Source organism: Bosea sp. ANAM02 (genome assembly GCF_011764485.1).
Lineage (GTDB): Bacteria > Pseudomonadota > Alphaproteobacteria > Rhizobiales > Beijerinckiaceae > Allobosea.
This window is the reverse complement of sequence record NZ_AP022848.1, coordinates 1,739,344-1,960,200: the sequence shown is the minus strand read 5'-3', so window position 1 is coordinate 1,960,200 and position 220,857 is coordinate 1,739,344. Positions and strand designations below refer to the sequence as shown.

General features: G+C 67.3%; 219 protein-coding genes, 1 tRNA gene and 3 pseudogenes (2 of these 223 cut by a window edge). 104 read left to right on the top strand and 119 right to left on the bottom strand.

Annotated elements, in window-relative coordinates; genetic code table 11:
• Positions 1-629 carry the 5' portion of a hypothetical protein gene (locus OCUBac02_RS09435; protein WP_173045169.1) on the bottom strand. It extends 370 nt beyond the left edge of the window, so only the first 629 of its 999 coding nucleotides appear in the window; the start codon lies at positions 627-629; the stop codon falls past the left edge of the window.
• A 150-nt stretch (positions 630-779) separates the two neighbouring features.
• Between OCUBac02_RS09435 and mog the strand changes: the two genes are divergently transcribed.
• The gene (mog, locus tag OCUBac02_RS09430) at positions 780-1,313 is read left to right on the top strand and encodes a molybdopterin adenylyltransferase (protein ID WP_047578910.1); all 534 of its coding nucleotides are present in this window, start codon (positions 780-782) and stop codon (positions 1,311-1,313) included.
• Between the two features lie 140 nt (positions 1,314-1,453).
• Here the strand turns inward: mog and OCUBac02_RS09425 are convergent, their stop codons facing one another.
• From OCUBac02_RS09425 to OCUBac02_RS09380, 10 genes are all read right to left on the bottom strand, one after another.
• The gene (locus OCUBac02_RS09425) at positions 1,454-2,023 is read right to left on the bottom strand and encodes a glutathione peroxidase (RefSeq protein WP_173045167.1); all 570 of its coding nucleotides are present in this window, start codon (positions 2,021-2,023) and stop codon (positions 1,454-1,456) included.
• A 246-nt stretch (positions 2,024-2,269) separates the two neighbouring features.
• Positions 2,270-2,656 (bottom strand): response regulator, encoded by a 387-nt coding sequence (locus OCUBac02_RS09420; RefSeq protein ID WP_047578914.1) that lies wholly within the window; start codon positions 2,654-2,656, stop codon positions 2,270-2,272.
• 11 nt (positions 2,657-2,667) lie between these two features.
• Positions 2,668-3,780, bottom strand: coding sequence for a chemotaxis-specific protein-glutamate methyltransferase CheB (gene cheB, locus OCUBac02_RS09415; RefSeq protein WP_173045165.1), 1,113 nt, complete (start codon positions 3,778-3,780; stop codon positions 2,668-2,670).
• Positions 3,780-4,373 (bottom strand): hypothetical protein, encoded by a 594-nt coding sequence (locus OCUBac02_RS09410; protein ID WP_047578486.1) that lies wholly within the window; start codon positions 4,371-4,373, stop codon positions 3,780-3,782. Before OCUBac02_RS09410 ends, cheB (OCUBac02_RS09415) begins: the two co-directional genes overlap by 1 nt.
• Positions 4,370-5,248: a CheR family methyltransferase gene (locus OCUBac02_RS09405; protein WP_244639144.1), complete on the bottom strand. Its 879-nt coding sequence runs from the start codon at positions 5,246-5,248 to the stop codon at positions 4,370-4,372. The genes OCUBac02_RS09410 and OCUBac02_RS09405 overlap by 4 nt, the downstream gene beginning before the upstream one ends.
• A gap of 3 nt (positions 5,249-5,251) precedes the next feature.
• Positions 5,252-7,072, bottom strand: coding sequence for a methyl-accepting chemotaxis protein (locus OCUBac02_RS09400; protein ID WP_173045163.1), 1,821 nt, complete (start codon positions 7,070-7,072; stop codon positions 5,252-5,254).
• A gap of 65 nt (positions 7,073-7,137) precedes the next feature.
• On the bottom strand, positions 7,138-7,650 hold the full coding sequence (locus OCUBac02_RS09395; protein WP_082009965.1) for a chemotaxis protein CheW: 513 nt from the start codon (positions 7,648-7,650) through the stop codon (positions 7,138-7,140).
• Positions 7,647-9,962, bottom strand: a complete 2,316-nt coding sequence (locus OCUBac02_RS09390; protein WP_173045161.1) for a chemotaxis protein CheA — start codon at positions 9,960-9,962, stop codon at positions 7,647-7,649. The genes OCUBac02_RS09395 and OCUBac02_RS09390 overlap by 4 nt, the downstream gene beginning before the upstream one ends.
• A gap of 10 nt (positions 9,963-9,972) precedes the next feature.
• Entirely contained in the window at positions 9,973-10,332 is a 360-nt protein-coding gene (locus OCUBac02_RS09385) for a response regulator (protein WP_047578672.1), read from the bottom strand.
• Between the two features lie 5 nt (positions 10,333-10,337).
• Positions 10,338-10,619: an STAS domain-containing protein gene (locus tag OCUBac02_RS09380; RefSeq protein ID WP_047578675.1), complete on the bottom strand. Its 282-nt coding sequence runs from the start codon at positions 10,617-10,619 to the stop codon at positions 10,338-10,340.
• Here OCUBac02_RS09380 and OCUBac02_RS09375 point away from each other — a divergent pair.
• Positions 10,612-10,764, top strand: coding sequence for a hypothetical protein (locus OCUBac02_RS09375; RefSeq protein ID WP_156134715.1), 153 nt, complete (start codon positions 10,612-10,614; stop codon positions 10,762-10,764). The genes OCUBac02_RS09380 and OCUBac02_RS09375 overlap by 8 nt on opposite strands.
• A gap of 261 nt (positions 10,765-11,025) precedes the next feature.
• Here OCUBac02_RS09375 and OCUBac02_RS09370 read toward each other — a convergent pair whose 3' ends face one another.
• Positions 11,026-11,493, bottom strand: a complete 468-nt coding sequence (locus OCUBac02_RS09370) for a response regulator (RefSeq protein WP_047578676.1) — start codon at positions 11,491-11,493, stop codon at positions 11,026-11,028.
• A gap of 51 nt (positions 11,494-11,544) precedes the next feature.
• A complete protein-coding gene (locus tag OCUBac02_RS09365; RefSeq protein WP_173045159.1) occupies positions 11,545-13,017 on the bottom strand; it encodes a methyl-accepting chemotaxis protein in 1,473 nt (490 codons plus the stop codon).
• Between the two features lie 248 nt (positions 13,018-13,265).
• Between OCUBac02_RS09365 and OCUBac02_RS09360 the strand changes: the two genes are divergently transcribed.
• Positions 13,266-14,012, top strand: coding sequence for a superoxide dismutase (locus tag OCUBac02_RS09360; RefSeq protein ID WP_173045157.1), 747 nt, complete (start codon positions 13,266-13,268; stop codon positions 14,010-14,012).
• A 115-nt stretch (positions 14,013-14,127) separates the two neighbouring features.
• Here OCUBac02_RS09360 and OCUBac02_RS09355 read toward each other — a convergent pair whose 3' ends face one another.
• Positions 14,128-15,351: an MFS transporter gene (locus OCUBac02_RS09355; protein ID WP_173045155.1), complete on the bottom strand. Its 1,224-nt coding sequence runs from the start codon at positions 15,349-15,351 to the stop codon at positions 14,128-14,130.
• 260 nt (positions 15,352-15,611) lie between these two features.
• Between OCUBac02_RS09355 and OCUBac02_RS09350 the strand changes: the two genes are divergently transcribed.
• On the top strand, positions 15,612-16,592 hold the full coding sequence (locus OCUBac02_RS09350; RefSeq protein WP_156134763.1) for a TAXI family TRAP transporter solute-binding subunit: 981 nt from the start codon (positions 15,612-15,614) through the stop codon (positions 16,590-16,592).
• Between the two features lie 169 nt (positions 16,593-16,761).
• Entirely contained in the window at positions 16,762-18,927 is a 2,166-nt protein-coding gene (locus OCUBac02_RS09345; RefSeq protein ID WP_173045153.1) for a TRAP transporter permease, read from the top strand.
• Positions 18,928-18,940: 13 nt separating this feature from the next.
• Here the strand turns inward: OCUBac02_RS09345 and OCUBac02_RS09340 are convergent, their stop codons facing one another.
• A complete protein-coding gene (locus OCUBac02_RS09340; RefSeq protein WP_173045151.1) occupies positions 18,941-20,428 on the bottom strand; it encodes a M81 family metallopeptidase in 1,488 nt (495 codons plus the stop codon).
• 147 nt (positions 20,429-20,575) lie between these two features.
• On the opposite strand from OCUBac02_RS09340, the gene OCUBac02_RS09335 reads away from it, so the two are divergent.
• The 10 genes from OCUBac02_RS09335 (at position 20,576) to OCUBac02_RS09290 (ending at position 32,795) form a co-directional block, all read left to right on the top strand.
• On the top strand, positions 20,576-21,853 hold the full coding sequence (locus OCUBac02_RS09335; RefSeq protein WP_173045149.1) for an NAD(P)/FAD-dependent oxidoreductase: 1,278 nt from the start codon (positions 20,576-20,578) through the stop codon (positions 21,851-21,853).
• A 142-nt stretch (positions 21,854-21,995) separates the two neighbouring features.
• Positions 21,996-23,627 carry a methyl-accepting chemotaxis protein gene (locus tag OCUBac02_RS09330; RefSeq protein ID WP_173045147.1) on the top strand — a complete coding sequence of 544 codons (1,632 nt, stop codon included), beginning with the start codon at positions 21,996-21,998 and terminating at the stop codon, positions 23,625-23,627.
• Positions 23,628-23,653: 26 nt separating this feature from the next.
• Positions 23,654-24,118, top strand: coding sequence for a chemotaxis protein CheW (locus OCUBac02_RS09325; protein ID WP_173045145.1), 465 nt, complete (start codon positions 23,654-23,656; stop codon positions 24,116-24,118).
• On the top strand, positions 24,118-25,392 hold the full coding sequence (locus OCUBac02_RS09320) for a CheR family methyltransferase (protein ID WP_173045143.1): 1,275 nt from the start codon (positions 24,118-24,120) through the stop codon (positions 25,390-25,392). Before OCUBac02_RS09325 ends, OCUBac02_RS09320 begins: the two co-directional genes overlap by 1 nt.
• Positions 25,392-26,087 (top strand): chemotaxis protein CheW, encoded by a 696-nt coding sequence (locus OCUBac02_RS09315; protein WP_173045141.1) that lies wholly within the window; start codon positions 25,392-25,394, stop codon positions 26,085-26,087. The genes OCUBac02_RS09320 and OCUBac02_RS09315 overlap by 1 nt, the downstream gene beginning before the upstream one ends.
• On the top strand, positions 26,084-28,348 hold the full coding sequence (locus tag OCUBac02_RS09310; protein WP_173045139.1) for a hybrid sensor histidine kinase/response regulator: 2,265 nt from the start codon (positions 26,084-26,086) through the stop codon (positions 28,346-28,348). The genes OCUBac02_RS09315 and OCUBac02_RS09310 overlap by 4 nt, the downstream gene beginning before the upstream one ends.
• 28 nt (positions 28,349-28,376) lie before the next feature.
• Positions 28,377-29,396: a chemotaxis response regulator protein-glutamate methylesterase gene (gene cheB / locus OCUBac02_RS09305; protein WP_173045137.1), complete on the top strand. Its 1,020-nt coding sequence runs from the start codon at positions 28,377-28,379 to the stop codon at positions 29,394-29,396.
• Positions 29,397-29,409: 13 nt separating this feature from the next.
• Positions 29,410-30,432 carry a GGDEF domain-containing response regulator gene (locus OCUBac02_RS09300; protein ID WP_047576950.1) on the top strand — a complete coding sequence of 341 codons (1,023 nt, stop codon included), beginning with the start codon at positions 29,410-29,412 and terminating at the stop codon, positions 30,430-30,432.
• Between the two features lie 189 nt (positions 30,433-30,621).
• A complete protein-coding gene (locus OCUBac02_RS09295; RefSeq protein WP_465247767.1) occupies positions 30,622-31,635 on the top strand; it encodes a sterol desaturase family protein in 1,014 nt (337 codons plus the stop codon).
• Positions 31,632-32,795 carry a GNAT family N-acetyltransferase gene (locus tag OCUBac02_RS09290; protein ID WP_173045135.1) on the top strand — a complete coding sequence of 388 codons (1,164 nt, stop codon included), beginning with the start codon at positions 31,632-31,634 and terminating at the stop codon, positions 32,793-32,795. Before OCUBac02_RS09295 ends, OCUBac02_RS09290 begins: the two co-directional genes overlap by 4 nt.
• Here OCUBac02_RS09290 and OCUBac02_RS09285 read toward each other — a convergent pair.
• Positions 32,719-34,248 carry a glucosamine inositolphosphorylceramide transferase family protein gene (locus OCUBac02_RS09285; RefSeq protein ID WP_173045133.1) on the bottom strand — a complete coding sequence of 510 codons (1,530 nt, stop codon included), beginning with the start codon at positions 34,246-34,248 and terminating at the stop codon, positions 32,719-32,721. The genes OCUBac02_RS09290 and OCUBac02_RS09285 overlap by 77 nt on opposite strands.
• 206 nt (positions 34,249-34,454) lie before the next feature.
• Here OCUBac02_RS09285 and OCUBac02_RS09280 point away from each other — a divergent pair, with 206 nt between their 5' ends.
• Both OCUBac02_RS09280 and OCUBac02_RS09275 read left to right on the top strand, forming a co-directional pair.
• Positions 34,455-36,596 (top strand): GumC family protein, encoded by a 2,142-nt coding sequence (locus OCUBac02_RS09280; RefSeq protein ID WP_173045132.1) that lies wholly within the window; start codon positions 34,455-34,457, stop codon positions 36,594-36,596.
• Positions 36,596-37,945 carry a VpsF family polysaccharide biosynthesis protein gene (locus tag OCUBac02_RS09275; protein ID WP_197933324.1) on the top strand — a complete coding sequence of 450 codons (1,350 nt, stop codon included), beginning with the start codon at positions 36,596-36,598 and terminating at the stop codon, positions 37,943-37,945. Before OCUBac02_RS09280 ends, OCUBac02_RS09275 begins: the two co-directional genes overlap by 1 nt.
• Here OCUBac02_RS09275 and OCUBac02_RS09270 read toward each other — a convergent pair.
• Entirely contained in the window at positions 37,887-39,131 is a 1,245-nt protein-coding gene (locus OCUBac02_RS09270) for a glycoside hydrolase family 5 protein (protein ID WP_173045130.1), read from the bottom strand. The genes OCUBac02_RS09275 and OCUBac02_RS09270 overlap by 59 nt on opposite strands.
• A complete protein-coding gene (locus OCUBac02_RS09265; RefSeq protein WP_173045128.1) occupies positions 39,128-40,297 on the bottom strand; it encodes a DUF1972 domain-containing protein in 1,170 nt (389 codons plus the stop codon). The genes OCUBac02_RS09270 and OCUBac02_RS09265 overlap by 4 nt, the downstream gene beginning before the upstream one ends.
• A 172-nt stretch (positions 40,298-40,469) precedes the next feature.
• On the opposite strand from OCUBac02_RS09265, the gene OCUBac02_RS09260 reads away from it, so the two are divergent.
• From OCUBac02_RS09260 to OCUBac02_RS09250, 3 genes are all read left to right on the top strand, one after another.
• Complete coding sequence (locus OCUBac02_RS09260) at positions 40,470-41,609, top strand: glycosyltransferase family 4 protein (RefSeq protein ID WP_244639143.1); 1,140 nt, start codon at positions 40,470-40,472, stop codon at positions 41,607-41,609.
• Entirely contained in the window at positions 41,606-42,862 is a 1,257-nt protein-coding gene (locus tag OCUBac02_RS09255) for a hypothetical protein (RefSeq protein WP_052232667.1), read from the top strand. Before OCUBac02_RS09260 ends, OCUBac02_RS09255 begins: the two co-directional genes overlap by 4 nt.
• 159 nt (positions 42,863-43,021) lie before the next feature.
• Positions 43,022-44,266: a Zn-dependent hydrolase gene (locus OCUBac02_RS09250; protein ID WP_173045126.1), complete on the top strand. Its 1,245-nt coding sequence runs from the start codon at positions 43,022-43,024 to the stop codon at positions 44,264-44,266.
• 184 nt (positions 44,267-44,450) lie between these two features.
• Here OCUBac02_RS09250 and OCUBac02_RS09245 read toward each other — a convergent pair whose 3' ends face one another.
• Positions 44,451-45,443, bottom strand: coding sequence for a LysR family transcriptional regulator (locus OCUBac02_RS09245; RefSeq protein ID WP_173045124.1), 993 nt, complete (start codon positions 45,441-45,443; stop codon positions 44,451-44,453).
• 152 nt (positions 45,444-45,595) lie between these two features.
• On the opposite strand from OCUBac02_RS09245, the gene OCUBac02_RS09240 reads away from it, so the two are divergent.
• The 4 genes from OCUBac02_RS09240 to OCUBac02_RS09225 all read left to right on the top strand — a co-directional run bounded on the left by OCUBac02_RS09240 (position 45,596) and on the right by OCUBac02_RS09225 (position 49,746).
• Positions 45,596-46,261: an RraA family protein gene (locus OCUBac02_RS09240; RefSeq protein ID WP_173045122.1), complete on the top strand. Its 666-nt coding sequence runs from the start codon at positions 45,596-45,598 to the stop codon at positions 46,259-46,261.
• 77 nt (positions 46,262-46,338) lie between these two features.
• On the top strand, positions 46,339-47,862 hold the full coding sequence (locus OCUBac02_RS09235) for an ABC transporter substrate-binding protein (protein WP_173045120.1): 1,524 nt from the start codon (positions 46,339-46,341) through the stop codon (positions 47,860-47,862).
• Between the two features lie 94 nt (positions 47,863-47,956).
• Positions 47,957-48,874: an ABC transporter permease gene (locus OCUBac02_RS09230; RefSeq protein WP_173045118.1), complete on the top strand. Its 918-nt coding sequence runs from the start codon at positions 47,957-47,959 to the stop codon at positions 48,872-48,874.
• Entirely contained in the window at positions 48,874-49,746 is an 873-nt protein-coding gene (locus OCUBac02_RS09225; RefSeq protein WP_173045116.1) for an ABC transporter permease, read from the top strand. The genes OCUBac02_RS09230 and OCUBac02_RS09225 overlap by 1 nt, the downstream gene beginning before the upstream one ends.
• Positions 49,747-49,837: 91 nt before the next feature.
• Here OCUBac02_RS09225 and pdxR read toward each other — a convergent pair whose 3' ends face one another.
• Positions 49,838-51,265, bottom strand: coding sequence for a MocR-like pyridoxine biosynthesis transcription factor PdxR (gene pdxR / locus OCUBac02_RS09220; protein WP_244639142.1), 1,428 nt, complete (start codon positions 51,263-51,265; stop codon positions 49,838-49,840).
• A gap of 76 nt (positions 51,266-51,341) precedes the next feature.
• Between pdxR and OCUBac02_RS09215 the strand changes: the two genes are divergently transcribed.
• Positions 51,342-51,965 carry an FMN-binding negative transcriptional regulator gene (locus OCUBac02_RS09215; RefSeq protein WP_173045114.1) on the top strand — a complete coding sequence of 208 codons (624 nt, stop codon included), beginning with the start codon at positions 51,342-51,344 and terminating at the stop codon, positions 51,963-51,965.
• A 20-nt stretch (positions 51,966-51,985) separates the two neighbouring features.
• On the opposite strand, the gene OCUBac02_RS09210 is transcribed toward OCUBac02_RS09215, so the two are convergent.
• From OCUBac02_RS09210 to OCUBac02_RS09170, 9 genes are all read right to left on the bottom strand, one after another.
• Positions 51,986-52,342 carry a hypothetical protein gene (locus OCUBac02_RS09210; protein ID WP_173045112.1) on the bottom strand — a complete coding sequence of 119 codons (357 nt, stop codon included), beginning with the start codon at positions 52,340-52,342 and terminating at the stop codon, positions 51,986-51,988.
• A 154-nt stretch (positions 52,343-52,496) separates the two neighbouring features.
• Positions 52,497-53,594 carry a transglutaminase-like domain-containing protein gene (locus tag OCUBac02_RS09205; RefSeq protein ID WP_173045110.1) on the bottom strand — a complete coding sequence of 366 codons (1,098 nt, stop codon included), beginning with the start codon at positions 53,592-53,594 and terminating at the stop codon, positions 52,497-52,499.
• The gene (locus OCUBac02_RS09200; protein ID WP_173045108.1) at positions 53,591-54,190 is read right to left on the bottom strand and encodes a TlpA disulfide reductase family protein; all 600 of its coding nucleotides are present in this window, start codon (positions 54,188-54,190) and stop codon (positions 53,591-53,593) included. The genes OCUBac02_RS09205 and OCUBac02_RS09200 overlap by 4 nt, the downstream gene beginning before the upstream one ends.
• Before the next feature lie 150 nt (positions 54,191-54,340).
• On the bottom strand, positions 54,341-55,201 hold the full coding sequence (locus OCUBac02_RS09195; protein WP_047574423.1) for an ABC transporter permease: 861 nt from the start codon (positions 55,199-55,201) through the stop codon (positions 54,341-54,343).
• Positions 55,198-56,142 (bottom strand): ABC transporter permease, encoded by a 945-nt coding sequence (locus OCUBac02_RS09190; protein ID WP_047574420.1) that lies wholly within the window; start codon positions 56,140-56,142, stop codon positions 55,198-55,200. Before OCUBac02_RS09190 ends, OCUBac02_RS09195 begins: the two co-directional genes overlap by 4 nt.
• Positions 56,139-57,278, bottom strand: coding sequence for an NAD(P)/FAD-dependent oxidoreductase (locus OCUBac02_RS09185; RefSeq protein ID WP_244639141.1), 1,140 nt, complete (start codon positions 57,276-57,278; stop codon positions 56,139-56,141). Before OCUBac02_RS09185 ends, OCUBac02_RS09190 begins: the two co-directional genes overlap by 4 nt.
• Positions 57,275-58,672, bottom strand: coding sequence for an NAD(P)/FAD-dependent oxidoreductase (locus OCUBac02_RS09180; RefSeq protein WP_173045106.1), 1,398 nt, complete (start codon positions 58,670-58,672; stop codon positions 57,275-57,277). The genes OCUBac02_RS09185 and OCUBac02_RS09180 overlap by 4 nt, the downstream gene beginning before the upstream one ends.
• Positions 58,669-58,965 (bottom strand): (2Fe-2S)-binding protein, encoded by a 297-nt coding sequence (locus OCUBac02_RS09175; RefSeq protein ID WP_173045104.1) that lies wholly within the window; start codon positions 58,963-58,965, stop codon positions 58,669-58,671. Before OCUBac02_RS09175 ends, OCUBac02_RS09180 begins: the two co-directional genes overlap by 4 nt.
• The gene (locus OCUBac02_RS09170; RefSeq protein WP_173045102.1) at positions 58,946-60,064 is read right to left on the bottom strand and encodes an NAD(P)/FAD-dependent oxidoreductase; all 1,119 of its coding nucleotides are present in this window, start codon (positions 60,062-60,064) and stop codon (positions 58,946-58,948) included. Before OCUBac02_RS09170 ends, OCUBac02_RS09175 begins: the two co-directional genes overlap by 20 nt.
• A 90-nt stretch (positions 60,065-60,154) precedes the next feature.
• Between OCUBac02_RS09170 and OCUBac02_RS09165 the strand changes: the two genes are divergently transcribed.
• Positions 60,155-61,072: a LysR substrate-binding domain-containing protein gene (locus OCUBac02_RS09165; protein ID WP_047574465.1), complete on the top strand. Its 918-nt coding sequence runs from the start codon at positions 60,155-60,157 to the stop codon at positions 61,070-61,072.
• Between the two features lie 22 nt (positions 61,073-61,094).
• On the opposite strand, the gene OCUBac02_RS09160 is transcribed toward OCUBac02_RS09165, so the two are convergent.
• The 14 genes from OCUBac02_RS09160 to OCUBac02_RS09095 form a co-directional block, all read right to left on the bottom strand.
• Positions 61,095-62,453 (bottom strand): MmgE/PrpD family protein, encoded by a 1,359-nt coding sequence (locus tag OCUBac02_RS09160; RefSeq protein ID WP_173045100.1) that lies wholly within the window; start codon positions 62,451-62,453, stop codon positions 61,095-61,097.
• Positions 62,454-62,472: 19 nt separating this feature from the next.
• Positions 62,473-64,023: an ABC transporter substrate-binding protein gene (locus OCUBac02_RS09155; protein WP_173045098.1), complete on the bottom strand. Its 1,551-nt coding sequence runs from the start codon at positions 64,021-64,023 to the stop codon at positions 62,473-62,475.
• A 151-nt stretch (positions 64,024-64,174) separates the two neighbouring features.
• Entirely contained in the window at positions 64,175-64,330 is a 156-nt protein-coding gene (locus OCUBac02_RS09150) for a hypothetical protein (protein ID WP_173045096.1), read from the bottom strand.
• A gap of 126 nt (positions 64,331-64,456) precedes the next feature.
• A complete protein-coding gene (locus OCUBac02_RS09145) occupies positions 64,457-65,584 on the bottom strand; it encodes an NAD/NADP octopine/nopaline dehydrogenase family protein (protein ID WP_173045094.1) in 1,128 nt (375 codons plus the stop codon).
• Positions 65,585-66,043: 459 nt separating this feature from the next.
• Positions 66,044-67,186: an extracellular solute-binding protein gene (locus OCUBac02_RS09140; RefSeq protein ID WP_173045092.1), complete on the bottom strand. Its 1,143-nt coding sequence runs from the start codon at positions 67,184-67,186 to the stop codon at positions 66,044-66,046.
• 17 nt (positions 67,187-67,203) lie between these two features.
• Positions 67,204-68,364, bottom strand: coding sequence for an ABC transporter substrate-binding protein (locus OCUBac02_RS09135; RefSeq protein ID WP_173045090.1), 1,161 nt, complete (start codon positions 68,362-68,364; stop codon positions 67,204-67,206).
• Complete coding sequence (locus OCUBac02_RS09130) at positions 68,361-69,143, bottom strand: enoyl-CoA hydratase/isomerase family protein (RefSeq protein WP_047573818.1); 783 nt, start codon at positions 69,141-69,143, stop codon at positions 68,361-68,363. Before OCUBac02_RS09130 ends, OCUBac02_RS09135 begins: the two co-directional genes overlap by 4 nt.
• Complete coding sequence (locus tag OCUBac02_RS09125; protein ID WP_047573821.1) at positions 69,140-70,357, bottom strand: CaiB/BaiF CoA transferase family protein; 1,218 nt, start codon at positions 70,355-70,357, stop codon at positions 69,140-69,142. The genes OCUBac02_RS09130 and OCUBac02_RS09125 overlap by 4 nt, the downstream gene beginning before the upstream one ends.
• Positions 70,354-71,166 carry an IclR family transcriptional regulator gene (locus OCUBac02_RS09120; RefSeq protein WP_052231922.1) on the bottom strand — a complete coding sequence of 271 codons (813 nt, stop codon included), beginning with the start codon at positions 71,164-71,166 and terminating at the stop codon, positions 70,354-70,356. Before OCUBac02_RS09120 ends, OCUBac02_RS09125 begins: the two co-directional genes overlap by 4 nt.
• Positions 71,167-71,220: 54 nt before the next feature.
• Entirely contained in the window at positions 71,221-72,213 is a 993-nt protein-coding gene (locus OCUBac02_RS09115; RefSeq protein WP_047573822.1) for a TRAP transporter substrate-binding protein, read from the bottom strand.
• Positions 72,214-72,254: 41 nt separating this feature from the next.
• A complete protein-coding gene (locus OCUBac02_RS09110; RefSeq protein ID WP_173045088.1) occupies positions 72,255-73,526 on the bottom strand; it encodes a TRAP transporter large permease in 1,272 nt (423 codons plus the stop codon).
• Positions 73,523-73,993 (bottom strand): TRAP transporter small permease, encoded by a 471-nt coding sequence (locus tag OCUBac02_RS09105; RefSeq protein WP_173045086.1) that lies wholly within the window; start codon positions 73,991-73,993, stop codon positions 73,523-73,525. Before OCUBac02_RS09105 ends, OCUBac02_RS09110 begins: the two co-directional genes overlap by 4 nt.
• 370 nt (positions 73,994-74,363) lie before the next feature.
• Entirely contained in the window at positions 74,364-75,512 is a 1,149-nt protein-coding gene (locus OCUBac02_RS09100; RefSeq protein ID WP_244639140.1) for an acyl-CoA dehydrogenase family protein, read from the bottom strand.
• A gap of 245 nt (positions 75,513-75,757) precedes the next feature.
• Positions 75,758-76,921 carry a dihydrodipicolinate synthase family protein gene (locus tag OCUBac02_RS09095; RefSeq protein WP_173045084.1) on the bottom strand — a complete coding sequence of 388 codons (1,164 nt, stop codon included), beginning with the start codon at positions 76,919-76,921 and terminating at the stop codon, positions 75,758-75,760.
• Between the two features lie 145 nt (positions 76,922-77,066).
• Between OCUBac02_RS09095 and OCUBac02_RS09090 the strand changes: the two genes are divergently transcribed.
• From OCUBac02_RS09090 to OCUBac02_RS09055, 8 genes and pseudogenes are all read left to right on the top strand, one after another.
• Positions 77,067-78,140, top strand: coding sequence for a LacI family DNA-binding transcriptional regulator (locus OCUBac02_RS09090; protein ID WP_244639139.1), 1,074 nt, complete (start codon positions 77,067-77,069; stop codon positions 78,138-78,140).
• Positions 78,141-78,164: 24 nt separating this feature from the next.
• Complete coding sequence (locus OCUBac02_RS09085) at positions 78,165-79,757, top strand: acyl CoA:acetate/3-ketoacid CoA transferase (RefSeq protein ID WP_173045082.1); 1,593 nt, start codon at positions 78,165-78,167, stop codon at positions 79,755-79,757.
• On the top strand, positions 79,754-80,527 hold the full coding sequence (locus OCUBac02_RS09080) for an enoyl-CoA hydratase/isomerase family protein (protein ID WP_047573841.1): 774 nt from the start codon (positions 79,754-79,756) through the stop codon (positions 80,525-80,527). The genes OCUBac02_RS09085 and OCUBac02_RS09080 overlap by 4 nt, the downstream gene beginning before the upstream one ends.
• Position 80,528: 1 nt before the next feature.
• Complete coding sequence (locus OCUBac02_RS09075) at positions 80,529-81,290, top strand: 3-ketoacyl-ACP reductase (protein ID WP_173045080.1); 762 nt, start codon at positions 80,529-80,531, stop codon at positions 81,288-81,290.
• A 103-nt stretch (positions 81,291-81,393) separates the two neighbouring features.
• Entirely contained in the window at positions 81,394-82,062 is a 669-nt protein-coding gene (locus OCUBac02_RS09070) for an amino acid ABC transporter permease (protein WP_047573847.1), read from the top strand.
• Positions 82,063-82,071: 9 nt separating this feature from the next.
• Positions 82,072-82,722 (top strand): amino acid ABC transporter permease, encoded by a 651-nt coding sequence (locus OCUBac02_RS09065; RefSeq protein WP_047573850.1) that lies wholly within the window; start codon positions 82,072-82,074, stop codon positions 82,720-82,722.
• Between the two features lie 92 nt (positions 82,723-82,814).
• Positions 82,815-83,636, top strand: coding sequence for a transporter substrate-binding domain-containing protein (locus OCUBac02_RS09060; protein WP_173045078.1), 822 nt, complete (start codon positions 82,815-82,817; stop codon positions 83,634-83,636).
• Positions 83,637-83,762: 126 nt separating this feature from the next.
• Positions 83,763-84,485, top strand: a pseudogene (locus OCUBac02_RS09055) (amino acid ABC transporter ATP-binding protein).
• A gap of 166 nt (positions 84,486-84,651) precedes the next feature.
• Here the strand turns inward: OCUBac02_RS09055 and OCUBac02_RS09050 are convergent.
• From OCUBac02_RS09050 to OCUBac02_RS09005, 11 genes and pseudogenes are all read right to left on the bottom strand, one after another.
• On the bottom strand, positions 84,652-85,674 hold the full coding sequence (locus OCUBac02_RS09050; RefSeq protein WP_173045076.1) for an ABC transporter ATP-binding protein: 1,023 nt from the start codon (positions 85,672-85,674) through the stop codon (positions 84,652-84,654).
• Entirely contained in the window at positions 85,671-86,651 is a 981-nt protein-coding gene (locus OCUBac02_RS09045) for an ABC transporter ATP-binding protein (protein ID WP_173045074.1), read from the bottom strand. Before OCUBac02_RS09045 ends, OCUBac02_RS09050 begins: the two co-directional genes overlap by 4 nt.
• Positions 86,648-88,192 carry a gamma-glutamyltransferase gene (locus OCUBac02_RS09040; RefSeq protein WP_173045072.1) on the bottom strand — a complete coding sequence of 515 codons (1,545 nt, stop codon included), beginning with the start codon at positions 88,190-88,192 and terminating at the stop codon, positions 86,648-86,650. Before OCUBac02_RS09040 ends, OCUBac02_RS09045 begins: the two co-directional genes overlap by 4 nt.
• Complete coding sequence (locus tag OCUBac02_RS09035) at positions 88,192-89,088, bottom strand: polysaccharide deacetylase family protein (protein WP_173045070.1); 897 nt, start codon at positions 89,086-89,088, stop codon at positions 88,192-88,194. The genes OCUBac02_RS09040 and OCUBac02_RS09035 overlap by 1 nt, the downstream gene beginning before the upstream one ends.
• 13 nt (positions 89,089-89,101) lie before the next feature.
• Positions 89,102-89,887, bottom strand: coding sequence for an SDR family NAD(P)-dependent oxidoreductase (locus tag OCUBac02_RS09030; RefSeq protein WP_173045068.1), 786 nt, complete (start codon positions 89,885-89,887; stop codon positions 89,102-89,104).
• A gap of 12 nt (positions 89,888-89,899) precedes the next feature.
• Complete coding sequence (gene nikC / locus OCUBac02_RS09025) at positions 89,900-90,757, bottom strand: nickel transporter permease (protein ID WP_244639138.1); 858 nt, start codon at positions 90,755-90,757, stop codon at positions 89,900-89,902.
• Complete coding sequence (locus tag OCUBac02_RS09020) at positions 90,754-91,680, bottom strand: ABC transporter permease (protein ID WP_173045066.1); 927 nt, start codon at positions 91,678-91,680, stop codon at positions 90,754-90,756. Before OCUBac02_RS09020 ends, nikC begins: the two co-directional genes overlap by 4 nt.
• 6 nt (positions 91,681-91,686) lie before the next feature.
• The gene (locus tag OCUBac02_RS09015) at positions 91,687-93,192 is read right to left on the bottom strand and encodes an ABC transporter substrate-binding protein (protein WP_173045064.1); all 1,506 of its coding nucleotides are present in this window, start codon (positions 93,190-93,192) and stop codon (positions 91,687-91,689) included.
• On the bottom strand, positions 93,189-93,602 hold the full coding sequence (locus OCUBac02_RS27325) for a hypothetical protein (RefSeq protein WP_244639137.1): 414 nt from the start codon (positions 93,600-93,602) through the stop codon (positions 93,189-93,191). The genes OCUBac02_RS09015 and OCUBac02_RS27325 overlap by 4 nt, the downstream gene beginning before the upstream one ends.
• Before the next feature lie 132 nt (positions 93,603-93,734).
• A pseudogene (locus OCUBac02_RS27620) lies at positions 93,735-93,962 on the bottom strand (GntR family transcriptional regulator); the annotation flags it as partial.
• Between the two features lie 285 nt (positions 93,963-94,247).
• Positions 94,248-94,739 carry a LysR substrate-binding domain-containing protein gene (locus OCUBac02_RS09005; RefSeq protein ID WP_173045060.1) on the bottom strand — a complete coding sequence of 164 codons (492 nt, stop codon included), beginning with the start codon at positions 94,737-94,739 and terminating at the stop codon, positions 94,248-94,250.
• A gap of 40 nt (positions 94,740-94,779) precedes the next feature.
• Here OCUBac02_RS09005 and OCUBac02_RS09000 point away from each other — a divergent pair, with 40 nt between their 5' ends.
• The 9 genes from OCUBac02_RS09000 (at position 94,780) to OCUBac02_RS08960 (ending at position 103,977) form a co-directional block, all read left to right on the top strand.
• Positions 94,780-95,193, top strand: coding sequence for a hypothetical protein (locus OCUBac02_RS09000; RefSeq protein WP_173045058.1), 414 nt, complete (start codon positions 94,780-94,782; stop codon positions 95,191-95,193).
• Positions 95,190-96,650, top strand: a complete 1,461-nt coding sequence (gene xylB / locus OCUBac02_RS08995; RefSeq protein ID WP_173045056.1) for a xylulokinase — start codon at positions 95,190-95,192, stop codon at positions 96,648-96,650. The genes OCUBac02_RS09000 and xylB overlap by 4 nt, the downstream gene beginning before the upstream one ends.
• A 73-nt stretch (positions 96,651-96,723) precedes the next feature.
• Complete coding sequence (locus OCUBac02_RS08990; RefSeq protein ID WP_173045054.1) at positions 96,724-97,401, top strand: HAD family hydrolase; 678 nt, start codon at positions 96,724-96,726, stop codon at positions 97,399-97,401.
• Between the two features lie 7 nt (positions 97,402-97,408).
• On the top strand, positions 97,409-98,356 hold the full coding sequence (locus OCUBac02_RS08985; protein ID WP_173045052.1) for a sugar-binding transcriptional regulator: 948 nt from the start codon (positions 97,409-97,411) through the stop codon (positions 98,354-98,356).
• 155 nt (positions 98,357-98,511) lie between these two features.
• Positions 98,512-99,825, top strand: a complete 1,314-nt coding sequence (locus tag OCUBac02_RS08980) for an extracellular solute-binding protein (protein ID WP_173045050.1) — start codon at positions 98,512-98,514, stop codon at positions 99,823-99,825.
• 73 nt (positions 99,826-99,898) lie between these two features.
• Positions 99,899-100,816, top strand: a complete 918-nt coding sequence (locus OCUBac02_RS08975) for an ABC transporter permease subunit (RefSeq protein ID WP_173049451.1) — start codon at positions 99,899-99,901, stop codon at positions 100,814-100,816.
• A 7-nt stretch (positions 100,817-100,823) separates the two neighbouring features.
• A complete protein-coding gene (locus OCUBac02_RS08970; protein ID WP_173045048.1) occupies positions 100,824-101,714 on the top strand; it encodes an ABC transporter permease subunit in 891 nt (296 codons plus the stop codon).
• A 31-nt stretch (positions 101,715-101,745) separates the two neighbouring features.
• Positions 101,746-102,486, top strand: a complete 741-nt coding sequence (locus OCUBac02_RS08965; protein WP_173045046.1) for a glycerophosphodiester phosphodiesterase family protein — start codon at positions 101,746-101,748, stop codon at positions 102,484-102,486.
• A 3-nt stretch (positions 102,487-102,489) separates the two neighbouring features.
• Complete coding sequence (locus OCUBac02_RS08960) at positions 102,490-103,977, top strand: mannitol dehydrogenase family protein (RefSeq protein ID WP_173045044.1); 1,488 nt, start codon at positions 102,490-102,492, stop codon at positions 103,975-103,977.
• A gap of 357 nt (positions 103,978-104,334) precedes the next feature.
• Here the strand turns inward: OCUBac02_RS08960 and OCUBac02_RS08955 are convergent.
• The 5 genes from OCUBac02_RS08955 to OCUBac02_RS08935 all read right to left on the bottom strand — a co-directional run bounded on the left by OCUBac02_RS08955 (position 104,335) and on the right by OCUBac02_RS08935 (position 109,732).
• Positions 104,335-104,410: transfer RNA gene (locus tag OCUBac02_RS08955), tRNA-Ile, on the bottom strand.
• A gap of 184 nt (positions 104,411-104,594) precedes the next feature.
• The gene (locus tag OCUBac02_RS08950) at positions 104,595-107,003 is read right to left on the bottom strand and encodes a methyl-accepting chemotaxis protein (RefSeq protein WP_173045042.1); all 2,409 of its coding nucleotides are present in this window, start codon (positions 107,001-107,003) and stop codon (positions 104,595-104,597) included.
• 412 nt (positions 107,004-107,415) lie between these two features.
• Positions 107,416-107,823: an acyl-CoA thioesterase gene (locus OCUBac02_RS08945; RefSeq protein WP_173045040.1), complete on the bottom strand. Its 408-nt coding sequence runs from the start codon at positions 107,821-107,823 to the stop codon at positions 107,416-107,418.
• A gap of 87 nt (positions 107,824-107,910) precedes the next feature.
• On the bottom strand, positions 107,911-109,149 hold the full coding sequence (locus OCUBac02_RS08940) for an MFS transporter (protein ID WP_173045038.1): 1,239 nt from the start codon (positions 109,147-109,149) through the stop codon (positions 107,911-107,913).
• 295 nt (positions 109,150-109,444) lie between these two features.
• A complete protein-coding gene (locus tag OCUBac02_RS08935) occupies positions 109,445-109,732 on the bottom strand; it encodes an HlyU family transcriptional regulator (protein WP_047582688.1) in 288 nt (95 codons plus the stop codon).
• A gap of 405 nt (positions 109,733-110,137) precedes the next feature.
• Between OCUBac02_RS08935 and OCUBac02_RS08930 the strand changes: the two genes are divergently transcribed.
• Positions 110,138-110,389, top strand: a complete 252-nt coding sequence (locus tag OCUBac02_RS08930; RefSeq protein ID WP_173045036.1) for a DUF2798 domain-containing protein — start codon at positions 110,138-110,140, stop codon at positions 110,387-110,389.
• Between the two features lie 4 nt (positions 110,390-110,393).
• Here the strand turns inward: OCUBac02_RS08930 and OCUBac02_RS08925 are convergent, their stop codons facing one another.
• A complete protein-coding gene (locus tag OCUBac02_RS08925) occupies positions 110,394-110,819 on the bottom strand; it encodes a secondary thiamine-phosphate synthase enzyme YjbQ (protein WP_173045034.1) in 426 nt (141 codons plus the stop codon).
• Positions 110,819-111,430, bottom strand: coding sequence for a LysE family translocator (locus OCUBac02_RS08920; RefSeq protein WP_173045032.1), 612 nt, complete (start codon positions 111,428-111,430; stop codon positions 110,819-110,821). Before OCUBac02_RS08920 ends, OCUBac02_RS08925 begins: the two co-directional genes overlap by 1 nt.
• A 118-nt stretch (positions 111,431-111,548) precedes the next feature.
• On the opposite strand from OCUBac02_RS08920, the gene OCUBac02_RS08915 reads away from it, so the two are divergent.
• Entirely contained in the window at positions 111,549-111,893 is a 345-nt protein-coding gene (locus OCUBac02_RS08915; RefSeq protein ID WP_173045030.1) for an ArsR/SmtB family transcription factor, read from the top strand.
• A complete protein-coding gene (locus OCUBac02_RS08910) occupies positions 111,890-112,372 on the top strand; it encodes an SRPBCC family protein (protein WP_047579170.1) in 483 nt (160 codons plus the stop codon). Before OCUBac02_RS08915 ends, OCUBac02_RS08910 begins: the two co-directional genes overlap by 4 nt.
• An 83-nt stretch (positions 112,373-112,455) precedes the next feature.
• Here the strand turns inward: OCUBac02_RS08910 and OCUBac02_RS08905 are convergent, their stop codons facing one another.
• From OCUBac02_RS08905 to dnaG, 3 genes are all read right to left on the bottom strand, one after another.
• Positions 112,456-112,983: a T6SS effector amidase Tae4 family protein gene (locus OCUBac02_RS08905; protein ID WP_047579168.1), complete on the bottom strand. Its 528-nt coding sequence runs from the start codon at positions 112,981-112,983 to the stop codon at positions 112,456-112,458.
• A 172-nt stretch (positions 112,984-113,155) separates the two neighbouring features.
• Positions 113,156-115,165, bottom strand: a complete 2,010-nt coding sequence (rpoD, locus tag OCUBac02_RS08900) for an RNA polymerase sigma factor RpoD (protein WP_173045028.1) — start codon at positions 115,163-115,165, stop codon at positions 113,156-113,158.
• A 195-nt stretch (positions 115,166-115,360) separates the two neighbouring features.
• Positions 115,361-117,253, bottom strand: a complete 1,893-nt coding sequence (gene dnaG, locus OCUBac02_RS08895) for a DNA primase (RefSeq protein WP_173045026.1) — start codon at positions 117,251-117,253, stop codon at positions 115,361-115,363.
• Positions 117,254-117,376: 123 nt separating this feature from the next.
• Between dnaG and OCUBac02_RS08890 the strand changes: the two genes are divergently transcribed.
• Together OCUBac02_RS08890 and OCUBac02_RS08885 are read left to right on the top strand one after the other, a co-directional pair.
• The gene (locus tag OCUBac02_RS08890) at positions 117,377-117,652 is read left to right on the top strand and encodes a type II toxin-antitoxin system VapB family antitoxin (protein WP_173045024.1); all 276 of its coding nucleotides are present in this window, start codon (positions 117,377-117,379) and stop codon (positions 117,650-117,652) included.
• Positions 117,649-118,038, top strand: a complete 390-nt coding sequence (locus tag OCUBac02_RS08885) for a type II toxin-antitoxin system VapC family toxin (RefSeq protein ID WP_244639136.1) — start codon at positions 117,649-117,651, stop codon at positions 118,036-118,038. Before OCUBac02_RS08890 ends, OCUBac02_RS08885 begins: the two co-directional genes overlap by 4 nt.
• Before the next feature lie 19 nt (positions 118,039-118,057).
• Here the strand turns inward: OCUBac02_RS08885 and OCUBac02_RS08880 are convergent, their stop codons facing one another.
• Positions 118,058-118,519 (bottom strand): GatB/YqeY domain-containing protein, encoded by a 462-nt coding sequence (locus OCUBac02_RS08880; protein WP_173045022.1) that lies wholly within the window; start codon positions 118,517-118,519, stop codon positions 118,058-118,060.
• A 155-nt stretch (positions 118,520-118,674) separates the two neighbouring features.
• Between OCUBac02_RS08880 and carA the strand changes: the two genes are divergently transcribed.
• The 4 genes from carA (at position 118,675) to OCUBac02_RS08860 (ending at position 122,001) form a co-directional block, all read left to right on the top strand.
• A complete protein-coding gene (gene carA, locus OCUBac02_RS08875) occupies positions 118,675-119,883 on the top strand; it encodes a glutamine-hydrolyzing carbamoyl-phosphate synthase small subunit (RefSeq protein WP_173045020.1) in 1,209 nt (402 codons plus the stop codon).
• 165 nt (positions 119,884-120,048) lie between these two features.
• Positions 120,049-120,378 (top strand): NIPSNAP family protein, encoded by a 330-nt coding sequence (locus OCUBac02_RS08870; RefSeq protein ID WP_173045012.1) that lies wholly within the window; start codon positions 120,049-120,051, stop codon positions 120,376-120,378.
• 170 nt (positions 120,379-120,548) lie between these two features.
• Complete coding sequence (locus tag OCUBac02_RS08865; protein WP_173045011.1) at positions 120,549-121,361, top strand: prephenate dehydrogenase; 813 nt, start codon at positions 120,549-120,551, stop codon at positions 121,359-121,361.
• Between the two features lie 214 nt (positions 121,362-121,575).
• Positions 121,576-122,001 carry a group III truncated hemoglobin gene (locus OCUBac02_RS08860; RefSeq protein WP_173045010.1) on the top strand — a complete coding sequence of 142 codons (426 nt, stop codon included), beginning with the start codon at positions 121,576-121,578 and terminating at the stop codon, positions 121,999-122,001.
• A gap of 114 nt (positions 122,002-122,115) precedes the next feature.
• Here the strand turns inward: OCUBac02_RS08860 and OCUBac02_RS08855 are convergent, their stop codons facing one another.
• Entirely contained in the window at positions 122,116-123,048 is a 933-nt protein-coding gene (locus OCUBac02_RS08855; RefSeq protein WP_173045009.1) for a LysR substrate-binding domain-containing protein, read from the bottom strand.
• 91 nt (positions 123,049-123,139) lie between these two features.
• Here OCUBac02_RS08855 and OCUBac02_RS08850 point away from each other — a divergent pair, with 91 nt between their 5' ends.
• Entirely contained in the window at positions 123,140-124,045 is a 906-nt protein-coding gene (locus tag OCUBac02_RS08850) for a DMT family transporter (RefSeq protein ID WP_173045008.1), read from the top strand.
• A 123-nt stretch (positions 124,046-124,168) separates the two neighbouring features.
• On the opposite strand, the gene OCUBac02_RS08845 is transcribed toward OCUBac02_RS08850, so the two are convergent.
• A complete protein-coding gene (locus OCUBac02_RS08845) occupies positions 124,169-125,422 on the bottom strand; it encodes an SAM-dependent methyltransferase (RefSeq protein WP_173045007.1) in 1,254 nt (417 codons plus the stop codon).
• A gap of 131 nt (positions 125,423-125,553) precedes the next feature.
• Here OCUBac02_RS08845 and OCUBac02_RS08840 point away from each other — a divergent pair, with 131 nt between their 5' ends.
• From OCUBac02_RS08840 to OCUBac02_RS08830, 3 genes are all read left to right on the top strand, one after another.
• Positions 125,554-126,249 carry a class I SAM-dependent methyltransferase gene (locus tag OCUBac02_RS08840; RefSeq protein WP_173045006.1) on the top strand — a complete coding sequence of 232 codons (696 nt, stop codon included), beginning with the start codon at positions 125,554-125,556 and terminating at the stop codon, positions 126,247-126,249.
• A 109-nt stretch (positions 126,250-126,358) separates the two neighbouring features.
• Positions 126,359-127,174, top strand: coding sequence for a hypothetical protein (locus tag OCUBac02_RS08835; RefSeq protein WP_173045005.1), 816 nt, complete (start codon positions 126,359-126,361; stop codon positions 127,172-127,174).
• A gap of 4 nt (positions 127,175-127,178) precedes the next feature.
• Positions 127,179-127,649 (top strand): hypothetical protein, encoded by a 471-nt coding sequence (locus tag OCUBac02_RS08830; protein WP_173045003.1) that lies wholly within the window; start codon positions 127,179-127,181, stop codon positions 127,647-127,649.
• 30 nt (positions 127,650-127,679) lie between these two features.
• Here OCUBac02_RS08830 and OCUBac02_RS08825 read toward each other — a convergent pair whose 3' ends face one another.
• The 4 genes from OCUBac02_RS08825 to OCUBac02_RS08810 form a co-directional block, all read right to left on the bottom strand.
• Positions 127,680-128,084 (bottom strand): GtrA family protein, encoded by a 405-nt coding sequence (locus OCUBac02_RS08825; RefSeq protein WP_047580609.1) that lies wholly within the window; start codon positions 128,082-128,084, stop codon positions 127,680-127,682.
• A 40-nt stretch (positions 128,085-128,124) separates the two neighbouring features.
• The gene (locus tag OCUBac02_RS08820) at positions 128,125-129,432 is read right to left on the bottom strand and encodes a hypothetical protein (RefSeq protein WP_173045001.1); all 1,308 of its coding nucleotides are present in this window, start codon (positions 129,430-129,432) and stop codon (positions 128,125-128,127) included.
• Between the two features lie 146 nt (positions 129,433-129,578).
• The gene (locus OCUBac02_RS08815) at positions 129,579-130,640 is read right to left on the bottom strand and encodes a class I SAM-dependent methyltransferase (protein WP_173044999.1); all 1,062 of its coding nucleotides are present in this window, start codon (positions 130,638-130,640) and stop codon (positions 129,579-129,581) included.
• A 97-nt stretch (positions 130,641-130,737) separates the two neighbouring features.
• Positions 130,738-131,127: an ArsR/SmtB family transcription factor gene (locus tag OCUBac02_RS08810; RefSeq protein WP_197933323.1), complete on the bottom strand. Its 390-nt coding sequence runs from the start codon at positions 131,125-131,127 to the stop codon at positions 130,738-130,740.
• A 151-nt stretch (positions 131,128-131,278) separates the two neighbouring features.
• Here OCUBac02_RS08810 and OCUBac02_RS08805 point away from each other — a divergent pair, with 151 nt between their 5' ends.
• On the top strand, positions 131,279-132,487 hold the full coding sequence (locus tag OCUBac02_RS08805; RefSeq protein WP_173044998.1) for an MFS transporter: 1,209 nt from the start codon (positions 131,279-131,281) through the stop codon (positions 132,485-132,487).
• Positions 132,488-132,502: 15 nt separating this feature from the next.
• Here OCUBac02_RS08805 and zigA read toward each other — a convergent pair whose 3' ends face one another.
• The gene (gene zigA / locus OCUBac02_RS08800; protein WP_173044996.1) at positions 132,503-133,714 is read right to left on the bottom strand and encodes a zinc metallochaperone GTPase ZigA; all 1,212 of its coding nucleotides are present in this window, start codon (positions 133,712-133,714) and stop codon (positions 132,503-132,505) included.
• Positions 133,715-133,944: 230 nt separating this feature from the next.
• On the opposite strand from zigA, the gene carB reads away from it, so the two are divergent.
• On the top strand, positions 133,945-137,262 hold the full coding sequence (gene carB, locus OCUBac02_RS08795; RefSeq protein WP_173044994.1) for a carbamoyl-phosphate synthase large subunit: 3,318 nt from the start codon (positions 133,945-133,947) through the stop codon (positions 137,260-137,262).
• 101 nt (positions 137,263-137,363) lie between these two features.
• On the top strand, positions 137,364-137,840 hold the full coding sequence (gene greA, locus OCUBac02_RS08790; protein WP_047579718.1) for a transcription elongation factor GreA: 477 nt from the start codon (positions 137,364-137,366) through the stop codon (positions 137,838-137,840).
• A 127-nt stretch (positions 137,841-137,967) separates the two neighbouring features.
• Here greA and OCUBac02_RS08785 read toward each other — a convergent pair whose 3' ends face one another.
• Complete coding sequence (locus tag OCUBac02_RS08785; RefSeq protein ID WP_047579715.1) at positions 137,968-138,579, bottom strand: MarC family protein; 612 nt, start codon at positions 138,577-138,579, stop codon at positions 137,968-137,970.
• A gap of 175 nt (positions 138,580-138,754) precedes the next feature.
• Between OCUBac02_RS08785 and OCUBac02_RS08780 the strand changes: the two genes are divergently transcribed.
• A complete protein-coding gene (locus OCUBac02_RS08780; RefSeq protein ID WP_173044987.1) occupies positions 138,755-139,234 on the top strand; it encodes a hypothetical protein in 480 nt (159 codons plus the stop codon).
• A 9-nt stretch (positions 139,235-139,243) separates the two neighbouring features.
• Here OCUBac02_RS08780 and OCUBac02_RS08775 read toward each other — a convergent pair whose 3' ends face one another.
• Positions 139,244-139,708 (bottom strand): Lrp/AsnC family transcriptional regulator, encoded by a 465-nt coding sequence (locus OCUBac02_RS08775; protein WP_173049447.1) that lies wholly within the window; start codon positions 139,706-139,708, stop codon positions 139,244-139,246.
• 82 nt (positions 139,709-139,790) lie between these two features.
• Here OCUBac02_RS08775 and OCUBac02_RS08770 point away from each other — a divergent pair, with 82 nt between their 5' ends.
• The 3 genes from OCUBac02_RS08770 (at position 139,791) to OCUBac02_RS08760 (ending at position 142,868) form a co-directional block, all read left to right on the top strand.
• Positions 139,791-140,780, top strand: coding sequence for a mitochondrial fission ELM1 family protein (locus tag OCUBac02_RS08770; protein ID WP_173044985.1), 990 nt, complete (start codon positions 139,791-139,793; stop codon positions 140,778-140,780).
• Between the two features lie 87 nt (positions 140,781-140,867).
• On the top strand, positions 140,868-141,833 hold the full coding sequence (trxB, locus tag OCUBac02_RS08765) for a thioredoxin-disulfide reductase (protein WP_173044983.1): 966 nt from the start codon (positions 140,868-140,870) through the stop codon (positions 141,831-141,833).
• A gap of 144 nt (positions 141,834-141,977) precedes the next feature.
• Positions 141,978-142,868, top strand: a complete 891-nt coding sequence (locus OCUBac02_RS08760) for a LysR family transcriptional regulator (protein WP_173044969.1) — start codon at positions 141,978-141,980, stop codon at positions 142,866-142,868.
• Positions 142,869-143,407: 539 nt separating this feature from the next.
• Here OCUBac02_RS08760 and OCUBac02_RS08755 read toward each other — a convergent pair.
• The 6 genes from OCUBac02_RS08755 to OCUBac02_RS08730 form a co-directional block, all read right to left on the bottom strand.
• A complete protein-coding gene (locus tag OCUBac02_RS08755) occupies positions 143,408-143,959 on the bottom strand; it encodes an NADPH-dependent FMN reductase (RefSeq protein ID WP_047579707.1) in 552 nt (183 codons plus the stop codon).
• 281 nt (positions 143,960-144,240) lie between these two features.
• Positions 144,241-144,816: a methylated-DNA--[protein]-cysteine S-methyltransferase gene (locus OCUBac02_RS08750; RefSeq protein ID WP_173044967.1), complete on the bottom strand. Its 576-nt coding sequence runs from the start codon at positions 144,814-144,816 to the stop codon at positions 144,241-144,243.
• Between the two features lie 90 nt (positions 144,817-144,906).
• The gene (gene msrP, locus OCUBac02_RS08745; RefSeq protein WP_173049445.1) at positions 144,907-145,863 is read right to left on the bottom strand and encodes a protein-methionine-sulfoxide reductase catalytic subunit MsrP; all 957 of its coding nucleotides are present in this window, start codon (positions 145,861-145,863) and stop codon (positions 144,907-144,909) included.
• Positions 145,864-146,040: 177 nt separating this feature from the next.
• Positions 146,041-147,150: a 3-isopropylmalate dehydrogenase gene (gene leuB, locus OCUBac02_RS08740; RefSeq protein WP_173044965.1), complete on the bottom strand. Its 1,110-nt coding sequence runs from the start codon at positions 147,148-147,150 to the stop codon at positions 146,041-146,043.
• Between the two features lie 100 nt (positions 147,151-147,250).
• Positions 147,251-147,637, bottom strand: coding sequence for a RidA family protein (locus OCUBac02_RS08735; protein WP_047582260.1), 387 nt, complete (start codon positions 147,635-147,637; stop codon positions 147,251-147,253).
• A gap of 360 nt (positions 147,638-147,997) precedes the next feature.
• The gene (locus tag OCUBac02_RS08730; protein WP_173044963.1) at positions 147,998-149,182 is read right to left on the bottom strand and encodes a lytic murein transglycosylase; all 1,185 of its coding nucleotides are present in this window, start codon (positions 149,180-149,182) and stop codon (positions 147,998-148,000) included.
• A 164-nt stretch (positions 149,183-149,346) separates the two neighbouring features.
• Between OCUBac02_RS08730 and OCUBac02_RS08725 the strand changes: the two genes are divergently transcribed.
• Positions 149,347-149,703 carry a DMT family protein gene (locus OCUBac02_RS08725; protein WP_173044961.1) on the top strand — a complete coding sequence of 119 codons (357 nt, stop codon included), beginning with the start codon at positions 149,347-149,349 and terminating at the stop codon, positions 149,701-149,703.
• 39 nt (positions 149,704-149,742) lie between these two features.
• A complete protein-coding gene (locus OCUBac02_RS08720; RefSeq protein ID WP_173044959.1) occupies positions 149,743-150,045 on the top strand; it encodes a hypothetical protein in 303 nt (100 codons plus the stop codon).
• 108 nt (positions 150,046-150,153) lie between these two features.
• On the opposite strand, the gene OCUBac02_RS08715 is transcribed toward OCUBac02_RS08720, so the two are convergent.
• The 3 genes from OCUBac02_RS08715 to OCUBac02_RS08705 form a co-directional block, all read right to left on the bottom strand.
• On the bottom strand, positions 150,154-151,287 hold the full coding sequence (locus tag OCUBac02_RS08715; protein ID WP_173044957.1) for a PQQ-dependent sugar dehydrogenase: 1,134 nt from the start codon (positions 151,285-151,287) through the stop codon (positions 150,154-150,156).
• A 154-nt stretch (positions 151,288-151,441) separates the two neighbouring features.
• Positions 151,442-152,416 carry a Bug family tripartite tricarboxylate transporter substrate binding protein gene (locus OCUBac02_RS08710; RefSeq protein ID WP_173044955.1) on the bottom strand — a complete coding sequence of 325 codons (975 nt, stop codon included), beginning with the start codon at positions 152,414-152,416 and terminating at the stop codon, positions 151,442-151,444.
• A gap of 168 nt (positions 152,417-152,584) precedes the next feature.
• Positions 152,585-153,064: a YaiI/YqxD family protein gene (locus OCUBac02_RS08705; protein ID WP_047582341.1), complete on the bottom strand. Its 480-nt coding sequence runs from the start codon at positions 153,062-153,064 to the stop codon at positions 152,585-152,587.
• Between the two features lie 165 nt (positions 153,065-153,229).
• Between OCUBac02_RS08705 and OCUBac02_RS08700 the strand changes: the two genes are divergently transcribed.
• Both OCUBac02_RS08700 and OCUBac02_RS08695 read left to right on the top strand, forming a co-directional pair.
• Complete coding sequence (locus tag OCUBac02_RS08700) at positions 153,230-154,432, top strand: pyridoxal phosphate-dependent aminotransferase (RefSeq protein WP_047582339.1); 1,203 nt, start codon at positions 153,230-153,232, stop codon at positions 154,430-154,432.
• 86 nt (positions 154,433-154,518) lie between these two features.
• Positions 154,519-154,860 carry a rhodanese-like domain-containing protein gene (locus tag OCUBac02_RS08695; protein ID WP_173044953.1) on the top strand — a complete coding sequence of 114 codons (342 nt, stop codon included), beginning with the start codon at positions 154,519-154,521 and terminating at the stop codon, positions 154,858-154,860.
• Positions 154,861-154,974: 114 nt separating this feature from the next.
• On the opposite strand, the gene trmD is transcribed toward OCUBac02_RS08695, so the two are convergent.
• From trmD to ffh, 6 genes are all read right to left on the bottom strand, one after another.
• Positions 154,975-155,670: a tRNA (guanosine(37)-N1)-methyltransferase TrmD gene (gene trmD, locus OCUBac02_RS08690; protein WP_173044951.1), complete on the bottom strand. Its 696-nt coding sequence runs from the start codon at positions 155,668-155,670 to the stop codon at positions 154,975-154,977.
• 4 nt (positions 155,671-155,674) lie between these two features.
• The gene (locus OCUBac02_RS08685) at positions 155,675-156,346 is read right to left on the bottom strand and encodes an HAD family hydrolase (protein ID WP_173044949.1); all 672 of its coding nucleotides are present in this window, start codon (positions 156,344-156,346) and stop codon (positions 155,675-155,677) included.
• Entirely contained in the window at positions 156,333-156,860 is a 528-nt protein-coding gene (gene rimM / locus OCUBac02_RS08680) for a ribosome maturation factor RimM (protein ID WP_173044947.1), read from the bottom strand. Before rimM ends, OCUBac02_RS08685 begins: the two co-directional genes overlap by 14 nt.
• A gap of 177 nt (positions 156,861-157,037) precedes the next feature.
• Positions 157,038-157,406, bottom strand: a complete 369-nt coding sequence (gene rpsP, locus OCUBac02_RS08675) for a 30S ribosomal protein S16 (RefSeq protein WP_047579594.1) — start codon at positions 157,404-157,406, stop codon at positions 157,038-157,040.
• A gap of 31 nt (positions 157,407-157,437) precedes the next feature.
• Positions 157,438-157,953, bottom strand: coding sequence for a GNAT family N-acetyltransferase (locus tag OCUBac02_RS08670; RefSeq protein WP_173044945.1), 516 nt, complete (start codon positions 157,951-157,953; stop codon positions 157,438-157,440).
• Complete coding sequence (gene ffh / locus OCUBac02_RS08665; RefSeq protein WP_173044943.1) at positions 157,950-159,545, bottom strand: signal recognition particle protein; 1,596 nt, start codon at positions 159,543-159,545, stop codon at positions 157,950-157,952. Before ffh ends, OCUBac02_RS08670 begins: the two co-directional genes overlap by 4 nt.
• Positions 159,546-159,905: 360 nt before the next feature.
• Here ffh and OCUBac02_RS08660 point away from each other — a divergent pair, with 360 nt between their 5' ends.
• The 5 genes from OCUBac02_RS08660 to OCUBac02_RS08640 all read left to right on the top strand — a co-directional run bounded on the left by OCUBac02_RS08660 (position 159,906) and on the right by OCUBac02_RS08640 (position 163,381).
• Positions 159,906-160,334: a hypothetical protein gene (locus OCUBac02_RS08660; protein WP_244639135.1), complete on the top strand. Its 429-nt coding sequence runs from the start codon at positions 159,906-159,908 to the stop codon at positions 160,332-160,334.
• A 69-nt stretch (positions 160,335-160,403) separates the two neighbouring features.
• Positions 160,404-160,985 carry a CAP domain-containing protein gene (locus OCUBac02_RS08655; RefSeq protein WP_173044941.1) on the top strand — a complete coding sequence of 194 codons (582 nt, stop codon included), beginning with the start codon at positions 160,404-160,406 and terminating at the stop codon, positions 160,983-160,985.
• Between the two features lie 60 nt (positions 160,986-161,045).
• A complete protein-coding gene (locus OCUBac02_RS08650; RefSeq protein ID WP_173044939.1) occupies positions 161,046-161,672 on the top strand; it encodes a LysE family translocator in 627 nt (208 codons plus the stop codon).
• 8 nt (positions 161,673-161,680) lie between these two features.
• Entirely contained in the window at positions 161,681-162,289 is a 609-nt protein-coding gene (locus OCUBac02_RS08645) for a class I SAM-dependent methyltransferase (RefSeq protein ID WP_173044937.1), read from the top strand.
• 33 nt (positions 162,290-162,322) lie between these two features.
• Positions 162,323-163,381, top strand: a complete 1,059-nt coding sequence (locus OCUBac02_RS08640; RefSeq protein ID WP_173044935.1) for an MBL fold metallo-hydrolase — start codon at positions 162,323-162,325, stop codon at positions 163,379-163,381.
• A 147-nt stretch (positions 163,382-163,528) separates the two neighbouring features.
• On the opposite strand, the gene OCUBac02_RS27490 is transcribed toward OCUBac02_RS08640, so the two are convergent.
• Complete coding sequence (locus OCUBac02_RS27490; RefSeq protein ID WP_173044932.1) at positions 163,529-164,392, bottom strand: GyrI-like domain-containing protein; 864 nt, start codon at positions 164,390-164,392, stop codon at positions 163,529-163,531.
• 141 nt (positions 164,393-164,533) lie between these two features.
• Between OCUBac02_RS27490 and dapF the strand changes: the two genes are divergently transcribed.
• On the top strand, positions 164,534-165,418 hold the full coding sequence (dapF, locus tag OCUBac02_RS08630; RefSeq protein ID WP_173044930.1) for a diaminopimelate epimerase: 885 nt from the start codon (positions 164,534-164,536) through the stop codon (positions 165,416-165,418).
• Positions 165,419-165,430: 12 nt separating this feature from the next.
• Complete coding sequence (gene mtaB, locus OCUBac02_RS08625; RefSeq protein ID WP_173044928.1) at positions 165,431-166,702, top strand: tRNA (N(6)-L-threonylcarbamoyladenosine(37)-C(2))-methylthiotransferase MtaB; 1,272 nt, start codon at positions 165,431-165,433, stop codon at positions 166,700-166,702.
• Between the two features lie 251 nt (positions 166,703-166,953).
• Here the strand turns inward: mtaB and OCUBac02_RS08620 are convergent, their stop codons facing one another.
• The 4 genes from OCUBac02_RS08620 to OCUBac02_RS08605 form a co-directional block, all read right to left on the bottom strand.
• Positions 166,954-168,063 (bottom strand): sulfite oxidase, encoded by a 1,110-nt coding sequence (locus OCUBac02_RS08620; protein ID WP_173044927.1) that lies wholly within the window; start codon positions 168,061-168,063, stop codon positions 166,954-166,956.
• A 99-nt stretch (positions 168,064-168,162) separates the two neighbouring features.
• Positions 168,163-169,878: an AMP-binding protein gene (locus OCUBac02_RS08615; RefSeq protein WP_173044925.1), complete on the bottom strand. Its 1,716-nt coding sequence runs from the start codon at positions 169,876-169,878 to the stop codon at positions 168,163-168,165.
• A 210-nt stretch (positions 169,879-170,088) separates the two neighbouring features.
• The gene (locus OCUBac02_RS08610; protein WP_173044923.1) at positions 170,089-172,173 is read right to left on the bottom strand and encodes an elongation factor G; all 2,085 of its coding nucleotides are present in this window, start codon (positions 172,171-172,173) and stop codon (positions 170,089-170,091) included.
• A 231-nt stretch (positions 172,174-172,404) separates the two neighbouring features.
• Positions 172,405-172,590, bottom strand: coding sequence for a hypothetical protein (locus OCUBac02_RS08605; protein WP_173044921.1), 186 nt, complete (start codon positions 172,588-172,590; stop codon positions 172,405-172,407).
• 273 nt (positions 172,591-172,863) lie between these two features.
• Between OCUBac02_RS08605 and OCUBac02_RS08600 the strand changes: the two genes are divergently transcribed.
• Positions 172,864-173,052 carry a hypothetical protein gene (locus OCUBac02_RS08600; protein ID WP_047576888.1) on the top strand — a complete coding sequence of 63 codons (189 nt, stop codon included), beginning with the start codon at positions 172,864-172,866 and terminating at the stop codon, positions 173,050-173,052.
• 246 nt (positions 173,053-173,298) lie between these two features.
• On the opposite strand, the gene OCUBac02_RS08595 is transcribed toward OCUBac02_RS08600, so the two are convergent.
• On the bottom strand, positions 173,299-174,087 hold the full coding sequence (locus OCUBac02_RS08595) for an SDR family NAD(P)-dependent oxidoreductase (protein WP_173044919.1): 789 nt from the start codon (positions 174,085-174,087) through the stop codon (positions 173,299-173,301).
• On the opposite strand from OCUBac02_RS08595, the gene OCUBac02_RS27485 reads away from it, so the two are divergent.
• The 7 genes from OCUBac02_RS27485 to leuD all read left to right on the top strand — a co-directional run bounded on the left by OCUBac02_RS27485 (position 174,086) and on the right by leuD (position 177,855).
• Positions 174,086-174,208 (top strand): hypothetical protein, encoded by a 123-nt coding sequence (locus tag OCUBac02_RS27485; protein WP_280528852.1) that lies wholly within the window; start codon positions 174,086-174,088, stop codon positions 174,206-174,208. The genes OCUBac02_RS08595 and OCUBac02_RS27485 overlap by 2 nt on opposite strands.
• Before the next feature lie 54 nt (positions 174,209-174,262).
• On the top strand, positions 174,263-174,658 hold the full coding sequence (gene rplS / locus OCUBac02_RS08590) for a 50S ribosomal protein L19 (RefSeq protein WP_047575147.1): 396 nt from the start codon (positions 174,263-174,265) through the stop codon (positions 174,656-174,658).
• Between the two features lie 170 nt (positions 174,659-174,828).
• Positions 174,829-174,981: a hypothetical protein gene (locus OCUBac02_RS08585; RefSeq protein WP_173044917.1), complete on the top strand. Its 153-nt coding sequence runs from the start codon at positions 174,829-174,831 to the stop codon at positions 174,979-174,981.
• Between the two features lie 108 nt (positions 174,982-175,089).
• On the top strand, positions 175,090-176,508 hold the full coding sequence (gene leuC / locus OCUBac02_RS08580; RefSeq protein WP_173044915.1) for a 3-isopropylmalate dehydratase large subunit: 1,419 nt from the start codon (positions 175,090-175,092) through the stop codon (positions 176,506-176,508).
• Between the two features lie 23 nt (positions 176,509-176,531).
• Complete coding sequence (locus OCUBac02_RS08575) at positions 176,532-176,777, top strand: hypothetical protein (RefSeq protein ID WP_047575152.1); 246 nt, start codon at positions 176,532-176,534, stop codon at positions 176,775-176,777.
• A gap of 11 nt (positions 176,778-176,788) precedes the next feature.
• The gene (locus tag OCUBac02_RS08570) at positions 176,789-177,223 is read left to right on the top strand and encodes a metallopeptidase family protein (protein WP_465247766.1); all 435 of its coding nucleotides are present in this window, start codon (positions 176,789-176,791) and stop codon (positions 177,221-177,223) included.
• Between the two features lie 29 nt (positions 177,224-177,252).
• The gene (gene leuD, locus OCUBac02_RS08565; RefSeq protein WP_047575155.1) at positions 177,253-177,855 is read left to right on the top strand and encodes a 3-isopropylmalate dehydratase small subunit; all 603 of its coding nucleotides are present in this window, start codon (positions 177,253-177,255) and stop codon (positions 177,853-177,855) included.
• A gap of 128 nt (positions 177,856-177,983) precedes the next feature.
• On the opposite strand, the gene OCUBac02_RS08560 is transcribed toward leuD, so the two are convergent.
• The 5 genes from OCUBac02_RS08560 to OCUBac02_RS08540 form a co-directional block, all read right to left on the bottom strand.
• Positions 177,984-179,234 (bottom strand): DUF1501 domain-containing protein, encoded by a 1,251-nt coding sequence (locus OCUBac02_RS08560; protein ID WP_244639134.1) that lies wholly within the window; start codon positions 179,232-179,234, stop codon positions 177,984-177,986.
• 5 nt (positions 179,235-179,239) lie between these two features.
• Positions 179,240-180,682 (bottom strand): DUF1800 domain-containing protein, encoded by a 1,443-nt coding sequence (locus OCUBac02_RS08555; RefSeq protein ID WP_173044913.1) that lies wholly within the window; start codon positions 180,680-180,682, stop codon positions 179,240-179,242.
• Positions 180,683-180,825: 143 nt separating this feature from the next.
• Complete coding sequence (locus OCUBac02_RS08550; protein WP_173044911.1) at positions 180,826-181,224, bottom strand: DUF1801 domain-containing protein; 399 nt, start codon at positions 181,222-181,224, stop codon at positions 180,826-180,828.
• A 232-nt stretch (positions 181,225-181,456) separates the two neighbouring features.
• Positions 181,457-182,548, bottom strand: a complete 1,092-nt coding sequence (locus tag OCUBac02_RS08545) for an ATP-dependent DNA helicase (protein WP_047581765.1) — start codon at positions 182,546-182,548, stop codon at positions 181,457-181,459.
• An 81-nt stretch (positions 182,549-182,629) separates the two neighbouring features.
• Positions 182,630-184,306, bottom strand: coding sequence for a methyl-accepting chemotaxis protein (locus tag OCUBac02_RS08540; protein ID WP_173044909.1), 1,677 nt, complete (start codon positions 184,304-184,306; stop codon positions 182,630-182,632).
• A gap of 183 nt (positions 184,307-184,489) precedes the next feature.
• Here OCUBac02_RS08540 and OCUBac02_RS08535 point away from each other — a divergent pair, with 183 nt between their 5' ends.
• On the top strand, positions 184,490-185,482 hold the full coding sequence (locus OCUBac02_RS08535) for an alpha/beta hydrolase (RefSeq protein WP_173044907.1): 993 nt from the start codon (positions 184,490-184,492) through the stop codon (positions 185,480-185,482).
• Between the two features lie 15 nt (positions 185,483-185,497).
• Here OCUBac02_RS08535 and OCUBac02_RS08530 read toward each other — a convergent pair whose 3' ends face one another.
• From OCUBac02_RS08530 to OCUBac02_RS08520, 3 genes are all read right to left on the bottom strand, one after another.
• Entirely contained in the window at positions 185,498-186,085 is a 588-nt protein-coding gene (locus OCUBac02_RS08530) for a GNAT family N-acetyltransferase (RefSeq protein WP_244639133.1), read from the bottom strand.
• Between the two features lie 106 nt (positions 186,086-186,191).
• A complete protein-coding gene (locus OCUBac02_RS08525; RefSeq protein ID WP_173044905.1) occupies positions 186,192-186,887 on the bottom strand; it encodes an SDR family oxidoreductase in 696 nt (231 codons plus the stop codon).
• Positions 186,888-187,061: 174 nt separating this feature from the next.
• Positions 187,062-190,661, bottom strand: coding sequence for a hydantoinase B/oxoprolinase family protein (locus OCUBac02_RS08520; protein ID WP_173044903.1), 3,600 nt, complete (start codon positions 190,659-190,661; stop codon positions 187,062-187,064).
• Between the two features lie 221 nt (positions 190,662-190,882).
• Between OCUBac02_RS08520 and OCUBac02_RS08515 the strand changes: the two genes are divergently transcribed.
• The 4 genes from OCUBac02_RS08515 to OCUBac02_RS08500 all read left to right on the top strand — a co-directional run bounded on the left by OCUBac02_RS08515 (position 190,883) and on the right by OCUBac02_RS08500 (position 194,569).
• Positions 190,883-191,431: a TRAP transporter small permease gene (locus OCUBac02_RS08515; protein ID WP_082009914.1), complete on the top strand. Its 549-nt coding sequence runs from the start codon at positions 190,883-190,885 to the stop codon at positions 191,429-191,431.
• A 2-nt stretch (positions 191,432-191,433) separates the two neighbouring features.
• Entirely contained in the window at positions 191,434-192,738 is a 1,305-nt protein-coding gene (locus OCUBac02_RS08510; protein ID WP_047580885.1) for a TRAP transporter large permease, read from the top strand.
• Between the two features lie 35 nt (positions 192,739-192,773).
• Positions 192,774-193,763: a TRAP transporter substrate-binding protein gene (locus tag OCUBac02_RS08505; protein ID WP_047580886.1), complete on the top strand. Its 990-nt coding sequence runs from the start codon at positions 192,774-192,776 to the stop codon at positions 193,761-193,763.
• A gap of 275 nt (positions 193,764-194,038) precedes the next feature.
• Entirely contained in the window at positions 194,039-194,569 is a 531-nt protein-coding gene (locus OCUBac02_RS08500) for a winged helix DNA-binding protein (protein WP_173044901.1), read from the top strand.
• Positions 194,570-194,774: 205 nt separating this feature from the next.
• Here OCUBac02_RS08500 and OCUBac02_RS08495 read toward each other — a convergent pair whose 3' ends face one another.
• Together OCUBac02_RS08495 and OCUBac02_RS08490 are read right to left on the bottom strand one after the other, a co-directional pair.
• Positions 194,775-195,329, bottom strand: coding sequence for an SRPBCC family protein (locus OCUBac02_RS08495; RefSeq protein WP_173044899.1), 555 nt, complete (start codon positions 195,327-195,329; stop codon positions 194,775-194,777).
• Entirely contained in the window at positions 195,326-195,649 is a 324-nt protein-coding gene (locus OCUBac02_RS08490; RefSeq protein WP_047577587.1) for a metalloregulator ArsR/SmtB family transcription factor, read from the bottom strand. Before OCUBac02_RS08490 ends, OCUBac02_RS08495 begins: the two co-directional genes overlap by 4 nt.
• A gap of 136 nt (positions 195,650-195,785) precedes the next feature.
• Here OCUBac02_RS08490 and OCUBac02_RS08485 point away from each other — a divergent pair, with 136 nt between their 5' ends.
• Positions 195,786-196,688 (top strand): DMT family transporter, encoded by a 903-nt coding sequence (locus tag OCUBac02_RS08485; RefSeq protein WP_197933322.1) that lies wholly within the window; start codon positions 195,786-195,788, stop codon positions 196,686-196,688.
• A gap of 12 nt (positions 196,689-196,700) precedes the next feature.
• Here the strand turns inward: OCUBac02_RS08485 and OCUBac02_RS08480 are convergent, their stop codons facing one another.
• Complete coding sequence (locus OCUBac02_RS08480) at positions 196,701-197,336, bottom strand: pyridoxamine 5'-phosphate oxidase family protein (protein WP_173044897.1); 636 nt, start codon at positions 197,334-197,336, stop codon at positions 196,701-196,703.
• 181 nt (positions 197,337-197,517) lie between these two features.
• Between OCUBac02_RS08480 and OCUBac02_RS08475 the strand changes: the two genes are divergently transcribed.
• The 4 genes from OCUBac02_RS08475 (at position 197,518) to OCUBac02_RS08460 (ending at position 200,210) form a co-directional block, all read left to right on the top strand.
• The gene (locus tag OCUBac02_RS08475) at positions 197,518-197,976 is read left to right on the top strand and encodes a hypothetical protein (protein WP_173044895.1); all 459 of its coding nucleotides are present in this window, start codon (positions 197,518-197,520) and stop codon (positions 197,974-197,976) included.
• A gap of 17 nt (positions 197,977-197,993) precedes the next feature.
• Positions 197,994-198,656: a ribonuclease T2 family protein gene (locus tag OCUBac02_RS08470; RefSeq protein ID WP_173044893.1), complete on the top strand. Its 663-nt coding sequence runs from the start codon at positions 197,994-197,996 to the stop codon at positions 198,654-198,656.
• Between the two features lie 63 nt (positions 198,657-198,719).
• Positions 198,720-199,571 carry a 23S rRNA (adenine(2030)-N(6))-methyltransferase RlmJ gene (locus OCUBac02_RS08465; RefSeq protein ID WP_173044891.1) on the top strand — a complete coding sequence of 284 codons (852 nt, stop codon included), beginning with the start codon at positions 198,720-198,722 and terminating at the stop codon, positions 199,569-199,571.
• 36 nt (positions 199,572-199,607) lie between these two features.
• Positions 199,608-200,210, top strand: a complete 603-nt coding sequence (locus tag OCUBac02_RS08460; RefSeq protein ID WP_173044889.1) for a glutathione S-transferase — start codon at positions 199,608-199,610, stop codon at positions 200,208-200,210.
• Positions 200,211-200,378: 168 nt separating this feature from the next.
• On the opposite strand, the gene OCUBac02_RS08455 is transcribed toward OCUBac02_RS08460, so the two are convergent.
• On the bottom strand, positions 200,379-201,029 hold the full coding sequence (locus OCUBac02_RS08455) for an outer membrane protein (protein WP_047577569.1): 651 nt from the start codon (positions 201,027-201,029) through the stop codon (positions 200,379-200,381).
• Between the two features lie 373 nt (positions 201,030-201,402).
• Here OCUBac02_RS08455 and OCUBac02_RS08450 point away from each other — a divergent pair, with 373 nt between their 5' ends.
• Positions 201,403-202,218 (top strand): glycosyltransferase family 2 protein, encoded by an 816-nt coding sequence (locus OCUBac02_RS08450; RefSeq protein ID WP_052232205.1) that lies wholly within the window; start codon positions 201,403-201,405, stop codon positions 202,216-202,218.
• Positions 202,202-202,957 (top strand): SDR family oxidoreductase, encoded by a 756-nt coding sequence (locus OCUBac02_RS08445; RefSeq protein ID WP_465247765.1) that lies wholly within the window; start codon positions 202,202-202,204, stop codon positions 202,955-202,957. Before OCUBac02_RS08450 ends, OCUBac02_RS08445 begins: the two co-directional genes overlap by 17 nt.
• A gap of 3 nt (positions 202,958-202,960) precedes the next feature.
• Here the strand turns inward: OCUBac02_RS08445 and OCUBac02_RS08440 are convergent, their stop codons facing one another.
• The 8 genes from OCUBac02_RS08440 to OCUBac02_RS08405 form a co-directional block, all read right to left on the bottom strand.
• Positions 202,961-203,590 carry a 2-hydroxychromene-2-carboxylate isomerase gene (locus OCUBac02_RS08440; RefSeq protein WP_173044885.1) on the bottom strand — a complete coding sequence of 210 codons (630 nt, stop codon included), beginning with the start codon at positions 203,588-203,590 and terminating at the stop codon, positions 202,961-202,963.
• 88 nt (positions 203,591-203,678) lie between these two features.
• Positions 203,679-204,443 (bottom strand): peptidoglycan editing factor PgeF, encoded by a 765-nt coding sequence (gene pgeF / locus OCUBac02_RS08435; protein ID WP_173044883.1) that lies wholly within the window; start codon positions 204,441-204,443, stop codon positions 203,679-203,681.
• Positions 204,444-204,547: 104 nt separating this feature from the next.
• Positions 204,548-205,756, bottom strand: coding sequence for a class I SAM-dependent methyltransferase (locus tag OCUBac02_RS08430; RefSeq protein ID WP_173044881.1), 1,209 nt, complete (start codon positions 205,754-205,756; stop codon positions 204,548-204,550).
• Positions 205,753-206,607, bottom strand: a complete 855-nt coding sequence (gene lgt / locus OCUBac02_RS08425; RefSeq protein ID WP_173044879.1) for a prolipoprotein diacylglyceryl transferase — start codon at positions 206,605-206,607, stop codon at positions 205,753-205,755. The genes OCUBac02_RS08430 and lgt overlap by 4 nt, the downstream gene beginning before the upstream one ends.
• 89 nt (positions 206,608-206,696) lie before the next feature.
• Positions 206,697-207,287: a chloramphenicol phosphotransferase CPT family protein gene (locus tag OCUBac02_RS08420; protein WP_173044877.1), complete on the bottom strand. Its 591-nt coding sequence runs from the start codon at positions 207,285-207,287 to the stop codon at positions 206,697-206,699.
• Between the two features lie 74 nt (positions 207,288-207,361).
• Entirely contained in the window at positions 207,362-207,622 is a 261-nt protein-coding gene (locus OCUBac02_RS08415) for a hypothetical protein (RefSeq protein WP_173044875.1), read from the bottom strand.
• A gap of 41 nt (positions 207,623-207,663) precedes the next feature.
• Positions 207,664-207,936: a 30S ribosomal protein S21 gene (gene rpsU, locus OCUBac02_RS08410; protein ID WP_173044873.1), complete on the bottom strand. Its 273-nt coding sequence runs from the start codon at positions 207,934-207,936 to the stop codon at positions 207,664-207,666.
• A 137-nt stretch (positions 207,937-208,073) separates the two neighbouring features.
• The gene (locus OCUBac02_RS08405) at positions 208,074-208,283 is read right to left on the bottom strand and encodes a cold-shock protein (RefSeq protein WP_173044872.1); all 210 of its coding nucleotides are present in this window, start codon (positions 208,281-208,283) and stop codon (positions 208,074-208,076) included.
• Between the two features lie 355 nt (positions 208,284-208,638).
• On the opposite strand from OCUBac02_RS08405, the gene uvrC reads away from it, so the two are divergent.
• From uvrC to OCUBac02_RS08380, 5 genes and pseudogenes are all read left to right on the top strand, one after another.
• Complete coding sequence (uvrC, locus tag OCUBac02_RS08400) at positions 208,639-210,756, top strand: excinuclease ABC subunit UvrC (protein WP_173044870.1); 2,118 nt, start codon at positions 208,639-208,641, stop codon at positions 210,754-210,756.
• A gap of 169 nt (positions 210,757-210,925) precedes the next feature.
• Complete coding sequence (gene pgsA, locus OCUBac02_RS08395) at positions 210,926-211,546, top strand: CDP-diacylglycerol--glycerol-3-phosphate 3-phosphatidyltransferase (RefSeq protein ID WP_156134357.1); 621 nt, start codon at positions 210,926-210,928, stop codon at positions 211,544-211,546.
• Positions 211,543-211,842 (top strand): molybdopterin converting factor subunit 1, encoded by a 300-nt coding sequence (gene moaD, locus OCUBac02_RS08390; protein WP_173044868.1) that lies wholly within the window; start codon positions 211,543-211,545, stop codon positions 211,840-211,842. The genes pgsA and moaD overlap by 4 nt, the downstream gene beginning before the upstream one ends.
• A gap of 136 nt (positions 211,843-211,978) precedes the next feature.
• A complete protein-coding gene (locus OCUBac02_RS08385) occupies positions 211,979-212,434 on the top strand; it encodes a molybdenum cofactor biosynthesis protein MoaE (RefSeq protein WP_173044866.1) in 456 nt (151 codons plus the stop codon).
• Positions 212,403-213,487: pseudogene (locus OCUBac02_RS08380) on the top strand (DUF1176 domain-containing protein). Before OCUBac02_RS08385 ends, OCUBac02_RS08380 begins: the two are co-directional and overlap by 32 nt.
• Before the next feature lie 134 nt (positions 213,488-213,621).
• Here the strand turns inward: OCUBac02_RS08380 and OCUBac02_RS08370 are convergent.
• Complete coding sequence (locus OCUBac02_RS08370) at positions 213,622-214,509, bottom strand: branched-chain amino acid aminotransferase (protein WP_047572834.1); 888 nt, start codon at positions 214,507-214,509, stop codon at positions 213,622-213,624.
• 239 nt (positions 214,510-214,748) lie between these two features.
• Between OCUBac02_RS08370 and OCUBac02_RS08365 the strand changes: the two genes are divergently transcribed.
• The 3 genes from OCUBac02_RS08365 (at position 214,749) to OCUBac02_RS08355 (ending at position 217,788) form a co-directional block, all read left to right on the top strand.
• On the top strand, positions 214,749-215,195 hold the full coding sequence (locus OCUBac02_RS08365) for a MarR family winged helix-turn-helix transcriptional regulator (RefSeq protein WP_244639132.1): 447 nt from the start codon (positions 214,749-214,751) through the stop codon (positions 215,193-215,195).
• Positions 215,196-215,590: 395 nt separating this feature from the next.
• On the top strand, positions 215,591-216,334 hold the full coding sequence (locus OCUBac02_RS08360) for a response regulator (protein ID WP_173044858.1): 744 nt from the start codon (positions 215,591-215,593) through the stop codon (positions 216,332-216,334).
• A gap of 53 nt (positions 216,335-216,387) precedes the next feature.
• Positions 216,388-217,788 carry an ATP-binding protein gene (locus tag OCUBac02_RS08355; RefSeq protein ID WP_173049435.1) on the top strand — a complete coding sequence of 467 codons (1,401 nt, stop codon included), beginning with the start codon at positions 216,388-216,390 and terminating at the stop codon, positions 217,786-217,788.
• Positions 217,789-217,796: 8 nt separating this feature from the next.
• On the opposite strand, the gene OCUBac02_RS08350 is transcribed toward OCUBac02_RS08355, so the two are convergent.
• Positions 217,797-218,696, bottom strand: coding sequence for a LysR family transcriptional regulator (locus OCUBac02_RS08350; RefSeq protein WP_173044856.1), 900 nt, complete (start codon positions 218,694-218,696; stop codon positions 217,797-217,799).
• Positions 218,697-218,795: 99 nt separating this feature from the next.
• Between OCUBac02_RS08350 and OCUBac02_RS08345 the strand changes: the two genes are divergently transcribed.
• Both OCUBac02_RS08345 and OCUBac02_RS08340 read left to right on the top strand, forming a co-directional pair.
• The gene (locus tag OCUBac02_RS08345; RefSeq protein ID WP_173044854.1) at positions 218,796-219,434 is read left to right on the top strand and encodes a glutathione S-transferase; all 639 of its coding nucleotides are present in this window, start codon (positions 218,796-218,798) and stop codon (positions 219,432-219,434) included.
• Entirely contained in the window at positions 219,424-220,350 is a 927-nt protein-coding gene (locus tag OCUBac02_RS08340) for a pyridoxamine 5'-phosphate oxidase family protein (RefSeq protein ID WP_173044852.1), read from the top strand. The genes OCUBac02_RS08345 and OCUBac02_RS08340 overlap by 11 nt, the downstream gene beginning before the upstream one ends.
• Here OCUBac02_RS08340 and OCUBac02_RS08335 read toward each other — a convergent pair.
• On the bottom strand, positions 220,347-220,706 hold the full coding sequence (locus tag OCUBac02_RS08335) for a tRNA-binding protein (protein WP_047580819.1): 360 nt from the start codon (positions 220,704-220,706) through the stop codon (positions 220,347-220,349). The genes OCUBac02_RS08340 and OCUBac02_RS08335 overlap by 4 nt on opposite strands.
• Positions 220,703-220,857, bottom strand: partial view of a methyl-accepting chemotaxis protein gene (locus tag OCUBac02_RS08330; RefSeq protein WP_173044850.1) — the 3' portion only. Its footprint extends 1,813 nt past the window's final position; the window shows 155 of its 1,968 coding nt (coding positions 1,814-1,968); its start codon lies off the right edge, out of view; the stop codon is at positions 220,703-220,705. Before OCUBac02_RS08330 ends, OCUBac02_RS08335 begins: the two co-directional genes overlap by 4 nt.

Below are 220,857 nucleotides of genomic sequence, written 5' to 3'. Positions count from 1 at the left end.
ATCTTCCCGACGAGTTCCGTATCGAAATCCGGCGTCGCCTTGTAGCCGTCGACGTGCCAGAGGCCGGGCTCGGTCCGCAGGACCCGGCGCCCGCGCAGATTGTCGATGGTCTTCGGATTCAGGACGGTCGAAATCAGCGCCTCGCGGCGACCCGATGCCGTCGCGAGCTTGCGGTCAATCGGCGGCGGCGGCGGCCATGCCGTGAACATGAAATAATCGAGCGCGATCACGACCTGCCTCACGCTGCCGATATCGACCGCCAATGCCGCCAGCGTCGGCAGCTCCCGCGCCATCAAGGCGGAGAAGCCGGCATTATAGACCTGCCCCGCAGCGGCTGAGACGTCGCGCGGATCGAGGCCGCGATAGACCACCGAGGAGCCGATCAGCAGCGTCTGCGGCTTCAGCCTCGCGATCTGGAGCGGCTTGATCAGGCGCATCTCGACATCGAGCAGGCGGCTCGCACCGGCGCCACCGCGCGTCCAGGGCGGGCTATCCCGGAAAACCCAGTAGGGATCGCGCCAGAAGGTCAGCGCCGCCAGCAGCCCGACCGCCAGCACCACCGTCGCCGCGAAGCTGGCGGCGAAGCTGCTCGGGTCCGCGGAACGGGACAGGGCGGCGGCAAGGCGCATCGCGCTGCTCTAGCATCGAACCGAAAAGGGGAAACCACTTTTCGGCGCTATTCGATGCGGCAGCGAAGCAGATCATCCCGGTGTTGGCGAACCGGCTTGACCACCCCTGCGCCCCCGCCGATACAGCATGCCAGCCGCAGGAGAGAGACGATGAGCGCAACCGCCCGGATTGGAATCGTCACGGTCTCCGACCGCGCTTCGGCCGGCATCTACGCGGATGAGGGCGGGCCGGCGATCGATGCCTATTTCCGGAAGGTGCTGACCTCGCCCTGGGAGGCCGTCGCGCGGGTCATCCCGGACGACCGCGCCGTGATTGCCGGGACGCTGCGCGACCTCGCCGACAAGGAAGGTTGCTGCCTGATCGTCACCACGGGAGGCACCGGCCCGGCCCCGCGCGACGTCACGCCGGAGGCGACCGAGGATGTCGTCGAGAAGCCGATGCCCGGCTTCGGCGAATTGATGCGGCAGGTCAGCCTCGCCAAGGTGCCGACCGCGATCCTCTCGCGCCAGACCGCCGGCATCCGCGGCAGGTCGCTGATCGTCAACCTGCCCGGCCGCCCCCGTGCCATCGCCGAATGCCTCGACGCCGTGATGCCGGCCATCCCCTATTGCATCGACCTGATCGAGGGACCCTGGCTGGAGACCGATCCGGCGGTGATCGCGGCGTTTCGGCCGAAGAAATAGGGGCGCGTCATGCTCGGGAATGAAGTACGTCATGCTCGGGCTTGACCCGAGCATCTCATGACCAGTGGTTTCGGAGAGCCTTCTTCGGCCAGAGATTCTCGGGTCTGCGCTTCGCTGCGCCCGAGAATGACGCCCTCACCTCAACCCGCCGCCAGCTCCCGCCCGATCGCCTGCACGAGCTGCGGCGACAGCGGATCGGTCCCCGCCGGAAAGCCGCCGAGCAGCGCGCCGTCGCGGCCGATCAGGTATTTATGGAAGTTCCAGCGCGGCGTGTCCGTCGGCTTCTCCGCAGCGGCCCAGCGATAGAACGGATGCGCCTCCGGCCCGCGCACCACGGTCTTCTCGACGAAGGCGTAGGTCGCGCCATGGCTCTGCCGGGCGGCCTCGGCGATGGCCGCGCCCTCAAGCGGCTCCTGCCCGCCGAAATCATTGCTCGGCACCGCGACGAGCATCAGGCCCCGCCCCTGGTAGCGCTGCCAGAGCTGCTCCAGCGTTGCCATCTGCCCGGCATAGCCGCAGCGCGTCGCCGTGTTGACCACGAGGATCGGCCGGCCGCGATAATCGGCGAGCGGCATGCGGCCGCCATCTGGCTTGTCGAAGCCGAAAGCGTGGGCGCCCGTCAGGGCCTGCGCCAGAGCCGAGCGCGAAGCGAGACTCGCAGCAGCGGCTCCGGCGATCCCGATGGCGATCTGGCGGCGCGACGGCAGCATGGCTTTCCTCCGGTTCGATAGCCGAACGGGCGGCATCATGCCCCAAAGCACAAAGCCCTGCAGCCAGTCGGCGCGGGGCTTCGCTTCACGATGGCGAGACCGATGTGATGAGCCCTCATCCTGAGGAGCAGCCGCAGGCTGCGTCTCGAAGGATGCTTCGGAAGGCTCCGGTGTCCTCTGAACCATCCTTCGAGACGCCGCGGACGCGGCTCCTCGGGATAAGGACTGAGGATTCCCGGGCGGGCTTCAGCAGGCGAGAACCTTCTTCACGCGCACTTCGAGATCGCGCAATTCGTAGGGCTTCACGACGTAATGGTCGGCGCCGTTGCTGGTCGCCTCGTCCATCTTGTCGACCGAGCGCTCCGAGGTCGCCATGATGATCTTGATCTGGTTCAGCTCCGGCACCGAGCGGATAGCGCGCAGCAGGTCGATGCCGCTCATGCCGTCCATGTTCCAGTCGAGCAGCAGCAGGTCGTAGCGCTTGGTCTGCATCTTCATCAGGGCCTCGCGGGCGTTCTCCGCCTCGTCGATGTCCTGGAACTCGATCTGCTTGAGGAAATAGGTCGCCAGGCCGCGCATGCTCTTCTGGTCGTCGACCACCAGGATGCGGTATTCGCTTCTGGCCTTTGACATAACTTTGCTCCTTACGCGGTGCGTAGATTCGGGCGTTCGCCGACAAGCTGTCCGACCGCTCCACCGATCTGGTTGAGCGGTACGACCCTGTCGGCGGCTCCGATCTCGAAGGCCGCTTTCGGCATCCCGTTTACCACGCAGGTCTCCCCGCTTTGGATTAACGTCTCGGCGCCGGCTTTGCGCATGGCTAACAAACCGTCTGCGCCGTCGCGCCCCATGCCGGTGAGCAGGATGCCGACGGCATGGGCGCCGACGCTGCGCGCCACGGAATGGAACATCACGTCGACGGACGGCGAATGGCCGCTGACCAATGGCCCCTCGCGCAGCGCGCAGACGAACTCGCCGCGGCGCTCCTCGACCTCGAGATGGCGCGGCCCGCCGGGCGCGACCACCGCCATGCCGGGCTTGAGCCTGTCGCCGTCGGCGGCCTCGCGGACGTCGAGACCGGTCGCGGTCGCGAGCCGCGCGGCGAATTTCGCGGTGTAGCCCGGGGGCATGTGCTGCACGACGACGATCGGCAGCCTGAGATGGGCGAGATCGCGCATCACCGTCTGCACGGCAGGAACGCCGCCGGTCGAGGCGCCGATCGCGATCAGCGAGGTCTTGCTGCTGCGCGCCGGCTCCCGTGGCGCCGGAGGCGCCGCCGGGCGGGCCGGTGCAGCGCCGGCCATCTGGGTCATCTGCTTTGCGGCGGCGATCATCTTGCGGCTGGCCGCCGCGCGCTGCAGCGCCGCGACCAGATGCTTCATGAAGCCGTCGAGCGTATGGGTCGTGCCGTCCGGCTTCTCGATGAAGTCGATCGCGCCGAGCTCCAGCGCCTGGATGGTGTTGTCGGCCCCCGGCCCGCCGAAGGCCGAGACGATCAGCACCGGGAGCGGATCCTGCTTCAGCACCCGCGCCAGCAGCTTCAGGCCATGTCGGCCCGGTAGTTCCAGATCGAGCGTCACCACGTCTGGACGAAGCTCCTGGATCGCGTCCCAGCCTTCCTCGGCGCTGCCGGCGATGCCGATCACCTCGAAGCCGGGCGCAGAATTGATGATCTGCGTCATCAGCTTCTGCATCAGCACGGAATCGTCGACGACGAGGACCTTGACCGGAGCGGCGGAAGACGTCGCGACAATCATCACCAGACCTCCACTTCACCGGCCACCGGCTGCGTCTTGAGCCGGTTGAGATAGGCGATTTCCTGCTCGTGGCCGCTGTCGCGCGCGGTGGGCTGGACATGCTGCACCCAGGCCCGGCCCGTCGAGGGCTGGTAATGGATGCGCCGCGAGCGCGTGCCGCCGACATCCCGCGAGACCACGGGGATGCCCTCGACCTTCAGGAACTCGTTGACGAAGGCGATGTTGCCGTCGCCGATCGCCAGCATCGTGGCGCCCGAGAGCACACGGGCGCCGCCGAAGACCTTCGCCTCGAAATTGCTCCGCTTGGCGCCGCGCTTCAACAGGTCGTTGATCAGCACTTCCATGGCGGTGTCGCCATAGCGCTCGCCGGCGTTCGAATCCGAGCCGCCATTGTTCTTCGGCAGCAGGAAATGGTTGAGGCCGCCGACACCGGCGACGGGGTCGCGCATGCACACCGAGACGCAGGAGCCGAGCACGGTGGCGACGATCTCGTCCTTGGCGGAGGTGATCTCGTGCTCGCCCGGCGCGACGGTGATGATCGTCGCTTGGAAGCGCGGGTCGAAATAGCGGCGGGAGGACCGGGAGACGCTCATGCAGTCCTCTCGTAGATGGTGCGGCCGATCAGGCGCAGATTCGGATGCGGTTGCGGCAGCGATTCCGAATGCCCGAGATACAGGAAGCCGCCCGGCGCCAGCAGCGCCACGAAACGGTCAAGGATCGAGGCCTTGGTCTGCGTGTCGAAATAAATGAAGACGTTGCGACAGAAGATCACGTCGAAGGGGCCGCTCATCGGCCATTTCTCGATCAGGTTCAGCCGCTTGAAGGCGATCATCCGGCGCAGCTCATCGCTGATCCGCGCCTCGCCCCGCCCAGCCCCACCTTCGAGCTTGAGCATCGGCTTCACGTCCGACGGCAGGCGTTCGAACAGCTCCGCCGGATAGATGCCGGCTTCGGCCCGGGTCAGGATGTCTGTATCGATGTCGGTCGCCAGGATCTTGAAGTCGAGGTCGCTGCGCGGCCCCACCACGTCGCGGCAGGAGGCCGCGATCGAATAGGGTTCCTCGCCCGACGAGCAGGCAGCCGACCAGATGCGGATGCGGCCGCGCCGGCCGGCGCGCTCCTGCAGGAGGCGCGGCATCACGTCCTTGCGCAGATGGTCGAAATGATGGCGCTCGCGGAAGAAGGCGGTGTGATTGGTCGTCACCGCGTTGATCAGTTCGGGCAGTTCGCCCGCCGCCTGCGGCGTCTTGAGGAAGGCGCAGTATTCCGCGACGGAGTTCATGCCGAGCGCCTTGACGCGCCGCGCCAAGCGGCCGCGCGTCATCGCTTCCTTGTGCTCGCGGATGACGATGCCGGCCTGCTCATAGACCAGCGTCGCGATGAACTTCATGTCGTCGCGGGTCAGCGTGACGTCCGTCATGGCGGGCTGGGCCGCAGCAAAGGGATTGGATGAGGCCGGTCTGTTCATCTCTCAAATCCCGATCCGGCCGCCGGCGGCGACGCGACGATGCTGCATCTGCTGCTGGAAGCGCGGCTGCACGGCGGCGGCAGCCGCTGGCGCGACGCTGCGCCGGGCCGGGGCCGCAGCGCCATGCGAAACATGCTGGCCGCCGAGGGCCTCGATATGGGCGTGCAGCGCGGCCGCCTGCTCGGCGAGCTCGGCCGCCGCTTCGGCGCTGCGTTCGGCCAGGTCGCTGTTCTGCCTGACGCCCTTGTCCATCTTGGCGACGCTGCGGCCCATCTCGCCGGCGCCCCCGGCCTGCTCGGCCGTGGCGGCGGCGATCTCGGAGACCGTCGCCGACACCTTGCCGGCCGCCGCGACGATGCGCTCCAGCGCCGTGCCGGTCTCGCGGACGAAGCCGACGCCTTCGGCGACCTGCCCGTTCGACGAGGCGATCAGCCCCTTGATGTCCTTGGCGGCCTGCGCCGAGCGCTGCGCCAGCGAGCGCACTTCGGACGCAACCACGGCAAAGCCCTTGCCGGCATCGCCCGCGCGCGCCGCCTCGACCGCGGCGTTCAGCGCCAGCAGGTTGGTCTGGAAGGCGATCTCGTCGATCACGCCGACGATCTCGGAAATTTTCAGAGACGAGCTCTCGATCCGCTCGATCGCGCCGATCGCGCGGGTGACGACGCCCTGCCCCTGCTGGGCCACGCTCATCGTCTCGCCGGCGAGCTCGCCGGCTTCGCGGGTGCGGATGCTGCTGCGCCCGACCGAGGACGCGACCTGCTCGGCAGCGGCCGAAGCTTCGCCGAGATCCGCAGCAGCGCGCCCGGCGCCGGCCGCAAGCTCCGTAGTCGCTGCATCGACCTCGGCTGCGGCCTGCGAAACCCGTCCGGCGGTCGCCCGGATCGTCTCGAATGTCGCCCCGAACCGCTCGAGCGTCTCGTTGAGGCTGTCCTGAAGCTGGCCGAGGCTGCCCTGATGCGTCACCGGGACGCGGCGGTTCAGATCGCCTTCCGCCATCCCGGAGACGGCATCGGCCATCTGGTCGAAGGTGCCCTCGAGCAGTGCGTTGATCCGGTTCAGGCCCTTGACCGCGTGGCCGAGCGGCAGCGGCTGCCCTTCCGACGACAGCCGGCGGGAAAAGTCTCCCGCCTCGGCCGCCTCGACGAGTGCCACGATTTCGCCGGCGAGCTTGAGATCGCCGGTCATCTCGCGCCATTCGACGGCGGTGCCGAAGCTGCGTCCGTCGGCACGCATCATGGTGGTGAGGGTCAGGCAGATCGTGCGGCGGCCGAGCGTCAGGCGCACGGGCTGGCCGCTGAGCGGCTGATGCTCGCCCTGCACGCGCTCCATGACGCGGCCCAGCATGTCCTTGGCGGAACAGCCCGGAAAGGCGGCGCGGAAATCCTCCTGCGCCTCGCCGAAGAAGCGCAGCAGCGCCTTGCTGACATAGACGACGCGGCCGGCGGGGTCGCAGAGCATGATGCTGGCGCGGCCATGATCGAGCGCGGCGCGCAGGCGCTCGGCTTCCTCGCCCTGCTCATGGATGGCAGCGAGCGCACGCGACAGATCGGCGCCCTCGCCCGAGCCGGACAGGTCGGGAAGCGTGACGTCGCCGCCTTCCGCGAGACGAGTCGCCACGGCGGCGCTGCGCGCGAGCGGGCGCGTTGCGCCCCAGGCCGCGAGCCCGCCGAACAGCGCCACAGTCGCGACGGCGGCCGCGCCCAGGACGGGCGCGCCGGCTGCAGCGGCATAGGCCGCCAGGCTGCCGGCAAGCGCCGCCGAGCCGGCGGCAAGCAGCGGCTGGCTGACCGAGAGACGTGAGAAGGGGCCGAGCGCGCTGCCCATAAGGTTCGATCGTTTCTTGTTCTCGCCCGCTTCTTGAACGCTACGCTCGGGCTGGTCTCGAAAAGTCAGGCGGCCCTGCTGGTCTTGATCAGAGCCTCGGCGCCGCCGTCGCGGATCACCGCCGCGAGATCGAGCAGCGCGACGATATCGGTATCGAGCAGGACGAGGCCTTCGATCAGGCCGTGCTCGTCGCGCTCCAGGTCAGGTGCAGGACGCACCGCGGAAACCGGCACATCCACGATGTCCGAGACCGAATCGACCAGGAGGCCGGCGGTCTTGTCCTCGACATCGACGACCACGATGACATGGGTCGCGGTCGCCTCGGTGGCGCCGAGCCCGATCGCGGTGCGCAGATCGTAGACCGCGAGGATGACGCCGCGCAGGTTGAGCACGCCGCGCACATGCGGGGCCGCGTGCGGCAGCGGCGTCGTCGCCTGCCAGCCCTTGATCTCGCGGACCATGCCGACATCGATGCCGAAGGTGCGATCGCCGACCTTGAAGGTCACGATCCGGCGCGCGGCCGATTCGGGCTGCGCCGACGAGAAGTGCTTTTCGCCGAGTTGGAGGGTCATGGTCATCCAGCCATCTTGAGGTCAGATTGAGGGGGACGGCCGCCGGACGCGGCGAGCCGCAGCATCGAGTCGATATCCAGGATCAGCGCGACGAGACCGTCGCCGAGGATCGTCGCCGCCGAGGCACCGTTGACCGCGCCGTAATTCGCCTCGAGGCTCTTCACGACGACCTGCTGCTGGCCGACGATCTCGTCGACGGCGATGCCGACATTGTTGCCGCGCTCGGTCTCGGCGATGATGACGATGTTCTCGTTGGTCTTGCCCATCGAGCCCATCACGTCGCCGAGGCGATAGAGCGGGGTCACCTCGCCGCGCCAGCGCAGGACTTCCTGGCCGAAGGGCAGGCGCTCGATCGGGGTCGAGGCGAGATGCTGGGTCTCGATCACCGAGGCGATCGGGATCACGTAGCGATCGTCGCCGCAGCGGATCACCATGCCTTCGAGCACGGCGAGCGTCAGCGGCAGGGCGAGCGTGAACTTGCAGCCCCGGCCCGGCTCGGAATCGACGCTGATGCGCCCCCCGAGCGATTCGACGTTTCGGCGCACGACGTCCATGCCGACGCCGCGGCCCGAGATGTCGCTGACCGCTTCGGCCGTCGACAGGCCGGCGGCGAAGATGAGCTGGTCGATCTCCTCCGGCTGCAGGCGCTCGTCGGCGCCGACGAGGCCACGCGAACGCGCCTTGGCCAGCAGCCGGTCGCGGCCGATGCCGCGTCCGTCATCGGTGACCGAGATGACGATGCGGCCGGCGCGGTGCTCGGCGATCAGCTTGATCGTGCCCTCGCGCGGCTTGCCCGCGGCGACGCGCTCGTCCGGCGTCTCCAGCCCATGGTCCATCGAGTTGCGGATCATGTGGGTCAGCGGATCGGCGAGCTCCTCGATGATCGTCTTGTCGACCTCGGTGTTCTCGCCTTCGAGCACGAGGCGCACTTCCTTGCCCAGCGTCTGGGCGAGCTCGCGCACCAGCCGCGGCATGCGCTGGAACACGGCCTTCACCGGCTGGGCGCGGACGGCCATGACATGGTCCTGCAATTCGCGCGTCTGGCGCGAGAGCGTCAGCATGCCCTCGGCGGTCTTGGCATGGACGTCGTAAGGCAGCGAGCGGACGCATTCGACCAGCATGGACTGGGTGATGACGATCTCGCCGACCAGGTTCATCAGCTTGTCGATGCGGTCGAGATCGACGCGCACGCTGACCGCCTGGCGCTGGCGCGCCGACGCGTCGGGGGCGGCCGGGGCGCGCGGCGCCGCACGGGCGACGGCCGGCTCGGCCGCCGCAACGACCGGGGCGGCGACGGCCACCGGGGCCGGGGCGGGCTGGATATCGGGCTCGCTCGCCGCTTCCGGCGCCGCGCCGAGCTTGGCGAGAATCGCCGAGAGGTCGGCCGCGACGGCATTGGAGACCTCTTGCTCTGCCGCGGCCGGCTCGCCAACCTCGGGCGGATCGATCGCGGCCGGCTCCGGGAAGCTGATCTCGAATTCCTCGTTCGCGAGGCTGAAGTCGAAGCGGCCATGCAGGTCCTCGACCGAAAGCTCGGTACGCAGGTCGACGTCGAAGCGCATCCAGCAATCGCTGACATCGAGGCTTTCCAGCGGCGGCACCTGGCTCAGGTCGCAGCGGATCGAGACGATATCGGCGGCCGGCAGCGAACCGAGCACGACGCGCGGCTCGATCACGCGGCGGAACAGGTCCTGCTCCGGCCTGATGCGCAGATGCACGTCGCGGCCGGGCTTGTCGGAGGCGGTCGCGGGCGCGGCGGCGGGCTCGTCGTCCCAGCCGTCATCCGAGGCGGAAGCCGGCGCGGCGGTCTTAGCCTCGACCATGGCGAGCAGGTTGCCGAGCGCGGCGATGCCGATGGGCGCATCGTTGTTGGCGGCAGGGGTGACCGGTTCCGGAGCGGGAGCAACGGGGGTCGGCGGCGCGGCGACGGGCGCCTGCGGTTCCTTGCCGACCTGCTCGAGCGCGGCCAGGAGGTCGGGCCGCTCGGTCGCAGGCTCGTCGTTGCGCGCGGCGGAGACGAGATCGGCGACCGCGTCCGAGCAGCGCAGGAAGAGCGTGAACGGCGCATCCTCGATGGCGACGCGGCCGGACCTCAGATGATCGAGCGCGGCCTCGAAGACATGCGCGAAGCCGACCAGCTCCGTGCAGCCGAAGGCGCCCGCGCCGCCCTTGATCGAGTGAATGGCGCGGAAGGCGGCATTGACGTCCTCAGGATCGACGGACCCCTCGTCGAGAGCCTGGAGCTTCAGCTCCAGCGCGCCGAGGAGTTCCTCGCATTCCTGGAAGAAGGTCTGCTTGAGTTCTGCCAACGGGTCCATCGGCCGACCTTCAGTTCTGGTAGCGCGCGACGAGGCCGAGCAGCGTGTTGGGTTCGAAGGGCTTGACCATCCAGGCGCTGGCGCCGGCGCGGCGGCCCTCGGCCTTGATCTCGGCGCCGTTCTCCGTGGTCAGCACGATGATCGGCGTGTTCTGCCCGGCGGGGCGCGAGCGGCAGGCGCGGGTGAACTCGATGCCGTCCATGATCGGCATGTTGAGGTCGGTGATCACCAGATCGGGGCGGAACTGGTCGAACTTGTTGAGGCCGTCTTCGCCGTTCTCGGCCTCGGCCACTTCATGGCCAGCATTGCGGAGCGTCAGGCTGAGCAGGCTGAGCAGGGTCTTGGTATCGTCGATCGCCAGGATTTTCATACCTGTCACTCCAGAACGAGAGCGCTGTGAGCGGCATCGAAGCCGATCGCCCGCAAGGATTCGCGGCATTCCTCGGAAGCCGCCTTGAGCGTGACCGAAAGCCCCCGCGCGGCGGCGCTGGTGGCTGCGGAATGGAGAAGCTGGATCCAGAGGCTGGGCAGCGGCCCGGCCTCGGCGCATTCGACGGCGACGCTTTCCCGCTGTTCCAGCGCCACCAGCAGCTGGTTTCGGAACGTCGCGGCCTCGGACCGGCCGAGGAATTGAGGAAGCGAGACGGTGATGACCATGAAGGGCGACCCAGGATTGCGCCTGGAGCATCACGTCAAACTGGTAAAAACTTCGCTAAATATGTTCGGCCGCATCAATACTCTTGGCATTTTCGCGGCAGGTGCGGCCTACCTGCGGTTGTCGTCGGCTTTGGCGGCCCTGTGACAGAGCCTGCTTGGATGCCCTCGCGGCAACTTTGGCGTTATTGACCCTTACCCGGGACCTTCAGCCCCATCCTGAGGGGCAGCCGCAGGCTGAGTCTCGAAGGATGCTTCAGGAGGCTCCGGAACTATCTGGAACATCCTTCGAGACGCCGCTCACGCGGCTCCTCAGGATGAGGGCTGTATTCTCGAGCCGGCCTTCGGCAAGCTGAGTTTTCGCACTGCCTGCATCTTGCCCGTCTTCGAAGAAGTTCACAGGCAGTCGTCAGAAGATGGCATTGCTGATCGCGCGCGGCACCAGCGTGATCTTGCCCTCCGCCTCCCTGTATTTCCGGGGCACGTTGATGACGCCGGACAGGTGCAGCCAGAGATTGTTGGGCGAGATCGGCTTGGTGACGATCTCATGCGCGCCGAGCTTCGCCGCCTGGACGACCGCGCGCCGGTCCGGCCGCTCCATCATCACCAGCACCGGAGCCTTGGCGAAGGGCGAGGTCTTGAAGGAACGGATCGCCGCCAGGCACTTGATGCTGTTCCCCTCCGGCATGTCCCAGTCGAGGATCACGATGTTCGGCTGCTTCTGAATAAAGGTCGAGGCTGCCGAGGACAGGTCCGACGCCTCGAAGATGCGGTTGAGCTGCGCCTGATACAGCATCGTGCGCACGATCCGGCGGTAATGCGGGCTCGGGTCGATGAGGAGCACCGAGAGATTGGGAAATACGGGCGCGATATGCATGGCGCTGGCTCAGGAACTCACTCAACTCGACAGGTTACGCACGGCCGACGATTAGACCTTGAGGCCGAAGCGGAAGGCGCCCCAGTGCCGGCCCTTGACCATGATCGGTGCCGACAGGTCCTCCATTACGAGGAACTGCCCGCCACCCATGTCGCGCCGGTAGCTCTGCAGCAGGAACGGCTTGCGGTTGCGCGCGGCGGCGAGCCCCGTCCGATCATCGAAGATGCGCCGGTTGCGGCAATTGGCGTTGTTCCAGACCGGGTCGTTGCCCTGGGCTTGCGCATATTTGCGGTTATGCGTCGGCAGGAAGCCGTTGCGATCCACCGCGGCGCAGAACACGATCCGCCCGTTCGAGCTCAGGAGTTCCTCCTGCAAGGGAGGCAGCAGCCGGTCGGTCAGCGCGACGAAGCGCGTCATGTGCTGGACCGGGTCCGATCCCGGGATCGGCCGATAGGCCTCGTCGAACAGGTCGGCGAGCGAGAGCTCGCCGCGGCTCAGCGCCGTCTCGAACAGCTCGCCGATGGTGCCGGCGGTCTCCATCACGGTCGCGATCAGCTCCGACTGGGCGGTCCTCACCCCGGATGCCGCGATCGAGCCGAGGATGCCTTCGCTGATCGCGACCAGCGCCTCGGTGCGCTGCCCCGCCTGCTGGAGATTGTCGGTGGAGGCATCGACCCCCGCGACGAGCGCGGCGAGGTCCTGCCCCGCCTTGGCGCAGGCCTCCGCATTCTCCCGCGTCGGCCGCGACACAGCCTCGATCTCGCCGATCAATTCGACCACCGAGCGGCCGAAGCTGTCGAACTCGCCGATCTGCTGCGAGATGGTCTGGCTGCCCGCCTGCGCGCGCTGCGCCGTCTGCGCGTTCTCCTGGCTGCGCCGGGCGACCGCGTCGACCGCCTTCACGAGCAGGTCGAGCTGGGCCGCGCTCGCCGCCGTCGCCTCGCGCGTCTGCTCGGCCAGCGCCTTCACGGCAGCCGCGATCACCGCGAAGCCCTTGCCGGCCTCGCCGCTGCGCGCCGCCTCGACGCCGGCATTGATCGACAGGAGCTGAATCTCGCGGGTGATCGACTGGATCGCATCGCTCGACGCCCGCGCCTTGTGCGCGTCGCCGACGGCCTGCGCCAACACCTGCGACATCGACTGGGCTTCGCTGGACAAGGTTTCGATATCGGCCTGCGCGGCATTGAGCCCGAGCCGCACCGAGGTCGTGACGCGTTCGAGGCCGCTGCGGACGACCGACGCTGCAGCCTGCGCGCCCTCGGCCGCCTGCCGGATCGCGTTATTGGCCTTTGACACCTGTTCGACCGCACCGACCACGCGGCGCAGGCCGGCCGTCTGCTTGTCGAATTGCTGCGTCACGTCGCCGACGCGCCCGGCGATGTCGGTGATCTCGGCGCTGAGTTTGCCGAAACGGGCCGCGATCTCGCGCACCGCGCGCTCGGCGCCCGTCCCGGCCGGCTCCTCGACGGGACACGCGGCGGCCGCACTGACGGGCAGATCGAGCTTGCGAGCCAGTGCATGCATGGCGGGACGCCTCTTCAACCCGGAGGGATTTCTTCCGGAAATGTAGAGAAACGCGGTAAATCGCCGGTTAAGAGCCGGTTCGGCCGGTTTACCACGCGGCTTGCGAGCGACGGGATCGTGATAATGCCGTTGGGTCAATTGCCATGCACGCCCATGCTACAACGGCAGCGCATCGACGGCGGACCCGCAACGGGCATCGCGCGTTGAGCCAGAAGCCGACACGCCCGAACGCTTTCCGGAGGAACCCCATGACCGCAGTTTCCGCCGTCTCCCGCCGTGGCCTGATCGGTCTCGGCGCCGCCGCTCTCGCCGTCGCCGCAGCCCCGCGAGTCTGGGCGCAGGCCGCAGCACCCGCAGCTCCGGCCGGCCCGTTCTCGCTGCCGAAGCGCGCATACGAGGCCAATGCGCTCGAGCCGCATATCGACGCCGCCACGATGGACATCCACTACAACCGTCACCACGCCGCCTATGTCGCCGCCCTGAACAATGCAGCCAAGGACAACGGCGTCATCGCCAAGGCCTCGGTCGGCGAGCTGATCGCCGATCTCGGCCAGCTCCCGGATAGCATCCGCACGCTCGTCCGCAACAATGGCGGCGGCCATGCCAACCACAGCATGTTCTGGGAGATCATGGCGCCGGGCGCCGGCGGCACGCCGACCGGCGAGGTCGCCGAGGCGATCACCCGCGATCTCGGCGGCTTCAACAGGTTCAAGGCCGATTTCGAGGCGGCGGGCCTGCGCGTCTTCGGCTCGGGCTGGGTCTTCGTCACCGTCGACAAGGCCGGCAAGCTCGCCTTGCTCGGCAAGCCGAACCAGGACAGCCCGCTCATGGACAAGCAGATGGTGCTGCTCGGCAACGACGTCTGGGAGCACGCCTATTACCTGAAACATCAGAACCGTCGCGCCGACTATCTCAAGGGCTGGTGGAACGTGGTCGACTGGAAGAAGGTCAACGAGCGCTACGCCGCCGCCAAGGCCGGCAAGCTCGCGCTCTGACAACACGCGTCATTCTCGGGCGAAGCAAAGCTTCGACCCGAGAATCTCTCGCCGGATAGGGCGTCTCTCCTTCCAGAGATGCTCGGGTCAAGCCCGAGCATGACGGCCTTGTGCGCTAATGCCCGACCTTCGCGCCCTTCGTGCCCTCGCTCAGCCGCGGCAGGAACCAGGCGAGCAAGCCCATCAACGGGATGAACGAGCAGAGCTTGTAGACCATCTCGATGCCGAGGATGTCGGCGAACTCGCCGAGCAACGCCGCCGCGAGACCGCCGAGCCCGAAGGACAGCCCGTAGAAGAAGCCGCCGACCAGCCCGACGCGGCCGGGCAGCAGTTCCAGCGCATAGATCAGGATCGCGGCGAAGGCGCTCGACATGATCAGGTTGATCACGATCGTCAGCACGCCGGTCCAGAACAGGTCCGCATAGGGCAGGATCAGCGTGAAGGGCAGCGCGCCCAGGATCGAGAACCAGATGATCTTGTTGCGGCCGATCCGGTCTCCCAGCATGCCGCCGCCCAGCGCGCCCGCCGCCGAGGAGGCGAGGAACAGGAACAGCATCACCTGCGAGTTCTGCACGGAGATGCCGAACTTGCCCATCAGGTAGAAGGTGTAGAACGACGAGAAGCTCGCCGAATAGGCGTTCTTCGAGAACAGCAGGATGATCAGGATGGTGATCGCGAAGGCGACCGAGCGCTTGCCCGGCCGGGCTGCCGGCGCACTCGCCGCAGCGGACTTGGGCGGCCGCGCCTTGTCAAGCCGCGCATAGCTCGCCGCCGTCCAGACCATCAGCATCATCGCGACGAGAGCGGCGACCGAGAACCACGCGAGACTGCCCTGCCCGCGCGGCACGATGATGAAAGCCGCCAGCAGCGGTCCGAGCGCTCCGCCGGTCTGCCCGCCGACCTGGAAGATGCCCTGCGCCAGCCCGTGCTGGCCGCCCGACGCGTTGCGCGCCATCCGCGTCGCCTCCGGGTGGAAGATCGAGGAGCCGATGCCGACGCAGGCCGCCGAGAGCAGCAGGAAGCCGTAGCTGCCGGCATAGGCCAGCCCGATCAACCCCGAGAGCGTGAAGCCCATGCCGACCACCATCGAATAGGGCATCGGGTGCTTGTCGGTATAGAGCCCGACCGCCGGCTGCAGCAGCGAGGCCGCGACCTGGAAGGTCAGCGTGATCAGCCCGATCTGGCCGAAATCGAGCCGGTACGCCTCCTTGATGATCGGATAGATCGCCGGGATCAGCGACTGGATCATGTCGTTGAGCAGATGAGTCACGCTGAGGGCGATCAGCACCGGCATCATGGCCCGTTGCGGCAGGGAGGCGGTCGGCGCGCTGGCGGTCATATCGAAGGTCCCGCGGCATCTCCGGCAGGCCGATTCCCGCCTCGGATGCGGTCGAAGGCTCTAAAGGATCGCCGTTGGCCGCACAATTTCATGAGCCGGCACCACGGCAATGCCTCCACCGCATGACTGGCCCGCTTTCGCGCCCCGGAGGCCATCTTTCCGGAACAGATCGCTGTTGATCGAACCCACCGAGTCGAATTTCCGATTGATCCCGCGCCCGATCCTGCCGAGATTGCCCCCTTTCACGGGAGGTTGATTGAATGTCTCTGCGTCTTCGTTCGAAATTCGCCGCCGCCGGCCTCGCGCTCGGCGCCGTCGCCGTGGCGGCCGGCATCGCCGTCGCCCAGGCTCCGGCCTTCTTCCGCATCGGCACAGGCGGTACGGCCGGCACCTATTATCCGATCGGCGGCCTGATCGCGAACGCGATCTCCGCCCCGCCGCAGCTTGTCGCGACCGCGGTCGCCAGCAACGGCTCGGTCGCCAATGTCAACGCCATCGTCGGCGGCGCGGCTGAATCCGGCTTCGTCCAGGCCGACGTCGCCTTCTGGGCCTATTCCGGCACGGGCGTCTACGAGGGCAAGCCGAAGGTCGCCGAACTGCGCTCCATCGCCAATCTCTACCCCGAGAGCGTCCATCTCGTCGTCCGCAAGGCCTCGAACGTGAAGAGCGTGGCCGATCTCAAGGGCAAGAAGGTCTCGCTCGACGAGCCGGGCTCCGGCACCCTGCTCAACGCCAAGGCGATCCTCGCTGCCTTCGGCGTGACCGAAAAGGACATCACGGCCGAATATCTCAAGCCGAACCAGGCGGCCGAGAAGATGAAGGACGGCTCGGTCGATGCCTTTTTCTTCACCGGCGGCTATCCGGCAGCGGCGATCTCCGAGCTCGCCTCGACCGGCTCGGGCATCGACATCCTGCCGATCACCGGCGCCCCGGCCGAGAAGCTCGCGAAAGAATCGCCGTTCTTCGCCGCCGACGAGATCCCGGCCGGCACCTACAAGGATGTCGGGGCGGTCAAGACCGTCGCGGTCGGCGCCCACTGGGTCACCTCCTCCAAGATCTCGGCCGACACGGTCTATGCCGTGACCAAGGGGCTGTGGAGCGACAAGGCCCGCGCCGCGCTCGATGCCGGCCATGCCAAGGGCAAGGTGATCCGCAAGGAGACCGCGCTCAAGGGCCTGCAGGGCGTGCCGCTGCATCCGGGCGCCGAGAAGTTCTACAAGGAAGCCGGCCTGCTGAAGTAAGCAGCCCCCGCATCCGTACATCTGATCCGTCATCCCGGGCGGGCAAAGCCCGACCCGGGATCCATACCGGCACGGATCCCGGCTCTACGCTACGCTTCGGCCGGCATGACGGCACTTCCTTAACGGCGCGGACCGCGCTGCTCCCAGCTCGACCGCCGAGGTTTCCTCCATGGCCCATCAGCCCTCCGCCGCCGAACTCGCCAGGCTCGAGGAAGAACTCGATCCGGAAATGCAGTTCCGCAAGGTGCCGCACGGCACCGCGCTGCTGATCGGCGGCCTGCTGCTCGCGCTCTCGGCCTTCCACTACTACACCGCCGGCTTCGGCCTGCTGCGCGAGACCACCCATCGCGGCATCCATCTCGCCTTCGTGCTGGGGCTGATCTTCCTCGTCTTCGCCGCCCGCAAGAGCGAGGCCGCCACCGTCTATCCCTCGACCGTGTTCCGCCCTGGCGGCGTGCCGCTCTATGACTGGATTTTCGCGATCGCGGTCGCGGTCGCCAGCCTCTACGTGCCCTGGATCTTCGAGGACCTCGCCTTCCGCGTCGGCAATCCCTCGCCGCTCGACGTGACGATGGGCACGATCACCATCGTCCTGATGATCGAGGCGACGCGCCGCGCCATCGGCTGGGGCCTGCCGCTGATCGCGCTCTTCGCCATCGTCTATGCGATCTTCGGCAACTGGTTCCCCGGCATCTTCCTGCATCCGGGCGCGACCTGGTCGAACCTCGTCAATCATCTGTACCTGACCAGCCAGGGCGTCTATGGCGTCGCGCTCGGCGTCGTCGCGACCTATGTCTTCCATTTCGTGCTGTTCGGCGTGCTGGCGACCCGGATCGGCCTCGGCCGCCTCTTCCTCGGCGTCGCCGCCGCCGTCGCGGGCCGCTTCGCCGGCGGCCCGGCCAAGGTCTCGATCTTCGGCTCGGCCCTGTTCGGGATGATCTCGGGCTCCTCCGTCGCAAACACCGTCACGGTCGGCTCGCTCACCATCCCGATGATGATCCGCCTCGGCTACCAGCGCCATTTCGCGGCGGCCGTGGAATCGACCGCCGCGACAGGCGGCCAGATCACGCCGCCGATCATGGGCGCCGCCGCCTTCCTGATGGTCGAGTTCCTCAACCTGCCCTACGCGACGATCGTCATCGCGGCCGTCGTACCGGCCATGATGCATTTCTTCGGCGTGCTGATGCAGGTGCATTTCGAGGCCCGCCGAAACGGCATGCGCGGCCTGACCGATGCCGAGGCGCCCAAGCTGCGCGAGGTCTTCGCCCGCGATTGGCCGACCGTCGCCCCGCTCTTCGCGCTGATCGTCGTGCTCTTCACCGGCTACACGCCCTACCTCGCCGCCTTCTGGGGCATCACCGGCTGCATGCTGGTCGGCCTCGCGCATTACCGCGCCGGCGCCGCGCTCGCTCTGGCGCTCGCCATCGGCGTCGCAGCGCCGACCGAGCTGCTGCGCGTTCCCGGCGTCAACGCCGCCCTGGTCATCGCCGCCTTCGCCGTCATGGCGCATGGCGTGCTGCTGCGCTCGACCGAGGGCCGCCGCCGCGTCAACGACATGGTCGATGCCTTCGTCCTCGGCGCGAAATACGCGATCGGCGTCGGCGCGGCGGCAGCGACCGTCGGCATCATCGTCGGCGTGGTGACGCTGACCGGCGTCGGCTTCAAGATTTCCTGGATCGTGACCTCGCTCGCCGATCAATGGGCCAAGGGCCTGATCGACCTCGTCCCCTTCCTGCCCTTCGACATCAAGAGCGCGACGCTGTTCTTCACGCTGCTCTTGACCGGCATCGTCTGCATCCTGCTCGGCTGCGGCGTGCCGACCACGGCGAACTACATCATCATGGTGACGGTGGCGGCGCCCGCGCTCGGCATGCTCGGCGTCAACCCGCTCGTGGCGCATTTCTTCGTGTTCTACTACGGGGTCCTCGCCGACATCACGCCACCTGTGGCGATCGCCGCCTATGCCGGGGCGAGCATGGCCGGCGCCGACCCGTTCAAGACCGGCAACACCGCCTTCCGGCTCGCGCTCGGCAAGGTGATGGTGCCCTTCGTCTTCGTGTTCTCGCCCTCCATGCTGATCATGGCGCCGGGCTTCACCTGGACGGAGTTCCTCGGCTCGACCACTGCCTGCCTTACCAGCATCACCCTGCTTTCGGGCGCCTTCTCGGCCTGGCTGCTGGCGCCGCTGGTGATGTGGGAGCGGCTGGTCCTTGCGCTGGCGGCCCTGCCGCTGATCGTGGCAACGCCCTATTCGGCCGGGATAGGGCTCGTCATCGCCGCGCCCGTGCTGCTCAGGCAGGTCATCGCCCGCAAGGCCGCGGCCGCACCCGCTTGAGTGCAAGGCCGCCTTACCCTGCCCTGTCGAGCGGGAAGAGCGGCCGCCGCACCCGGCGATAGGGCAGCTTGCCGAGATCGGGCGTGCAGAGCGCGCCGCTATCGCAGACGATCACCTTCCCGGCGATCGGCTCGAAGGCGGCGCGGAAATGCTGCATCGATTTTAGCCCGACGACGCGCTTGGCCGCCGGATCGATGCCGAAGGCGCGGAACTGCTGCAGGTCGTTCATCTGGGCGCGGATCGTCGTGACCAGAATTTCGACATCGCCGACACGCAGCACGGCGCAGGGCCCCCAACTCGCCTGCAATCCGCCCATCATCGGGCCGTCGCCGACATAGTCTCCGTCGCTGACGCTGACCAGCGTCCCGGTGAGCGCGAGCGGCCCGCCGCCGATTTCGGGATCGACCTTGCCGCCGAGCCGGACCGAGACCGTCGAGCCTGGCGTGCCCTTGCGCAGCTCGGCCGCAACCTCGGGATCCACAATCGGCCCGAAACAGGCATCCTTCAGATCGGCTTCGATCATGCCCTCGAGCAGGCCGGTCGCGTCGCCATAGCCGCCCCCGCCGGGATTGTCGGCATAATCGGCGATGATCAGCGGCCCCTTCGTCGCGACATAGGAGCTGGCTTCCGCGACAGCGTCCTCGACCGAGAGAAAATTCGTGACCTTCTCGAAGCGGCGCTGCCACATGTCCTCCATCAGCGCTTCGGCGAAGGCCTGATGCTTCTCGCGGTTGCCCTCGCAGGTCACGAGCACCGTCGGCCCGACCTCATGGATATCGGCATTGCCGAAGCCACCATTGACGCTGACGGCGAAGACGCCGGCTTCCTTCTCATAGGCCCGGGCCCTGGCGATGCGCGCGACCATCGGGCCGATATCGGTGCGCCCGCCATTGACCTCCTCCAGCATCGGCCGCTCGGCCCGCAGCGTCACCGGCCTGATCTCGCCCGTCATCGTCCGCTGCAGGATGCCGGCCGCGAGCTTGCCGATCTCGCGCATATCGACATGCGGATAGGTCTTGTAGGAGACGACGATATCGGCGAGCTCGGTCATCTTGCGGGTGACGTTGGCATGGGGATCGAGCGTGATGCCGATCGGCACGTCGGGCCCGAGCACGGCGCGGACCCGCTCCAGCAAATCGCCCTCCCCGTCCTCGCAGAACTCGGTGACCATGGCGCCGTGCAGGCCGAGCAGCACGCCGTCGATCTGTCCTGCATGAGCCTTCGCCGTCGCGACGATGACGCCGGCGATCCGCTCGAAGGCATCGCGCGTCACCGGGCCGGAAGGCTGGGCGGCGGCGCTGATCGCGTGGATGACCGTCCATCCGGCCGGACGGCCGATATCGAGGAAGCCGGCGATCGGCGTGTTGGCCTCGGCCCGTGCGGCGATGGCGTCGTCGCCGAGCTGGATTCCGCGATCGGTGAAGGCGGCGTAATCGGCCGGGCAGCGGCTGAAGGTGTTGCTCTCATGCGAGAATTCGGCGGTCAGGATGGTGAAGCTCATGGCGTTCCTCTGGCGAAGCGTCTGCGGCATCGGCGCGCCCACGTTCCGGCCGATCAAGATATCTTTCCCTACGGCTGTCAAAAGGCTGCGCTTGAGGCTCGGCTCCGCTGCGCCTATTCCGGGCAGGTGGGGAGGATTCCGGCGAAGATGACGACCGCGACTGAACAAGCCGATGTGATCGTGCTCGGTGCTGGCATCGTCGGCGTCAGCGTGGCGCTGCACCTCCAGGAACGCGGCCGGCGCGTTCTGCTCGTCGATCGCGGCGAGCCGGGTGCCGAGACCAGCCACGGCAATGCCGGGCTGATCGAGCGCTCCTCCGTCGTGCCCTATGCCTTCCCGCGCGACATCGCGACGCTCGCGAGCCTTGCGTCGAACCGCTCCATCGCCGTGCGCTATCGCCCGGCTGCGCTGCTGCGGATGGCGCCCTGGCTCGCGCGCTACTGGTGGAATTCGGCCCCCAATCGACTGGACAGGCTCGGCCGCTCGATCCTGCCCTTGATCGAGAACTGCATCGACGAGCACCGGCGCTGGACGAAAGCCGCCGGCACCGAGGCCCTCATGCGGGGCGAAGGCTGGATCGAGCTCTACCGAACCCGGAAGGGCTTCGAGGCGGCGACACGGGGAGCGGCCGAACTCTCGGCCTACGGTCTCAGCTATGACCCGCTCGACGAGGACGCGCTGCGCCGCCTTGAGCCCGGCCTGCTCCCCGGCAGCGTGTCCGGCGCCGTGCATTGGCGCGACCCCGTCACGGTCAGTGATCCCGGCGCGGTGACGCGCGCCTATGCCGCGCTCTTCGTGGCGCGAGGCGGCCTGCTGAAGCCTGCGGATGCTGCGGACCTGCGGCAAGACAGCGGGGCATGGCGGCTGTCCGCCGAGGGCGGAAGCTGGCGGGCCGCGGAAGCGGTCGTCGCCCTCGGCCCGTGGTCGAGCGATCTCTGCGAGCGTTTCGGCTATCGCTTCCCGCTCGGCTTCAAGCGCGGCTACCACATGCATTACGACAGCGCCGACGGTACCGGTCCCCGGCATCCGCTCTGCGACGCCCAGGCCGGCTTCGTGGTGACCCCGATGCGGCGCGGCATCCGCCTGACGACGGGGATCGAGATTGCCGGCCGCGACGAGCCCTCCGATTCCTGGCAGCTCGACCGGGCCGAGCGGATCGCACGGCAGATCGTGCCGCTCGGTCGCCGCCTCGACGCCGAGCCCTGGCGCGGCGCCCGCCCCTGCCTGCCCGACATGCTGCCGATCATCGGCGCGGCCCCGCGCCATCGCGGCCTGTGGTTCGCCTTCGGGCACGCCCATCACGGCTTCACGCTCGGCCCTGTGACCGGCCGCCTGCTCGCGGAGATGATGACCGGCGCACCGACGCTCTGCGACCCCATCCCCTTCGCGGCCGAGCGCTTCCTGCCCCGGAGCGGCAGCGCCTGACGGCTACCGCGCTCCACAGGCATCATTGCGACGCGTTTCCGCAACGGAGACGCAATAACTCCTCGCTAACGATGATCTGCGCACGCTTCGGTTCATGCGGCAGCCCGAAGCGACCGGGCGTGCCGCAACGATGGATTGAGCGATGAAGAGCCTGACGATACGCCGCCGCATCCTGATCAGCTTCGCCGCCATCCTCGCGGTGATGTCCGCCATGGCGGGTGCCAGCTATCTCTGGTTCCTCCAGACCGAGCGGGAAGTGATCGAGGTCGAGACCAAGACGGTCCCGAGCCTCTACTACAGCGCGCAGTTGATGGCGCTTTGGGCAAACACGACCGGGCTGGCGCGCGAACATGCGCGGGCAGACAATCCCACCGCGAAAAAGCAGACGAGTGACGCAGTTCTGGCCAATCGCGGAAGGCTGCGCGAGCTGATCAAATCCTACGAGAGCGTGATCACGACGGAGACGGACCGACGCAACCACGCGCTGGCGGCGCAACTGCTCACCCAGTACGAGCGCGCCGAGGATGCCGTTCTCGCCATCGGGAAGGACGTGACCACGCCGTTGCCCGATCAATCCGCCGCCGTCCGCAACGATCTTGACCCGATCGCCGCAAAAATGCGCGACGCTCTGCGCGAGATGGTCGATTTCAACAAGGCCGAAGCCGACAATTCGACGCGTCAGATCGTTGGCATCGTTCGCTCTGCCGAGCTCGGTCTCGTCGTCTGTTTCGCGATCGCGCTCGCTCTGGCGATCCTCTGCGGCATCCTGCTGTTCCGGGCCGTCACGGTGCCGCTCGGCAAGCTGCTCGGCATCGTCGATCACATGCGGCGCGGCGATTTCAGCGAGCGCCTGACGCTAGCGCGGCGCGACGAGTTCAGCACGCTCGCCGACGGCGCCAACGCGATGGCCGACGACCTCGCCGCGCTGATCGGCCAGATCCAGAAGTCGAGCATCCAGGTCAACACCTCGATTACCGAGGTTGCCGCGACCTCGAAGGAACAGCAGGCGACGGCTAACGAGATCGCCGCTACCACGACCGAGATCGGCGCGACCGCGAAGGAGATCTCCGCCACCTCGAACGAACTCGCCCATACGATGGACGAGGTCTCGGCCGTCGCCGAGCAGACCGCGACGCTCGCCAATGGCGGGCAGGCCGGGCTCGCGCGCATGGAAAGCACGATGCGGCAGGTGATGGAGGCCGCCGGCGCGATCAACGCCAAGCTCGCGATCCTCAGCGAGAAGGCCGGCAACATCAACCAGGTCGTCACCACCATCACCAAGGTCGCCGACCAGACCAACCTGCTCTCGCTCAACGCCGCGATCGAGGCCGAGAAGGCCGGGCAATACGGCCGCGGCTTCGCCGTGGTCGCGACCGAGATCCGCCGCCTCGCCGACCAGACGGCCGTCTCGACCTACGATATCGAGCAGATGGTCAAGGACATCCAGTCGGCCGTCGCTGCCGGCGTGATGGGTATGGACAAGTTCTCGGAAGAGGTCCGTCGCGGCATGCAGGAGGTCCAGCAGGTCGGCGGGCAGCTCTCGGAGATCATCGAGCAGGTCCAGGGGCTGGTGCCGCGCTTCGAGGGCGCCAACGAAGGCATGCAGGCGCAGGCGACCGGCGCCGGCCAGATCAGCGAGGCCCTCTCCCAGCTCAGCGAGGCCGCGCAGCAGACGGTCGAATCGCTGCAGCAGTCGACGCTCGCCATCGACGAGCTCAACCAGGTCTCGAACGGGCTGCGCAGCTCGATCTCGCGCTTCAAGCTGCGGGCCTGATCTGAAAGGCGGAACGGAACCGCGAGATGCTGTTTCTGATGTTCCAGCTAGGGCAGGATCGCTACGTGCTCGATACCGGGCAGGTCGAGACCGTGCTGCCGCTGCTCGCGACCAAGCAATTGCCGGGTGCGCCCGTGGGCGTTGCAGGCGTGATCAGCTATCGCGGCCGGCCGGTGCCCGTCGTCGACCTCGCGCTTCTGGCGCTCGGGCGGCCGGCCGAGCCGCGCCTGAGCACCCGCATCATCCTGCTGCGCTATCCATCCGCCCCGGGCCATGACGATCTTCTCGGCCTGCTGGTCGAGCAGGCCGTCGAGACGATCGAGCGCGATCGGGCCGATTTCGCCGTATCCGGCGTCGAGGCCGGCCTGCCGCCCTATCTCGGGCCGGTCGCCAGCGACGAGCGCGGGCTGATCCAGTGGGTCCGGGGCGAAGCCCTGCTCACGCGCGAAATCCGCGAGATCCTGTTCCGTCAGCAAGCGGCCGAGTCGTGATGGACGAGGCCGCTCCGATCCGGGACTTCGAGAAGCTGCTCCGGGACACCATCGGCCTGAGCATGGAGACGGTCGGCGCCTCCGTCATCCGCCATGCCCTGAAGCGGCGCATGACCGCCTGCGCCATCCCCGACCTGCACGCCTACTGGGCCTTCGTGACGGGAAACCCGGCCGAGCGGCAGGAGCTGGTCGATGCCGTCATCGTGCCCGAGACCTGGTTCTTCCGCGATCGCGAGGCCTTCGGCGCGATGGTCCGCCATCTGCGCGAGAACCGGGTCGGCAACCGCCCGCTGAAACTGCTCAGCCTGCCCTGCTCGACCGGCGAGGAGCCCTATTCCATCGCGATGGCCCTGCTCGATGCCGGCTTCCCGGACGGCAGCTTCCAGATCGACGCGATCGATGTCAGCAGCCGCAACCTCGTCCATGCCCAGCGCGCGATCTACGGCAGGAACTCCTTCCGAGGCGCCGACATCGCCTTCCGCAACCGCTATTTCGAAGCAGCGGAAGGGGGATTCAGGCCGCATGATAGCGTCCGCCGGCAGGTCCGTTTCCGCCTCGGCAACGTGCTCGCAGCGGAGACGCAAGCCGGGCAGGACATTTACGATGTCGCCTTTTGCCGGAACCTGCTGATCTATTTCGATCGCGAAACGCAAGGCGCCGCTTTGGTCCGGCTCAGGCAGATGCTGGCCGATGACGGGCTGCTGCTGGTCGGCCCGGCCGAATCCGGCCTGCCGGCCCTGTGCGGCTTCGCCTCGGTGCGCTTCCCGCGCGCCTTCGCCTTCGTCAAGGCACGGGCCAAGCCAGCAAAGGCGGCCGAGCCGCCCGTCGCCCGAAAACCCAGGTCCGCTCCGGCGCAGACCGCCCTCCTGCCGCGGGCGCAGGTGGCATCGCGCCCTGCGCCGCGCCCCTTCGAGCGCAAGCCCGATCCCGCCCAGCCGTCGGCGCCCGCGCCGGACCGTGCGGCCGCGAGCCTCGCCGAGATCGAGCGCACCGCCGATGCCGGCCGGCTGACCGAGCTGCGTGCCGCCGCCGAGCGCCATATCGCCGAGTTCGGCCCGGCGCCCGATGCCTTCTACTGGCTGGGGCTTGCCCATGATGCCGCCGACGCCACCGAGGACGCGATGCGCAACTACCGCAAGGCGCTCTATCTCGCGCCGGACCATCAGCGGGCGCTCGCCCAGCTCCGGCTGCTCCAGCAGCGCCTGGGTGACCATAGCGGCGCCAAGGCCCTGGCCGACAGGCTCGACCGGCTGGCCAAGCGGAGCGGCACCTGATGTCCGCCGAAACCAACCCGATGACGAACGACGACATCGAGGAATGCTGGCGCGAGATCGGCGTCAGCGGCGACCGCTCCTGCCCGGAGCTGGACGAGCATCTGCACTGCCGCAACTGCCCGACCCATGCTGAGATCGCCCGCAAGCTGCTCGATCGTCCCCTGCCGCCGGGCTATCGCGACGCGTGGACGCGGCATTTCGCGAGACCAGATGACGAAGCGCCCGACGGCGAGGAGATCGACAGCGTCCTGATCTTCCGCATCGGCGAGGAATGGCTCGGCCTGCCGGCCGCGATCTGCCGCGAGATCGCCGAGCCGCGCCCGGTCCATTCCCTGCCGCATCGCCGCAGCGAGGCGGTGCGCGGCATCGTCAACGTTCGCGGTGAATTGCTGATCTGCGTCTCGCTGCCGGCCCTGCTCGGCATAGGCGGGACGGCCAGCTCCCGCGGCACCGATCGCATCGCCGTCTTCCCGCGCCTCGTCGTCACCGGCGAGGAGACGAAACACGTCGCCTTCGAGGTCGACGAGGTCCACGGCCTCCATGCCTATCGCGCCCATGAGCGCGGCGCGGTGCCGGCGACCGTCGGCCGCTCGGCGGCGAGCGTCGTCGCGACGATGATCCCGTGGAACGGCCGCGCGGTCGGCTGCCTCGATGCGACACGCCTGCTCGACCTGATCGACCGGAGCATCGCATGAGCGGCGAGGATCTCAGCGACCTCTCCATGCTCGACCTGTTCCGGGCCGAACTCGCGGCCCAGTCGCAGGCCTTCACGACCGGACTGCTCGCCCTCGAGCGCGACCCGGCCGCCGCCGCCCATCTCGAAGCCTGCATGCGCGCGGCCCATTCCCTGAAGGGGGCAGCCCGGATCATCGATCTCACGCCGGCCGTCCAGGTCGCGCACGAGATGGAGGAATGCCTCGTCGCCGCGCAGCACGGCAGTATCCGGCTGAACCGCAGGCATGTCGACGCGCTGCTCGCCGGCATCGATCTCCTCGCCACGATTTCCGCCGGATCGGACGAGCCGGAAGCGGAGATGAAGAGGCGGATCGCGGCTTTCACACAGACCTTGCGCAGCGCTTCCGAGGAAGCCGACACCGCCGCACCGGACACCCCTCAATACGATGCCGAGCCGGCCAGTGCAGAGCCCGTCATGCCAGTGGCCGCTCCGGCGATTGTCGCCGCCCCGGAAGCACCGTCCGCCGGAGACGGCGCAGCCGGCGAGTGCATGGTCAGGGTCACCGCCGACAGCCTGAACCGCCTGCTCGGCCTCGCTGGCGAGTCGCTGATGTCGGCGCGGCGGCTGCGCCCGTTCAACGACGGCTTGCTGCGGCTGCGGCGCATCCAGGCTGAACTCGCCAAGAGCTTCGAGGATCTGCGCGCCGCCATGCCGGTAGAGGCCGACAGCCGCGCGGCGCAGGCTCTGGTAGCCGCACAACTCAAGCTGGCCGAGGGCCAGGCGCTCCTCGCCCAACGCCTCGACGAGATGGACACCGTCGACCGGCGCGCGACCGATCTCGCCAACCGGCTCTATGACGAGACGCTGGCAAGCCGCATGCGCCCCTTCGAGGACGGCGTCCGGCATTTCCAGCGCAATGTCCGCGATATCGGCCGGGCGCTCGGCAAGACCGTGCGCCTCGACATCGTCGGCGGCGCCACCAGCATCGACCGCGACATCCTCGACCAGCTCGACGCGCCCCTCGGCCATCTCCTGCGCAATGCCGTCGATCACGGCATCGAGGCGCCCGAGCAGCGCCGCGCCGCCGGCAAGCCGGCCGAGGGCCTGATCCGGCTCGAGGCCCGGCACAATGCCGGCCTGCTCCAGATCATCGTCTCGGACGATGGCGGCGGCATCGATGTCGAGGCGCTCCGGCAGGCGACGCTGGCGCGCGGCCTCACCACGGCCGAGACGGTCTGGGACCTCAGCGAGGAGGAACTGCTCGAATTCCTCTTCCTGCCCGGCTTCTCGATGAAGGCGACGGTCAGCGACATCTCCGGCCGCGGCGTCGGCCTCGATGCCGTGCAGGCCATGGTCCGGCAGGTGCGCGGCCAGGTCACGATCGCGTCGGAGCCCGGTATCGGCACCCGCTTCCAGCTCCAGCTCCCGCTGACCCTGTCGGTGATCCGCGCGCTTCTCGTCGAGATCGACGGAGAGCCCTATGCCTTGCCGCTGACGGCGATCGCCCGCGCCTTGCGATTGCCGCGCGACACGATCGAATTGCTCGAGGGTCGCCCGCATTTCCGCCATGGCGAGCAGCAGGTCGGGCTCGTCACCGCCCACGAGATCCTCGGCCGGGGCGAAGCCGCAACGGACGAGGCCGAGCTGGCGACGGTCGTCGTCGGCGAGGGCGACAATCTCTATGCGCTGGTCGTCGACCGCTTCCTCGGCGAGCGCGAGCTCGTCGTCCGGCCGCTCGACCCGCGCCTCGCCAAGGTCAAGGATGTCAGCGCCGCCGCCCTGCTCGATGACGGCTCGCCGGTGCTGATCCTCGATGTCGATGACCTGATCCGCTCGATGGAGAAGCTGGTCTCCGGCGGGCGCCTGAGGACGCTGGAGCGCAGCGTGACACGCACCGGTCAGAAGCGCCGAAAGCGCGTCCTCGTCGTCGACGATTCGCTGACGGTGCGCGAGCTGGAGCGCAAGCTGCTCGACCATCACGGCTTCGAGGTCGAGGTCGCCGTCGACGGCATGGACGGCTGGAACGCCGTCCGCTCCGACGCTTTCGACCTTGTCGTCACCGATGTCGACATGCCGCGCATGGACGGCATCGAGTTCGTCACGCTGATCAAGCGCGACCCCGGCCTGCGCAACCTGCCGGTGATGATCGTCTCCTACAAGGACCGCGAGGAGGATCGCCGCCGAGGCCTCGACGCCGGCGCCGATTACTATTTGACCAAAGGGAGCTTCCACGACGAAACTTTGATCCATGCGGTCGTCGACCTGATCGGCGAGCCATGAATCAGAGCATGCGCTGTGGGGGCGTTTCATGAGGATCGGTCTGGTCAACGACCTGCCGATGGCGGTCGAGCTTTTGCGACGCGTCATCGCTTCGACGGCGGAGCACGAAACCGCCTGGATTGCCATGAACGGCCGCGAAGCGGTCGAGGCCTGCCGGCGCGACCGGCCCGACCTGATCCTGATGGACCTGAACATGCCGGAGATGGACGGCGTCGAGGCGACGCGCCGGATCATGGCCGAGACGCCCTGCCCGATCCTGCTGGTCACCGCCAGCGTCGATGCCAATGTCTCCGGCGTCTACGAGGCGATGGGCCATGGCGCGCTCGATGCGGTCGACATTCCCAGCGTCGGCCTCGGCGGCCACACCTCGACCCAGACGGCCGCCCTGCTGGCGCGGATCGCCACCATAGGCCGCCTGTCGCGCAGCCTGCCACCGGTCAATCCGAGCCGGCACCGCCCGCCGGCGCCCACCTCCCCCTCCCAGCGTCTCGTCGCGATCGGCGCCTCGGCCGGCGGCCCGGCGGCGGTGGCGACCCTGCTCGGCGGGCTGGCTCCCGATTTCCCGGCGCCGATCATCCTGGTCCAGCATCTCGACGCGCAGTTCGTGCCGGGCTTCGCGAGCTGGCTCTGCCAGCATTGCCGCCTGCCCGTCCGCCCGGCCCGCGAAGGCGATCGGCCGAAGCGCGGGACCGTCCTGATCGCCGCGAGCGACGATCACCTCGTTTTCAACGCCAGCGGGGAGCTCGGCTACCGGGCCGAGCCGCGCGATTATCCCTATCGCCCGTCGGTCGACGTGTTCTTCGAAAGCGTCGCGGAACGCTGGCAGGGAGACCCGGTCGGCGTCCTGCTGACGGGCATGGGCCGCGACGGCGCCCGTGGACTGAAGCTGCTGCGCGACAGGCCGTGTTTGACGATCGCGCAGGACAAGGCCACAAGCGCGGTTTACGGGATGCCCAAAGCCGCCGCCGCGATCGGCGCGGCAGCGGAGATCCTGCCGCTGGCCGCGATCGCTCCCCGCCTGACCGAGGCGTGCGCTCCGTCGTCGTGATGAAGGTTGCCCCATGACAGGCGAAACGAAATCTTCCCTGCCTGATGTCCCGGCGCCGGCCGACAGCTACCTGTCCATGGTCCTGCTGGTCGACGATCAGGTCATGGTCTGCGAGGCGGTGCGGCGCGCGCTCGCCCATCACGGCGATGTCGATTTCCACTACTGCACCGATCCGCTGGAGGCGATCAAGATCGCCCAGTGCGTCAAGCCGACCGTCATCCTGCAGGATCTCGTCATGCCCGGCGTCGACGGGCTCGACCTCGTCCGGCAATACCGCAAGCATCCGGCGCTCCATGCCGTTCCGGTCATCGTGCTCTCCACCAAGGAGGACCCGGCGACCAAGAGCGAGGCATTCCAGGCCGGCGCCAACGACTACCTGGTCAAGCTGCCCGACAAGATCGAGCTGATCGCCCGGGTGCGCTATCACACCCGCGCCTATCTCGATCATCTCCAGCGCGACGAGGCCTACCGCGCCTTGCGCGAGAGCCAGCGCGAACTCATGCGCGCGAATCTCGAGCTGGAGCGCCTGACCCGGATCGACGGCCTGACCGGACTGGGCAACCGCCGCTATTTCGACGAGTACCTCGCCGCCGAATGGAAGCGCTGCCAGCGCAGCCAGAGCCCGCTCTCGGTGCTGATGATCGATGTCGATCATTTCAAGCGCTATAACGACGCCTATGGCCATCTCGCCGGCGACGACGTGCTGAAGCAGATCGCCCATGTCGTCCAGGAAGGCTCGACCCGCTCGACCGATCTCGCCGCACGCTTCGGCGGCGAGGAGTTCGTGGTGATCCTGACCGGCGTCCCGCAGGAAGGCGCCAGCCATGTCGCCGAGCGCCTGGTGCAGGGCGTGCGCGACCTCAATATCGCTCATGGCGCCGATCGGGTGACGATCAGCGTCGGCGTCGCGACCGCCTGGCCCGATGCCGAAGGCGATCCCGCCCGGCTCGTCAATGCCGCCGACCTCGCCCTGTTCCGTGCCAAGAACGAAGGCCGCAACCGCCTGGTCTATGCGGAGCTTTCGCCCGATCGCTGAGCGATGACGTCGCAATGAAAGGCCGGCGACTGAGAGCCGGCCGCCCGGTCCTGCTTTACCGACATTCTGCGATTGCGGTCGCGCCGGCTTAACCAGAAATGGCATCGCACCGGCCGTTGGCCTATCATCGTGCCGCCTGAAGGTTTAATCACCTGCGGCCGGAGATGTGGTCCCGCATCGATGATCGAGATGCCGATGTTTGCTGAGATGACCGACTTCGTCGGCAAGATCCTGGACAAGATTTCGGCCACGAGTCTGGTGACGACCGGGCTGCTCCTGCTGACGGCGCTCGTCAGCGCGCTCGTCGCCTATCTCAGGACCACCAAGGAGCGCAGCTTCCGCGAATTCTTCGACTTCGTGTTCCCCCACGAGATCATCACGCATCCCTCGGCGAAGGCAGACCTGCTGTTCTGGGTCACGCGCAAGGCGATCATGCCCTTCCTCATGCTGCCCGCGGGGATCACCTTCGTCGTGGCGGTCGGCTATGCCACCAACCGGCTGCTGGCGGCGCTGTTCCAGATCGACCCTCCGCTGATCCCCGGCCCGGCCGGCCCCGTCACCACGGTGATCTTCACCGCGACGATGCTCCTCGCCTACGACATTTCCTATTATTTCTACCATGTCGCGCAGCACCGCTTCCCGATTCTGTGGGAGCTGCACAAGGTCCATCATTCCGCCGAGGTCATGGTCGGCATTACCAAGGACCGTGTCCATCCGCTGGACGAGCTGATGAACCGCGCCTGGGACGGCGTCATCCCAGGCATCTGCTTCGGCATCTGGTCGCTGGTCTCGCTCAATCTGGTCGAGCTCACCGTCTTCGGCATCAATGTCTATGTGATGCGCAACATCCTGATGATGGACTTCGTCCGGCACACGCATTTCAAGATCTCGTTCGGGCCGCTCAACAATGTCGTGCTCTGCCCGCACTGGCACCAGTTGCACCACAGCGTCGACCCGCGCCATTACGACAAGAATTTCGGGCTGCTGTTCTCGTTCTGGGACCGCTTCTTCGGGACGCTCTGCGTGCCGAAGCCCGATGAGGACTTCAAATTCGGGCTGATGGAGCGCAATGTCCGCGACTACCAGTCGCTCTCCGGTCTCTATCTCATGCCGCTCAGGCGGATGTGGCACCAGATCAGGCTGCGCCTGCGCCCGCGGGCCAGGCGGGAGACTGCCCCGGAGATCGAGGAAACCCGGTCGTGACGCTCCGGAAGCGGCTCGCTGCGACAGGCGGTCGGGAAATCGAGATCGTCACCGCCTATCAGGAGTTCGCCGCGCTCGCCCCGGCCTGGGATGTGCTGTGGCAGCGCGCCGACGGCCTCGTCTTCCAGAGCCATGCCTGGATCGATGCCTGGTGGCGCACCGCGACACGCCGCGAAGACCGCGATCTCGTGATCGGCCTGGTCTGGAACGGCGCCACGCTCGAAGCTGCTCTGCCCTTCGCCACGCTTCGCCGGCGCGGCGTGACCGTTCTGGAATGGGCCGCCAAGGAGCATAGCGACTATGGTGATGCGCTGCTCGCCCCGGACCGCAACCGCGACGCCGTCGCCGCGCTGTGGTGGGAGATCGCCGCGACCGGCCGCTTCGACATGCTCTATCTCAACCGGCTCCTGCCGGACGCCGCGATCCGGAGCCTCATCGCCCCGGACGTCGCGGCCGGCACCTTGCGGCCGAACCATCGCAGCGAAATCAGCTATCGCGTCGCCGGCCCTTGGCAGCGCGGGACGGACTGGTTCGAGGCGCAGTCGAAAAAGACCCGGCAGAACTACCGGCGCGGCCGGAAATTCATGGAGGAGGCCGGCGAGCTCCGCTTTCGACTGATGGGGCCGGACGAGCCGCTGGAGCCGGTGCTCGCCCGCGTCGCCGCCCTGAAGCGCGCATGGCTGGAGCGGCATGGCCGCGCCTCCGACCTGTTCGACGAAGGCGCGCCGGCGCTCGCCGCACTGGTCGCGGTGATGCGTCGCCTCGGCATCCTCCATGTCTTCGTGCTGGAACTGGCCGGCACGATCGTCGCCGTCTCGATCAATGTCGTGCAGCGCCGGCGGATGATGGCTTTCATCACCACCTACGACCCGGAATTCGAGCGTGCCTCGCCCGGCATGGTCCTGATGATGGACTATATCCAGTGGTCGATCGACCAGGGGCTGGAGATGGTCGACTTCATGTGCGGCGGCGAGGATTTCAAGCGGCGCTTCGCCACGGAATCCGAGAGGCTGGATTCGGTGACCGGCGCGCGCACGCTGGTCGGCCGGCTCGCCATGCTGGCCGACAACGCCGGCCACGCCTTCAGGAACTGGCGAGCGCGGCCGCAGGCTTCCGGCGCGCCAGCGGATTCCGCCGAACCATCGCCGAGCCATCGATGAATTCGAAGCCGCCCGCGCTGTTCAGGCTGTGCAGGCGACGGCCGGGCCAAAGCGGCCCCCCGGCCTCGATGATGCTCTCGACCTCCTGCGCGAAGCCGTCGCCGTCGAGCTGCGTGACCCGGGCGATGCCGAGCGCCTTGCCATAGCCCAGACGGCAATCCTGCACCGGACGCAGCAACTGCCCGTCGCGGATGATCATCTCCCCGGCCGGGCGCGCCGAGGCGATATCGATCAGCACGGGATTGCGCGGATGGGGCGTCCAGGGACCGCGAAAATCCGGTGCCGACCACAGATGCAGCGCATCCGAGAACGATCCGCCACCATCCCGCACCGTCGCGAACAGCCACCACAGGCCGTCGCGCTCGATGAGCGTGGCATCGCTTGCGGTGACGCCGTCGATCAGGGCGACCTCCTTCACCCAGCCGCCTGGAAAGGCGGTGGCTCGGAACAGGTCGACCCGCCCCGCGCTGCAGCTTTCCGGGATCATCCAGACTTCGCCGTCCCGTGCGAAGACGAAGGGATAGGACAGGTGGCCCGGTTGCTCGAGGACGGGTTCGGGGGTGCCCAAGGGGCCATCCGGCCCGAATTCGACCGCCGAGACGATGCCCTTGCCGGTCGCGTGGACGAAATCCTCGACGAAGAGTGTGAGACGGCCCTCATGCAGGATCGGGAACGGATCGGCATAGAAGCGGGTGCCGTCATCCGGCAGATCGGTCCAGCCGCCATCGGGATGACGTTTCAACGAGAACAGATCCGGACCGTCGAGCCTGCGCCAACCGACCCGCCAGTGCGGCGCGTGGAAACAGCTCCGATAGACCAGTTCGATCGCCTTCGAGACACCCGCCTTGACGACGGTCTGCGCCATGCCCCCCTGCGCCGCAGGAGCCACCGCCTGCTCGATCTCGGTCGGCGGCAGGGCAGGAACGCGCAGTCTGACACCGGATACCGCGGCCACGATCAACGTCACGAGGCGGCTGAGGACGTCGTCCAGTGTCGCCAGGAGAATACGGCCATATTCCGTTCCCGGCCGACCGGCAGAGATCAGCGCACCGCCTGCCCTCAGCTCGACCAGAGGCATCCGTCCGGACAGCAGGGCGGCAACGAGTGCGCCCTCCCCCACCTCGCCGTCGACATGCAGGAGCCAGCGGCGCTCCGATGCGCCTGCAGCCCCGTCTCCGAGGTCGAGCACCAGATCGGGATCGGGATCAACTCCCGGGCGGTGGGTCGGAACGGTCAGCTCCGTCCGCGACGCCCTGGCGAACAGGCCATCGGAGCGCAGGTTATGAAGCAGGCCCTCGACACGGAACAGCGGCCCGAGCCCGCTCTGATCCGGAGGGTCGACCTCCGGCAGCGAGACCGACAGTTCGATGTCGGCAACGCTCCGCAGGCGATCGATCAGGAGGAGATGCCATCGCCGCAGCGGCGACGCATCGATGTTCAACGTCAGTCGCATGCCCCACCTAACGCCGCTGCGCGCATCGGGCGATCCGCGAGCGGGCCGCAACCTGCCATAGCAGGATTTCGATTTCGTTAGCCGTGCTGCCGCAGTGCATGGGCTGTCGAGCGGGGCTTGTTAAGAAGTCGATGGCATGGTCGCCACCGGTGCCGCAGCCCGAAAGAGTCGCGGCATCGGCGTTGTTGCGTAGGTAGAGTAGAGGAATGGCCAGCCTGGCTGCAAGCGATCATCGGCAGGAGGAAGCGGTGCAGCCGGCTCCTCGGGAAAGCTATCGCCGGCGTCAGGATGGCGCCGTCGAGATTTCCGAGCTCTGGCGCATCCTCTGGCACCGCCGTTTCATGATACTGGCCATGGCCGGCCTGTTCGCTGGCCTGGCACTGGCCTATGGCGTGCTGACCGCGCCACTTTACACTGCTTCGGCCCAGCTCCTCATCGACCCGCGTGATCGCAACGTCGTCAGCAACGACGTCAATCCGAGCTCCGTGTCCCCGGATGGCGGGCTGGCGCAGGTCGAGAGCCAGGCCAGCGTCATCCAGTCGACCAGCGTGCTGATGCGCGCGATCCGCGAGACCAAACTCGCGGAGGACAGTGAATTCAACGGCCTGGGCCTGCTCTCGCGCCTGCTCGGCCGGGTCGCCGCCGATCCGCCCAATGCCGATGGCAGCCTGACGCCGGCGGAGGCGCGCACCCTCGCCAATCTGCGCCGCAAGTTCTCGGTCCGGCGCGCCGACAAGGTCTTCGTCGTCGACGTCGTGGTGACGACGAAGGAGGCGGAGAAATCCGCCAGGCTCGCCAACGCCATCGCGGAAGCCTATCTCGCCGACCAGGCCGATGCCCGCAGCAAGGCGGCGACCGAGGCAGCCGACTCCTTGACCGCCCGGCTCGACGAGCAGCGCAAGCGCGTCGAGAAGGCAGAGAACGCCGTCGAGCGCTATCGCGCCCAGAACAATCTCGTCGCCTCCTCCGGCCGCCTGATCAGCGACCAGCAGCTCGGCGAGATCAGCAACCAGCTCTCCGCCGCCCAGGCCCGGACGGCCGCGCTCAAGTCGCAGGTCGAGCAGATCGCCCAGCAGCGCCGCGGCGGCGCCGGCCTCGCCGGCAGTTCGGCCGAGGCGATCCAGTCGCCGGTGATCGCCAAGCTGCGAGAGCAGGAGGCGACGCTCGTGCAGCGCGAGGCCGACCTGCAAAGCCAGCTCGGCCCGCGCCATCCCGCGATCGGCGCGGCCCAGAGCCAGCTCGTCACCATCCGCCGGATGATCGCGACCGAGATCGCCCGGGTCGAGCAATCCGTGCGCACCGATTACGAGCGCGCGCAGGGCAACGAGAAACTGCTCGCCGGCAAGCTGGAAGCGCTGACCCGGCAGACGCAAGGCGCCGACCAGGCTTCGGTGCGGCTGCGCGAGCTGCAGCGCGACCTGGAGGCCGCCCGGACCGTCTATGCCAGTTTCCTCCTGCGCGCCCAGGAAACCCGCGAGCAGGCCAGTCTCGACACCACCAATGCCCGTGTCATCAGCCGGGCGCAGCCGCCGCAGCAATCGAGCTGGCCGCCGACGCTGCCGCTGATCGCCGCCGCCGGGATGCTCGGTCTCGGGCTCGGTGCCGGCCTCGCGCTGATCCGCGAATATGCCGCGCCCCATCTCATCTCCCGCGCCCAGGCCGAGGCATTGGTCGGCGCGCCGGTCATCGCCGTGCTGCGTCCCGGCAGGCCGGCAGCGAGGCGACGCTGGCGCCTGCGCAAGACAGCGCCCGCATCGACCGAAGCGAGGAACGAGGCCGGCTTCGCGCTGCTGCGCCTGTTCAACGCGCCGGACAACGCGGCCACCGCCGCCCGCAGCCTGCTCCTGACGTCGGTCGAGGGCGATGCCGCCGATCGCGAGCGCGTCACCGATCTGCTCGCGGAAGCCGCGGTCCAGCAGGGCGAACGCGTGCTGCTGATCGATGCCGATCTGGAGAAGGAACCCGAGGAAGCCGGCCCCGGCCTGATGGATCTGCTCCGCGGCGAAAGCAGCCTGGAGGCGGCGATCCATTTCGGCGCCAGCAAGGACGTGGCGATGATGTCGGGCGGGCGCCGCAAGGCCCCGCCGCAGAAGGGCGTGGGCCGCAGCTTCGCGACGCGGATGCTGGCCGATGCCAGCCGGCATTTCGATCTCGTCGTGATGGATGGCGGCTCGCTCGGCCGCAATGTCAGGATCGCGCCGCTGGTCGGGATGGCCGAGGAGATCGTGCTGGTCGCACGGCTCTACGGGACGCGCCAGAACGACATCGTCCAGGCCATGGAGGCCGCGCGGATCATGGGCCGCACGATCACGGCGACGATCCTCGTCGAGTCCGGCGGGCACGGCTGATGCCCGCCGCCCCCGGCGCAGCCGCAGGGCTCCGCGCGGCACCGGGCTGGGCCCGGCTCGACGGCCTGAGCCGGATCGGCGTCCTCGCCGCAGTGCTCGTGCTGTTCTGCGTCTCCGGCGGCATGCTCTGGATCGTCGGCTACAATTACGACGGCCTCACCGGCTCGGCCGCGAGCAAGATCCATCCTTCGACCTACCTGATCGTGCTGGCCTTCTGCTGGAGCATCGTCGCCAGCGGCGATCCGGTGAGCCGCAGCATCCATCTCGCCAGCGTCCGGCCGGCGACACTGCTGATGCTGCTCGTCACCATCGCCGTCATCATCGTGACCATCCTGCGCGGCGGTGCCGGCATCGGCGGCATGGTCGACACCTACGTCGCTTCCTGCCTGCTGGTCTTCCTGCTCGCCGATGCCGACGACGAGACCATGGCGACGCTGACCACGATGCTGCATGTCGTGATGACCGTGAACGCCCTGCTCGCGCTCGCCGAATTCGTCACCCAGATCCGGCTCTTTCCCTATCGCTTCGACGGGATCGCCTTCGAGACCGACACGCGCTCGGCCGCGCTGCACGGCCATCCGCTGGCCAATGCCATGATCACCGCCTGTTATCTGATGGCGCTGATCAGCGGCGCACGGCCGCTCTCGCCGACCATGCGGGGCACGCTGATCGCGCTGCAGAGCGCCGCGCTCGTCGTTTTCGGGGGCAGGACGGCGCTGCTCGTCTCGCTCGCGTTCGGCCTTTGCTATGGCATCGTGATGCTGTTCGCCTCGCTGCGCGGCGGGCGGGTCTCGCTGGTCGCGGCCGCGATCGCCTGCGTGCTGGCGGCTGCGGTCCCCGTCGCGATCGGCGGGCTCGCGGTGCTCGGCTTCTTCGACGATCTCGCCACGCGCTTCGTCTCGGACGGCGGCAGCGCCAATGCCCGCAAGGAGATGCTCGACCTGCTCGGCATGTTCTCGCTGGGAGACCTCGTCTTCGGCCCGGACAACGACCTGGTCGACACGCTCAGGCGCGTCAACGGGCTGGAATGGGGCATCGAGAACCCCTTCATCCGCATGATCCTGTACCAGGGCGCGATCGTCACGGCCCTGGTGACCGTGGCCTTCGGCCTGTTCATGTACGAGTTAGCGCGGATCGGGCGGGCCGGCGGCGTCTGGCTGCCGATGGTCGTCTGGATCATCCTGCTGAACGGATCGGAGAGCATCGCGACGAAGACGAACCTGCCCGCCAAGTTCGCGATCGTCGTGTTCTGCCTCTACCGGCCCGAGCGCTCGACCGGGACTGCGCCGCTCAGGCCGGCATCCGCAACCCGAGCGCCTCGATCATGGCCGGATCGAGCCGCCGGCTGACATCGTCGACCAGCAGCCCCAGGACGTCGAACAGGTTCCAGAAGGCCCAGGGAAAGCCCATCGCCTCGGCGCTCAGGCGGACATCGCGGACATAGCGCGCCCGGTCGGCAGGAGCGGCCGCGGCGATCCCCGCCCCCGTCCGGACGGCGCCGAATTCGCCCATCAGGATGCGGCCGGGCGCGACGCCCTCGCGCTGCGCCCAGGCGCCGACCTGTCCCAGATAGCCTTCGATGAAGGGGCGGTCCGGCCGGGCGTCGAAATACTCCCTCAGCACCCGCTCGGTCTCGCGATAGGTGGCCGCTCCCCGGCCCGATGCCGGCTGGCCGAGCACGGCCATGCGCGCACGCACCGCCGCCAGCGTCGCCTCCAGCGAGCCGTGCGAAGCCGGCCAGGGCACGCCGTTGAGCGCGGGATAGAACGGCTCGCTCATCCATTTCGCGCCCTGATGCGAGAACAGATAGGGCTCGTAGAAATGGAAGGTGAACAGCAGTGGCTCGAAGGCCGCGAGCGCCTTCGCCTTCAGCGGCCCGAGCCCCGCGATCATGCTGCCGCAGGCCCCCGTCGCGACCAGGGTGAGGTCGGGAGCAGCGCTGCGCGCAGCAGCCAGCATGCGCTTCTGGACGCGCTCCCATTCGGCGTCGCCGCAGGCCTGGAACGGCTCGTTGACCGGTTCGAGTGCGACCCGGCCCGGCACCAGCCGGCCGAGCCGCCGCGCCAGTTCCGCGATGACAGCGAGATAGGCGGGAAATCCAGGCGCCGCCTCGCTGCCGAACAGATAGGCCGGATTCCAGTGATGCGTCGCCGCATTGCCATGGAGATTGAGGACGACCGCCAGATCCTGCCCGAGCGCCAGCGCGACCGCCGCCATGACCTGATCGAGCAGGAGCGCCCGTTCGCGCGGCGCCGCGGCGACGATCGGGCCGGGATCGACGGGAATGCGCACGAAATCGAAGCCCGCCCGCCGCAATTGCGCGAGATCGCGCGACATCGGTATCTGCCGGTCGAGCTGGAAGGGCGGCCAGTCATAGTCGGTCCGCGGCGCCGGAAATTCGCGCGTCAGCGAGAACCAGGGCCAGAGATTGATTCCGCGCCGAAGCGTGAGGGGCGGCGCTGCCCGCGCCCGCCCTGCACCCAGAAGCGCCGCCCCGGCCGCTCCAGCGAGAACGGCGCGGCGGCTGACGCTCATCCGGAGCTCTTGTCCGCCAGCTTGCCGGAGGTCATCTGCGGCACGGCGGCCCGGTCCATCAAGGCCAGTGCCTCGCGCTCGTATTGTTCGAGCACGGCCTGCCACTGGAAATCCTTCTCCGCCCGCGCCAGCGCTGCCGTCTTCAGTCGCTCGACCAGGGCATCGTCGCCGATCAGCCTGTCGATCGCCTCGGAACAGCTTGCTTCATCATTGAAGAACAGCCCTGCATCGCCGGCCGTCCAGCGATTATACGGATTGTCATGCGCGATGACCGGGTTGCCCGCCCAAAGCGCCTCGACCAGCGACGGGTTGGTGCCCCCGACCGTATGGCCGTGCAGATAGGCGCGCGCATGAAATCGCAAGGCCTGCACGATGCTCGCGTCGTAGATCGCGCCCGGCGTCAGCACCTCCGGCCCGGCAGCAGCCATGACCTGTCGATGATACGCGTTCTCGTCCGAGAACGTGCCGAGCACCACGAGCTTCATGCCGCGCGGCTTGCGCGAGAAAGCCTCGACCAGCGTCAGGATCGAGTTGTCGGGCTCGATCCGGGCGATCGAGACGAGATAGCGGCCGCTTTCGAGACCGAGCCTGGCAAGTGGCGCCACGGGGGCGGAGCGGACCGGCACGCCGCCATAGGGGATCATCGCCGTGGCCGCGCGCGGACGGCGGGTCGCCAGATGGTCGGCGATGATCGGGTGATCCGCCACGAGCCGATTCGACGACCAGGCAGCGATCCACTCGTTGACCCAGAACCAGGCGCGGACCGGAAGGGGCCATTTCGGCCGGCGCCATTCGATTCCGTCCATATTGGTCAGGACCTTGCGACCGGCAAGGCGCAGCCAGGGCAGGAAGACGGCGCCGTTATAGCCCAGCACGAGGCTGACCCCCTGGCGCCGAGCCGCATCCCGCGCGCAGTGCCAGTCGAATTCGAGCGTCGCGCGCGGTCCCTCCGAAGCGACCTGCGTGCGGATCAGCTCGATACCGCGCCACATCTCGCTGCGAAAGCGCTGCGTGATCGTCGAAACTTCGTCCTGGCAATAGACGCCGACGCGCCAGCCGCGCGCGACCAGAAAGAGCGCCAGCTTCTCGGCAAAGGTCTCGAAACCGCCATGTGCTGCCGGGATTCCTCGCGTTCCGAGGATAAGCAGGGTGGGAGGGGTAGCCATTTTCAAACTGTCCAGATCGGCTCGCACATCATGGCGAGCGAAGCGTCGCAGTTTCATTATGCCTTGAATTTCCATGATTTATCCCCCTTTCATCCGGAATGGTTAGGACCTGCTTTCCCGAATTCCGGACTCGTTCGGCCGGGACGAGGACGGCCTGGAACGGAAATGGATCGTGACGCTGCGCATCGCCTGCATTCACCAGGGCTACGAGCTCTACGGCTCCGACAGGAGTTTCGCCGAGAGCGTCGCGGCACTGCGCCAGGCCTATCCGTCGGCCGATATCGAGGTGGTGCTGCCGCGTGACGGGCCGATTCGCGGACTGCTCGAAGCCAATGCCAGCAGGATCGTGATCGAGCCGCTCTGGGTGCTCAGGCGCAAGGACCTGCCCCGGCTGGTCGCGACCGCGCCGGTGGTCCTGCCCCTCGCCGTGCTCCGGGCCGCACAGCGTCTCAGGCGATGCGACCTAGTCTACATCAACACCTCGGTCATCGTCGATCACGTCCTCGCGGCCCGGTTCTTTCCGGGCAAGGCGCTCCAGCACATCCACGAGATTCCCGAAGGCGCGACGCGCAGGCTGCTGCGCCGGCTCGTCCTCTGGGGCCGCGCCCGGCTGATCTTCAACTCCCGGGCGACGCAAGAGGCTTTCGAGGCTCCGCCCGGCCACCTCGCCGACGTGATCTATAACGGCGTCGCCGGCCCGGCCGACTGGGCGCCGACCGACTATGACGGCAAGCGCTCCCTGCGCGTGCTGATGCTCGGCCGGATCAACCGGATCAAGGGCCAGGAGATCCTGCTCGCGGCGCTGGCTTCCCTGCCGCCGGAAATCCGCGACCGGATCGAGACCCGCATCGTCGGCAGCGCCTTCGAGGATCCCGGCCTCGAAATTGCCTTGCGCGAAGCCGTGACCAGCGCCGGCCTCGCTTCCCATGTCAGCGTCGAGCCCTTCCTCGACGATCCCACGCCGCTCTATCGCTGGGCGGATGTCGTGACGGTGCCGTCGCGCCGGCCGGAATCGCTCGGCCGCGTCGCGATCGAGGCGATGGCGTTCGGCCGCCCTCCGCTCGCCTCCGCCATCGGCGGCCTGCGCGAGGTGGTGGCGGACGGCGTTACCGGCCGCCTGCTACCGCCGGGCGATGCCGAGGCGCTGGCCCAGGCCCTGGCCGGGATCGTCGGCAACCCCGACGTCCTCGCGCCGATGGCCCGGGCGGGGCGCGAGCGCTTCGCCGCGCTGTTCAGCGAGCAGGCCGTGGCGCGGGCCATCGCCGCCGTCGCCGGCGACATGCTGCGCCAGAGCCCGGCCCGGTTGCCATGAATCTCCAGGCCATCCGCCAGATCGTCACGCGGCTCGTCGTCATGGTCGGCGGCGAGGCGATGCAGAGCGCCTTCCATCTCGGCCTCAACATCGCCCTGCTGCATTCGGTGGCGGCGCGCGACTACGGCATCTTCGCGCTGGTGATGGTCGTCGGCGGCCTCGGCCTGACCTATATCCGCGCCTTCACGGCCCTGCCCGCCAGCATCGCGATCGCCCAGAGCCGCAGCCCCGATGCGGCCGGCGCCTACGAGGTCAGCTTCGGCTCTGCCGCCATGCTGCTGTCGATCCTGCTCGGCCTCGTCGTCACCGGCGTCCTCAGTTTCTGGCTGGACGAGGGCGCCTTCTTCGGCGGCGCCTTCATCGGCCTGTGGGCGATGCGGGCACATGTGCGCACGGTCTTCTTCGCGCGCAATCGCCAGATGCTGGTCAGCACGAGCGACCTCACCTTCACCCTGAGTGGCGCCGCCGGCACGGCCTGGGTGATCTGGGACGGCACCCATATCCTCCAGCATACCTTCGCCGTGATGATGGCGGCGAATGCGCTCGGCATCGCGGTGATGCTGATCTTCGGGCGCCGCCGCCCGATCCGTATCACCTTCGGCCGGCATCTCTGGCGGCGCTACCGGAGGCTCTGGCGCGACCTGAGATGGTCGGTGCTGAGCGTGACGATCACCAACCTGCAGGGCCAGGGCATGGCGCTGATGGTCGCGGCCATGGCCGGCCCGGCAGCTTACGCTCCGATCGCAGCCGCCCTGGTCAATTTCGTGCCGCTGCGCATCGTCTCGACCGCCTTCGCCAACATGATGCATCCCGAGCTCTCGAAACTCATGGCGCATCGCGACTTCGTAGAGGTCGGGCAGCGGCTGCGGCGCTGGCCCCTGCCCCTGGCCTGCCTCGGCATCCTCTACGGCATCGTCGTCCTGATCGCCCTGCCCTTCATCGAGCCGGACAGCCTGGAAGGCACGCGCTTCTTCAAGATATCTGTGCTGGCCTGGGTGATGAGCAGCCTGCCGATGCTCTATGTCATGCCGCGCATCTGGCTGGAGATCGCGCAGGATTATCGCTCGATCGCCATCCTTTCGGCCATCGCCGCCGCGGCCGGCCTGCTCGTCGTCTTCGTCCTGCTGCTGACGGTCCCGCCATCCTGGGCACTGCTCGGCGGCGCGCTCTCCGAGATCATCGTGCTGATCGGCTCCTGGGCGATCGTTAGGCCGCGACAGCGAGCGGCCGAAGAGGCCGGCAGCCTGCGCTGACGCGGGCGCGCCGATGGCTAGCATAGGCAATATCTATTTGCCTGCGCCGCCCCCGGCCTGAAATCCTGTGATGGACGGTCCGCCCGCAATCGCGACGCGAACACGTCGTTTCATTGCCCCGCAGCAGCTCCCGCCAGGCCCGGCGGAGAGGAGACCGTCATGCCCAGCCTCGACACGGCCCGTATCGACATCGAGCGCTTCTGGTCCACGATCGAGCGCTCGGCCGAGATCGGCCCGGGCCGGCCGGGCGGCCTCTCGCGGCTCGCCCTCTCCGATGCCGACAAGCAGATCCGCGACACCTTCGTCGGCTGGTGCCGCGAGGCCGGGCTCGATGTGCGTGTCGACGGCATCGGCAACATCTTCGCCCGTCGCGCCGGCACCGATGACAGCCTGCCGCCGGTGGTGATGGGCAGCCATCTCGACACCCAGATCAATGGCGGCCGCTTCGACGGCATCGCCGGCGTGCTCGGCGGGCTCGAAGTCTGCCGCACGCTCGATGCGCTCGGCCATCGCACGCGCCGGCCGATCGAGATCGTCAACTGGACCAACGAGGAAGGCGCGCGCTTCTCGCCGCCGATGGTCGGCTCCGGCTGCTTCGTCGGCGCCTATACGCTGGACTGGGCGCAAGGGCGCACCGACGAGGATGGCCGCACGATCGGCCAGGAGCTGGAGCGCATCGGCTATCGCGGCGAGATGGAAGCGGCACCGCACGCCTTCGACGCCTATGTCGAGTTCCATATCGAGCAAGGCTATTATCTCGACCGCGACGGCATGCAGGTCGGGGTCGTCACCGGCGGCTTTCCCAGCACCGGCATGCTCGTCGAGTTCAAGGGTGAGACCGCCCATACCGGCCCCTGGCCGATGGAACGCCGCCGCAACGCCCTGCTCGCCGGCGCCCGCCTGCTGGTCGAGACCGACGAGATCGGCTGGGCCTATGCCGCCGGCGGCGGCAAGGCGACGGCCGCGCGCCTCGCCGCCTGGCCGAACAAGCCGGGCATCCTCTCCGACTGGGCGCAGGCCGTCTGTGACGTCCGCCATCCCGATCCCGAAACCTCGGAGGTCATGGCCGAGCGCGTGCGCCGCGCCGTCGGCGAATCCGCCGCCCGCGCCGGCTGCACCGCCGAGATCCTCGATATCTGGAAATGGGGCGGCAGGATCTTCGCGCAGGAGCTGATCGACAGCGTCCGCCAGACCTCGCTGGCTCTGGGCTACCGCACGCAGGACATCCTCAGCCAGGCCGGGCACGACGCCTATTTCGTCGCGCGCCACGCTCCGACGACGATGATCTTCGCGCCCTGCAAGGGCGGCATCACCCATAACAATGCCGAACTCTGCACCAAGGACGATCTCGAACCCGGCCTCAACGTGCTGCTTCACACCGTCATGGCGCGGGCGGATCGCTGAGAGACGACGTCAGAATTCCCAAACCCTCATCCTGACCGGAACCTCCAGCCCTCATCCTGAGGAGCGCTCGGAGAGCGCGTCTCGAAGGATGCTTCAGGAGGCTCCGGAACCATCTGGAGCCTCCTTCGAGACGGCCCTGCGGGCCTCGTCAGGATGAGGGCTCGAAGTATTTCCAGCCGGGCACTCAAGATGAGGGTTGATTGTCCAGACGGCCACTGAGGAGCGCCTCGGCGGCCTCGGCCGCCGGCTCCTCCTCGGTCGCACTGAGCCGCTGCTCGAACAGCCGCAGGAAGGCCTCTTCCGCGGCGCTGAGCTGCATGGCCGGGTTGGAGATGAAATAGAGATCGGCGCCGAGCAGATCCTCGGGCCGCGCCAGGTTCCATAGGGAACGGCCCTCCAGCGCCTCGGCCACCGAGGCCAGCGGCAGGATGCCGATGCCGAGCCCGGCCGCGATCATCCTTGTGACCTCTTCGAGATTGGGGCTGGAGCCGACGACCCGGCTGCCGAGCCCCGCCCCTTCCCTGACCGAGACCATCGGTTCCAGCGCGCCGTCCTGTCCGCAGGCGAGCGCGACGAAGGGCTCGTCGCGCAGGTCCGCCAATGGCACGTCCGAGAGCCCGAAGAGCGGATGCCCGCGCCCGCACAGGATGCCGAATTCCTCGCGCAGCAGCGACCGGCAGTCGAGCCCGGCCAACGGCTTGGCGAGTAGGCAGAAGCCGAACGGGCTGAGCTTCTGCGAGACCGCGCGGACGATGTCCTGGCTGTTGGCGACGTCGATCCGCACGCTGACGCCGGGATGCTTGCGGTTGAGCAGCGTCAGTGTCCGGTCGAGCGGCGGCAGCACGACATGGGTCACGACGAGCAGGCGCACGAGCCCGGTCAGGTCGTCATGATCCTCCGACAGCCGGTCGCCGATGCGCGCCACGCTGCGATAGATGTCGACGCATTCCTTGTAGAGCAGCTCGCCCCGCTTGGTCAGGACGAAGCGGCGGCTGTCGCGCTGGATGAGCTGGCCGCCCAGCGTCTCCTCCAGCCGCTGCAGGGCCGCACTCACCGTGGGCTGGCGCACGAGCAGACGGTCGGCCGCCCGCGTGATGCTGCGCTCCTCGACGATGACGAGAAAGGTATGCAGCAGGTTCCAGTTGAGATGGTGCAGCTTCGGCTTCGTTCCGCTCAAGCGCGTGTCTCTCTTTCCTTGGTGATCCCTGCCCTTATGCAAGCCCGCTGCCGTGGCAAGCCTATGCTTAGCATAGGAACTGTCTATTGGACCCGGTTTCCCGGCTTCCTTAGGTTCGGCAGAACGCGACATCCTCCAGCGCAAGGGCGACCATGACAGCGACCGGATCATCGGCCGAAGCCTCGATCGCACAGCGCGCCGCGCTCTTCCGCGAGATCGAGACCGCGACGCTCGGCCATATCCTGACCGAGGGTTTCATGATCCCGGCGATCCAGTGCGTCATCGAGGGCCCGCGCGTCTGCGGCCCGGCCTTCACCGTCAGCGTACCGCCCGATGACGGCGCTGTGCTCTCCTGCGCCCTGACGCAGGCGAAGCCCGGCGACATCCTCGTCATCGACCGCCAGGGCGACGATCGCCATGCCTGCTGGGGCGCGGTGATGACCGCAGCCGCGCAGGCTGCCGGCATCGTCGGCGTCGTCATCGACGGCTTCGTCACCGATGTCGCCGCGATCCGGGCCTCGGGCCTGCCGGTCTGGTGCCGCGGCCGCTCGCCCCTGACGACGAAGCTCCTCGGCAAGGGCGGCACGATCGGCGACACCGTTCGGTGCGGCGGCGCGACGGTGCGCCCCGGCGACCTCGTCCTCGCCGACGAGAACGGCGTCTGCGTCATCGATCCGGCCGAGGCCGAGGCGTTGGCCCGCACCTGCGCAGCCATGCAGGCGGCCGAGCCCGATGTCATCGCGCGCGTCCTCCGGGGCGAGCGCATCGACGAGATCAACGGCGCGCGAAAGCTGCTCGAACAATCGCGCGTTTCATAGGCGCTGGCCGCAGAATCGCCCATAGAGGCGCGCTTCGGCCGGATGGATCACTCCGAAAAACACAGGGGAACAGACCGATGAAGATTTTGGGAACGACCGCGCTGGCCGGCGCGCTTCTGGCCGCCTCCTTCGCCTTCGCACCGGCGCCGGCCATGGCCGGCAAGGCCGACGACACGCTCAACGCCGCCTTCGCGCTCGAGCCGGAAGCGCTCGACACCTACAAGATCGCCGGCCGCGAGGGCCTGATCCTCGCCCGCCACATCTATGACGGCCTGCTCTACAAGGACCTCGACACCGGCGAGATCAAGCCGGCGCTCGCCAAAGCCTGGCGCTTCGTCGATCCGATGACGATGGAATTCGACCTGCGCGAGGGCGTGACCTTCCATAACGGCGCGAAGTTCACCGCCGACGATGTGGTCTACACGCTGACCACCGTGCTCGACCCTGCTTATGGCACGCGCTTCCGCATCGCCATCGACTGGATCGACAAGGTCGAGAAGGTCTCGGACTTCAAGGTGCGCATCAAGATGGCGAAGCCCTTCGCCGGTGCGGTCGAGATGCTCGCCGATGCGTTGCCGATCTACCCGGCCGCCTATTTCAAGGAGGTCGGCTCGGCCGGCATGGCGGCCAAGCCCGTCGGTACCGGCCCCTACAAGCTGACCGAGATGACGCCCGGCATCCGCTACGCCTTCGAGCGCTTCGACGGCCATTATGCCGGCAGCCCGAAGGGCAAGCCCGCGATCGGCAAGATCGTCGTGCGCACCATCCCCGAGCTCAACACCCAGTTCGCCGAGCTGATGGCCGGCAAGCTCGACTGGACATGGCGCATCCCGCCGGACCAGGCCGCGCGCCTCGCCAGCCGCGTGCAGATCGTCAACGGCCCGATCATGCGCATCTCCTATATCGGCATGACCGTGACCGGGAAGGGCAAGGACTACCCGACCAAGAACCTGAAGGTCCGCCAGGCGATCAACCACGCCGTCAACCGCGAGGCCATCGTCAAGGCCTTCGCCGGCGGCGCCTCGCAGGTGCTGAACTCGGCCTGCAACCCCAAGCAGTTCGGCTGCGCGCAGGACGTGACGAAATACGCCTATGACCCGGCCAAGGCCAAGGCGCTGCTGGCGGAAGCCGGCTTCGCCAACGGCGTCGACATCGAGATGGTCTTCGCCGCCATGCCGCGCCCGGTCGCCGAGGCGATCGCCAGCGATCTCGGCAAGGTCGGCATCCGCGTGACGCTGAACGAGCAGCAATACGCAGCCGGCGTGCAGAAATGGCGCGCGGGCGAGCTGCCGGCCTTCTTCACCAACTGGGGCAGCTACGGCACGGGCGACGTCGCCTTCATCATCTCCAACTTCTTCGGCGGCGGCGCCGACGACCTCGTCCAGGACAAGGAAGTCATGGAGCTGGTCAATGCGGCCGATACCTCGCAGGATCGCGCGCTGCGCGAGGCGAACTACGCCAAGGCGCTGAAGAAGATCGCCGATCAGGCCTATTGGCTGCCGATGTACGACTTCAACATCAATTACGGCCTGTCCAAGGACCTGACCTTCAAGCCCCATCCGGACGAGTTCGCCCGCTGGTGGCTGTCGAGCTGGAAGTAACGGCCTCGCGCCTATCGCCACGCCGCTTCCGGTCCATCGCCGGTAGCGGCGCCTCTCCTGCCAGGCAGGCCGACCCGCTATTCCCGGAGCCGTCATGCTGCCCTTTCTCGCGCGCCGCCTGATCGTCGCCGCCCTCGTGGCGCTCGCCGTCTCGGCCGTCGCCTTCGGACTGATGTTCGTCTCCGGCGATCCCGCCGTCGTCCTCGCCGGCCAGGCCGGCCGGGCGCAGGATGTCGAACTGATCCGGCAGGCCTATGGCCTCGACCGGCCGATCCCGCTGCAGTTCCTCAGCTGGATCGGCAATGCCTTCGCCGGCAATTTCGGGACGAGCCTTTATTTCAACCTGCCGGTGGCGCCGATCATCGCCGAGCGGCTCTCGGTCACGCTCGTGCTCGGCTCCGCCGCCTTCCTGCTCGCGCTCGTCGTTGCCGTGCCGCTCGGCATCCTCGCCTCGCTCAAGCCCGGCGGCACGATCGACCGGATCGCCCTGATGCTCGCCGTGCTCGGCCAGGCGATCCCGAGCTTCTGGCTCGGCCTGATCCTGATCGTGATCTTCGGCGTCTGGTACGGGCTCGTGCCGATCTCCGGCACCGAGAGCTGGCAGGGCTATATCCTGCCCGTCGTGGTGCTCAACTACTACGCCATGCCCGCCCTGATGCGCCTCACCCGCGCCGGCATGATCGACGTGCTCACCGCCGATTACATCCGCACCGCCCGCGCCAAGGGCGCCTCGCAGCCGCGCGTCCTGCTGGTCCATGCCCTGCGCAACGCCGTGCTGCCGCTGGTCTCGCTCGCCGCCGTCCAGTTCGGCCTGATGCTCTCGGGCTCGATCGTGATCGAGAGCGTCTTCGCCATCAACGGGCTCGGCCGCCTCGCCTGGGAATCCCTGCTGCGCAGCGACCTGCCGGTCGTGCAGGCGATCATCCTGATCCTCTCGCTGATCTACGTCACGCTGACCACGGCCGCCGACCTGATCAATGCCTGGCTCGATCCCCGCCTGAGGAGCGCCTGATGTCGATCGCCGACAGCCCTGCCATCCGCCGGCGCAAGCTCTTCAAGGGCCTGAGCGCCAGCAGCGCCATTCGCATCGGCGGCGGCCTTCTCGCCGTCATCGTCCTCGTCGCGATCTTCGCGCCCTGGCTCTCGAGCCATGATCCGATCGCGCAGGATCTCGGCAAGCGTATGGTGCCGCCCTTCTGGTATCCGGGCTCGGACCCGGCCCATCTCCTCGGCACCGACCATCTCGGCCGCGACTATCTCGCACGCCTGCTTTATGGCGCGCGCGTCTCGCTGCTGATCGGGCTCGGCGTCACGCTCTGCGCCGGGTTCATCGGCACGATGCTCGGCCTCGCCGCCGGCTATTTCGGTGGGCGCACCGACATGGCGATCAGCTTCATCGTGACGACGCGCCTCTCGCTGCCGATCGTGCTGGTCGCGCTTGCGGCAGTGGCCCTGGGCGGCGCCTCGCTGAAGACGCTCGCGATCGTGCTCAGCCTCCTGCTCTGGGACCGTTTCGCCGTGGTCGTGCGTGCGGCGGCCCAAAGCCTGCGCAGCCGCGAATTCGTGCAGGCGACCCAGTCCTTCGGCGCCTCGCATTTCTACATCATGCTGCACGGCATCCTGCCGAACCTGCGCAACACGCTGATCGTGGTCGCGACGCTGGAGATCGCCAACGTCATCCTGCTGGAGGCCGCGCTCTCCTTCCTCGGTCTCGGCGCCCAGCCGCCGACGCCCTCCTGGGGCCTGATGATCGCCGAGGGGCGCGAGCACATTCTGTTCGATCCGTGGCTGATCGCCCTGCCCGGCGCCGGGCTCTGCCTGCTGATCCTGGCGGTGAACCTGCTCGGAGACGGCGTCCGCGACGCGCTCGACGAGCGGCGCTGAGACATCCTCGAACGATGCCGGCCCATGTCGATGGCTCGCACAGCGAACCGTTGGCGTGAACTGGATGCCCCGCGGCCGGCGCGGCTGACGATCAGCCCGCAGTCGCGAACAGCTTGGCCAGCCCGGCAACGCCACGCCGGATGACGTCGACATCATGGGCCGCATAGCCGATGACGAAGCCGGCCTCGGCCGGGCGCTCGCTCCCGGAAGCGTAGAGCGGCCCGATCGGATAGAGCCCGATTCCGGCTTCGCGCGCCGCTTCGACGATCGCCGCCTCGCGCTCCGCCGCGACGCCATTGAGCCAGGCGACGACATGCAGGCCGGTATCCGCGCCGGTTACGCTGAGATGCGCCCCGCATTCCTCGGCGAGAGCTTGCAGCAGCGCGGTTCGGCGCTCCGCGTTCCGCCTGCGGATGCTGCGGACATGGCGCTCATAGCCGCCGCTCGACAGGAATTCCGCCAGCGCCTCCTGCTCCAAGAGCGGCGTATGCCGGTCGGTCAGGCGCTTGGCCTCCGCAAAGGCATGAACGAGATCGCGCGGCACGACGAGATAGCCGAGCCGCAATGTCGGCGAGAGCGTCTTCGAGACCGTGCCGAGATAGATGACCCGGTCCGGTGCGGAGGCCTGCAAGGGCGGGATCGGCGCGACGCCATGCCGGTATTCGCCGTCATAATCGTCCTCGACGATCACGCCCCCCGCCTCGACCGCCCAGTCCAGCAAAGCCCGCCGCCGGGCCGCCGAAAGCACGCTGCCGAGCGGGTATTGATGCGATGGGGTGACATAGGCCAATCGCGCCGCCGGCAGCTCTTCAGTCCGGATGCCCTCCCGATCGACGGCAACGGGTACGATCACCCCGCCCGACGCCGCGAAGGCATGTCGCGCCAGCACATAGCCGGGGTCTTCCATGACGAAGCGGTCGCCGGGATCGAGCAGCAACCGGGCGCAGAGATCGAGCCCCTGCTGCGAGCCGTTGACGACGATGATCCGCTCCGGCGCGCAACTGATCCCGCGGGACCGCCACAGATAGCTCTGCAAGGCCTCGCGAAGCGGAGCCGAACCCTGCGGATCGCTGTAGCGCAATCGTTCGGCCCGGCGCAGGCTCGCCCGGTTGAGCGCCCGGCGCCAGGCCAGCATCGGAAAATCCACCCCGTTCAGGTCGCCATAGCGGAGATCGGCGACGCGATGGCTGTGAAACCGGGCCGGCGCAGGCAAGGCAAGCAGGCGCTCGGCAAAAGCGGACAAGACCCGCTCGCTCGTGGGCCCAGAAACCTCAGGGGGCGGCGCCGCCACGAGGCCCCGCGCCACGACGGCCCGCGCACCGGGGCGGTTGAGCAGATAGCCCTCCGCGATCAGCTGCGCATAGGCGGCCGTGACCGTGGTGCGCGACACGCCCCATTCGATGGCCAGCGCCCGGCTCGATGGCAGGCGATCGCCTGGCCGGTATTCCTCGCTATGGATCCGCTGCTTGATCGCGGCGATGATCCGGCGGGCAGCGCCCTTCTCTTCCAACTGGACCACAGAAAACTCTCGAAACTGGATATTTTCGAAGGTCCAGATTGCAGGCATGACGGCGGCGACACAAGGAGCGCTGAGCATGTACACCCCACCCGCCTTTCGCGACGAGGACAGGGCGAGCCTGCTGGCGACGATCCGCGCCGCGCGGCTCGCGACCTTCATCACGGCAACGGCGGAAGGCCCGCTGGCGACGCCGCTGCCGCTCCTGATCGACGAGGACGAGGGCGAGCATGGCGTGCTCTACGGACATCTCGCCAGAGCGAACCCGCAATGGCGCGTGCCCCCCGTCGGCCACGGCCTCGCCATCTTCGCCGGACCGGACGCCTATGTGACGCCGAGCTGGTATGCGGTGAAACAAGAGACCGGCAAGGTCGTGCCGACCTGGAACTACGTCACGGTCCACGCCTCCGGACCGGTCGAGTTCTTCGACGATGCCTCCCGCCTGCTCGATGTCGTCACGCGCCTGACCAACCTGCACGAAGGCGGGCGCGCCGCGCCCTGGGCGGTTTCCGATGCGCCGGCCGCATTCGTCCAGGCGCAACTGCGCGGCATCGTCGGCCTGCGCATGCCGATCGCAACCCTCGAAGGCAAGCGCAAGCTCAGCCAGAACCGCAGCCCGGCCGACCGCGCCGGCGTCGCGGCCGGTCTCGCCGAAAGCGAGCGGCCGACGGAGCGCGAGGTCGCGAGGCTGATTCCCGTTTAGGAGAACCGGCCGAGCCGGGCTCACGAGGCCCGCTTGGCAACGATGGTCAGCTCGCCGTCACTGTCGAGCGAGGCGAGCACGACGTCTCGGGCGGTGAAGCCCCTCGTGGCGAGGGCCGATTTCAGCTTGGGCTCACCCTCGATCGCGGACTGGACCCGCTGCAGTTGCCCGGCCGGCTGCGCTTTCGACTGCTGCGTGACCCGCTCCTGCGCGGCAGCCGGCAATGCATCCATGTCGACGACGCTGATCGACTTGATCGTGGCCGCCTTCTCGTCCGATGGCGTGGATTGGGTGGGTGCGGGCGTGGCCGGCGCTTGCGCCATGGCGCCGCCCGAAACGAGCAGCGCGGCACCGATGGCGATCATGGTCTTCCGCATGGAGAATCCTCCTGTCCATTGGCGATGAAAGGCCATCGGACAGTCCAAATGCGGTCTCAGGCTGGAGCTGGTCTGGTCATTTCGCGGAGATGTCGTGGCGATGCCTGCCACAACCTTTCCCGGACGAACGCCCTGCGCTCGCCCGGGTGCGCATTCAGGCCCTCAACTCGGTCGACTTGATCGCGTACCTGAACGTATCGGGATCGAGGCAGTCGAGCAGCGCGCCCGCCACCTCCGCCTGCGGATACATCAGGAAGCCGACCTTGTGGCTTGAGCCCGGCAGGACGAGATCGTGCGCCGCATTGTAGCCGAGCCAGTTGCCCTCCCAGGCGCCGAACAGCGCCTGCCGCGCCGCGACCACCTTGGGATCGTCGACCGCGTTGTTCCCCGGAGGCTCCTCCAGCACGACCTTGCGGACATCGGCAGGATCGGTCGCGACCCAGCCATAGCCGTCGAGCCATATCTCGGCCCGGCAATGCTGGGCCTTGGTGATGACGTCCGAACCCGTCCCGAGGCTCTTGTAACCGAATTTCGAGGGCGCGACGCGGATGCCGTAGATGTCGCGGGCCGGGATGCCGACGCTGCGGACCAGGGCGACATAGAGCGCGTTCAGATCGGCGCATTTGCCGCTCAGGTTGCCGGTCCGCAGCATGGAGGCGACATCGCCGGTGCCGCAGCCCCTGGTCCTGGCGTCGCGAAAGGTATTCGACACGACCCATTCGTAGATCGCCCGCGCCCGGTCGAGATCGCCCGCCTTGCCGGCCGCCGCTTTCTCCGCGGTCTCCCGGACGATGCCGTCGGTCGGCATCAGCTCCGTCGCCTCGAGATAGAGCTTTCGCTCGGTCTCTCCCAGCGCCGGGACAGTGGATTTCGCCGCGAGGTTCTCGGCCCGGTCGCGCAAGGCGAAGCCGCTGCGGACCTCGATACGCGGCGCCGTCTCGCCATCCTTGAAGACGACGTGCAGAAACTCGGCTCCATATTTCGGGTCCCGGACGATCTCGGCGGACAGCGCATTGGTCTCCCAGGCGCTCTTGCCCGGCTTGATCCACTCGTCCTCCCGCATCGACGGCAATGGAATCCAGGCCTGGGCCTTGCCGTTGGATGGCAGGTCGAGCCGCGTCGTCACCTCGAAATCGCGCCAGGCCCCAGGCTTGGGCGCGAAGGACGCGGCTTGCGCGCCGGCCTGACGAGGCAGCGCCAGAGCGGCTGCGGCGCAGGCTCCGGTCTTCAACATGTCGCGACGGCTGATCATGGCGCTGTTTCCTCTCCCTGTTGGTGGTTCTTCGGCGATGCGGAGGGCAAGGCCGCCAGTGCGGCCGCGACCGGCGGGCCGGTCCAGTCGAGCGGTTCCTCCGCCTTGAGCGCGGGCTTGAGATCACGGTCGAGCACGTAGCTCGTCGGCAGGCTTTCGACCTGCCAGGTCTTCATCGCGGCCCGATCGCGATCGAGCAGGATCGGAAAGGCCACGGGACGGTTGCGGAAGAAATTGCGCACCCGCGCGTCGACCTCGCCGACACTGACGGCGAGGATGATGGGGCTGCCTCTCTTCGTGACGGCCAGAGCGTCGAGCGAAGCCATTTCCTCGATGCAGGGCGCACACCAGGTCGCGAAGAAATGGACGATGACGGGGTGGCCGCGAAACCCCGCGAGGTCGACGCGAGGGCCGTCGAGCTGGTCGAGCACGAGCGCCGGCGCGGTCTCGACAGGCCAGTCGCTGAACGCCGCAACCGCGCAGGATTGGCCGACGAGGAGGAGCGAGACGGCGGCCAGCAGAACGCGCCGGACCGGCTCCAGCCTGCAACCCGATCGATGAACGCCCCGAAACTCGGGAGCCCTGACGGCAGCCACGGCGCATCTTGCGGCCAAGGCCAGCAGAACGTCAATTTCGACTTTTGACGCGACGAACGGCACCAAGGCCCGCCTACGAGCCGAAGGGCCACGACAGGCCTTGCCGGAAGGCGGGCCGTATCGACCTGGATGCGAAGGGTCGCAGAGGTTTCAGCGCGATCGGGGGTCGGAGGCATCCCGCAGCGCATCGCCGAGGAGATTGAGGGCGAGCACGGTAAGGAGGATGGCGAAGCTGGGGAAGACGGCGAGCCACCAGGCGTCGAGAATGTTCTCGAAACCCTCCCGGATCATGCCGCCCCAGGTGGCCGCCGGCGGCGGCACGCCGAGGCCGATGAAGGAGAGCGAGGCTTCCGTGCGGATCGCCGAAGCCATCCAGAGCGAGCTCATCACCACCACGTCGGAGAGCATGTTCGGCAGGATGTGGCGGAACATGATGCGCAGCGGCCCGCAGCCATAGGCGCGGCTGGCCTCGACGAAATCGCGCTGCTTGAGCGTGATCGTCGGCGCGCGGGCGACGCGGGCGAAGGGCGCCACCTCGGTGATCGCGATGGCGATGATCAGGTTCTCCAGGCTCGCCCCCAGCATCGCCGCGATCATCAGGCCGAGCAGCAGAGTCGGGAAGGAGAGCATGACGTCGAGCACGCCCATCACGATCTGGTCGAAGACGCCGCCGATATAGCCGGAGATCACGCCGATCGCCGTGCCGACGACCATCGCGATCAGGATCGCGACGAAGCCGACGAAGAGCGAGATGCGGGCGCCGTAGATCAGGCGCGAGAGCACGTCGCGGCCGTAGGAATCGGTGCCCAGCAGGTATTCGGCGGAGGGCGGCTCGAGCCTTGCCACGATATTCTGGTCGAGCGGATCATACGGCGCCAGCCAGGGCGCCGAGACCGCGACGAAGACGATCGCCGCCAGCAGCAGCAGGCCGACCCAGGACAGGCGGTTGCGGGTGAAGGCAAGCCAGAGCCCGCCCGGCCGCACCGGTTCGGCCGTGGTGATGTCGGTCATTCGTATTTCACCCTGGGATCGACGAGGCCGTAGGCGAGGTCGGTGAGCGTGTTCACGATGATCACGCAGAAGGCGAAGATGATCATCAGCCCCTGCAGCAGGGTATAGTCGCGCGCATTGAGCGCGCCGACGATCAGCTTGCCCAGACCCGGCCGGTTGAAGATGATCTCGGTCAGGACCGAGTTGCCGATCAGCGTGCCGAAATACAGGCCGACGACGGTGATGATCGGGATCAGGCTGTTGCGCAGCGCGTGCTGCAGCACCAGCTGCGGGGCGCCCAGCCCCTTGGCGCGCGCGGTGCGGATATAGTCCTCGGTGAGGACGCCGAGCATCGCCGAACGGGTGACGCGCATCACATAGGCCATCATGATGATGCCGAGATTCAAGGCCGGCAGCGCGAGCTGGCGCATGCGGTCCGCGAGGTCGGTGCCGCTCGCCGCCCCGCCCAGGACCGGGAACCAGCCCAGCTGGATCGCGAAGACGATCAGCATCAGGATACCCGAGACGAAGGCGGGAAAGGACAGTCCGACCAGCGAGACGATGCGCGAGACGTAGTCCATCCAGCCGTTGCGGGTCAGGGCCGCCGCGATGCCGAGCGGCAGGCCGAAGATCAGCCCGACGGCGATCGCCGCCAGCGTGAGCTCGATCGTCGAGGGCAGCACCGTCAGCATCTCGTGGATGACGCTGCGCCCGGTGCTCATCGACGTGCCGAGATTGCCGGTGAAGACGTCGGCGAGGAAGGTGAGGTACTGGGTATGGAGAGGCTGATCGAGGCCGAGCTTCGTCCGCAGCGCCGCCAGGGCCTCCGCGCTCGCCTGGTCGCCCAGGATCACCGAAGCGGCGTCGCCCGGAACGAGCCTGACCAGCACGAAGATCGCGGTCAGCATCACCAGCAATGTCGGCATCGCCAGGACAAGCCGTCTTATCGTGTAAGCCATCATGCGGCGTGTCTGCCTTGCATCAGGCGTGCCGGGGCGAAGGCAGCGATCGAGCGCGCGGTCTTCTGGTCGACCACGAGGTCGCGCATGATCTCGCCCAGCACGGGCACCAGTTGAAAGCCGTGGCCGGAATAGCCGAAGCTGTGGAACAGGCCCGGGATCTGCGGCGAAGCGCCGATGACGGGAAGATGGTCGCGCGTCTGCGCCTCGATGCCGGTCCAGCAGCGCGCGATCCGCACGCCCCGGACGATCGGGAACAGATCGGCGGACGCACGGGCTCCCTTTGCCAGTTCCACGAAATTCACGGTGCTTCGCTGCCGGTCGATATCGGCCGCGCCCTGCAGCCCGCCTCCGATCACCAGGGTGCCCTGATCCGACTGCTTGAAGGACAGCGCCCGCCCGACGACGCTGACGACCGGCGCCAGGAAAGGAGCGAGCCGTTCGGTGGCCATCATCATCGAGGCGCGCACGCCCAGGTCGATGCTCTCCCCGAACAGGGACGCCACCCGTGCGGCCCAGGCGCCCGCCGCATTGACCACGGCAGGAGCGTGGAAACTGCGGACGCCGCAGCGCAGCAGCCAGTCGGGGCCCTGCCGCTCGACAGCTTCGACGCCGCAGCCCTCGACGATGGCGACGCCGGCCCGCTCGCAGGCGCTGCGAAAAGCCGCGATCGTGCGGTGCGGGTCGGCGGCTCCATCATTGCGGACGATCAGCGCGCCGACGCAATGCGGGCTCAGCGAGGGGATCAGCCGCCGCAGTTCGGCGGCGCCGATCATTTCCTCGTGACGGTAGCCGAGACGGCGCATCGTCGCCTCACGCTCCTGCAGCGCCGGCAAGTGCCCGTCGAACTCGGCCACCTTGAACTGGCCATGCGCGTGGAAACCGCAATCATCGCCGACGATGCTCGCGATGCGGCGCCACATCTCCATCGACTCCAGCGAGATCGGCACCTCGGCAAGGTCTCGCCCGAGCGTGCGTACGCCGGCTGCCGTCGCGCTCGACGCGTGGCGGCCGACCCAGTTGCGCTCCAGGATGACGACGCTCCGGCCGCCGCGGGCGAGGCTCAGCGCCGCCGTGAGCCCGTGCAGCCCGCCACCGATGACGGCGACGTCGAAGCCCTGTGCGGATGCCGGCATCATGCCGCATCGTCCGTCTGGCCGAGCGCCGCGAGCTCGCCGAGCGTGACCGGCTTGAGCGGCGGCCTGATGCGGTAGAAGCCCAGCGCTTCCGGCGGGCGGTTCTGCACGCCGGCGAGGATGTGCATGACGGTGTAGCCGCATTGGCGGCCCTGGCAGGGTCCCATGCCGGCGCGGGTGAAAGCCTTCACCTGATTGGTGCCCGGCCGGCCGACCTCTGCACGCTTGCGCAGGGTCCCGGCCGTGACCTCCTCGCAGCGGCAGACGACGGTCTCGTCGGGCGGCGCGAAGACCTGCGGGCGCGGCTCGTAGAGGGCATCGAGGAAGGGGCGGAAGGCGAGTTCGCGGTCGAGCAGCTTGCGCGCGGGCGTGGCCTCCGTCTCCGCCGCGGCGGCAGAGACCCTGCCGAGCCGCGCGGCGACCGCCAATCCCGCCAGGGTCCCGCGATGCTCGGCCGCGATGGCGCCGGCGATGCCGGCCCCGTCGCCGGCGACGAACAGGCCGGGTTGGGAGCTCTCGCCCCAGGCGTCGAGCACCGGCGCATAGCAGTGCTGATCCCGCCGCCACTCCACCTTGCAATCGAGGGCGAGCGGCGCATGGATCGACGGCACCAGGCCCTCGTGCACGAGCAGAACCTCGGCCGGTGTTTCCTCCCAGGAGCCGCCCTGCCTGCGGTAGCGCAGGCTTTGCAGCCGGCCCTCGCCCCTAGCTTCGATCTCCGCGACATGCCTGACCGTCTTTACCCCCGCGCGCTTCAGCGCGAGCGTCCAGGCGATGCCCTTCCAGAGATCGCCGGCCTTGCCGAGCGCGCCCGGCAGATGCCGCAGCGCCGCGCCGAGGCGCCCGGGCGGGGTGGTGTCTAGGAAGCCCGCGATCCGGCCGTTTGCCGCGAGCAACTGCGTCATGTAGAGCAGCGGCAGCGGGCCGCTTCCGGCGATCCAGACCGGCTTCTCCGGCACCTGGTCCGCCGTCTTCAGCAGGACCTGCCCCGCGCCGACGGTCAGCACGCCGGGCAGGGTCCAGCCCGGGAAGGGCACCGGGCGTTCCTGCGCGCCGGTCGCCAGGATCACGGCGCTGGCCGAGATCGTGCGGGCCTTGCCGCCGCTGGTCACGAAGGCCCGGAAGCCGGGCTCGATCTGCCAGAGCTGCGCGCCGGGCTCGTAGGCTGCGCCGCAGGCACGAAAGGCTTGCGCGCGCGCGGCACCGGCAAGATAGGAATCGCCGAGGCGCGATCCGCGCGGGCTCGCGGCGACGGTCTCGACCGAGCGCCAGATCTGACCGCCCGGCGCGGGCTGGTCGTCGACGACGAGAACGTCGAGGCCGTGGCGGCGGGCCGTGATGGCGGCCGCCATGCCGGCAGGGCCGGCGCCGACGATGAGAAGATCGACCGCGCTCATGCCGACAACGCCCGGCGTCCGAGCTGGCGCGACACGCGCATGCCGTCGCGTACCGTGGTCAGGCAGGTCTGGACCGAGCCCACGCCGTCGACCTCGGCCAGGCATTCGAAGCACACGCCCATCATGCAATAGGGCGCGCGCGGTGACTGCGACACCGTCGATGTCCGGTTCCAGCCCTCGGGCTGCCGCAGCAGGACCGCCGCGAGGTTTTCTCCGGCCTCGGCCGATACGGCCTTGCCGTCGATCAGGATCGTCACGGCCGGGGGGCCGGGATCATGCAGCTTTCGGAACATCGAAACGTCTCTGGTGGAACGGGTTCAGGAATTCGGGCAGATCGCCGCCGATGACCGCGCGGGCGAGCTCGCGCGCGTGGAAGGCCGCCAGCGTCACGCCGGAATGGCAGAGCGCGACGAAGGCGCCCGGATGCGTCTGCGACTGCGCGTAGATTGGGTAGCTGTCGGGCGTCATGACCCGCAAGCCGGCCCATTGGCGCACGAGCTTGGCATTGGCCAGATCGGGCATGATCTCCACGGTCTTGCGGCTGAGCCTTGCGGCCGCGTCGCTGGTCGTCGAGAGGTCGAAGCCGGCCTCTTCCTGCGTCGCGCCGATCATGACGGTGCCTTCGCCCGTCTGGCGCAGCCCGCTCGCCGGCAGGGGCAGGAACGGCTCGAACCGTTCGGTCACGAGCACCTGGCCGCGCTGCGGACGCAAGGGAACGTCGAGCCCCACCTGCGCGGCAAGCGCGACGGAGCCAAGCCCGGCAGCGATGACGATGCGCGGCGCCACTATCTCCTCGCCATCGAGCACCAGGCGGAAATCCACCCCGGCACGCTCGATCCTGCGAACCGTGGCATTGCTGCGCACGACGCCGCCATGGCGCGCGACACCCTCGTGCAGTGCCATCAGCAGCCGGAGCGGATTGGCATGGCCGTCGAGGCGGCCGAAGCTCGCTCCGGAAACGGCGTTGCCGAGACGCGCCCGGGGCAGAAGCTTCTGCAGCGCCGTCCGGTCGATCATCTCCCAGTCGGGCTCGCCGCCGTCCCATTGGTTGTGAAGCCGCAGCAACTGGGCGCGGCGGTTCTCGAAGCCATCCTCGCCCACGCAGAAGGCGATGCCGCCGTCGTTCTCATAGGCGATATCCGCTCCGCAGAGCTCCTCGACCTCGGTGGCGAAATCGCGCCAGAGGCAGACGCTGGCGCGGGTCAGCGTCTGGTAGGCCGGCAGGCCCATGCCCTTTCCCTGCAGCCAGACCAGCCCGAAATTCGCCTGCGCGGCACGATAGTCCCGGTCGCTGCCGTCGAGCAGCATGACGCTCTGCTTCAAGCCGGCGAGACCGTAGGCGATCGCGGCGCCGACAGTGCCTCCCCCGATGACGACGATGTCCGGACGCATGCGATTTCCCTTGCTCGAACGCAGCTAGGGCCTTAGTCGCCATTTCGTCAAAGTCGAAATTATCGGAACTCTATTCCAAAAGGTTATGCCATGGCGCGCCAGCTCAATCTCCGCCAGGTGGAAGCCTTCAAGGCCGTGATCGAGCACGGCACGGTGAGCCGCGCCGCGGAAGTGATGAACGTCTCGCAACCCGCGATCAGCAAGCTGATCGCGCATCTCGAGCAGGACACGAGCCTGCGCCTCTTCGAACGGGTGAAGGGCCGCCTTGCGCCGACGCCCTACGGCATGCGCCTCTACGCCGAGGTCGATCGGATCTTCGCAGGCCTGCGCCAGGTGGAGAACGCCGTCGAAACCATCCGCCGGGACGAGCAGGGCCGGCTGCTGATCGGCGTGATGCCGGCCCTCTCCGGCTCCTTCATCGAGCGCTCGACGGCGGCGTTCCTCGCGCGGCAGCCGGGCGTGTTCTGCTCCGTGCAGTCGCGCAGCTCGCAATGGATCACGGAAGGGCTGGTGACCCGAAAGCTCGATGTCGGGCTGGTGATCGCGCCGATCGACAACCCCTATATCGTCGCCGAGCCGATGATGGGCCATCCCGAGGTCTTCATCGCGCCGCTCGACCACCCGCTCGCCGCCAAGTCGGTGATCCGGCCCGAGGATCTGATCGGCCAGCCGTTCATTTCCTTCGATCCGGACAGCCACACCAGCCAGCGCACCACCGCGACGCTCAGCGCCCATGGGGTGGTACCCAACACCACGATGGTGGTGAACGTATCGCCGACGCTCTGCGAATTCGTGGCGGGGGGCGCCGGCGTCTCGCTGGTGCATCCGCTGGTGGTCGGCGGCTTGCGCGACCGGCTGGCGATCCGCCGCTTCGAGCCGACGATCCAGCTCGATTTCTATCTCTGCCGCATCCGCGACAGCCGCAATGCCCGGCTCGTCGATGCATTCATGGAGGCAACGCGAGAGGTCGCCGCGGGGATTTCCCGCAGCATGCCCGCGATGGATTGACGCCGGACGACGTTCGAGCCGGTCAGGCGGGAGCCGTGCCTGCACCCAGCCGCAGCTCGTGGAAAGCCGCCGCGAGCGGGCCGAGATTGCCCTTGCGCAGCGCATCGACGGCGCCGAGAAGCCTGTCCTGCTGCTCCTCCGAGGCGGTCCGGCGCGTGGCGATCCGCAGCTTCTCCTCGAGCTCCCGCCAGGAAGGCGGCGTGCTGGCCTCGCCGCGCGGCCCGGTGATCTCGGAGACATGGCGCCGCCCGGCTGCCTCGACGGTCACGCGGGTCAGCGTTTCCGCAGGGAAGCGGGCCTCGATTTCCGGATCGAGCCGCAACGACACCTTGCGCGCGATGGCGACAATCTCGGGCCGCTCGACGAACGCCTCGGTCAAGGGCAGCAGCGCCTCGCGGCCGTGCAGGGCGACCAGGCCGAGACAATAGGGAATGCTGAACTGGATCTCCGTGAACCCCTGCGGATCCGGGCGATTGGTCAGCCTCAGGGCCCCGCTATAGCTGTCGACCACGATGCGCTCGATCGCGTCGGCCGCGATATCGTGCCCGGCCATCAGGTCGAGCAGAGCTTCCACCGGCGCATGCACATGCCGGCAGCAGCAGAGGAACTTGAAATAGCTGCGGGCGATATAGAGCCTGCTGCCGAGCCCATCGACGATCTCCGCGCTGCGGAAATGGCTGTCCGTATCGAGCAGCGCGAGCGGCCCGCCATGCCCGTTTTCGGCAAGCGCGAGGGCCGAGACCGCCGTGACGCTCGACCACGGGATGCCTTCCTTGACATCCGTCCCCTCCAGGGCGGGAAAAGCAGGCCCCGCCCCGGCATGCAACTGGTTGGGTGCGCTGGCGCCGGCGATGGCGAAAGCCTGCGCGAGCTGCCCCGGTGGCGTTCCCTTCAACAGCCCGGCCGCGGCGACGACGCCATAGCCCGACCACATGCCCGTATTGGCATAGAAGCGCCGCGCCGCGCCGACCGCGACTCCGACCTCATAGCCGACGACGATCGCCCTGAGCAGATCGTCCGCCGAGGCGCCGACCTGCCGGGCGACCGCGAAGGCCGCCGGAATGATCGCGGCGCCGGGATGGCCGCGGGCGATCCGGTGTCCGTCGTCGATGTCGAGCGCCGCCGCAGCCGCGCCATTCGCCCAGACGGCGCCGAGGAGACTGGACCGCCCCCCGGTGAACCAGATCGGATGATCGCCTGCCCCGTGGAGCGCGCTCGCCGCGAGGCGCACGGCACGCGGACCCGGCGCATCGATCCCGGAGGCAGCCGCGGCGACGAGATCGAGAACGGACCGCAGCGCGGCCTCGCGTGCCTCCGCCGAGAGCGGCACCGTGCGCGCCGCATGGACATAGGCGGCGAGCGCCTCGATCGTGCCGGTCATCGATCGCTACGCAGCCGGCTCACTTCGCCTTGACGGTGGTGAGCTCGGTGATCGGCGGGGCGAGGTTCATCGCGCCCTTGAGCTCGTAGCCGAAATCGAGACGATCGCTATGCGCCCAGACCTGGCGGAGCTCGAACAGCGGCACGGCGCAGACATCGTCCATGATCTTGCGCTGGGCCTCCTTCCAGAGAGCCAGCTGCTTGGCCGGATCGGCTTCGACGCGGGCGGCATCGATCTCGGCATCCGCCACCGAGCAGTGCGAGAAATTCGTCACGCCGGTCGGCGTGCCGACGATCGCACGCGAATGGAAGAACTCCGACAGGTAGGTGTCCGCGATCGGGAAGCGGGCCGCTCCGTAGAACACCATGCCGCTCAGGTTCTTGCGCGACTGGGCCTGGTAGGTCGCGTGGTCGACCACCTGCATGTCCAGCTTGATGCCGACCTTGGCTAGTTGCGACTGGATGATCTCCATGAAGGGCTGCTGGGCCGAGATGTTCGAGACGATCGACTTGATCGTGAAGCCGTCCTTGAATCCTGCCTCTGCCAGCAGGGCTTTCGACCTGGCGATGTCGAACTTGTAGGTGGTCGAGCAATCCTCGCCGAGATAGCCCGGCGGCACGATGGAACAACCCCTGGGACCGACATCCTTGCCGACGAAGCGAACGAGGTCGTCGACATTGATCGCCGCCGCCACCGCCTGACGGACCTTCACGTTGTCCAGGGGCGGCATGGTCCGGTTCAGGCTGAGCGTGCGGAACTCGCCGGGCGCGAAAACGTCGACATTGAAGCCGCCGCGCTTGCGGGCGTTGTCGACCCAGCGCTGCTCGCGCTTGCCATACATCAGGTCGATCTCGCCGGAGCTGAAGGCGAGCTCGCGCGCGCTGTCGGACGCGATGGCGCGGGCCATGATGGTGTCGATCTTGGGCTTGCCGCGGAAATAATCCTTATGCGCGGCGAGCTTCACATATTGCTGCGTCACCATCTCGACGAACTGGAACGGGCCGGTGCCGACCGGATTGGCGCCGAACTTGTCGCCGAGCTCCTCGGCCGCCTTGCGGCTCACGATGTTGCCGCCATGATAGTTCGAGACGCGGCCGAGGAAATTGACGTCGGGATATTTGAGCGAGACGCGAACCGTATGGTCGTCGACCTTCTCGATCTTCTCGATGGCGCGGAAATCGTTCGCGAAGGTGGATCGCTTGGGATCGCCAGACCGGGTCAGCGAGTAGACCACGTCGTCCGCGGTCAGCTCGCCCCAGCTACCGTGGAATTTCACGCCCTTGCGCAGGAAGAAGGTCCAGACCCTGCCGTCGGCGCTGCGCTCCCAGCGCTCGGCCAGATCGGCCTCGAGATCCTTGGGATCGGCGCTCCCCGGCTTGAAGCGGACGAGGCCGTTATAGATCCAGCCGACGAGCGCCTTGTCGCTCGTGGCGCTGGCGCGATGGGCATCGAGCGTCGACACGTCGCCGGCGCCCGTGCTCGCTTTCAGCACGACCTCCTCGGCCGTGGCGAGCGCGGGCAGGCAGACGGTCAACGCCAGGCAGGAAAGCCGCAACGCAGCCTTGATCATGTTCTCACCTCCGAGACGATATTGTTCTGGTCCGGATGATGAGGGGCGCACCTTGGGGATGTCCAAGTCGAAATCGCCGCAATCCTATTCCTGCTGGTTATAGGCGTCGGCTGAAGGCACGCTCGGGCGACAGGGTTACGCGGCGTCCGGCTCAGTCTTCGCCCCGAGGGGCGGCCGCCGTCGCATTCTCCCGATGAAACCGGTCCGGCCTGAACATGGCGCGTTCGTCGCGGTCCCCGCCCGACAGGATTTCGTCGGCGATCGGCCCGCCGAGGAAGGCGACGGGCGTGACGCCGCTACGCGTCACCGCGATGAGCCTGCTTGCCTCGTACCGGGCGGGATCGGCAGAGATCCCCAACGGAGTTATGCGATCGGAATGGTCCGGGCGGGCAATGACCTGCCTCGTTCTCGCTCCGGCCAGGCAAGGGAGCGGTCAGCGGGCGCCGAAACCGCGCGCGAGCAGCGCCGCGATCCCGGCCGCATCGAGTCCGTCCAGCCCGAGCTTCTCGAGATTCCAGCCACTTCGCCAGTAGTCGCAGCCATGCATGGCGTTGGCATAGTTCACGGTCGCATCGAGCATCGGCGTCGCGACCCCCAGCACGCGGGCCAGCGCGACGGCGGGAACGAGCTGCGTGGGAACGTCCTCACTGAGATAGCGGTAGCGCAGATCCGGAGGGCTCTTGACCTGCCTGTAGCCCGGCACGGCGTGGACCACCTCGTGGAAGCTGTCGCCGTCAACACCGTATGACTGCTTCAGGATATCCGAGAAAGTCGTCAGCGGAGCGCCGAGCGCCTTCAGGATCAGCCGCCGCTCGGCATCGACCGCATCGATGACCCGGGCGATGCTGGGCGTGATCGCGTAGCCGTCATAGACATAGGGGCCGTCCGCCTCGATGCGGGCGGCGTTCATGATCATCGGAATGGGATGGAGCCCCATCGCAGCCCCGGCAAAGCCCGTCTCGATCACATCGGCATTGGCGGTGAGCTGCGGAAAGTCCTCAGCGAGCCGCTCCAGCAATTCCTGCGTGCGCGACGCCGGGAAGACGCCGACGGGCAGGAACTTCTTCTTGCTCGCGATGCGCAGCGCCGCCGGGCCGGCGTTGCGGCCGCCCAGCGGCATCGCGGAGGTCTGCGCCACCAGCAGATCGGGGGCGCCGGCTTTCGCGGCAATCCGCGCGACCAGCAGGGCTCCGCCGAGGCCGCCCGGGCAGAGCAGGATGATCTGATCGTTGCGCAGGCTCCCGGCGGAGGCGGCGAGAACGTCCTCATAGGTCGTCTGCGGCGTCATGAAGATCAGGACCTGCGCGGCCCCGATAGCGGTTGCGACATCGGGCGCGACCTCGATACCCGTCACCAGTCTGCGCTGCCTGCCGCCGACCACGCTCTCGACCTGACAGTCGACGTCGAGGCCCGGCGCGGCAGCCAGCGCGTCCAGGGCAGCGCGGCGAGCCGCCTGCTCGGCCACGATGACACGGTTACCCGCCAGACGAAGCTCCGCCGCCAACGCGAGCGCGTGCTCGGTCGCTCCGATGACGGCATAGGTTGTGGCTGCTGAAGGCATGGAGAAACCCTGGAGGCTGATGAGAGCGAGGACCAAGTCCGGGAATGAAACGGCGAAATCCGCTCCGGCCGAAACCAAGAAAAATCCGCAAAGGAAAAATGAAATCCAAGTCACAAAAATAAAATCTATATTAAAACACCTCGGATCATTATTACTTGATATGTATTTTACTCATAAAATAAGAAATACAACCAAAGCAGTCGAGAGACTCGCACAAGCAAAATTCCGATGTCAAATTCCGAATACAGAGCAGCGTATTCCCGGGAGTTATGACAATCAGAAATTCCGCGCTCTCCGGCCATACGCAAGCTGCGCAGCGATGATCGGTGACGCGACCGCTTGAACGCCGGATATTGTTCAACGCGCCTGCGATCGGGGCCGTAGCCCGCCCGCCAGTCCCTCGGGCGGGCGCCCGCGGATCGCGTCATCCGGCATTGGCGCGATCGGCGAGCGCAGCAATCACCCCTGGTGCTTCGAACGCGTCTCGCGCGCCACGCGATTGACGTCCTCGACGATCGCCCGCGCCGAAGTCCTGGCGAGAAGCCCTTCCGCGATCAGGCGGGCGGCCTTGTCCTGGAAATCCATGTAGCCGTCATGCCGCGGCCGCAACATCGCGCCTTCGAGCGTGGCGCGCGTCCGGCTGTAGAAGCCATTGGCGGCCTGATCGGCGATATCGTCCAGCCAGGCCTCGCCATGACCCGGCTGACCGCCTGCGGCGATATAGGGCCCGCGCTGGATCTCGCCCGAAGTGATCCAGTAGGCGAATTTCAGCGCCGCTTCGGGCTGTGCCGATCGTGCGGAAACGGCCAGGCCGGTGCCGCCGAGCACCGAGCCGAGCGGCCCGCTGGAGCCCAGGCAGGGGATATCCGCGAAGGCGAGACGATGCGCGCGGAAGCCGGCATGAGCATAATTGACGTAGCCGTAGACGAGCGGGCAGCAGGCGAGATCGGGGCTCTCGGCGAGCAGGTCGAGGGCGGCGATCGGATCGAACGAGAAGCAGCGCTCGTCGAGATGGCGCGCAAGCGCGGCGAGTTGTGTGACGACAGCCTCACCGATGGCCCGCGGGATGAACTCCTCGCCTTCGCGACCGGGCAGCCAGCCGAGATTGGCGGCGAGCGTCATCACGCACATCAGCGAATGGGGGGCACGCAGCGGCAGCACGATCCTGCCGGCACGTGCGAGTTCCAGCACCTCTTCCCAGGTTTCCGGCGCCCGCTCGATCAGGTCTGGCCGGAACGCCTGGACCTGGGTCGCGGCGTCCAGCGGCAGTGCCCAGAGCCGGCCGTCGAAGACATAGCTGTGATAGGACAGCCCAACAGAGCCGGAGAGCATCGCACGCCGCTCGGACGAGAAGCCGGGCTGGTCGAGCGGATACAGGCAGCCTTCGCGCGCCACCTGCCCGGCATGCGGGTGGTCGATGACGATCAGGTCATAGCGCCGCGCCAGCTCTTCGACCGGAAACGACTCGAAATCCTGCAGAGAGCGCTTCTCCCAGACGATCTCGACGCCGTTGCGCTCCTGGTAGAGCGCCGAACAGGCGACCATGGGATCGTAACCGCGCGGGTGGTCCCAGGTCATTCCGCGCAGGCGGATACCAGTCATTCTGTTCGGTCCTCTCGTCAGGCGTTCTTGAGGGCGTCGGCAAAGGCGGCGTTGAACCAGTCGACGAGGCTTTCGGCGCTGCCGTCGCCGCGCAGGAAGGCATTGGTCTTCAGGCCGCCTTCCTCGAAGAACGGCACGTAACCGGCAAAGCGCGGGCGCAGATAGGCCGAGCCGAGCGTACGCAACGTCCCGGAGAAGAAGCCGCGGCTCTGCGCGTCGCAGGCCGGATCGGTCCAGGCCTGCAGCATGCCGGGCTGGCCGCCATCGGCGAAATAATGCGTGCGCTGGTAATCCGGCGCGCAGAGCCAGAGCCCGTAGCGCACCGCCTCGGCGACATCACGGCAGCGGCTGGTGACGCCGAAGCCGGCGCCGCCGAGCAACGTGCCCCGGCAGGCATGCTCGCCTGCCGCGACGATATCGGCGAAGCGCAGCGGCCTCTCAGCGTCCTCGCGGCTGTAGTTGGTGTAGCCGAAGGTGTAGGGGATATAGGCGACATCGTCGCCGCCCGCCGCCAGATCGAGCATCTGGATCGGATTCATCCGCGTCGAGTCGGGATGGCTGAGCGCGACCAGCGCCTTGAGCCGCTCCAGCAGCCGGATGCCGAAATCCCGTTCCAGGAACACCGGATTCTCCGCCGTCACCGGACGCCCCAGATTGGCGGCGAGCGTCAGCACCATGCAGACAGCGTCGATCGGACAGGCCGGCACGCCAACCCAGAGCCCGTGCGCGCGCAGGTCCCGCGCCAGCCGCAGAAGCTGGTCGAAGGTCGCCGGAGGATAGCGGCCGGCCTTGCCCATCAGGTCGGGCCGATAAGCGGCGACCTGCGCGGCGGCATCGATCGGCAGGCCGTAGATCGCGCCTTGCCAGTGATAGGAGCGCCAGGAAGGCCCAACCGCACCGGCATCGAGCCAGGTCATTGCCTCAGCCGGGATATGCGGCGTCAGGTCGACGAGCAGCCCGCGCCTGGCGGCCTGGCCGACGAAGGGGTGATCGAACACGATCAGGTCGAAGCGCTCGGCCAGCTCCTCGAGCGGCAATTCGCCGAAGTCGCGCAGGCTGCGAGCCCGCCACGAGATCGCGACATCGGGCCGCTCGGCGCGATAGCGCGCGATGCTTTTTTCGAGAGGCGTGCGGCCGCGCGGATGATCCCAGGTGATGCCTTCGAGGGTCGTGCTCACGCCTTGGCTCCTTCGGCCTTCCTGCGCTCGGAGCGGGTGACGAAATCGCGGATCCGCTGCATGCCGTCGCCGGTGAGGAACAGCGCGCAGACCGCGTCGCGCTCGGCTTCGAGACCGGCCTCGAGACCGGTCTGCCAGGCGGCGAGGTTCAGCTTCTTGAGATCGGCGAGCGCGCCGGCCGGATGGCGCGCCATCTGCTCGGCCAGAGCCAGCGCTTCGGCGAGCGCATCATCGGCGACGCGGTTGACGACGCCCCAGTTCGCCATCTCCTGCGCGCTGGCGAAGCGACCGGTCATGAGAAGCTCGGCCGCCCGATTGGGGCCGAGCTTGCGGGCAAGACGCTGGGTGCCGCCGCCGCCCGGGACGAGGCCGAGCTTGACCTCGGGCAGGCCGAGCTTGGCCTCGGGATGCGCGACGATCAGATCGGCCGACAGCGCGATCTCGAAGCCGCCGCCCAGCGCATAGCCTTCGACCGCCGCGATCACGGGCTTCGACAGCGCTTCCAGCGCGCCATAGACGTGCCCGGCACTCTCCTGGAAGTCGCGGAAAGCCTCGGCCGACTGCGTCGCATAGGCCTTGATATCCGCTCCGGCCATGAAGTTGCCGCCCGCGCCGCGCAGCACGAGGGCGCGGATGGCCGGGTCACCGGCCGCCTGCGCGATCGCCGCGAGGATCTCCTCCACCATGGCGCCGCTCATCGCGTTGAGCTGATCAGGCCGCGCGAAGGTCAGCAGCGCGACGGAGCCGCGCCGTTCGTAGTCGGTGAAGGCGCTCGTCATGCCGTTTCCGCTCTCGGATGAACCCAGACGGCCCCGGAATTCCGCAGCGCCGCGATACGCTCGCCGTCGAAGCCGAGCTCGGCCAGGATCTCGACCGTGTGCTCGCCGACCATCGGTGCGTGCCGTTCGACCTTGCCGGGCGTCTCGGACAGCGTGATCGGCACGTTGACCGTCTTCACCTCGCCGATGACCGGGTGCTGGTACGAGGTGAAGGCGTCCATGTGCTTCACCTGCGGATCGTCTGGCACCTCCTCCTGACGCAGCACCTCGCCGCACCACAGATCGAAGGAAAGCAGCCGCGCCATCCAGGCAGCGGTCGTGCGCGTCTGCGTCACCGCTTCGATCGCAGCATGGACTTCGTCGCGCCGGTCGAACAGCGCTTCCGCATCGTCGAAGCGGGCGAGCTCCGGCGCCTCCAGCGCCTCGACCAGCTTGGCGAAGGGATTCATCGCGATGTTGAGGAAGCCGTCCCGGGTTCGATACACGCCGAAGGGCGCCGGCATGCCGGGATGGGCGATGCCGGAATTCGGGCGCTCGAAGACGCGCCCCGTATTGAGCGTTGTCACGAATTCCTGCGTCTGGTGCGCGATGAGCGCCCGGAACAGATCGACCTCGATCTTCTGGCCGCGCCCGGTCTTTTCGCGATGATAGAGCGCCGCGAGAATGCCGTAGACCATGTGATAGGAGCCGAGCTGGTCGGCGATGGCGACGCCGAGCGGCGTCGGCGAGACACCGGAGCGCCCGGTCACCGACATGATGCCGGACAATCCCTGCAGCAGCAGGTCCTGGCCCGGCCGCTCCAGGTAAGGGCCGCTCTCGCCATAGCCGGATCCGGAGCAGTAGATCAGCCGCGGGTTGAGCTTCGACAATTCGTCGTAGCCGAAGCCGAGCCGGTCGAGCACGCCCGGCCGGAAGTTCTGGACGAAGACATCGGCCGTGGCGGCGATGTCTTGCAGCAGTTTCCTGCCCTCCGGATTTTTCAGATCGACCGCGAGCGAGCGCTTGTTGCGGTTCCAGGCCAGGAAGCTCGGATTCTCGAAATCCCCCAGCTTGCGGTTGAAAAAGGGCGGCAGGTCCCGATAGAGGTCGCCGCTGACCGGCCGCTCGACCTTGATCACGTCGGCTCCGAGGTCGCCCAGCATCTGCGTGGCGAAGGGGCCGAACAGCAGATGGCTGAAATCGAGCACGCGCAGCCCTGAGAGCGCTCCGCTCATGCGGCTTCTCCTTCGTTTTCGTTGTCGGCGGGCTGGCGCGGGTCGCGCCAGCCGAGCGCGGCCGAGATGCCGGCCGCCGTAGCGATGACGGCCCGTTCCGCCGCTTCGACATCGACGGCGAGGCCCTTCTGGGCGAGGAACGGAATGGTCAGGCAGGCGGCGATGACGCCGCGATGGTCGAAGACGGGCTGGCTGAGATTGGTCACGCCCGACACGACCAGGCTCTCGCGACGCTCGCCGCCCTCGGCCAGCACCTTCTCGGCCCGCTCGGGCAAGGTCTCGGCCAGTTCCGGAAAGGAGGCCATGCTCGCATCGAGCAGCGCCTGGCGGTGATGCTCCGGCTGATAGGCGAAGAGCACGGCGCCCGAGCTCGTCTCGGCCAGAGGGAACTGCGCGCCGAGGCGGACCGCGTAATGCATGGGGCGCGGCGCATCGACCTGGGCCACGATCAGCACGCGCGCTCCGCTCAGCACCGCGAGATGGCAGGATTGCTGGGCGTCGGCGGCGAGCTTCTCCATCTGCGGGAGCGCGACCGAAAGCAGCCGGTTGGTCGGCGGGTTCTCGTGCGAGAGCTCGAAGAGCTTCAGCGTCAAGGCGTATTGGTCGGACTCGGCATCGCGCCGGATATAGCCGCGGGCTTCCAGCGCCAGCGCGATCCGGTAGATCTCGCCCATGGAACGCCCGAGCGTGGCCGCGATCGTCGTCAGCGACATGCCGCTGGCCGAGCTCGCCAGAAGTTCGATGATGTCGAGCCCCTTCTCGAGTGCGGGGGCGCGGTAGCGGTTGGAAATATCGGTGTCGTCGCTCACGATTCCGGCTCCTTGCGGAGCCGGGCCCGACGCCCGGCTCCAGCGCTGCTCCAATCAGCGTCCAAGCTGCTTGCGGACATCCGCCACCAGGTTCGGCGACCAGTCCGGGAACGCCTTCTGGATCGATTCCGCAGCCTTCTCGAAGGCGGCGCGATCGACGTCGGAGACGATCGTCATGCCCTGCTTCTGCAGTTCCGCCACGGAGCTGTCGTAAACCTTGCCCGATTCGGCGGTCATCCAGTCGCAGGCCTCGTTGGCGGCGGCCTCCAGCGTCTTCTGCTGATCCGCATTGAGCGCGTTGAACGCCTTCAGGCTCATCACCACCATGGCGGCGTCGAGGATGTGGTTGGTCTTCATGTAGAATTTCGCGGCTTCGTAGTGCTTCTGGTCGATGATCGCGTTCGGCGGCGCTTCGGCCGCGTCGATCACGCCCTGCGACAACGCGCTGTAGACCTCCGGCCAGGGCATCGGCGTCGCCTGGCCGCCCATGGACTTCACCAGCTCCGTATAGATCGCCACCGGCTGCACGCGGATCTTGAGGCCGGCCGTATCGGCCGGCGTGCGGACCGCCTTGTTGCGCGTATAGAGGTCGCGCGTGCCGAAGTTGAAGAAGCAGAGCGGCTTGATGTTGTGCTTGACCAGGCCCTTTTCCCAGCCCTTGACCAGCGGCGAGTTCGCGACCTTCTTCACCTCGTCCCAGTTCTTGAACAGGAACGGGTGCACCATCACCGAGTAGTTCGGGACATATTGGGCGATGGTCCCGGGACCGACCTGGGTGATGATGTTCGACCCGAGCGTGAGCTGTTCCAGCACCGCCGAGTTCTCGCCGAGCTGGGCGCTCGGGAACAGATCGATCTGGACCGGGCCGCCGCTGGCCTTCTCCATCGCCGCCTTGAGGCGCTGCCCGCCGAGATTGACGATATGCGTCGGCGAATTCATGTGGCCGAAGCGCAGGACGGGGGTTTTCTGCTGCGCCTGCGCCGCCGGGGCGGCTGCCAGCAAGGTGAGCGCGAGGCCTGCCGAAGCGGTGATGATCCTGATCGTCATGTTTCGTCTCCCAGTGTTGCCGTTCTTGTTTTCGGTTGCCGTCAGAGATAGCCGAGCCAAGTCGCCGTGCCGGGGACGGCCGCGATCAGCGCGGCGATCCCGAGAAGCATGGCGAGCCAGGGCAGCGATTCGCGGATGAAGTCCTGAAGCGGGACGCGCGCGATGGTGCAGGTCGTGAACATGACCGTGCCGACCGGGGGCGTGATGCCGCCGAGATGGATCATGTAGACGAAGAAGATGCCGAAATGGATGGGATCGACGCCGAGCTTCACCGCGGCGGGCGCGAACATCGGCGCAAGGATCAGGATCAGCGCCGTGCCTTCGACGAACATGCCGGCGATCAGCAGCAGCACGGCGACGATCGCGAAGAGCATGAACTTGTTGGCCGCGGTCACGACGAGCATCTCGGCCACCCGCTGCGGGAGCTGCTCGAAGGACAAAGCCCAGCTCAGCGCGGTCGACGCGGCCAGGATGATCATGATCACGCTGGTCGTGGTGGCCGTCGACGCGAGCGACTCGGCGACGTCGCGCCAGCGGCATTCCCGGTAGACGGCGCAGAAGAGCAGCGCGTAGAGCACCGCGACGGCGCCAGCCTCCGAGGCAGTGAAGATGCCGAGCCGGATGCCGATGACGATGATGGCCGGCATCAGCATCGCGGGCACAGCGCCCCAGAAGGTCTGGAGCAGGCGCGCCGAACTGGCCCGCTCCGTGCTGCGCTCGTAGTTGCGCCGCTTCGCGATCCAGTGGGACATGACCATCATGCCGGCCGTCATGATCAGACCCGGCAGGATGCCGGCCATGAACAGCTTGCCGATCGAGAGATCGGTGACGAAGCCGTAGAGGATGAGGCCGATTCCCGGCGGGATCATGGGGGCGATCAGCGCAGACGCGGAGGTCACGATCGCGGCATAGGCCGGGCTGTAGCCGCGACGGACCATTTCGGGATTGAGGGTCTTCGCATGCATCGCCGCTTCGGCATTGGCCGAGCCCGTCATGCCCGCCTGCAGCATGGACAGGACGATGTTCACCTGCGCCAGCCCGCCGATCATGTGCGCCGTCAGCGCAGAGGCGAAATCCATCAGCCGGCGGGTGATGCCGGAGATGTTCATCAGCTCTCCGGCGAGAATGAACAGCGGGATCGCGATCAGCGGGAAGGACTGGGTTCCGACGATGATGTTCTGGATATAGGCGACATCGAGGATGTCCGGGTCCGACAGCGTCACCGCGATGCCCGTGCCGAGCAGGACGAAGGCGATCGGCAGGCCGATGACGGTCAGCGACAGGAAGACGCCGAGCAGGGCGGCAGGGCTCATCGCGCATGCCTCCCGATCGGGCGGCCCATCGCGCTGCAGGCCAGCGACCAGGCCTCGTAGGCCGCGAAGATCGCGAAGCCGACCGGCATCGCCATGTAGACCCAGATCATGGAGATGCGCATGGAGGCGATCTCCATCCGCGTCCGCATCGCGAGGTCCCAGGAATAGCGGACCAGGAAAAGCGCGATCGCGATCATCAGCAGCCGCACGACCAGGGCGAGGGCCCTGGCGAGGCCGGCCGGCAGCAGCGCGGTGAACAGGTCTACCGCCATGTGGGAGCCCTCATGGGCCGCAGGCGTCAAGCCGAGGAAGACAAGCCAGACGAACAGGATCGTCGCGAGGTCGAAGCTGAAGATCAGCGGCGTGTTGAGGACGTAGCGAAACACGACGGCAATCGCGACGATCGCGACGATCAGCGCCACGAGCGCGATGAGCAGCGCCCGATAGGCGGCAGCAAGAATATGCAAGGGGCGCCTCCGGTTGGGGCGCCGTTCTGCCGGGCGCCTCTCGCGCATATGAAAGCAATTTTCATATGCGAAATCAACCTGTCATTTCCGAGAGTCGCAACGGCACTCCGACCCGGCCGCAGAGGGGCGATGACGATGCTCTGCGCCAGCGCGGGATGTTGAGACCGATGCCAGAAGATGCCGCGCCCCCGACAGGCACGGGCGCGCGGGCTTTCGATCCGCCCCGCACTGCCCGGCGAGGCGATCTTTGCCGCTCTATTGGTTCAGGCGGATTTTCGGAGCGCGGCAGGCCGCATCATGGACGGCGCGGTTATATCGCCGTTCCCGCAAGGCCGTTCACGGCCACCGCTCGCCTCGTCGCGAGCCTGGCCTACGCACCGTTCCTGATCAGTTCGCGCGCGATGATCGTACGCTGGATCTGGTTGGTGCCCTCGTAGATCTGCGTGATCTTGGCGTCGCGATAAAGCCGCTCGACCTCGACCCCGCGGATATAGCCGGAGCCGCCGAAGACCTGCACGGCATTGGCGGTCTGCGCCACCGCCATGTCGCTGGCGAAGCACTTGGCCATCGAGGCGGCGGAGGTCGCGGGCTTTTCGCGGTCGATCAGCAGCGCGGCACGCTCGACAAGCGCGCGGGCGGCGGCGATCTCCTTGGCCATGTCGGCCAGGAGCCATTGCAGGCCCTGGTTGTCGAGGATCGGCCTGCCGAACTGGCGCCGGTCGCGGGCATATGCCAGCGCCGCCTCCAGCCCCGCCTGCGCGATGCCGACGGCCAGGGAAGCGATGCCGACGCGCCCCTTTTCCAGCACGCTCATCATGATGTGGAAGCCGCGCCCCTTCGGGCCGAGCAGGGCCTCGCGCGGCACCGTGACGCCATCGAAGGCCAGCGCGCCGACCTGGCTCGCGCGCTGGCCCATCTTGTGCTCCTTCGGCCCGCGCGAGACACCCGGCGCATGCAGATCGACCAGGAAGATGCTCATGCCGCGATGGCCGGCGGCCGGATCGGTCGAGGCCAGCACGAAGCCGAGATCGGCGACCGGCGCATTGTGGATCCAGAGCTTGCCGCCGTCGATGACATAGCCCTCGGCGGTTTCGCGCGCGGTGGTGCGGACATTGGAGAGGTCGGAGCCCGCCTCGGCCTCGGTCAGGCAATAGGCGACGCGCGTCTTGCCGGCGAGGATATCGGGCAGACGCCGCATCTGCTCGGGGGTTCCGTAACGGGTGAGCAGCGTGCCGATCAGCTCGACGAGGCCGCACTGGTCTGCGACCGAAGAATAGCCGCGCGACAACTCCTCCATGACGATCGCATAGGCGTAAGTATCGAGCCCCGCGCCGCCATGCGCCTCCGGCACGGTGATGCCGAACAGGCCGAGCGCGCCCATCTGGCGGTAGATCTCGGCGGGAAAGGTCTCGTCGCGGTCGAGCTCGGCGGCAACGGGCCTGACGACGTCCTCGGCGAAGCGCCGGGCGGTCTCGCGGATCTGGTCGTAGATCTCGGCATCGAGCAGCGGAGCGTGCATGGTTCGCTTCCTCTCAAGTCATCTGACGATCGGCATTGTCAGCCGCGGAACCCCGTCGTCATTCCAGTCGTCATGCTCGCCCTTGTGGCGAGCATCCACGTCTTGAACACCGCATCGCATCGATGAAGACGTGGATGGTCGGGACAAGCCCGACCATGACGGGAAGCTCGTGTTCATGGATTCCGGGCCCAGGCCTTCGGCCTGTCCCGGAATGACGGCGGTGCTTCGTTGAAATCCGGCGCTCCTCACGCGACGCCGTTGAGGGCGCAGAGATGCGTCATCCGGCGAGCGGCCAGTTCGGGATCCGCCAGCAGCCCCGACCGATCGGCCAAGCGGAAGAGATCGGCGTAGTGCAGGATTCCGCGCGCCGACTCGGCGCCACCGACCATCCGGAAATGGCTCTGGAAGCCGTTGAGCCAGGCGAGGAAGACGACGCCGCACTTGTAATGCTGCGTCGGCGCCTCGAAGAGCCGGCGCGAGAGCGCCACCGTCGGGTCGAGGATCGCATGGAAGCCGGCGCGGTCGCCCGCCTCCAGCCTGGCGAAAGCCGCAGCGGCGGCGGGCGCGATCGGATCGAAGATGCCGAGCAGGCCGTGCGAGAAGCCCTGTTCGTCGCCGCCGATCAGCTCGGCGTAATTGAAATCGTCGCCGGTATACATGACGACGCCCGCCGGCAGGCGGCGGCGCATCATGATCTCCTTGCCCGCATCGAGCAGGGAGATCTTGATGCCGTCGATCTTGTAGGCGTGCTCGCGGATCAGGGTGAGCACCGTCTCCATCGCCGGCTCGAAATCGCGGCTGCCCCAGTAGCCGGCCAGCGCCGGATCGAACATCTCGCCGAGCCAGTGCAGGATCACCTTGCCGCGACATTGGCGGATCAGGCGGCTGTAGACGGCGAGATAGTCGTCGGGCCCCTTCGCGACGCGACAGAGCGCGCGGCTCGCCATCAGGATGATCCTGCCGCCATGCGCCTCGATATGGCCGATCTGCTCCTCATAGGCACGGATCACGTCGTCGAGGCTGCGGGCGGTGCTGGGGTCGAGCTGGTCGGTGCCTGCGCCGCAGGCGAGATCGGCACCCGGCGTCGCCCTGGCCTCGGCCAGCACACGGGTGATCAGATCGGCTGCATTCGGCCAGTCCAGCCCCATCCCGCGCTGGGAGGTGTCCATCGCCTCGGCGATCTTGAAGCCGAGACCCCAGAGGTGATGACGGAAGGCCAGCGTCGCGTCCCAGTCGACGGCCGGCTCGCGCCAGGGATCGACCAGCTTCAGCGGGTCGGCGACGACATGGGCGGCGGCGTAGACGGTGCGGATGCCGTTGGCCTTGGCCGTCTGCGGGAAAGGCGAAGGCGCCGCCAGCCTGTAACGCTCGCTAGTACCGTCCATGCGGGGCAGACTGATCTCGACCATCGCTTCCTCCGACAATTTTATTGGAACGTTCCAATTACGAAACGCGTTTCCAGCCTTATACAGAGGGCCGAAATGCTTTTAAAGAGAGATATTGCACGCCGCTTCATCTGCTGATAATGGAACGTTCCAAGAAAAGAACAGCGCCATGCGCATCAGGGACGAAACCATGCCGCAGCCGCAAGGCAGCAAGGGAAAGGTGACGATCATCGAGATCGCGGATGCCGCCGGCGTCTCGAAATCGACGGTCTCGCTCGTCCTCACCGGCCGCGGCGCGGTGAAGCCCGAGACCCGCCAGCACGTCCTGCAGACTATGGACCGGCTCGGCTATGTCTATAACCGCGGCGCCGCCAACCTGCGTAACGCGCAGTCCCGCATCGTCGGCCTCGTCCTCAACGACCTCTCCAACCCGTTCTTCGCCGAGTTCGCCATCGGCGTTGAGAAGGTGCTGCAGATGGCCGGCTATGTCGCCTTCATGGCCAACACCGCCGAGAGCGTGGTGCGGCAGGAGCAGGTGATGCGGATGATGCGCGAGCACGGCGCCGGCGGCATCATCCTTTGCCCGGCCCTGGATACCCGGCCCGAGCATCTCGACTGGATCAAGGCCGCCGGCACCGCATTGCTCGTGGCGATCCGCCGCTTGCCCGGGGCCGATACCAGCATCGTCGTTCCCGAGAACCTCCTCGGCGCCAGCCGCGTCACCCGCCATCTCATCAATCTCGGCCATGAGCGCATCGCCTTTCTCGGCGGCATGCATTCGATGGTCGTCCGGCAGGAGCGCCATGGCGGCTTCCTCTCGGCGATGGGAGCGTCCGGCCGCAGCGTCGACCCCGCGCTCAATCTCGAGAGCATGCCGACGCGCGACGGTGGTTTCAGCGCGATGAGCGCGGTGCTCTCGCTCGCCGACCGGCCTACGGCCGTCGTCTGCTACAACGACGTCACCGCCATCGGCGCGATGCTGGCTGCGGCCCGCCATGGCCTCGTCGTCGGGCGCGACATCGCGATCGTCGGCTTCGACGACACCAGCGAGGCGCGCCATGTCTCGCCGGCCCTGACCACCGTCGCGGTCGATCCGGTCGGTCTGGGCGAGCGTGCCGCGGCCCTCCTGCTGAAGCAGATCGCCGATCCCTCAGCGGAGCCCGAGAGCTTCATCGGCCCCGCCCATCTCGTCATCCGCGAATCCTGCGGCGCCTATCAGCGCGCGCTCGCCGCCGCCGGCTGAATCCTCCCGAAGAGACAAGAGATCATGGCCTTCCCCCGCATTCTTTCAGCCGACGAAGCCGCCGCCCTGATCCCGGACGAGGCGATCGTCACGGTCTCCTCCTCCTCCGGCCTCGGCTGCCCGGATGCCGTCCTCGCGGCAATCGGCCGGCGATTCGACGCCTCCGGCCATCCGCGCAACCTGACGACGCTGCATCCGATCGCGGCCGGCGACATGTGGGGCGTCAAGGGCGTCGACCATATCGCCAAACCCGGCCTGCTGGCGCGGATCATGGGCGGCTCCTACCCGTCCGGCCCCTCCTCGGCCGAGCCGCCCGCGATCTGGAAGATGGTCACGGGCGACGAGATCCCGGCCTACAACATCCCGAGCGGCATCCTGTTCGACATGCATCGCGAGGCCGCCGCCAAGCGGCCGGGCGTGCTGACCAAGATCGGCATGGACACCTTCGTCGACCCTAAGCACCAGGGCTGCGCCATGAATGCGCGCGCCGCGGCCGCGCCCATCGTCAGCCGCGTCGAGTTCGACGGCGAGGACTGGCTCTATTTCCGGAGCATCGTGCCGCAGGTCGCGATCATCCGCGCCACCACGGCGGACGAGCGCGGCAACCTCTCCTACGAGCATGAGGGCGGCCTGCTCGGCCCCCTGGATCAGGCGCTCGCGGTCCGCAACAATGGCGGCGTCGTCATCGCGCAGGTGAAGCGCGTGGTCGAGGCCGGCAGCCTCGACACGCAATCCGTCTTCGTGCCGGGTATCCTCGTCGACGCCATCGTGGTCGCGCCCGACCAGATGCAGACGACGCAGACCGTCTACGACCCCGCCATCTCCGGCGAGGTGCGCCGGCCCCTGTCGAGCTTCGAAACCCCTGCCTTCGACGTCGCCAAGGTCATCGCCCGGCGCGTCGCGCAGGAATTGCGCCATGGTGACGCCGTCAATATCGGCTTCGGCATCTCCGCCAATGTCCCGCGTATCCTGATCGAGGAAGGTCGGCACGGCGCCGTGACCTGGGTGATCGAGCAGGGCGCCGTCGGCGGCGTGCCGCTGCTCGAATTCCAGTTTGGCTGCGCCTCCAATGCCGAGGCCATCGTCCCCTCCCCCTACCAGTTCACCTACTTCCAGGGAGCGGGCTTCGACCTATCGCTGCTCTCCTTCCTGCAGATCGACCGGCAAGGCTGCGTCAACGTCTCGAAGCTCGGCGTGCGTCCGCATGTCACCGCCGGCGCCGGCGGCTTCATCGACATCACCGCGCGCGCCAGGCGCATCGTCTTTTCCGGCTATTTCAGCGCCGCCGCCAAGCTCGCGATCGCGGACGGCAAGCTCGTCATCGAGAAGGAAGGCAAGGTGAAGAAGCTGGTCGAGGCGGTCGAGCACATCTCCTTCTCCGGCCCCCGCGCCATCGCGCAGGGCCAGGACATCACCTATGTCACCGAGCGCTGCGTGATGAAGCTGACGCCGGACGGCATCGTCGTCACCGAGATCGCGCCGGGCGTCGATCTGGAGCGCGACATCCTCGCCCAGAGCGAGTTCCCGCTGCTGGTGCCGAAGCCGCCGAAGCCGATGGACGCGGCGCTCTTCGATGAGGCCCTCATGGGGCTCGAACTCCCCGCGAGGGCGGCATGAGCGACCCGGTCCGCCTCGACATTGCCGCCGGCATCGCGACGATCACGCTCGCCCGGCCGGAAAAGCTCAATGCGCTCGACGACGTCATGGTCGGCCTGCTCGGCCGCTTTGCCGAGGCGATCGATGCCGACCGTTCGGTGCGCGCTGTCATCCTGACCGGAGAGGGCAAGGCCTTCTGCGCCGGCGGCGACATCGTCGCCTGGGGCGGGCTCTCGCCGCTTGAGATGGGCCAGGGCTGGGTCCGTTCCGGCCACCGCGTCTTCGACAAGCTGGCGCGGATGAAGCCGCCGGTCATCGCGGCGATGAACGGCCATGCGCTCGGCGGCGGGCTCGAGCTCGCCGTCACCGCCGATATCCGCATCTGCGAGGCCCAGGCCAAAATCGGCCTGCCCGAGACCGGGCTCGGCATGATCCCAGGCTGGTCGGGCACGCAGCGTCTCGTGAAGCGTCTCGGCGGGCAGGTCGCACGCCGCCTCGCGCTGACCGGCGAGATCGTCACGGCCGAGACCGCACTTTCGCTCGGGATCGTCGATCAGGTCGTCGAGAAGGGCGGCGCGCTCGCCGCGGCGCAAGCCATGGCCGAGCGCATTAGCCAGCGCGGACCGGTGGCGAACCTCATCGTCAAGCAGCTCATCAATGCCGCCGAGGACGAGGATAGCGGCGCGATCATGGAGACGCTGGCGAGTTCGCTCGTTTCCTATACCGAGGACGTGAAGGAAGGCGTCTCCGCCTTCCGGGAAAAGCGCACGCCGCTTTACCGGGGCGAGTGAGATGACGCGTCCCGTCGCCCTCGTCACCGGCGCCAGGCGCGGTATCGGCCGCGCAATCGGCGTGGCGCTGGCCAAGGCCGGCCACGACATCGCCTTCACCGACATCGCCGAGGACGAGGCCGTTGCCGAATCTGCGAAACTGTTCGAAGCGGCGGGGGCCCAAGCCCGGTTCTTCAGGCACGATGTCGCGGCGGTCGCGAGCCATCCCGGCCTCGTCGCCGATGTGAAGGCGGCTTTCGGCCGGCTCGATCTCTTCGTCTCCAATGCCGGCATCGGCGCGCCGGTGCGCGGCGACATGCTGGAGATCACGGAGGAGAGTTTCGACCGCGTGATGGACGTCAACCTGCGCGGCGCCGCCTTCCTGAGTCAGGAGGTCGCCAGAGCGATGCTGGCGGAGCGGCCGGAGCGGCCGGCGATCGTCTTCATCACCTCGGCCTCGACAGAGCTCGTCTCGATCGACCGGGCGCAATATTGCGTCTCCAAGCTCGGCCTCTCGATGTGGGCGAAGGCGCTCGCGGTGAGGCTCGCGCCCGAGGGCATCCCGGTCTTCGAGGTCCGGCCGGGCGTGATCCGCACCGACATGACCGCGAAGGTCGCGGCCAGATATGACGCACGGATCGCCGACGGGCTGATCCCGGCGGGACGCTGGGGCGAAGGCGAAGACGTCGCCGCCGCAGTGGCCGCTCTGACCAGCGGGCAATTCGCCTATGCGACGGGGACAGTGATCAACGTGGATGGCGGCTTGCTGATTCCACGCCTGTAGCAAGATAAGACCGAGAAGCCGGTGACAAGCCGGCCCGATACTCACGGAGGACAGGATCGATGAAGACTGTCGTGCAGCGGAAGCCCCGGAGGGGCCTGTCCGGATGAGCTATGAATTCGATTTCGCCGACGTCTTCGCGGCATGGCCGGAGCTGCTGCAGGGGCTGGTCAACTCGCTCGTGCTCTCGGCGCTGGCGATGGCGATCGGCATGGTGGTCTCGGTCGCCGGTGCGCTCGGCAAGACCTCGGGCCCGAAATGGCTGGTCTGGATCATCGACGAATATATCGAGCTGATCCGCAACACGCCCTTCCTGATCCAGATCTTCATGATCTATTTCGGGCTGCCCTCGCTCGGCCTGAAGATGAGTTCGAACACGGCGGCCCTGCTCGCCCTCGTCGTGAATGTCGGCGCCTACGGCATCGAGATCATCCGCGCCGGGATCGAGAGCATCCAGAAGGGGCAGATCGAGGCCGGCAAGTCGCTCGGCATGCGCCCGCTCCAGATCTTCCGCTACATCATCCTGAAGCCGGCGATCCAGGCGATCTACCCCTCGCTGACCAGCCAGTTCATCCTGCTGATGCTGAACACCAGCGTCTGCTCGGCGATCGCGGCGAGCGAGCTGACGGCGGTGGCCGGCGACATCCAGTCGCGCACCTTCCGCAGCTTCGAGGTCTATTTCGTCGTGACCTGCATGTATCTCGGCCTCTCCGTCTTCTTCTGGACGGTCTTCGCCGCGATAGAGCGCAGCTTCCTGCGCAAGCCGACACGGTGAGGTGAGACGATGCGCATACTCGGATCATCCGACCTTCTCTACATCATCATGGCGGTGCGCTGGACGCTGCTGCTCTCGCTCGTCGCCTTTCTCGGCGGCGCGCTCGGCGGCGCGCTGGTCGCGCTCGCCCGCACCGGCGAATACAAGTGGCTCAGGGTCGCCTCGGCCGGTTACATCAAGGTTTTCCAGGGCACGCCGCTGCTGATGCAGCTCTTCCTCGCCTTCTTCGTACCGGGACTGTTCGGCTGGTCGGTCGACCCCTGGACGGCCGCCGCGCTGGGTCTCTCGCTGCATGCCAGCGCCTTCCTCGGCGAGATCTGGCGCGGAGCCATCGAGGTCGTTCCGCGCGGGCAATGGGAAGCCGCGACGTCGCTCGGCCTTCGTTATGCCCCGAAAATGGTGCTGATCATCGCCCCGCAGGCGATCCGCATCGCGATCCCGCCGACGATCGGCTTCCTCGTGCAATTGATCAAGGGCACCTCGCTCGCCTCGATCATCGGCTTCGTCGAACTGACGCGGGCAGCCCAGATCATCAACAACGCCACCTTCCGGCCCTTCACGATCTTCGCGCTTGTCGCGCTGGTCTACTACGTCATCTGTCGGCCGCTCTCGGCCTACAGCAAAAGAATGGAGCAGAAGCTCCTCGTCGCCGCGCGCTAGACATGTTCAGCAAAGGTGGAAGCCACTTTTGCGAAGAACCTGCCTGGAACGCGGTTGCGCAACACCAAGACCACCCCAGAGGAGAACGACCCATGTCACTGTTTAAATCGATCTGCCGCCGCGGCCTCGGCACGCTCGTCTTCGCCGGCCTCGCCGCCGCCTCGCTTGGCGCGGCGCCTGCCCAGGCCGCGACGCCCGACGAGATCAAGGCCCGTGGCAAGCTGATGGTCGGCGTTCTGACCGACTACCCGCCCTTCGGCGGCACCGACGCCCAGCAGCAGCCGGCGGGTTACGATGCGGACGTGGCCGCCCTGATGGCCAAGGCGCTCGGCGTCAAGCTCGAGCTGGTCCCGGTCACCGGCCCGAACCGCATCCCCTACCTTCTGACCAACAAGGTCGACGTGCTGATCGCGACCTTCGGCATCACCGCCGAGCGCTCGAAGCAGGTGCTGTTCTCCAATCCCTACAGCACGCTGACGATCTACGTCCTCGCTCCCAAGAGCGTGAACATCAAGACGGCGGAAGATCTGAAGCCGGTGACGATCAGCGTCGCGCGCGCCTCGACCCAGGACACGGCGATCAGCGCGATCGCGCCGCAGGGCACGCCGCTCAAGCGCTTCGATGACGACGCCACCGCCCTGCAGGCCCTGATCTCGGGCCAGGTCCAGGCGATGGGCGCGAGCAACACCATCCTCGCCCAGCTCAACAAGGACTACCCGCAGCTCAATATCGAGCCGAAGCTCACGCTGCGCGAGCAGGCCAACGGCATGGCCTTCCGCAAAGCCGACACGGCGCTGGCCGAGTTCGCCAACAAGTTCATCGCCGGGATCGAGGCCGACGGCGAGCTCTCCAAGATCAACCAGAAATGGTTCGGCATCCCGCTGCCGAAGCTGCCGGCGATGCCGCAGTTCTGACCCCGCTGAACGCGCGCCCGGCCCCATGCCGGGCGCGTCCATCGACAGTCACCGGAACGGTTTTGACAGATGCCCGCGCCCGCCCCCTTCCCGGCCGACCACGAGATCGGCGACGTGATCATCGAGATGCGCAAGGTCGACAAGTTCTAAGGGGACTTCCACGTCCTGCGCGACATCGACCTCACCGTCTCGCGCGGCGAGCGCATCGTCATCTGCGGTCCCTCCGGCTCCGGCAAATCGACGCTGATCCGCTGCCTGAACCAGCTCGAAGAGCACCAGAAGGGCGAGATCGTCATCGACGGCACCACCGTCCATGCCAGGCTCAAGGGCATCGAGGACATCCGCCGCGAGATCGGCATGGTCTTCCAGAGCTTCAACCTGTTCCCGCATCTGACCGCGCTGGAGAACTGCACGCTGGCGCCGATGAAGGTGCGCGGCATGCCCAGGGCCGAGGCCGAGGCGACCGCCCGCAGGATCCTCGAACGCGTCCATATCCCCGAGCAGGCCGATAAATATCCGGTCCAGCTCTCGGGCGGCCAGCAGCAGCGCGTCGCGATCGCGCGCTCGCTCTGCATGAACCCGAAGATCATGCTGTTCGACGAGCCGACCTCGGCGCTCGACCCCGAGATGGTCAGCGAAGTGCTCGACACCATGGTCGAGCTCGCCGAGAGCGGCATGACGATGATCTGCGTCACCCACGAGATGGGCTTCGCCCGCAAGGTCGCCGACCGGGTGATCTTCATGGATGCCGGCGAGATCGTCGAGATGGCCCCGCCGGAGCCGTTCTTCTCGGCGCCTCAGAATGAGCGGACCCGCAAGTTCCTCGGCCAGATCCTGCACCACGCCTGACGCGTTCCGATGACTTGCGCTCCTGTGAATCGCAAGGGGCGCGTCGTTCGTCTCCTCCAGTGAGGCACCCCAACTCAAATCTGGCGGAAGATCGAGGTTTCAGGTCAGTCGGGAGCGGCGCCAGCCGGCCTCGATATGCCCGGTATCGTTCGAGTGACGCTGTTGGTCAGGGACGAGGCGATGCGGCTCTCGGGCTCCGTTCTTCAGCGGGCGAGAGTGACCGGCCCACGTTCACGCAAGCCGCTTCGGTCTGCCCGCCGCCATCCACGAGAGGAAAGCGCCGCGTGCTGCAGACGGCGATCCGCTCCGGGCAGCGCGTCACGAAGGGGCAGCCGGCCGGCGGTGAGAGCGGGCTCGGCAGGTCGCCGCTCAGGATGATCTTCTCGCGGTTGCGCTGCGCCCGCGGGTCCGGCAGCGGGATCGCCGAGAGCAGGGCCTTGGTATAGGGGTGCTGCGGCCGCTCGAAGACCGCATCGACCGGGCCCTGCTCGGCGACTGTGCCGAGATAGAGAACCATCGCCTCGTCGGCGATGTGCCGGACGACCGAAAGGTCGTGCGAGATGAAGAGATAGGACAGGCCGAGATCGCGCTGCAATTCGAGCAGCAGGTTGAGCACCTGCGAGCGGATCGACACGTCGAGCGCCGAAACCGGCTCGTCGAGCACAAGCAGGCGCGGCGACAGCGCGAGCGCCCGCGCGATCACCACGCGCTGGCGCTGCCCGCCCGAGAGGGCGCTCGGCAGGCGTTCGGCGAGCGCGGCCGGCAGGCCGACGCGATCCAGCAACTCCGCGACGCGGGCCTTGCGATCGGCACGGCTGCGACCGGCGATGGCCAGCGGCTCGTTGATGCTGTCCGCGATCGTCATCTTCGGGTCGAGCGCCGAGGACGGGTCCTGGAAGACGATCTGGATGTCCTGCGCCAGTGCCGCCCGCCCGCGCCTCTTGAGCGCGGTGATGTCGCGCCCGTCGAAGCGGATCGTGCCGGCCGTCGCCCGCTCCAGCCCGACAACGGCATAGGCGGTGGTCGACTTGCCGCAGCCGGATTCGCCGACCAGCGCCAGCGTCTTTCCGGCCTGAAGATCGAGCGAGATGCCGTCGACCGCCTTGACCACCCCGCCGGGCGTGCCGATGCCGCCGCGCAGCGGGAAATGGACCTTGAGATCGCTGACCTGCAGCAGTGGCTCGCTCATGCCATCGCCTCCAGCCGGTCGACATGCCAGCAGGCAGCTTGATGGGAGGCGCCGACCGTGACGGCGGGCGGCACCTCGACGCAAGCCTCGTCGGCGAGCGGGCAGCGCGTGCGGAAGCGGCAGCCTTCGGGCCAGGCACCGGCCGGCGGCACCATGCCCTCGATCGTGCGCAGCACCGTCTTCCTGGCACCGTCGAGCTTCGGGATCGTGCCCAGCAGCAGGCGCGTATAGGGATGGCTCGGCGCGGCGAAGATGGCCTCGACCGGGCCGCTCTCGACGATTCGGCCGCCATACATCACGCAGACATCGTCGGCGAGATCGGCAACCACGCCCATGTCATGGGTGATCAGCACGACCGCGCTGCCGACCTCGTCGCGCAAGCGGCGCATCAGGTCGAGGATCTGCGCCTGGATGGTGACGTCGAGCGCGGTCGTCGGCTCGTCCGCGATCAGCAGCGAGGGACGGCAGATCAGCGCCGAGGCGATCATGATGCGCTGGCACATGCCGCCGGACAATTCGAACGGGTATTGCCGGGCGCGCCTTGCCGGATCGGGGATACCGACGCGGGCCATGATCGCGATGGCTTCCTCCCGCGCGGCGGCCCGCGACAGGCCGCGATGCAGAAGCAGCGCTTCCTCGACCTGCTCGCCGACGCGCATCAGCGGATTCAGCGAGGCGACCGGCTCCTGGAAGATGATCGTGGCGTCATTGCCGCGCACTTGCGACAGCTCCGCCTCCGACAGGCCCGTCAGCTCGCGCCCGCCGAGCCGGATCGACCCTGCCGAGACCTGCGCCGCACCCGGCAGCAGGCCGAGCACGGACAGCGCCGTCAGGCTCTTGCCGCAGCCGGATTCGCCGACGATCGCGAGGATGCGGCCGGTCTCGACGCCGAGCGACACGCCATCGACGATGCGGTTGCCGTCGATCTCGATGGCGAGGCCTTCGATCGCCAGCATCGGGTCGGCGCGCCCGCTCATGCCGAAGCCGCCGCGACCGCGGCCCAGGGGCTGGTCGGATGCGCCATGCCGAGGAAGCCGCCACCCTCCGCACGCATCACCGCGGAGGGAACCGAGAAATTCACGGGGTAGAGCGTGTCCTCGACAATCTCAACCGGGAAGGCTCCAGCGATCCGCGCGGCGACATCGGGCTCGGCCCTTGCGTCGACCTTGATGCGCGGGGTCGAGGCATCGATGCGCGGCCGATGGAAGACATCCTCCAGCGAAAGGCCGAAATCGGCCATCCCGGAGATCATCTGCAGCAGCGTCGGAAAGATCGTGCGGCCTCCGGCAGCGCCGATCGCGAGCCAGGGCCTACCGTCGCGGCTCAATACCAGCGGGCACATATTGGCCAGCGGTTTGGCGCCGGCCGCGATGCTGTTGGGTTGGCCGGGGCGGGGATCGAACCACATCATGCCGTTATTCATGATGATGCCGGCACGCGGGAGGGCCACGCGGGCACCGAAGCGCGAGAGCAGCGTGTTGGTCAGCGAGACCATGTTGCCGTGGCGGTCGACCGCGCTGACATGCGAGGTGCAACCGGCTTGCGGCGTCGCGGCATGGCCCATGCTGTTGAGCCTCACCGCATAGGCCTCGCGGATCGCGGTGGCATAAGTTAGTGCCGCGTCGGCCTGCGATGCGTCGGGGCCGAGGCCTCGCGCTTCCACGCGCCGTGCGGCATCGAAGAAGGTCGGGCCGCCGCTGAGGCCGGGGATGGCGGCGATGTCCAGATCGCGATAGCGCCCGGTCAGGGCCGGCGACCAGACAGCCTGATAGCCGGCGAGGTCCTCAGTACAGATGGCCGAGCCGCCGGATTCGAGGTCGCCCGCGATCAGGCGCGCGGCCTCGCCTTCGTAGAAGTCGCGCGCGCCGGCCTTCGCCAGGCGCTTCAGCAACACGGCCTTCGCCGTCATCGGCTTGAAACGGCGCGTATCGGCCCCGGCCTTGGGCGGCTGGCCGTTATCGAGCAGTAGCGCCGAGATCGCCGGATCGCGCGACAGGCCGGCAACCTCGACCGCGATGCAGAGCGCTGCGTACCAGTCGATCTCCAGCCCGCGCTCGGCATGCTCGATCGCCGGCTGCAAAGCCTCGCTCCAGGAGATCGTGCCGTAGCGCTCCAGCGCGGCGGCAAAGCCGGCGATGGCGCCGGGCACGCAGATCGCGCCGTAGCCGGCGACATTGCGCTCGCCGACCACCGAAGGCCAGGCGAACCAGTTGCCCGAACCGGCCTCGGTCAATGGATAATCCGTGGGCTCGAGCCCGCGCGGCGAACGCACGTTGAAATCAAGCGTGTCAAGCGCCCCGGTCCGGCCGTCAGCATGGATCAGGAAGCCGCCGCCGCCCACGCCCGAAAGCCAGGGCTCGACGATGCTCAGCACCAGCGCGGTGACGACGGCCGCATCCATCGCATTGCCGCCGCGCGCCAGAACGGCGGCGCCGGCCTCGGCCGCATGGCGGTTCTGTGCGGCGACGAGCCCGTGCGGGGAGCGGACGGCCGGGCGGCGGATGCTGAAGGTCTGCATCAGGCTCTGGCCCGGAAGCGCAGGGGCGCGCTTGGCTGCGGCAGCCGCATCGGCACGCTGAAGCGCTGCGCATTGGCGCTCGCCGCATGATGTTCCGCGAGTTCGCCGACGGTTGCGATCCAGACGCCGGGGGAGGCGCTGACCGCGTCGAGCAGCTTCTCCAGCATGCGCACGCGCCCGGCCCGGCCGGAGATCCAGTCATGGACGGTGAGCATCATCATCCGCCCCTCGCGATGCAGCACCTCCCATTCGTCGAGCCAGGCGTCGAGGATGCCGTTCTGCGGTGATGGCGGAGCCCGATCCTGCGCGCTGCCGGTGAAGCGGAAATAAACGGCGTCGTCGACCGCCCAGAGCACCGGGACCTGCGTGACGCCGTCGATCGTATAAGGATGGTCGAAGCCCATCAGCGAGGAATCGTAGAGCCCGCGCCGCTTCACCTCCTCCAGCATGAAGGGCGTCATCTCCCAGGCCGGCGAGCGAAAGCCCTTGGGCACCACACCCGCCTGGCTCTTGAACAGCGCGAGCGATTCGTCCATCGCGCGGGCGAATTCCTCCGGCCCGGCCTCGGTCGCCAGTTCGTGGAAATAGCCGTGCAGCCCGATCTCGTGGCCGCGCGCGACGAAGGCCGGCAGCAGCTCCGGATGGTTCTTCGCGATCAGCCCGGGCACGAACAACGTCGCCTTGATGCCGTAGCGATCGAGCAGGTCGAGCAGGCGCCAGATGCCGACGCGCGGGCCGAACAGCCGCTGCTCGATCTGGCCGAGCGCGACTGGCGCGCCTTCCGGCAGGCTCCACTGATAAGGGCTCTCCGCATCGACATCGATGCTGAAGCAGAAGGCGCTCGACCTGCCTTCGGGCCATTCATAGGCCGGGCAGGTGCCGTTCGGGGCGGTCATGTCTTAGCCTCTCTCAGAGCGCCTGCTTCTTGTCCTGATGGACGGCGAGCGAGCCGATCGAGTTGCCACCGTCGACCGTCAAGGTCGCGCCGGTGACATAGGCAGAGGCGTCGCTGGCGAGATAGAGCAGCGCATTGCCGACATCGGCGCGCGATGAGGCTCGGCCGAGCGGAATCTGCGCGACGGTGTTCTGGATATGCGCGTCGGTCAGGGCGCTGACCGTGCTTCCGGCGGCGAAGCCCGGCTCCAGCGCGTTGGAGCGGATGCCATATTCGGCGAGCTCGACGCCGAACCCCTTGGTCAGTCGGTCGAGCGCGGTCTTGGACATCGAATAGACGCAGGCCGTGCGCCGCATCTTGCGGGAAGCGCCCGACGAGATGTTGATGATCGAGCCCTTCACGCCCTTGCGCACCATCTGGGTCGCGAGCTCGCGCGTCAGAATGAACGGCGCCCGCAGGTTGATCGCGAGGATGCGGTCGAACTCGGCGGTCGGCGTGTCCAGCAGGAAGGCGCTCGGATAGATGCCGGCATTGTTGACGAGAATATCCGCCGCGCCCCAACGCTTGCCGATCTCGTCGGTCAGCGCCGTGATCGAGGCCTCGTCGGTCAGGTCGGCCGGCATGACGAAGCTCTCGCCCGAGAGGCCCATCGCCTTGGCCTGCGCCTCCAGATCCCCGGAACGTGCATCGGTCAGGCAGAGCGTGGCGCCGGCCTCGTGCAGCACCTCGGCGATCCAGCGGCCAATGACCCCGCAGGCGCCGGTGACGACGGCGCGCTTGCCCTTGATATCCTCGAACATGGGTTTGTTCCTTCAGCGATGGCGGGGGTCGAGGCGGTCGCGCACGGCGTCGCCTGTGAGATTGACGGCGAGCACCAGCACGAACAGACAGATGCCGGGCAGCGTCGCGACCCACCAGGCGCTCGCGACATAGTTCCGCCCGGTCGAGAGCATCGCACCCCAGCTCGCGGTCGGCGGCTGCACCCCGAGCCCGAGGAAGGAGAGCCCCGCCTCGAAGAGGATCATCAGCCCGAATTCGAGCGTCGCGACGACGCTGACCGCGCCGACGATATTGGGCAGGACATGCCGGAACAGCACACGCGGCGCGCTCGCTCCCATCAGCGCCGAGAGCCGGACATAGGGCATGTTCGCGACGGAGAGCGTCTGGCTGTAGGCGATGCGGGCATAGCGCGGCCAGCGCGTCAGCGCGAGCACCATGATGACGTTGACGATGCCGGGGCCGAGCACCGCGACGGTGATGATCGCGAGCAGGATCGCCGGGATCGACAGGAAGACGTCGACGACGCGCATCACCGCGATCTCGACCCAGCCGCGCCGGTAGCCGGCGATCATGCCGAGCGTCGTGCCGACCACGCCGGAGAGCACGACCGAGGCGAAGGCGACCATGAGCGAGATGCGCGCGCCATGGATGACGCGGCTGAGCAGGTCGCGGCCGAGCTCGTCGCTGCCGAGCCAGTAATGAAAGCTGCGCGAGACCGTGCCGGGCGGCTTCAATCGGCCGAGCAGGTTCTGCTGGTTGGGATCGTAGGGTGCGAGCCAGGGCGCGAAGACAGCGACCAGCACGACGAGCGCGATGATGCCAACCGGCCACCAGCGCCACAGGCCACGACTCTTGCGGCGCGGCATCGGGCTTGTGGCTGCGATGCTCACCGCGCACCCTCCAGCACGATACGCGGATCGACGAGGCTGTAGAGCAGGTCCGAGACCAGGTTGAGCAGCACGGTGACGAAGGCGCCGAGCAGCACCACGCCCTGTACGATCATGAAGTCGCGCGCCAGGATCGCCTGGACCGTCACCTGCCCGAGGCCGGGCCATGCGAACACCGTCTCGACGATGACGGCGCCGGCCAGCAGGTTCGAGATTTCGAGCGCGGCGACGGTGATCACCGGGATCGAGGCATTGCGGGCGAGATGGCGGATCAGCAGCCGCCCGCTGCGGACGCCGCGCGAGCGGGCGGTGCGGACATAGTCCTTCGAGAGCTCGTCGAGCAGGGCCGAACGGGTGATCCGCGCGAAGGTCGCCATGCTCAGGAGGCCGAGCGCGAAGGACGGCATGACGAGATGCGAGAGGTCGCCGGTAGAGGAAGGTGGCAGCCAGCCGAGCAGCACCGAGAACACCAGGATCATCAGGATGCCGCTCCAGAAGGTCGGCATGCTCTGGGCGGCGAGGACGACGCCGGCGGCGGCCTTCGCCGCGGGCGAGTTGCGGAAGATCGCGAGCAGGATGCCGATCGGCACGCCGATGCCGCAGGCGACGAGGAGCGCGCCGGCCGCCAGCATCAGCGTATAGGGCAGTCGCGAGGCGATGATCGTCGTCACCGGCACGCGCTGAACCACCGATTGGCCGAGATCGAAGCGCACGAGCTCGCCGAGGAAATCGAGATATTGCACGACGAGCGGCCGGTCGAAGCCGAGCTGGTGGCGCAGGGCCGCGATATCGGCCTGCGTCGCCGTTTCCGGCACCAACAAGTAGGTCGGGTCTCCGGTCAGGCGCTGGACGAAGAAGATCAGCGTCACCACCCCGAGGATGGTGACGAGCGCCTGGCCCAGCCGGCGGAGCAGGAAACCCGGCACCGCGGCTCAGTCCTTCCAGCTCATCCGGTTGATGAACATGCTTTCGTTCGGCGTCGGCTGGAAGGTCAGGTTCTTGGCCGCGCCGTAGATCACCACGGCCTGGTAGAGCGGCACGACCGGGACGTCGGTGGCGACGATCTCATGCACCTGCTTGTAGGTGGCGAGGCGCTTGCTGGTGTCGAGCGTGGCGCGGGCCTCTTCCAGCAGGCTGTCGATCTTCGGGTTGCGATAGGCCGACCAGCCGCTGCTCTTGTGCAGCAGCGGGAAGAGCACGCCGTCCGCATCCTGGCAGGCGCAGGACCAGCGGCCGAAGCTGAGCAGCGAGGTCGCCTCCGGCCCAGCCTGGGCGCGCTTGAGATAGGTTGCCATGTCCGACATCGCGATCTTCACGTTGAACCCGGCCTCGGTGAGCATCTGCTGGATCGCCTGGACGATGCGCTGGTCGAAGACCGGTGCGGTGGCGAGGTCGATCTCGGCCTTGGCGGCTGCGCCGGCTTCCGCAATCAGCGCCTTCGCCTTGGCCAGATCGTGTTCGGGCGCCTTGATGCCGTCGACCCAGCCGAAGCTGGCAGGGGTCAGCAGCTCCGGCACCGGCTTGTCATAGCCGCCGAGCAGGCCGTCGATCATCGCCTGCTTGTCCAGCGCGTAGGCTGCGGCCAGGCGAAGCTTGGGATTGTCGAAGGGCGGCTTGGTGGTGTTGAGCCGGACATAGGCGACGCGCTCGGTCAGGCCGATCAGGGCCTGGGCCTTGGGCGATCCCTTGAGCTGGCCAGCCTGGTCGGCATCGAGCGTGACGACGAGATCGCTCGACCCGGCCTGCAGATTGGCCAGGCGGGTCGCCGCATCGGGAACCGCGCGGAAGGTCACGGCCGGGAACGGCGCCTTGGTGCCCCAATAGGCATCATTGCGCGTGAGCTGGACATTCACGCCGCGCTGCCAGGACTCGAACTTGTAGGGGCCGCTGCCGACGGGCTTCAGGTTGAAGGCATCCTTGCCGGCGGCCTCGACGACGGCCTTGGGCACGATCGAGAGCTTGACGAGTTGGGCCAGCAGCGCCGGATAGGGGCCGGCGGTGACGAGCTTCACCCGCGTCGGCGAAACAGCGACGGCATCGGTGATCTTGTCGAACTGGCCGAGCTGGGGGCTGGCGAATTTGGGGTCCGTGATGCGCTTGACGCTGAAGACGACGTCATCGGCGGTCAGCTTCGAGCCGTCATGGAAGGTGATGTCGCCGCGCAGGTCGAACTCGATCTCGGTGTCCGAGAGCTGCTTCCAGGCAGTCGCGACCTGCGGGATGATCGCGCCCTTGTCGTCCCGGGTGACGAGATTGTCGAAGATGTTGCGGTAGACATAGTAGCTGTCCGGGTTCCACTGCACCTGCGGGTCGAGCGAGGACGGCTCGTTGACCAAGTCCACGACCAACCTGTCCTTCGCTGCTTGTGCGGCTCCGTGGGTCAGACCCAATGCGGCTGTGACGAGAATGGCGGCTGCGGCTTTTGACAGACGACTCATCGCGAAGTCTCCTCATTGACGGTATTGGAAGGGGACGGCTGGAAGGTCGATGTTCGGGCGCCGCGACTGCGCCTGCGCGCCTGCGCCGGCGCCAGCTGGGCGGCATCGAGAAAGGCGTCGGCAAGGGCCGCCTTGCAGCGAGCCTGATCCGCAACGAGCGCCGCCAGCCCGGCCGGCCGATCACCGGCCAGCAGGGCATCGAGAAAGGGTCCGAGATTGCCGACGGGCACAGGGCGCGCGGCAAGTTCCAGAGCGCGGGTTAAGCGCTCGGCGTGATCCCATAATTCGCGCAGCCAGCCCGATACGAGCGGGGTGACCTGCCGGCTGAGCAAATCCAGTGCCTGCCGGTTCAGCCGATGCATCATCGCCCGGGCCTGCGCGTCGTCGCGTCCGTCAAGGGCCTGCATCATCGCGCGCCAGTTTCGCAAATTCATCCTCTGGTCCTCATCGAGCGAGGCATCGAGCAGCGCAGGCTCGAGAAGGCGGCGTCCCTCGATGACGCTTCTAGCCAAGCTGCCGCCGATCTCCGAGACCTGCCAGCCTTGGCGAGCATGGCGCGAAACGAGGCCTGAAACCGCGAGTTCCGTCAGCGCGACGCGAACGGCAGCTCTGCCGAGACCGTATCGGTGCGCCAGTTCTGCCTCATGGACGAACGAGCCGGGAGCGAGCTCGCAGGCGATGCACGCCTGCCGGAGTCGGCGTCCGGCGAAGGCGAGATGGCTTTCCGATGCGGCGCGTGCCGTTAGGCCGAAGGCTGAAGCGTCGAGCATTCTCGATCGTGGCATTCTCAGAGAGCGCTGACAATCGATTTGTGACATCTCACAAGCTGCTTCTTTTGGCTGAGGTCATGTCATGTGGTGGAGGCTTGCATTCATGATGCGGCCGATCGGCATGGCCCGATCGTCATGCACGTCGCGGGTCGGTGCGCGCGGGGTTTGCAGGGGGAGGACATCCCGCATTCGCTCTGGGTCAGGGCGATGGCACGCCACCCGGAAGCGGGCATTCACGCCGCACGAACTGACGAGCCGGGCCTACGCAGCCTCGCCCGGCGAAGATTAAGCGCGCCTGTCGCGCAAGACGGCGACGAACTTGATGGCACTGGCCGAGAGGGCACGGTCCTTCAACCACGTCATGCCGATGCTACGCTCGATCCTTGGGGCGACCAGCGGGATCACGGTCAGCTCATCGGCATTGAACATGGCGAATGTCATCGTCGGGAGCGCGGTTATACCGAGACTGGCCGCAGCCAGCGCAGCGGCACAGGAAATCTGATCGACCTCGTAAGTCGGCACGGTCTGCAGGTTGGCGTGGATAAAGCCGGCATCGGTCAGGCGTCGAACGGAGGAAGACGTGGACATGGCGATAAACGCGAACGCGGCCAGCTCGGTCCAGCCGACACTGTCGCGCCCGAACAGAGGGTGATCGCGGGACACGATCAGCTTGAGCTGATCGCGCGCGATATCCTCGAAGACGAAGCCACCCTGCCCGGCCGGCCGTCCGGCGATCAATCTGCAGGACGAGGACGTCCACGCCCCCAACGAATTCATCCACGTCCCCTCGGTCGCGCTTGGGCTCGAGGCATGGCCGATGCTGCTGCAGGACTGGCGCAATACGCCCTTGCGGCATTTCGCCGGCAGGCTGATTGAGAAGAGCAGCGACAGGGCCGGAGCGACCGCCGCTGCCCAGCCTGGAACCGGGTTCTCCGCCAGGGCGGCAACCCTCGCAACGCGGATTGATCCAGCGGAGCACCAAGGCCTGTGTCGAAGAGCACACCGAACCAGTCGGCTGCCGGCGAACCTCCGCTCGCTGCAACACGCAGCCCTGCTTGACGCAAACCAATGTAAATCAGAAGATACATTTGTTGAAGACTTTCCGCCTTCCGAGGGACCAGCCGCCTTCCGCCGCCATGCCGGGAACGAAGACGGCATGGTGAGGAGCATGATCTATCCGGCGGGCTGCCTGACGAGCACCGCTGAACCCGCGCCACAGGCCCTGATGTGACCTATATCGGCATTGATCTCGGGACGTCCTCCATCAAGGCCGCGCTGGTCGATGACGGGCAGCGCGTGCTCGCCACCGCGACGCGGGAGCTCGCCGTGTCTCGTCCTTCACCGCTGTGGTCGGAGCAGGATCCCGCCGATTGGATCGGTGCCACGCTGGAGGTCTTGCGGAGTCTGAAGACGGCCTCTCCGGAGGCCTTCCGTCGTTGCGCCGGCATCGGGCTTTCCGGACAGATGCATGGCGCAGTCCTGCTGGATGAGAGCGACGAGCCGTTGCGTCCCTGCATGCTCTGGAACGATGGCCGCGCTGCCGCCGAATGCGCCGAGATCGAAGCGAGCGAGCCGGATTCGCGCGCGATCGCCGGCAATATCGCCATGCCCGGCCTCACCGCGCCCAAGCTGCTCTGGGTGCGCAAATATGAACCCGATATCTTCCGGCGCACGCGTAAGGTCCTGCTGCCCAAGGCCTATCTCCGGCTCGTCCTGACCGGCGAGGCGATCGAGGAGATGTCCGACGCCTCCGGTACGCTCTGGCTCGATACCGGCGGCCGCGACTGGTCGGACCGGATGCTCGCCGCAACCGGGCTCGATCGCAGCCAAATGCCCGCGCTGGTCGAAGGCTCGCAGCCGGCCGGCCGCCTGCGCCCCGATCTCGCTCGGGAACTCGGCTTCGACACCCCGCCCCTTTTTGCCGGTGGCGCGGGCGACAATGCCGCGGGAGCAATCGGGCTGGGCGCCGTCGCGCCGGGATCGTGCTTCCTATCGCTCGGCACCTCCGGCGTGCTGTGGCGCACGACGGCGGGCTTCGAGCCGCGCGCCGACAGCGCCGTCCATGCCTTCTGCCATGCCCTGCCCGGCCGCTGGCACCAGATGTCCGTCCATCTCTCGGCCGCCGCGAGCCTGAGCTGGTGGGCCTCGGTCTCGGGGCAATCCGAAACTACCCTGCTTGGGGAACTCGGCACAGCGAGCGAACGCCCCTCGCCCGTCCTGTTCACACCTTATCTTTCCGGCGAGCGCACGCCGCATAACGATCCCCATTTGCGCGGCGCTTTCACGGGTCTCGGCCATGAAGCGGATCGCAAGGCGATGACGCAAGCAGTGCTGGAAGGCGTCGCCTTCGCCTTCCGAGACGGCAAGGAAGCCCTTGAGTCCGGCGCCTCCCCCATCGGCGAGGCCATGGCGATCGGCGGCGGCGCGCGCTCGGATGCATGGCTGTCGATCATGGCCGACGTGCTGGACCTGCCGCTCAGGCGCTACCGCCAGTCCGAGACCGGGGCCGCCTTCGGCGCCGCACGCCTCGCCCGCCTCGCCGTTACCGGCGAAAGCCCCGAAGCCACCTGCAAGCCGCCATCCGGCGAGGCCAACATCTTCACGCCGCACCCTGCCCGTGCGGCAGCCTATACCGAGCGCCATGTCCTCTGGCGCCGCGCTGCGGAGGTCAGCCGCGCGCTGCGCTGACCGAGGTTACATTTGACAGACACTAGGGCGAATGCTCTTCATGTGAGCATTCGTTCAAATCGACTGTTGCCCGATGCCCCCTTTGCCCCAGCCCTTCGACCTCGTCATCCTCGATTGCGACGGCGTGCTCGTCGACAGCGAAACCATCAGTTGCCGGACGCTGGTCGATATTCTCTCGCCTTTCGATGCGAGCTATGATCTTGAGACGGTCATGCGCCGCTATCTCGGGCGGCCCGCCAGCGCAGTCATCGAGGATTACGAGAGAATGACCGGCCGCCCGGCCTCGGCTGATTTCACGCGGGACTGGCGGGCCCGGCTCTTCAGCGCCTTCCGGAGCGATCTCCAGCCGGTCGCAGGCGTCCGTGATGCCGTCGAAGGCCTCGGCAGCGACTATTGCGTGGCTTCGTCCAGCGACGAGGAGCGCATCGAGACCTGCCTGCGCAAGACGGAGCTCTGGGACCTGTTCGAAGGGCGAATCTTCAGCACGACGCGCGTGCGGCGCGGCAAGCCGGCACCGGACCTCTTCCTGCTGGCTGCACGCGAGCGCGGCGTCGCGCCTGGCCGCTGCCTCGTGATCGAGGACAGCGTCAGTGGGGTTACGGCGGCGAAAGCGGCCGGCATGACCGCCTACGGCCTCGCCGCCGGCAGCCATTTCGCCGTGCTCGATCAGCGCCAGGCGCTTATGGCGGCCGGAGCCGATCGCCTCTTCGAATCCTGGCGCGAACTCGCGCTTGCGCCGGCACCCCACTGAGATCGCGATGGCCGAGAACGACAGCGCCCGCCTCGACGACGCCGCTCGCGCCGGCTGGCTCTATTACATTGCCGGTCGCACGCAGGACGATATCGCGCAGATCCTGAACATCTCGCGCCCGGCGGCGCAGCGCCTGGTCTCGCTCTGCCGCAGCGAGGGCCTGATCAGCTTTCGGATGAATCATCCGATCAGCACCTGCATGGATCTCGCCGCCAGGCTACGCGACAGGTTCGAGCTGATCCATTGCGATGTCGCTCCTTCCGACGGCTCCCCGGATACCGGAGCGTCCGGCATCGCGGCATTGGGCGGGGTGCTGATCGAGCGCTGGCTGCGCTCCCGCAAGTCGCTGGTCATGGCGCTCGGCACCGGCCGCTCGATGCGCGCCAGCATCGAGCGCGTGCCGTCGATGTCCTGCCCGCTGCACCGGCTGGTTTCGCTGGTCGGCACCATCTCGCCCGATGGCTCGGCCAGCCCCTTCGACACGCTGGTCAAGCTCGCCGAGATCACCAGGGCGCAGCATTTCCCGATGCCGCTGCCGCTCTATGTCTCGAGCCCGGAGGAGCGCGCCCAGCTCGTCGAGATCGAGTCGATCCGCCGCATCCGCGCGATCGCCGGCGAGGCCGATCTCTGGGTCATGGGCATCAGCCAGATCGGCGAGGACGCCGTGCTTTATCGAGACGGCTTCATGAATCGCAGCGAATTGCTCGACATGGTCCGCCACGGCGCGGTGGGCGAAGTGACCGGCTGGGTCTTCGACGCCGAAGGCCGCTTCCTCGATCGCGGCACCAATCTGCGCGTCACGAGCGTGCCGCCGGAGCCCGGCAGCGCCCGCCTGCGCATCTGCATCGGCCAGGGCCCGACCAAGGTCCTGCCGCTGCGCGCCGCGCTCACCGGCAAGATCGTCAACGGCCTCGTCACCGACGAAGAGACCGCCCGCGCCCTGCTCGCGGACTGACTCCCCACCCGCCACGTCCACCCGCACCACGCGCGAGCGATTGCGCGCGGCTGTCATGCAGCCGTCACCAACGGTTGACATAACAGGCCAGTGTGCGAGCATATGCTTCAACAAAGAGCATATGCTCGCAAAAGACAGATGAGGGAGGCTTTGACATGCGACCTTTATATGGTGCTTTGGCGGGCGCGGGCGCCCTGCTGCTGGCGGGGATGTCCACCGTACAGGCAGCGACCGAAATCGAGTTCTGGCACGCGATGAGCGGCGCGCTCGGCGAGCGCGTCGACGAGCTCGTGAAGAAGTTCAACGACTCGCAGAAGGACTATGTCGTCAAGGCGATCGCGAAAGGCACCTATGACGAGGTCCTGAACGGCACGATCGCGGCTTACCGCGCCAAGCGCCAGCCCGAGATCGTGCAGTCGAACGAGCGCTCCTTCCTGACCATGGTGAATTCCGGCGCCATCGTCCCCACGAGCGAGCTGATGGCTCAGCAGGGCCATCCGGTCGATGCCTCGAAATTCATCGCGCCGGTCGTCAGCTACTACGCCATCGACGGCAAGCTGCAGGCGATGCCGTTCAATTCCTCGACACCGATCCTGTTCTACAACCGCGACCATTTCAAAGCCGCCGGCTTCGACAAGCCCGGGGCGACCTGGCAGGAGCTGGAGCCGCAGCTCGACGCGATCAAGGCCAAGGGCGTCTCGAAATGCGCGATGGTGCTCCCCGGCGATTACGAGTGGAGCTTCCTCGAGAATTACAGCGCCGTGAACGACATCCCGTATGCGACCAAGCGCAACGGCATGGACGGGCTCGACACCAGCTTCGTCTTCAACAAGGGCAAGCTCGTCGGCCAGGTCGAGCGCATGAAGCGTCTCGTCTCGTCGGGCGTGATGCAGCTCGCCGGCCAGGGCATCATCCCGATCCAGCTCTTCACCTCCGGCGAATGCTCGACGATCATCGCCTCGACCGCCTCGCATGCCGCCGTGGTAGCAGCCGCCAAGTTCGACTGGAGCGCGACGGAAATCCCCTATGAGCAGGGCGTCAAGCCGCGCAACAGCGTCATCGGCGGCGCCGCGCTCTGGACCCTGAAGGGTCATACGCCGGAGAAGTACAAGGCCGTCGCCGCCTTCTACGACTTCCTCGCAAAGACCGACACGCAGGTCTGGTGGCATCAGGCGACGGGCTACGTCCCGGTGACCACCGCTGCCTATGAGGCGGCCAAGGCGCAGGGCTACTACCAGAAGAACCCGACCCGCGAGATCGCCGTGGTTCAACTGATGCGCGGCACGCCTAGCGACAACTCGCTCGGTTTCCGCATCGGCAACAGCAACCAGATCAATGTCGCGATCATGGAGGAGGTTTCGGCCGCCTTCCTCGGCCGCAAGCCCGTGCAGCAGGCGCTCGACGATGCTGTTTCGCGTGGCAACGAGGCGCTGCGCCGCTACGAGCAGCTCAATGCTGGCAAGAAATAAGCCGGCCGGCCTTCCCACAGCGGCTGGCGGTGGCGGTCTTCGCCTCCGCTCGCCGCTGCGGCGCCTTTTCGTGATGGGCGCCAGCGACGGCCAGTCGGAAAGCGGCCTGAAGCGTGCGCATTTCAGGGAATGGCGCCTGCCATTCTGGCTGCTGGCGCCGCAACTCTTCATCCTGCTGCTGTTCTTCTTCATCCCCTCGATCAGGGCGCTGATCCAGGCCTTCCAGCTCACCGATCCGTTCGGCGCCACGACCCAATGGGTCGGCTTCCAGAATTTCGAGCGGCTCTTCCGCAGCAACGTCTACTGGTCCTCGGCGCAGGTCACGCTGATCTTCACGATCGCGCAGAACGTGCTGACCCTGTCGCTCGCGCTGCTCCTCGCCTTCGCCTCGAACCACATCCTGCGCGGCCGCGGCGCCTATCGAACCGTGCTGCTGCTGCCCTATGCCATCGCGCCGGCGATCGCCGGCATCATGCTCGCCTTCCTGTTCAATCCCCGCGTCGGCCCGGTCGCACAGATGCTGCAGGGGTTGAGGCTGGACTGGGACCCGAACCGCAATTCCTGGCATGCGCTCGCTCTGGTGGTGATGGCCGCCTCGTGGAAGCACATCTGCTACAACTACATCTTCCTGGTCGCGGCGCTGATGTCGGTGCCCCAGTCGATCCTCGAATCCGCCTATCTGGATGGCGCCGGGCCGATCCAGCGCTTCCTGCGCATCTCGCTGCCGATGATCGCGCCGACGCTGTTCTTCCTGATCGTGATCAACTTCGTCTACGGGCTGTTCGAGACCTTCGCGATCGTCGACGCGACCACGCGCGGCGGGCCGGCCGGCGCCACCTCGATCCTCGTCTACAAGGTCTATCAGGACGGCTTCGTCACGCTCGATCTCGGTTCCTCGGCCGCGCAATCCGTGGTGCTGATGGCGCTCGCCCTGCTCCTGACCTTCGCGCAGTTCCGCTTCGTGGAGCGTCGCGTGAACTACAGCGTCTAGGCCCGCGATGAACGAGCGCACCCCGGTCATCGACGCCGTCTGTCACCTCATCCTGCTGGTGGGCGCGGCGCTCGTCTGCCTGCCGATCTATTTCGTCTTCGTCACCGGCTCGCTGACGCAGCAGGAGATCATGCGCGTGCCGATGCCCTGGCTGCCCGGCAGCCAGTTCCTGGCGAACATGCAGACAGTGCTGGGCACCGCCGATTTTGGCCGCCTGCTGCTCAACTCCTTCATCATCGCCACCGGCATCACCGTCGGAAAGCTCGCGGTCTCGGTGATCGCGGCCTTCGCCGTCACCTATTTCCGCTTTCCCTTCCGGATAACCGCCTTCTGGCTGATCTTCATGTCGCTGATGCTGCCGATCGAGGTGCGCATCGTGCCGACCTATGAATCCGCCGCGAATGTCGCGCTGCCGCTCAACATCCTCGGCTCCTGGCTCGGCATCAAGGCGCTGGTCGATCTCGACTGGAATCTGGTCAATACCTATTCCGGCCTGATCCTGCCGCTGATCGCCTCGGCGACCGCGACCTTCCTGTTCCGCCAGTTCTTCCTCACCATCCCCGACGAGCTCTGCGAGGCCGCCCGCATCGACGGCGCGACGCCCTGGCAGTTCTTCCGCCTGGTCCTGCTGCCGCTCTCGCGCTCGAACATTGTGGCGCTGGCGATCATCCTCTTCCTGATGGGCTGGAACCAGTATCTCTGGCCGCTGCTGCTCACCACCGACCCCGCCATGGCCAATGCCGTGATCGGCCTGAAGAAGCTGATGCCGCAGAGCGACTCGCTGCCGACCTGGCATCTCCTGATGAACGCGGCCTTCCTGACGATGCTGCCGCCGACCCTCGTCATCCTCATCCTCCAGCGCTGGTTCGTGAAGGGGCTGGTGGATAGCGGCAAATAACCCGCCCACGGGCAAGCAGGGCTTTTTCGACATGCGGATCATCGGTCATCGCGGCGCGCGCAATATCTGGGCGGAAAACAGCCTGAGCGGCTTCCGCAATGTCTGCGGCCTGGGCGTCGATGCCGTCGAGCTCGACGTGCATCTCTCCAGCGACGGCGAGATCATGGTGATCCACGATCCGCTGCTCGACCGCACGACCGATCATAAGGGCCCGGTCGCGCATCTCTCGCGCGCGGCGCTGGCCAAGGTGACGCTCGACGACACCCTGGGCGAGACGATCCCGACCTTGCCGGAGGTGCTCGACGTCTTCGGCCCGGCCGGGATCGAGCTCGAGATTGAGATGAAGATGGATGCCTTCGGCAATCCCTATCCCGGCCTGCTCGACAGGGTCATCGCGCTGGTCGAGGCCCGCAAGATGGCCTCGCGCGTCGTGCTGACCTGCTTCGTGCCGGAGGTGATCGAGGAGATCCGGGCGAAGGCGCCGCATATGCGCCGGCTCGCCTCGGTCGACCGCCGATCCTGCGAGGCGTTCGGCGGTGTCGACCGCACCTTGCAGCGCTTCGTCGATCTCGGCTGCATCATCGCCGTCGAGCAGTCGCTGCTGCGGCTCTGCGTCGATCGCGCCGTCGGCATCGTCGGGCGCGACAAGCTCGGCGCCTGGGTGCCCAACACGGTGCGCGAGCTCGATTTCTGGCTCGGCCAGCCGATCTCGCAGATCACCAGCGATCGCCCGGACCTCGCCCTGATGCTGCGCGCCGCGCGGAAAGGCTGAGCCATGGCGACACGCCTGTCGCTGGCAACGCTCGGCCAGTTCCCCGCATCGGTCAGCATTCCCGGCTACCGGCGGGACGAGCTGAGCCTCGGCATCGTCCACATCGGCGTCGGCAATTTCCACCGCGCGCATCAGGCCGCCTATCTGGACGAGTTGTTCGAGCGCGGGTTGGATCGCGACTGGGCGATCATCGGCACGGGTGTACGCGAGAGCGATACCGAGATGGGCAGCGACCTCGCCGCACAGGATTTCCTGACCACGGTCGTGACGCAGGAGGCCGAGCGCTCACAGGCGCGCGTCACCGGCGCGATGATCGATTTCGTCGCGCCGGGCGATAGGGCCGCGATCATCGAGCGGCTCGTCGATCCCCGCACGCGGATCGTCTCGCTGACCGTCACCGAGGGCGGCTATTATATCGACCCGTCGACACAGGCCTTCGATCCCGGCCATCCCGATATCGCCACCGATGCCGCCGACCGCCTCGCCGCGCCGAAGACCGCCTTCGGCCTGATTGCCGCCGGCCTTCTCAGGCGCCGTGGCGCCGGCCTGCCACCCTTCACGGTGATGTCCTGCGACAACCTCCCGGGCAACGGCCATGTCACGGCGGATGCCGTCGCCGGTCTCGTCGAGCTGATCTCTCCCACCGAGGCGCGCTGGATTCGCGAGAGCGTCGCCTTTCCCAATGGCATGGTCGACCGCATCACCCCGGCGACCTCGGACCGCGAACGCCAGACGCTGCGCGACGATTTCGGGATCGAAGACGGCCGCCCGGTCTTCTGCGAGGATTTCCGGCAATGGGTGCTGGAGGATCGTTTTCCGGCCGGCCGGCCGCGCCTCGAAGAGGTCGGCGTGCAGTTCGTCGCCGATGTCGCGCCCTTCGAGCTGATGAAGATCCGCATGCTCAATGGCGGCCACGCGGCGATCGCCTATCCCGCCGGCCTGCTCGACATCCATTTCGTCCATGAGGCGATGCAGGACGACCAGATCGCCCGCTTCCTTTCGGCCCTGCTCGACGACGAGGTGATCCCCGTCGTACCGCCGGTGCCGGACACTGATCTCACGGACTACAAGCGCACGATCGAGCGGCGCTTCGCCAACCCCAAGATCGGCGACACGATCCGCCGGCTCTGCCTCGACGGCTCGAACCGCCAACCGAAATTCATCTTGCCGACGCTGCGCGATGCCTTGCAGGCAGGCAAGCCGATTGAAGGACTCGCGTTGGTAAGCGCGCTCTGGTGTCGGTACTGCTACGGCGAAACGGAAAGCGGGCAGCCCATTGCGCCCAATGACCCAAGCTGGTCGCGGCTCGTCGCCCAGGCGCAACGAGCCCGCTTCACGCCGGATGCGTGGCTGCAGATGCGGGACATTTATGGGGACCTTCCTGACGATCGGCGCTTCAGCGAAGCATTCTCCCGCGCACTGCAGGGTATCTGGCGATCGGGTACCCGCGCCTGTATCGACGCCTTTCTTACGTCTCGCCGCGCTTCCTAGAGCACTTTCAAGCGAAGTGGACACCGGTTCGCGCGGAGAAAATGCGATAAAGCAAAGGCTTGGAGCAATTCCGCGAATCGGAGAATTGCGGAATTGCTCTAGAGGTCCTTGCGCTCCTTTCCCCGACAGCGGAGGATTATGGCATCGGGCGCGGGTCAATCGTGCTGGTGGGGCGAACGGGTCGTCAGCCAGCCACAGAGTCAGTCTTCTCCATGTGCAGCAGGCTGTTCAGGCGGACATGGCGCCAAGCCGCGTTTGCGTGCCGGTTTCAGCTCGCGCTCAAGCTTTTGATTCGGAACCAGAATCCGAAAAACTGTTTCGCGCGCAGTTTCCACCGTTCCTGCGCGATCCAGATATTGGTGGGCCGGGCCGGACTCGAACCGGCACCGGCGCTGTTATGAGCAGCGAGCTCTAACCATTGAGCTACCGGCCCATCCCTCGCCTAGAGCATCGCACAGGAAAGTGGAAGCCACTTTTCGGCTCGATGCCGAACGGCGCGCCGGATCGCCGCCGCCAGGCGGGCAGGGCCGTGCCCGGCTGGAATCGAAAGGGCCCCCCGGCGTTGCCGGGAGGCCCTGTTCCGTTCACGGGAGCTGGATCGCTCCGCGAAAGCCCTCTCAGGCCGCCGCGGCGTGCTGGCGCTCGCCATGCTCCTCCGCCGCATGGCCCTGGCGGAAGGTGAAGCGGCCGATATGCTCGGTCAGCGCCCGGGTCTGCTCGTCGGTGAGCGCGAGCGCGGCATTGGTCTCCTCGACCAGTGCGGCGTTCTGATGCGCCATCGTGCCGATGCCGTCGATCTCGGTGTTGATCGCCGAGACGTCGCTGGCCTGGCTGCGGGCGGTCTGCGAGATGCCGTTCATCAGCCCGGTCAGCTCGTTCACCGAAGAGACGATCGCACCGAACATCGCCGAGGTCTCCTCGACCAGGCCGACGCCGACCTTGACGTCTCCATGCGCGGCCTCGACCAGCTTCTTGACGTCGTTCGAGGCATCGGCCGAGCGCTTGGCCAGGCTGCGCACCTCGGTCGCGACCACCGCGAAGCCCTTGCCGGCATCGCCGGCCCGCGCCGCTTCCACCGCGGCATTGAGCGCCAGCAGGTTGGTCTGGAAGGCGATCTCGTCGATCATCGCGATGACCTCGGAAATCTTGCTGGAGGACTGGCGGATGCGCTGCATCGCTTCCAGCGCCGAGGCGACGACCTGCTCGCCCTGCTGGGCGCGCTCTTCGGCGCCCTGCGCCATGCCGGTCGCCTGGGCGGCCTCGCTCGCGGTCTTCTTCACCGTGCCGGCGAAGGCGCCGAGCTGGTTGGTCGCCATCGAGACCGCGTTGCTCTCCTCGCTGGTGCGCTCGGCGAGATCGGTGACGCCGTCGAGAATCTCGCTGGTCGCGCTGCGTACGGCCGAAACCGTCTCGGCGAGGCGGGCGAGCGTGCTCTCGAACTCGTCGGCGAGCGCGTTGGTCCCGTCCTTGAGCTCGGCGAAGGCGCCCTGATACATCCCCTCGATCCGGGTCGAGAGATGGCCGGCCGACAGTTCCGCCAGCACGTCGCAGGTCTCCAGCAGGCCGGTCTGGACCGTCTCCAGCAGCGTATTGACCGAGCCGGCGAGCGCATTGAGCTCGGGGTCGGCGAACTGCGCCGCGACGCGCTGGGTGAAATCGCCGGCCGCGGCGGCCGCGACGACGACGCCGAAGGCCTCGCCCAGCTCGCGCATCATCTCGCGGCGCTGCTCCTGCGCCCGTGCCTCGTCCTCGACCTTGGCGAGCTCGGCGGCGCGCAGCGCCACCGCATTGTCGCGGAAGAGCAGGACGCTCTTCGAGATATCGGAGATCTCGTCATTGCCCTTGGTGTCGACCACCGTCTCCAGCGCGCCGTCGGCGATCGCCCTGGTCGCGGCCCAGAGCCGGTTGAGCCGGCCGACGATCATCGGGCGGACGAAGAAGAAGGACAGTGCCAGCGCCACCAGCAGCGAGGCGATGCCGATCGCGGCCAGCGTATATTCACTGCGCTCGATCACGGCCTTGGTCGAATCGCGCCCGGCGATTGCACCACCGCGCGCCGTCGCCACGAGCTCGCCGACCTCGCGGCGAACCCTCTCCGCCGCCTGGTCGAGATTCTTCAGCCCGGCCGCGATCGCGGCTTGCGTCGCGAGCTCGCGCTCGCGAATGGCGACGAGGCCGCCGGCGCCCTCGCCGAGATCGGTCACGGCATTGACCGCCTGGCCGCGCGCCGGATTGGCCTGGAGCATATCCGCCGCCGTCAGCAGGCCGCGAACCTGGCCGAGCTGCGCCTTGAGGCGCGACTTGGCATAGTCGAGCTTCTCGCTGTTTTCGGCCTGCGAGATCTCGCGCAGCAGGCCGACCGTCTCGCTGATCTGGAGCTGAAGCGCCTGGGCGGTCTGAAGCGAGGACAGGTCCTTGTCGAGCACCTTGGACAGCGCGGCGTCGAACTCGGCGCCGCTCATCTGCGCCGCGCTGGTGATGTTCATCTTGACGTTGAACTGGGCGTCGGCCGTTTCGAAATCGGCCATGGCGCTGAAGCCTTCGCGAGCCTTCGACAGGGCCGTAAGCGCGGTGGCCGTATCGGCGGCGTTGCGCAGCCGCTCGCCGGTCAGGTCGTTGATGTCGTTGATCTGGCGGGCCAGGTCGTCGATCGCCGCTTGCGGCTTGGACTTGTCGACCTTGCCCTGGTCGGCGATCCGTCGCAGCAGTTCCAGCTGGCGCGCCTCGACCGTATCGAGCTCGCCGGTCAGGGCCGCGCGCTGCTGCAGGGTCGTCACCTGGCTGAAGCGCGCCGCCAGCGCCGTCGACTGCGTCGCCGCCTGCGACAGCTCGAGCGCGAGCTCGACCACCGGCATCTTCTGGCCGACGAGGTCGTCGACCGTCTGGTCGACGCTGGTATAGGAGAACCAGGCCACCGAGGACGAGACGATGGTCAGAGCCGTCATCACGCCGAGAGCGGCGTAGATCCGGGGCGCGATCCCGATCCGCAGCGGCTTGCCCTTACGCACGGGCTTGGCTTTCGTCATGAAGTCGTACTCCGGATTCACGCAACGCTGGAGAGGAGTTCGGAACAGGAGAAGCCGCCGGCCCGGGCCGGGCCCGGGCTGGTGCGATCGTGCGGCGGACATGGGAATCCCCTCCCTCCCCCGGCACGCAGGCCAGGCGGCAGGATCCGCATGCGGCATCGAAAGACCATGGAAGTCCCCTGGCCGGGGCGTATCCCCGGTCTGGAGCGCAGCATCGTCCAAATGCGCTTAAAGAACGCTTAAAAGTGGATTCTTTTGAATCACTCTCCCGGCAGAGGGATTCACCTGACGTTAGAGGAGGTTAAGTTTCTTTAACCTTCAAGCTTCGGCATCGGCCCGAAAAGTGGCGCGCGGTTTTCGGATCGAGCCGACGCAGGATCACGAACCGGGAGCATCGGGCTGGATGGAACATTCAGTCCGCTGCTTTCGGCACTGGGCGGGGCCGGCCCTCCTCGTCGATCGCGACGAAGGTGAAGGTGGCGTCGGTGACCTTCTCGTGCAGCGTGGTGCGGAAGCGCTTGGCCCAGGCCTCGACATGGATCTTCATCGAGGTGCGGCCGACGGATTCGATCTCGGTATAGACGCTGAGCACGTCCCCGACCTTGACCGGGCGGAAGAAGGTCATCGCGTCGACCGCGATCGTGACGACGCGGCCTTGCGCCCTGTCGACGCCGGCGATGCCGCCCGCCTGGTCCATCCGCGACATCACCCAGCCGCCGAAGATGTCTCCATTGGCGTTGGTGTCGCCCGGCATGGCGATCGTGCGCACGGTCAGCGTCCCGCGCGGGGCGTCATCGGGTCCGTCAGCAGCAGGGCTCATGGGCATCCTTCGGGCAGGCGGGGAATCCGCGCGGCCGATGATGCTGACGCTTGGACATACGCGCAAGCGGTTGCGATGCCGCCGCGCTCAGCCCGCGACCTGAAGCGGCGGCGAGGGGCGTTGCCGTGCCCGCAGCATCAGCCAGCAGACGACGCTGAGATTGACGAGGTTCCAGGCGAGCCCGTTGAGGAAGGCCATCCTGTACGAGCTGAAATAGTCGAAGATCACGCCCGAGAGATAGCCGCCGAACGCCATGCCGAGCACGGTGACCGACATCACCAGGCCGATGCGCACGCCCGCCTGCTTCGCCGGCAGATACTCGCGGATGACGACCGCATACATCGGAACGATGCCGCCCTGGAACAGCCCGAAAATGCCGCTGACGACATAGAGCGACTGCAGGCCGTCGAACCAGAGATAGAGGAACAGCGCCACGCCCTGCATCAGCGAGCCCAGCGCCAAGGTCGCCGCCCCGCCGATGCGGTCGGCGACGAAGCCGGAGCCGATGCGGCTGACGATGCCGAGCAGCATCATCAGCGAGAGCATCTCGGCGCCACGCGCCACGCCGTAGCCGAGATCGCCGCAATAGGCGACGATATGGACCTGCGGCATCGCCATGGCGACGCAGCAGGCGAAGCCCGCGACGCAGAGCAGGAGCTGGAGCTGGCCGGCGCTGAGGCCGAGATCGCCGCGCGCCCCGGCGCTGCTGGCTTCCGCCGCCGCCATCGTCGCGGCCGTCGGCTGCCGCCGGAAGAACGGAGCGAGCGGCAGCATCACCACCAGCGTCGCGATGGCGATGCCGAAATGCGTGGCGCGCCAGCCATGATTGGCCATCCCCCAGGTGATGACCTGCGGCCAGAACACGCCGGCGAGATAGCTGCCCGAGGCGCCGCAGACCACGGCAAGGCCCCGGTGCTTGCGGAACCAGTGCGACAGGTCCGAGATCAGCGGCGAGAAGCCGGCGGCACTGCCCATGCCAATCAGCAGGCCATGCGCCAGCGCGAACTGCCAGAGCGACTGCGACATCGCCGCGGCGGAATAGCCGGCCGCGAGCAGGAAGGCGCCCATCAGGATCGGCACCATGATGCCGTAGCGATCCGCGACCCGGCCCATGATGATGTTGCCGGCGCCGAAGCCGAGCATGGCGAAGGTATAAGGCAGCGAGGCCCCTGCCCGCAGCGTATCGAACTCGCCCTGCATGGCCGGCAGCACGACGACGACCGACCAGGAGCCGACGCAGGCGATCGTGCCGATCACCAGCGCGACGGCGAGCCGCAGCCAGGCATAGGGGGAATCGGGTTGGTAGCGGTCGGCGTCCTGGGACATGTTTCCTCGGCGGCCACATCTTGGAGATGGCTCTTCTCCGGGCAGCTTTAGCGCCTGGAAACCGCCGGGCAAGCGCCTGCAAGGCAGCCCTGCCGCGCGCCTGCGGCAGGAATGCCCGCTCTCACACCGGCGGAGCCACATCCATTGAAACGCGGGTCATCCCCGGCGACCGCAGGGAGACCCGGGATCCATTCCGGAACCTTTCCGATGAAGGCTCAGGCATGGATCCCGGATCTCCGCTTCGCTGCGTCCGGGATGACCCGCATGTCTAATCGATTGGATACAGCAAGCAGCCTCAGCGGAAGACGCGGTCGCCTTCCATGTCGACGATCTGCTGGCCCTTCACCAGGGTGAAATCGGCGGCCTCGGCCTGCCCCGCGAAACGGTCGGCCCGGATGAAGCGATGGCTCCTGGTCTCGCCGTCGACGACTTTCTCGATCACGCCGCAGAGCTGGTACTGCCCGCCCTCCTGATAGGGCGTGGCATGGATGGTGAAGCCGTTATGCTCGATGCTCTTGACCGGGCCGGCAGGCTTGTCCTCGGCCGGCTTGCGGCCACCGAACAGCGATTTCAGGAAGGACATGGCGGGCGCTCCTCGAACCGGACGTCGGGACTATGCCGGACAAGTAGCCCCGCCAGCCGCCGCTGCCAACCCGAGACCTTGTCCGGGATTGGACTTGAAGCCCTCATCCTGAGGAGCGATCCGCAAGGATCGCGTCTCGAAGGATGCTTCAGGAGGCTCCTGAGCTATAGCTATCTGGAACATCCTTCGAGACGCCGCTGTTGCGGCTCCTCAGGATGAGGGCTGACCTTCCAAACAGGCTTTGAGTGCCACAGAAATCGCTTGGCAGCGGCTGCGGCTTTCCCTATGCAGCCGCGATCGGGCTTCGGTCCCGTTCGTAAGCGTCTCACGTCAGGCAACGCATCCAACCGGCATGAAGCCGTATCGGATGCACCCGAACGGCCTGTCCCTTGCGAAAGCCTGTCCATGACCAGCTCGACCTACCCTCGCCTCCCCGCCCGCTATGCCGGCGTCGTGATGCCCTTGATCCTGTCCGGACTGATGACGCTGGTCGTCTCCGGCATCTCGACCGTGAAGGTCCTCGGTCTCGGCCCGGAGTTCCTGCGGGCATGGCCCCTGTCATGGCTTTTGTCCTGGCTGGTCGCCTTCCCGACGCTGCTCGTGCTCCTGCCTTTGGTCCGGCGCCTCGTCGCGCTCGTGGTGGCGCCGCCGGCCTGAGCTCTCAGGCGCCGAGGTGGAGGGCGATCTCGCGTCGATGCGGCCGCTGGCGGTGCTCGAACAGATAGATGCCCTGCCAGGTCCCGAGCGCGAGACGCCCGCCCATCACCGGGATCGAGAGCGAGACCGGCGTCAGCGCCGCCTTGATATGGGCCGGCATGTCGTCCGGCCCCTCGTCGCGATGGACGAGATAGGCCATCGCCGGATCGTCCGCCGGCGGCACCAGCCTGCGGAAGAACGCGTCGAGATCGCGGCGCACATCCGGGTCGGCATTCTCCTGGATCAGGAGCGAGCATGAGGTATGGCGCACGAACAGCGTCAGCAGCCCGCTCGCCTCGCCGCTATCCCTGACGAAGGAGACGGCGCGATCGGTGAACTCGTAGAGCCCCGGCCCGCGCGTCTCGACGCTCAGGATCGCCTGCCGCGCCATCAGCGCTCGGTCAGCGCGAGCTTGGCGCCGAGCGCGACGAAGGCGGCGGCGAAGCTGCGCCGGATCCAGGCCATCACGGCCGGACGGCCGATGACCTTGTCGCGCATCGCCGCGGCGAACAGCCCGTAGAGCGCGAAGACGATGAAGGTCATCGCCATGAACACGCCGGAGAGCTCCAGCATGCGCGCCATCGGGCTCGCCTCGCCGGCGGCGATGAACTGCGGCAGGAAGGCGACGAAGAAGATCGAGAGCTTGGGATTGAGCAGATTGAGCGCCAGCCCGTCGCGCAGCACGAGCCAGGCCGAGCGCGCATCGGATTTGGTCTCGACCTTGAGCGCGCCATGCTCCTTCAGCGTCTGCCAGGCCATATAGAGCAGATAGGCGACACCGGCATATTTCACGATGGCGAAGGCGAGCGCGCTGGCATGCAGCAGCGCCGCGATCCCCATCATCGCCGCAATCAGATGCGGCACGATGCCGATCGTGCAGGCAAAGGCCGCGAGCACGCTCGCCCGGGAGCCGCGGGTCAGCCCGGCGGCGATGGTGTAGATCGCGCCCGTTCCCGGCGATGCGACGATGATCAGCGAGGTCAGCAGGAATTCCGGGGACATCGGCGCCTCCAAAAACAGGATGCGCAGGAAGCCCTCTCCCGCAGCGAAGATCAAGGTCCCGCCGCGCCTTCAAAACTTAGGTATTGACCTAAGTGTTATCGACACGCTATCGAGGCGCATGGACGCAACCCAGCCTGCCCTCGACGACACCTTCCGCGCGCTGTCCGATCCGACGCGCCGGGCGGTCGTCCAGGCGCTCGGCCGCGGGCCGGCCTCGGTCAGCGAACTGGCGAAGCCCTTCGAGATGGCGCTGCCGAGCTTCCTCCAGCATCTCAAGGTGCTCGAGGATTGCGGCCTCGTCGCCACGCGCAAGGCCGGCCGGGTGCGCACCTGCACCTTGCGGGCGGAGCCGCTCGCCGCGGCCGAACATTGGCTTGAGGCGCAACGCACGCTCTGGACCAGACGCCTCGACCAGCTCGACCGGCTGGTGCTGCAACTGAAACATCAGGAGGACAACGGATGACCGATACGCATGCGACCGCCTTCGACCCGGCACTCGACCTCGAATTGCGGCGCGAGACGGACGTTCCACCGCGCCTGGTCTGGCGCGCCTGGACCGAGCCGAAGCTGCTGATGCAGTGGTTCACGCCGGCGCCCTGGAAGACGACCGCCTGCGAACTCGACCTGCGTCCCGGCGGCAAGTTCCACACGGTGATGGAAGGGCCGAACGGCGAGAAGCACGACAATAACGGCTGCGTGCTGGCCGTGGTGCCGGAAACCTTCCTGCTCTTCACCGATGCGCTCGGCCCGGGCTTCCGCCCGATCGAGGGCGGCTTCATGACCGCTTCGGTGACGATCCAGCCGACCGCGACCGGCACGCTCTACATCGCCCGCGCCTATCACAAGGATGCCGCCGGCAAGAAGCAGCATGAGGAGATGGGCTTCCACGACGGCTGGGGCACAGCCTGGGAGCAGCTGGTGGCGCTGGCGCGCACGCTGTAAGGCCATTCCAGCCCCGACGAACGAAAGGGCGCCATCGGCGCCCTTTTCTCTTCGCCCCCCACGCGCTCGCCATGCGGAAAGCGCTAGCGCGCCATCCAGAAGCAGAGCTGGCCCGCATGGCTGTTGCCGCTGAGCAGGTACTCCTCGGCGACCATGTTGATGCCATTGAACAGATCCCAGTGATCGCCGTTCACGCGCTGGAAGAACAGGAACGACGTGCTCTTGTCGCCCTCCGTCTGGTAGCAATCCTCCAGGTAGAGCACGCCCTTCTTGCCGAGCACCGAGCGCCAGACCTTGTTGGAGATACCCTGGACATCCGGCTCGCCATAGACCCGCCTGACGCGCGGTTCCAGCTCCGCCGCCCGGATGAAGAAATTGGCGCTGAGCGTGGTCAGCGGGCGAGCGCCGCCCGCGGGACCGGAATCGGCGTTCACCTGGGTTGCGACCTCCGCCAGTTTCTCGATCGTCGCATCGTCCTCGGACGGCGTCAGCCGGAGCGTATAGCCCATGCAGATGGCGCAGCGATTGGTCTTGTCGCCGATGGTCTTCTTCGCCCACGGCCGGACCGTGGCGAAGCGTTCGGCAAGCGCGTCATAGGTGAAGGGGAGCATGAGCAGTCTCCGGGCCACAAGGCGCGGCAGACTGGCCAGCGGCCGGCCCGACGGCATCCTACGATCGCAGGAGAGCCGGTCCAGCGCAGCGCTATGCACCGCCTAAAGAAAAACCCGCCCCCGCAATGCGGAAGCGGGTCTCCTTCCTGCTCGGCAGAAAGCCGCGTCGCCGTCAGTTATCCAGGAAGCTCCTGAGCTTCCGCGACCTGCTCGGATGCTTCAGCTTGCGCAGCGCCTTCGCCTCGATCTGGCGGATGCGCTCGCGGGTGACGCTGAACTGCTGGCCGACCTCTTCGAGGGTGTGGTCGGTGTTCATGCCGATGCCGAACCGCATGCGCAGCACTCTTTCTTCGCGCGGGGTCAACGACGCGAGAACTCGCGTCGTTGTTTCACGAAGATTGCTCTGGATCGCGGCGTCGATCGGCAGGATCGCGTTCTTGTCCTCGATGAAGTCGCCGAGATGGCTGTCTTCCTCGTCGCCGATCGGGGTTTCGAGCGAGATCGGCTCCTTGGCGATCTTCAGGACCTTGCGCACCTTCTCCAGCGGCATGGCGAGCTTCTCGGCCAGCTCCTCCGGGGTCGGCTCGCGGCCGATCTCGTGCAGCATCTGGCGCGAGGTCCGCACGATCTTGTTGATCGTCTCGATCATATGGACCGGGATGCGGATCGTGCGGGCCTGGTCGGCGATCGAGCGGGTGATCGCCTGCCGAATCCACCAGGTTGCGTAGGTCGAGAACTTGTAGCCCCGGCGATACTCGAACTTGTCGACCGCCTTCATCAGGCCGATATTGCCTTCCTGGATCAGGTCGAGGAACTGCAGGCCGCGGTTCGTGTACTTCTTGGCGATCGAGATCACGAGGCGCAGGTTGGCCTCGATCATCTCCTTCTTGGCCTGACGGGCCTCGCGCTCGCCCTTCTGGACCATCAGCACGATCTTGCGGAATTCCTGGATCTCCAGGCCGGTCTCGGAGGCGAGCGTATGCACCTCCTCGCGGAGCTGCTTGATCCGCTCCAGCTCCGCCGCGACGAACTCCTTCCAGCCGCGCGAGCCGAGCTTGGAGACGCGCAGGACCCATTTCGGGTCGAGCTCGCCGCCGACATGCTGCTTGAGGAAGTCGTCGCGCGCCACGCCATAGCTCTCGGCGAGGCGCAGCAGGCGCGTCTCATGTCCGATCAGGCGCTTGTTGATGTCGTAGAGCTGCTCGACCAGCGCCTCGATGCGGTTGTTGTTGAGCGAGAGCGACTTCACCGCGGTGATGATGTCGTCCTTGAGCTTCTTGTACTTGCGGTCCTGCGACGGCGAGAGCTTGGCGTTCTCCAGCCGGCCGGCGATGTCCTGGTCCTGCAGGCGACGCAGCTTCTTGTAGTCGTCGGCGATGGCGTTGAAGGTTTCGAGCACGCGCGGCTTGAGCTCGGCCTCCATGGCCGAGAGCGACACGTTGTTCTCCATGTCGTCATCGTCCATGTCCGGCGGGCTCTCGCCTTCCGGGGTCTCCTCCTTCTCGCCTTCCTCGGCCTCTTCCTCGCCGGCCACGGTCGGGTTCTTGCCGTCGGGACCGGCATAGGTGGCTTCGAGATCGATGATGTCGCGCAGCAGCACCTTGCCGTCGACGAGCTCGTCGCGCCAGATGATGATGGCCTGGAAGGTCAGCGGGCTCTCGCAGAGGCCCGCGATCATCGCCTCGCGGCCAGCCTCGATGCGCTTGGCGATCGCGATCTCGCCCTCGCGCGAGAGCAGTTCGACCGAGCCCATCTCGCGCAGATACATGCGGACCGGATCGTCGGTGCGCTCGGTCGGCTCCAGGTTGCGCTTGGTCTCGACCGGCAGGGTCTGGCGCGAGGCGTCGACGAGATCGCCGCCCTCGGCCTCCTCCTCGTCGGCGCCGCCATCCTTGCGGTTGGCGCGCTCCTCGCCGGCGGCTTCCGGGTCCTCGTTGTCGACGACGTTGATGCCCTGCTCGCTGAGCTGGCCGAGCACGTCCTCGATCTGCTCGGAGGTGAATTCCTCCGAAGGCAGAACCTCGTTCAGTTCGTCATAGGTGACATAGCCGCGCTTCTTCGCGAGCTTGATCATGCGCCTTACGGCCTGATCGGTCAGGTCGAGCAACGGGCCGTCGGTAGTCGGGGGGGCATCCGGCGCGACCTGATCGGTCTTTTCCCGTTCGCTCGCTTTAGTCGCCATCAATCAGCGCTCCGCACTCGCGCCGGCCCTGGCCGAGAAAGCCATATACCGACGCATAAAAGGGCGGCGCGACCGCAGGCCCGGCGCGCTCACCCACCCAAATCCAGTTGCAGATGGCACCAGACGTCGTTGACGAATCGTGAACCACCCGACAGCTTGCGCGCGCAGGACCCGCGTCCACCAATCGCTGGGCGATCAATCCTCGGACATGGCCTCGGTGCCTTCGATCGTCTCGAGGCGGGCCTTCACGTCCTTGATCCAGGCGAAATTGGCTTCGGTCGCGTCGTCAGCCAAGGCGCGCTCGGCTGCTCTCAACTCGCTATTTAGCGTTCGCGCGCGATGATGCAAGACGATGGCCTGATGAATCGAGTCGAAAACCGATTCAGGATCAGCATCTTGCGCCAGTTTCAAACGCTCGGCCGGGCCTGTGACGGCCATCAGATGGCCCTGCGCCTCCCTGACTCGCGGCTGCGCCAGCCGATTCGCCAGCGTCTCCCGGTCAAGCGTGTCCTCGACCGCATCGAGCAGCGCCTGCCGGAAGCGCTCGGCCGCCGGCCCGTCGAGCGACAGCTCCGCGATCTCGTCGGCGCAGCGCAGCAGCAGATCGGGATGGCTCGCCAGAGCGAGCAGGATGAAGGCCTCGCGCTGGTCCTCGCCGCGCAGCTTCGCCACCAGACGTGATTGCGTCAGCGCGCTCGACGCCTTGAGCGGCCCGGCGAGCCAGGGCGGCACCTGCCGGCCGAACCCGCCACGCTGGGGGGCTCCACCCCGGCCGCGCTGAAAATGTCCGCCGCCGCGCTCCGGCCGCGCCGGCGCGGCGCTAGCGAAGAGCTGCGCCAGCCGCTCGTCCATCTCGCGACGGTAATGCTTGCGCGTGGTCTCGTCGCGGATCTGCCCGAGCGGCTCCTTCAGGCGCCGCTCGAAGGCCGCGCGGCGCTCCGGCGTATCGAGCGGACCGGCCTCGACCTCGCGCTGCCAGAGCATATCGACCAGCGGGCGCGCCGCCGCGACCACCTCCGCGATCGCCTGCCGCCCGCCGGACCGGGCGAGGTCGTCGGGATCCTGCCCATCCGGCAGCAGGGCGAAGGAAAGCGACTTGCCCGGCTCCAGCAGCGGCAGCGCCAGATCGATCGCCCGGCTCGCGGCCTTGCGGCCGGCCTTGTCGCCGTCGAGGCAGATCACCGGCTCGTCGGCCATGCGCCAGAGCAGGCCGAGCTGGTCCTCGGTCAGCGCCGTGCCAAGCGGCGCCACACTCTGCGGAAAGCCTGAGAGCGACATGGCGATGACGTCGACATAGCCCTCGACCACCACAACCTGCCCGGTGTCATGCGCGGCCTTGCGGGCATTGTGATGGTTGAACAGCAGGTGGCCCTTGTGGAAGAGCGGCGTCTCCGGCGAGTTCAGGTATTTCGCCGCCACCTCCGCGCTCATCGCCCGCCCGCCGAAGGCGACCACGCGTCCCCGCGCATCGTGGATCGGGAACATCACCCGGTCGCGGAAGCGGTCATAGGGCACGGCGATCTCATCGCCATGCACGAGCAGCCCCGCCTCCATCATCAGCTCGGCCGGGACGCCCTTCCCGGCCAGATGGTCGCGCAGCGCGAACCGGTCAGCCGGTCCGTAGCCAAGCCGGAAGCGCGTGCGCGCCTCGCCGTCCAGCCCGCGCGTCGCGAGATAGCGCCTTGCTCCTCCGCCGCGATCGCCCATCAGCTCAGCCTCGAAGAACTGCGCCGCAAGCTCCACGACCTCGTGCAGCCCCTTGCGCTTCTCCTCCTGGACCTGCGCCTCGGCCGTGATCTTCGGCAGGATCACGCCGGCCTCGGCGGCGAGCTTTTCCACGGCCTCGGGAAAGGACAGCCCCTCGGTCTCCATCACGAACTTGAAGATGTCGCCGTTCTTGCCCGAGGAGAAATCGAAGAAGGAGGCCTTCTGGTCGTTGACGAAGAAGGAGGCCGTCTTCTCGGCATTGAAGGGCGAGAGGCCCTTCCACTCGCGCCCGGCCTTCTGCAGACGCACGCGCTTGCCCACGACCGCCGAGACAGGCAGCCGCGCCTTGATCTCCTCAAGGACGGAGGGCGGGAATTTCATGGGGTTCTATCTGGTCCCTGCGAGGCCGCTTGCCAACCGCCGAGACGTCCGAGGCCGAGCTTATGGACGATATCCACAGCGCTCCCCATCTGGTAAAGAAAATCGGAGAAAAGGAAGAAAGCCATGGCGCTCAACATCAAGGACCGCGAGACCGAGGAGGCCGTTCGCCTGCTCGCGCGCCGCCGCGGCCTGAGCTTGACGGAAGCCGTGCGCCACGCCGTCAGGAGCGAGCTCGACAAGGACGAATTGTCCGAGGAGGAGAAGGCGCAGCGCGTGGCGGCCGGGCGGGCTCGAATGGAAGAATTCTACAAGAAATACGGCATCAAGCCGGCAGAGCGCTCCATGACCAAAGAGGAAATGGACGATGCCATCGGCTATGATGAGAACGGCTTCTGGTGAATATCGTCGTCGACACCTCGGCCGTCGTCGCTATCATCACGCTGGAAGCGGAAGCCGACGCCTTTGCCGCCACGATGTCATCGGCAACACGGCGAATCATGACCAGCGTCAATCTGCTCGAAGCCCGGCTGGTCCTGAGCTTCACCAAAAACATGCCGCTGGAGACGGTTCCCGATTTCGTGGCTCGGGAGGGCGTCGAAATCATCCCCTTCGACGGCGCCCTCTCCGATCTCGCTTTCGAGGCCTATGGCCGCTACGGCAAGGGCCGCCATCAGGCCCGCCTCAATATGGGCGATTGCGCCGCCTACGCACTGGCGAAATCCCGCGGCTGGCCATTGCTCTACAAAGGCGACGATTTCTCCGGGACGGATATCGAGCGGGCCTGAGCCCGCTCGCCCCGTCAGCTCAGCCGCCGAGCGCGGCCTTCACCATCGGGCTGACCTTGCCGAAATCCATCTGGCCGGCGTACGCCGCCCGCAGCACGCCGATGACCTTGCCCATGTCCTTGACGGCCGTCGCGCCGGTGTCAGTCACGGCCTTGTCGATCGCGGCCTTCACCTCGTCCTCAGACATCTGCTTGGGCAGATAGGACGCGATCACCGCAACCTCGCCACGCTCGCCCTCGGCGAGCTCCGGTCGGTTGTTGGCGTCGTAGATCGCGATCGATTCCTGGCGCTGCTTGATCATCTTCTGGAGCACGCCGAGGATCTCCTCGTCGGTCGCCTCGCCTTTGCCGGCACCGCGCGCTTCGATGTCCTTTTCCTTCAGCGCGGCGACGATCAGGCGGATCGCCGCGACCTTCTCCTTCTCGCCGGCCTTCATCGCCTCCTTCATATCGGGCATGAAGCGCTCGCGCAGGCTCGTCATCTCGTTGTTCCCTTTTCTCTTGTGCGGCCTGCGCCAGCTTCGATTGACGGGCAGCGCCCGGCTCTTTAAGGCTCGCGTTCCAGACCGGCGGAGTGGATTGCCGCAGCCCCGCCCCCGCATTTTTCCGCTCAAGCGGACTGGACCGAGACATAGACATGACCGCTCCCGAAGGAAACCCCGCCGCAGGCGGCTGGACCGAACCGCGCGCGACCGCGCTCCTCGTCTTGGCTGACGGCACGGTGCTGGAGGGCTTCGGCCTCGGCGCCGTCGGCGAGGCGCCGGGCGAAGTCTGCTTCAACACGGCCATGACCGGCTATCAGGAAATCCTCACCGACCCGTCCTATGCCGGGCAGATCATCACCTTCACCTTCCCGCATGTCGGCAATGTCGGCGTGAACGAGGAGGATACCGAGACCGTCAACGCCGCCGCCTCCTCCGGCGTGCGCGGCTGCGTGCTCCATGCCGCGATCACCGAGCCCTCGAACTGGCGCGCGAACCGGCATTTCGACGCCTGGCTCAAGGCCCGCAACATCGTCGGCATCTGCGGCGTCGACACCCGCGCGCTGACTGCGCTGATCCGCGACAACGGCATGCCGAACGCCATCCTCGCCCATAGCCCGGACGGCGTCTTCGACAGCGAGCGACTGAAGAAGCGGGCCGCCGCGCTGCCTTCCATGGCCGGGCTCGACCTCGTGCCGCTCGTCACCGCCGCGCAACGCTACGACTGGGACGAGACGCCCTGGATCTGGCCGGCCGGCTACGGCAAGCGCGACGGCAGCCAATTCAAAGTCGTCGCCATCGATTACGGCGTGAAGCGCAACATCCTGCGCCTGCTCGCCAAGGCCGGCTGCGACGTCACCGTCGTGCCCTCGACCGCGACCGCCGAGGATATCCTCTCGCTCAACCCGGACGGCATCTTCCTCTCCAACGGCCCGGGCGACCCGGCCGCGACCGGCGAATATGCCGTGCCGGTGATCAAGGAACTGCTCGACAGGAAGGTCCCGACCTTCGGCATCTGCCTGGGTCACCAGATGATGGCGCTCGCCATCGGCGGCCAGACGCTGAAGATGAAGCAGGGCCATCACGGCGCAAACCACCCGGTGCAGGACAAGACCACCGGCAAGGTCGAGATCGTCTCGATGAACCACGGCTTCGCGGTCGATCCGGCGAGCCTGCCGGCGAATGCGGTCGAGACCCATGTCTCGCTCTTCGACGGCTCGAACAGCGGCATCGCGCTGACCGACCGCCCGGCCTTCAGCGTCCAGCACCACCCGGAAGCCTCGCCCGGCCCGCAGGACAGCCACTACCTCTTCACCCGCTTCATCGAACTGATGGCGGCCGAGAAGGCGAAGAAGGCGGCCTGAGGGCTGCGGTTTCAGTATTGGAGCCCTCATCCTGAGGAGCAAGCGAAGCTTGCGTCTCGAAGGATGCTTCAGGAGGCTCCGGTGCGCTCTGGAACATCCTTCGAGACGGCCGCCATGCGGCCTCCTCAGGATGAGGGTTCGGCGGGACGCTGACGGGAGACGGGCATGATCCACCAGTTGCGCATCTACGAGATCTTCGAGCGCAACAAAGCGGCCTTCCATGCCCGCTTCCGCGACCATGCCACGCGGATCATGGCCCGCCATGGCTTCCATATCGTCGCGCTGTGGGAAACGGCGAGCGCCGGACGCACCGAGTTCGCCTACATCCTCGCCTGGCCCGATGCCGAGACCAAGGCGAAGGCCTGGGCGAGCTTCATGGCGGATCCCGAATGGACCGAGATCAAGCGCGTGACCAAGATCGAACATGGTGACATGGTCGGCGCGATCGAGGATCGCGCCTTGACGCTGACGGACTATTCGCCCCCGCTCGATTGACAGCCCGGTCGCTGCGCGGTTTAAGCAGAGCATGACCAGCCTGATGGCCCTCCAGCGCAGCTATTACGCCCCGTCCTCATAGAGGCGGTGGCATTCCCATGTTCAACCGCCGCGCTGGCGGTTGAATTCAGGCAGATCACCCGGCATCGCGGCTCCACCGAGCGAAAACGATGTCCTCCCCGATCAGAACCATCTCCACCATCGGTATCATGGGCTTCGGCGCCTTCGGCCGCCTGATGACCCGCCATCTCCAATCACATTTCGCGCTACGCATCTGCGACCCCGCCAGTGCGCCCGCAGCCGATGCGAGCGGCAAGGGCTTGCGGCCAGCGACGGCGGCCGAAGTCGCGTCCTGCGATCTCGTCATCCTCGCCGTGCCCGTCCCGGCGATCCCCGAGGCGATCGCCGCTCTGCGTCCGCATCTCAGGGCCGGCGCCATCGTGCTCGATGTCGGCTCGGTCAAGATCGGCCCGGCCCGGGCCATGCAGGCCGCGCTGCCCGACGATGTCGAGATCATCGGCACGCACCCGCTCTTCGGCCCGCAGAGCGCCCGCAACGGGCTCGCCGGCCTCAAGGTCGCGCTTTGCCCGATCCGCGGGAAAAGCACGCCGCGCATCGCCGCCTTCCTGCGTCATGTGCTCAAGCTCAAGGTGATCGTCACCACGGCCGATGCGCATGACCGCGAGGTTGCGATGGTGCAGGGCCTGACCCATCTCATCGCCAAGATCCTGGTCCGCATGGAGCCGCTGCCCCGGACGATGACCACGGCGAGCTTCGACCTGCTGATGCAGGCGACAGAGATGGTCCGCTACGACGCACCCAACGTCTTCATGGCGATCGAGCGCGCCAATCCGCACGCCAAGGCGGTGCGCGACCGCTTCTTCGCACTGGCCGAGGAGATGCGGCTGTTCCTGGAGCACGGCGATGGCGGGTTCACGGATACCGCTGAGGCGCATGCCGACAACCAGCTCCTCACCGTTTAAAAAAACGCGGGTCATCCCGGGCGACCGCAGGGAGACCCGGGATCCATGCCGGAACGCGCCCGGAGAAGGTTCCGGAATGGATCCCGGATCTCCGCTTCGCTGCGTCCGGGATGACATGCGTGAGTGCTGACATGAGACCTGCGACGCTGGCAGACCTACCCATCCGGGCCCGCATTCGCCATATCGGTCGCAGTGACCTTCTGATCGCACGACGATGACCGACAATCCCCTGCTCTACCCGGGCGCCGCCCATCCCGACCTGCGCGAGCCGATGATCGCGGAGCTCGTCCGCACGTTCTACGCGCGGGCGCGCGAGGACAAGCTGATCGGCCCGGTCTTCGCGGCCGCCGTCGAGGACTGGGACCACCATATCGGCAAGATCACCGATTTCTGGAGCGGCGTGATGCTGCGCACCGGCCGCTACGACGGCCGCCCGATGCGCCCGCATCTGATCCTGCCGCTGGCGGCTGAGCATTTCGACCGCTGGCTCGACCTGTTCGAGATCACGGCGCATGAGGTCTGCCCGCCCGATATCGCGCAGGCCTTCATCGTCCGGGCGCGGCGCATCGCCGACAGCTTCGAGATGGCCCGCGCCAGCCAGCGCGGCGAGTTCGCAGCGCCCCGGCACAGCTTGCGATGAAAGCGGCCCTGTCGTCATGGTCGGGCCTGTCCCGACCATCCACGTCTTCGCGGGTCGAAGGTCGTGTTCAAGGCGTGGATGCTCGCCACAAGGGCGAGCATGATCCGCGGCGGATCAAGCCGCTCTGGCTTCCCGAGTGAGAAAAGCCCCGATCTCTCCACCATCCGCCCCGGCTTCCCGCGCGATCCGCTCCGCCAAAGCCGCTGCCGACGGACGAAGTGCCCCCAGCGGCCGATCAAGCCAATAAGAAACCGGGTTCAGCGCCTCGCGCTCGTCGACCCTGACGATCCGGCCTGCCGCCAGTTGCTCGCGCGCCAGCGGCGGACGCGCCAGCGCGATGCCGAGCCCATGAGCGGCAGCATCGAGCACGAGGTTGTAATCCTCGAAGCGCCGGTCCTGCGGGCGCGGGCGATAATCCAGCCCCTGTGCGGCGAACCAGGCCTTCCAGCCGGCAGCATCCGAGTCATGGATCAGGGGCTGCGCGAGCAGGCGCTCCGGCGCGCCTTTCCCAATCACGTCGGCGAGCTGCGGCGAGGCGATCGGAAAGCACCATTCCTCGAACAGCTTGAGCGAGAGCCGGTCCGGTGCGCCCCCGCGCCCGCAGCGGATGCCGAGATCGACGCCTTCCTCTTCGAAGTCGACCTTGCGATGCTCGACCTGCAGCACGATCCGCAATGACGGCGTCCCCGCCTCCAGCACGGCCAGCCTCGGCATCAGCCAGAGCGCGCAGACCGACGGTGGCGCGCTGACCCGCACCACCGAAGCGCCGCGCGCCTCGCGCCAGCGCTCGGAAGTGTCGGCGATCAGCGCGAAGGCCTCCTGCGTGCGCTGAAGCAGGCGCTGGCCCTCCGGCGTCAGCGAGACGCCGCGTGCCTGACGCAGGAAGACGCGCAGGCCCAGCCAATGCTCCAGCTTGGCGATCTGCCGGCTGACAGCGCCATGGGTCAGGTTCAGCGCCTCGGCCGCCGAGGAGAAGCTGCCGGTGCGGGCGGCCGCCTCGAAGGCGCGCAGAGTGTCGAGCGGCGGCAGGTTCGAGCTGTGATCCATCCTCACAGCTCATGCGCGAATTGTTCGTTTGTCAATCAGCTCGCCGAGGCGCTTATCGGGAGCAACTTCTCATCACCGATGGAACGACGCCATGTCCTCCTCAAGTTGCGCCTCTCCCGCCCTCGCCTCTGGCACCCAGCGCCTGGACCCGACGCTGGTCTTCACTGTGACCTTCACGGTCATGGCCTGGGCCTCCTCCTTCCCGGCGATCCGCGCCGGGCTCGCCGGCTTCGGTCCGGCCGAGATGGCGGCGCTGCGCTTCGCGCTGGCCGGCGGCCCGGCCGCGCTCTTCCTCATCGCGACACGGGCGAAATTGCCCGAGCGCGGCGACATCTGGCGCTTCCTCGTCGGCGGCGTGATCTTCATTGCGGGCTATGCCCTGCTCCTGAATTTCGGCCAGCGCGTCGTGCCGGCGGGTCCCGCCGCCTTCATCATCAACACCAATCCGATCATGACGGCCGTGCTCGCCATGATGATCCTGGGCGAGCGCTTCAGCCTGACCGCCTGGCTCGGCACGGCCTTGTCCTTCGCCGGCATCGGCGTCATCGCGCTCGGCAAGGGGCTCGATGTCGAGATCGGCATCAGCGTGCTGCTGATTCTCGGCGCCGCCTTCTGCAATGCCATCACCACCGTGCTGCAGAAGCCGCTCTTCGCCCGCTACAAGCCGCTCCATGTCGCCGCCTGGAACATGGCAATCGGCGGCTTCGTGCTGCTGCCCTTCCTGCCCTCGGCGATCGAGCAGGCGCAGGTCGCGCCGAGCGTCTCCTTCTGGTCGGTGGTCTATCTCGCGGTGGTGCCAAGCCTGATCGCCTACGGCACCTGGGCAATCACGCTCTCCCGCCTGCCGGCCGCCCGCGCCTCGAACTTCCAGTATGCCGTACCGCCCATGGCGATGCTGATCGGCTTCCTCTGGCTCGGCGAAATCCCCACGATCTTCGGCCTGATCGGCGGCGCCATGGCGCTCGCCGGGGTGGTCGTCGTCAACCTGAAGCGGTGAGGGGTTTTCGCGGCTTTCCGTCATTGCGAGCGAAGCGAAGCAATCCAGGGGCGGCAGAGCTCCACCTCCCCCTGGATTGCTTCGTCACTTCGCTCCTCGCAATGACGGGGAGCGGGCGCGCCGTTAGAACCCTCTCGCCTCCAGCGCCTTCTCGTCATCCGCGATATAGTCGCGGATGACGGGAACGGCGCTCTTGTGCTGGCCGAGCAGGAGCTGGAACACCATGTCGCCGCCGATATCGAAGGAGATCGAGCAGGCGCAGAGATAGAATTCCCACATCCGCGCGAAGCGCTCGCCCATCATCGCGACGACCTCTTCGCGCTTTGCCATGAAGCGCTCGCGCCAGGCCTCCAGCGTCCAGTGATAATGCCGGCGCCAGAACTCGCAGTCGGACGCCCACAGGCCGGTCTGCTCCTGCGCCGCGAACACCTCCGACAAAGCCGGCGCATAGCCGCCCGGGAAGATGTACTTGTCGAAGAACGGCCCGGTGAAGCCGGGCGGCCCGACGCGGCCGATGCAATGGACCAGCGCGATTCCGTCCGGCGTCAGCAGGTCGCGAATCCCGCCGAAATACTCGCCGTAATGCGCGACGCCGACATGCTCCATCATGCCGACCGAGACGACGCGGTCGAACGTGCCGCCGAGTTCGCGATAGTCCTTGTTGACGAAGGTCACGGCATCGCCGACGCCGGCTGCCTCGGCCCGCCTCGAGGCCGCCGCCATCTGGTCCGGCGAGACGTTGAGCCCGGTCACCTTCGCGCCGCAGGCCTTGGCGAGATAGATCGCAAGCTCGCCCCAGCCCGAGCCGATATCGAGCACGCTCATGCCGGGCTCGATCTTCAGCTTGGCGGCGAGATGGCGGAGCTTCGCCTTCTGCGCAGCCTCCAGCCCGACCTCGGGACTGTGCCAGTAGGCACAGGAATAGGTCATCGTCTCGTCGAGCCAGAGCCGATAGAAATCGGTCGGGATGTCGTAGTGATGCTTGACCTTCCTGCCGGCGACTCCGAGCGGGTTGTGCATCCGCCAGCGCCGAATCTTGAAGCGGACCTTGCGGATCGCCTGCTGCAGCGGGTCCTTGCGCATCTCGCGGCGCTGCAGCCAGAACAGCGTCAGCAGGTCGTGGATCGTGCCCTCCTCGAAATCGATCCGCCCGTCCATGTAGCCTTCGGCCAAAGCGAGCTCGGGATTGAGGAAGAGCTCGCGCTCGACGCGGTTGTCGTGGAAGCGCACGGTGACGGCCGGCGCGGTCTTGGTGACGCCGGCGAAAAGCATTTCCGCCGGTCCGGAGCCGAACACATGCCGCTTGCCGTCCGGCGTGATGACCGTCAGCCGGCCGTGGCGGATGAACCGCTTGAGCAATCGCGGTAGCAGCAGCATGGGCGTCCCCCGTCTCGATTCGCCAACTAAAGCGGAAACGTCACGGCCTCGAAACCCCCGAAGGTTGCGGAGCCAGCCGGCTTATGCGTAGTCATCGGGACAATGCTGCAACCCGAAGGTCGACCGAACACATGTCCTGGCGCGATTTCTGGAATGGCGAGCATTCGATCTACGTCTCGCCGCGCCACAAGGCCCTGCATTATCGCGCCATCGCGACCGACCTGATCGGCCATGTCCCCGCACCCGAGGCCTTTGTCCTCGACCATGGCTGCGGCGAGGCGCTGGACGCCGCCCGCGTCGCCGCCTCCTGCGGCAGGCTCTATCTCTGCGAGGCGGCCCCGAACGTCCGCGACAAGCTGCGCGCCCGGTTCGGCCGCAAGGACACGATCGTCGTGGTCTCGCCGGAGGAGGTCGAAGCCCTGCCGCCGGCCTCGCTCGACCTCGTCGTCGCCAATTCGCTGCTGCAATACCTATCGCGCGACGAGTTGAAGGCGCTGCTGGAGACCTGGCGCGACCGGCTGAAGCCCGGCGGCGCGCTCATCCTCGCCGACGTCATCCCGCCCGATATCAGCCCGCTGACCGACGCCTCGCAGCTCCTCGCCTTCGCCTGGCGCGGCGGCTTCTTCCTGGCAGCACTCGGCGGCCTCGTCCGCACCGCCTTCTCGGACTATCGCAAACTCCGGGCACGATACGGCCTCTCGACCTATACGGCAGACGCGATCACCACCTTGATCCGCGAGGCGGGCTTCGCCGATGTGCAGCGGCCAGAGAATTTCGGGCACAATCCGCACCGGATGACATTCAAGGCGATCAAGGCCGCGGCATAGACGAAAGTAGAATTCGATCCGGAAATCCGACACTTCCGTATCTATCTTCCCTTACGGAATATCATCATACGCCTTGCTTTGACGCTTGAGATATGGCTTTGACCGCGGCTTGCCCCGCGAGATTGCCGTGCAGGACCAGTTCACCTGTCCCTATTGCGAAGCTGCGCTCAACAAGGGCGTGCTGTCCTGCCGTAGCTGCGGCCGGGATCTCACGCCCGTGCTGCCGCTGCTGCGCCGCCTCGAAGCGCTGGAGGAACGGCTCGCCGCCGTCGAGCAGCGCGCCGAGGAGGATCGCGCCGCGCTCGCCGCCGCCCGCACGGCCGAGCCTGTCAGGGCCACCGCCTTCGCGCCTGCAGAAGCGGCCCAGGAGGCGCCGCCGCCCAGCCTCGGGCTCGCGCGCCGGCGCTTCTGGGTGCTGCCTTTCGGCCTCGTGCTGCTGCTGCTCGCCTATTGCGCCGTCATCCTCTGGCTCGACCTGCCGCTCTGGACGCTGCGTCTCGCCTCGATCGCGATCCCGTTCTTCACCGGACTGATCTATTTCGGCATCCGCCCGCGCCTGATCGCCTTCGACATCGGCGTCGCGATCGCCTTCGCGATTTTTTCCGTCGCGACCATGAACGCGTTGCTGGGCTGGCACGACAATATACCGCTCCTTCCGCAGGGGCCGGCAGCCTGGCGCGAGACTTCGTTCTACGCGCTGAGCATCGGCGCCTCGATGTTCTCGGGGATGTTGCTGCGCGTGACGCAGGCTGCGCTCGCCGCGCGCGGCCTCGTCTCGCTGCCGGAACTGCGGAAGGGGCTGCAGGCCGTCCACGGCAAGGTGCCGATGGAAACGCTGAAGACCATCGAAACCACCATTCTCATGGCCGGCACCGCCATTTCGGCAACCGCCGGCCTCATCGCTGCAATCCTTGGAGTAAAATAGGACGATGATGAAGTCTGTGCTCGCTCGGCACATGCTGCCTGCCGTTCTCGCCACCGCCGCCCTGCTGACCCCGGCGCAAGCCGCCGACCCGGTTCATCTCATCACCCGCGAGGAAGCCGGCCTGCCCGCCTCGGCGAAGGCCACCGCCAGCACGCGCAACCTGACACGCGGCCCGGGCATCGACACATTGCCGACCCCGGACAAGGGCGTCGACGGCAAGCCCTTCCGCCTCAACGTGCGCTTCCTGCCGGCCAACAGCGTGCCGATCGATCCCGCGACCGTGCGCGTCTTCTACCGGCGCGATCCGCCGGTCGACATCACCCAGCGCATCAAGCAGTACATCACGCCGAACGGCATCGACGCGCCCTCGGTCGTCGTGCCGAGCGGCAGCCACATCATCGAGATCGAGGCCACCGACAAGGAAGGCCGGATCGGCCGCCGGCAGATCACCCTGACGGTCGCGCCGACCTCGTAACGCCGAACGGGACGGCGTGCGCCCGATGCGTCACGCCGCCCTGTCGGCGAAGCTGAAGAACTTGTGGCCGAGGAACGAGAACACCATCACCACGCCCGTGGTGACCAGTTGCATCGGCAGATAGGGCAGGCCCGCCCGCGCCACGAAGACATGCATCAGGATGCCGGTGAGCACGAAGCCCCCGGCGGCGATCAGGGCGAAGCGCCAGCCGGCCTGGGCGTGGGTGCGCGTCGCGTCGAAGGTCATCCAGCGGTTGAGCGCATAGGAGACCAGCGCGCCGACGATGAAGCCGGCAAGCGTCGCCGGCACGGGATCGATGCGGCCGAGCTCGACCAGCCCGATCAACACGCCGTAATGCGCTATGGCGGTCAGCCCGCCGGCGAGGACATAGGCGGCGAGCTGGCGGAACTGGCGCGGATAGCGGCGAAGCGGCATCCGCGCTTCCTAGAGGATGCCGCAGGTTCGCGGAAGCCCGTCAGCCGGCGTCGCTGCCAGCGAGATTGGCCGGCATGCCGCCGACAGGCATGTCGAGCCCCTGCTTCAGCGTATCGAGATGGTACTCGCGGATGCGCCCGTTGGTGGGGTCGCTGACGAAGGCGTTGCCGCCGATCACCGCGAGGCTCGGCGTCGGCGTCTTCGCGCCATAGGCGCAATCGAAGGCCGGCACTGCCTCGAAAGCCGCCAGCTCCTTCCAGGCCGGCGCGAGCTCGTAAATCCGCAGCTTGCCGTCCGGCGTCAGGTTGGCGAGCCGGCTGCCATTGCCGCTGAGCTCGAACTGGCAGGCGGCCTGCCCGCCCGGCACCGCCAGCACGTCCTCGATCTTCAGATCCTTCGCCTCGGGATCGACTCGCAGCAGCGCGTCATAGGGCGCCTTCAGCCCGTAATTGCCGACGAGTTGGCGTCCGCTCTCGCGCGATTTCAGCGCGCTGACGCGCCGCTCGTCGGGATAACCGAGCTTGCGCCCGCTCCAGGCTGCCGTAGCCCCGTTGCCGGCCTTGGACAGAACCAGCAAGCCGCCGCCCTCGCCCTCGGCGCAGCCGAAAACATGGCGCCCGCGCGCTTCGGCCGAGCCGTGGAAGAGCTTGCAGGAGGCATCGGGCTTTGCCGCATCGTCGAACAGCGCGACGCGCTTCCAGTCCTTGCCTTGCTCGAGGACCTCGAAGCCATTGGGCCGTGAAGACGCGCTGCGGTCGTCGCCCTTGGCATAGGCCGGGTTCGGGATCGACATCAGCCATTGCCGGTTGCCGAGCGGCACGGCGATGCCATGCTGCGGCGCCGGGCTCGGCCAGACCGTGACGGCAGGCTTGTCCTTGCCGAGGCTGTCGATCGCGACCAGCACGGCCTTCGGCTTGCTCTTGCCTTCCCAGGGGCGCAGGCCGTCGAAGAACAGCGCGAGCTGGCCATGACCGGAGAGCACATGCGCCGGCCGGTCGCCCTTTACCGAAAAATCGAGCAGCTTCGGCGGCGCCTTGTCGAGATCGACATGATCGCCATGCGATTCGGCGATCAGGCCGGTATCGAGGATGCGCAGCGTGCCCGCCTCGTCCCCTGTCTTGACCACGACATAGCGCCCGCCCGAAACGCCGGCGAAGCTGGGATTGGCCTTCGGCACGTCGAAACTGTGCGTGACCTCGCCACTGTCGAGATCGAGAATGCGGATGACCGGCTTCTCGTGATCGGCGAAGACGAGGCGCCCGCGCAGCGGGGCATGGTCATGGGCGAAGGCCGCGGAGACGAGCAGGCAGCCGGCGAGGCCGGCGGCGGCGAAGCGGGAGAAAAGCACGGGAAGCTCCAAGGCAATAATGCAATACTATAACATTACATCACTATCTCGCAAACTCAACTCGCTCCTGCTCCTCCGGTGGACAAGGCGGCGCGCCCGGCAAGCGCCCACGAGGCGCCTGCCGAACGGCGATCAGCTAGGCGGCTTCAGGCCCTGACTTCGAACACCATGTTGAACGGCGTCTCGGTCGCCCTGCGGAAATGCCGGAAACCCGCATCCATCGCGACCTTGCGCAGGCGCATCTCGCCGGCCTGCGCGCCCAGGCCCAGCCCGACCTCCTGCGAGAGCGAGGCCGGCGTGCAGATCATCGTCGAGGCCCCGTAGAAGATCCGCCCGACCGGGTTCAGGTTGTCCTTGAGATGGTCGTGGGCGAAGGGCTCGACGATCATCCAGCTCCCGTCCTCGGCCAGCGCGTCACGTACGTGCTTGCCGGCGCCGACCGGATCGCCCATGTCGTGCAGGCAGTCGAACATCGTCACGAGGTCGTATTTCCGTTCCGGGAAATCCTTGGCCGAGGCGCGTTCGAAGACGATGCGGTCGCCGACGCCGGCCTTCTCCGCCGCCTCTCGGGCCCGCTCGATCGAGGGGCCGTGATAGTCGAAGCCGTGGAAGCGCGATTGCGGATAAGCCTGCGCCATCAGGATGGTTGAGGAGCCATGCCCGCAGCCGACATCGGCGACGGTCGCGCCCCGCTCCAGCTTGGCCTGGACGCCGTTCAGCGCCGGAATCCAGTCCGTCGTCAGATGCGTGTTGTAGCCCGGCCTGAAGAAGCGCTCGGTTCCACGGAACAGGCATTTGCTGTGCTCGTGCCAGCCGAGCCCTGCCCCCGTTCGGAAGGCTTCCTCGACCTTCGGCTCGTCGACCCACATCGACTGCACGATCTCGAAGGCGCCGGCGAAGAAGGCCGGGCTGTCCTCCTCGGCAAAGGCCATGGCCTGCTCGGGCGAGAGGCTGAAGCTGTCGCTGCCCTCGTCATAGTCGACATAGCCGGCCGAGGCCTGGCCCGCGAGCCATTCGCGCAGATAGCGCTCCTTGAGGCCGGTCTTCTCGGCCAGTTGCCGGGAGGTGACGGGCTTGCCGTCGGCCATCGCCTTGTAGAGTCCGAGCTGGTCACCCAGCACGATCAGGGCCCCGGTGACGGAGGCTCCGACATCGCCGACGAGGCGTCCAACCAGGGCATCGAGTTTTTGAGGGTCGGCAGCACGCATGGCCATGCTCCTCGGGTTCGGGCGTGGCCGGTGCCGTGTCGCGATCCGGCTCGACGCCATCGCGGAAGCAGGAACGCTAGACCCGTGCGAGGGCCTGTCAACGTGACGAAATCGGACCCTGAGCCCGTTCCGCACCCGACAGCCATTCCGGGCCGAGCCGCGGCAGGTTCGGATCGCGTCGCGCGGTCTCGATCACGCTGTCGATCAGCCCGGGGAAGCGCTGGTTCAGCTCCTCGCGCCGGATGCTGAGATAGCGCGAGGTCCCTTCCACCCGCATGCGGGTGATGCCGGCCTCGCGCAGCTTGGCGAAGTGGTAGGACAAAAGCGAGGGCGAGGCGAAGGCGGTGAAATGGCTGCAGCGCGCCTTGTCGACCTCGTTGACGTCGGAGAGCGCGACGAGGATGCCGAGCCGGATCGGATCGGCCAGCGCGCCGAACACGTCGGCAGGCGCGACATCCTCGATATCGGGATGGAAAACCGGCTTCATGGCCTCCGAGATAGGCGATGAAGCCGCCCCTGACAATATTCAACATTCATTGAAATTACCCTTGTGGTAATCGTCAGGCAGGTTTAATTCAACGATCATTGAATTTCGAACCCAGCTTTCGAAACAGCGATCATCCGCAAGGATCATTCCCATGGATACGCGCCTTCTCTCGCTTGCCGGCGGCGCCTTCGCCATCGGCACGGGCAGCCTGATCGTCACCGGCATCCTGCCCCATCTTGCCTCCGGTCTCGCCGTTTCCATCGACACGGCCGGCTTGCTCATCTCGATCTTCGCGCTGGCCTATGCGATCGGCTCGCCGATCCTCTCGACCATGCTCGGCGATGCCGACCGCAAGCTGGTCCTCGCCGGCGCGATCACCGTCTTCGGCATCGCCAATCTCGGCGCCGCCTTCGCCACGGACTTCTGGGTGGTGATGGCGGCCCGCATCGTCATGGCGCTCTCGGCCGGCGTCTTCATGCCCGCCGCCAATGCAGTTGCCGTCGCGGTCTCCCCACCCGAACGGCGCGGGCGCGCCATCGCACTCGTCACCGGTGGCATGACCGTCTCGCTAATCCTCGGCATCCCGATCGGCACGGCGGTCAGCGGCCTCGGCGGCTGGCACCTCTCCTTCCTGATCGTGGCGGGCCTGAGCGTGCTCTCGCTCATCGGCCTGATGATCAAGCTGCCGCGCGGCTTGCCCCGGGGCACCAACACCTTGCGCGAGCGGCTGCAGGTGGCGGCGCGCGGCGACGTGCTGCTGGCGCTCGCCACGACCATGCTGTGGACCACCGGCGCCTTCGTTCTCTACACCTATATCGCGCCCTTCCTGACCAACCATGCCGGCATCGCCGGCCCCTGGCTCGCCGCGACGCTGGTCGTCTCCGGCCTCGGCTCGGCCATCGGCAACCAGGTCGGCGGCATCGCCAGCGACCGCTTCGGCCCCGAGCGCTCGCTCGCCGTAGTGCTGTCGATCCTGGCGGCGGCGCTCTTCACCGCCTCGCTGATCGCGGTGAGCCTGCCCCCGGCCTTGGCGATCTGGCCGATTCCCGTCGCGCTCTTCTTCTGGAGCGCGGCTGGCTGGGCCGGCCACCCCTCGCAGATGTCGCGACTGGCGGCGATGGCGCCGGACGCGACCGTGGTCGCGCTCTCGCTCAACGCCTCCGCGCTCTATTTCGGCATCGCGGCCGGCGCAGCGCTGGGCCAGCAGGTGATGCGCCATGCCGGCACCTGGCCGCTCGGCTTCGTCGGTGCCGCCTGCGAGGTCGCCGCACTCGGGGTGCTCGCACTCACGCTCTATCGCAAGCGCGCGGCGAAGGGCGCCCCGCCCCTCTCGGAGACAGCCGCGCCGGCCCGCGGCTGAGACGGCGCGGGCGGCTCAAGCCGCCTCCGCTCGCCGCCAGGCCGGGAACGGGTCGGGCAGGTCGCGATAGCGCTCCGGGTTGAAGCGCAGCGGCAGGGCATCGCCCACCAGGCAAAGGTCGAGCGCGGCGCGAATCGCCGCCTCGTCCAGCTCCGTCCCGATGAAGACCAGCTCCTGCCGGCGGTCGCCCCAGACGGAATGCCAGTTGCGGTTCAGGATCGCCTGCCAGTCAGGATGGTCGGGCCAGCGCGAGCGCGGCACGGCGGCCCACCAGAAGCCCATCGCCTCGGTGCGGCAGATGCTGCCCGCGAGCGACATCTCGCCGACCCAGTCCGGCCGCGTCGCCAGCCAGAAATGCCCCTTGGCGCGGATCAGCCCCGGCCATGTCCGCCCCAGGAAGGCATTGAATTTCTCGGGGTGGAACGGGCGCCGCGCCCGATAGACGAAGGAAGAGATGCCGTATTCCTCCGTCTCAGGCACGTGGTCTTTGAAGCCGTACAGCTCCTTGTGCCAGAGCGGATGTTCCTGCGCCTTCTCGTGGTCGAACAGCCCGGTATCGAGCACGGCGTCGAGCGGCACCTTGCCGAAATCCGCCTCGATCTGCCGCGCATTCGGGTTGAGCGCGCGCACGATCCTGCCGACGGCCTCGCGCTGCTCGGGAGCGGCGTCCGAGATCTTGTTCAGCACGACGACATCGGCGAACTCGATCTGCTCCACCAGGAGATCGACCAGCGTGCGCTCGTCGCCCTCCCCCGCCGTTTCGCCGCGCTCGCGCAGGAAATCGCGCGAGCCGTAGTCCCGCAGCAGGCTTGCGGCATCGACCACCGTCACCATCGTGTCGAGCCGCGCGACGTCCGACAGCGAAAGCCCCGCCTCGTCGCGGAATTCGAAGGTCGCGGCGACCGGCAGCGGCTCGGCGATGCCCGTCCCCTCGATCAGCAGATAGTCGAATCGCCCCTCCTCGGCGAGGCGGCGCACCTCGGCCAGCAGGTCGTCGCGCAATGTGCAGCAGATGCAGCCATTGCTCATCTCGACCAGCTTCTCGTCGGTCCGCGAGAGCTTGCCGCCGCCCTCCCGCACCAGATCGGCGTCGATATTCACCTCGCTCATGTCGTTGACGATGACGGCGACCTTGCGGCCCTCGCGGTTGTTGAGGATGTGGTTGAGCAGGGTCGTCTTGCCGGCTCCGAGGAAGCCGGACAGGACGGTGACGGGCAGGCGGCGCATGAAGAGACCTCGACATGAAATGTTATAATATAACATTTCATGGAAGCCCCGTACCTGGCAAGGGCCATGACGAAGCCGTGCACATCTGGCCGTGCCGCTCCTTTTAGCTTCCCCCCGCGGCCTTCGCCGTCTATAGCGAGCGCCTAGCATTCAATCAGACGCTCGCCAGGCCTCCGCTCGCCCGATCGGACGTTGGCCTTGCGCGCGCCTGCCAAAGACCGGTCGAGATCATGCCCAAGCGCACAGACATCAAGTCCATCCTGATCATCGGCGCCGGCCCCATCATCATCGGACAGGCCTGCGAGTTCGACTATTCCGGCACCCAGGCCTGCAAGACGCTGAAGGCCGAGGGCTACCGCATCATCCTGGTCAACTCGAACCCGGCGACGATCATGACCGATCCGGACCTGGCCGACGCGACCTATGTCGAGCCGATCACGCCCGAGATCGTCGCCAAGATCATCGAGAAGGAGCGCCCCGACGCGCTCCTGCCGACCATGGGCGGCCAGACCGCGCTGAACTGCGCGCTCTCGCTCAAGAAGATGGGCGTGCTCGAAAAGTTCGGCGTCGAGATGATCGGCGCCACCGCCGAGGCGATCGACAAGGCGGAGGATCGCGAGCTCTTCCGCGAGGCGATGACCAAGATCGGCCTCGACACCCCGCGCTCCCACCACATCAAGACGCTCGGCCAGGCGCTCGACGCGCTTGAGGATATCGGCCTGCCCGCGATCATCCGCCCATCCTTCACCATGGGCGGCACCGGCGGCGGCATCGCCTACAACAAGGGCGAGTTCATCGACATCGTCGAGCGCGGCATCGACGCCTCCCCCACCAGCGAGGTCCTCATCGAGGAGAGCGTGCTCGGCTGGAAGGAATACGAGATGGAGGTCGTCCGCGATAAGGCCGACAACTGCATCATCGTCTGCTCGATCGAGAATTTCGATCCGATGGGTGTCCATACCGGTGATTCGATCACCGTCGCGCCGGCCCTGACGCTGACCGACAAGGAATACCAGATCATGCGCGACGCCTCGCTGGCGGTGCTGCGCGAGATCGGCGTCGAGACCGGCGGCTCGAACGTGCAGTTCGCGATCGATCCGGCGACCGGTCGCATGATCGTCATCGAGATGAACCCGCGTGTATCGAGGTCTTCCGCCCTGGCGTCCAAAGCCACCGGCTTCCCGATCGCCAAGGTCGCGGCGCGGCTTGCCGTCGGCTACACGCTGGACGAGATCGAGAACGACATCACCGGCGGCGCCACGCCTGCCTCCTTCGAGCCGACGATCGACTATGTCGTCACCAAGATCCCGCGCTTCGCCTTCGAGAAGTTCCCGGGCTCCGAGCCGACGCTGACCACCGCGATGAAGTCGGTCGGCGAGGCCATGGCGATCGGCCGCACCTTCCAGGAATCGCTGCAGAAGGCGCTGCGCTCGCTTGAGACCGGGCTCGACGGGCTCGACGAGATCGAGATCGAGGGCTTCGGCCAGGGCGACGACCGCAATGCCATCAAGGCGGCGATCTCGACCCCGACGCCGGACCGCATCCTCCATGTCGCCCAGGCGATGCGCGCCGGCTTCACGGATGAGGAAATCCACGAGAGCTGCAAGATCGACCCCTGGTTCCTCGCCCAGATGCGCGAGATCGTCGAGACCGAGGAGAAGATCCGCGAGATCGGCCTCCCGACCACGCCCGGAGCCTTCCGCCGGATCAAGGCGATGGGCTTCTCCGACAAGCGCCTCGCCGCCGTCTCGGGCAAGACCGAGGCCGAGGTCAGGAAGGCGCGCCGCGCGCTGGAGGTCCGCCCGGTCTACAAGCGCATCGATACCTGCGCGGCCGAGTTCGCCTCGCCGACCGCCTATATGTATTCGAGCTACGCCATGCCCTTCGCCGGCAAGCTGGCGGACGAGGCCAATCCGTCCGATCGCAGGAAGGTCGTGATCCTCGGCGGCGGGCCGAACCGCATCGGCCAGGGCATCGAATTCGACTATTGCTGCTGCCATGCCTGCTACGCGCTGCGCGACGCCGGCTACGAGACCATCATGGTCAACTGCAACCCGGAAACGGTTTCGACCGACTACGATACCTCCGACCGGCTCTATTTCGAGCCGCTGACGGCGGAAGACGTGCTCGAGATCCTCGAAACCGAGAAGCAGAACGGCACGCTGATGGGCGTGATCGTCCAGTTCGGCGGCCAGACCCCGCTGAAGCTGGCGAATGCGCTGGAAGAGGCCGGCATTCCGATCCTCGGCACCTCGCCCGACATGATCGACCTCGCCGAGGACCGCGACCGCTTCAAGCGCCTGCTCGACAAGCTGCACCTTAAGCAGCCGAAGAACGGCATCGCCTATTCCGTCGAGCAGGCCCGCATCATCGCCGGCGAGCTCGGCCTGCCCTTCGTCGTGCGCCCGTCCTACGTGCTTGGCGGCCGCGCCATGGCGATCATCCGCGACGAGATCATGTTCGAGGACTACCTGCTCGGCACCCTGCCCTCGCTGATCCCCTCCGAGGTCAAGGCGAAGTATCCGAACGACAAGACCGGCCAGATCAACACGGTGCTCGGCAAGAACCCGCTGCTGTTCGACCGCTACCTGTCGGACGCGATCGAGGTCGATGTCGACTGCCTCTGCGACGGCAAGGACGTCTTCGTCGCCGGCATCATGGAGCATATCGAGGAAGCCGGCATCCATTCCGGCGATTCGGCCTGCTCGCTGCCGCCGCGCTCGCTCTCGCCTGAGACGATCGCCGAGCTGGAGCGCCAGACCAGGGCGATGGCGCTGGCGCTCGATGTGGGCGGCCTGATGAACGTCCAGTACGCCATCAAGGACGGCGATATCTACGTGCTCGAAGTCAATCCGCGCGCCTCGCGCACGGTGCCCTTCGTCGCCAAGGTCATCGGCGAGCCGATCGCCAAGATCGCCGCCCGCGTCATGGCCGGCGAGGCGCTCGCCGGCTTCGGCCTGAAGCCCGCCAGGCTCGGCCATGTCGGCGTCAAGGAGGCGGTCTTCCCCTTCGCCCGCTTCCCCGGCGTCGACGTCCTGCTCGGGCCGGAAATGCGCTCGACCGGCGAAGTCATCGGCCTCGACCGCTCCTTCGACACCGCCTTCGCCAAGAGCCAGCTCGGCGCCGGCTCGAAGGTGCCTGTCAAGGGCACGGTCTTCGTCTCGGTGCGCGACGAGGACAAGCCGCGCATCGTGCCGGCCGTCCGCATCCTCGCCGATCTCGGCTTCCGCATCCTGGCGACCGGCGGCACGCTGCGCCACCTTCAGGAGGAGGGCATCTCGGCCTCCAAGATCAACAAGGTCCTGGAAGGCCGCCCGCATGTCGTCGATGCGCTGAAGAACAGCGAGATCCAGCTCGTCTTCAACACCACCGAGGGGCCGCAGGCCCTGGCGGACTCCCGTGCGCTCCGGCGCACGGCCCTCTTGCACAAGGTGCCCTATTATACCACCTTGGCGGGAGCGATCGCGGCGGCGGAGGGCATCAAGGCCTATTGCAGCGGCGATCTCGAAGTACGATCCTTGCAGTCGTATTTCGAACGCGCGGCCTGACCGGCCGCTCGTCGCGCACTCGGAGATTGAGCGGAAGCGCGGGAACCGGCGGTCGATTTGCCGCCGGTGAGCCGCGCTTTCGGAGCTTATGGGACGGAAAGATGGAAAAGGTTCCGATGACCGCGGGCGGCTTCGCCGCCCTGGAGGCCGAGCTGAAGGACCGTCAGCAGGTCCAGCGTCAGCGCATCATCACCGCGATCGCCGAGGCGCGCGCGCTGGGTGACCTTTCCGAGAACGCGGAATACCACGCGGCCAAGGAAGCGCAGTCGCTCAACGAGGGCCGGATCATGGAACTCGAATCGCTGATCGGCCGCGCCGACATCATCGACATCGCCAAGCTCGCCGGCGGGGACACAATCAAGTTCGGCGCCACCGTCAAGCTGATCGACGACGATACCGAGGAAGAGAAGAGCTACCAGATCGTCGGCGAGCCGGAATCGGACGTGAAGTCCGGCAAGGTTTCGATCGGCTCGCCGATCGCGCGCGCGCTGATCGGCAAGAAGGTCGGCGATTCCGTGCAGGTCAACACGCCCGGCGGCGGCAAGTCCTACGAGGTCGTCAGCGTCGTCTTCCGCTGAGACGATGTTCCTCACACCCGTCATGCTCGCCCCTGTGGCGAGCATGCACGTCTTGAACACCGCCCTCGCCGAAGGAAGACGTGGATGGTCGGGACAGGCGCGACCATCACGGCCGCTCGTTAGTTCCCTACCCCGCCAGCACGACCCGCATCGCCTTGATGATCCCGTCCACGGCGACGCTCGCCAGGATCAGCCCCATCACGCGGCTGATCACGCTCGCCCCGGCATTGCCGATCACCGCAATGATCCGCGAAGCGCTGAACAGAAGTCCCAGCATGATCGCGAAGATGATCGCGATCTGAAGGATCGTCTCCGCCTGCTCGGCGAGGCTGAACTTCGAATTGTCGGTGACCGTCATCACCGTCAGCATCGCACCGGGGCTGGCGATGCTCGGGATCGCCAGCGGATAGACCGCCTTTTCGAGATCGGAGGAGCGCAGCAGCTTCTGGTCCTCCTCCAGCTTCGATTCGCCGAAGATCATCGTCAGCGCGAACAGGAACAGCACGATATTGCCGGCGATCTGGAACGAGCTCAGCTCGATATCCATCGCCGTCAGCAGAACCTGCCCCAGCAGCACGAAGAACAGCAGCACGAGGAACGCGACGAGCGAGCCCTGCAGCGCGATGCGCCGCGCCGCCGCCGCGCTTAAACCGGCCGTCACCGCCAGGAAGACCGGCAGCGTCCCGATCGGGTCGATCACGACCCAGAGCTTCACGAATTCGGTCAGCCAGCGTTCCACGGCAGCGCCCCCTCTGGCCGCGCCGGATACCGGCGCGACTCCCCCGCCCCGATAGACCGGGTTTCAACACGGCTTGGCAACCATCCCGCGTGCATGATCGTGCCGAGCCGCCGGCCATGGACTATCGCGGCTCCGTCCTTACATTGAGACGACAAGCTTTTTCGGAGATCCGGCCATGATCACCCGTCGACAGGCTTTGGCATCCGCGCTCGGGGCTGCCGCGCTGGCGGCTTCGCCCGCTTTCGCGCAAGGACAGGCGGTCGGTACGATCCGCGTCGAGGCGCTGCCCTCCGTGGTGGAGGCCTGGGGTTCCAATCTGCCTATCGTGAAGGCCGAGCTGGAACGGACACTGGTCGAGATCCTCGGGCCGTCGCTACAGCGCGGCGCCGGAACGAGGCTGGTCGTCACCATCGGCCGCGTCTGGCTCTCCAGCAGCACGCGGGGCACCGGCTGGGCCGGAGCCAACGAGGACTATCTCGAAAGCACCGCGACGCTCTATGACCGCAGCGGCCGGCAGCTTGCGAGCTATCCGATCCGCTCCACGGAATCCGCGACCGGCGCCGGGCTCCTGCGCCTGCCGGAGGCCGACCAGTTCCGTCTGAGGGCGCTCGCCCGCAACAATGCCTGGTGGGTCAGGCGCTATATCGCGGGCTGAACGACGGGCTCAGCCGAAGGGAACGATCGGCTCGTTCTTGACCCGGTCGAGGGCGAGCGCGGTCCGGACATTGCGCACATTCGGCATCGCCGTCAGTTCCGCGACGAAATCCTGAAAGGCCTTCAGGTCCGGCGTGACGCATTTCAGGGAAAAGTCGATATCGCCCGAGAGTGTCCAGCACTCGCGCACGGTCGGCCAGTTCCGGATGCGTTCCTGGAAGGCGACGAGATCGGCCTCGGCCTGGCTCGCCAGATGCACGAAGGCGAAGCAGACGACATCGAAGCCCAGCTTCCGCTCGTCGAGATCGGCGTGGTAGCCGCGGATCAGCCCGGCCTCCTCCAGCGCGCGCACGCGCCTGAGGCAGGGCGGCGGCGAAATGCCGACGCGGCTGGCGAGCTCGACATTGGTCATGCGCCCATCGGCCTGGAGCTCGCGCAGGATGCGCAGGTCGATATCATCGAGTTTGGGGCGCAACGAGCATCCTCGCGTGAAGGTCGCGCTGGTGTAGACGGCGCCGCCAAGCGATACAAGGCGCATGCCACGCGCGCGGAAAGCCATGCACGACAATCCGGAGCCAACCGTCTGGGTGCTGACCGACGGCAAGGCCGGCGACGAATTGCAATGCCTCGGCGTGGCCGAGAGGCTCGGTGTGGCCCCCGAAATCCGCCGGGTGAGGCCGCGCAAGCCCTGGGCCTGGCTGATGCCGCGCGGGCCGATCGATCCGCGCGAGGCGCCGGACAGGCCGGACAGCCCGCTGAAGCCCCCCTTCCCCGATATCGCCATCGCCTCGGGCCGGCGCGCCGTCGCCTATCTGCGCGCGCTGAAGCAGGCCTCGAACGGCGCGACCTACACCGCCTTCCTCAAGGACCCGCGCACCGGCGCCGGAGCCGCCGACCTGATCTGGGTCTCCGGCCATGACCGGCTGCGCGGCGACAATGTCCTGGTCACCACGACCTCGCCGCATCGCCTGACGCCCGAAAAGCTTGCCGCCGCCCGCGCCACGCCGCCTGCAGCCATCGCGGGCCTGAGCGCGCCGCGCGTCGCCGTGCTGGTCGGCGGCGACAGCCGACATCACCGCTTCACGCCGAACGATATCGAGCGCCTCGCCCAGCAGCTCGATGAACTCGCCCGATCAGGCGCAAGCCTGATGGGCTCGCCCTCGCGGCGGACCTCGCCCGCGCTGGGAGCTGCCGTCGCCGCCGTCTTCGCCCGCCATGGCGGCTGGTGGTGGGACGGCACGGGCGAGAACCCTTATCCCGCCCTGCTCGCCAATGCCGATGCGGTCATCGTCACCGCCGACTCCACCAACATGATCGGCGAGGCCGCAGCAGCCGGCGTCCCGGTGCTCGTCTTCGAGCCCAGCGGCGGCCATCCCAAGATCGCGGCGCTGGTCGCGGCGCTGGAACGGGAGGGCGTTGTGCATCGCTTCTGTGGACGCCTTGAAGGCAAGGCTTACGAACCGATAGACTCAACGCCGATCATAGCCGATGCGATACGGCAAGGCTGGCTGCGCCACCGGGCTGCCTTGGGGTTCACGCGCTCCTGAACCCGGCGACCCTTGTTTCGGCGTGACGCCGGCGTATCTGACGGATCGAGACTGCGGCTCCAGGCCCGCAGGAGAGGAACTGAGACGATGGCCCATACCCATGCCCGCGTCATGATCGTCGGCTCCGGCCCGGCCGGCTACACCGCCGCGATCTACGCCGCCCGCGCCATGATGGAGCCGGTGCTGATCTCCGGCATGCAGGCCGGCGGCCAGTTGATGATCACCACCGATGTCGAGAACTATCCCGGCTTCGCCGACGTCATCCAGGGTCCCTGGCTGATGGAGCAGATGCGCGCCCAGGCGGAGCACATGGGCACCCGCATGGTCTCCGACCATATCGCCCGCGTCGACCTCTCGCAGCGTCCCTTCCGGCTCTGGGGCGATGGCGGAGAGACCTATTCCTGCGACGCCCTGATCATCGCGACCGGCGCCCAGGCCAAGTGGCTGGGCCTGCCCTCGGAGCAGAGCTTCCAGGGCTTCGGCGTCTCGGCCTGCGCCACCTGCGACGGCTTTTTCTTCCGCAACAAGGAGGTCGCGGTCGTCGGCGGCGGCAACACCGCCGTGGAGGAGGCGCTCTATCTCGCCAATCTCGCCAGCAAGGTCACGCTGGTCCATCGCCGTGACAGCCTGCGCGCCGAGCGCGTGATGCAGGAACGCCTGTTCAAGCATCCGAAGATCGAGGTGGTCTGGGACAGCGAGGTCGCCGAGATCTGCGGCGGCACCACCCCGCCCAGCGTCACGCATCTGCGCCTCAAGAACCTCAAGACCGGCACTGAGAGCGAACTGAAGACCGACGGCGTCTTCATCGCCATCGGTCACAAGCCGGCGACGGAGCTCTTCGTCGGCCAGCTCGCCATGAACGAATCCGGCTATCTCGCTGTCGAGGCCGGCACGACCCGGACCAATGTCGAGGGCGTCTTCGCCGCCGGCGACGTCACCGACGAGCACTACCGCCAGGCGGTCACGGCGGCCGGCCTGGGCTGCATGGCCGCGCTCGATGCCGAGCGTTGGCTCGCCGCCAGCGCTCTTGACCAGCGCGAAGCCGCGGAATGAACGGTTAGCCGCAACCCATCACTGACTCTGATGGGTTGCGTCACCAGATTCAGTGCGAATATGGGTGACTCTCTGCCACAGAGGCGTTGACGCACAACGCCTTTATCCCCCATCATGCAAAAAACGCATAGCGGGGGAAGCGCGGTGGATTGGGACCGCATCAGGATTTTTTATACGGTCGCGGAGTCAGGCAGCTTCACCAAGGCTGGCGATGTTCTGGGCCTGAGTCAATCGGCCGTCAGCCGCCAGATCGGCGCGCTTGAGCGGGAGCTGCGCGCGCCGCTGTTCCACCGCCATACGCGCGGCCTCATCCTCACCGAGCAAGGCGAATTGCTGTGGCGCGCCGCCCGCGAGATGACGCAGCGGCTGGAGCGCACCCGCTCGCAGCTCTCCGAGACGCGCGAGCACCCTTCTGGCGAACTCAAGGTCACGGCGACGCGGGGCCTCGGCGGGCACTGGCTGACGCCCCGCCTCTCCGAGTTCATGGATCTCTACCCCGACATCCGGGTCGAGCTCATCCTCACCGATGAGGAACTCGACCTGTCGATGCGCGAGGCCGATATCGCCATCCGCCTGCGCCAGCCGCAGCAGCCGGACCTGATCCAGCGCAAGCTCTTCACCGTGCACTTCCATGTCTACGCCTCGCCGGCCTATGTGAAGCGCTTCGGCGAGCCCAAGGGCTACGACGATCTCGACAACCACCGCATCCTGTCCTTCGGCGGCACCTCGCCGTCCTATCTGACGGCGGTGCACTGGCTCGGCACCATGGGGCGCGACCAGCGCAATCCGCGGCCGATCCATCTGACAGTCAACAACATCACCGCGATGAAGCGGGCGGTGGATTCGGGCGCCGGCATCGCCGTGCTGCCGGATTACCTGATCGAGACCGGCTCCCCGCTCGTTCAGCTCATGCGCGAGACCGAGATGCCGCAGCTCGAGAGCTATCTGGTCTATCCCGAGGAGATGAAGTCGGTCGCCCGCGTCCAGGTCTTCCGCGACTTCCTCATCCAGAAGGCCCAGCGCTGGACCTACTGACCGCACTGGCACGTCATGCAGAATCGGGCGCCGCAGGGCGCCCTTTTCGATTCTGGCGGTTTTGTGACCAAACGGGCATCTCGCATGCGCCAAAATCGGATCGTTCGCCTGAAAACTGTTCAGCAGAGGACAAAAATCGGGTTTCCAAGGTATCCGCAACTTCTGCGCGCAGGCGCCACCCTGCAACGAACGCATATTTCTCAATCATTTAGGCTCAAATTGGCGCCATATGCCCTTGGTTCATGCAATGACCGCATGGCGGACCCAAGATATGTTGCATTGCAAAACGGCAGGTCATGGCCGATATTGTACTCACGGTTGTTCGGAACGGGCTCCGCAATCTCCTCCCGGCGTTGAGTTCGTTTCAGCCGTTCCCCTCTGAGATGTTTGGCGGTTTCGCCAGATGTTTCAAACTTACAAAGCCGGCTCCCCTCGGGGACGCCGGCTCTTTTTTTGCCCGATCGCCTGCTGCATGCCCGCAACGAAAAAGGCGCCGCCCGGAGGCGACGCCTTCATGCAAGCGCAGAGGCTCGTTTCGATCAGGCGGCGAGCTTGCCGGCGATTTTCGCGAAATTGTCGACGAAGCCCTGCAGGAAGCCGCGAGTGGCCTCGTTGGTGACGTTGTGCTGGGCATCAATCAGATCGTCCTTGAAGGTGACGAAGACCTGGCTGCCCACCACGACGCCGGCGAGATTGGTCAGGATCATCCGCAACTCATTCTGGGAGACGGCCGTGCCGACGGCGCCGCCGCTGGTGCCGGTGACGGCAACGGTCTTGCCGGCCCAGGAATTCTTGCCGTAAGGGCGCGAGGCCCAGTCGATGGCGTTCTTCAGCACGGCCGGGATCGAGCGGTTATGCTCGGGCGTAACGATCAGGATCGCATCGGCGGCCTCGATCTCGCGCTTCAGGCGCAGCGTCGATTCCGGACGGTTCGGCTCCAGGTCCTGGTTGAACATCGGCAGGTCGTCGATCTGGACGAAATTGGCGTCGAAAGCGCCCTCGCCCAGCTTCACCAGCGCCTGGGCCAGCTTGCGGTTGATCGATTCGCGGCGGTTGCTGCCCACGATGACGGCGAGCTTCAGTTTGGCCATGCTGATCCCCAGTGAGGGTGGAAAGGCCGGCACAGTAGAGGCCGCGCCTTAAGCCGCGCAAGCGGCGGCGCTGCAAGGGCGATATTGCGGGAATTCAAACTGCGGGCGCGGGCATCGGCTCAGGGGCGCGCGACCTTCTCCCAAGCCCTCATTCTGAGGAGCCGCGTCAGCGGCGTCTCGAAGGATGATCCAGCAGGCTCCGGAACCAACTGGAGCAGCATCCTTCGAGACGCAAGCTTCGCTTGCTCCTCAGGATGAGGGCTTGGAGATTCAAGCGCTGCTCAATGCCGTCCCGGCCGAGCCGCCAGCGGCAGGGCGTCGAACAGGCTGGGCTCGGCGCTGGTGCGCGCCTTCTCGATGGTCAGGATTCTCAGCTTGATCTCGACGCCGCCCTCGGCCGAGAAGCCGCCGGTCCTGCCGCCTGCCGCGAGCACGCGATGGCAGGGCACGATGATCGGCCAGGGATTCTGGCCGAGCGCGACGCCCACCGCCCGCGCCGCGCCGGGATCGCCGATGCGCTGCGCCACCTCGCCATAGGTCAGCGTCTCGCCATGCGGGATGGCGAGCGCGACCTCGTAGACCTTGCGGTTGAAGGCGGAGACGCTCTCCAGCGCTACCGGCAGATGTGACAGGTCGCGCTTCTCGCCGTCGAACAGCGCCCGGATGCCGGCCACGGCCTCCGCGACGAAGCCTTCTGCGGGGACCTCGTCAGCCTCGGGAAAGCGCCGCTCCAGACGCCTGCGGGCGGCCGCCTCGTCACGCTCGGGCAGTTGCGCGCCGATGAAGCGCTCGCCCTCCCAGACGACGGCGCAAGGGCCGATCGTGGTCTCGAACAGATGGAAATGCTGGCTGGCCATGGGCGACCCGTGTCGTTCCGGCTTGGAATGACACGAGGTCTAGCACGGCAGCGGCAGGAGACGGCACCCGAAACCTGCCGCGGCTCAGCCTCACATGAAGAGCTTCTCGCCCTCCAGCCCCTTGTAGAGCCCGGCAACCTGCTCGCCATAACCGTTATAGATCTGCGTCGGGCGGCGCTCGCGCGAGCCCAGGATCTGCTCGCTCGCCTGGCTCCAGCGGGGATGCGGCACGGCCGGGTTCACATTGGCCCAGAAGCCGTATTCCGAAGCCTGCAGGCCCTCCCAGAATGTCTTCGGCCGCTCGGCGACGAAGCTGATCTTGCGGATCGATTTCACCGATTTGAAGCCGTATTTCCACGGCGTGATCAGGCGGATCGGCGCGCCATGCTGCGTGGGCAGCGGCTTGCCATAGATACCGGTGACCAGCAGCGGCAGCTCGTTCGTCGCCTCCGCGATCGTCAGCCCCTCCGTATAGGGCCAGGGATACCAGCGCTGGTTCTGCCCCGGCGCGACGCGCGGATTCAGGAAGGTCTCGAAGCGGATGTATTTCGCGCCCGAGAGCGGCTTCGCCAGCGCGACGAAGGCGGCGAGCGGGATGCCGGTCCACGGCACGGCCATCGCCCAGGCCTCGACGCAGCGGAAGCGATAGAGCCGCTCCTCCAGCGGCAGCTTGCGCACGAGATCGTCGAAACCGATCTCGAACGGCTTTTCGACGAGCCCGTCGACCTGGATGGTCCAGGGCCGCGTAGCGAGGCGCTTCGAGGCATCGACGATGTCCTTCGACATGCCGAACTCGTAGAAATTATTGTAGTTGGCGGCGTCCTCTTCCGCCGTCTGCGGCACGCCCAGCACATAGGCGGCGTTGCGCTTGGCCGGGTAGAGATCGAGCGTCGGGTCGGGCGTCTGCGCCGACGCAAGGCCGGGCAATGCAGCGCCTCCGATCAACCCGGCGCCGGCGGCCATCAACTGGCGGCGGGTGAGGAACGCGCCCTCGGGCGTGGCCTGGCTTTCCGGCATTTCCCAGCCGGCACGGCGCTTGATCATCATGACGGACATACTCGGTTTTCGTCGCGCCGAGTTAGGCCACGAAAGCGGGGTCACGGCAATTCACGAGGGAGAGAGATTTTCTCCCATCGTCATGCTCGGGCTTGACCCGAGCATCTCTTTCCGAGCTGGGCTGGTTTCCGAGATGGCCGGGTCAAGCCCGGCCATGACGGTTCGCAATCAGCCGCGTGCTTCCAACGCCCCAATGATCGCTGCGCCCATCTCGCTGGTCGAGACGGCGTTGGCGCCGGGCGCGGCGATGTCCTTGGTGCGGGTGCCGGAGCCGAGCACGTCGGCGATCGCGCCTTCGAGCCGATCCGCCGCCTCGCCCGCGCCGAACGAGTAGCGCAGCGCCATGGCAAACGAGCCGATCATCGCGATCGGGTTGGCGAGGCCCTTGCCGGCGATGTCCGGCGCCGAGCCGTGGACGGGCTCGTAGAGCGCCTTGCGCTTGCCGGTGACCGGGTCCTCGGCGCCGAGCGAGGCGGAGGGCAGCATGCCGAGCGAACCGGTCAGCATCGCCGCCACGTCCGACAGGATGTCGCCGAACAGGTTGTCGCAGACGATGACGTCATACTGCTTCGGCCAGCGCACGAGCTGCATGGCGCAGTTGTCGGCCAGCACATGCTCGAGCTCGACATCCCCGTACTCGGCCGCGTGGAGCGCAGTGACCGTCTGCTTCCAGAGCACACCGGTCTTCATCACGTTGTGCTTCTCGGCCGAGGAGACCTTGTTGCGGCGGGTGCGCGCTAGCTCGAAGGCGACGCGGCAGATGCGCTCGACCTCGCCGGTCGTGTAGAGCTGGGTATCGATGCCGCGCTTCTGGCCGTCCTCCAGCGTGACGATCTCCTTCGGCTCGCCGAAATAGACGCCGCCGGTCAGCTCGCGCACGATCAGGATGTCGAGGCCCTCGACAACCTCGGGCTTCAGCGAGGAAGCCGAGGCCAGCGCCGGGTAGCAGATCGCCGGACGCAGGTTCGCGAACAGGCCCAGATCCTTGCGCAGGCGCAGCAGGCCCGCCTCCGGGCGGTGCTGATAGGGCACATCGGCCCATTTCGGGCCGCCGACCGCGCCGAACAGCACGGCGTCGGCGTCCTGCGCGAGTTTCATGTCGCCTTCGGAGATCGCCTGCTTGTGCGCGTCATAGGCCGCGCCGCCGACAAGGCCCTTCTCGATCTCGAAGGAGCCGAGGCCCTGCTTGCCGAACCAGGAGACGATCTGCTCGACCTGGCCCATCACCTCGGGGCCGATGCCGTCGCCGGGGAGCAGCAGGAGCTTGTGGGTCGCCATGGTCGTCGCCTCGCCTTCGCGTGTTTGCGTTGGCGGGGTGATTACGGGCGCGAGGCCGCCTGCGCAAGCGCCGCGATGCAGCCCTGCCCTGTGCGCGGCGTCAGCCCTTCGGCAGGCGCGCGGTGACCTCGATCTCGACCTTCATCTCCGGCTTGAGCAGTCCGGCCACGACATAGATGCCGGCAGCCGGCCTGATCTCGCGGAAGAACGCGCCGCAGACGGCCAGCACAGGTTCGCAATAGCTGCGGTCGGTGACGAAGTACTGCGCCCGCACGACCTGCGACAGGGACGAACCGGCCTCTTCCAGCACAGCGCCGATCGTGCGGAAGATGTTGCGCGCCTGCTCGGCCGGATCCTCGGGCAGGGTCATGGTGGCGTAGTCGTAGCCGGTGGTGCCCGAGACGAAGACGAGATCGCCGTCGATCACGGCGCGCGAATAGCCGAAGCTGCGCTCGAAGGGCGAGCCGGTGGAAATCAGGCGGCGCATAGATTCTCCGAATGAAACGCCGGTCATCCCGGGCGACCGAAGGGAGACCCGGGATCCATGCCGGAACGGTTCAGGCACGGATCCCGGATCGGTGCGGCTGACGCCGCTTGTCCGGGATGACCAAGCCTTTCATACGACGAGGTGTCGCGACGCCACCCGTTTTCTGCGAGGCGAGGCGGTTGTCATTCCGGGGCAGGCCGCAGGCCTGAACCCGGAACCCACGACCCGGTGAGACCTCGGCCATTGCGACGGAACGAGACCAAGGCGACATGCCCAGTCGGGGGTTCCGGGTTCTTCGCTGCGCGAAGCCCCGGAATGACAAAAGGGGAGCGCCTTGAGGCGAAAACCCAGGTCTCGCGCCTAGACCCGCCCGCCCTTGAGCGCGCGCAGGACCTTCTCGCCCGGCCGGCCCGTCTGCGGCATGCCGAGCTTCGCCTCGATGTCCTTGATCGCGGCGCGCGTCAGCGAGCCGACGGCGCCGTCCGGCTCGCCGACATTGTAGCCGCGCTGGATCAGCAGGCGCTGGAGCTCGCGGCGCTGCTCGCGCGAGAGCGGCAGGTCGTCGGTCGGCCAATCGCCCTGCACGCCCGGCCGGCCGCGCAGCCGGTCCGACAGAAGCGAGATGGCGAGCGCATAGGAATCAGCGCCGTTGTAGCTGAAGGCGGCATCGTAGTTCTTGAAGACGAGGAAGGCCGGGCCGTTCCTGCCCGCCGGCATCAGCAGGCCGGCATGTCCCGAACCGGAGAGCGGAGAGCCGTCGAATTTGACGATGCCGCGGGCAGCCCAGCTCGACACCGGCTGCTTGGGCTTGCGACCGCTCGGGCCGGAATAGCCATTGGGCACGCGCACCTCGTAGCCCCAGCTCGCGCCGGTGACCCATCCCGCCTTGTCCATGAAATTCGCGGTGGAATGCAGCGCATCGGGGATCGAATCGACGAGATCGCGCCGTCCGTCGCCGTCGCCGTCCACCGCCAGGCGCATATAGGTCGAGGGGATGAACTGGGTATGCCCGAAGGCGCCGGCCCAGGAGCCGAAGAGCCGGTCCGGACGCAGGTCGCCCCGCTGGATGATCTGCAGCGTCGCGATCAGCTCGCCCCTGAAGAAGGCGTTGCGGCGCGGCGCAAGGCAGGCTCCGGTCGCGAGAGACTGCACCAGCGGCCATTTTCCGCGCGCCTTGCCGAAATCGCTCTCGACGCCCCAGACGGCGGCGATGGTATGGCGGTCGACGCCGAAGCGTTTTTCGGCCGCGGCGAAGACGGAGGCGTATTGGCGCAGCATCGCGCGGCCTTCCGCCACCTTCTCCTCGTCGACCAGCGTGCCGAGATAATCCCAGATCGGCGTCTTGAACTCCGGCTGGTTGTTCATCGCTTCGATGACCTTCATGTCCGGCTCGACGCCGGCCATGGCCCGATCGAAGGTCGTACCCGAGACGCCCTTGGCGCCGGCTGCCGACCTCAAGCCGGCAAGGCAGGACTGGAACCCGCTCTGCGCCGAGGCGGCGGAGGCGAGAAGGACGAGTGGCAAGGCCAGTGTGATTGCGCGCATGGTCTCCACCGAATCGCAGAATTCACGCAAAACTAGGGCGTCGCCGTTAACGGAAGTTAACCATGGCCCATCTGGCGAGGTTGTCGCGAATCCGGCTATGGGAGCGGCGCCCTCCGCAATGCCGCCTGCCTCCCCTCCCTGCCGTCGCGAAGAAAGCCCTCGGCATGCCCACGCTCTCCCTGGCCCATCTCCTGCCGATCGCGATGCTGTTCGGCTCGAACATCTTCATGACCTTCGCCTGGTACGGGCATCTCAGCTACAAGAGCACGGCGATCTGGCTCGCCATCCTCGCGAGCTGGATGATCGCCCTGCCCGAATACATGCTGGCCGTGCCGGCCAACCGCATCGGCTCGGCCGTCTATTCCGCCGCCGAGCTCAAGACGATGCAGGAAGTGATCACGCTGACCGTCTTCGCCGGGTTCTCGGTGTTCTGGCTGAAGGAATCGCTGACCTGGGGCCACGCGGTCGGCTTCGCCCTGATCGCCGCCGGCGCCTTCTTCATCTTCCACGCCAAGGCCTGAGCGCCGCGCTTCACCTTCCCTTCGACAGGACCCTCTGCCTTGCAAAAGACGGCACTGCTTCTCTGCGGCCTCGTGCTTGCTCCCGCCGCGGCTATCGCCGGCCCCACCTGCAGCCCGAGTGACGAGCGCGCGCGCATCCTCTCCGGCCCCTCGGCGGACGCGCCCCACCGCAACTGGCAGGGCGGCAAGCGCGTCGGCTACGGCTGGTCGCTCCAGGTCGAACGCAGCGCCCATGACGCGGCCGGCACCGAATACTATGTCGGCGACCTCTACGATCCCAATGGCAGCCTCGCCACCCGCAAGGTCTTCGTCATCGAGCGCGAATGGGATTGCGGCCCCTGAAGTCCTCGTAAGGCGTCATTCTCGGGCTTGACCCGAGAATCTCTCGCAGGATGGGGCGCCTTCTCGTCCGGAGATGCTCGGGTCAAGCCCGAGCATGACGAACCCGGCTCACCCGGCCGGCCTGACCCGCAGCACCTTCCCGTCGGCGTCGTCGCTGAGCAGGTAGAGGAAGCCGTCCGGTCCTTGCACGACGTCGCGGATGCGCGCGCCGATATCGGTCAGCAGGCGCTCCTCGCCTGTCACCTTCTCGCCCTCGGTCGAAAGCCGGACGAGCATCTGCCCGGCCAGCGCCCCGACGAAGAGCGAGTTCTTCCAGGCCGGCCAGGCCGGTCCGGTATAGAACGCGGCGCCCGAAGGCGCGATCGACGGATCCCAGTAGAACAGCGGCTGCTCCATGCCGGGCTTGGCCGTGCCCTCGCCGATCTTCGCCCCGGAATAGTCGACGCCATAGGTGATGACCGGCCAGCCATAGTTCAGCCCGGCCTTGGGTGTGTTGATCTCGTCGCCGCCGCGCGCCGCATGCTCGGCCGTCCAGAGCTGCCCCGTCTGCGGGTGGAGCGCGGCGCCCTGGACATTCCGATGACCGATCGACCAGATCTCCGGCGCCCAGCCGTCCTTCTTCGGATTATCGGCCGGCGTCGCGCCATCCGGCCGGATGCGGATGACCTTGCCGAGATGGTTCACCGGGTTCTGCGCCTGGTCGCGCTGGCTGTAGCGGTCCCCCACCGTGACGAAGAGCGCCCCCGTCCGGTCGAAGACGAGGCGCGAACCGAAATGCAGGTTGGAATTGATCGCCGGCATCTGCCGGAAGATCACCTCGACGGCGGTCAGCGCCGTGCCCTGCTCGTTGAGGCGACCACGCGCGACGCTGGTGCCGTTGCCGCCCGAGCGCGGTTCCGAAAAGGAAAGATAGACGAGGCGGTTCCGGGCGAAGCCGGGATCGAGCGCGATGCCGAGCAGGCCGCCCTGCCCGCGCGCCACGACGCTGGGCACGCCGTTGATCGGGCGCGAGAGCTTGCCGTCCTTCTCGACCAGCCGCAGCCGGCCCGGCCGCTCGGTGACCAGCATGCGCCCGTCCGGCAGGAAAGCGAGGCCCCAGGGGTTTTCCAACCCGCTCGCGACAGTCTCGACCGAAAGCTCTCCGGCGCTGGAGGGATAGCGCTTCTGGGCCGATGCCGGCGTAGCCAGACTGACCAGCGCCAGGGCCGTTCCGAGCAAACCCACCAGACCCGATCGCAACATCACGTTCTCCTCGCTTTATCCGGCCCTTGACGGCAGATGGAGGGGAACGCAGCGGATCACCAAGCCGTTTCGACCAACTCACGACGAAGTGAGCCAGACGCGCCCGACCTCACCCGGAGCGATGTACCGCCCGGGCGAGCCGAAGCGGCGCCGCTTACTCCGGCTTTACGCCGGCATCCGTGATAATCTGCTTCCAGGTTGCGATTTCCTGGGCGTGATAGGGCTTGAACGCCGCGGGATCGCGCACCTTCAGCGTGAAGCCCAGCTTCAGGATCGCCTCGCGGGTCTCCGGCTTGTTCAGCGAGGCGATGACGGCCTTCGACAGCTTGTCGAGCACGTCGCCCGGCGTCTTCGCCGGCGCGAAGAACGCCGCCCAGGAATCGGCGTCGGCGTTGTTGACGCCCTGCTCGCGCAGCGTCGGGATGTCCTTGGCGCGCGGGTTGCGCTCCGGGCTGGCGATGGCGAGCGCCCGCAAGGCGCCGCCATTGATCTGCTCCAGCACGCTCGGCAGGGTCGAGTTGGCGATGTCGATGCGGTCGGCGACGATCTCCTGCACCAGCGGCGCGGCGCCGCGGAACGGCACATGCGTCATCTTGATGCCGGTGCGCTGCATGAACAGCTCCATGGCCAGATGCGAGCCGGAGCCGACGCCCGTCGAGCCGTAATTGAGCTTGCCCGGGTCGGCCTTGGCGAGCGCGATCAGCTCCTGGATGTTCTTGACCGGCAATCCCTTGCGCACGACGAAGGCATGCTCGAACGCGCCGACGCCGGCGAGCGGCGCGAAGTCCTTCACCGCGTCGTAGCCCGGCTCCTTCAGCAGGAACATGTTGTTGCCATGCGTCTGGTTGTTGCCGAAGACGATGGTGTAGCCGTCGGGCGCCGCATGGGCGACGGCGCGCGTCCCCACGGCGCCCGAAGCGCCGGCCCGGTTGTCGACCACGACATTATGCCCGAAGGCGACCGCCAGGTCCAGCGCCACGAAACGCGCGATCGCGTCCGTCGGTCCACCGGCCGGATAGGGCACGACCAGCGTGACGACCTTGTTCGGGAAGCTCTGGGCCCGGACGATCGACGGAGCGAGGACGGCGCCGGCCATCAGGCCGAGCGTGGAACGGCGGGTCAACGACATGGACTTCCTCCCGAGGCGCCCGCCTGAATTGGCGAGCCTGCTTTGCGGCGAGATTTACGGGCAAAGGCGCCATGCGTCCAGCAGCACCTAAGGCGCAAGCGACCGCGGTCGACCTGCGGCAGACGCGGACCGTCGCGGTCTGGACGCGCTTGCCTCGTAGGGAACGGTCTAGCCGCCGAAGCCCGCCCGCTTCAGCCGCTGGACCGCCAGATCGAGTGCCTGCAGGAAGGCGGAGCGATCCTTCTGCGAGAACGGTTTCGGCCCGCCCTGCACGGTGCCCATCGCGCGCAGATCCTCCATCATGTCGCGGGTCGCCAGCGCCATGCCGATCGAGGTTTCGGTGAAGGGCTTTCCGGTCGGCCCGATCACGTCGGCGCCGGCCTTGATGCAGCGATCGGCCAGCGGGATGTCGGCGGTGATCACGATCGCACCGCGCGAGACCCGTTCCGCGATCCAGTCATCGGCCGCGTCGAAATTGCCCGGCACCGTCACCCGCTCGATCCAGGGCTCGCGCGGCACGTTGAGGAAGCTGTTGGCGACGACGAAGACATGCAGGCGATGGCGGCCGGCGACGCGATAGACCTCGTCCTTCACCGGGCAGGCGTCGGCATCGACGTAGACAGCGATGGGTCCGGAAGCGTTCGTCATCCGGCCGACTTCGCATGCTCAGAGCGCAGGGGCAAACCGCCCTGAATTCATGATGTTTCTGCCAAGCATCAATCAGTTGCGCTTGCGATCATGGCCCACGAGTCATAAACCTCGCCCGCGCCTTTTTCCGGCGCCCACCCTTCCGCCTCCCCGGAGATCAGTCCCATGGCCTTTCTTGCCGATGCCCTGAAGCGCGTGAAGCCGTCCGCGACCATCACGATCACGCAGAAGGCCCGCGACCTGAAAGCCCAGGGCAAGGACGTGATCTCGCTCTCCGTCGGCGAGCCCGATTTCGACACGCCGGACAATATCAAGGAAGCCGCGATCGCCGCGATCAAGCGCGGCGAGACCAAGTACACCCCGGTCTCCGGCATCCCGCAGCTGCGCGAGGCGGTCGCCCGCAAGTTCAAGCGCGAGAACGGCCTCGACTACAAGCCGAGCCAGACCATCGTTTCGACCGGCGGCAAGCACGTCATCTACAACGCGCTCCTCGCCACGCTGAACCCGGGCGACGAGGTCATCTGCGTCTCGCCCTACTGGGTTTCCTACCCCGAGATGGTCGCGCTCTGCGGCGGCACGCCGACCTATGCCGAGACCTATCTCAAGAACGACTTCAAGCTGCAGCCCGAGGATCTCGAGAAGGCCATCACCCCGAAGACCAAGTGGGTGATCCTGAACTCGCCGTCGAACCCCTCGGGCGCCGCCTACAGCCATGCCGAGATGAAGAAGCTCACGGATGTGCTGATGCGCCATCCGCATGTCTGGATCCTCACCGACGACATGTACGAGCACCTTGTCTATGGCGACTTCACCTTCGTCACCCCGGCGCAGGTCGAGCCCGCCCTCTACGAGCGCACGCTGACCATGAACGGCGTCTCGAAGTCCTATGCCATGACCGGCTGGCGCATCGGCTACGCCGCGGGCCCGCAGCAGCTGATGACTGCCATGGACCTTGTCCAGGGCCAGCAGACCTCGGGCACCTCGGCGATCTCGCAATGGGCCGCCGTCGAGGCCCTCGACGGCACGCAGGAGCACATCCCGGTCTTCAAGAAGGCCTTCGAGCGTCGCCGCGACCTCGTCGTCTCCATGCTGAACCAGACCCGCGGCCTGAAATGCCCGGTGCCGGAAGGCGCGTTCTACGTCTATCCCGACTGCTCGGCCCTGATCGGCAAGACCATGCCGAACGGCAAGACGATCGAGACCGACGAAGACCTCGTCATGGGCCTGCTGGAGACGGAAGCGGTCGCGGCCGTGCACGGCTCGTCCTTCGGCCTCGGCCCCAACTTCCGCATCTCCTACGCCACCTCGGACGAGAAGCTGGAGGAGGCCTGCCGCCGCATCCAGCGCTTCTGCGCCGAGCTGCGCTGAGCGCGATGACCAAGGGCGCCGCAACGCGCCGGATCGTTCTGGCCGGGGGCTTCATGCTCCCGGCCTCTTTCGTTTTCGGACAGTCCGTGACGACGCTTTCGCCCCGCGAGGCGCATGAGGCGGCGCAGGCGAAGCGCATCCTGCTCGTCGATATCCGCAATCCGCAGGAATGGGCCGATACCGGCCTGCCGCAGGGCGCCCTGCCTCTGGATGTCGACGCACCGGCCTTCGAGGTCAGGATCGCGGGCTTGCGCCTCGACCACCCCGGCAGGCGCATCGTCCTGATCGACCGGACCGGCGTACAGGCGGTTGCCGTAGCGCAGAAGCTCGCCGGGCGCGGTTGGCGCGAACTCGCGGGCGTGCGCGGCGGCATGCTCGGGCCGGACGGCTGGTTGGCCGAGAAGCTGCCGGTGACAGCTTACCCGTAACCCACAGCCGTCATGCTCGGGCTTGACCCGAGCATCTCCAGCAGAGAAGGCGCCTCTTTCGGGACGAGATTCTCGGGTCTGCGCTTCGCTCCGCCCGAGAATGACGGCGGCGGCTCAGCCTTCGCCGCGCTCCTTCAACAAATCCGGCCGCCGCTCCCGCGTGATCCGCTCCGCCTCCGCCCGCCGCCATTTCGCGATGCGGGCATGGTCGCCGGAAAGCAGCGCCTCGGGCAGGCCGCGCCCCTCCCATTCACGCGGGCGGGTATAGTGCGGATATTCGAGCAGGTCGTTCTCGAAGCTCTCGTCCTCGCCGGAAGCGACCTTGCCCATCACGCCGGGGATCAGGCGCACGCAGGCGTCGAGCAGCGTCAGCGCCGCCATCTCGCCGCCGGAGAGGATGTAGTCGCCGATCGAGACCTCGATCAGGTTACGCCCCTCGATCACCCGTTCATCGACGCCCTCGAACCGCCCGCAGACGATGACGAGGCCGGGACCAACGGCCCAGTCGCGCACCTGTTCCTGCTTGAGCGGCCGCCCGCGCGGCGACATCAGCAGGCGCGGACGCCGATCATCCGTAGGCACCGCCGCATCGATCGCCGCCCCCAGCACGTCGCAGCGCAGCACCATGCCGGCACCGCCCCCGGCCGGATTGTCGTCGACATTGCGGTGGCGGCCGATGCCGTGCTCGCGGATCTGATGCGTATCGAGCGACCACAATCCCTTGCGCAGCCCCTCGCCCGCCAGCGAGATGCCGAGCGGCCCCGGAAACATCTCCGGATAGAGCGTCAGGATCGAGGCGCGGAAGGGCATGCCTTCAAGCAAAGCGCAGCGCAGGCAAACCGTCCAGCGCGGTGAAATCGCGAGCCGAGGCGATCAGGTTGTCATAACCCGCAAAGCCCTCGGGGCCGAGCATGGTGAGCAGCGCCACCGCGCGCATGCCGGCGCGGCGGGCCGCCTCGACGCCGAGCGGCGCATCCTCGAAGACGATGCAATCGGCGGGGTCGACCTTCATGCGCTCGGCCGCAGCCAGGAACATGTCGGGATGCGGCTTGCCGCGGAACCCCTGGCTCGGCGAGACGATCGTCGAAAAGCGCCGGCGCAGGCCGAGCGTATCCAGCACGACCTCGATATTGGCCGGCGGCGCCGCCGTCCCGACGGCCATCGGCACGCCGGCCTTCTCGGCGCGCGCGATCAGCTCCAGGAAACCGGCGGTCGCGGCGACATGCGGCAGATAGGCTTCGCGATAGAGCGCTTCCTTGGCATCGCTCATCGCGTCGAGCTCCGCCACGGCAGCCTGCGGGTAATAAGAGGAGATGATCTCGCTGCCGGCCATGCCGGCCGTGCGCGCCGCGAAGGTGCTGCGATCGAAGGGGAGGTTGTTGCTGACGTGCCAGCTCTCCCAGGCATCGTCATGGAAGCGCATATTGTCGACGATGGTGCCGTCCATGTCGAAGATCAGCGCGCGGGCCGGCCTATTGCTTGTCATCGTCGGGCTCGAACAATCCCAAGGGCGGCTCGACCTCGATCCGGCGCGCAGCCATGTCGAGACGCGGCGCGAAGGCCTTGGTGAAGGGCATCAGGACGAAGCGCCCGTCCGGCGTCTTGATATCGAGCAGGTCGCCGGCGCCGTAATTCTCGACGCCGGTGACGCTGCCGAGCACCACCCCGTCCGGGCCGACGACGCTGCAGCCGATCAGGTCGGCATGCAGGAACTCGTCCTCGTCCGCATCGGCCGAGAGCTTGTCGCGGGCGACGAAGAGCTCGGTCCCGTTCAGCGCCTCGGCCTGCTCGCGCGTCGTCACGTCCTTGAGCCGGGCGACGACGACCTCCTTGGCCGGACGGATATCGGTGATTTCGTAGCTGCGGCCCTTGCCGTCGCTCAGCGAGCCGTAATCGGCGATCCCGAGGGGGTCGCCGGTGAAGGTCTTGATCCTGACCTCGCCGCGCACGCCATGCGGCGCGCCGACGATCCCGAGCAGGATGAGATTATCGTCAGACATGTCCACAATCCGTCATTCCGGGGCTTCGCGTCAGCGAAGAGCCCGGAACCCAGAACCAATGCCGAATCTCGGATGAGCGCGACAGCCGCTCAGGTTCCCCTGCAACGACCTGCGGTTCTGGATTCCGGGCTCGCGGCTGCGCCGCGCTCCGGAATGACAGTGTGAGGATCGAACGGCTCACGCCTCGGCGGCTTCTTCGGCAGCCGGAGCAGCGGCCTTCTCGGCCTTCTTCTCAGCGCGCTCCTTGGCCTTGTCGCCAGGGACGGCCTTGTTCGGGTTGTTGCGGGCCGGGCGCTTGGCGAGGCCGGCGGCGTCGAGGAAGCGCAGGACGCGATCGGTCGGCTGGGCGCCCTTGGCGAGCCAGGCCTGGACCTTCTCGGTGTCGAGCACGACGCGGTCGGCGGCGTCCTTGGCCTTCATCGGATCATAGGAGCCGATCTTCTCGATGAAGCGGCCATCGCGCGGCGAGCGCGAGTCGGCGACGACGATGCGGTAGTAGGGACGCTTCTTGGCGCCGCCGCGGGTCAGGCGAATCTTGAGGGACATGGGTCTTCTCCGGTCAGGTTTGGTTTCAGGTTCAGTGTTTCGCAGGCGTGGCGGCCGGGTGCCGGTAGATGCCGACCTCGGTGCCACGGATCACGAAGGGTTTCTCGAAGCGCGCGCCGAGACGCTCGGCGACGCGGATCGAGGGTCGGTTGTCGGGATGGACCAGGCTCATCAGCGTCGTCCATCCCAAGTCGCGATAGGCATAGTCACGGGCGCGCAGCGCAGCCTCGGTCGCATAGCCGCGACCATGCTCGCCAGCGAACAGGCTCCAGCCGATCTCCGGCTCCGGCCAGCCTTCCGGCGAAAGCAGGCCGCACCAGCCGACGAGCCGGCGGTCCTCCTTCGCCTCCACCGCCCAGAGGCCGTGGCCGCGCAGCGTCCAGTGACCGGCCATGGCGGAAAAGCGGCGCCATCCATCCCAGCGGTCGCTGGTGCCGCCGACATAGCGGGTCAGGTTCTCGTCGGCGTAGAAATCGACGAGCACGTCGAAATCGGCGGCCGTCCAGCCGCGCAGCCGCAACCGCTCCGTTTCCAGAACGGGAATCACTTCTTCTTGCCCCCGAACGGGTTGCCCAAACCGGGCAGCCCGCCGGCGAGGCCGCTTTTGCCGCCGCCGCCGAGGCCCGGCAGCTTCGGCATCATCCCGGCCGGCGGGGTCACGCCCTTCGGCAGGCCGGGGAAGCCGCCCGGCGGCATCGAGGGCAGGCCGCCGCCCGCGCCGAGCTGCTTCTGCAGTTCCGCGAGCTGCGCCGGATCCATCTTCGAGGGATCGGGCATCCCGGCCGGCAGGCCGCCGCCCATCCCGAACATCGAGCCGAGCTTGCCGAGCATGCCGCCCTTCTGCTTGGCCATCATCTTCATGGCGTCGGCCATGCCGCGATGCATCTTGAGCAGCTTGTTGATCTGCTCGGCCGTGGTGCCGGAACCGGCGGCGATGCGCTTCTTGCGACTGTTCTTGAGCAGGTCGGGATTCTTGCGCTCGGCCGCCGTCATCGAGTCGATCGCGGCGATCATGCTCTTGAACATCTTGTCGCCGACGCCCGCATTGGCGAGCTGCGACTGCGCCTGCTTCATGCCGGGCAGCATGCCCATCACGCCGCCGATACCGCCCATCTTCTCCATCTGCTGGAGCTGCGCGCGCATGTCGGACAGGTCGAACTGGCCCTTGGCCATGCGCTGCGCGGTGGCCTGCGCCTGCGCGGCGTCGATCGTCTGCGCCGCCTTCTCGACGAGGCTGACGATGTCGCCCATGCCGAGGATTCGGTTGGCGACGCGCGAGGGATGGAACTCGTCGAGCTCGTCGACCTTTTCGCCGATACCGACGAGCTTGATCGGCTTGCCGGTGACGGCGCGCATCGAGAGCGCCGCGCCACCGCGCGAATCGCCATCCATGCGGGTCAGCACGATGCCGGTAAGGCCGACGCGGGCATCGAAGGCGCGGGCCGTGTTGACCGCGTCCTGACCGGTCAGCGCGTCGGCGACGAGCAGCACCTCATGCGGGTTGGTCGCGGCCTTCACCTGCGCGACCTCTTCCATCAGCGTGTCGTCGAGCGTCACGCGGCCGGCCGTGTCGAGCATCACGATGTCGTAGCCGCCGAGGCGGGCGGCCTCGACCGCGCGCCTGGCGATCTGCACGGCCGACTGGCCGGCGACGATCGGCAGCGTCTGGACGCCGACCTGCTGGCCCAGAATGGCGAGCTGTTCCATGGCGGCCGGGCGTCGCGTATCGAGCGACGCCATCAGCACCTTCTTCTTGTGGCGCTCGGTCAGGCGCTTGGCGATCTTGGCCGTTGAGGTGGTCTTACCGGAACCCTGCAGGCCCACCATCAGGACCGGGACCGGCGGCACGGCATCGAAATTGATGCCCTCGCCCTCGCCCCCCAGCGTCTCGATCAGGACGTCGTTGACGATCTTGATGACCTGCTGGCCGGGCGTGACCGACTTCAGCACCTCGGCGCCGACGGCACGCTCGCGCACCTTGTCGGTGAAGCTGCGGACGACCTCGAGCGCGACATCGGCCTCGAGCAGCGCGCGCCGGACCTCGCGGAGAGCCGCGTTGACGTCCTCCTCGGTCAGCGAACCCCTGCGGGTCAGCCCCGAGAGGATGCTGGAGAGCCTGTCGCTCAGCGTGCCGAACATGCGGACCTGCCTGCTTGCCTCAGGAAGCCTTCAGCGCCACGACCTCATCGCCAAGCGGTTTCGCGCCCGAGGGCGCAATCGCGCTGTCGGGCGTTGACCTCCGGGCGAAACATTCTGGGCATCATCTGATCCGAAAACCGCGAAGAGCACTTTTCGGGACGATGCCGAGGCGCTCCTGCGGCCCGGTCGGCGGATGTGGTTTCGGCGATGTCGGCGAAACGGATGCGGTCTTAAAGCGGAAGACTGTGGCGAAAGTCAAGTTTTGGGGACAAGGCCGCGCCGAAATTGACACTTGGATTGCCAGATGGAGCTCTCCCCCGCATTGCTGTGCGGTTGGATGTCACGATCAAGGGACCGACGATGCGCCTTTCCGCCCTTTCCAGCCTGCCCCTCGCCGCCGGCTTCATGCTGCTCGGCCTTGTCCCTGCCATGGCTCAACCTTGCGCTAGCAACTTCAAGGTCGACGGCGTGCCGATGGTGACAGGGCTGAGCTACCGCACCTGGGACCTTATCCCCAACCGCCAGCCCGCGGCGGTGCTCGGCGATCTCGGTGCCGCCGTCTCGGCCGAAGGCTTCGCGGACATGCGCATCGACAAGGCGACCAGCGCGGTCGTTGCCATCCAGGAAACCTCGGGCTCCGGCCGCCCGCAGACTCTGCGCATCACCGCTCGCAAGAACGGCAAGGGAACCCGCGTCGATGCGGTGTTCGTGGTTCAGGCCGGGCAGGTCGCGCCTGAGGATTACGTGCGCAAGGCGTTCTGCCGCGTGATCGGCGGCGCGCGGAACTGAGCTGCGGCCCCAGAAAGGCCCTGATCGGGCGGCATCGCTGCGCGCCCGATTCGCAAGACATGCCGGTCCATGACACTGAAACCCGCCTCGATCCTGCTGGCCCTCTCCGTCCTGCTGGCCGCCTGCGCCGGCGATCCGCGTCGCGAGGGCCCGCTCGATCCGCGCATGGTCGAGAAGGTCGCGGCCGTCTCGCTCGATCCCGCCCAGGCCGGGCGCATCCTCAATGTCTATCGCGCCGGCCAGGGCCTCGGCCCCGTCCGGCCCGACCCGCGCTTGATGGCGATGGCACAGCGCCAGAGCGATGCGATGGTCAAGGCCAACGCGCTCTCGCACGATGCCGGCGGCAGCTTCGCCACCCGCATCCAGGCAGCCGGGGTGGACAGTGCCCGCGCCGCGGAGAATCTCGGCGGCGGCTATTTCTCGGTCGAGGAAGCCTTTGAGGGCTGGCGCAGGTCGCCGGGCCATGCCGCGAACCTGCGCATGAAGGAAGCCACCCGCTACGGCATCGCGCTGTCGAAGGACCCGCGCACCAGCTATCGCGTCTGGTGGACGCTGGTCGTCGCCGCGGAGCCGGAGATGCGCCGCGAGATCGCCTCCCAGGGCGCCGGGCCGGTCATGTGGTTCGGCAACAATCCGCAACCGACGCGATAGGCCCTTTACAAGCACCCGCTTCTGGTGATGGCTCTGGTCTTTAGCGGAGCCATCACCATCATGACCTTCGAAGCCTGGATCGCCTTCACCGCCGCCACCGCCGTCCTCCTGGTCATCCCCGGACCGACGATCCTGCTCGTGATCTCCTATGCGCTCGGCCAGGGCTGGCGCACGGCCTTCCCGATCGCGGTTGGCGTCGCGCTCGGCGATTTCACCGCGATGACGCTCTCCATGCTCGGCGTCGGCGCCCTGCTCGCCACCTCGGCCCTCGTCTTCACCACGCTGAAATGGATCGGCGCGGCTTATCTGGTCTGGCTCGGCATCAGGCTCTTCCGCGCCGGCGGCACGCTCGATGCCAAGCCGCGCGAGGACACCGCTCCCGCCTGGAAGATGCTCGGCCATGCCTGGCTGGTCACGGCGCTGAACCCGAAGAGCATCACCTTCTTCGTTGCCTTCCTGCCCCAGTTCCTCGACACCAAGGGCGATTTCTGGGCGCAGATGCTGATCTTCGAGGCGACCTTCATCACGCTCGCCTTCGCCAATGCCATGGGCTACGCGCTGATCGCCTCGCGGGCACGAGCCGTGGTCGGCAATCCCCGCGCGATCGGGCTGTTCAACAAGGCCGGCGGCACGCTCCTGGTCGGCGCCGGCGTCGCGACCGTCGCGATCCGCTCCGGCAGCAACTGACGCCGATCATGTCAGGCAAGGACGACCGAACGCTCGGCTTCTATGCCGAGGAAGCCAGCGCCTATGCCGGCCGCGACCGGCTGGCCGAGCATAGCCGCATCGATCCCTTCGTCGCCGGACTCAAACCCGGAGCGCGGATTCTCGAACTCGGCTGCGGCGGCGGGCAGGATAGCGAGGAGATGCTGCGGCGCGGCTTCGATATCGTGCCGACGGACGGCTCCCCAGAGCTGGCGGCGCAGGCCGAACAGCGCCTCGGCCGCCCGGTCGGCGTCCTGCTCTTCGAGGACCTGGCGGAGGTGGCGGCCTATGACGGCGTCTGGGCGCATGCCTGTCTGTTGCATGCGCCGCGCCCGGCCCTGCCCGGCATCATCGACCGGATTCACCGCGCCCTGCGGCCGGGGGGCGTCCTCTATGCCAGCTTCAAGGCCGGCGAGGCCGAGGGGCGCGACGGCCTCGGCCGTTATTTCAACTATCTCTCATCAGCCGAACTACGCGCTGCCTTCGGCGACGGGGCTCGCTGGCAGTCCCTGACGATCGATGAGGACACCGGCTCCGGCTATGACCGCCAGCCGACGCGCTGGCTTCACGCCTTGGCGATCAGATCGCCGGAGCCTTGACGGAAGGTTGCGGAGGCCTACCTCTTTTGCACCATGACCCGCCGCAAACTTCTCTCCTTCGTCGGCCTCGGCGCATTGCTGGCTTCGACCGGCGCCGCCTGGGCCACGATCTCCCGCTCGCGCAATCCCTATTATCAGGGCCCCGTCAGCGACCATTTCAACGGGCTCGTCTTCAGCGACGGCCGCCCGGTGACCAAGGGCCTCGCCGACGTGCTGCGCTGGCAGACCGGCAAGCGCGAGCGCGAGGCTTTTCCCCTCGCCTATCAGGCTCCGCCGCAGGACAAGCCGCCGACCCGCGTCGACGGCATCCGGATCGTCCATCTCGGCCACGCCTCCTTCCTCTATCAGGTCGCGGGCCTGAACCTGCTGATCGACCCCGTCTATTCGCTGCGTGCCAGCCCCTTCTCCTTCATCGGCCCGAAGCGCGTGAATGCGCCCGGCGTCGCCTTCGCCGACCTGCCGAAGATCGATGCGGTGCTCATCACGCATAACCATTACGACCATCTCGACATCGAGACGCTGGCGCTGCTGCATGCCAGAGACCAGCCGCGCATGATCATGCCGCTCGGCAACGACGCGATCGTCCGCGCCCGCATCCCCGATGCCCGCGCCGAGGCGCATGACTGGAACGACCGTCTCGCACTGTCGGATACCGTCGCGGTGACGCTGGTACCCAGCTATCACTGGTCGGCGCGCGGCGCTTTCGACCGGCGCATGGCGCTGTGGTGCTCCTATATCCTCGAAGCGCCGACGACCAAGATCTTCCATATCGGCGATACCGGCTATCATGACGGCTCGCTCTACGCGGAACTCGGCGGCAGGCATGGGCCGTTCGATCTGGCCGTGCTGCCGATCGGCGCCTATGAGCCGCGCTGGTTCATGTCGGATAATCACATGAACCCGGACGAGGCCGTGAAGGTCATGCTGGCACTGGGCGCGAGCCAGGCGATCGGCCATCACTGGGGCACGTTCCAGTTGACCGATGAAGGCGTCGAGCGCCCGCCCGAGGCATTGAAGGTCGCGCTTGCCGAAGCAGGGCTGCCGGAGGAACGCTTCAGGCCGATGCGTCCGGGTCTGAGCTGGAGTGCGTAACGCTCCTTGTCATTCCGGGGCGGCGTATCGCGCCGAACCCGGAACCGACGACTGGGTGCGACCTCAAGACATCAAACCGGGTAAAGTCTCGCCCGGTCGTGGGTTCCGGGTTCGATCCTACGGATCGCCCCGGAACGACAGCGAGAGCTACTTCGGCTGAACGTAGACGTTGATCTCGAGGTTGGGATCGCCGGGGTCCTTGAGGTCGCTGACATATTCCTCGAGGAAGGCGTCCTTCACCGTGATGCTCTTTGCCTCCAGATAGGCCGTGATCGTCTCGTAGGTGGAATCGATGTCGTCATAGGGCGCGACATGCAGGAAACGCAGCGCCTTCCCCGCCGGCGAGGCGCCGAGCTTCACCCCCCCGCCAAATGCAGGAACCTGCCCGCCGGCCGGCGCGACCACCGGCAGCATCGCATCGAATTTGAACCCGTCATCGGTCGTCTCGACGAAGAGCGACAGCGGCCGCCCCGCGACGGACAGACCCGCCTTCTGCGCTTCCGTACGCAGCAGATTGAAGCTTTCGGAGAGCTTCTGGAACCCCTGGTCCCAGCTGGCCTGTCCCGACAGTAACAGCACCGGTTTCGCAACCAGCGCGACCTCGTCGATATCGCTGGGATCGCCGCGCTTGCCGGCGAGCGTCGCGTTGGGGTCCGCAACGCCGGTCTGTTGCTGCACCGGCGGGGGAGCCGGCTGAGCCGGTGGCGGCAAGGTCGGCGGCGGTTGCACCGGCTGAGGCTCGGCCGGCCCCGGCAGCCTCGGTGCGGGCTGCACCGGCTGGGGCACTACCGGGTTCGGCGGGGGTGGAGCCGGCTGGACCGGCTGCGGACCCGGCTGGGCATCCGGCACGGGCGCGGGCGGTGTCTGCACGGGAGCGGCACCGGGCGGCGGCGCGAGCGGCGCGGCTTCGACCGCTGTCGGCGGCGCCACGCGCGCCTGCCCGAAGGCCATTCCGTTCGGCAGGCCTGCCAGCCCGGCAAGCGTCAGAACACAAATCCGGGAATACCGCATCGTGACGGCCTTCGAGTTTCACGCGATTCGCGCCCTTGCGGCGCAACATAGAATGTCCACCTTGTCTCAGGAACGGGGACGAGGGTGGCTTTTTCACGTCGCCTCGGCCATAGACCCCTTATTCATGGGACGTGTGACCAAATGAACGCTCTGGCCAATCGCCGGTTCCTGAAAATGAACGGGCTCGGCAACCAGATCACGGTGCTGGACCTGCGCGGCAGCAAGCATCTCGTCAGCGAAGCGGAAGCCCGCGCCATCGCCTCCGAGCCCCGCGCCCGCTTCGACCAGCTCATGGTCCTGCACGAAGCCGTCACGCCCGGCACCGACGCCTTCGTCCGCATCTACAACACCGACGGCTCGGAATCCGGCGCCTGCGGCAACGGCACGCGCTGCGTCGCCTGGGCGATGATCGCCGATCCGCAGATGGGCGATGCCGCCAAGACCCGTCTCGCGCTCCAGACCAGGGCCGGTCTGCTGCCGGCGGTGCGCGAGGGCGAGACGCTGTTCACCATCGACATGGGCGCGCCGCGCCTCGCCTGGGACCAGATCCCGCTGGCCGAGCCCTTCGAGGACACCAGCCGCTTCGAACTGCAGATCGGGCCGATCGATGATCCGATCCTGCACACGCCCTGCGCCGTCAACATGGGCAATCCGCACGCGGTCTTCTTCGTCGATGACCCCTATGCCTACAATCTCGAGCAGATCGGCCCGCTGCTCGAAAACCACCCGATCTTCCCGGACCGCGCCAATATCGAGCTCGCAGCGGTGAAGGCGCCCGACCATATCGTGCTGCGCGTCTGGGAGCGCGGCGCCGGCATCACTCAGGCCTGCGGCTCCGGCGCCTGCGCGGCGCTGGTCGCGGGCGTGCGCCGTGAGCTCACCGCCCGCAAGGCAACCGTCAGCCTCCCCGGCGGCGAACTCGCCATCGAATGGCGCGAGCGCGACGGCCACGTCCTGATGACCGGCCCGGTCGAATTCGAATGGGACGGCACGCTCGACCCGTCGCTGTTTTCGAGCGCGGCCTGAGGGCCGAACCTTATGACGCTGGACGTCGTCACCTTCGGCTGCCGCCTCAACATCGTCGAGAGCGAGGCGCTGCGGCTCCAGGCGGAAGCAGCCGGACTGAAGGATGCGGCCATCGTCAATTCCTGCGCCGTGACGGCCGAGGCGACCCGGCAGGCGCGGCAGGCCGTGCGCCGCCTGAAGCGCGAGCAGCCGGACAGGCCCGTCATCGTCACCGGCTGCGCCGCGCAGATCGAACCCGCGCGCTTCGCCGACATGCCGGAGGTGGACCGCGTCCTCGGCAATGACGAGAAGCTGTGGCCCGAGAACTGGGCGGCGCTCGCCCGCTCCAACAGCCTCGGCCATCCCGACACGACAGCCACCGACAAGCTCGACGTCGGCGACATCATGGCCCGCACCGCCATGCGCGCACCGGTCACCGGCCGCTTCGCCGGCCATACGCGCGGCTTCGTGCAGGTCCAGAACGGCTGCGACCACCGCTGCACCTTCTGCGTCATCCCGTTCGGGCGCGGCAATTCGCGCTCGCTCGCCATCGCCGATGTCGTCGCGCAATGCCGCACCCTGTTGGAAGCCGGCGCCCGCGAGATCGTGCTGACCGGCGTCGACCTCACCAGCTATGGCCGCGACCTGGCCGATGAACCATCATTGGGCGTGCTCGCCGGGGCGATCCTGCGCACCCTGCCGGAACTGCCGCGCCTGCGCCTCTCCTCGATCGACGCCGTCGAGGTCGACGACACACTGCGCGACCTGCTCGCGACCGAGACGCGCCTGATGCCGCATCTGCATCTCTCATTGCAGGCAGGCGACGATCTCATCCTCAAGCGCATGAAGCGCCGCCACAGCCGCGACGACGCCATCCGCTTCTGCGCGGAAATCCGAGCCTTGCGTCCCGATATCGTCTTTGGTGCCGATCTCATCGCCGGCTTCCCGACCGAGGACGAGACGATGTTCGCGCGCTCACTCGATCTCGTCGAAGCCTGCGGCCTGAGCTTCGTCCATGTCTTCCCCTACTCGGCCCGCCCCGGCACGCCGGCCGCCCGGATGCCGCAGATTTCGGGAGAGATCGTCTCGGAGCGCGCTGCGCGGCTGCGCGCCGCGGCGGCTGCCGCTCACGCACGCCACCTTGCCGAACGCATCGGCCGCCCGCTCAGCGTCCTGACCGAACGCGGCAATACCGGCCGAGCCGAGGATTTCACGCTGGTTCGCTTCGCCCGCGATGTCGCGCCGGGCGAGATCGTGCCGGTCACCGGCCACGCCGCCGACGGCAAGGCGCTTCTCGCGGCGTGACCCGGCGCGTCATTCTCGGGCGAAGCGATGCGGCGACCCGAGAATCTCTGGCAGAATAAGGCGCCTCTTCCGGCCAGAGATGCTCGGGTCAAGCCCGAGCATGACGAGCTTGTGCGACCAAAGACCGTGGATCGGGAGAGAATAGCCGCCTCGGTCGCCGATGGGAGGAGGAGTGACCGAGGCGGCAGAGCCATGCCCGGAATGGCAGACCCATTCCTTAGACGCGGCAGCCCGGCAAAAGGTTCAAAGCCTCACGCCACCACCGAGCCGCGCACCTGCTGGACCTGATTGTTGCAATATCCCCGTGGGTTCCAGACCGGTTCCAGCGGCTGGGCACCCCCCTCTGCGTCCCGCGCCCGCGCCATGACGACGAAGGGGCCAGGTTGCCCGGTGAGGATCTCCGCCTCGAAACGCCGCCAGCCGAAACGCCCCTCGCCGTCCTGCAAGGCGACCTCGCTCCAGCTTTCGCCGCCATCGCTGGAGATTGCGACCGATTCCAGGGGTATGGCGCCACTCCAGGCGAAGCCCGCAACCTTCAACCGCTCACCCGGCTTCGCCACGAAGCCATCAAGCGGCGCGGTGATGAGCGACTTGACCGGCATGTCGGTGATGACGGCGAAATTCGCGGGATCGAGCGGCTCGCCGGGACGAACGGGGCGAATCGGCAGGCGGTAGTCGGTGCCGCGCATCTTCTCGCCGTCGTGCTCGACATCCCGCACTGTGATCCGGTCGAGCCATTTCTGCCAGGCCGAGCCGGGATAGCCCGGCGCGACGATCCGCAACGGCCCGCCATGCAGGCGCGGCAAGGGCTCGCCGTTCATGGCGAAAGCGATCAGTGTTTCCGGAGCCGCCGCCTTGGCCATCGGCAGGCCTCGCGACAGGGCCGCCTTCTCCGGCTTGCCGATCTGGCGGTCCGGCGCGTGATGGGCGGTATAGACCGCGCCCGGCCTGGGGCCGGCATGCTCCAGCACATCGGCCAGCCTGACCCCGGTCCAGCGCGCGCAGCCGACGGCGCCGAGCCGCCATTGCAGCCCGTCCGTCGCCGGCGAGAAGCGCGAGCGACCATTGCCGGCGCATTCCAGCACCGCGGTGACCGTGACCGTCTCGAAGCGCTGGCGCAGGCCTTCGACGGTCCAGACGGCCGGGCGCTCGACCTCGCCGTCGATGGTCAGCGTCCAATCGCTCGCGTCGTCGATCTCCGGCAGATGGCCGTTATTGCGGATGAAGAAGGAATCGACCGGCGTGATCGGCGTGTCGAGCAGCGCGAGCGACGGCTCGGCGTTCAGCGCCTCCTCCTCGTAGACATGGAGGCCGGGCTTCAGGCGGCGCAGCAGCGGCAATTCGACGAGACGGTGAGGCAAGCGGCGATGATCTCCGGCAGCGCAAGGCGGTCAGCCGCCTCCGCGAAAGCCGACAAGAGATGACACGGTGCCCGCCCGCCTGTCGACCATTGCCGAACGTCAGCGCTTGGCGACGACCTCCTCGCGCAACGCCCGGCGCAGCACCTTGCCGACATTGGTCTTCGGCAGGCTCTCGCGGAAGAAGATCTGCTTGGGCACCTTGTAGCCGGTCAGGTTCTCCTTGCAGTAGGCCCGCAGCGCATCCGCCGTCAGCGTCTGGTCCTTGCGCACGACGAAGGCGGTCACCGCCTCGCCTGAATGCTCGTCCGGCAGGCCGATCACCGCCGATTCCAGCACGCCCGCATGCGAGGCGAGCACGTCCTCGACCTCGTTCGGATAGACGTTGAAGCCGGAGACCAGCACCATGTCCTTCATCCGGTCGACGACCTTGACCTGCCCGTCCGGCAGCATCACGCCGACATCGCCGCTGCGGAAATAGCCGTCGGCCGTCATCGCCTTGGCGGTCTCGTCCGGGCGGTTCCAGTATCCCGCCATCACCTGCGGCCCGCGGATGCAGATCTCGCCGGCCTCGCCCATCGGCATGTCGTTGCCCTCGGCGTCGCGGATGGCGATCTCGGTCGAGGGGATCGGATAGCCGATCGTGCCGCTGAACTCGGTCAGGTCCGGCCGGTTGATCGTGGCGATCGGCGAGGTCTCGGACAGGCCGTAGCCCTCGATGATCGGGCGCCCGGTCACGGCCTTCCACTGCTTGGCGACCGCGGCCTGCGTCGCCATGCCGCCGGCCACCGCGAAGCGCATCTCCGAGAAATCGACTTGGCTGATCTCGGGATGGTTGGCGAGCGCATTGTAGAGCGTGTTGACCCCCGAGAAGAGCGTGAAGCGGCTCGCCTTCAGCGTCTTGATGAAGCCCGGAATGTCGCGCGGATTGGCGATCAGCAGGCCCTTGGCGCCGATGCGCAGCATGAACATGCAGCAGCAGGTCAGCGCGAAGATGTGGTAGAGCGGCAGCGCCGTCACCATCACATGCTGGTAGTCGCTGCGACCGAGCGGCGGCTCCAGCACCCATTCCAGCCAGAACCCGGCCTGCTGCACATTGGCCGCGACATTGCGATGCGTCAGCGTCGCGCCCTTGGCGACGCCGGTCGTGCCACCGGTATATTGCAGGAAGGCGACGTCTTCCGGCGCGACCGTCACCGGCGCCATCCGGGCAGCGCTCCGCAGCACCTGTTGAAAAGCCTCCGAACCCGGCAGATCGTACGGCTTCACCACCTTCTTGATGCGGCGCGCGACGAAATTGACGATCTTGCCCTTGAAACCCATCAGGTCGCCGGCCGTGGCGACGAGGATGGTATCGAGCTTCAGGTTCGGCTTCGCCTCCTCCACGACATGGGCGAAATTCTCGATCACGACGAGAACCCGCGCCCCGGAATCGTTGATCTGGTGGGTCAGCTCGCGCGCGGTGTAGAGCGGATTGACGTTGACGACGGTGAAGCCGCCGATGAGCACGCCGAAGATCGCCGCCGGATAGGCCAGGATGTTCGGCATCATCAGGGCGACGCGATCGCCCTTCTTCAGTCCCCTGGCCTGCAGCCAGCCGGCAAAGGCCTCCGCCGCCTGAAGGGTCTCGGCAAAGGTGATCGTCTTGCCGAAGCTTTCGAAAGCCGGGCGATTCGCGTAGGTCGAGCAGGCCGAGCCGATCAGATCGATCAGCGTGCCGATCCTGGCCTCGTCGAGCTCCGGCGGCACGGCCGGCGGATAATGCGCAAGCCACGGACGCGAGACATTTCTGCCCTGCGTGGCGCCGGTCGCGGTCATCGTTCCCTCCAGTTGCCCGGTTGGCCGCCTCACGACGGGTTCCGGTGCATTTTCATGATCGTACAGTGCGGAACAGCAGCGGAGAGCGCAAGCTCCGCCCGCCATCGACCGTAGAATGTTCACATCTAAACAGTCGACACGACACGAAATCAAGCCCCGACCGGAAGCCGCATGACGGCTCCCGGCGGAACGGAACGCTGGAGAGGACGATCAGCGCGCTTGCGCGAGGGCGAGCGCCTGAGCCGAGACCACCGCCTCGGCCGGCTTGCCGGCAAGCTCCGCAAGATGGTCGAATCGCGCGCTGAACGAGCCGACGCCGGACGTGGCCGAGCGCAGTTCGACGATCAGACCGGTCATCTCGGCTTCCGGCACCAGCGCCTTGATCTGGTCCCAGCCGCGCCAGCCCGGACGCGTGTCGTAGCCGAGTATCTGCCCACGCCGCGCCGAGATCAGGGCCGAGGCCCGCGACATCGCTTCGGAGGGGATGACGACATCGACCGACAGGATCGGTTCGAGCAGCACCGGTTTGGCTTGCGGCATCGCCTCGCTCATCGCCAGCCGCGCCGCCTGCCGGAATGCCATGTCGGAGGAATCGACGGTGTGATAGGAGCCGTCGGTCAGCGTCACCGCGACATCGACGATCGGGAAGCCGAGCGGTCCCTTCTCGCAGAAATCGCGCATGCCGGCCTCGACCGAGCCGATATACTGGCGCGGCACCACGCCGCCGGTGATCCTGTCGACGAACTGGATGCCGTCCCCGCGCGCCAGCGGCGCGACCTCGATCACAACGTCGCCATACTGGCCATGGCCGCCGCTCTGCTTGCGGTGCCGGCCGCGCGCGCCTGCCTGGCTACGGATCGTCTCGCGATAGCCGACCTGCGGCGTCCTGCTGGTCACCGTCACGCCATAGCGGCCGGCGAGCTTCTCCAGCGCGACGCGCAGATGCATCTCGCCCTGGCCGGACAGGCGCGTCTCGCCCAGTTCCGGCACCTGCGTCACCGCCAGCGCCGTATCCTCCTCGGTCAGGCGCTGGAGCGCCGCCGCCAGCCTCACATCGTCCTTGCGGTCCTTCACCGCGATGGCGAAGGCATGCACCGCCTCGGGCGGCGCGACCGCGCTGACCACGCTCGCGCGCGCCTTGCCGAGCATGAAGGCCTCGCCCGTCGCGATGCCGTCGAGCTTGGCGAAGCCGGCGACATCGCCCTCCTCCGCCGCGGGCTTGCGGCTCTGCTCGGAGCCCTTCAGGGAGACGACGCCGGCGATGCGGGCTTCCGTCCCGCCGGACGAAGTCACGACGTCGCCCTCGGCCAGTCGCCCGCGCATCACCCGCGCCAGCGAGACCTTGCCGCCCTGGCTCGAATGCCAGGTCTTCATCACCTGAGCCAGCGGCGGCCCCTCCGGCAGGATGCCGGCGCGCCCGCGCGTCTCGGCAAGGCCCGGCGCCTCGTGCCGGAGCGCCTTGAGCAGCCGCGTCACGCCATTGCCGCGCTCGGCCGCGCCGATCAGCACCGGCACGACATGGCGGTGCTGCAATTCGCGGGCGAGATCGTCGAAGACCCGGTCGCGCGGCGGCTCCATGTCGCCGAGCAGTTCCTCCATCAATTCGTCGTCGTAATCGGCGAGCCGCTCCAGCATCGAGAAGCGTGCTTCCTTCTCGCGGCCGGTTTCGTCGACTTCCAGTGGCACGATCTCGCTCGGCGCGTGCTCGCGGTAGATGAAGGCCCGCTCCAGTGCGAGATCGATGAAGCCGACGGCGATGCCTTTCTGCCAGATCGGGATCTGGCGCAGCAGCAGCGGCGTGCGGGAGGCACGCTGCAGGATCGCGAGCGTCTCGCGCACCCGGCGCGACGCCGTATCGATCTTGTTCAGGAACAGGAAGCGCGGGATGTCGGCTTCCTCCAGCTCGCGCAGCACGAGCTCCAGCGCCGGCGCCTTCCGGTCATCGGCCTCGCAGACGACGACGGCCGCGTCCACCGCCGGCAGCACATGGCGCATCTCGTGCAGGAACTCCACCGAGCCGGGGCAATCGATGAAATGGAAGGTGTCGCCGAGGAACTCGACGCTGGCGACCGTCGGCTCGGTGCTCATCTGATGGGCGCGGGCTTCCGGCGCCGCGTCGCCGACCGTGTTGCCGCCCTTGACCGTGCCGGTGCGGGTCAATGCGCCGCATCGCATCAGGATGCTTTCGAGCAGCGTCGTCTTGCCGCTCTGGAAGGGGCCGACGATCGCGATGCATCGCGGCCCCGCGCGTCGGGTGCCGTTTGCGGAACCGCCGTTCTGTGCCGATGCGGGCATGACTTCCTCCTTCGGGGCTGGCCGCGATGGAGGAGAGGTTCGAGCGGCCCCGGCTCCGGCGCGGTGGAAGCCGGCGGGAACCGCGAATGCGCTCACGCCGGATGGGCGGCGGTCGCTCGGGCCCGACAAGGGTCGGGCGGCCGTCGGAGAGGCAGTTGAGGAGAAGTTCGCGCCGATCGGGAGCGGACGCAAGCGCTTTATCGGGGACGCTGAAACAGGCGGCGCTGCCGGTCAGTCGGGCCGTTTCGCGCCGCCAGCCGGGTTGCTCTCATGCATCGGCTGGCCTGATGGAGACATCCTGCTGCCGTAGTCGCGATGCGGCGGCGTCTCGGTCGCAGGTGCATCGCGCGTCTCGGGGCGATTGACGCCGGGCGCATGCTGGGTGGCGCCGGAACCCGTACCCTGCTGGGGCGCCATCCCGCTCGACCCGGAGCCGCTGCCGGTTCCCTCCGCAGTGGAGGATGGCGGCGAAGGCGTCTGCGCCTCGGCCATCCCCGTCGCAGCCAAAACGGCTATCGCAAACCCCGCTGCATATGATTTCATCGCTCGTCCTCCCGACTGCCTCGCACGGAGGACCATGGCCGACCAACGTCGCCCGGCCCGTACCGGTTCCGGCGGGAACCCGGATCGCCGCCGGACATTCTACGAGGCGCGCCGCCGCAGCGGCCGTGATGAGCATGGAGAGAGCCGATGCCCGAGAATGCCTCGCAGATGGAGCTGGACGAACGCATCGCCCTCCTCCGCCGCAACATCGCCGAGCTGATGGAACAGGCGACGGGCGCCTCCGGCGCCGCCGTGGAAGAGGCCCTCGCCAACCGGCTCAGCGAACAGCAGGACATGCTCAACGAACTGCTGAAGAAGCGCGAGGCGATGGGGTAGCGGGCCTTCCAGAAACCGCCGTCCCAGGCATGACCACGCCGTCATTCCGGGGCTTCGCGCCAGCGAAGAGCCCGGAACCCAGAGCCGATGCCCTTCTGGGAAAAGCGCGGCTAGAGCATCGGCCCGAAAAGTGTGACGCGGTTTTCGGGAAAGGCCGATGCTCCAGATCCCTGCTTCAGATCATAATGGCATCGGTTCTGGGTTCCGGGCTCAGGCCTGCGGCCTGCCCCGGAATGACGACGGAGCCTAAAGATTGCGCCGCTCGCCGCGCAGTGTCGCAAGCCCGATCCCGGCCGCGTCGAAGCCGCCGTCGACGGCCAGAACCTGCCCGGTGATATAGGTCGACCGGTCCGAGCAGAGGAAGAAGATCGCCTCGGCCAGCTCCTCCTCCAGCCCGTAGCGGCCGAGCGGGACGGCATCCCGGTAGTCGGCCCGGATCTCCGGGCTGTGCACCGCCTTGGCCATCGCCGTCTCGACCGGCCCCGGTGCGACCGCATTCACCCGGATGCCGAGCCCGGCGAGCTCGACCGCCTGCTGCTTGGTGAGATGCGCCAGCGCCGCCTTCGAGGTGCCGTAGGCGACCCGCAGCGTCGAGGCGCGCAGGCCCGAGATCGAGGTGATGTTGACGACGGCGCCGCCACCATTGTCGGCCATGGCCCGCGCCGCGAGCTGCGTCGCCAGGAACGGCCCGGTGAGGTTCACCGCCATCACCCGCTGCCACTCGTCATGCGTGGTTTCCAGCATGGGCTTGAACACCGCCGTGCCGGCATTGTTGACGAGGGCATCGAGCCGCCCGAAGCGCTTGGCCATGCCGGCGAAGGCCGATTCGAGCTGCGCGGGCATCGCCACGTCGCAGGTGAGTACCAGCACCCGCTCCGGTGTCGCGATCTCGGCCGCCGCACGCTGGAGCCCGGCCCCGTCGATATCGAGCAGGCCGACCTGCCAGCCCTCGGCCAGGAAGCGCTTGGCGGTGGCGAGCCCGATGCCCCGCGCGGCACCGGTGATCAGGGCGGTATTGATAACGGAGTCAGTCATGGCATCTCGTCCGGTGACGCATCGCTGCACACAGGCTATGCATGCCGGCGGCGTGGCCAACAAGCCGGGATTGCCGCTCGACAAACGCGGCGCGCTCCTGTATGGCCCCGCACTCAACTGAAAACAGCGAGCCGAAAGCCCGCGCTTCCGCGCGAATACGGCCATGGAGAGACCCATGAACATCATCGAACAGCTCGATGCCGAGCAGATCGCCAAGCTCAGCGAAGGCAAGGCCATCCCCGCCTTCCAGCCCGGCGACACCGTGCAGGTCAACGTCAAGGTCAAGGAAGGCGAGCGCAGCCGCGTCCAGGCCTATGAGGGTGTCGTGATCGCCCGCAACGGCGGCGGCCTCAACCAGAGCTTCACCGTCCGCAAGATTTCCTATGGCGAGGGCGTCGAGCGCGTCTTCCCGCTGTTCTCGCCGAACCTCGATTCGATCAAGGTCATCCGCAAGGGCAAGGTGCGTCGCGCCAAGCTGTATTACCTGCGCGATCGCCGCGGCAAGTCGGCCCGCATCGCCGAGCGCGTCGATGCCAAGCCCGCCAAGGGCCAGAAGGGCGCCGGCAAGTAAGCCGAAGCCTCGGCGCCGAAAGCTTCGGTGCGGAAAGATTGGAGCGCGGTCCCTCGGGGCCGCGTTTTTTATTGCGGCGAGGGTGCGAGGATGCGCATCGGGCATGGCGCCCGATTGTCCGGCTTGATTGGAACTGCTAAACACTAGCCATGTCGCCGTGTGAGCATCATTTGCAGCGCTTCAGTGCCGTGCGGGGAGAGGGCCATCTGCCGCCCCTGCCGACGACGCAGGACTTTGCCGCGCTGCACGACCATGCCCGTCTGCCCTGGCGCTTCTTCGGCCGCTTCACCGCATCGATTGCCGCAGGCCTTACCGGCGCCTGAGACCGGCCGCCTCAGCGCGGCCGGCGACAGGCGTACCGCTTTGCGTGCCGGCTCCGGCGGACCGGCGCATGATCTCACAAGCAGATTCCAGAAGACCGAGACCAAGCCATGACTGCGACCAAGGGTCCCCAGACGCTCTACGACAAGATTTTCGACGACCATGTCGTCGACAGGCAGGATGACGGCACCTGCCTGCTCTATATCGACCGCCACCTCGTCCATGAGGTGACGAGCCCGCAGGCCTTCGAGGGTCTGCGCATGACCGGCCGCAAGGTTCGCGCGCCTGAGAAGACGCTCGCCGTCGTCGACCACAACATCCAGACGACCGACCGTTCCAAGGGTATCCAGGAAGAGGAAAGCCGCATCCAGGTCGAGGCGCTCGCGAAGAACGCCAGGGACTTTGGCGTCGAGTATTTCAACGAGCTCGACAAGCGCCAGGGCATCGTCCACATCGTCGGCCCCGAGCAGGGCTTCACCCTGCCCGGCACGACGATCGTCTGCGGCGACTCGCACACCTCGACCCATGGCGCTTTCGGTGCGCTCGCCCATGGCATCGGCACCTCGGAGGTCGAGCATGTGCTCGCCACCCAGACGCTGATCCAGAAGAAGGCGATGAACATGCTCGTCCAGGTGGACGGCACGCCTGCGCCCGGCGTCGGCGCCAAGGACATCACCCTGGCCATCATCGGCGAGATCGGCACCGCCGGCGGCACCGGCTCTGTGATCGAGTACGCGGGTGAAGCCATCCGCGGCCTGACCATGGAAGGCCGCATGACGGTCTGCAACATGTCGATCGAGGGTGGCGCCCGCGCCGGCATGGTCGCCCCGGACGAGAAGGCCTTCGCCTATCTGAAGGGCCGCCCCAAGGCGCCGCAGGGCGCCGCCTGGGACGCGGCCGTGCGCTACTGGGAGACGCTGCGCACCGACGAAGGCGCGCATTTCGACCGCATCGTGAAGCTCGACGCCGCCAACCTGCCGCCGATCGTCTCCTGGGGCACGAGCCCCGAGGACGTGATCTCGGTCACCGGCGCCGTTCCGGATCCCGAGCTGATCGCCGACGAGGTCAAGCGCGCCTCGAAGAAGCGCGCGCTCGAGTATATGGGCCTGACCGCCGGCACCAAGATCACCGACATCCCGCTCGACGTGATCTGGATCGGCTCCTGCACCAATGGCCGCATCGAGGACCTGCGCACGGTCGCCAGGATCGTCGAAGGCAAGAAGCTCCACGAGAGCCTCGACTACGGCATGATCGTTCCCGGCTCCGGCCTGGTGAAGGAGCAGGCCGAGGCCGAAGGTCTCGACAAGATCTTCATCGCCGCCGGCTTCGAATGGCGCGAGCCCGGCTGCTCGATGTGCCTGGGCATGAACCCCGACCAGCTCAAGCCCGGCCAGCGCGCCGCCTCGACCTCGAACCGCAATTTCGAAGGCCGCCAGGGCTATCGCGGCCGCACCCACCTCGTCTCGCCGGCGATGGCGGCGGCGGCGGCCCTCACCGGCCGCTTCGTCGACGTCCGCACGCTGGGCTGACGCGGACAGGCGGGGAGCTGACCATGTCGAACGATCCCCGCGAAGCCGGGCGCGCCGCCGAATCCAGGGCGGCGCTGGATCGGGTCAAGCGCGACAGCGAAAGCCTGCTCGGCTCCTCGATGGGCCGGGCGGCCGACCACTTCTCGGGCGCCGACGCGCCCGAGGGCGACAAGGTCGAGCTCTGGGGCCGGCGCATCGGCCGCTCCCTCTCGCTTGTCGGCGTCATCGTGCTGGCCTGGTGGCTCGGTTACCAACTGAAAATCTGGTGAGGGCTAAGGCCGTGGACGCCAGGGTCGCGACAACAGCGGAGATCGACTGGGACGGCGTCAACGCGCCGTCCCAGCAGGCGTTCGAGGTCCTGGCCCAGGCAGCCTTCGACCGCCTGCCGGAAGAGTTCCGCGCGCTCTGCGCGGACGTGATCTTCAACGTCACCGAGTTTCCCGAGGACGACGTGCTGAAGGAGCTGGAGGCGGAAAGCCCGTTCGACCTGCTCGGCCTGTTCAGCGGCGTCGGCCTGCCGCAGCAGGGCTATGCTCCGCAGACCGGCCAGATGCCCAACACCATCCACCTCTATCGCCGTCCGATCCTCGACTACTGGGCCGAACATGACGAGAGCCTCGGCTCCATCGTCACCCATGTCATGGTCCACGAGATCGGCCACCATTTCGGCTTCTCCGACGAGGACATGGAAGCCATCGAACAGGCGGCCGGCTAGAGCCCGGCCTTGAAGCAAGGACACCAATCATGCAGCCCTTCACCACGCTGACCTCCACCCCCGCCCCCATGAAGGTGGTCAATGTCGATACCGACATGATCATCCCCAAGCAGTACCTGAAGACGATCAAGCGCACCGGCCTCGGCACCGCTTTGTTCTCGGAGATGCGCTACAAGGAGGACGGCTCGGAGAACCCCGATTTCGTCCTGAACCAGCCGGCCTATCGCAAGGCGGAAATCCTGGTCGCCGGCGACAATTTCGGCTGTGGCTCGTCGCGCGAGCACGCGCCCTGGGCGCTGCTCGATTTCGGCATCCGCTGCGTGATCTCCACCAGCTTCGCCGACATCTTCTACAATAATTGCTTCAAGAACGGCATCCTGCCGATCAAGGTCACGCCCGAGCAGCTCGACATGCTGTTCGACGACGCCGAGCGCGGCTCCAACGCGACGCTGACGATCGACCTCCAGAACCAGACGATCACGGGGCCCGATGGCGGCGAGATCAGGTTCGAGATCGACCCGTTCCGCAAGCACTGCCTGCTGAACGGCCTCGACGATATCGGCCTGACCATGGAGAAGGGCGCGAAGATCGAGGCCTACGAGGATAAGCTGAAGCAGCGCGCCTGGGCCTGAGACCGGGCGGCTTCGAATCCGCGTCATGGTCGGGCCTGTCCCGACCATCCACGTCTTCAAGCCATTTGCTCCGAACCCTCACCTAGTAGGCGGATGCTCGCCACAAGGGGCGAGCATAGCGCATAGCGCTAAACCACCAGTCCCTGCACGGGCTTGAGATCGCCGGTCTCCGGGAACACCTTCTCGGCCAGAATTGGGCCGGAGAGCCCGAACAGCTCCGAGACCACGCCCTTGGCGACGGCCCGGATATCCGTCGTCGGTTTCAAATCGCGATTCTGGTAGAGCTGTTCCGATTTCAGCCCCGGCCAGTCGGCGACGACCCGGCCGCCTTTCACACCACCGCCGACAAGGAAGGCGACCGTGCCGGTACCGTGATCGGTTCCCGTCGTACCGTTGACGGCAGCCGTCCGGCCGAATTCGGTCGCGACCATCACCACCGTGTTCTTCCAGACCGACGCCATGCCCTGCTCGAAGGCGGCAAAGGCCCCGTCGAGCCCGCCGAGCAGATTCGCGAGGCGCCCCTTGGCCCCGCCCTCGTTGGCATGGGTGTCCCAGCCTTCGAAAGCCAGCGCGGCGATGCGCGGCCCGTCATCCGCTCCGACCAGCGCCGCCGCGCCCTCCGCGATGCGGCGCATGCCATCGGCCGTATCCGGCCCGCCGCCGCCCCTCTGCTCGCCGGCCATGCCACGCCTTTGCGCCAGCCCTTCGGTCTCGATCGCCTGCGCCAGTGCCCGCGCCAATCCGGGATCGCGCTGGCCGTAGAGATCGGCCAGCCGCATCGTCAGGTCGCTGCCGGCACGCGCCATGCGCGGCGGCGCCCAGCCCAGCACCGGCGCACCGCCGCGCACCACCAGCGGTGGCACGACGCCGACGCCGAGCACGCCCTTGCGCGAAATGTCTTCGCCCGCCGGCAGGTTCGCGATCAGGCGGTTGAGCCAGCCGCTCTCCGTGCGCCCCGCGCCCGGCTGACCGCTCTCCAGAACGTCCTGCCCGTCGAAATGCGAGCGCTCGCGATAGCCGGTCGCGGCGGCATGGACGATCGTCGCCTGCCCTTGCTTGTAGAGGCGCGCCAGGTTCGGCATCGCCGGATGCAGGTAGAAGAAGCCGTCGAGCGGCAGCGCCGCCTCCGGCCCATCCTTGGCGAGCGCGATGCCTTCGCGCAAGCCGGCATAAGCGGGATCGCCGATCGGCGGCACGGCGGAAAGCCCGTCGAGCGCTCCGCGCAGGATGACGAGCAGGAAGCGCGGATCGCGACTGCCCGCCGCCGCATAGGCGAATTTCGGTACGAAGGACCAGGCGAAGAGCGCTCCCGCCGCACCAAGGATGGCGCGACGCGACGGCGTCATCCGTTCGCAATCATCGTCGTCATGATCGGCCATCGGCGTCACCTCCGCTGGAATTCGGGCGACATCAGCAGGAGCGCGAGCGCCTGCGGCTTGCTCTCGGCCCGCGCCACCGCCTGCTTCGTCTCCGGGGAGATCAACGGCCCGAGCATGTCCTCGGCGAGCACTCGCGGATCGGCGACCGAGCCCGCAGCCTGCCGCCCCCAGCCGGCGGCGACATCGACCCGCGTCTTCAGCCCCTCGGCCGAGGCCCAGGCCGCATTGTCGTCGGCATAGCCGTTGGGGCCAGAGGGCTGCCAGAAGGATTGCCCCATGACGCCGACCGGCCCGATGATCTGGCCGAAATCCGGCTTGCGGCCGAGCGCACGATAGGAGGCCAGCAGAAACTCCTGCGGTGACCTGATCTTGCTGGCCGGCGCCCGCCAGGCCGCATCGTCGTCGATCAGAGTGCGATAGAGGCTCGGCAGGTCGCCGCCGCTCTGCCGGAAGGTTCCGGCCAGTTTCTCGACCAGCGCTCGCGGTGGCGCATCGGCGACGAAATGGCGGGCAAGCTTCGTCGCGATGAACCTGGCCGTCGCCGGATGATGCGCAAGATCTGTCAGCGCGGCGATGCCTTGCGCCTTGCCCGGCTGGTCGTAGCGGCGCCCGAGCAGAGGCGTCACGCCCGGCTCGTGCAGGCCGGAATTGAAGGCGAAGGAGCCGGGAAAGCCGAGCACGCCCTCTCGCCCGACCACCGTCCAGCCCGTGATGATCCGGGCGAGATTGGTCACATCGGCCTGGGCATAGCCACCGGAGACGCCGAGCGTGTGCAGCTCCAGGATTTCGCGAGCGAGGTTCTCGTTGAGCCCGCGCCCGCGCCGCCGCCCCGCCGGAGAGTTCGGACCGATCGACTGGCGGTTGTCGAGGAAATCCAGCATCGCCGGATGGCTTTCCGCCGCGATCAGCATGTCCTCGAAACGTCCGAAGACATGCGGGCGGATCGCCTCGCGCTCATAGGCGCCGGCCATGATCCGGCACAGGTTGCTCTTGGTCGCACCGATGCAGAAATGGTTCGACCAGAACATCACCAATCGCTCGCCGAAGCCGGTCTCGGCCGCAAGCGCGAGATCGACCCGTGCCTTCACCTCGTCGCGATAGGTCCGGTAAGGCAGCGCCGGTTCGTTCGCGGGCTTCGACGCCGGGACCATCTGGTTCTGCGGCGCGGCGTTCGCGACCTGCGTCCCCTGTGGGGCGGGAACGACCGCGACGCGGCGTGCCTCGCGCTCGCGCTTCTGCTGGTCCTCGAAATCGTAGAGTGCCTTGCCGATTTCGGCCGCGCCGGAAAAGGTCACGCTCTCTGGCTGCGCAACCCTGCCAGCCGCGATCTCGGCCAGAAGCCTGTCGCGAACCTGAGCTCGCGCCGCCTCGCCCTGACCGGGCTTCGGCCCCAGGCCGAACCGCTGCAGTGCGATCGCCCCTGCCTTCAGTTCGCCCGCCTCCGCCATCCGCACGGCCTCCGCTGATCGTGCCGCGAGGATCGGTGCCGACTATGGCGAAAAGCCGACGGCTTTCATGACAATTCGGCAATGTTAGGCAAATCGGACGCCAAAACCCTCGCCAAATGGACGTATTCTGCCTGAATTCGAACTCAGCGAGCTTTCTTGCCGGACATGTTGAGCGCGACAGCCTCCCCGATCAGCGCCCTGAAAGCATCCCCATCCACCACTTCGCCCTCGCGGATATCGAGGGCACGACGGGCATTGCCCTCCAGGCTCGAATTGAACAGCCCTGCGGGGTCGGCGAGCGAAGCGCCCTTCATGAAAGTCAGCTTGACCACGCTCTTGTAGGTCTCGCCCGTGCAGATGATCCCGCCATGGGACCAGACCGGCACGCCGCGCCATTTCACCTCCTCGACCACGTCGGGATCGGCCTCGCGGATCAGCGCGCGCATCCGCGCCAGCGTCTCGCCCCGCCAGTCGACGAGCGACGCGATCTTCGCGTCGATGAGTTCGGAAGCCGTCTGGTCCTGAACCTCGTCCTTCGCCATGGCACGCTCCTTTCTTTTCAGCACTCCGAGAACATACCGCGTTTTGGTGCAACCACGCCGTCATTCCGGGGCTTCGCGAAGCGAAGAGCCCGGAATCCAGATCCGATGCCCGCTCCAGAAGAAGCACGGTTGAGCCATCTCTCGAACTCAGAACGGCATCGGTTCTGGATTCCGGGCTCAAGCCTGCGGCTTGCCCCGGAATGACGGCGCAGTTCCGCGCCGGCAACCAACCTTAAACCACGACCGTGATCGTCTCGGCCGCGCGCGTCAGGCCGGTATAGAGCCAGCGCGCCCGGTGCTCGCGGAAGGCGAAACTTTCGTCGAACAGCACGACATCGTCCCATTGCGAGCCCTGCGACTTATGCACGGTCAGCGCATAGCCGAAGGTGAACTCGTCGGTATGCTTGCGCAGCTCCCACGGCACCTCCTCCTCGGTGCCGTCGAAGAAATTCGGCAGCACCGAGACCTTCACCGCCTTGCCGCCGGCATCGTCCTCCGGCGTGACGCGCATGGTGATCAGCCCCTTTTTCGAGGTCTTGATCTCCTGCACGATCCAGGAGCCGCCGTTGAGCAGGCCCTTGCTCTTGTCGTTGCGCAGGCAGACCAGCTTCTCGCCGGCGACGGGGCTGTTGTCGGCACGACCCATCAACTGGCGGATGCGGGCATTGTAGTTGCGCCGCGTCTTGTTCATGCCGACCAGCACCTGGTCGGCGCCCATGACGATCTCGGGATTGATCTCATGGCGTCGGATCACCCGGCTCGGGCCGTAATCGCCGAGATCGAGCTGCCCGCCCTCGCGCACGATCATCGACATCCGCACGATCGGGTTGTCCGCCGCCTGCCGGTGCACCTCCGTCAGCATGACGTCCGGCTCCTGCTCGGTGAAGAAGCCGCCGCCCTTGACCGGGGGCAGTTGCGCCGGATCGCCCAGCACCAGAACCGGCGTGCCGAAGGAAAGCAGGTCCCGGCCCAATTCCTCGTCGACCATCGAGCATTCGTCGATGATGATCAGCTTCGCCTTGGCCGCTGCGCTGTCGCGGTTCAGCGCGAAGATCGGGCTCTCCTCGTCGACGCCGCGCGAGCGATAGATCAGCGAATGGATGGTCTGCGCGCCATGGCAGCCCTTGTTGCGCAGCACGAGCGCGGCCTTGCCGGTATAGGCGGCGAAGACGACGTCGCCGTCGACAGCCTCGGCGATATGGCGCGCGAGCGTCGTCTTGCCGGTGCCGGCATAGCCGAACATGCGGAAGAGCTGCGGCTCGCCGGATTGCAGCCAGCGCGCCACGGCGGTCAAGGCCATATCCTGCTGGGGCGACCAGCTCATCGCGTGACCATCGTCGAAAAGGGCATGGCGCAGATGGGGCCGAGTCGGGCTTCAAGACAAGCCCGGCGCGATCGAAACCGCTCAGGCCGCGCGCAATCGCCGGACAAAAGCCGTGGCTTCCGCCTGGAGGGCGTTGATGCGCCGGTCGAGTTCGCTTGCGCTCGCCGCCCCGGTATCGGCCTGGCCGACGGTCTGAAGATTGGCGGCGGCGATCTCGCCCATTGCCATCGCCGCGGTGCCGGTGACATCCGAAATGCGCGCGACCGTCTCGCCGAGCGAGCCCAGCAACTCCACATGAGAGCCCACCATGATCGCGATCTCGGTGCCGGTCTGCTCGACCGCCGCGACGCGCGTCCCGATCACGGACACGGCCTCGGCGGCCTGCGACAGAGCCTCGTCGGCCTGCGCGATCCGGCTGACGATCCGCCCGGCCGCGTCCGACGCCTGGTTGGCGAGCGTCTTAACCTCGGCGGCGACCACGGCGAAACCGCGCCCATGGATGCCGGCACGCGCCGCCTCGATCGTCGCGTTGAGCGCGAGCAGGTTGGTCTGGCGCGCCACCGCGTCGATGATGCCGACGACATCGCGGATCTGGCCGGCATTCTCCGTCAAGCGCGTCACCAGCGCATGGGTCCCGGCCGCCTCACGGGTCGCCTCCGTCGCCATTTCCGACACGCGCCGAACCTCGGCGTTGATCTGGCCGAGAACGACATCCAGCCGCAAGGCCGCCTCGCTGGAACGGCGGGCGTCGATTCCGGCTCCGTCGACCGAAGCAGCCGCCGTCTCGGTGCTCCGCGATATCTGGTGGACGCGGATAGCGGCGTCCTGCAGCGCCATGCGCAGCCCCTCGCTCGCCCGGCCGATTTCGCCAAGCAGAGCGCCGAGCCGCGCCTCGAACTCGTCGGCGATCCCCGCCAGCTCCGCATTACGGAGCTGCTCCAGCCGCCGCGCATCGTCGGCCTCGCTCTCGCGCGTCACCAATGTCGCCCGGACCTCGCTGAGCTGGCGCACGACGCGCGCGAGCTGGCCGATCTCGTCGGCCCGGTCGCGATGCGGCACCTCGATCACGCGGTCGGACGCGACGGCCTGCCGGATCGCCGCCATCAGATCGCGCAGGGGGCGGGTCAACTGGCTGCGTAGCATCAGCAGCGCCAGAACCCCGCCGCCGAGCGGCAGGAGAACGGCGAAGAGGATCGTTCGGGAGCGAACGGCTTCCGCCCGCGCCGCGGCCCGAATGGAAGCTTCTCCTGCACGCTTGGCCAGTTCGTCGCGCAAGGCGGCGGTCGTCGCGACGATCTCGTCGACATTGGCGCGGGCCTCGGCCGCCTCCGCTTCGAGCAGGGCAGCCTTGGCCGAAATCCGCTGCCCGATATCGACGATGCCGTGCTGGAACGCGATGAAGGTCTTGATCCGTGCATCGAGCGTCGGGTTCGCGTCACGCAGGCTCACCGGCAGGGCGGAGATCAGATGTGCCCGCGCCGCATCGACCAGTTCGATGGCGGCATCGAGCTTGCCGATCATCGCCTCGATCTCCCGCGGTGAGCTGTCCCCGCCGACCCGGCTGAGCAGCGCGGCTGCCGCGATCCGGCTGGAGAGCAGCGAAGCGCTGCCGGCGAGGCGGATATCCCTGAAGGCTGCGGCATCGATGCGCCGGGCCTCGTCGAACCCGCGCAAGGCACTGACGAGGCCGAGTGCCCCGGCAAGGCCCAGAAGCGCGAAGAAAATCATGATCTTCGCCGTCAGTCCCAGTCGCCGCATCGTCGCCTCAGTCTCGTAGCCGCCGTCCATCTGACAGAGGCAAACGAACACGAGGTTAACGTTGGCCATAATGTCACAACAATATCAATATCTTAGCCGGATACACATCGCACCGGTCCATGAGCTCGCAATCGGGGCTTCGCCGAGATTGCGAGGGATCGCAGGCCGGCCTAGCTTCGCGCCATGAGACGCCGCGCCAAACGAATCCTCCTGCTCTGCCTCGGCCTGGCCTTTATCGGCTATGCCGCCTTCGTGCTCTCGCCCTGGCCTTCGGCCCTGCTGACGCGCCTCGCCTTCGGCTACGGCGCCTCGAAGACCGCGGCGGCGCTCGCCCCCCACGCCCCGTTCGGCATCCGCGAACAGCGCGACATCCGCTATGGCGGCGCGGAGGACGAGAAGCTCGATATCTATCTCCCGCCCGGCGGCCGCATCGAACCCGGCCGCCCGACCATCGTCTGGATCCATGGCGGCGCCTTCGTCGCCGGCGACCGCGGGGATGTCGCGCCCTATCTCAGGATCCTCGCCGGGCGCGGCTTCGCGACGGTCGCCATCGGCTATACCCGCGCTCCGGCGGCCCGCTACCCGACGCCCGTGCTGCAGGCGAACGCCGCGCTGGGCTTCCTGCAACGCGAGGGGCAACGCCTCGGCCTCGACCCGTCGCGGCTCGTGCTGGCCGGGGATTCGGCCGGCGCGCATATCGCCGCCCAGCTCGCGGCCGGCCTGACCGGCGCCGACTACGCCCAGCGGCTCGGCTTGAAGCCGGAGGTGACGCCGGCGAGCCTGCGCGGCACCATCCTGTTCTGCGGGGCCTTCGACCCGACGGCATTCGATCTGACCGGCGCCTATGGCGGCTTCATCCGCTCGGTGCTGCTGGCCTATTTCGGTACGTCCAATCCGCTGGAGAGCGAGCAGATCACGGAAGCCGCGGTACCGCGCTATGTCACCGAAGCCTTCCCGCCGAGCTTCATTTCGGTCGGGAACGGCGACCCGCTGGCGCCGCAATCGGTGGTGCTGGCGCAGGCGCTGCGCGATCGCGGCGTCACGGTCGACACATTGTTCTTCCCGCCCGAGCCCGCCCCGAAGCTGCCGCACGAATACCAGTTCGATCTCGACCGCCCCGAGGGCAAACAGGCGCTCGATCGCCTGACGGCTTTCCTGGAGAAGCTCTCGCGCTGACCGGCCGTCTTCGCCCTACAACACCAGCCTGAGCAGCGGCCGCCCCGGCTTCTGCCGGGCGACCTCGACGAAGCCGGCGCGCAGGAACACGCTTTCCGGCCCGACATAAAGGCCCTCGGCGCTGCGCTTGTCGCGGTTGTCCATGGCCGCGGCCTCGATCAATCGCGCGCCGCTCTCACGCGCGAAGGTCACCGCCCCATCGACCAGCGCGCCGGTGACGCCTTTGCCACGAAAGCCCTTGCGCACGAAGAAGCAGGACGCCGCCCAGTTGCCGATATCCTCGGCCGGCGCATCCGGCAGCGGCGTCGAGGCGCGGCGCGGGTTGTTCCATTCGGGGATATCGGCGCGCGGCCCGACCTGCAGCCAGCCGACGGGCTTGTCCCCGGCATAGGCGAGCACGCCGGGCGGCGGCCCGTTCTTCACGCGATCCTCGAAGAGCTGGCGCGCGCCCTCGCCGAGCAAGGGCTTGCGCAAGCGCTGCGGCATGCGGAAATGGTTGCACCAGCAGCCATAACACGGTCCCTGCGGACCGAAGAGATTCTCCAGATCGCGCCAGCGCTCCGGCGTCAGCGGGACGACCAACATCTCGTCTGCCCCGGCCATGGCCTCTCCTCCCGCAGGTGCCTGTCTTGCCGACGGATCGGAGCTTAGCCAGCCCCGGTCCGGAACCTGACAGGAGAGCAAGACCGGAAGCGACAGCGCCTCGGTCCTACCAGGCGATCGCCTCGCCGGTATAATCGCGAAAACTGTTGGTCTGCGCCATGCCGGACGCGTCAATGGTGCGGATCAGGCCGTTGGCGCTTTCGGTCGGCGTGATGTCGGCGCCGCTGCCGCCCATGTCGGTCTGGACCCAGCCGGGATGGAACAGCATCACGCTGACATCGCGCGAGCGCACGCTGTTGCCGAACACGACCATCGCCATGTTCACCGCCGATTTGGACGAGCGGTAGATCAGCGCATTGCCGGGATTGGCCGCGATGGAGCCCATGCGGCTGGAGATCGTCGCGATCTTGCGGCCCTGCCCCGCCTCGACATTCGGCAGGAAGGCCTGCGCCACCCGGATCGGCGCATAGACATTGACCTCGAAGACCTCGCGCCAGGCGTCGAAATCGACATCGAGCCCGCTCTGCCGGTCGCGCGGCCCGTAGAGCCCGGCATTGTTCAGGAGCACGTCGATCGACTGTCCGGCGAGAGCCTCCTTAGCCGCCGCGACGCTGGCATCGGAGGTCACATCGAGCTCCACCGGGATCAGCGCCGCCGGATGCTCGGCCGCAAGCTCGGCCAGCGCCCCGCCCCAGGGATTGCGCGCCGCCGCGATCACCCGGTCGCCCCGGCGCAGCAGCTCGATGGTGATGGCAAGTCCGATGCCGCGATTGGCGCCGGTGATCATCCAGGTCTGGGGCATGTCCGCCTCCTTGCAGAAGACGGAGCTAAGGACGATCCGCGCATTCTGACCAGAGGCACGAACGCGCACGCGTCATGCTCGCCCTCGTGGCGAGCATCCACGTCTTGAACACGGTCCCCGACACGGGAAGACGTGGATGGTCGGGACAAGCCCGACCATGACGGCGAAGGCGCCTCAGCCCTTCGCCTTGCCGTACCCGCCCGCCGTCGGCGTGATCACGGTAACCGCCTCGCCGGCCTGGAGCAGGGTCTGGTCGGAGGGCTTCAGCTCCTCGACCGCGCCCGAGAGCCGGCGCACCAGCGTCTTGCCGAGCTCGCCCGCCTCGCCGCCATCGACGCCGAAGGGCCGGACCCGGCGATGCGAGGCCAGGATCGCGCAATCCATCGTCTCGCGGAAGCGGATGGTGCGCGAGGTGCCGTCGCCGGCCGACCATTCACCCTTGCCGCCCGAGCCCTTCCGGATGTGGAAATCCTCCAGCACCACCGGGAAGCGCGTCTCCAGGATCTCCGGATCGGTCAGGCGCGAATTGGTCATGTGGACATGCACGCCCGACGTGCCGTCGAAGCCGGGACCGGCCGGCGAACCCGAGCAGATCGTCTCGTAGTACTGGTACTGGTCGTTGCCGAAGGTCAGATTGTTCATCGTGCCCTGCGAGCAGGACATCGCCTTGAGTGCACCGAACAGTGTGTTCGTCACCGCCTGCGACACCTCGACATTGCCCGCGACGACGGCCGCCGGATAGCGCGGCGCCAGCATCGAGCCTTCAGGTACGATGATCCGGATCGGACGCAGGCAGCCGGCATTCATCGGGATCGCGTCGTCGACCATGACGCGGAAGACATAGAGCACGGCGGCCCGCGTTACCGGAGCCGGCGCGTTGAAATTGTCCGGCCGCTGCTCGGAGGTACCCGTAAAGTCGACCGTCGCCTCGCGCGTCTCGCGATCGATGGTGATCTTCACCTTGATCGCGCAGCCCTGGTCCATCGGATAGGTGAACTCGGAATCGTGCAGCCTGGTCAGAAGCCGCGCCACGCTCTCCGCGGCGTTGTCCTGGACATGGCCCATATAGGCCTGCACGACATCGAGGCCGAAGGAGCCGATCATCTTCTTCAGCTCGGCCAGACCCTTCTCGTTGGCGGCGATCTGCGCCTTCAGGTCGTTGACGTTCTGCACGACGTTGCGCACCGGATAGCGCGCGCCGGTCAGGAGCTTGACCAAGTCCTCCTCGCAGAAGCGGCCCTGATCGACGATCTTGAAATTGTCGATATAGACGCCCTCTTCCTCGATATTGGTCGCCAGCGGCGACATCGAACCGGGCGCCGTGCCGCCGACATCGGCATGGTGGCCGCGGCTCGCCACCCAGAACAGGATGTCCTTCTCGTCGGGATCGAAGACCGGGGTGCAGACGGTGATGTCAGGCAGATGCGTGCCGCCGTTATAGGGCGCGTTGAGGCAGTAGACGTCGCCCGGCTTGATGACGGGGTTGTTGGCGATCACGGTCTCGACCGAACGATCCATCGAGCCGAGATGCACCGGCATGTGCGGGGCATTGGCGACGAGCGCGCCGGTCTGGTCGAAGACGGCGCAGGAGAAGTCGAGCCGCTCCTTGATGTTCACGGAATAGGCGGTGTTCTGCAGCGTCACGCCCATCTGCTCGGCGATCGACATGAACAGGTTGTTGAAGATCTCGAGCATCACCGGATCGGCCTTGGTGCCGATCGCCGCCTGCTGGACCAGCGCCTTGACCCGAACCAGCACGAGATGATCGCGGGCGGTGAGCTTGGCGCTCCAACCCTCCTCGACGACGACGGTCTGGTTCGGCTCGATGATGATCGCCGGTCCGGCGACGCTCTGGCCGGGCCTGATCGCCTCGCGGCGCACGATCGCCGCATCATGCCACTGCCCCTTGGCGAAGAAGCGGGTGCGTTCGGCGGCAACCGGCTCGCCGGCCTGCTCGCCAGCCGCTGCTTCCTCGAATTTGGCGCCGCCGCCGACGGCCTCGACCTCGACCGCCTCGACGACCAGCGCCTTGGTCTCGTCCATGAAGCCGAAGCGGGCCTTGTGCGCGGTCTGGAAGGCCGTCTGCATCTCGGCACGCGTGCCGGCCGGAACCGCGATCGCGGTATCGGTGCCGGAATAGCGGATATGGGCGCGGGTATGGATCGTGATATCGCTCTCGGCCACGCCCTGGCCGGCGACTTCGGCCTTGGCATCGGCGGCGAGCTTCGCTGCGACCGCCTCGATCGCGGCCTTGGCCTCGCCATCGAGCGCGACATCCAGCGCCGATGTCCGCGTCGAGCGGATCTCGGCGAGCCCCATGCCATAGGCAGAGAGCAGGCCGGAGAACGGGTGCAGCAGCACCGTCTTGATGCCCAGCGCATCGGCCACGAGGCAGGCATGCTGACCACCGGCGCCGCCGAAGGAATTCAGCGCATAGCGGGTGATGTCGTAGCCGCGCTGGACCGAAATCTTCTTTATCGCCTCGGCCATGTTGGCGACGGCGATCTGGATGAAGCCGTCGGCGACCTCCTCAGGGCTGCGCCCGTCGCCGACCTCGGCCGCCAGCACCGCGAACTTGTTGCGGACGATGCCGACATCGAGCGGCTCGTTCTGATCCGGCCCGAAGATCGCCGGGAAATAGGACGGGATCAGCTTGCCGACCATGACATTGGCGTCGGTCACCGCGAGCGGCCCGCCGCGGCGATAGGCGGCAGGGCCCGGATTGGCGCCGGCCGAATCCGGCCCGACGCGGAAGCGCCGCCCATCGAAGTGAAGAATAGAGCCGCCGCCAGCCGCGACCGTGTGGATCAGCATCATCGGCGCGCGCATGCGCACGCCGGCGACCTCGGTCTCGAAGGCGCGCTCGTATTCACCGTCGAAATGCGCGACGTCGGTCGAGGTGCCGCCCATGTCGAAGCCGATCACCTTGTCGAACCCGGCCGAGCGGCCGGTCTCGGCGAGGCCGACGACGCCACCGGCCGGACCGGACAGGATCGCATCCTTGCCCTGGAACAGCTCGCCGGCGGTGAGGCCGCCCGAGGACATCATGAACATCAGGCGCGCGCCGGTGCGGGCGATATCGAGCTCTTCCGACACCTGCTGCACATAGCGGCGCAGGATGGGCGAGAGATAGGCATCGACCACGGCGGTATCGCCGCGTCCGACCAGCTTCACCAGCGGCGAGACCTCGTGGCTGACCGAAACCTGCGGGAAGCCGATTTCGCGCGCGATCCGGGCCGCAACCTGCTCATGCGCCGGATAGCGGTAGCCATGCATGAAGACGATCGCGACAGCGCGGAAGCCGGCATCGTATTGCGCCTGCAGGGCGTTGCGGATCGCCGCCTCGTCGGGCGCGCGCTCGACGCTGCCGTCGGCCAGCACGCGCTCCTCGATCTCCTCGACCGTTTCGTACAGCGCCTCGGGCAGGATGATCTGCTTGGCGAAGATGTCCGGCCGGGCCTGGTAGCCGATGCGCAGCGCGTCGCGGAAGCCTTTGGTCGTCACCAGCAGCGTGCGGTCGCCCTTGCGCTCCAGCAGCGCGTTGGTGGCGACGGTCGTGCCCATGCGCACCTCGCCGATGATCCCGGTCGGGATCGGCTCGCCCGCCCTGAGCCCGAGATGTTCGCGGATGCCCTGCACGGCCGCGTCGCGATAAGCACCCGGATTCTCGGAAAGCATCTTCCTGGCATGGAGATTGCCAGCCGGATCGCGGCCGATCACGTCGGTGAAGGTGCCGCCGCGATCGATCCAGAAGTCCCAATGAGCCGCCGACATAGACCCTCTCCCCCCTTGGATACGTCAGCATCACCTGACAATGACAAATCATCGATAAATCGTCGATGAGTTATTGACAAGGCAATTCTGCCGGCTACGATCCCGATTGTGGCTGGAACATGGCTGAGGGGCCGGGCCGGCGCGAAAGCGGAGGATGCGACGATGCTGGCAATCCTGGCAAATGACAGCGCATGGCGCTGCGCTCCGGCGGAGCGCACCCTATGATCCGCCGCGGACTCGACCTCCTCTACCTCACCGCCGGCTATATCGCCGGGCTGTGCCTGATCGTGATCTTCGTCCTGATGATGCTGCTCTCTGTCGGGCGCGACATCAACTTCAACGTGCCGTCCGGTGACGATTTCGCCGGCTGGGCCTTTGCCGCGATGGCCTTCTTCGGCCTGGCGCACACGTTCAAGAAGGGCGAGATGATCCGCGTCGGGCTCGTGATCGAGCGCCTGCACGGCCCGGCCCGCAAGGCGGCCGAGCTCTTCGCCCTCAGCGTCGCGGCGCTCTTCATCGGCTACTTCACCTTCCAGACCGGGAAGCTCGCCTATGATTCCTGGCAGTATTTCGACATGTCGACGGGCGTCGTCTCGGTGCCGCTGTGGATTCCGCAGCTCGCCCTCGTCCTCGGGCTGGGAACGCTGCTGATCGCGATCCTGGACGAATTCGTCATCGTCGTTCGGACCGGGCGCCCGACCTATGAGCCCGAACCGCCGAAATCGGTCGAGGAACTGGTCGAGCGCGTCGCCCAGGGCGGAGGCGTCTGACAATGAGCCTGCCCGTTCTCTCGCTCGTCCTGCTCGGCTTCCTCGTCCTCGTTCTCGGCTCCGGCATCTGGATTTCCGTCGGCCTCGGCCTCGTCGGGCTGCTCGCCATGTGGCTCGTCACCGACGTGCCGATCGGCCAGGTACTGGCTACGACGGTCTGGAGCTCCGCCAGCGGCTGGACGCTGACGGCCCTGCCGCTCTTCATCTGGATGGGCGAGATCCTGTTCCGGACGCGCCTGTCGGAGCAGATGTTTCAGGGCCTGTCGCCCTGGCTGCAATGGCTGCCCGGCCGCCTGATCCACACCAATATCGTGGGTTGCGGCATCTTCGCCGCCGTATCCGGATCCTCGGCGGCGACGGTCGCGACGATCGGCAAGATCTCGCTGCCGGAGCTGAAGAAGCGCGGCTACGACGAGAAGCTCAGCCTCGGCACGCTGGCCGGCTCCGGCACGCTCGGCCTGCTGATCCCGCCCTCGATCCCGATGGTGGTCTACGCGGTGACGGCGAACGTCTCCGTGCTGCAGGTCTTCCTCGGCGGCTTCCTGCCCGGCCTGCTCGTGATGGCGCTCTACATGGGCTACGTCATCATCTGGTCGCTGCTGAACCCGGACAAGACGCCGCCGCGCGACCCAGCGATGCCGTTCATGGACAAGCTGCGGCAATCGTTCAAGCTGCTGCCCTGCCTCGTGCTGATCGCGGCGGTCTTCCTGGCGCTGATCCTCGGCTTCGCCACCGCGACAGAATGCGCCGCCTGGGGCGTTTCCGGCGCGCTGTTCCTGGCCTGGTGGAGCGGCACGCTGACCTGGAAGACGCTCGCCGAGAGCATCATGAGCGCCACCCGCCTGACCTGCATGATCATGCTGATCCTGGCCGGCGCCGCCTTCTGCACCGCGGCAATGGCCTATACCGGCATCCCGACCGCACTGGCCGAATGGGTCAAGGGCCAGCAGCTCTCGACGCATATGCTCGTGCTGGCGCTGACCTGCATGTACATCATCCTGGGCTGCCTGATCGACGGCATCTCGATGATCGTGCTGACCGCGGTGATCGTGCTGCCGATGGTGAAGGAAGCCGGGTTCGACCTGATCTGGTTCGGCGTCTACCTCGTGATCCATGTCGAGATGGCGCAGATCACGCCGCCGGTCGGCTTCAACCTCTTCGTCCTGCAGAACATGAGCGGCAAGGACACCTGGACGATTGCCAAGGCCGCGCTTCCGTTCTTCATTCTGCTGAACATCGCCGTCTTCATCATCACGACCTTTCCGCAAATCGTGCTCTTCCTGCCGAAACTCGCCTTTCCGGACTGACCAGAGAAGCCAACCACAAGAGAGGGACCAGCATCATGATCAACCGCAGGACTTTCGCCACGGCCGCCTTCGCCTTCGGCGTCAGCGCGCTCGCCTTCGCCATGCCGGCCTCGGCGCAGACCAAATGGAACCTGCCGGCCGCCTATCCCGCCGACAATCCGCATAGCGAGAACCTCGTGCTCTTCGCCAAGGACGTCGAGGCAGCGACATCGGGCAAGCTCCAGATCACCGTCCATCCCGGCGCCTCGCTGTTCAAGGCGCCCGAGATCAAGCGCGCGGTCCAGTCCGGCCAGGCGCAGATGGGCGAGGTGCTGCTCTCGATCCACGAGAACGAGGACCCGATCTTCGGCGTCGACGTCGTTCCCTTCCTGGCGACCTCCTATCCCGATGCCATGAAGCTCTACAAGGCGTCGAAGGCCGCGATCGAGAAGAAGCTCGACGCGCAGGGCATCAAGCTCCTGTTCATGGTCCCCTGGGCGCCGCAGGGCATCTACACCAAGAAGGAGATCAACACCTTCGAGGATCTGCGCGGCCTGAAATGGCGTTCCTACAATGTCGGAACCTCGCGGCTGGGCGAAATCGCCGGCATGCAGTCGGTCACCATCCAGGCGGCCGAACTGCCGCAGGCGCTGGCGACCGGCGTGGTCAACTCCTTCATGTCGTCGGGCGGCACCGGCTATGATTCCAAGGTCTGGGAATCGCTCACCCATTTCTACGACACGCAGGCCTGGATCCCGAAGGACGCGACCTTCGTGAACAAGGCCACCTTCAACGCTCTCGACAAGGCGACGCAGGACGCGATCCTCAAGGCTGCCGCGACGGCCGAGGAGCGCGGCTGGAAGATGTGGCAGGAGAAGGCCGGCTGGTATCTCGACCAGCTCAAGGCCAAGGGCATGAAGGTGCAGGCGCCCTCGGCCGCGCTCGCTTCCGGCTTCAAGAAGGCCGGCGAGCAGCTCACCGCCGACTGGCTGAAGAAGGCCGGCGCCGAAGGCCAGGCGATCGTCGACGCCTACAAGAAGATGTGAGGTTTGGTTCTCAAAAGAGCACCGGAATTACGACGCAGAACCCCTCTCCTGCATCGAAGCCGGCTGTTGCCGACTTCGACACTTTAAGCACCTATCTCGGGCAAGCCCGAGATAGGTGAGAGGGGCAGGGGTGAGGTGTAGGCCCCTGGACCATTTGCGAACGCCCTGCCCGCTGCCGTGGTTAGGGCGAGGCTGAGACGTCCAACGGCCTACCCCTCACCCTGCCCTCTCCCTCCGGGAGAGGGTTCCCCGCGCCTCTTTCGACAAGCAGCAGAATGCCCACATCGCCTCCCTCCCCCGACGACCTCGGCCCGATCGTTTCCTCCGGCCATCTCGCCTCGGGAGCGCTGCCGGCGCTTTCGGAATTCGAGTTCGCGCTGAGCATGACGGTGCATGCCTTCCAGCGCTGGATGATCCGCTGCATGGCGGCGGCCGGTATCGCCGATCTCTCGCCGCTCGACGTGCTCGTGCTGCACAACGTCAATCACCGCGGCAAGGCCAAGCGCCTCGCCGATATCTGCCTCGTCCTCAATATCGAGGACACGCATCTGGTGAACTATTCATTGAAGAAGCTCGAACGGTTGAAGCTCCTCAAGGGCGGCCGCAAGGGCAAGGAGAAGACTGTCGAGGTCACGCCGGCCGGCGAGGAGGCCTGCCGGCGCTACGCCCAGATCCGCGAGCAGCTCCTGGTCAAGTCCGTCCGCGCCACCGGCGCCGACCCGGCCCGCCTCTCGGAGATCGCCGCGGCGATGCGCTCGCTCTCCGGCCAGTACGACCAGGCGTCCCGAGCGGCGGCGAGCCTCTAGCCGCGACCGATTTTCCGCCGAACCACGCCGTCATGCTCGCCCTTGTGGCGAGCATCCACGTCTTGAACCATATCACATGAAGGAAGACGTGGATGGTCGGCACAAGGCCGACCATGACAGGCGGCATTTTCGCCGATTGCGGGCTTGGGCCCTTCGACCAGCCACAAAACGACGGTTTTTCCCGCGAAGTTCGACAGCGCCTCGGTCAGCCCTCGCCCGGCTCGGGCAGGCCGGCATAGCGCTGAGCGTAATCCGCATCGAGCGCCGCGAACCGCGACCAGAATCCGCGCCGCGGTGCGCCCGTGAGCGCATCCTCCAGCAGGCCCAGATGCATGTGCCAGCCGCCCGAAACGCTCGTCATCTCCGCCTTGCTCGTCAGCTTGCGATGCGTCAGCACCAGCAGGACCTTCTCGCCCTTCGGCATGAGTTCGAACGCGACCTCGGATTCCGGCTCGCCGCCACCGCCCCAGGTGAAGGCGATGATCCGGGGTGGCTCGTAGCGGGTGATCGTCCCGGTCGAGCGCACGCCGTTCTCATGCACCTCGCGATAGGCTTCCGGCGGCGTCTCGTTGGTGATCTCGGAGTGCTTGAACAGCATCTCCGTATGGCCACCGACCCTGAGATCGAACATGCCCGAGGCCAGCCATAGTCCACGCTTCTCCGACTTGGTGAGATAGGCCCAGACCCGCTCGACAGGTCCCGGCAGCAGGCGCTCGAAGCGCACCGCACCGCTTTCCAGCACGACGCCATAATCGTTCATCGGATATCTCCCTCGCCCGGTTCGGGCTTCGCAAGTTCCTGTTCCAGGATATCGAGATGGCGCCCCCAGAAGCGCCGGACCTTGCCGAGCCAGGCGTCGAACGCCGCGAGCCCCGCCGGATCGAGCCGGTAGATTCGCTGCTGCCCCCTCACCTCCACCGTCACCAGCCCTGCCTCTCTGAGCACCTTGAGATGCTGCGAGATCGCCGGCGCGCTGGCGCTGAAGCGCGCCCCGATCTCGCCAGCCGACAGCGCCCGCTCCCCCAGCATCTCGACGATGCTGCGGCGTGTCGGGTCGGCGAGAGCGGCAAAGCGATCCATGCCCGATAAATTCGCTATTCACTTAATTAAGTCAATACTTAATATTTAGGTGTCATGGGGGCATGCGGAAACGCGGATTGCCACGCGCCGCGGACTCCGCCAGTGGTGGCGCGCCTTTGGAACACTTTTGCCTGCCATGACCGCCCGCAACGCCTCGCTCGCCGGCATCGCCATGATGCTGATCGGCATCCTGCTGTTCTCGCTCAACGACGTGATGGGCAAATGGCTGGTCGCGACCTACACGGTCGGCCAGCTCCTGCTGCTGCGCAGCCTCGCGGCGCTCGTCGTCATCCTGCCCTTCGTCTTCAAGCAGGGCGTGCAGCGGACCCTGCGGCCGGAGCGACCGGGCTTGCAGGCTTTGCGCGTGCTGTTCTCGTCGGGCGAGGTCGCGCTGTTCTATCTGGCGGTTACCTATCTGCCGCTCGCAGACGCCATGACGATCTGGCTCGCTGCGCCGGTCTGGGTGGTGATCCTCGCCGCGCTGCTGCTCGGCGAGCGCATCGACGGCCGGCGCTGGCTCGCCGTCGCCCTGGGCTTCGCGGGCGTCGCGGTCTCGCTCAATCCGAGCGGTGCGAGCCTGTCGATGCCGGCGCTGATCGCGGTCGCCGGCAGCTTCCTCTTCGCCGCGATGATGATCGCCGGCCGCCGGTTGCGCGGCACGCCCGACGTTACGCTGGTCGCCTGGCAGACGCTCGGCGCGCTGCTGATGGGGATCGCGCTCCTGCCCTTCGGCTGGGTAACGCCGAGTCTGAAGGATACTGCCCTGCTCGCTCTGCTCGGCATCGTCGCGATGGGCGCGCATATCTGCGTCACCCGCTCGCTCAAGCTGGCGGAGGCCTCGGTCGTCGTGCCCTACCAGTATACGCTGATCATCTGGGCGCTGGTCTTCGGCTGGTTCGTCTTCGGCGACTGGCCGACGCCCGCCATGCTCTGCGGCGCGGCCCTGATCGTGGCGGCCGGCCTCGTCCTGCTCATCCTCGAACGCAAGGCCGCCCCGACGCCCGCCGTGCTCGAAGCGACCGGGGCCGGGGCCCCCTGACGCGATGCCGCCTCAATAGAGCCGGGTGCGATAGGCTTCCTCGAGATTGCGATCGGCCTCGTCGCCGTCGACTGCCTTGGTCTGGTCGGCGATGATGCGGCCGAGCGTCGGGAAGGAGTGGCGCGGCACCTGCGAGGCCGGGTCCCACAGCTTCGAGCGGATCAGCGCCTTGCCGCAATGGAAATAGGCTTCCTCAACCGCGACGATCAGCCCGGTCACCGGCACGCGCTCCTGCATGACGGAAGGCGCCAGCAAGGCTGGATCGCGCGTCGCACGCGCCTTGCCGTTGACGCGCAGCGTCTCCGGGATGCCCGGCACCATGAAGACGAGCCCGACGCCCGGCGACGAGACGATGTTGCGGAAGGAATCGATCAGGTTGTTGCCGCGCCGGTCGGGGATCAGCAGGGTCGTGTCGTCGAGCACGCGCACGAAGCCCGGCCCGTCGCCGCGCGGGCTCGCATCGGCATTGCCCTCGGCATCGCAGCTCGCCAGCACGAGGAAGGGCGACAGCGCGATGAAGTCGCGGCAGAAATGGTCCAGCCGGCGCAGCATCTTGCTGGCCGCCAGCGGCGAGACAGGGCCGATATGGCCGCGCAGGGCATCCGCATCCTCGATGCGCGCCGCCGGGTCGTCGAAGCAATCGCTCATGTCGTTTCCTCCATTTCCGCGGCCAATCTGTCCGATCGCGGCAAGCCGCGCCAGCGCGGGCGGCTTCTGCCCGCCGGCCTGTCTTTGCATGCCGCCGCGCCACACGCTTGCGCCTTGACCCGTGACCGCCACATCGCCATCGTGCGCGTCATCTTCGCCCTTCCTGACGAGGCCTGATTCGATGCGCCGCGCCCTGCTGCGAACCGCCCTTGTTTCCATCGCCTGCCTCGCGGGCTTCGTGGTCCATGCCGCGAACGGCCGCTTCGTCCATCCGCTGGACCGCGCGGAGAACCGCACCTTCGCGATGTACGGCAGCCTCCCCGGCTGCGACGACCCGGCCGTGCTGAGCGAAGTCACCAGCCGCTTCAATGCCCGCGAGAATACCTATTGGGGCCCGCTCCAGGCGCTCTCCTATGACCGCATCGGGCAGATCGGCTATCGGAGCTGGGGCGCCGACTTCATCCCGCGGCGCTTCTGCAGCGGCCGCGTGCTGCTGAACGACGGCAAGTTCCGCCGCGTCGACTATTCCGTGCGCGAGAATCTCGGCCTGTTCGGCCTGACCTGGAACGTCAACTGGTGCGTAAGCGGCCTCGATCGCCTCCGCACCTACGCACCCGACTGCAAGATGGCGCGCCCCTGATCGTAGGTCGCCCGATCATGAAATCGCTCGCCATCGCGGCTCTGGCGCTGTTCGGCTTCACGGCGGCGGGCCATGCCCAGGGCTTCGGCCAACGCGGCGGCACGCCGGGGGATTTCGACTTCTACGTCCTGGCGCTGTCCTGGTCGCCGGGTTTTTGCGAGCTCGACGGGGACCGCTCGCGCAACCGCGAGCAATGCGGCGAAGGCGCAGGCCTGCGCTTCGTCGTGCATGGCCTCTGGCCTCAGCACGAGCGCGGTTATCCCAGCGAATGCGGCCCGGCCGGGCGTACGCCCTCGCGGATCGCGCTGGAGCAGGCCGAAGGCCTGTTCCCGAGCGAGGGCCTCGCCCGCTATCAATGGCGCAAGCACGGCACCTGCACCGGCTCCAGCCCGAGCGATTATTTCCGCGATGTCCGCCGTGCCCGCGAGAAGGTCGTCATTCCGCCGGCTCTGGCCAAGGCGGATCGCGACCAGACCTGGACCGCGATCGACCTCGAACGCGCTTTCGCCGCCGCCAATCCGGGCTTGCGAACCGATATGATGTCCGTCGCCTGCAGGCGCGGCGTGCTGCAGGAGGTGAAGATTTGCTTCACCCGGGATCTGCGCGATTTCCGCTCCTGCCAGCAGGTCGACCGCTCCGGCTGCCGCGCCCGCGAGTTCACCGTCGTCGCCCCGCGCTGAAAGCCGAACACCGCCAGACTTTGCCGCTTCCGGTCGGAGGCGGCTTCCTCTACCAACGGCGGCATGAACTATCGCCATGGCTTCCACGCCGGAAACTTCGCCGATGTGCTGAAGCATGCCGTGCTGACGCGCATCCTGCTGCATCTCGCCGCCAAGCCGACGCCCTATCGCATCATCGACACCCATGCCGGCAGCGGCCGCTACGACCTCGATTCGGAAGAGGCGCTCAGGACGCATGAATGGAAGGACGGCATCGCGCGGATCGACCGCTCGCCGCTGTCTCCTTCGGTCGAGGCTCTGCTCGCGCCCTATCGCGCCTCGCTGGCTGGCGCCCGCGCGCTCTATGGCGCCGGTGCCTATCCGGGCTCGCCCTGGCTCTGCCGCCACGCGATGCGCCCGGATGACCGACTGGTCGCCGCCGAACTCCATCCGCCGACCTACAGGAAGCTCACCGAAGCGATCGGCCGCGACAAGCGCTGCATTCCGCTCGCCATCGATGGCTGGACGGCGCTGCGCGCGAATGTCCCGCCGAAGGAACGCCGCGGCCTCGTCCTGATCGATCCGCCTTTCGAGGAGAAGGACGAGTTCGCCACGCTGGCCGACGAGTTCATCGCGGCGCATCGCAAATGGCCGACCGGAATCTATGCGCTCTGGTATCCGATCAAGGGCAGCCACGGCATCGATTCGCTGATGGACGCAGTGCTCGACGCTGGAATCGGCCGGCTCCTGCGCCTCGAAATGGATGTCGACCGCCCCGAAGCGGCGGGCGGCCTCAGCGCCACCGGACTTCTGGTCGTCAACCCGCCCTGGCGGCTGGCCGAGGAGGCGAAAACGCTGCTGCCGGCGCTGACCGAACGGCTCGCCCAGGGGCCGCGCCCGCGCTATCGTTGCGAGGCGATCCGCCCCGACGGCTGATCGACCACGTCTCTGTCCGCCTCAAGGATTCCGCCGATGCTCGTCCTGCGCTCCTCCCCCGCCTCCCCCTTCGGCCGCAAGGTCAAACTGGCGGCCATCGAACTCGGGCTGATGGAGCGCATCGAGATCGTTCCGGCCGACACCAACGATCCGGCGGAGGCGCTGCGCCAGCAGAACCCGCTCGGCAAGATTCCGACGCTGGTGCTGGAAGACGGCACGACCCTGTTCGATTCGCGCGTCATCGTCGACTATCTCGACCATCTCAGCGGCGGCAAGCTGATTCCGGCCGGCGAGGCCCGCTTCGCCCAGCTTCGCCTGCAGGCCTTGGCCGACGGCATCTGCGATGCCGCCTTGCTCAAGGTCTATGAAGGCCGCTTCCGCCCGGAGGAAGGGCGCAACGCCAACTGGGTTGCGCATCAGGACGGCAAGGTCGCGCGCGGACTGGAGGCGCTCGAAGCCATGCCGCCCGCCTTCCCGGGCAAACCGCGCATCGGCGAGATCGCCGTCGCCTGCGCGCTCGGCTATCTCGACCTGCGCTTTGAGGGCACCTGGCGTGCGACCCATCCGAAGCTCGTCGCCTGGCTCGACGATTTCGCCGCCCGCGTTCCCGCCTTCGAGGCGACCCGCTTCAAGGGCTGACAGAACCGCCGGCGCCGATCGCGCCGCGAAGAATCGAAGCCATTCGGAAGCCGGCGGCCCTGGTCGCCGGCTTTTTCATATCCGGCGTCGCGGCGACGTCGACTTGCAGGCAACAAAAAACCCGGTGGCCAAGGCCACCGGGTCCGTTCTGTCTCCGGGAGGAGAGGATCAGAACTTGTAGCTGAGGCGGGCGCGGACGACCGAGAAGTCGGTGCCGACCTTGGTGCCGGCGCCAGCGATGTTCTTCTCGCCGAGGTCGACGTAGAGGTACTCGACGCCAGCGATGATGTTGTTGGTGACGGCGTACTCGAGACCGCCGCCGACGGCGAAGCCGCCGGTGTGGCTGCGATCCGAGGAGAAGCCGAGAGCCGGGATCGAGGTCTTCACGTTGCCGTAAGCCCAACCACCGGTGATGTAGGGCATGAACCGGTCGAAGGCGACGCCGACGCGAGCACGGACCGTGCCGAAATAGTCGGTCTTGACGCGAACCAGACCGAGGTTGTTGCCCGAGCTGAGGTCAGCGCCCTGCAGGTCGGCCTCGAGGCCGAGGACGAACTGGCCCATCTGGTAGTTGTAGCCGATCTGGCCACCGCCGACGAAGCCGTCGAGATCGCCGATATTGGCGAAGCCGTTGGCATTCACGTTGCCCCAGCCGTAGCCGGCGTTGGCACCGACGTAGAAACCGGTCCAGGAGAACGCCGGCGGCATGTAGACGGGGGCAGCAACCGGGCCCTTGCGCGACGGCAGGTCGGCAGCCGAGGCGGCGCCAGCGGCGACGAGGCCGAGCGCGGCAACGCTCGCAAGCAGGTACTTCTTCATGACAAACTCCTTAGTCGTCGCTGACGCCGGAAACCCCGGCGGTTGATTTCGATGAACCCGTTATAAGACCGGGAGCCGGCTTTGTCTGTTGCATCGGAAGCACATCTGCCTTGCAGACCACGGCAGAAATGCGGCACGATTGCGATAACTGAAAGCAAATAGGTAAAACCAAGTTAACCAACCAGCGACTAGCCATTATGGTAAATCGAATACTAATAATAGCCCGATCACCCGTTGGCGTAGGAACATGGCCCGGCCTACAAACGCCGGAGCTTTCCCAAGGTTCCACGTCCGCTCGCAGCATTCTGCGACTGCCTTGCCGCTCCGCGCCGCGCGTGCTTAAGCCTTGAGACGACAGGAACCGAAGAAAACCGTGCCGCCTCTCTCGATTTTCATCATCGCCCAGAACGAGGCGGACCGGATCGGCCGGACCATCGAAGCCGCGCGGACCCTGAGCGACGACATCGTCCTCGTCGATTCCGGCTCGACCGACGGCACCCAGGCCCTGGCCGAGTCGCTCGGCGCCCGCGTCATCTTCAACGCCTGGCCGGGCTACGGGCAGCAGAAGCGCTTCGCCGAGGAACAGTGCCGGCATGACTGGCTGTTGAATCTCGACGCCGACGAGGTCGTCCCGCCCGATCTCGCCGCGGAGATCGTCGCGCTCTTCGCCAACGGCTCGCCGCCGAAGGACGCCTACAAGGTGCGGATCGCCGAGATCTTCCCCGGCGAAGGCGCGCCGCATCGATTCGCCTATGCGCTGGCCCCCGTGCGCCTCTACCGCAAGAGCAAGGGCCGCTATTCGCCCTCTCCGGTGCATGACCGCGTCGACCTCGCGCCGGATGCCCGCGTCGGGCGCCTGCGCGGAACCGTGCATCATTTCTCGGTCCGCTCGCTCGGCGAGCAGATGGACAAGCTCAACGCCTATAGCGACGCCCAGGCCGACGATCTCGATGCGCGCGGCGGCTCGCTCTCCGTCTTCCGTCTGGTCGCCGAGTTTCCCGCCAATTTCCTCAAGGCCTATATCGGGCGCCGCCATGCGCTGCGCGGCATTTATGGCTTCATGACCGCGATGAACTACGCCTTCTATCGCTATCTGCGCGTCGCCAAGCACTGGGAGCGCCGCCTGCAGCGGCGTGCCTCGACGCCGATCGCAGCGCCTGCCGCTAAACGCGATGCCCGCGATGTCTGACGTCGCTCTGGTCACGGGCGGCGCCCGCCGGATCGGCCGCGCCATCGTCGAGAAGCTCGCCGGAGCCGGCTATGCGGTCGCGATCCATCACGGCGGCAGCCATGAGGATGCGGAAGCGCTGGCCCGGGAACTCGCGGAGCGAGGCGCAAAGACCTGCCTGCTCAGCGCCGATCTCGTCGATCCCACAGCCGTGGCGACGCTGATTCCCGATGCGGAGAAGGCGCTGGGCCCGGTCACGTTGCTGGTCAACAACGCCGCGAGCTTCGTCGCCGACGATGTCCGCTCGCTCGATATCGCCGGCTGGAACCGCCAGTTCTCGATCAACCTGCGCGCGCCCTCCCAGTTGATCGGGATCATGGCCGAACGCCTCCCCGCCGATGCGAAGGGGGCCGTCGTCAACATCGTCGACCAGCGCGTCTGGAAGCTGACGCCGCAATATTACTCCTACACCCTGACCAAGGCCGCCCTGCTCACCGCGACCCGGACGCTGGCTCAGGCGCTGGCGCCGCGCATCCGCGTCAACGCCGTCGGCCCCGGCCCGACCTTCCCGAACGCCTATGACGGCGCCGAGCGCCTGGAGCAGGAAGCCGCGGGCACGCTGCTCGGCCGCCGGGTCGCGCCGGAGGAGATCGCCGAGGCCGTGCTCTATCTCGCCCGCGCCGATTCCGTGACCGGCCAGATGATCGCAGTCGATGCCGGCCAGCATCTCGGCTGGCGCACGCCCGACATCATCGGCTGAAACTCAAAGCGCGCCCTCCGCATAGTAGGCCGCCCGGCCGCTGGCCAGCGCCGCATCCAGCAGATCGAGCCGGTCCTGCCCCCAGAACACTTCGCCGTCGAGCACATAGCTCGGCGCGCCGAAGACCCCGGCCTCGACCGCCTGCCCGAGCGTCTCCTCATAGCGGAGCTTGACCGAAGCCCCCTCGGCCGCGTCGAGCAGGGCCGCGCCGTCGAGACCGGCCCGCGCCGCGCAGGCGAGCAGCGCTTCGGGACTGCTCATATCCTCGTCCCGCGCCCACAATCCCGCCATCACGTCGCTGATGAAGGCGTAGGGGTCGCCACCCTTGGCCCGAATCGCAATCGTCATGCGATCGGCTAATGACGGATCAAACGGAAAATGCTTCGGCTGCAACACGAGCGGCAAGTCCCGCGCCGCGCGCCAGCGCTGGAGATCGAGCAGCCGGTAGCGCTGCCTCACCGGATGCCGTTTCGGCAGCGGCAAGCCGCCGGTCTCGTCGAAGACCGAGCGCAACGGCATCGGCCGGTAGTCGATCGCGCAGCCATGCCGGCGGGCGATATCGTGAAAGGCCGCATTGCCGAGATAGGTCCAGGGCGAATGCAGCGAGAAGTAATAGGTAATCGAACGGGACAAGGTCGCCTCGCGGGTTTCTGCCGGAAGAGACCATCGCCGATCTGCAGCGCGGCGCAAAGAGAGGCGCCATGCAACCCGCGCTCCCAGCTCAGTCGAGCGCGATCGCCGCGATCAGGCGCCCGTAATCCGGCTCGCCGCGATGGGTCGTGCGGCGGTAGCTGAAGAAGCGCCGCTCGTCTCCATAGGTGCACAGGCCCATGTCGACGAAGCGGCCGATTCCCCCCTCCTGCGCCTTGAGCCCGATGAAGGCCGGCAGGTCGAACATCGCATGCGCCGCGCGCTCCGACGGCGTGAAGAAGCGCGCATAGGTCCGGTTCTCGGCCTTGAAGCGCTCGATGAATTCCGGCCCGACCTCGTAGGCCTTGGCGCTGATCGTCGGGCCGAGCACCGCCGTGATGCGCTCGCGTCTTGCGCCAAGCTTCTCCATCGCCGTCACCGTTGCGCCGACGATGCCGGTGAAGGCGCCCTTCCAGCCGGAATGGGCGGCGCCGATCACGCGCGCTTCGCTGTCAGCAAAGAGAATCGGCCCGCAATCGGCCGTGGAGACACCGAGCGCGACATGCGAGGCGGTGGTCACCATCGCGTCGGCCTTGGGGCGATCTCCCGGCCATGGGCCCGTCACCACTTCCACATCGGCCGAATGGACCTGGTAGAGGCTGATCAGGTTCTCCGGCGTGACTTCGAGATGGCGCGCCATCCGCGCCCGGTTCTCCGCGATCGCCGCCGGATCGTCGGCGGAGCCGAGCCCGCCGTTCAGCGAGGCATAGATGCCGGTCGAAACGCCGCCCTCGCGCGTGAAGAAGGCGTGACGGATGCCGGCTTCTCCGGCGAGTTCGCGGGCGGTGATGAACATGGATGAAGTCCGGCTAGAGCATTTTCGAGCGAAGTGGATACCGGTTCGCGCACAAAAATGCGACACAATGAAAGACTCGCGCAGCCGCGAGCGGCTCGCTGGGTTCAGCCCCGGTCTGGCAGCCGATGAAGGTCAAATCCGGGCAGAGGCGGCAGGTTCCGCTGCGATAGCGCGAGAACCTTGAACAAATCCCCCATGCCGGTCTCGCCCGGCGCGATCAGGCGGTCGAAGGCATCGGAGATCGCGACACGCTGGTCGGCGCTCGCCTTGAGCGACAGCGCCTGCGCCCGCTGCGGCAGCCCCAGCGCGACCAGGAAGTCGCGCTGCGTCGCCGGCCCGTGAAGCGCCGCGTCGGCCTTGAGTGCAACCTGCCCCAGCCGCTCGAAATCGACATGCACGGTGAGATCCGCCTCGCCGGGCTCCGCAAGCGGATCGACGAATGCATGCCGCTTCATTGCCTGCAGCGTGTCACCAAAGCCCGAGCGAACCGAGCCGTAATCGATCAGCAGCGCCGCGCCGCCGGCCGAAGCGAGATGGCCGGCAAGCTGTGCGACGATGTCGAGCGCGACAAACGGCACCTCGAAAACCGCACCGATTGCAACCGCTCCCTTCTCCCCCTGTGGGAGAAGGTGCCCCGCAGGGGCGGATGAGGGGTCGCGCAGACCGGCATCGTTGGCAGAAACAGCAGAACGAGCGGCGTGGCGAGACCCCTCACCCCAGCCCTCTCCCGCAAGGGGAGAGGGAGGAGCGCCAAGTCCCCAGAACAGCTCCCCTTCCGAATCGAGTCCCAACAGCCGCTCGCGCCAGCCCTCGGGCGTCATCACGAACTGGTCGAGCGGCAGGGCGTCGAGGAACTCGTTGGCGACCGCTATCACGGGGCCGTCGAGCGCGCCGGCAACCGTATCGTGCCAGACCGGCTCGAAGCCTGTCAGCGCTGCCGCCTGCCGTCCACGCAGCACCGGGCTGGTCTCGACGAGGTGAATGGACAGCGCCGCGTGGAAGCCCGGCACGATCCTTGTCGCCCTGAGCATGTCGGCCATCAACGTCCCGCGTCCGGGTCCGAGTTCGACGAGCCGGAACCGCTGCGGCGCGCCTATCGCCTGCCAGGCATGGGCCGCCCAGAGCCCGACCAGCTCGCCGAACATCTGGCTGATCTCGGGCGCCGTGGTGAAGTCGCCCTCGGCTCCCAGAGGATCGCGCGTCATGTAGTAGCCGTGGCGGGGATGGCCGAGCGCCAGCGCCATGTAGCGGCCGACGCCGATCGGCCCCTCCTGCCGGATCAGCTCGACGATCTCGGCCTTGAGCGTGGTCACGCCCGCGCCTCGCCCGGCGCCTCGCGCCTGCTGCGCAGCACCAGCCACAGGCCGGCGAAGAACACCGGCAGGGAGAGCAGCATGCCCATGGTGATGCCGCCCGAGAGCGCGTCGACCGAGGTCCCGAACAGGAAGCCGAGCTGCGGATCCGGTTCGCGGAAAAACTCGCAGACGATCCGCGCGACCGCATAGCCCATGCCGAAGATGCCGGCGACGAAGCCCGGCCGCTTGAAGCCGCCGGCCCGGACCAGCAGGTTCACCAGGATGAAGAGCAGGAGGCCTTCGGCGAAGGCCTCGTAGAGCTGGCTCGGATGGCGCGGCAGCGGCCCGCCATTCGGGAAGACCATGGCATAGGGGAAATCCGGCGCCGGCCGGCCCCAGAGCTCGCCATTGATGAAATTGGCGACACGTCCGAGCAGGAGGCCGATCGGCACTACCGCAGCGGCGAGATCGAACACCGACAGCGCCGGATAGCCGCGCCGCTTGGCAAAGAGCCACAGGCCCAGCGTCGCGCCGATCAGCCCGCCATGGAAGGACATGCCGCCCTGCCAGATCGCGAAGATGTCTTGCGGGCGTTCGAGATAGCGGGCCAGATCGTAGAACAGCACGAAGCCGATGCGCCCGCCGAGCACCACGCCGAAGGCGACGAAGAGCAGCATGTCGTCGAGCTCGACCGGCTGCGGTCGCGCCCGCCCGCCCCAGAGCCCATCAGAGGCGACGAGCTTGCGCGCATACCACCAGCCGCCGAGCAGCCCGACCACATAGGCGAGTCCGTACCACTTGATCGAAAGCGGCCCGAGTTGGACCGCGACGGGGTCGATCATCGGGAAGGGAATGGCGAAGACGGGCATGGCGAAGTCCGGTGGCGGGCGCGGCGAGATGGCGACGCTATGGCCGCAAGGTCAAGCGAAATGGCGACGCATCCGGGGCGGATGCCGGCTCAGGAAGTTGCGAGAGCGGTTCTCAGGACGGGGATGAGCTGCCGGAAGGCCGACCGCCCGGACCGCGCCTTCCAGGCCGCGATGACGGCATCGGCATTGGCATCCCGATCCTGCATCCCGTCCACTTCGAGATCGTAGATGCAATGGGAATGGATTCGGTGGAAGTCGCGCCAGGCATCGCCAAGACGCCGATCTCCTCGCGCCTGCTCGCGCCGCTCCAGTTCGGCGAGGTCGCAATGCACGCCGACGAAGAACACGTCGTGGCGAGAGAGCGTCTCCGCAAGCCGCAGGAGCCACGGAGCACTCTCCATGATGTGCTCGACGATGAGGTCGTTGCCGGCCTCGACATAGGCAATGAGCGAGCGCTCGAAGCCGAGGAAGAAGGCGTCCCGCATCGTCAGCCAGTCGAACGCGCCGCTCCTGATCCGCTCTGTCGGCAGCACGCCGGAATCACGGAGATGGTCGATCGAGATATGCCAGAACGGCGTCTCGATCCGTGCCTGGATGGCCCGCGCCAAAGAGGATTTGCCGCTGCTCGAAGCACCGTTCAGCAGGATGATGCGGCCGGGAGTCGGGGAGAACCGATCCATGGAGCATGTCTCCCAACCCGGACAAGCGGCACATCCTGTGGCCGCCCATCCCGGTCCTCGTCAATGCGGGGATATCAGAGCGCTTTTGCCGCAACCCTCAACGGACGCTTTACCGCCGCGGCGCTCCTGGACGCAACCGTCTTGACGGCGGCCTTCTCGGCGTCGCGAGCAAGGCGCAGCGCCCGCAGTTTCTCGGTCTTGAGCCGGGCGGCGTTGGCCTGATCCTCGTGCGCCTGCCACGCATCGAGGGCATCCTGCCGGCGCTGCTCGGTTATCACTGCCGCCTCCTGGGCCCGGGCCCTGATCTCGTCCAGCTTCATGTTCCGGCTCGACATGCAACTCTCCTTCTCGACTGGTACTGAGAGACTGCCACCGATCAGCCCGCGGCCGGGCGCGGCGCTCCGGCGCGGGCCTTTCCGGCCGGCAGCTTGCGCTTCGGCGCCGGCAGCAGGCCTTCGCGCTGTGCCTGCTTGCGGGCAGCCTTCTTGGCGCGGCGAACGGCCTCGCCTTTCTCACGGGTACGGCGCTCGGACGGCTTCTCGTAGGCACGTCGCTGCTTCATCTCGCGGAACACGCCTTCGCGCTGCAGCTTCTTCTTGAGGACGCGAAGCGCCTGATCGACATTGTTGTCCCGAACGAGAACTTGCATGGTCATCCTTTCCTAAAAGCAGAAGGGCCGGGCTTTTCGGTCCCGACCCTTCACTCGCCGCGTGGCGCGAAACTTCGTGTCGTGGCGCCAGTACATCCGTGGTCGCCGCAAAGCGTCGTCGTTCCGCTCCGGAACGGTTATTCGGCCTGCAGGTTGTCGGCTGAACTCCTGCCCGAGCGCTTGTCCTGCACGATCTCGTAGGAGATCTTCTGACCGTCGCGCAGATCGCGCAGGCCGGCACGCTCGACGGCGCTGATATGGACGAAGACGTCCTGCCCGCCATCGTCAGGCTGAATGAAACCGAAACCCTTGGTGGCGTTGAACCATTTGACAGAACCAGAAGCCATGATTGCCTCCCGCAGATATAATTTCCCTAGCCCCATGAACAACATGCGGCGGCGAATTCGATCAGAGGAAGAAAATCATCAGCATTTCGCGCTCGGAGGCGCGAATGGCCAAGTCATCAGGCCTAAATCGAGTTAGATAGATAGGACACGACCGGCCCGGTGTCAAACCGAGGACGAAAAGACGATTGCAGGAAGACGCAATCAGGCAGTGCAGCCAGCGAAAAACAACATTGAAGAACCATCACCGATTCTTCTCGAAAGCGACCTCGCCGTGAAGTGCACGCCAGTTGATTCAGCGTTGAAACAGTGGCTCTCCTGACATGACGAAGCCGTTCCGGCATCCTACATGCAGGCCATGAGTCGCGAACGCCAGGACGATCTGCCCCAGGACGAGTTCGAGGACGAGGAGGACACCCTCCCCGGCGCCGAACCCGCGCTCGTCCTCGCGGAAGCCGCCCCCGGCGCGCTCAAGGCGGGCATCGAGGTCATCCAGCAATTCGCCAGGCACCTGCCGAACCGGCCCGGCGTCTACCGGATGTTCGATCGCGCCGGCGAAGTGCTTTATGTCGGCAAGGCCAAGAGCCTCAAGAACCGCGTGACCTCCTATGCCCGCGGCATGGCGCATACCAACGCGGTCGCCCGGATGATCGCCGAGACGGCGAACATGGAGTTCGTCACCACCGGCACCGAGACCGAGGCGCTGCTGCTCGAGTCGAACCTGATCAAGCAGCTCCGGCCGCGCTACAACGTGCTGCTGCGCGACGACAAGTCGTTCCCCTATATCCTGCTGACCGGCGACCATGATGCCCCCGCGATCCTGAAGCATCGCGGCTCGCGCCAGCGCAAGGGCGATTATTTCGGTCCCTTCGCCTCGGTCTGGGCGGTGACGCGCACCATCGACGCCCTGCAGAAGGCCTTCCTGATCCGCACCTGCTCGGATTCCTTTTACGAGAACCGCACCCGCCCCTGCCTGCTCTTCCAGATCAAGCGCTGCGCCGGCCCCTGCACCGGCGAGGTCTCGATCCCGGACTACCAGGCCCTCGCCGGCCAGGCCCGCGACTTCCTCTCCGGCCGCTCCTCGGCGGTGAAGCAGTTGCTCTCCACCCGCATGCAGGCAGCGGCGGAGGATCTCGAATTCGAGAAGGCCGCGCGCTATCGCGACCGCCTCGCTGCACTTTCGGCCGTGCAGGCCGGGCAGGACATCAATACGCAAGGGGTCGAGGAAGCCGACGTCTTCGCCATAGACGAGCAGGCCGGCCAGTTCTGCGTCGAGATATTCTTCTTCCGCAACCATCAGAACTGGGGCAACCGCGCCCTCTTCCCGCGCGCCGACCGCTCGCTGACGCCGGCCGAGGTGCTCGCCTCCGTCGTCGCCCAGTTCTACGACGACAAGCCCCCGCCGCGGCTCGTGCTGCTCTCGCATCCGGTCGAGGAGATCGAGCTGATCGGGCAGGCCCTGTCGGCCCGCGCCGGCCGCAAGGTCGAGGTCGCAAACCCGAAGCGCGGCGAGCGCGCCGACCTCATGGCGCACGCCGTCAAGAACGCCCGCGAGGCACTGTCCCGGAAACTGGCCGACAATGCCGGCCAGAGCGCGCTGCTGGCAGCGCTCGGCGCCGCCTTCGGCATGGAGACCGCTCCGCGCCGGGTCGAGGTCTACGACAACTCGCATATCATGGGCACGAACGCCGTCGGCGGCATGATCGTCGCCGGGCCGGACGGCTTCGTGAAGAACCAGTACCGCACCTTCAACATCGGGGCGGACACCATCGCCGGCGACGATTTCGGCATGATGCGCGAGGTGCTGACCCGCCGGTTCGCGAAACTCGCGAAGGAAGAAGGCATGACCCTCGGCCCTCATCCTGAGGAGGCCGCGGATGCGGCCGTCTCGAAGGATGTTCCAGAGGGCGACGGAGCCGCAACGACCATCCTTCGAGACGCGCCTGACGGCGCTCCTCAGGATGAGGGCTCGCGCGGGAAGAGCCGCAAGGCAGCAAAGCCGCGCAAGGATGAGGACGGTTTTCCCTCCCGCCCCGACCTCGTCATCGTCGACGGCGGCAAGGGCCAGTTCTCAGCCGCGCTCAAGATCATGAAGGAGCTCGGCGCGGCCGACATCCCGCTCGTCGCCATCGCCAAGGGGGAGGACCGCAACGCCATGCGCGAGACCTTCCACATGGAGGGCAAGGAGCCCTTCAAGCTCCAGCCGCGCGATCCGGCGCTCTATTTCATCCAGCGCCTGCGCGACGAGGCGCATCGCTTCGCCATCGGCACGCACCGCGCCAAGCGCAAGCGCGAGACGATGAAGAACCCGCTCGACGAGATCCCCGGCATCGGCCCCTCGCGCAAGCGCGCGTTGCTCCTGCATTTCGGCACGGTGAAGGCGATCCAGCGCGCCAAGCTCGACGACCTCATGCGCACGCCGGGGGTCAATGCGGCGACGGCCAAGGCCGTGCACGATTTCTTTCACGATGCGTAGAGCATTGCGCGAAAAAGTGGGAACCGGTTTTTGCAGCAGCAATGCTCCATTTTTTGAAAGCGAGCACGTTTTTCGCCTTCGGACGCTTGTGTCCGAAGGCGACGTGGTCGCGAAGTTCTGCCACATTCACGCTGTTGCGTGTTGACGCTGCGATGACCGGATTGCTTTGGTGCTCGACGTGACGATTCTTCCAGACGCCATCAGGCGGCGCGGCCCCTGGTCGCTGCCGAACCTCCTCACCTACGGGCGGATCCTCGCGATCCCGGCCCTGGTGGCGATCCTGTTCTGGCCGCGCGACGACTGGATGCGCTGGATCGCGCTGGGCATCTACACCGCCGCCGCCATCACCGATTATCTCGACGGCTACATCGCCCGCGCCTGGAGCCAGCAATCGGCGATCGGCCGCATGCTCGATCCGATCGCCGACAAGCTCCTCGTCGCCGCCCTGCTGCTGATGCTGGTCTATACCGGCCAGATCGAGGGCTGGACGCTCTGGGCCGCGATCGTGATCCTCTGCCGCGAAATCCTGGTCTCCGGTCTGCGCGAGTTCCTGGCCGATCTCAAGGTCAGTGTCCCCGTCAGCAAGGTCGCGAAATGGAAGACCACCGCGCAGCTCTTCGCGCTCGGCTTCCTGATCGCCGGCCCCGCCGGCGACAAGGTCCTGCCCGGCAACACCACGATCGGCATCGTCCTGCTCTGGGCCGCCGCCGGCCTGACGATCTATACCGGCTGGGACTATTTCAACGCCGGCATCCGCTACCTCGTCGAAGAGGACGAGCGCACGCCATGAATACCGCGACGAACACCGCCACGGCAGCGGCGGGCACGCGCCCGGTCCGCATCGTCTATTTCGCCTGGGTGCGCGAGCGCGTCGGCCTGCCCGAAGAGATGCTCGACATCCCCGTCGGCCTCGCCACCGTCACCGATCTCGTGCGCTGGCTGAAGGCCCGCGGCGAGGGCTACGAGGCCGCCTTCGCGGACGAGGCCGTCGTGCGGGCCGCGCTCGACCATGTCCACGCCAAGCCGCAGGCAAGCCTGGGCACCGCCCGCGAGATCGCCTTTTTCCCGCCGATGACCGGGGGATGAGCGCCATGTTCGGAAGCGTTTTTCCGCCGTCATTCTCGGGCGGAGCGAAGCGCAGACCCGAGAATCTCCAGCAGGAAGAGGCGCCTCTCTTTCCTGAGATGCTCGGGTCAAGCCCGAGCATGACGGCACTTCGACAATGACGCCCGTCATCCGCATCCAGCGCGAGGATTTCTCGCTTCAGGGCGAGATCGACGCGCTCTCGGCCGGCCGGGCCGATATCGGCGCCGTCGTCTCCTTCACAGGCTTGTGCCGGGACGAGGCCGGCACGCTCGCGGCGCTGGAGCTCGAACACTATCCCGGCATGGCCGAGGCCGAAATCGCCCGCGTCGCCGCCGAGGCGGCCTGTCGCTGGCCGCTGCTCGGCCTCGTCGCGATTCATCGCTACGGGCTGGTCAGGCCGGGCGAGCAGATCGTGCTGGTGCTGGCGGCCTCCGCCCATCGCCGCACCGCCTTCGAGGCTGCCGATTTCATGATGGACTATCTCAAGACCCGCGCCCCGTTCTGGAAGCGCGAACACCGCGCCGACGGCACGCTCGGCGGCTGGGTCGAAGCCAAGGCGGATGACGACGATGCGGCGAAACGCTGGGGCTGAGCACGGGCTGGCCGCGCTCCTGCTGTCTCTGGCCCTGATCGCCCCGGCACGGGCCGAGATCGGCCAGATCAAGACCTTCCGCGACTGGGTTGCCGGCTGCGACAACATCCGCACCTGCACGGCGCTCTCACTGCCGAACGAGGCCGACGAGGAGGTTGCCTTCCTGCGGCTCGACCGCCCGGCCGGCCCGGACGGCGCCCCATCCCTCGCGCTGAAGCTGCGGCGGCAGAAGCTCAAGCCTCGCTTCGGGATCACGCTGGCGCTGGACGGCGCACCTTTTCCGGCCGCAGGCCGCCGTTTCGAGGGCTCAAGCAATGACGGCGAAACCGCCGAGATCGCCTTCGCGCCGACCGATATGGACGCCCTGATCGCCGCCGCCCGCAAGGCCACCGTCCTGACGGCGAAGATCGAGGCACAGAATTACAAGCTGTCGCTCTCCGGCTCGGTCGCGGCGATGCTCTGGATCGACGAGCAGCAGGGGCGCCTGAACGCGCCCTCCGCCCTGATCCGCAAGGGCGCGACCGGCACCGTGCCGGCCGCGACGGAGCCGCCTTTCATCGCCATGAAGGCACCGGCCGGCAAGCCGCTCGCCAGGGATCAGGCGGCTGCGCTGGTCAAGGCATTGCGTGTCGAGCTGAACCGGCGCGAACCCGATTCCTGCGAGGATACCCCGGAAGGCTTCACGGATAGCGACGGCGCTTGGCCCCTGAACGACGCCACGAATCTCGTCGTGCTCGCCTGCTCGCGCGGCGCCTATAATGTCGCGAGCCAGTTCTGGCTCGTGCCGGGCCACGATGTCGCCAAGGCGAAGCCGGCCGCTTTCGAGGGCAGCCGCGACAAGCCGGGCAACGAATTGGTGAATGCCGATTTCGACCCGAAGACCGGCGGGTGATGTTCTTCGCCAAGGGCCGCGGCATCGGCGATTGCGGCTCGTCCGGTTCCTATGGCTGGAACGGCACGCACTTCGCCGTGCTGCAGCTCAGCATGATGAACGAATGCCGGCTTATCCCGGGAGACGACTGGATCACGCTGTTCCAGAGCCGCGAGAAGTAGAGAACCTGACACGCCGCCGTCATGGTCGGGCTTGTCCCGACCATCCACGTCTTCATGGATCGAGGGCTGTATTCGAGACGTGGATGCTCGCCACAAAGGCGAGCATCCCGATCATCATGACGGGAGGCCGGACCTCACGCCGCCTTCGACTGCGAGCGCACCGCGGCCGAGTAGTCCTCCATGATCACCTTGCCCATGTTGCCGGTGATGAAGTTGTACGGGCCGATCTCGGAGACCAGCGTCACCTCGGCGGCAGATCCGGTGATGAAGCACTCGTTGAAGCTTTCCAGCTCCTCCGGACGGATGCGCCGCTCCACCACCTCGAAGCCACGCTGCTTGCACAGGTCGATCACCGACTGGCGGGTGAGGCCGTTCAGGAAGCGGTCGGCCAGCGGGGTATGGATCACGCCGTCCTTGATGAAGAAGATGTTGGCGCCGGTGCATTCGGCGACATTGCCTTCCCAGTCCAGCATCATCGCGTCGGCATAGCCGCCCCGCTCAGCCTTGTGCTTGGAGAGCGAGCAGATCATGTACAGGCCCGCGGCCTTGGCATGAACCGGCGCGCAGGCCGGGTCGGGCCGGCGATATTCGGCGATGTCGAGGCGGATGCCCTTCAGCTTCGCCGCCATGTCGAACATGCTCGGCCACTCCCACACGGCGATCGCGGTGTGGATGGTGTTGTTCATGCCGGAGACCGCCATCATCTCCGAGCCGCGCCAGGCGACCGGGCGGATATAGGCGTCCTTCAGGCCGTTCTCCTTGAGGCAGAGATATTTGGCCTCGTCGAGCTCGGCGACCGAATAGGGGATCGTGAAATCCATGATCTCGGCGGATTTGTGCAGGCGCTGCGAATGCTCGGTGCACTTGTAGATCACGCCGTCATAGGAGCGCTCGCCCTCGAAGATGCACGAGCCGTAGTGGAGCCCATGGGTCAATACGTGAATCTTCGCATCCTTCCACGGCACGAGCTTGCCGTCGAACCAGATGACGCCATCGCGCTGGTCGAAAGGAATGACTGACATGGACCTTCTCCTGGGTGCTTGTTTCCGGAACTCGGGCACAGCCGTTTTCGGAACGCAAGCGCGGGTCTAAAGCTGCGTTGCGGCGGGACGCTTTGAAATAATCGTTCGCTCAGCGCCCTTGACCGGTAATCTTCCGTCTGAGATATGTCAATAAGGCTGACCCAAATTTTTGGAAGCGTATTTTGGCCCTATCCCCTTCCGATACCGAAGACCTCCCGCTTCGATCCTCTTCCGAGGCGGTGCCGCACGATCTGATCGAGCTCCTGTTCTTCGCCTATCGCGACTTCGTCGGCGACCCCGATCGCATCCTCGCCGATTACGGCTTCGGCCGGGCCCATCACCGCGTCCTGCACTTCGTCCAGCGCCGGCCGGGCCTGACCATCGCCGAACTGCTCGACATCCTCCAGATTACCAAGCAGAGCCTCAACCGCGTGCTCAAGGAGCTGGTCGAGAAAGGCTATATCGAGCAGCGCACCGGCCGGCAGGACAAGCGCCAGCGCCATCTCCACACCACCGCTTCCGGCCAGGATCTTGCGCTGCGCCTCGTCCGCCTGCAGGCCAGGCGCATCAACCGGGCGCTCGAAGGCGCCGGCCCAGAGACGGCGGCCGTCGCGGCGCGCTACCTCGCCGCCCTGATCGACCCGGCCGAGCGGCCCAAGGTGGAGCGCCTTCTCGGCAAGGCTTAGCGGCGTTCGTGCTTGAGCAAGTGTGTCGCACCATCATCCGCCGTCATTCCGGGGCTTCGCGCCAGCGAAGAGCCCGGAACCCATGAACACAACGCCGCTCCAGCCCCGTCATGCTCGCCCTTGTGGCGAGCATCCACGTCTTGAACACCGCTCTTGGAGAGGGAAGACGTGGATGGTCGGGACAAGCCCGACCATGACGCGATAAGCGTCGTGTTCATGGGTTCCGGGCTCAGGCCTGCGGCCTGCCCCGGAATGACGGTGGCGCTTTGAAGCAGAATCCGTCGACATGCGGCCACGCGAAATGACGCCAGCGGCGACCGGCTCCCTGCGTTATGCTATGGGAGCCCTGCACCGCGAGCGCGCCGGCCTGGACCGGCGCAGGAGAAAGGCGCGAGATGATCGCAACCGAGACCCTGGCGAAGCCGGCCCGCAAGCCCCTGCCCGACGAAGCGCCGCATGTCCTCGTCGTCGACGACGACCGGCGCCTGCGCGAGTTGCTGGGCCGCTTCCTCGGGGATAACGGCTACCGGGTGACGACGGCGGCCAATGCGGCCGAGGCCGATACAAGGCTCGGCAATCTCGTCTTCGACGCGATCGTGCTCGACGTGATGATGCCCGGCGAGAACGGCTTCGATTTCGCCCGCCGCTTCCGCGGCGCCTCCGCCGTGCCGATCCTGATGCTGACCGCCCGCGCCGACGGCAAGGACCGCATCAACGGCCTGGAGATCGGCGTCGACGACTACCTGCCGAAGCCTTTCGAGCCCCGCGAACTGCTGCTCCGGCTCGGCAATATCCTGAAGCGCACCCTGGTGGTCGAGGCCGCGCAATCCGGCACGCGGCCGGATTTCGTCCGCTTCGGCCCGTTCATCTACGGGCTGGCGCGCGGCGAGTTGCGCAAGGGCGAGGAGACGATCCGCCTGACCGAGCGCGAGCGCGAGATCCTGACTGCGCTGGCGGAACGCGCGGGCGAGGTCGTGCCGCGCGAGGAACTGGCCGCGCAGGGCTCGGCCGCCAATGACCGCACGGTCGACGTGCAGATGAACCGCCTGCGCCGCAAGATCGAGCGCGACCAGGCCGATCCGCTCTATCTCCAGACCGTGCGTGGCGTCGGCTACAGGCTGGTGACGGACCGGACGTGACCTCGCTGCAACCCGGCAGGAAAGGCCCGTCCGCATTGCGCTCCGCCGCGCGCATGCTGGCGCGCGCCTTCGCCGGGCTGGAACGGACGCTCGATAACCTCGGCAGGGCCGTGCGGCCCACGGTCAAGCGCATCGGCCGCCCCTTGCAGGTCGTCGCGCGCTACATGCCGAAGGGCCTCTATCCGCGCGCGCTCGTCATCGTCATCGCGCCGGTCGTGCTGCTGCAATCGGTCATCGCCTATGTCTTCATGGAACGGCACTGGCAGACGGTGACGCAGCGGCTGTCCTCGGCCGTCTCGGCCGACATCGCCATGCTGATCGATGTCTATGAGAGCTATCCGCAGGATGCCGATACGACGACGCTGTCGCGCATCGCGGCCGAGCGGCTCGGCATGGATCTCGACATCATCCCCGATTCCGATCTGCCGGCGCCGGGCCCGCGCCCGTTCTTCTCACTGCTCGACAACGCCCTCTCGACCGAGCTCAGCCAGCAGGTCGCCCGCCCCTTCTGGCTCGACACGGTCGGCCGCTCCAGCCTGATCGAGATCCGCATCAAGCTCGGCAAGGACGTGATGCGCATCCTGACGAGGCGCAATTCGGCCTATGCCTCGAACAGCCACATCTTCCTGCTCTGGATGATCGGGACGTCGCTGATCCTGCTCACCATCGCGGTTTTGTTCCTGCGCAACCAGATCCGCCCGATCCTGAAGCTCGCCGATGCGGCGGAGGCCTTCGGCAAGGGCCGCGATGCGGATTTCCGGCCGCGCGGCGCCCGCGAGGTCCGTCGCGCCGGCAATGCCTTCATCGAGATGAAGCGCCGCGTCGAGCGCTCGATCGGCGAGCGCACGACGATGCTGAACGGCGTCAGCCACGACCTGCGCACCATCCTCACGCGCTTCAAGCTCTCGCTCGCCCTGATGGAGCGCTCCTCGGAGATCGAGGCGCTGGAGAAGGATGTCGACGAGATGAGCCGCATGCTCGAGGATTATCTCGCCTTCGCCCGCGGCGATGCCGGCGAGACCGCGGTCGAGACCGATATCCGCTCCCTTCTGGAGGAGCTGAAATCCGATGCCGAGCGGCAGGGCCACCAGACCGGATTGACGGTGGAGGGCGACCCGCTCGTCGTGATCCGCCCGGATGCCTTCCGCCGCCTGCTGACCAATCTCGTCTCCAATGCCGCCCGCTACGGCGACCGCATCGCGATCCGCGCGACGCATGACGCGCGCTACCTGATCGTGATGGTCGACGATGACGGGCCGGGCATCCCGCCCGACCAGCGCGAGGACGTCTTCCGCCCCTTCTTCCGGCTCGACGAGGCCCGCAATGTCGATGGCGGCGGCACCGGCCTCGGCCTCGCCATCGCCCGCGACATCGCGCGCGCCCATGGCGGCGACATCATGCTCGGCGATTCGCCGCTCGGCGGCCTGCGCGCGACCGTCCGCTTGCCGGTCTAAGGCTAGCCTCAGCCGACCCCGATCGGCGCGAGCGCGGGCAAGCGCGCCACCGCATGGTCCATGAAGGCGCGCACGCGCGGCGAAGGCTGCCGGCCGCCCGGCACCACGAGCTGGACCGGCAAAGGCGGCGGCTCGAAGTCCGGCAGCAGGCGCGCCAGCGTTCCCGCGGCGAGATCGTCCGCCGCCTGATAGGACAGCACCCGCGCCAGCCCGCGCCCTGCCCGCGCCGCGATCAGCACCGACTCGACCTCGTTGACGATCAGCCGCGGCGCCAGCACGACGGCGCTGCCTGAACGCGGGCCGCCGAAGCGCCAGGTCAGCGTCTGGTTGGCGGCGACGCTCGCGATCGTCTCATGCGCGGAGATATCGGCCGGGCGCCGCAAGGGCGGGCAGGTCGCGAGATAGGAGGGCGCGGCGACGAGGATGCGCCGGACCTCGCCGACCTTGCGCATCAGCAGACCGGAATTCGGCAGCGGCCCGATCCGGATCGCAAGCTGCAGATCCTCCTCGATCAAATCGAGATTGCGGTCCGCCAGCACGAGCTCGACCTGCACCTGCGGATAACGATCGAGGAATTCGCTCACCAGCGGCGTGACATGCCGCCGGCCAAAGGCGAGCGGCGCGGTGATGCGCAGCAGGCCGCTGACCGGCTCCGCCGCCGCGACGCCGAGCGCCGCATCGTAATCGGCAAGCAGACGCCGGGCCGTCGCGGCAAGCTCCCGGCCGGCATCGTTCGGGGTCAGGCGCCGCGTCGTCCGCGCGATCAACTGCGTCCCGACCCTCGCCTCCAGCCCCGCGAGCGCCCGCGTCACGGCCGGTCGCGACTTGCGCAGACGACGCGCCGCTCCGGCGAGACTTCCGGCGTCGACGATCGCGACGAAGATCGTCAGCTCCTCGATCCGATCCATCGCATCGTTCCGAAAATTGAAATTCTGAGTTCGATCGATAGCAGATTTCGTCGCATAATCGAAACGATCATGATCCCTACGACAAGCAGGAGCATCGCCATGCCGTCGCCAGAGATCATCCTCCACGGAACGCCCCTTTCGGGCCATGCCCACCGCGTCGAGTTGCTGCTGCTGGCGCTCGGCCTGCCCTATCGCACCGAGGAGGCCCCGGCCGATGTCCGGCGCGGCGACGCCTTCCGCAAGCTCAACCCGCTCGGCCAGATTCCCGTCCTGCAGGACGGCGACCTGACCTTTGCCGACAGCAATGCGATCATGGTCTATCTGGTCCGGCGCTATGCCCCGGACAGCGCCTGGCTGCCGCTCGATCCCGTCGGCGCCGCCCATGTCCAGCGCTGGCTGTCGATCGCCGCCGGCGAGGTCATGCACGGCCCCTCGATCGCACGCCTGATCACACAGTTCGGCATGAAGGATGACAAGGCCCGTGCCCAGCGGATCGCGGCCCGGCTGCTCGCCTTCATGGAAGAGCATCTGGCGGCGCGCGACTATCTCGCCACCGCCCAGCCGACGATCGCCGATCTCGCCTGCTATTCCTATGTCGCTCATGCCCCCGAAGGCGGCATCTCGCTGAAGCCCTATCCGGCCGTGCGCCGCTGGCTCGCCCGCATCGAGGCCCTGCCCTTCTTCAAGCCGATCCCGCCTTCGCCCCTGCCGCCGGAGCTCGACGAGCATGCTGCCTGACGGCCCTTTCCACGCCGGTGAGCTCGCCGCTCAGGCGCTGGCCGGCGTCGCCTCGCGCGGCGGCGGCATCCGCCCGTTCATGCCGGATCAGCACCGCGTCTTCTTCGGCCAGTTGCCATGGCTCTTCGCCGGCGTGCTCGACCGGGACGGTTGGCCGCTAGCGACGGCACTGGCCGCCACGCCCGGCTTCGTGGCGAGCCCAACCCCGACCACGCTATCGGTCGCAGCCCTGCCTGCCCGCGATGACCCTGCTTTCGAGGCGTTCCGGCCGGGCAACTCTATGGGACTGCTCGGGCTTGAGCTGGAGACCCGCCGCCGCAACCGCGCCAATGGCCGGATCGGCACGGTCGCAGCAGATGGCTTCACGGTCGAAATCGAGCAGAGCTTCGGCAATTGCGCAAAGTATATTCAGATCCGCCATCGGCTTCAGGACACCGACGAACCGGCGGTTGCGCCCGTCAACCTGTCAGGCCTGGATGCGGAGGCACGCGCGCTGATCGCTCAAGCCGACACGCTGTTCATCGCCAGCGCTGCCGCTCCTGAGACCGAGACCGGCGGCGTCGACATCTCGCATCGTGGCGGCCGTCCCGGCTTCGTGCGGATCGACGGCGACACGCTCACGATCCCGGATTTCGCCGGCAACAACTACTTCAACACCTTCGGGAACCTGCTGCAGGAGCCGCGCGCCGCGTTGCTCTTCGTCGATTTCGCGACGGGCACGTTGCTGCAATTGCAGGGCGAGGCGGAGATCGTCTGGCAGGGACCGGAACTGGCACGGCTCGACGGCGCCGAGCGCCTGTGGCGGTTCCACGTCAGGCGTGGCTGGCGCCGGCCACATGCTTTACGCCTGCGCTGGTCGGCTGCGGAATTTGCGCCAACCACCTTGCAGACAGGACCATGGACGGCCGCTGCCTAGAACAGCCGCCCGCCGATCGGCACCTCGTGCCCCGGCCCGATCAGCACGACTTCACCTTCGGCATCGGGAATGCCCAGCGTCAGCACTTCCGACATGAACCTGCCGATCTGGCGCGGCGGGAAATTCACCACCGCGAGGACCTGCCGGCCGGGAAGGTCTTCCGGCCGGTAGTGCTTGGTGATCTGCGCCGAGGACTTCTTGCGGCCGATCGTGCCGCCGAAATCGATCACGAGCTTGAGCGAGGGCTTGCGCGCCTCAGGATAGGGCTCAGCCTCGACGATCGTGCCGACGCGGATGTCGACCTTCAGGAAGTCGTCGAAGCCGATCTGTGCGACCGGGGCGGAAGGCTCGCTCAAAACTCGGCCCAACCGTCGTCGCGGGCATCGGCCTTGGGCGCCGCAGTAGCGCCGTTGACGGCCTTGGCGCGCGGAACAGCCGGGCGCGGCGCCGCAGCGACCGCCGCCCGCATCGTCTGCGAGATCGCCTTGAGCTTCGCCACGTCGCCGC

Bases quoted from the DNA above. Each gene is read 5' to 3' on its own strand.
- mog (WP_047578910.1), top strand. From the start codon at position 780: ATGAGCGCAACCGCCCGGATTGGAATCGTCACGGTCTCCGACCGCGCT.
- OCUBac02_RS09425 (WP_173045167.1), bottom strand. From the start codon at position 2,023: ATGCTGCCGTCGCGCCGCCAGATCGCCATCGGGATCGCCGGAGCCGCT.
- OCUBac02_RS09420 (WP_047578914.1), bottom strand. From the start codon at position 2,656: ATGTCAAAGGCCAGAAGCGAATACCGCATCCTGGTGGTCGACGACCAG.
- cheB (WP_173045165.1), bottom strand. From the start codon at position 3,780: ATGATTGTCGCGACGTCTTCCGCCGCTCCGGTCAAGGTCCTCGTCGTC.
- OCUBac02_RS09410 (WP_047578486.1), bottom strand. From the start codon at position 4,373: ATGAGCGTCTCCCGGTCCTCCCGCCGCTATTTCGACCCGCGCTTCCAA.
- OCUBac02_RS09405 (WP_244639144.1), bottom strand. From the start codon at position 5,248: ATGAACAGACCGGCCTCATCCAATCCCTTTGCTGCGGCCCAGCCCGCC.
- OCUBac02_RS09400 (WP_173045163.1), bottom strand. From the start codon at position 7,072: ATGGGCAGCGCGCTCGGCCCCTTCTCACGTCTCTCGGTCAGCCAGCCG.
- OCUBac02_RS09395 (WP_082009965.1), bottom strand. From the start codon at position 7,650: ATGACCATGACCCTCCAACTCGGCGAAAAGCACTTCTCGTCGGCGCAG.
- OCUBac02_RS09390 (WP_173045161.1), bottom strand. From the start codon at position 9,962: ATGGACCCGTTGGCAGAACTCAAGCAGACCTTCTTCCAGGAATGCGAG.
- OCUBac02_RS09385 (WP_047578672.1), bottom strand. From the start codon at position 10,332: ATGAAAATCCTGGCGATCGACGATACCAAGACCCTGCTCAGCCTGCTC.
- OCUBac02_RS09375 (WP_156134715.1), top strand. From the start codon at position 10,612: ATGACCATGAAGGGCGACCCAGGATTGCGCCTGGAGCATCACGTCAAA.
- OCUBac02_RS09380 (WP_047578675.1), bottom strand. From the start codon at position 10,619: ATGGTCATCACCGTCTCGCTTCCTCAATTCCTCGGCCGGTCCGAGGCC.
- OCUBac02_RS09370 (WP_047578676.1), bottom strand. From the start codon at position 11,493: ATGCATATCGCGCCCGTATTTCCCAATCTCTCGGTGCTCCTCATCGAC.
- OCUBac02_RS09365 (WP_173045159.1), bottom strand. From the start codon at position 13,017: ATGCATGCACTGGCTCGCAAGCTCGATCTGCCCGTCAGTGCGGCCGCC.
- OCUBac02_RS09360 (WP_173045157.1), top strand. From the start codon at position 13,266: ATGACCGCAGTTTCCGCCGTCTCCCGCCGTGGCCTGATCGGTCTCGGC.
- OCUBac02_RS09355 (WP_173045155.1), bottom strand. From the start codon at position 15,351: ATGACCGCCAGCGCGCCGACCGCCTCCCTGCCGCAACGGGCCATGATG.
- OCUBac02_RS09350 (WP_156134763.1), top strand. From the start codon at position 15,612: ATGTCTCTGCGTCTTCGTTCGAAATTCGCCGCCGCCGGCCTCGCGCTC.
- OCUBac02_RS09345 (WP_173045153.1), top strand. From the start codon at position 16,762: ATGGCCCATCAGCCCTCCGCCGCCGAACTCGCCAGGCTCGAGGAAGAA.
- OCUBac02_RS09340 (WP_173045151.1), bottom strand. From the start codon at position 20,428: ATGAGCTTCACCATCCTGACCGCCGAATTCTCGCATGAGAGCAACACC.
- OCUBac02_RS09335 (WP_173045149.1), top strand. From the start codon at position 20,576: ATGACGACCGCGACTGAACAAGCCGATGTGATCGTGCTCGGTGCTGGC.
- OCUBac02_RS09330 (WP_173045147.1), top strand. From the start codon at position 21,996: ATGAAGAGCCTGACGATACGCCGCCGCATCCTGATCAGCTTCGCCGCC.
- OCUBac02_RS09325 (WP_173045145.1), top strand. From the start codon at position 23,654: ATGCTGTTTCTGATGTTCCAGCTAGGGCAGGATCGCTACGTGCTCGAT.
- OCUBac02_RS09320 (WP_173045143.1), top strand. From the start codon at position 24,118: ATGGACGAGGCCGCTCCGATCCGGGACTTCGAGAAGCTGCTCCGGGAC.
- OCUBac02_RS09315 (WP_173045141.1), top strand. From the start codon at position 25,392: ATGTCCGCCGAAACCAACCCGATGACGAACGACGACATCGAGGAATGC.
- OCUBac02_RS09310 (WP_173045139.1), top strand. From the start codon at position 26,084: ATGAGCGGCGAGGATCTCAGCGACCTCTCCATGCTCGACCTGTTCCGG.
- cheB (WP_173045137.1), top strand. From the start codon at position 28,377: ATGAGGATCGGTCTGGTCAACGACCTGCCGATGGCGGTCGAGCTTTTG.
- OCUBac02_RS09300 (WP_047576950.1), top strand. From the start codon at position 29,410: ATGACAGGCGAAACGAAATCTTCCCTGCCTGATGTCCCGGCGCCGGCC.
- OCUBac02_RS09295 (WP_465247767.1), top strand. From the start codon at position 30,622: ATGCCGATGTTTGCTGAGATGACCGACTTCGTCGGCAAGATCCTGGAC.
- OCUBac02_RS09285 (WP_173045133.1), bottom strand. From the start codon at position 34,248: ATGCGACTGACGTTGAACATCGATGCGTCGCCGCTGCGGCGATGGCAT.
- OCUBac02_RS09280 (WP_173045132.1), top strand. From the start codon at position 34,455: ATGGCCAGCCTGGCTGCAAGCGATCATCGGCAGGAGGAAGCGGTGCAG.
- OCUBac02_RS09275 (WP_197933324.1), top strand. From the start codon at position 36,596: ATGCCCGCCGCCCCCGGCGCAGCCGCAGGGCTCCGCGCGGCACCGGGC.
- OCUBac02_RS09270 (WP_173045130.1), bottom strand. From the start codon at position 39,131: ATGAGCGTCAGCCGCCGCGCCGTTCTCGCTGGAGCGGCCGGGGCGGCG.
- OCUBac02_RS09265 (WP_173045128.1), bottom strand. From the start codon at position 40,297: ATGGCTACCCCTCCCACCCTGCTTATCCTCGGAACGCGAGGAATCCCG.
- OCUBac02_RS09255 (WP_052232667.1), top strand. From the start codon at position 41,606: ATGAATCTCCAGGCCATCCGCCAGATCGTCACGCGGCTCGTCGTCATG.
- OCUBac02_RS09250 (WP_173045126.1), top strand. From the start codon at position 43,022: ATGCCCAGCCTCGACACGGCCCGTATCGACATCGAGCGCTTCTGGTCC.
- OCUBac02_RS09240 (WP_173045122.1), top strand. From the start codon at position 45,596: ATGACAGCGACCGGATCATCGGCCGAAGCCTCGATCGCACAGCGCGCC.
- OCUBac02_RS09235 (WP_173045120.1), top strand. From the start codon at position 46,339: ATGAAGATTTTGGGAACGACCGCGCTGGCCGGCGCGCTTCTGGCCGCC.
- OCUBac02_RS09230 (WP_173045118.1), top strand. From the start codon at position 47,957: ATGCTGCCCTTTCTCGCGCGCCGCCTGATCGTCGCCGCCCTCGTGGCG.
- OCUBac02_RS09225 (WP_173045116.1), top strand. From the start codon at position 48,874: ATGTCGATCGCCGACAGCCCTGCCATCCGCCGGCGCAAGCTCTTCAAG.
- OCUBac02_RS09215 (WP_173045114.1), top strand. From the start codon at position 51,342: ATGTACACCCCACCCGCCTTTCGCGACGAGGACAGGGCGAGCCTGCTG.
- OCUBac02_RS09210 (WP_173045112.1), bottom strand. From the start codon at position 52,342: ATGCGGAAGACCATGATCGCCATCGGTGCCGCGCTGCTCGTTTCGGGC.
- OCUBac02_RS09205 (WP_173045110.1), bottom strand. From the start codon at position 53,594: ATGATCAGCCGTCGCGACATGTTGAAGACCGGAGCCTGCGCCGCAGCC.
- OCUBac02_RS09195 (WP_047574423.1), bottom strand. From the start codon at position 55,201: ATGACCGACATCACCACGGCCGAACCGGTGCGGCCGGGCGGGCTCTGG.
- OCUBac02_RS09190 (WP_047574420.1), bottom strand. From the start codon at position 56,142: ATGATGGCTTACACGATAAGACGGCTTGTCCTGGCGATGCCGACATTG.
- OCUBac02_RS09185 (WP_244639141.1), bottom strand. From the start codon at position 57,278: ATGATGCCGGCATCCGCACAGGGCTTCGACGTCGCCGTCATCGGTGGC.
- OCUBac02_RS09180 (WP_173045106.1), bottom strand. From the start codon at position 58,672: ATGAGCGCGGTCGATCTTCTCATCGTCGGCGCCGGCCCTGCCGGCATG.
- OCUBac02_RS09175 (WP_173045104.1), bottom strand. From the start codon at position 58,965: ATGTTCCGAAAGCTGCATGATCCCGGCCCCCCGGCCGTGACGATCCTG.
- OCUBac02_RS09170 (WP_173045102.1), bottom strand. From the start codon at position 60,064: ATGCGTCCGGACATCGTCGTCATCGGGGGAGGCACTGTCGGCGCCGCG.
- OCUBac02_RS09165 (WP_047574465.1), top strand. From the start codon at position 60,155: ATGGCGCGCCAGCTCAATCTCCGCCAGGTGGAAGCCTTCAAGGCCGTG.
- OCUBac02_RS09160 (WP_173045100.1), bottom strand. From the start codon at position 62,453: ATGACCGGCACGATCGAGGCGCTCGCCGCCTATGTCCATGCGGCGCGC.
- OCUBac02_RS09155 (WP_173045098.1), bottom strand. From the start codon at position 64,023: ATGATCAAGGCTGCGTTGCGGCTTTCCTGCCTGGCGTTGACCGTCTGC.
- OCUBac02_RS09145 (WP_173045094.1), bottom strand. From the start codon at position 65,584: ATGCCTTCAGCAGCCACAACCTATGCCGTCATCGGAGCGACCGAGCAC.
- OCUBac02_RS09140 (WP_173045092.1), bottom strand. From the start codon at position 67,186: ATGACTGGTATCCGCCTGCGCGGAATGACCTGGGACCACCCGCGCGGT.
- OCUBac02_RS09130 (WP_047573818.1), bottom strand. From the start codon at position 69,143: ATGACGAGCGCCTTCACCGACTACGAACGGCGCGGCTCCGTCGCGCTG.
- OCUBac02_RS09125 (WP_047573821.1), bottom strand. From the start codon at position 70,357: ATGAGCGGAGCGCTCTCAGGGCTGCGCGTGCTCGATTTCAGCCATCTG.
- OCUBac02_RS09115 (WP_047573822.1), bottom strand. From the start codon at position 72,213: ATGACGATCAGGATCATCACCGCTTCGGCAGGCCTCGCGCTCACCTTG.
- OCUBac02_RS09110 (WP_173045088.1), bottom strand. From the start codon at position 73,526: ATGAGCCCTGCCGCCCTGCTCGGCGTCTTCCTGTCGCTGACCGTCATC.
- OCUBac02_RS09100 (WP_244639140.1), bottom strand. From the start codon at position 75,512: ATGCACGCTCCGCTGCTCGATGCCGAGATCTACGACCAGATCCGCGAG.
- OCUBac02_RS09095 (WP_173045084.1), bottom strand. From the start codon at position 76,921: ATGGTCGAGATCAGTCTGCCCCGCATGGACGGTACTAGCGAGCGTTAC.
- OCUBac02_RS09090 (WP_244639139.1), top strand. From the start codon at position 77,067: ATGCGCATCAGGGACGAAACCATGCCGCAGCCGCAAGGCAGCAAGGGA.
- OCUBac02_RS09085 (WP_173045082.1), top strand. From the start codon at position 78,165: ATGGCCTTCCCCCGCATTCTTTCAGCCGACGAAGCCGCCGCCCTGATC.
- OCUBac02_RS09080 (WP_047573841.1), top strand. From the start codon at position 79,754: ATGAGCGACCCGGTCCGCCTCGACATTGCCGCCGGCATCGCGACGATC.
- OCUBac02_RS09075 (WP_173045080.1), top strand. From the start codon at position 80,529: ATGACGCGTCCCGTCGCCCTCGTCACCGGCGCCAGGCGCGGTATCGGC.
- OCUBac02_RS09070 (WP_047573847.1), top strand. From the start codon at position 81,394: ATGAGCTATGAATTCGATTTCGCCGACGTCTTCGCGGCATGGCCGGAG.
- OCUBac02_RS09065 (WP_047573850.1), top strand. From the start codon at position 82,072: ATGCGCATACTCGGATCATCCGACCTTCTCTACATCATCATGGCGGTG.
- OCUBac02_RS09060 (WP_173045078.1), top strand. From the start codon at position 82,815: ATGTCACTGTTTAAATCGATCTGCCGCCGCGGCCTCGGCACGCTCGTC.
- OCUBac02_RS09050 (WP_173045076.1), bottom strand. From the start codon at position 85,674: ATGAGCGAGCCACTGCTGCAGGTCAGCGATCTCAAGGTCCATTTCCCG.
- OCUBac02_RS09045 (WP_173045074.1), bottom strand. From the start codon at position 86,651: ATGAGCGGGCGCGCCGACCCGATGCTGGCGATCGAAGGCCTCGCCATC.
- OCUBac02_RS09040 (WP_173045072.1), bottom strand. From the start codon at position 88,192: ATGCAGACCTTCAGCATCCGCCGCCCGGCCGTCCGCTCCCCGCACGGG.
- OCUBac02_RS09035 (WP_173045070.1), bottom strand. From the start codon at position 89,088: ATGACCGCCCCGAACGGCACCTGCCCGGCCTATGAATGGCCCGAAGGC.
- OCUBac02_RS09030 (WP_173045068.1), bottom strand. From the start codon at position 89,887: ATGTTCGAGGATATCAAGGGCAAGCGCGCCGTCGTCACCGGCGCCTGC.
- OCUBac02_RS09015 (WP_173045064.1), bottom strand. From the start codon at position 93,192: ATGAGTCGTCTGTCAAAAGCCGCAGCCGCCATTCTCGTCACAGCCGCA.
- OCUBac02_RS27325 (WP_244639137.1), bottom strand. From the start codon at position 93,602: ATGATGCAGGCCCTTGACGGACGCGACGACGCGCAGGCCCGGGCGATG.
- OCUBac02_RS09005 (WP_173045060.1), bottom strand. From the start codon at position 94,739: ATGAATTCGTTGGGGGCGTGGACGTCCTCGTCCTGCAGATTGATCGCC.
- OCUBac02_RS09000 (WP_173045058.1), top strand. From the start codon at position 94,780: ATGCTGCTGCAGGACTGGCGCAATACGCCCTTGCGGCATTTCGCCGGC.
- OCUBac02_RS08990 (WP_173045054.1), top strand. From the start codon at position 96,724: ATGCCCCCTTTGCCCCAGCCCTTCGACCTCGTCATCCTCGATTGCGAC.
- OCUBac02_RS08985 (WP_173045052.1), top strand. From the start codon at position 97,409: ATGGCCGAGAACGACAGCGCCCGCCTCGACGACGCCGCTCGCGCCGGC.
- OCUBac02_RS08980 (WP_173045050.1), top strand. From the start codon at position 98,512: ATGCGACCTTTATATGGTGCTTTGGCGGGCGCGGGCGCCCTGCTGCTG.
- OCUBac02_RS08975 (WP_173049451.1), top strand. From the start codon at position 99,899: ATGGGCGCCAGCGACGGCCAGTCGGAAAGCGGCCTGAAGCGTGCGCAT.
- OCUBac02_RS08970 (WP_173045048.1), top strand. From the start codon at position 100,824: ATGAACGAGCGCACCCCGGTCATCGACGCCGTCTGTCACCTCATCCTG.
- OCUBac02_RS08965 (WP_173045046.1), top strand. From the start codon at position 101,746: ATGCGGATCATCGGTCATCGCGGCGCGCGCAATATCTGGGCGGAAAAC.
- OCUBac02_RS08960 (WP_173045044.1), top strand. From the start codon at position 102,490: ATGGCGACACGCCTGTCGCTGGCAACGCTCGGCCAGTTCCCCGCATCG.
- OCUBac02_RS08950 (WP_173045042.1), bottom strand. From the start codon at position 107,003: ATGACGAAAGCCAAGCCCGTGCGTAAGGGCAAGCCGCTGCGGATCGGG.
- OCUBac02_RS08945 (WP_173045040.1), bottom strand. From the start codon at position 107,823: ATGAGCCCTGCTGCTGACGGACCCGATGACGCCCCGCGCGGGACGCTG.
- OCUBac02_RS08940 (WP_173045038.1), bottom strand. From the start codon at position 109,149: ATGTCCCAGGACGCCGACCGCTACCAACCCGATTCCCCCTATGCCTGG.
- OCUBac02_RS08935 (WP_047582688.1), bottom strand. From the start codon at position 109,732: ATGTCCTTCCTGAAATCGCTGTTCGGTGGCCGCAAGCCGGCCGAGGAC.
- OCUBac02_RS08930 (WP_173045036.1), top strand. From the start codon at position 110,138: ATGACCAGCTCGACCTACCCTCGCCTCCCCGCCCGCTATGCCGGCGTC.
- OCUBac02_RS08925 (WP_173045034.1), bottom strand. From the start codon at position 110,819: ATGGCGCGGCAGGCGATCCTGAGCGTCGAGACGCGCGGGCCGGGGCTC.
- OCUBac02_RS08920 (WP_173045032.1), bottom strand. From the start codon at position 111,430: ATGTCCCCGGAATTCCTGCTGACCTCGCTGATCATCGTCGCATCGCCG.
- OCUBac02_RS08915 (WP_173045030.1), top strand. From the start codon at position 111,549: ATGGACGCAACCCAGCCTGCCCTCGACGACACCTTCCGCGCGCTGTCC.
- OCUBac02_RS08910 (WP_047579170.1), top strand. From the start codon at position 111,890: ATGACCGATACGCATGCGACCGCCTTCGACCCGGCACTCGACCTCGAA.
- OCUBac02_RS08905 (WP_047579168.1), bottom strand. From the start codon at position 112,983: ATGCTCCCCTTCACCTATGACGCGCTTGCCGAACGCTTCGCCACGGTC.
- rpoD (WP_173045028.1), bottom strand. From the start codon at position 115,165: ATGGCGACTAAAGCGAGCGAACGGGAAAAGACCGATCAGGTCGCGCCG.
- dnaG (WP_173045026.1), bottom strand. From the start codon at position 117,253: ATGAAATTCCCGCCCTCCGTCCTTGAGGAGATCAAGGCGCGGCTGCCT.
- OCUBac02_RS08890 (WP_173045024.1), top strand. From the start codon at position 117,377: ATGGCGCTCAACATCAAGGACCGCGAGACCGAGGAGGCCGTTCGCCTG.
- OCUBac02_RS08880 (WP_173045022.1), bottom strand. From the start codon at position 118,519: ATGACGAGCCTGCGCGAGCGCTTCATGCCCGATATGAAGGAGGCGATG.
- carA (WP_173045020.1), top strand. From the start codon at position 118,675: ATGACCGCTCCCGAAGGAAACCCCGCCGCAGGCGGCTGGACCGAACCG.
- OCUBac02_RS08870 (WP_173045012.1), top strand. From the start codon at position 120,049: ATGATCCACCAGTTGCGCATCTACGAGATCTTCGAGCGCAACAAAGCG.
- OCUBac02_RS08865 (WP_173045011.1), top strand. From the start codon at position 120,549: ATGTCCTCCCCGATCAGAACCATCTCCACCATCGGTATCATGGGCTTC.
- OCUBac02_RS08860 (WP_173045010.1), top strand. From the start codon at position 121,576: ATGACCGACAATCCCCTGCTCTACCCGGGCGCCGCCCATCCCGACCTG.
- OCUBac02_RS08855 (WP_173045009.1), bottom strand. From the start codon at position 123,048: ATGGATCACAGCTCGAACCTGCCGCCGCTCGACACTCTGCGCGCCTTC.
- OCUBac02_RS08850 (WP_173045008.1), top strand. From the start codon at position 123,140: ATGTCCTCCTCAAGTTGCGCCTCTCCCGCCCTCGCCTCTGGCACCCAG.
- OCUBac02_RS08845 (WP_173045007.1), bottom strand. From the start codon at position 125,422: ATGCTGCTGCTACCGCGATTGCTCAAGCGGTTCATCCGCCACGGCCGG.
- OCUBac02_RS08840 (WP_173045006.1), top strand. From the start codon at position 125,554: ATGTCCTGGCGCGATTTCTGGAATGGCGAGCATTCGATCTACGTCTCG.
- OCUBac02_RS08830 (WP_173045003.1), top strand. From the start codon at position 127,179: ATGATGAAGTCTGTGCTCGCTCGGCACATGCTGCCTGCCGTTCTCGCC.
- OCUBac02_RS08825 (WP_047580609.1), bottom strand. From the start codon at position 128,084: ATGCCGCTTCGCCGCTATCCGCGCCAGTTCCGCCAGCTCGCCGCCTAT.
- OCUBac02_RS08815 (WP_173044999.1), bottom strand. From the start codon at position 130,640: ATGCGTGCTGCCGACCCTCAAAAACTCGATGCCCTGGTTGGACGCCTC.
- OCUBac02_RS08810 (WP_197933323.1), bottom strand. From the start codon at position 131,127: ATGAAGCCGGTTTTCCATCCCGATATCGAGGATGTCGCGCCTGCCGAC.
- OCUBac02_RS08805 (WP_173044998.1), top strand. From the start codon at position 131,279: ATGGATACGCGCCTTCTCTCGCTTGCCGGCGGCGCCTTCGCCATCGGC.
- zigA (WP_173044996.1), bottom strand. From the start codon at position 133,714: ATGCGCCGCCTGCCCGTCACCGTCCTGTCCGGCTTCCTCGGAGCCGGC.
- carB (WP_173044994.1), top strand. From the start codon at position 133,945: ATGCCCAAGCGCACAGACATCAAGTCCATCCTGATCATCGGCGCCGGC.
- greA (WP_047579718.1), top strand. From the start codon at position 137,364: ATGGAAAAGGTTCCGATGACCGCGGGCGGCTTCGCCGCCCTGGAGGCC.
- OCUBac02_RS08780 (WP_173044987.1), top strand. From the start codon at position 138,755: ATGATCACCCGTCGACAGGCTTTGGCATCCGCGCTCGGGGCTGCCGCG.
- OCUBac02_RS08770 (WP_173044985.1), top strand. From the start codon at position 139,791: ATGCACGACAATCCGGAGCCAACCGTCTGGGTGCTGACCGACGGCAAG.
- trxB (WP_173044983.1), top strand. From the start codon at position 140,868: ATGGCCCATACCCATGCCCGCGTCATGATCGTCGGCTCCGGCCCGGCC.
- OCUBac02_RS08755 (WP_047579707.1), bottom strand. From the start codon at position 143,959: ATGGCCAAACTGAAGCTCGCCGTCATCGTGGGCAGCAACCGCCGCGAA.
- OCUBac02_RS08750 (WP_173044967.1), bottom strand. From the start codon at position 144,816: ATGGCCAGCCAGCATTTCCATCTGTTCGAGACCACGATCGGCCCTTGC.
- msrP (WP_173049445.1), bottom strand. From the start codon at position 145,863: ATGATGATCAAGCGCCGTGCCGGCTGGGAAATGCCGGAAAGCCAGGCC.
- leuB (WP_173044965.1), bottom strand. From the start codon at position 147,150: ATGGCGACCCACAAGCTCCTGCTGCTCCCCGGCGACGGCATCGGCCCC.
- OCUBac02_RS08735 (WP_047582260.1), bottom strand. From the start codon at position 147,637: ATGCGCCGCCTGATTTCCACCGGCTCGCCCTTCGAGCGCAGCTTCGGC.
- OCUBac02_RS08730 (WP_173044963.1), bottom strand. From the start codon at position 149,182: ATGCGCGCAATCACACTGGCCTTGCCACTCGTCCTTCTCGCCTCCGCC.
- OCUBac02_RS08725 (WP_173044961.1), top strand. From the start codon at position 149,347: ATGCCCACGCTCTCCCTGGCCCATCTCCTGCCGATCGCGATGCTGTTC.
- OCUBac02_RS08715 (WP_173044957.1), bottom strand. From the start codon at position 151,287: ATGTTGCGATCGGGTCTGGTGGGTTTGCTCGGAACGGCCCTGGCGCTG.
- OCUBac02_RS08710 (WP_173044955.1), bottom strand. From the start codon at position 152,416: ATGTCGTTGACCCGCCGTTCCACGCTCGGCCTGATGGCCGGCGCCGTC.
- OCUBac02_RS08705 (WP_047582341.1), bottom strand. From the start codon at position 153,064: ATGACGAACGCTTCCGGACCCATCGCTGTCTACGTCGATGCCGACGCC.
- OCUBac02_RS08700 (WP_047582339.1), top strand. From the start codon at position 153,230: ATGGCCTTTCTTGCCGATGCCCTGAAGCGCGTGAAGCCGTCCGCGACC.
- trmD (WP_173044951.1), bottom strand. From the start codon at position 155,670: ATGCCCTTCCGCGCCTCGATCCTGACGCTCTATCCGGAGATGTTTCCG.
- OCUBac02_RS08685 (WP_173044949.1), bottom strand. From the start codon at position 156,346: ATGACAAGCAATAGGCCGGCCCGCGCGCTGATCTTCGACATGGACGGC.
- rimM (WP_173044947.1), bottom strand. From the start codon at position 156,860: ATGTCTGACGATAATCTCATCCTGCTCGGGATCGTCGGCGCGCCGCAT.
- rpsP (WP_047579594.1), bottom strand. From the start codon at position 157,406: ATGTCCCTCAAGATTCGCCTGACCCGCGGCGGCGCCAAGAAGCGTCCC.
- ffh (WP_173044943.1), bottom strand. From the start codon at position 159,545: ATGTTCGGCACGCTGAGCGACAGGCTCTCCAGCATCCTCTCGGGGCTG.
- OCUBac02_RS08660 (WP_244639135.1), top strand. From the start codon at position 159,906: ATGCGCCTTTCCGCCCTTTCCAGCCTGCCCCTCGCCGCCGGCTTCATG.
- OCUBac02_RS08655 (WP_173044941.1), top strand. From the start codon at position 160,404: ATGACACTGAAACCCGCCTCGATCCTGCTGGCCCTCTCCGTCCTGCTG.
- OCUBac02_RS08650 (WP_173044939.1), top strand. From the start codon at position 161,046: ATGACCTTCGAAGCCTGGATCGCCTTCACCGCCGCCACCGCCGTCCTC.
- OCUBac02_RS08645 (WP_173044937.1), top strand. From the start codon at position 161,681: ATGTCAGGCAAGGACGACCGAACGCTCGGCTTCTATGCCGAGGAAGCC.
- OCUBac02_RS08640 (WP_173044935.1), top strand. From the start codon at position 162,323: ATGACCCGCCGCAAACTTCTCTCCTTCGTCGGCCTCGGCGCATTGCTG.
- OCUBac02_RS27490 (WP_173044932.1), bottom strand. From the start codon at position 164,392: ATGCGGTATTCCCGGATTTGTGTTCTGACGCTTGCCGGGCTGGCAGGC.
- dapF (WP_173044930.1), top strand. From the start codon at position 164,534: ATGAACGCTCTGGCCAATCGCCGGTTCCTGAAAATGAACGGGCTCGGC.
- mtaB (WP_173044928.1), top strand. From the start codon at position 165,431: ATGACGCTGGACGTCGTCACCTTCGGCTGCCGCCTCAACATCGTCGAG.
- OCUBac02_RS08615 (WP_173044925.1), bottom strand. From the start codon at position 169,878: ATGACCGCGACCGGCGCCACGCAGGGCAGAAATGTCTCGCGTCCGTGG.
- OCUBac02_RS08610 (WP_173044923.1), bottom strand. From the start codon at position 172,173: ATGCCCGCATCGGCACAGAACGGCGGTTCCGCAAACGGCACCCGACGC.
- OCUBac02_RS08605 (WP_173044921.1), bottom strand. From the start codon at position 172,590: ATGGCGCCCCAGCAGGGTACGGGTTCCGGCGCCACCCAGCATGCGCCC.
- OCUBac02_RS08600 (WP_047576888.1), top strand. From the start codon at position 172,864: ATGCCCGAGAATGCCTCGCAGATGGAGCTGGACGAACGCATCGCCCTC.
- OCUBac02_RS27485 (WP_280528852.1), top strand. From the start codon at position 174,086: ATGGCATCTCGTCCGGTGACGCATCGCTGCACACAGGCTATGCATGCC.
- OCUBac02_RS08595 (WP_173044919.1), bottom strand. From the start codon at position 174,087: ATGACTGACTCCGTTATCAATACCGCCCTGATCACCGGTGCCGCGCGG.
- rplS (WP_047575147.1), top strand. From the start codon at position 174,263: ATGAACATCATCGAACAGCTCGATGCCGAGCAGATCGCCAAGCTCAGC.
- leuC (WP_173044915.1), top strand. From the start codon at position 175,090: ATGACTGCGACCAAGGGTCCCCAGACGCTCTACGACAAGATTTTCGAC.
- OCUBac02_RS08575 (WP_047575152.1), top strand. From the start codon at position 176,532: ATGTCGAACGATCCCCGCGAAGCCGGGCGCGCCGCCGAATCCAGGGCG.
- leuD (WP_047575155.1), top strand. From the start codon at position 177,253: ATGCAGCCCTTCACCACGCTGACCTCCACCCCCGCCCCCATGAAGGTG.
- OCUBac02_RS08560 (WP_244639134.1), bottom strand. From the start codon at position 179,234: ATGGCCGATCATGACGACGATGATTGCGAACGGATGACGCCGTCGCGT.
- OCUBac02_RS08555 (WP_173044913.1), bottom strand. From the start codon at position 180,682: ATGGCGGAGGCGGGCGAACTGAAGGCAGGGGCGATCGCACTGCAGCGG.
- OCUBac02_RS08550 (WP_173044911.1), bottom strand. From the start codon at position 181,224: ATGGCGAAGGACGAGGTTCAGGACCAGACGGCTTCCGAACTCATCGAC.
- OCUBac02_RS08545 (WP_047581765.1), bottom strand. From the start codon at position 182,548: ATGAGCTGGTCGCCCCAGCAGGATATGGCCTTGACCGCCGTGGCGCGC.
- OCUBac02_RS08540 (WP_173044909.1), bottom strand. From the start codon at position 184,306: ATGCGGCGACTGGGACTGACGGCGAAGATCATGATTTTCTTCGCGCTT.
- OCUBac02_RS08535 (WP_173044907.1), top strand. From the start codon at position 184,490: ATGAGACGCCGCGCCAAACGAATCCTCCTGCTCTGCCTCGGCCTGGCC.
- OCUBac02_RS08530 (WP_244639133.1), bottom strand. From the start codon at position 186,085: ATGGCCGGGGCAGACGAGATGTTGGTCGTCCCGCTGACGCCGGAGCGC.
- OCUBac02_RS08525 (WP_173044905.1), bottom strand. From the start codon at position 186,887: ATGCCCCAGACCTGGATGATCACCGGCGCCAATCGCGGCATCGGACTT.
- OCUBac02_RS08520 (WP_173044903.1), bottom strand. From the start codon at position 190,661: ATGTCGGCGGCTCATTGGGACTTCTGGATCGATCGCGGCGGCACCTTC.
- OCUBac02_RS08515 (WP_082009914.1), top strand. From the start codon at position 190,883: ATGATCCGCCGCGGACTCGACCTCCTCTACCTCACCGCCGGCTATATC.
- OCUBac02_RS08510 (WP_047580885.1), top strand. From the start codon at position 191,434: ATGAGCCTGCCCGTTCTCTCGCTCGTCCTGCTCGGCTTCCTCGTCCTC.
- OCUBac02_RS08505 (WP_047580886.1), top strand. From the start codon at position 192,774: ATGATCAACCGCAGGACTTTCGCCACGGCCGCCTTCGCCTTCGGCGTC.
- OCUBac02_RS08500 (WP_173044901.1), top strand. From the start codon at position 194,039: ATGCCCACATCGCCTCCCTCCCCCGACGACCTCGGCCCGATCGTTTCC.
- OCUBac02_RS08495 (WP_173044899.1), bottom strand. From the start codon at position 195,329: ATGAACGATTATGGCGTCGTGCTGGAAAGCGGTGCGGTGCGCTTCGAG.
- OCUBac02_RS08490 (WP_047577587.1), bottom strand. From the start codon at position 195,649: ATGGATCGCTTTGCCGCTCTCGCCGACCCGACACGCCGCAGCATCGTC.
- OCUBac02_RS08485 (WP_197933322.1), top strand. From the start codon at position 195,786: ATGACCGCCCGCAACGCCTCGCTCGCCGGCATCGCCATGATGCTGATC.
- OCUBac02_RS08480 (WP_173044897.1), bottom strand. From the start codon at position 197,336: ATGAGCGATTGCTTCGACGACCCGGCGGCGCGCATCGAGGATGCGGAT.
- OCUBac02_RS08475 (WP_173044895.1), top strand. From the start codon at position 197,518: ATGCGCCGCGCCCTGCTGCGAACCGCCCTTGTTTCCATCGCCTGCCTC.
- OCUBac02_RS08470 (WP_173044893.1), top strand. From the start codon at position 197,994: ATGAAATCGCTCGCCATCGCGGCTCTGGCGCTGTTCGGCTTCACGGCG.
- OCUBac02_RS08465 (WP_173044891.1), top strand. From the start codon at position 198,720: ATGAACTATCGCCATGGCTTCCACGCCGGAAACTTCGCCGATGTGCTG.
- OCUBac02_RS08460 (WP_173044889.1), top strand. From the start codon at position 199,608: ATGCTCGTCCTGCGCTCCTCCCCCGCCTCCCCCTTCGGCCGCAAGGTC.
- OCUBac02_RS08455 (WP_047577569.1), bottom strand. From the start codon at position 201,029: ATGAAGAAGTACCTGCTTGCGAGCGTTGCCGCGCTCGGCCTCGTCGCC.
- OCUBac02_RS08445 (WP_465247765.1), top strand. From the start codon at position 202,202: ATGCCCGCGATGTCTGACGTCGCTCTGGTCACGGGCGGCGCCCGCCGG.
- pgeF (WP_173044883.1), bottom strand. From the start codon at position 204,443: ATGTTCATCACCGCCCGCGAACTCGCCGGAGAAGCCGGCATCCGTCAC.
- lgt (WP_173044879.1), bottom strand. From the start codon at position 206,607: ATGCCCGTCTTCGCCATTCCCTTCCCGATGATCGACCCCGTCGCGGTC.
- OCUBac02_RS08420 (WP_173044877.1), bottom strand. From the start codon at position 207,287: ATGGATCGGTTCTCCCCGACTCCCGGCCGCATCATCCTGCTGAACGGT.
- OCUBac02_RS08415 (WP_173044875.1), bottom strand. From the start codon at position 207,622: ATGTCGAGCCGGAACATGAAGCTGGACGAGATCAGGGCCCGGGCCCAG.
- rpsU (WP_173044873.1), bottom strand. From the start codon at position 207,936: ATGCAAGTTCTCGTTCGGGACAACAATGTCGATCAGGCGCTTCGCGTC.
- OCUBac02_RS08405 (WP_173044872.1), bottom strand. From the start codon at position 208,283: ATGGCTTCTGGTTCTGTCAAATGGTTCAACGCCACCAAGGGTTTCGGT.
- uvrC (WP_173044870.1), top strand. From the start codon at position 208,639: ATGAGTCGCGAACGCCAGGACGATCTGCCCCAGGACGAGTTCGAGGAC.
- moaD (WP_173044868.1), top strand. From the start codon at position 211,543: ATGAATACCGCGACGAACACCGCCACGGCAGCGGCGGGCACGCGCCCG.
- OCUBac02_RS08385 (WP_173044866.1), top strand. From the start codon at position 211,979: ATGACGCCCGTCATCCGCATCCAGCGCGAGGATTTCTCGCTTCAGGGC.
- OCUBac02_RS08370 (WP_047572834.1), bottom strand. From the start codon at position 214,509: ATGTCAGTCATTCCTTTCGACCAGCGCGATGGCGTCATCTGGTTCGAC.
- OCUBac02_RS08360 (WP_173044858.1), top strand. From the start codon at position 215,591: ATGATCGCAACCGAGACCCTGGCGAAGCCGGCCCGCAAGCCCCTGCCC.
- OCUBac02_RS08355 (WP_173049435.1), top strand. From the start codon at position 216,388: ATGCTGGCGCGCGCCTTCGCCGGGCTGGAACGGACGCTCGATAACCTC.
- OCUBac02_RS08350 (WP_173044856.1), bottom strand. From the start codon at position 218,696: ATGGATCGGATCGAGGAGCTGACGATCTTCGTCGCGATCGTCGACGCC.
- OCUBac02_RS08345 (WP_173044854.1), top strand. From the start codon at position 218,796: ATGCCGTCGCCAGAGATCATCCTCCACGGAACGCCCCTTTCGGGCCAT.
- OCUBac02_RS08340 (WP_173044852.1), top strand. From the start codon at position 219,424: ATGCTGCCTGACGGCCCTTTCCACGCCGGTGAGCTCGCCGCTCAGGCG.